Here is a 226292-nt window from a genome sequence, read left to right as displayed (position 1 = left end):
AGGGTCTCGGCGAGGTGGACGAGCAACTGCTCGCGCCGGGCGGTCCTGCGCGGGATCGCGACGATGCGGCCGCCGGAGAAGAGGTCCGACACGTCGCGCCGCGTCGGGCTCGGGGCGGGTGCGTGCGAAGGCTGGTGGTGATCCGTGCTGTCAGACATGTCCGCGAGCCTTGTCCGTCCACTCCGGCGGGGCAACGCATTTTCCTTGCCGGGCGAAAAAGTGACGGTCGTTCATCTTACTGATCGGTAGTCGCGTCAGTACCCTCCCCGTGACCGGTTCCTGCCCCCCACGGAGGAGCACGTATGCGACGTCCCACCGCACGCATGAGAACCGCCGTCGCCGCCGGGCTGATCGCCCTCGGCGCCGCCCTGCTCTCCCCCCTCGCCCCCGCGGCCGCCGCCGACGACCCCGTGCCGCTCCCCACCGCCGACTACTGCGGCGGTCAGTGCTCGGACATCCTGCCGCCCGGCCAGAACGGGAACGCGACCCTAGCCCAGATCCTCCTGCACAAGGCCTTCGGCACCATGCCCGCCCACGCCTCCGACCAACTGGCGCGCTACGACTCGCTGGTGGCCGGATACCCCGGCCTCACCGATGCCAAGGTCAACGACTTCTTCAACAACGCCTCCTTCGGAGTCCCCGCCGACCAGGTCGAGTCCACCACGAGCCCGCGCCCCGACGTCACCATCACCCGTGACAAGAAGACGGGCGTTCCCCACGTCAAGGGCACCACGCGCTACGGCACTTCCTTCGGCGCGGGATACGCCGCCGCCCAGGACCGCCTCTGGCAGATGGACCTCTTCCGGCACGTCGGCCGCGGCGACCTGACCCCCTTCGCGGGCGGCGCCCTCGCCAACCAGGGCCTGGAGCAGCAGTTCTGGCCGCAGGCCCCGTACGCCGAGGCCGACCTCCAGGCCCAGGTGGACCGGATCCGCACCACCGAGGGCGAGCGCGGGCGGCTCGCCATGGAGGACGCCCAGGCGTACGCCGACGGGATCAACCTCTACCGCACCCAGTCCAAGAACGGCCGCTACTTCCCCGGCGAGTACGTCCTGACCGGGCACATCGACTCCATTACCAACGCCGGTGAGATCAAGCCCTTCAAGACCACCGACCTGATCGCCCTCGCCTCGGTCGTCGGCGGACTCTTCGGCGGCGGGGGAGGCGGCGAGGTCCAGGCCGCGCTGTCCCTGCTGGCCGCCCAGCAGAAGTACGGCCTGGAGGAGGGCACCCGGGTCTGGGAGTCCTTCCGCCAGCGCAACGACCCCGAGGCCGTTCTCACCGTCCACGACGGCACGAGCTTCCCGTACGCCCAGAAGCCCGCGAACCCCCAGGGCGCCGCGCTCCCGGACGGCGGATCGGTTGTGGCCGAACAGCTCGTGTACGACCGCAGCGGCGCGGCGACCGCCAAGGAGGCCGCCGACCCGCCGAAGCCGGTCAAGCAGAGCATGTCCAACGCCCTGCTCGTCTCCGGCGCCCACACCGCGAGCGGCCATCCGGTGGCCGTGTTCGGTCCGCAGACCGGCTATCTCGCACCCCAGCTCCTCATGCTGCAGGAGCTCCAGGGCCCCGGCATCAGCGCCCGCGGCGCCTCCTTCGCGGGCGTCAGCATGTACGTCCAGCTCGGCCGTGGCCAGGACTACGCCTGGAGCGCCACCTCCGCCGGGCAGGACATCACCGACACCTTCGCCGTGGAGCTGTGCGAACCGGGCGGGCAGACCCCCACCAGGTCCAGTGCGCACTACCTGTTCCGAGGCACATGCACGCCCATGGAGAAGCTGGAGCGCACCAACGCCTGGAAGAAGTCCGTCGCCGACCCGACCCCCGACGGCTCCTACCGCATGCAGGTGTGGCGCACGCACTACGGCATCGTCACCCACCGGGCCACCGTCGCGGGCAAGCCCGTCGCCTACACCGCGCTGCGCTCCACCTACCGCCACGAGGCCGACTCGATCATCGGCTTCCAGATGCTGAACGACCCCTCGTACGTCAAGGACGCCCGCACCTTCCAGCAGGCCGCGCAGCACATCGGCTACGCCTTCAACTGGTTCTACGCCGACTCGCGCGAAGCGGCGTACTACAACAGCGGATCGAACCCGGTCAGGGCGGCCGGAGTCGACGCCTCGCTGCCCGTGCACGCCCGCCCGCAGTACGAGTGGCAGGGCTTCGACCCGGCCGCCAACACCGCGGCCTACACCCCGCCCGCCGAGCACCCGCAGTCCATCGGGCAGGACTACTACATCAGTTGGAACAACAAGCAGGCCAAGGACTACGGGGCGGCCGGCTTCGGGATGGGCGCCGTCCACCGCGGTGACCTCCTCGACCGCCGCGTCAAGCAGCTGGTCACGGCGGGCGGGGTGACCCGGGCGAAGCTGACCCGGGTCATGGCCGAAGCCGCGGTCACCGACCTGCGCGCCGAGAACCTGCTGCCCGAGCTGCTCGCCGTACTGCGCAGCGCACCGGTCACCGATCCGGCGCTGACCGCGGCCATCGACAAGCTGGCCGCCTGGCAGGCGAGCGGCGCCCAGCGCAAGGAGACCGCCCAGGGTTCGAGGACTTACGCGCACGCCGATGCCGTCCGGATCATGGACGCCTGGTGGCCGCTGCTGATCGAGGCCGAGTTCAAGCCCGGTCTCGGGGCCCCCCTCTACGACGCCCTGCGTGCCTCACTGAGCGTCGACGAAGCGCCCAACGCGGGCCACGGCCCCACCGGTTCGCACGCCGGATCTGCCTTCCAGTACGGCTGGTGGGGCTACGCCGACGAGGACCTGCGCATGGTGCTCGGCCGGCCCGTCGCCGATCCGCCGTCCCAGGTCTACTGCGGGGGCGGCTCCCTCCCCGCATGCCGGGACGCCGTCGCCGCCACGCTCAAGCAGGCGGCGGCCGCCACTCCCTCGGCCGTGTACCCGGCCGACGGGACCTGCGCGGCCGGCAACCAGTGGTGCGCCGACTCGATCGTCCAGCGCCCGGTCGGCGGGCTCGCCCACCCGCAGATCAACTGGCAGAACCGGCCCACCTACCAGCAGGTGACGGAGTTCGCCGCGCACCGCTGACGGAGCGGGGCGCACAGCGGCCCGCCGGATCCCGGACTTCTCCGGGACCCGGCGGGCCGGGGGCCGATCGGGCGGGTCAGGGACCGACGGTGATCTGCTGCGCCGGGTCGGTCGTGTCGGTCACTTTGTAGACCGCGTTGAAGATGGACGCGGTCGCGCTCGTCGGGCAGCCGAAGCCGCCGGTGACCGTGACCGGTACGGAGACGTTCGTGAAGGTCAGGGTCGCCGGAGACCCGTTGGCCCAGGTGCCGCCGACGTTCGCCGGGGCCGTGGGGGCGGCGGTGACCGTACAGGAGGCGAGCCCGCTCGTCTGGACCACCAGGCCGCCGACCGGCAGACCCATGGTGGCGGTGATCGGGGCGCCGTTCTGCATCGACACCGACCAGGCGCCGCTGGTGGTGACCGTGGGCGTCACTCCCCACATGCTCGAGGTGCACGAGCTGTACGTGGGCGCCGAGATCGGCGAGGACACCGGCCCGGCCGGGTTGTTGTTGCCGGGAGCCCCCGGCACGCTGCCGGTGGCGACGGAGACCGTACAGGTCACGGTGACCGAACCGGCCTTGAAGGTGGCCTTCCCGCTGAGGGTGGCCTTGAACGCGTGCCCGGCCGGGGTGACGGTGGTCGACCCGGCCAGCGGTAAGGGCGCGGCGGAGGCGGTGACCGAGGCGAGCGTGATGGCTCCGGCGACGGCCGTCCCGAGGGCGAGCGCGGTGCGCGTACGGCTCATGGCTGTGCTCCTTGGGGATCGTGGTGCGGGGTGGGGGGAGGGGGTACGGGAGAGGGCGAGGGAGGGGGTGAGGCCTTGGCGGACTCCGCTGTCCCGGTAGTTCCGGCCTTTCCCGTGCGTCGGTCCGCGTGCGGCTGCCAGGCGAACATCAGGCCGCCGCCGAGGATGCCCAGCAGGGTGCCGATCAGGAACCCGCCGAGGTTCGACAGGACCAGAGCGGCAGTGGCGATCAGGGTGGTGAGGACGCCCGCGAGAGAACGCTGAGGGGGAGAGAACCAGGCGGTGAGCCCGAGCACGATCATCACGATCCCCATCAGGACGGACGGGATCCCCGCCACGCCCTGCTGGAGCATGATCTTCAGCGGTGCCAGCGGCAGGACGCAGATCCACGACCCGGCCAGGACCGCGAACAGTCCGCCCCAGAAGGGTCTGCTGCGCCGCCACCGCTGCCAGCGCCGCCGCAGGCTCAGAAGCATTCCTTCTTGCCCTTGCTGACGCTCATGCTGAGCCCGGAGAGCTTGAAGGTGCCGGCGTTCGTCGCCCACGCCGTCTGCTGGAGATCGGTGATGGTGACCGTGTCGGCCTGTTGGGCGAAGAGGTCCTGCATCCCCTGGGCCTCGGCCGGACCCTTGTCGAGGGTGGAGGCGTCGCGTCCGATCTCGATGTTGCTGAAGACGGCGTCGCCCGAGAGCTGGGTCGCGTCGACGAAGAGGTTGCTCGCCTCGACCGGGGACTTGCTGCCGGCGGTGAGGTTGAGCGAGATATCCCCGATCATCGGGAGCGAGGTGACCACGGACTGGCAGAGGCTGTGCAGCTTGGCCTCCCGGATGGCGGTGACGGCCACCGGGATGAGCTCGTTGCGGGCGTTGACGTCGACGCTGCCGTACTGGGCGAAGCCCTCGCCCTCCAAGCTGCTGGCCGACACCTTGAACTGCTGTCCCGACACGGCGAACGAGGCGGCGAGCACGCCCTGCGCGAGGGCGATGCCGAGGCCGGCGGTCACGGCGACGGCGGGGATGGTCAGGACGGCGAACCGGCGCCAGCGGACGCGGCCGGAAGCATCGTCGGACGGGTGGGGCGGGTGGGGCGGGTTGGACGGGTCGGATAAATGGGGAGAACCGGTCATGAGAACGTCCCTTATTTTCGGCTGTGCACCGTTGTTACCGACGAGTTGAATGTAAGAGTGCCAATGGGGGTTGGCAAGGTTGTGCGAGTGCACCCTTTGAGCCGACTCCTACTGCTCCGTACGCAGCAGTTCGGCGACTTCCGCATCCACCCGCCAGGCCATCGCCCGCGCGAACTCCGAGGTCACCACCTCACCGGCCACCGGCCGCAGGGCCGCCACCGCCGCCGTGATGTGCTGAAGCTGTGTGGCCGAAAGCTGTTCCAGGCCCTCCAAGTCCTCCAGGCCCGCCGCGTCGATCACGTAGCGCCGGAACAGCCCCACGAACCGGTCCGCGACCGCCGCGGCCTGCGCCTGTACGAACTCCCCGGCATCCAGGATCTCGGCGAGCGGCACCCCCTGCCGCACCAGAGTCAGCGTCGCCTCCAGCAAGCGGCGGTTCGGGTAGGTGACCAGGTCCCCGTCGATCGTCACGTAGCCGAGCTCGGCGGCCCGCCGGGTGTCCGCGGCGGTCGCCTCCGGGCCGAACAGCTCCCGCAGCTCGCGGCGGGACAGCGTCACCGGCTCCTCCTGGACCCAGTCGCGGGTCATCTCCCGTTCCAGGCCAAGCAGTCGGGACAGGCCGCCGCCCTCCTCCCACGCGTGCAGCAGCTCGGAGATGCCGTTGACCGTGTAGCCGCGGCCCAGCAGATCGCTGATCAGGCGCAACCGGGTCAGGTGGTCGTCCGAGTACCAGGCGATCCGGCCCTCCCGGCGGGGCGGCGGCAGCAGCCCGCGCTCCTGGTAGTAGCGCAGGTTGCGCACCTTGACGCCGGCCGCCCGGGCCACGTCCTCCCGGCGGTAGCGCCCGCCACCGTTTCCGCCGTCGCTTCCCTCGCCGCTTCCGTCACCGTTTCCGACCTCCACCTGGCTGCTCACGCGCCAGAGTGTAGGACGCCCCGGCTACGACCGGGAGGTGCCCCCGGGCAGGGCGCACGGGCAGGTCACATGGGTCGCGGACGATCCTGCTTGACGGCGCGAAGGACCACGAACTTCGGTTCGCTCGCGACGACTTCGCTGTTGCCGAAGAGCCGGCGCAGATGGGTGTGGTAGCCCATGTGCCGGTTGGCGACGATCCACAGCTCGCCGCCCGGCCGCAGTACCTTGCGCGACTGCGCGAACATCCGCAGGGCCGTCGCGTCGGTCGTGGCCTGGTGGGAGTGGAAGGGGGGGTTGCTCAGCACCAGGTCCACGGAGGCGGGGGAGAGCATCGCGACGCCGTCACCGACGTGGAACTCGGCGGTCCGCCGGCCCTCGCGGACGTTCGCCCGGTAGGTCTCGCGCGCCGAGGCGAGCGCCTGGTAGGACTCGTCGGTGAACACGACCTCGGCGTCCGGATCGTGCACCTGGACGGCCGTTCCCACGACGCCGTTCCCGCAGCCCAGGTCCACGACGCGGGCCCCGTCGGTGTTGGTCGGGAGGTTCTGCAGGAAGAAGCGGGTGCCGACGTCGAGCCGGTCGGCGCAGAAGATCCCGGCATGGTTGACGACGGACAGGCCCGAGGCCGAGCCGGCGTCCGCGTCCACCGTGTACGTCAGCGGCCACGGCCCGGCGGAGGCGGGACGGGTCGCCCCGGGGGTGCCGGGCGTGCAGAAGATCAGCCGGGCCTTCTTCTCCGCGAGCGAGGTCTTCGTAGGACCGAGGATCTTCTCGAAGAGGCGCAGCGTGGAGGTGTGGATCTCCTTGACCATGCCGGCGCCCACGACGACCGTGCCCGCGTGCACGTGCGGCGCCAGCCGGTACAGCTGGTCCTCCAGCAATGCCAGGCTCTTGGGTACGCGCACCAGCAGGACGTCGATCCGCTCGGGCGGCGGGTCCTGCGTCGTCAGCAGGGTCACCGTCGACTTGGACGTCCCGATGCCGGCCCGGTCCAGGTTCGCGGCCGTGGCGGCGCGGGTCAGGGCGGAGTCGGTGATCTGCGTCGGGCGGTAGGCGGCGAGCGCCGTCGTCAGCGTCCCCCAGCGGTCCCCGAGCACCGTGATCTGGCCGGCGGCGGCCAGATCCACCGGACCGCGCTCCCCGGTACCGGAGTCGAGGTGGTGCAGCAGGTACTCGTCGGCCGCGTCCCAGGCACGGAGCCGGTCGCGCGGGTCCTCGGGGAAGCGGGTGAGCTCGTAGGAGCCGAAGGGTGTGGTGAGGCGGTTCATATGGGCCCCAGGCTATCCGAGCCGGAGGCCCGACCCCGCACACACGGGGCCGGGCGGCGCACTACTCGGGGAACTCGCCCGCCATCGCGGCCGCCATCCGCAGGTGGGGACGGGCCTCGGCGGCCCGGCCCAGGCGCTCAAGGGTGCGACCGAGCATCAGCTGCGCGTAGTCCTCCACCGGCCAGCGCTCCAGGATGGCGCGCAGCTCGAGCTCGGTGCGGGAGAGCTGCGCGGAGTGGTAGTAGGCGCGGGCCAGCAGCAGCCGGGGGGCCAGCTGCTCGGGGGTCTCGCCCGCCAGCCCGTCCAGGATGCGGGCGGCCGTCGCGTACTCCTTCGCGTCGAAGAAGAGCTGGGCGCGCGCCCAGCGCTCGGCTGTCGTCCCGTGCTCGAAGTACGTCGTCGGCGCGTTCATCGCGTCCCTTCCGCCGTTCAGGTGGTCCGTCCGCTGCCTCCAACACGCCCTGGCCGTGGAACATTCCGCTCTCCGGCGCCGCCGCCGCGGGGCTAGGTTGTCCACATGAGCAATCTCGATCGCCAGCCCGCTCTCTCCGCCTGCGGCGGCCGTGGCTTCGTCGTGGCCGAACCGGTGCGCGAGCTCCTCAGCCCGCGCACGGTCAAGCTCGGGGAGTCCACCGAGGTCCGCCGACTCCTGCCGAACCTGGGCCGCCGCATGGTGGGCGCCTGGTGCTTCGTGGACCACTACGGCCCGGACGACATCGCCGACGAGCCCGGCATGCAGGTCGCTCCGCACCCGCACTCCGGCCTCCAGACGGTGAGCTGGCTCCACGAGGGCGAGGTGCTGCACCGCGACAGCGTCGGCAGCCTCGAGACGATCCGACCCCGCGAACTGGGCCTGATGACTTCCGGCCACGGCATCAGCCACTCGGAGGAGAGCCCGCGCCCGCACGCCCGCCTCCTGCACGGCGCCCAGCTGTGGGTGGCCCTGCCGGACGCCCACCGCGACGTGGAACCCCACTTCCAGCACCACGCGGACCTCCCGCGGGTAACGGCCCCGGGCCTGACGGCGACGGTCATCCTGGGCACCCTGGACACGGCGACCTCCCCGGGCACGGCGTACACCCCGATCGTGGGCGCGGACCTGACCCTGGCGGCGGGCACCGAGACCAGGCTCCCCCTGGACCCGGACTTCGAGTACGCGGTCCTGTCGATGTCGGGCGAGGCCCACGTCGACGGCGTCCCGGTCCTCCCGGGCTCGATGCTCTACCTGGGCTGCGGCCGCACCGAACTCCCCCTGCGGGCAACCTCGGACACGAGCCTGATGCTCCTGGGCGGCGAGCCGTTCGAGGAGGAGATCGTGATGTTCTGGAACTGGATCGGACGGTCACACGATGATATCGCGCAGGCCCGCGAAGACTGGATGAATGGGTCCCGCTACGGCGAGGTAAAGGGCTACGACGGCCCTCCGATTCCGGCCCCGCAACTGCCCCCGGCTCACCTGAAGCCCAGGGGGAGGGTGCGCTGAACTGCCATTTTGCGTGGACTCGGGCTGGGTGCGGTGCACGCACCCAGCCCTCCGCTTTTGGCGCCGGAGAAGTGGGTGGCGTGCGCGGTGCAGCAGCAGCAGCAGGAGCGGGTGGCGGAGTCTCATGTGTCGCAGCCTGTAATCAACTCTGGTCGGACGGATGCTGACCTTTTGCTGACTTTACTGTTAAATCTGGACGGGTTGTGTTGAGCCACCTCGCCCGCAAGGCGCAGTGACGGCAGTCGCTGCGCCGTCGGCTCCTGCGATCTGGACGGCTGACCTGGCCGAGGTGCGTGTGATCCGTCGCTGAAGTGCATCCGCGGGTACACGGACGACCTTGTGTACAAGTGACAGCCCCTTGTTGGTGCGACCCTCCGCCAAAGGGCCTCGGGAGGTCGCGTGTGTGCTCGTGGCGCTGTTTCCCGGGGGCGGCCCTCTCTGCCCGCGTTCTCTGGACCGCGCACGGAAACGTACGGGGCGTCGGCCTCCCGCTCGACGGGTCGGCCCGGGGGTATCGGTTCCCCCTCGAGGCTCCTGTGGGCGGGCTGTCGCGGTCCGCGATCTCTGGACCGCGCACGGAAACGTACGGGGCGTCGGCCTCCCGCTCGACGGGTCGGCCCGGGGGCATCGGTTCCCCCTCGAGGCTCCTGTGGGCGGGCTGTCGCGGTCCGCGAGGTTCCCGCCCGAGCGGCGCGTGCGCAGGGAGTCCGCAGGATGAATTCTGCCCCTGCATGGCGGCCGGGGTGACGAACCCGGTGGCAAAGGTGACTGGCTGGCTGCGGCTTCGCGTGACGCGTATGTGCCCGGGCGGGCCGCCGAGGCGGTGGCCGTGGCGGCCACGTGGCCGAACGCACCGATGGGCCAGAGGTGTTCAGTCGCATGATCACACTTTGAGAGCGGCGCGGCGGTAGTGGATCTTACGAACCCTTTACATATGTTTGCGGCGATTTGCCCGATACATGAATGTGTGTTCGCTCTGTGTTCGGAAAGGTTCGTGCCTCGCATGACACGTATCGCCGTATCCCGCACGATCGCCGCGCTCGCAGTGGCCGTCGCCGCTGCCGCCGCCTGCGCGGTCGCAGTCCCCGACGCCCCGGCCTTCGCCGCCGTGCGCGCCTTTGACGACCCGCCGCCCGCCGAGGAGCCGTGCCCCGGCGGCGAGCCCAAGCCGTGCGCGGCCTCCCCGGAGGACCGGAAGGAGGTCGAGGACCAGAAGGAGCAGGTGGAGAAGGAGGAGGCGAAGGCGAAGGAGGACATCGCCGCCGCCAAGGACCAGGCCACGAAGTGCGCGCCCACCTCCAAGCAGTGCATGAGCGACCTCGCCGGCGACGGCAAGGAGCAGAAGGAGGGCATGGCCAAGGCGCAGGAGCAGCTGGACGCGGTCCACCCCGCGCCCGCGGACAACGCGGCCACTGTGATGGACGGTGCGTGCGAGGCCTTCGCCGCCGAGCTGCCCGCCGCTCTGACGTCCGCTGCCGACCCTGCCGAACTGACGCGCGTCTGCGAGCTGATGAACCCGTGACGACCATGAACCGCCCCCTGCGCGCTCTGGGCGCCGCCGCCGTCGTCCTCGCCCTCACCGCTCCCGCGACGACCGCCTCCGCCGCCGCGGCCACCGACCCCGGCCGGACCGCCTCCGCCGCGCAGGCCTTCAACGGCGACAAGCCGCTGACGTCGGTGAAGGAGGTGAGCGACTACTGCGCCGCGCACGCCGGCGACTGCCGTTTCAAGGTCGACCGGGTGGCGTCCAGCGAGTACCACACGACGGTGAAATCGTTGGGCAACGCGGTCGTCAACTGCACCAAGGAGGACATCAAGGTCACCCGGCAGGTCTCCCTCCAGATCTCCGCCTCCGACAACCTCGGCGGGGAGATCACCGGCCAGATCACCGCAGAGGGCCAGCTGAACGCCACCGGCTCGGTCACTGCCGGGGTGAGCGGCGAGGCCGGCGGCACCTTCAAGACCCCGGACCAGGAGAAGGGCCCCAACGCCGAGGCCACCGCGAAGGGAGGCGCCAACGGCAGCGGCACCATCGGCGGCTCCGTCACCCTGCGCGCCGCCTTCGAGGGCGCCTTCAAGCTGTCGTACTCCAAGTCCTGGAACACCCAGCAGACCGAGTCCACCTCCTACGAGGTCGTCGTCAAACCCGGTGACGCCCTCATGTTCGGCGCCAGCGCCGCGATGCAGCGGGTCGCCGGAAGCGTCTCCACCGGCAGCGGACTCGGCGTGCGCAACGTCTTCGTCGACGGCCCCTCCAGCGTCAACACGACCACCTTCGTCGCCGACACCTTCACCGTCCCCGGCAACACCTGCCTCAAGCTGCGCCCCGCCGGCAAGACCGGCCTGGAGGACACCACCACCACACCCCCCACCACCCGGGCCGCCGCCGTACCGGCCACCACACAGCTGCCCAAGGGATCGCGCCTGAAGCAGCGCGTCGAACTCGACGGGAAGCCCTCATGACCGCCCACGAGCCGTCACGTGCCCACGCCGCACAGCCCGTACGCGACCCCGCCCCGAAAGGCCCGTCCGTGAGAAGACGCCCCCGCGCCCTGCGCCGCCCGGCCGTCGTCGCCCTCTGCCTCGGCCTGGTCGCCCTCCCGGCAGGACCCGCGTTCGCCGAGCGCGCCACACCGGAGCCCGTCGAAGTCATCAACGGCGACCTGACACTGCCGGCGTTCACCGGAACCGCCCTGAACAATGCCAACGTCAGCGGCTGGTCGGTGGGTTCGACCAACGGTGCCGGAACCGCCACGGGCGTGTACCGCTTCTCCGGTGAGGCCTCAGGGCATCCGGACAAGAAGGTCGCGGTGATGCTGCGCCAGAACGCTGCCGCCCACCAGTTCAAGCAGCGGTTGCGCGGAGTGCGCCCCGGCGCGAGGGTCACCGTCACCTTCGACGACAGCCCCGCCGTCTCCATCTACTGCCCCGCGCGCACCGTCGAACAGGGGCAGACCTACACGGTCCAGGGCGAGGGCGGCACCGTGCAGGAAGAGCTGACCGAGCCCGACCCGGACAAGGAGTACAACGTCCTCGGCTCCGGTGTCTGGCGCACGGGGCGGACCTACACCTTCACCGCCGACCAGTACGAGCCCCTGCTGACCTTCGCCTCCACCGTCCCCGCCACAGGGTGGGGAGCCGGCAACGGCACCGGCACCAACAACGGCAACTGCGGAGCGATGATCGCCGACATCCAGGCGGTCCAGGTCCCGCCCCCGCTGGACAAGACGGTCCGCAGCAACGAGCTCCCGCCGTCGCTCGCGTTCAAGGGCAACGACAAGGTCACCGTCGCCCAAGCCGTAACCGAGTGCAACAGGGCTGCCGCCCACTGTGCGTTCACCCCCGAGGCCGACTACTCCTTCGCCTACTACGAGCCGGCCCGGCAGACCGGCGAGGGGTACATCAACTGCACCCGCGCCACCCTCGACCGCGAACGCCCGCTGAAGTTCTCCGCCCGCTCGATCGGCGACCTGCCCGCCGCCGCGGGACTGCCCCCGGCCAGCACGGCGGCCACACCGTCGAACATGAACAACCAGTTCACCACCGGCTCCGGCAGCAGCCCGGCCTGGAGCCCGTCCGCCGTACGCACCGTCAAGGAGCGGATCAGTCCCGGTGAGGTCTCCTGGATGGAGACCCAGACCGGGCGCCAGCGCACCGAAGGCTGGTTCACCTCCGATCCCACCCCGGCCGACGCCCACCAGGACTGGCGCCTGTACACGGTTTTGGACTACCCCTCCCCGCAGCTCGCCGACCGCTTCTACCAGCGCACCGGCCCCCTCACCGCCGCCGAGCAGGCACGCTGCCGCTCCAACCGGCCCTCCGCCGAGACCCCCAACGACGCCGGCTCCCCGGCAGCCGGAGCCGACCGTGACTGACACCACCCCCACACCCCCGCCCGCACAGCCGAACGCAGGGTCGGCCGTGTCCACCGGCCGCGCCCGGCACCGTCGCCGCCGCGCCGGGCGACCCGCCATGACCGCCCTGGCCGCGCTCGGCGCGCTGGGCGCGTTCCTGGCCCCCACAGCCCCGGCCACCGCAGCGCCCCAGCCGTCCCCCCGGCAGGCCGCGGTGACGGACTGGGAGACCCTGGCCTGGGGTGACGACACCTACGGCCAGGCCGCCATCCCCACCGCAGCACAGAAGGGAGCGAGCGCTGTCGCCGCGGGCGCCTTCCACTCGCTGGCGGTCAAGGACGGCAAGGTCCTCGCCTGGGGCAGCAACCTCTACCAGCAGACCGACGTACCCGCCACGCTCTCCTCCGGCGTCACCGCCGTCTCCGGCGGCTACCTGCATTCCCTCGCCCTGAAGAACGAGGCGGTCCTCGCCTGGGGCAGCGACCGCTACGACGCCACGACGGTCCCACCCGCCGCGAAGACCGACGTCACCGCCGTCGCCGCAGGCCAGTACTTCTCCCTGGCCCTCAAGCACGGCGCCGTCCTCGCCTGGGGCGACAACCGCTACCAGCAGACCGAACTCCCCACCGAGACCCACTCCGGCATCACCGCGATCGCCGCCGGCGCCTACCACGGCCTCGCCCTCACCGACGAGGGCAAGGTCCTCGCCTGGGGCGACAACCGCAAGAAACAGACCGACATCCCCGCCCCGGTCACCAACGGCGTCGCCACCGCGATCGCCGCCGGCCGCGACTTCTCCGTCGCCGTCGTGGGCGGCCGCGCCTACGCCTGGGGCACAGGCATCGCGAACCAGAACGTGCCCGCGCTCGCCCAGTCCAAGGTCACCGCGGTGGCCGCAGGGAACGGTCACATCGTGGCCCTCCGCGACGACGGACGAGCCATCGAATGGAAGGCCCACACCACCGCCCTGAGCGCCGTCCCCGCCACCGCCAACACCAAGGTCCTGTCCATCGCGGCAGGCGCCTACCACTCCCTCGCCCTACGCGGCGACCCACCCGCCACGCCGTGACCCTCTGACCCGCAGCCGCCTGCCCACACCCCCGGAGCGGACAGGCGGCCGCTCCGCGCCCCCGTCTGTCCAGGCTTCGACGGCCGGGGCACCCCCCCCCGCGAAGACGCGCGGTTCGGACATCACTTCCCGCAGGCTGCAGCGTCGGCGTGGACACCCGTGGGGCCTCGCGGTCAATGAGTCCGTTGCTGCGCGTAGGGGACCGGTTCCAGGAAGACCTACTGCGAGACGCGTTCGGGGAGCGGTCACTGTGACCGCTCCCCGAACGGAAGCTCTGGTGCCGGGCGCTGGCGGGAGGGGCTGGGGTGTTCAGGCCTGCCTGGTGATGGTGATGGTTTTGATGGTGATGTCGTTGAGGGGCTCGTCACGGGGGCCGGTGTCGGCTTTGGCGATCTTGTCGACGGTTTCCTGGCCTTCGGTGACCTCGCCGAAGATGGTGTGGCGCTGGTTCAGGTGGGGCGTGGGGGCGACCGTGATGAAGAACTGGCTGCCGTTCGTTCCCGGGCCCGCGTTGGCCATGGCCAGGAGGTACTTCCGGTCGAAGGCGAAGCCGGGTGCGAACTCGTCCTCGAACTTGTAGCCGGGTCCGCCTCTGCCGGTGCCCAGGGGATCCCCGCCCTGGATCATGAAGCCGTCGATGGCCCGGTGGAAGATCGTCCCGTCGTACAGGGGGTCGGTGCTCTTCCGGCCGGTTTCCGGGTGGGTCCATCCGCGGGTTCCTTCGGCGAGCCCGACGAAGTTGGCCACTGTCTTGGGTGCGGCCTCGGGGAAGAGCTGCACGACGATGTCGCCGAGCGTGGTGCGCAGGGTCGCTGACAGGGTCTCAGTCATGAACGGGGTCTCTCCTCTTGTATGCCGTGCTGACGCGGTGTCCGGCCGCCGGGATCCGCGGTGGAGTGGAGACGCGGAGCCCGAACCCGCATCCGGAAGGAGTCGCAAGGCGTAGGGATGCCGGTGGTCGGCCGACAGCCCAAGGTAACCCAGGCGAGCGGATCGATAACGTTCGGTAGTGATTCGGTGCGTCGGATTTCAGGAGCTCGGCGCACGGAGGGCGAGCGGAACTAACGAGAGGCCTTGCGGCTGGCGGGGCGCGCGGGGACGGCCTCGGCGGGGGAAGACTTGGCGCCGCATCGCGCCGTGTCTCTGACCAGGGGTCCCCGGACACGCTGATCGCGGTCTTCGCCGCCTCCAACCGCTCCAAGGCGGACAAGGATCCGGCCGGGTGCCGGTATTCGCGGGGGTGGTGCGTCGCGATCCGGACGCCGGTGGGTGGTCGGGGTCCGGATCGCAGGTGGGGTGTGGTGGGGTGTGGTGGTCAGGCGGTGCGGTAGGCGATGTGGAGGGTGTCTCCGCTGCCTCCGGCCAGGGCGGGGCCGGACATCGTGGCGGCGTCCGGGACCTGCTGGGTCCAGCCGGTCCAGGTGTTGCCGTTGTAGGAGTTGAGGGCGATCCGTGAGTCCAGGGTCCGCATCGCGCAGTAGAGGATGCCGTTGCGGACGGTCAGGGCCGGGGAGCTGTCGCTGGTGCCGCCGAGTTGCATGGGCGAGGTCGCCCAGCCGCTGCCGTCGTGGACCGCGACGTGGATCTTTCCGTCCAGGGCGGCCGCGGCGAGGTAGAGCTTGCCCTGGTGCGATGCCAGGGCAGGGGCCTTGGCGGTCTTGAGGCCGGGGACGGTCTGGAAGTCGGTCCATCCGGTATTCGTGAGCCAGGCCAGATACACCTGGTCGTCCGCGTCCCGCCCGCGGATGGCGCAGTGCAGTGTTCCGTTGCGCACAGCCAGGGCCGGCGAAGCCGAGCTGCGCCCCTTGAGCTTGGCGGCCTGGCCCCAGCTGTTGCCGTCGTAGGGGGTGACGTAGAGGTCGCCGTTGGTCCCGCAGGTGCCCAGATACAGGCGGCCTTGGTGTTCGGCCAGGGCCGGGGCGGTCAGCGAGACGTGGTTGGGGACCTGTGTGTAGCCGCTCCAGGCGCTGCCGTTGAACCGGGCGTGGTAGGTGCCGTCGCTCATGCCGCGCACCGCGAGGTGCGGTTTCCCGTCGAGGACGGCCAGCGCGGGCTCGCAGTCGGTGGCGCCGGTGAGGCGGGTGGTGGCGCCCCACTGGCTGTTGGCGGGTGCGAGGACCTTGATGTCGCCGGGCGCGTCGGTGGGGGGCGGGTTGCCGATCCACTTGAGCTGGAGGCGGTGGCGTCCCTCGTTGCCGCCGTCGAAGACCCATCCGGTCGAGCCTGCTCCGCCGTGGGTCACCAGCTGTCGCAGGGCGGCCTGGTCGAAGACCAGGGAGCGCTGCTGGACCAGGTCGTCGGGGTTCCTGAACAGGTCGATCAGCTTGGCGATGAGGTAGGCGAAGCCCGCGGCCAGGGTGGCGTAGTCCAGCATGTCGCCGTACTCGGGGATGATGATGGCGATGTTCGTCATGAGGTCGACGAAGGTCATCAGCTCCTGGCCGATGGCAACCAGCTTGTTCCGCAGCTGGTTCATCCACTCCGCGCTGCCGTCGTCCTCCTCCCAGCAGGAGATGTTGCACACCAGGGCGGCGTCGACCCGGCCGTTGTACAGGGTGGTGTTCGCGGGGAAGTCGTGCCATTCACCCCTGTCGACGTTCGTGACCCGGTAGGTGAGGCGTTCCTGCCGGTTCCCGAAGGCTCCGGCGCTGGACATGCCCCAGTAGATCTCGTCGGACGCGCTCCACTCGTCGGACTCGCGCTCGCACAGGAACGAGAACATGTCCACCCGGGCGATGAACGAAGCCAGCGCGCCCGGGTCCTCGGGCGGCGGCGCGGACGAGGTCACCACGGTCGCGCCGTAGCCGTAGGCCGCCTGCCCGGCGTTGAACTCCTCGCTGTCGAACGTGCCGTCCACCCCCGCGGGAGCACTGTTCACGTCGACGATGCTCACATTGGGCTGTGCCAGCACCTCGTCCCGCACCCGGGACAGATCCTTCAGCAGATCCGCCGTCGCGTAGCCCTGCGTGACTTCCCGTCCGGCCAGTGAGCCGGGCAGCACCGCAGCCGTTGCGCCCGCAGCCGTCTCCTCCCGGTACATCCGGCCGAACGCCTTGACCTCCTCCTCGTCCAGCAGCAGCTGCAGCGGCCGCACCAGACGTTCCTCCACCTCCGTCAGCTCCAGACCGGCGTCCAGACGCGACGCCGCGTGCAGCATCACCCCGAACAGCAGGGCGGACCCCTGCGACGCCTGGGCGCGCGGTGCGGAGTCCGCGACCGCCTGCCGCCCCTGCAGCTGAGCACGCAGGCGCTCCAGCCGTTCCGCCTGCGAAGTCCCGAACTCGATCGACTGCATGAGCAACGCTCCCTAGGGGTTCGATGAGCACGGCCCCCGGAACCGGGCAGGGCCGCGAACAGCGATCATCCCGGAATGCTCACACTGAGCAACAGTTCATTTACGGACAGTTGCGATTGCGGGGTCGAGTGTCGCGCCGGCGCACCGGGTCGGCATCCTCGTGCAGAACTCGGTCTCGGTGTCCCAGGTCAGGTTGGCTTTGTTCACGAGACCGTTTTCGTGAACAAAGCCAACAGGCCGAGTTCCCGCCCGTCCTCCGCCGCTGCCGCATCTCCCGCAGTGCGCCCGCGAGCCGGCTGCCGTCACCGTCGCCGGTGGACGTCAGGCCTGCGATGTGAGTCATGGCAACCCCCCTCCGCGGTGCGGCTGCCGCCGCTCATGGGGCGGGCTCGTAGACGATGGTGGTCGTCGTGCAGTCCTCGGCGAGCCCGAGGAGGGCTTGACGCTCGTTCTCGTCGACGGCCAGGTCCCAGCGGAGTTTGGTTGCCACTCAGGTCGCGGCGTAGGTGCAGTGGTAGGACCTGTCGGACGGCAGCCACTCCGCCGGGTCCTTGTCCGCCTTGAAATGGTTCGAGCCAGCCGAGACAGCGGTCAGTGTGTCCGGGGACCCCTGGTCGTTCGCGTACGCCTCCCGGCGGGCTGGCGTCCAATTCCGCGCCCCAGCTGGCGGCAAGCGATATGTGAACCGCGCGGTATTCGCGGGGTCTGGGGGGTGCCCCTATGTCTTTCGTCAACCCCGAGCAGCCTGATTTGAGGCTGTTCATCCCAGTTGCGTTCACTCGGCGAGTTCGACGTTCTTCGGTTCGAGGGGTTCGTAGAAGGTGCCGTTGCGGAGCATGGCGTGGATGACGTTGATGCGCTGGCGGGCGAGGCGGAGGAGTGCCTGGGTGTGGGTTTTGCCGTTGACCCGCTGTTTGTCGTAGTAGGCGCGGGAGGCGTCATCGTGCAGGGCGGCGAACGCGGAGAGGAACATGGCGCGTTTGAGCCGGCGGTTTCCTCGGTGGGGTGCGTGTTCGCCGCGGATGGAGCTGCCGGAGGAGCGGGTGACGGGGCGAGGCCGGCGTAGGAGGCGAGGTGCCCTGCGGTGGCGAAGGCGGAGCCGTCGCCGATGGTGACGAGCAGGGTCGCGCCGGTCCTGATGCCCACGCCGGGCAGCGACATCAGGAGCTTCGAAAGAGGGTGGGCCTCCAGCAGGGCGCTGATCTGGCCTTCCAGCGTGCGGCGCTGGTCCAGGACGGCGGCCAGCTGGTTCGCGAGGGAGGGCACGATCGTCGTGGCGGCGGCGGTGCCGGGCACCACCACCGTCTGCTTGTCGAGCGCGTCGAAGACCTCTGCGATGGCCTCACGGTGCGGGGCACGGCGGGCGCCGCGCTCGTCGACGTCGCGCGCGACCCGGACGACCTGCTCGTGGTGGGCGCGGGCCCGCGAGGGCCGCTCCGTCGCATCCTCCGCCCCTCGGTGGCCCGCTACGTCCTCGCGCACGCGGCCTGCGCCCCGTGCTGACCGTACCTCCGTCCCCGCTCCAGGCCGCGTACGAAGCGGCCCACCGCCGCAACTCCTGGCGGCTGCCGTTCGACATCTGGGAACTCGCCTGACGCCGTGGGGCCGTCCTGATTCCGCCAGGCTGACGCCGACGTCCGTCAGGAGCGGGTCGGTGGCGGCTTGGCGGCGACCCCAGAGCTGCGGAGGTATGGCGAGCGGGCTGCAAATCCAGTTCCGGGAGGAACAAATCCTCGTGGCTCTAGCCGTGTCGGAGCGCTCCGATGCTGGCTTTTGCTGACTTTGAAGGACTCGTAACGCCCTGACCTGCGGAAACATCGAGCGATCCCATGGTTCTGGAACTGGATCGGACGGTCACACGATGATATCGCGCAGGCCCGCGAAGACTGGATGAACGGGTCCCGCTACAGCGAGGTAAAGGGCTACGACGGCCCTCCGATTTTGGTCTCGCAGGGCGGGCCGCCCGACGCGACGCGAGAGCCTTCGGCGCCGACGGTCGAGCCTCATCTGTCGCAGGCTGTAACCAAGTTCGGTCGGACGAATGCTGACCTTTTGCTGACTCTACTGACTAATAGTCAGATCTGGTCGCTGGTTGCACCGAGGCTGCTTGGTCGCGAGCAGTGGTGTTGGCCGTCGCTGCGCCGCCGGCTCCTACAACCCTGACGGCGGATCTGGCCGGGGCGTGCGATCCATAGATGAAGGGTGCGGGTGAGTGCGCGGCGAGTCTTGTGCACAAGTCACAAGCCCCTCGCTCGTCCGGTCTTCTCCGCAAGGAGGTGACGGAACGCCGTGTGAGCGCGGGCGGCCTACGGCTCCGAGGTGACAGGACGTTCCAGTGGAAAGCCCTCTTTGAGGAACCGGGTGACCGCGTTCATGCGGTCGGAGAACCCAACCGGTGTGTGGTCGGCCATGAGGGGGCATCACGTCTATGGACTGCTGCTGCGGGGCGCCGAGGCATTCGAAGAGCTGCTCCCTGGTCTTCGCGACGAGCTCGTGGGCGCCGGCGCCGAACTCGCCAGGGTCCCGGATGGCTTCTGAATAACCCGACGCGCGGCGGGATCGGGTACCGCGGGCCTCTTTTCATGGTTGGTGAGCCGTTTCCGTGACCTCATCGGTGCCCGTCCCTCATTCTGAACAGGCTGGTTCTGCCCGCCGCCGCCTGCCCCTGGCCGCACGCCATACCCGGAAGCGTGTGCGATCCCTCTCGTGGTCGTTCGAATGCGCAAGCGGGAGAGCCTGCAGGGTGCCGACTCCTGTGCCTGGCGGGTCGAGCGCCAAAACGGCGTCCAGGAAGTCGCGTGCGGCGAGGGCTTCATCGGGGACCTCGTGCCCGTGCTCAGGACCTCTTCACCGGCGGGCGCGAGGTAGTACTCCATGAGTCGGCCAGTGCCCGGCCTGCGGACGATCGTCCGTCCGGCGGGGTGATCGGTCAGGATTTAAGGACCCCCGTGCCCAGCAGGCCGAACAGGAGTACGGCGATGGCGATCCGGTAGATGACGAAGGCGTTGAAGGAGTGCTGGGCGACGTACTTCAGCAGCCAGGCGATCGAGGCGTAGGCGACGGCGAAGGACACGGCGGTGCCGACGATCAGCGGGAGGGTGTCGATGCCGACGCCTACGGCGTCCTTCAGCTCGTACAGGCCTGCGCCGGTCAGGGCGGGGATGCCGAGGAAGAAGGACAGGCGGGTCGCGGCGACCCGTTCGAGGTCGAGGATGAGACCCGTGGACATGGTGGCGCCGGAACGGGAGAAGCCGGGGAAGAGCAGGGCGAGGATCTGGGAACTGCCCACCAGCATGGCGTCCTTGAGGTCGGTGTCGTCCTCGCCGCGCTTGTGGCGGCCCATCTGGTCGGCCGCCCACATCAGGCCGCTGCCGACGATCAGCGATCCGGCGACCACCCACAGAGAGGCCAGCGGTCCCTCGATCAGTGGCTTCGCCGCGAGCCCCACGACCACGATCGGGATGGTGGCGTAGATGACCCACCAGGCGAACTTGTAGTCGTGGTGGTAGCGCTCCTCGCGGTTGGCCAGTCCGCGGCCCCACGCGGAGACGATGCGCACGATGTCCTTGAAGAAGTAGACGAGGACGGCCGCGATCGCGCCGACCTGGATGACGGCGGTGAAGGCGACGACGGACTTGTCGTCGACGGGGATGCCCATCATCCCTTCGGTGATCTTGAGGTGGCCGGTGGAGGAGACCGGCAGGAACTCCGTCACCCCTTCCACGATGCCCAGCACCACGGCCTGTCCCACACTGATCGCGCTCACGTGCCTTCGCTTTCGTTCGAGGGGACGGCGCCGGTCTTTCGGCGCCGGAGGAGAATCGGGGACATCACGAGCAGCCCGGCCCATGCGGAGGCCAGCAGCCAGCCCGCCAGGACGTCGGTGGGCCAGTGCATGCCGAGGTAGACGCGGCTGAGGCCCACGGTCGCGGCCCAGAGGGCGGGTGCGATCAGGAGCGGCGTTCGGGCCCGGCCGCGCACCGTGCGGTAGACCCCTGCGGTGAGGAGCGCCGCCACGGCCGCGGAGGTCGTGGTGTGCCCCGAGGGCATGGCGTATCCGTTTGCCGTCCACGCCCAGTCGTCGGCGGGCGGCCGGGGCCGGGCGAGCCATGACGCCAGGGCGATGCGCGGCAGTTGCACTGACACCAGGGCCAGGGCCCCTCCCAGGGCCCCGCGCCACCGATCGGTTCTGAAGGCCAGCGCCCCGGCGAACGCCGCGAGCAGGTAGGCGGGCACTCCGCTGCCCGTCACGGTGACGGCTACGGCTGCTGCGACCGCCCAGCGCGGGCGGTGTTCCAACACCCAGCCGTGCACGCCGTCGTCCACTCCGAAGGGTGAGCCGTGCGCAGCGCGGGTGGCCGCGAACAGTGCCGCCAGCAGCATCGAGCACATGAACACCGGTATGGCCGGCGACCACTGAACGCCGGCGGCGCGGGGAACGGCCGGGGGGAAACGGAACATGGGGAGGGCGTCCTGTCCGGACGGACCGCCACGGCAGCACGGTCGGATGGCATAGGGCACGTCAGGGGCACGGTCTTGGTCAGGGAGGGGCCAGTGCACCCCACAGGAGCAGCGACACCAGCTCTTCGGCCGGCAGGGTCTCCGCGGGGCCGGTCGGCGTGTCGGCCAAGACCATCGACTGGAACACCCGGGCGAGGTGCTCCGGGGGCATTCTGAGCCGCTCACGCTCTGGTTCGATGAGGGCCGTCAGAGCGGATCGGAGCGACGCGAGTTCCTCTTCGTGCCGGACACGCCCGTCGGATTCCTCCGGCTCGGGGCGCCGGGGCCGGCTTGTGGGCATGGCATCGGCAAGCAGGAGTGCGCGGGCCGCATAGCTGCGGAGATGTAGGGCGGCTGATGCCAGACGGAGGGCGAGTGGCTGGGTCAGGTCGACCGCGGCTATGGCCGCTACCGCTTCGTCCGCCCTGAGGGCCTCGGCCGCGCAGGCTTCCAGCAGGGCGGCTTGGACCGGGAACGCGGTGAAGACCGCCGCTGCCGGGACTCCCGCAGCCCGGGCGACCATCGAGGTGGTGACCGAGGTGCCGTGCCTCATGACAAGCGGCAGCCCGGCCCTGACGATCAGCGCGCGGCAGGGGTGCTCGGTCATCTCCCGTCCAGAGGTTTCAGGGGCCGGTGTGGATCGGTCGGTGAGTGGAGACGGTGGGATCCGTGGGCGCCCGACAGGCCGCTGTGCGTTCACGGACGGCCCGTCTGGGGCGCGCGGGTTCAATGCCCGTTTCCGCTCGGGGCGCGGTGGCGCCGCCGACGGATCATTTCGAGGGCCAGCGGGGTGAGGGAGATGAGGGCGACGAGGGCCACGATCGGCAGGAGGTAGTGGTCTACGTCGGGCACGGAGGAGCCGAGTGCGTAGCCGGCGAGGACGAGGCCGACGGTCCACAACAGTCCGCCCACGACCTGCCAGAGCGTGAAGACGCGGGCGGGCACGCCCAGGGCGCCGGCCAGGGGGTTGAGCACGGTGCGTACGACCGGTACGAAGCGGGCCAGCACGATGGCTTTGGCGTGGCCGTAGCGGTCGAGGAGTTCCTCGGCACGCTCGGCTCCCTCGTGGAGTTTTCGGCTGCGGCTCCGGGCGAGCAGGGTTCGGCCCCCGCGCCGGCCGATGAGGTAGCCCACTTGCGCTCCCAGGAGCGCGCCGATCACAGCGGAGGCCAGCACCTGGGGCAGTGAGAGGTGGACGGGGCGGTCCCCGCCCGGGACGCAGAGCAGGCCCGCGGTGAACAGGAGGGAGTCGCCGGGCAGGAAGAAGCCGACCAGGAGGCCGGTCTCGGCGAAGAGGACGACGGCGATGCCGAGCGCGCCGAATGCGGACAGCAGTGATCCGGCGTCGAGCAGGTTCACGGCCTGTGGCACTGCCGTGTGGGCGGATACGGCCATGGTGGGCGACTCCCCTGCTGGTGAGTGGATCGGGCGGCAACGACATCATCGACTACAGTTCTGTAGACGGTCTACGTCACTGTAGACGATCGTGGTGGTGAGGAGATTCTCATGGGGGATGCGCATACAGAACGGCGGCCCGCCGGTGAGCTGGGGGCGAGCGTCCTGGCGGCGCTGTGGGCGGCCGGCGCCCCGTTGACGCCCGGGCAGGTCCAGGAGGCGCTCGGTTCCTCCCACGCCCGAACGACGGTGACGACGGTCCTGTCCCGCCTCTACGAGAAGGGCGTGGTCACCCGCACCCGGTCCGGCCGTGGGTTCGCCTACCAGCCGACCGAGGACTCGTCGGGGCTGACCGCACGCCGCATGCACGCGGAACTGGCCAGGACCGAGGACCGCGTGACCGTACTGAGCCGCTTCGTCTCCCAGCTCAGCAACGAGGACGAGGCCCTGCTGCGCGCCCTGCTGGAAGAGGACGGCACAGGAGGCGCCGCGTGATGTGGTTGTCGCTGCCGCTCCTCCTGCCCTTCCTGGCCGGCCCGGCGTGCCGCGCGGTGACGAGCCTGCCGCCGCAGCAGGCCGTCCGGCTGTTGGCCGGTTCGGCCGCCGGGCTCGCCGCGGGGAGCACTGCGGCCCTCGCCCTGCTGATCGTTCCCGGAGCCACGCACCTTCGGCCGGTGGCGGCGCTCGGCGACCTGCTCACCCCCCTCACATCCGGTCCGCCGGGCACGGCCATCGCGATCACCGTCGTGGCGGGCTTGCTGCTTGCCGTCCGTGGCGCCCTGCTGCTGCACGGTGCGTACCGGTGGTGGCGGCAGCTGAGGCAGGCGCGCGTGCTTGCCGCCGGCAGCCGGAGCGAACTCGTGGTCCTGCAGGAGGAGCACCCCGACGCGTACGCGCTGCCGGGCCGACCCGGCCGTATCGTGATCACCTCGGGCATGCTGCGCGCACTGTCCGCGGAGGAACGCGAGGTCCTGCTCGCCCATGAGAGAGCCCACCTGAAAGGGCGCCACCACCTCCTGGTGGCGATGGTCGAGCTGGCCGCCCACTGCCATCCGGGGCTGCGCGCCGTGCGCGAGCCCCTCCGTTACGCGCTGGAGCGCTGCGCCGACGAATCCGCCGCGCGGGCGGTGGGTGACCGCCGCCTCACGGCCCGGGCCATCGCCCGGGCCGCTCTGGCTGCCGGTACGTCGCCTGATTGGCGCCGGCCCGGCTTCGCGCTGGCCGCCACGACGGGCCCGGTGCCCCGGCGGGTCACGGCCCTGCTCGACGCGCCCGCCCGGGCCCGCACCCGTAGCGCCCCGCACCGCCTGGCGGCCGTGACGCTGTTGGCCTGCCTGGTCCTGTCGGCCGGCGCGTCCCTCCAGGCCGCCGACGATCTGCACTCCGGCATCGAAATCGCTCAGGGTGAGACGGGTGAGGAGTGAGCCGTCCGGTTCCCACGGCGCCGGCCTCCGCGGCGGCCGAGCAGTGGGGCAGGCATGCGGAGCTCGGCGCGTGCCCCCGTACAGTTAGATAAGGCAAACCTATTTATCGGTGACCGGGCGCATCAGCCCGGGGCGGCAGCAGGGCGGTAGCGGGATGGTGGAGGACGGCGCGGACGCAAGGCGTCCGCACGGTGAACTCGTCGCGGACGTGCTGGCGGTTCTGTGGGCGGCCGATGAGCCGTTGACGCCGCAGCAGATCAACGCCGCGCTCGGCCGGGACCTGGCCAGGACGACGGTGACGACGATCCTCACCCGCCTCTACGAGAAGGGGACGGTCGTGCGGACCCGCGTCGGCAGGGGCTTCGTCTACGCCGCGGCGGACGACGCCGCCGGGCTGGCGGCCGGACGCATGCACCGCGAGCTGGAGCGGGAGCCCCAGCGGGACCTCGTGCTGAAGCGGTTCGTGTCCTCGCTGTCCGGGGACGACGAGGAGGCGCTGCGGCGCCTGCTCCTGGAGTCCGGGGAGGGCTGATGACCCTGGTCTTGGCCCTGGTCATGCTGACCCTGGTGCTTCCGTGGGGCGCGGCGCCGGCCACCCGCCGGCTGGCCGCGCTCCTGCCGCCGAGGGAAGCGTGCGCGGCACTGACCGGGGCTGCCGTGTTGCTGGCGGGCGGCACAGTTGCGGCGCTCATCGGTCTGTTCCACGTGCCCTTCCTCGCCTCCCTGGAACAGATCCCGCTCTCACGGGCGGCTTCCGAATGGCCGGCTACCGTGCCGGTCGCCGCTGTGGCGGGTGCGGTTCTGGTCCTCCAAGCGGTGCTGCTGGTCCGCCGCTGGTACGAGCGCCGCTCGCTGCTTGCCCGCGCCTGGGCGTCCACCGGCGACGCGGTGTCCGACGGCGACCTTCTGGTCGTACCGGATTCCGAGCCGCAGGCGTTCGCACTGCCGGGATGGCGCAAGCGCAGCGGCCGGGTCGTGGTGACGACGGGCATGCTCAAGACCTTGGGCCCGGCGGAGCGTGAAGTGCTGCTCGGTCACGAGCGGGCCCACCTGACGGGCCGCCACCATCTGTGGTCCGTCACCGCCTACCTGGCCGCCGCGGTCCATCCCGCCCTGCGGCCCCTGCGCCCGGCCCTGGACTTCCACCTCGAGCGGTGGGCGGACGAGTCGGCGGCCTCGTCGGTGGGAAACCGGCGGCTGGCGGCGACCGCGATCGCACGCGCGGCGCTGGCCGCCGCGTCCGCCGAGAAGGCGGGCGGAGGCCGTGGTTCCTTGCTGTCGGTGAGTACCGGTCCGGTTCCGCAGCGGGTCGAAGCCCTGTTGGGGCCGGTGCCGGTGCGTCCGCAGGCCCGCAGGGCGCGGGCGGCCGCAGCGGGGCTGGTGGCGGCGGTGGCGGTATCGGCCCTGCTGGGCCTGGTGCTGGCCTACGCACTGCACGAGTACGTGGAGTTCGCCGCGCGGGCCCTTCTTGCCGAATGAGCGCCCGAGTGACGACAATGATGTAGACCGAATGGTCTGGGGAAAGTATGGTGAGCCTAGGCTTATTTCACCTACCTCTCCAGGTCCGAGCGTTGCGTGGGTCCCGATCCGGGGGCGCCTCGTACCCTGCGTGCAATGTGCCGTCGGCGACAGTGGTCCGCGTGTCCCGGGGCGGAGGTGACCTTCCCCTCCCAGTGATTGGACGCGCCGTGTACGACAGGGGGAACGGGTTCTCGAATCCCTCCGAGCAAACCGTGCATCTCCTGGCGGCAGCGAACCGGGCCGTGGACATGTTGATGGCCGAGCGGCTGGGAACGCGCGGCATGGGCGCTTTCCACCGGTCGGTTCTCAGGACGCTGGCGGATTTGGGGCCGCATGCCAGGCGCGATCTCGCCGCGCAGGTGGAGGCGCCGGCGGCTGACGTCTCGCGCGTGGTCGGTGATCTCCTGGAGCAGGGCCTGGTACAGGAGACGGTCGTGAACATCGGTGGACGTCACGAGGTCGTGACGCTCACCCCGGCCGGAACCGCGGTGCTGGATACGGCGCATGAGGACATGCAGTCGGTGCAGGACGTCCTGCTCGGCTGCCTCACCAAGGGCGAGCGCGCACAGCTGCACTACCTACTGCGGCGGGTGTGCGCGACGGCTGCCCGCGCTGGCGCGGTGCGAACGTCTTAGGACTCATCTCATTTGGCCAATCTGCGGTAGCAGATGAGGGTGCAGGCGATGCTGGTGAAGGCGAGGAAGTGCTCGGCTTTGCGTTCGTAGTGGCGGTGGAGACGGCGGCAGCCGGCGAGCCAGGCCATGGTGCGCTCGATGGTCCAGCGGTGGCGGCCCAGCCGCTGCGAGGACTCGATGCCGCGGCGGGCGATGCGGTGGGTGATACCGCGCCCGCGTAACCATCGGCGCAGGTGGGCGTAGTCGTAGCCTTTGTCCGCGTGGAGTTTGCCGGGGCGCCGCCGACGGGGGCCTCGCCGGGACCGGATCGGCGGGATGCCCCGCACGAGAGGTTCAAGACCGAGGCTGTCGTGCATGTTCGCGCCGGAGATCCCGACGGAGAGGGGCAGACCGGTCTGCTCGGTGATCAAATGGATTTTCGATCCGAACTTGCCCCGATCGACAGGATTCGGACCCGTCAGGTCCCCCTTTTCAAGGCCCTCATGTTCACCGAGTCGATCGCACAGTGCGACCAGTCCAGCTCGCCGCGGGCGCCGAGCTCGTCGAGGACCAGGCGGTGGAGCTTGGCCCACACCCTGGCCTTCGACCACTCGGAAAAGCGCCGATGGGCGGTCGCGCCGGAGGGTCCGAACGACGCCGAAGGCAGCTGCTGCCACGTGCAACCCGAGGTCGCGACGAACACGATCGCCGCGAGCACTTCCCGGTCACCGTGCCGACGCCGGCCGCCACCCTGAGGCCGCGACGGCGCCTCGGGCACCACCCGCTGGAACATGTCCCACAACTCATCCGGTACCAGCCGTTCAACGATCCCCACCATGAACGACAGCCTACCCAAACGGCCAAATGAGATGACGTCTTAGCCAGCGCCCACCCCGAAGGCCGGAGCTCCCCGAGGACCTCGCGGGCTACCGACTTCGACGCTGGCGGAAGGCGCTCGGTGGCGGCCTGGTCGTAGTCGACGTCGTCGACCGGGCGCACATGGTCGGGAGCCCGAACCCCGGCGGCACGGTAGCCATGGCTGATCCGGCCGGGCCCCGGCCCCTCCCGCGCAGGGGTCGGCCGGCGGCGACCGCCAGGCCGCTCCGAAACGGTGGACGTCCTCGGATGTCACGTCCATGCGCGGCCGCTCGAAGCGGAGCGGGTTGCGGAAGACGCCGCCCCCGTCGACGGCCCGTGGCGCGCCGCTGGCTGATCCTGCGGGCCCTCACTGCGTGAAGGTGCCCCCGAGCGGGTTCGGGCGCGCTCGTGCATGTGCACAGTCCATGAAGGTGATCATCCCGCATGGACAGAGCCCGAAACCCCGACGCGTCCAGACGACGGATCGCGAGACGGCTACTGACCGTCTGTAACAGGCCCGGGGGAAAGGGCGTCTTGCGCGGGACACCCCTGGCCCAGCCCCGGGCGTCTACCGGGCGCGCCCAGCCGCCTTGGCCGCGGCTTGTTGCCAGTGAGCGGGACCGCGGCGGCGGCCGGGGCCAGGGCTGGCGTGCCGGGGGGCCACGGCCGCGGGTGTGGTGGTGGAGCGGGAGCGGGCCGCCGTCGGGGAGACCCGGGGCCGGGAGGCGGCCGGTGCGCCGGGCGGGGTGGTCAGGGAGGTGAGAGTTGCGTCTACGAGGCGGCCGACCAGGGCCGTGCCGGTGACTTCCTGCCAGGAGGTGTCGGCGCTCAGGTGGTTCAGGTGCCGGGCGACGGTCTGGCTGCCGCCGCTCTCCCCGATGTTCTGCACGCGGGCGGCAAGCAGCGGCCACTGACGTGAGCCGACCAGCAGGCCCGCCTCCCGCTCCGGCAGCACCTCCCGCACCATCAACACCATCTGCACATGCGCGGCCAGCTCCACCCTCAGCTGCTTCAGGACGAGCGACCGGTTGCCGAGGTCGAGGTCACGGGAAACCGTCAGGCCTTCGGTCAACGGGCCCCAGGCCCGCTTCGCATCCGATACTCGCAGGCGCAGGCGCAGGGGCGGCCCACGGATCGGCGACCTCCCGCACCCGCGGCCCAGCGGCGGCGGGGGGCTGCGGGCGCGGTGGAAGAGGAAGCGGCGGGAGCGGCGCCAGGGCGGGGCCGGGGGCCCGTCCGGTGGGCGCGGCCGATGGGTCGTCGTCCGGTACCCGGGCACCGGACGCGGGCGCCGTGGCCGAGGCCGGAGCCAGATTGATGTCCTCATCGGCGACGGGCTCGGCGCGAGCCGAAGTGAACAGCGAAACCCAGCCTTGGCGTGAATTGCATCACCGGGCCGCGAGTTGTGTCCCTCTTGTCTGTTTGTGAGATCGAACGGCCTGGTCAGAGCGCTACCTTGCAACTCTCCGTATCGAGATCACTCGATACGCATCGGAAGACCGAGGAAGTATGGCTACTCGTTTGTCCGCGGCAAGACGCCGTGGAAGAGGGCCCTGGGGGACCTCGCACTGGATAGCGGGCGGGGCGGCACTCATGGTGACCGCCACTCTGCTCCAGAGCTCGAACGCGGCGGATGCGGCCGCCGCGCCGACCGCCGCGCCCAAGTCCGGCAACGTGACCGAAGAGCTCAACCTCCCGCGGGCCCGGGTGGCCGCGCGGACGGCCGGCCACCGCGTGGAAGCGGTCTCGGAGCGGTCCGAGACCGCCACGACGTGGGTGAACCCGAACGGCACACTGACCACCGAAGTGGCCGCCGGGCCGATCCGTTTCTACGACCAGCAGGCACGCGGCTGGCGCGCCGTCGACGTGACCCTGGGCCACGGCCCCGGCGGGTCCGTGGCGTCGAAGGCCCACCCGCAGGGCCTGAAGCTGGCCCCGGGCAGCCTCCCGCGCATGGCCAAGTCCGCGCCCAGGGCCGCCCCGTCCATCGACTACATCAGCACCGACCTGGTCACCCTGGGCGAGGGCGACGAGCAGATCACCCTCAAGTGGAAGGGCGCCCTGCCGTCCCCGAAGCTGGACGGGGCCCGCGCCGAGTACACCAACGCCGTCCCCGGCGGTGACGTCGTCATCGAGGCAACGCGCAGCGGCTTCGAGCAGTTCGTCGAGCTGAAGCAGCGCCCCCTCGGCGAGAACTACGCGTACACCCTGCCGCTGGTGGCCAAGGGCCTGAAGGTGGAGCAGCAGGCCGACGGCAGCGTGCAGTTCACCGACCGCAAGAGCCGCCGGACCGCCGTCATGCCGGCTCCGGTGATGTGGGACTCCACGGTCGATCCGGTCTCCGGCGAGCACACCCGCAAGGTGCCCGTGGCGATGAAGGTCGTCCAGGGCAAGGGCACGGTCGACCTCGTCGTCACCCCGGACGCAAAGTTCCTCGCCGACCCGGCCACCAAGTACCCCGTGACCGTGGACCCCTCCACCTCCTCGCTGGGCAATGTCTTCGACACCTACGTCCAGCAGGGCGAGACCGTCGACTGGTCGAACGACACCGAGCTCGACCTCGGCAACCCGGGGACGAAGAACGCGAACGGCACCTTCCGCACCGCGCGTTCCTTCATCACCTGGAACACCGCGCCCATCGCGGACGCGCTGGTCTCCAGCGCGAGCCTGAGCCTGTGGAACTTCCACTCCGGCAACACCGACTGCACCGCGCAGCCGTGGGAGGTCTGGAGCTCTGCCGCCCCGAGCACCGCGTCGCGCTGGACGAACCAGCCCGCCATGGGCACCAAGTACGCCACGTCGACCCAAACCCGCGGCAACCCCGGCTGCGGCTCGGCACCGGACGGCTGGATCAACACCGACGTGACCACCCTCGTTCAGACGTGGGCGTCCGCGAAGGCGCCGCTGTCCAGCATGGGCCTGCAGGCCTCGTCGGAGGCGGTCGTCGGGCAGTGGAAGCGGGTCAACTCCGCGAACGCCACGTCGAATCCGCCCAAGCTGACGGTGACCTACAACTACCGTCCCCAGACCGGCACGAAGCAGGAGGCCGGTCCTCCGTTCGTCCAGGACAAGACCCCGGCCTGGCGGGTCGACACGACGACGCCGACCCTGCGCGACACGTTCGCGGACAAGGACGGCGACACGGTCAACGGCACCTTCCAGATCTTCGACGCCGCTACGAACGCGCAGGTCGGAAACACGCTGGTGTCGCCCTACGTCCCTGCGGGCACCCCCGCCTCGGTCGTCGTTCCGGCAGGCGTGCTCCAGCACGGGCACACGTACCGGTTCCGTACCTCCCCCTACGACGGAACGCACTACAGCAACAGCTGGTCCCCGTGGTCCAACTGGACCGCCTTCACCGTCAGTCCGCTGCCCGACGCGCCGCAGGATGTGCAGGCCGGTGCGCAGCAGACGCTGACGCCGATCCTGTCCGCGGTCGTCACGACCCCGGCGCAGACCCGCGTGAGCGCGGAGTTCTCGTTCAAGGACGCGGCCGGGAATCCGGTCCCTGGTCTTCCGCTGCCTCCCGTATGGGTGGAGAGCGGCAGCCGGGCCGCCCTGGAGATCCCGGACGGCAAACTGGCGGACGGCGCGAGCTACCGCTGGTCCGTGCGGGCCTGTGACAGCGTCGGATGCTCGCCCTGGTCGGCGGAGCAGAACCTGACCGTCCGGCTCCAGGCGATGCCGCCGATGCCCGCCACGCAGTCCCTGATCATCAACGGCACCGCTCTCGCGGGCGTGACGACGGCCACCGATTGTGACGTGCCCAACTGCGCCACGCCGCCGGCCGGTCAGCTCCGGATCGGCGCCGCCGACGGCCACCAGTGGGCCACTCATCTGAAGGCGGACCTCGCCGCGCTGCCGAAGGGCGCGCGGGTCACCTCCGCCAAGCTGTCGCTGATCCGCGCGAACTGCCCCGCGCCGTGTGAGGCGCAGAAGCCGGAGGCGTTCGAGCTGTCCACGCCGTGGACCGCTGCGCAGAGCGGCAAGGACCTCCTGACGGCCGCGGGCAGCGACAGCTACGTCTCGGACCTCGCGCTGTCCGAGGTCGACTTCGGAATACTGGTGCAGTCCTGGCTCGACCGGGGCGGCAACGAGGGACTGGCCCTCACGGTCCCCGGCACGGTCGCCGCGGCCTCGTACCACTCGGGTGCGGCGACGGACCCCGCCCTGCGTCCCAAGCTGACGGTCGAGTACCTTCCGCCGACCGCTCCCGGCGTGGTCGGCGACGTCGTCGCCACTCCGGGTGACACCGGCCTGCTTGCCACCTGGAACGCCCCGCTCGACAGCGGGTCGACCGGCGAGGTCACGTACGTGGCCAAGGCCGAGAAGAGCGACGGCACGGTGGTGGGCACCTGGGAGGGCACGGCGCTGCGCGCCGTCTTCTCCGGGCTGAGCAACGCGACCTCCTACCGGGTCTCGGTGACGGCGAAGAATGCCGTCGGCAGCGGCCCGGTGACCCGTTCCGCACTGGCCCAGGGCGTCTCCGTGGCCGGTGGCACCACGCCGTACACGGACTACGTCCAGGCGTACTTGAGCGCTCGCAACAAGGTCACCACGGGGGTCAGCGCCACCACCGCCGAGGCGGCGGCCGAGTCCCCGCACGGTGCGGTCTTCGGATCGGTCCTCGACGTGCAGGAGGCCTCCCTCATCGGGAGCCTCGTAGCGCTGGGAACGCAAAGCCAGGCGTACGTGGGAGCCAGTTCGGCTCTGACGGACACCATGGTCGCCAATGGCGGAACCGACCGCGTGGTCGTTCGGACCACGGTGATCCAGACGATGACCCTGCGGGTCAACGGGGTCGACGAGGTGTCGGAGGACCGACGCGCCAAGCGGTTCGTATTCGACGTCTCGGGCGGGACCGTGAAGCTCGAGAGCGAATCCGACGACAGCGAGGCGGGGCAGAAGCTGTCCCCCACGGCCGCGGCGGGAACCCAGGTGGCTGCCACACCGGCCGACACCGCGGGCGTCCCGACCGGTGACGCGGAGTCCCTCCTCCTGGGCGCAGACGGGTTCCCCGTGCCGGACACCTCCCCGGCCGGTGCCCTCACCGCCTCCTACGTCAACGGTTCGGGTACCGCGAGCTGGGCCTGGAACAACGCCGGGCGGATCAAGAGGGACTACGGCACCAACGACTGCACCAACTTCGTGTCCAAGGCCCTCTACAACGGCGGCGGCATGAAGATGCGCCACTGGGCGTACTGGCAGGACCGTGCCTGGTGGCGGAACACCTCCTGGACGTCGTGGAAGAAGAACAGCCATACCTGGTCAGCGGCCCAGAACCTGTTCGTACACATGTTCAACTACCGGCAGCCCGGCTACGTCAACCGGTCGTACAATCTTCGCCCTGGAGACATCCTGTTCTTCAGCTGGAAGAAGGACAACGGTGTGTACAACCACGCGGCGGTCGTGACCGCCAACAACCAAGGCGTCGTCTGGGTTGCCCAGCACGGCTTCAACGCCCACGACACGCTCGGGGCGATCATGGCCCGGAACCGGACCGGCCCCAACCCGATCGTCGAGGTCGGCGCGCTTCGGCCGAGATCTCGATGAGGCCAGGACCAGCCCTGCGGGCCGTGGCGCTCTCCGCGTTGGCCGTCGGCATGTTGACCGCCTGCTCCTCGGCCTACGATGCCGAAGACGTGGCGTACGCCGGTGACTACGGCAGCCACCCGCCGCTCGCCGTGGTCGGATACCCGTCCACGGGATCCTTGGGCATCACCCAACAGGTGGTGTGGCGCATCGCCGACGGCAAGGTGGGCGAGCTGGCGTCGCTGGTGGCCGACAAGGAGGCCAAGGGCGTCCCCGAAAAGACTGCCGAGAACTGGATCGCGGCATTCGGCACGGGAGCCCGGGGCAAGGTGACCGCGGAGTTCTACGACGAGGGCTCGCTCCGGCAGGAGGTCGTGCTCTATCTGCACGAGACCGGCCAGATCAAGCAGATCCAGGTCCGGGCCATCAGTGTGGACGGCAAGGACGTCTGGCGTGTGACCATGGACGAGCCTGCCCCTGAGGAGGCAACCGCCGTGCACCCGTGGGTGCCGAAGAAGCCCGGCGAACTCGGTTCGAAGACCGTGCGGTGAGCTGATCCGAACAGGTCTGGGCGAGGGGCGTCGCCTGCGTGGGAAACCGCGTGGGCGGCGCCCCTTCGCGGTGTGGTCCGCGCCCACACCGCCACCTTGCGCTTCTCCACCGGCAGGCGTGCTCTTCACCGCGCTCGGCGATCCCCACAGCCGCGACCATGGCGGCGGCGACCTCCGCCCACTGGCCGTCGAACAAGACCGGGTCGTCGGGGTGGTTGCGGACCACCGCATGCCACACGGGCTCCGCCGGCCGCTCCCCGCGCAGCGCCTCGACCGGGGCATCAAGAAGCAGCCCCGCCGGTCGTGCCCACGGGGGAGTCATGGGGGTCAGATCGGGTGCTCCGGCTGCTGGTCGGAAAGCAGCAGGTCCCGCGCTCTGCGTTCCATCAGGACGGGGAGGTAGGTACGCACACGTGCATACCTGAGCTCCTCGTACGCAGTCTGTACCGAGCTGTGTACCAGGTGGGCGTCGCACTGCGGGTGCGCCTTGATGAGCCGCTCGGTCACCGTGCGGATGGTAAGGGCATCTTCTGACTCCGCCGTCACACGCCTCAGCCCCCCTTGGGAGAATCTCCTCTCCTCATTTTCGCGGTGCTGCGCTCCGCCGGGAAGTCGACCTCTGGCCGCCCTGAGCGGCCGGGAAGGCAGCCGCCGCCCCGGATCGCCCTGGGCCCGGACCGGTTGCCGCCCGTACCGGGCCCGTGGCGGCACCCGGGCGAGGCAGTGCCGATGGCTTCGCGAGCGGGTGCTTCACCTGTTGCGCTCGTACCGGCTTACGGTGGTGGGCGCTCGGAGGCCCGGTTCGTGGCTTCCCGGTACGGCCCCTCGGCTCGTCGCACAGCCATCGGTGGGAGATCCGGTCATTGCCGGCGGGTGGTGTCGGGGTGGAGTTCCTCGGCGATCCATCGGGCGAGGGAGGTCAGGGTGGTCTCCGCGCTGTCCGCCATGTAGTCGCGCAGTGTGTCGAGGTCGCCGCGGGTGCTGCCCAGTACGGGGTCGAGGCGCAGGAGTTGCCAGGACTGCTGAACGACGGTGCCGCGTCCTTGGGGGAGGAAGGTCCAGCTCCATCGCACGATGCCGTGCTCGGCGCCGCCGACGACGAAGGTGAAGGCGGCGCCGGGGTCGGCCCGCGTGATCTGGGAGCGGGTGGTCCACTGCTTGCCGCCCCTCCGGTTGCGGCCGCTGAACCAGGCGCCGGCCCGGGCGCCGGCGCCCTGGTCGAAGGTGACACCGGTGGCATGGGGACTCCATCGGTGGATCGCGGACACCTCACTGACCAGGTCGTAGACCCGTGTGGGGGAGGCGTCGACCCACGCGCGCCTGGTGAAGGCGAAATCCGCTGCGTCCAGGGTGTCGAGAGGATCGTGTGCGCGGGTGGTGGTGTCGGTGCTCAAAGTGTCCTCCTGGACGAGTGCGGGGGTGCAGGGGTGTGGCGGTGCCCATCTCATCGCCGGCCCTGCCGGGGAGCCAGACCCGCTCGTGCCTATCCCCGGCAGGGAGAGGCTGTGCGTTGCGGACCGGCCGATACTCGGAGCCATGAACGGGACATCACAGCTCGGGGACTTCCTGCGGACACGGCGCTCCCAACTCCGGCCCGACGAAGCCGGAGTACCCACCTACGGGGAGCGGCGGCGCGTGCCGGGCCTGCGCCGCGAGGAGCTGGCGCTGCTCGCAGGGGTGAGCGCCTCCTCCTACGCCCGCCTGGAACAAGGGCACTCGCTGAACGCCTCCCCGGAGGTGCTCGACGCGATCGCCCGGGCTCTGCGACTGGACGAGGCCGAGCGACTGCACCTGCGGGACCTGGCCCGATCGGCCACGCCCCGCGGTCGCAGGCGCCCCGCGCCGGAGCGGGTGACGGAGGCGACCGGTCAGCTGCTGGACGCGCTGGCATCCGTCCCCGCGATCGTGGTCGGCCGACGCAGTGACGTCCTGGCGTGGAACCGGCTGGGGCACGCGTTGTTCGCCGGGCACCTCGACCCCGGTGCCCCGGAGGTGCCGGCGGAGCGCCCCAACATGGCCAGGCTCGTGTTCCTCGACGCCCACACCCGCGACCTGTACGCGGACTGGGCGGGCAAGGCCCGGGCCGTGGTGGGCAATCTGCGCCTGGTGACCGGCCAGTATCCGCAGGACGCTGCGCTGCACACGCTGGTGGGCGAGCTGAGCGCGAAGAGCGAGGACTTCGCGTCGATGTGGGCCGACCACCGGGTCAAGGCCTGCACGGTCGCCGACTACGAGATGCGCCACCCGCTGGTCGGTTCGCTGACCGTGATCCAGCAGACGCTCGGCCACGGGCCGGGTCCCAGTGTCGTGGTCGCCACCACGGAACCCGGCTCACCCTCACGGGCCGCGCTCGACCTCCTGGCCCAGGCCATCGTCCCGGGCGCGCCAGCCCGTACGGACAGCCGGCTCAGCACCGGCTGACCGGCAGTCCTTCGCCCGGCATCCATCCACCCCTGTGCGTCGGCGTGTCGCTGCCGCATGCCCGAAAACAGTGAAGGAACCCCGTGTTCTCCAAACTCTCCAAGCCCTCCAAGCCCTCCAGGACCGCCGTATCGGCCGCAGTCCTGGCCGCTGCCGCAGTCGCGATGGCCGCTCCGGTCCCGGCATCCGCCGTCTCCGCGCCGCTCGGCCACGCACGTACCGCCGTACACTTCGACCTGGCCAAGGGCCGGACGCCGGAGAACATCGCGCTGGCCCCGGACGGCACCGCGTACGTCACGTTCGCCAAGGCCCGCCAGGTCGCCGCGGTCTCCCGCGGCGGCGCCGTCCGGATCCTGGCCACCCTGCCCGAGCCCGCCGACGGCGGCGTGCACACCCCGGCCCTGGGCTTCCCGCTGACCACCGGCATCGTCCGCGCCCACGACGGCACCCTGTACTTCCTCTACGCCACCCGCGTGACGGATCGCGTGTCCATCACGACCGTCTCGCCCTCGAGGACGACCCATACGGCACTATCCCGGGCTGCTCGGTGGTAGCCGCTGTGTGATCCGGTCGAACAAGTCCGTCAGCGGCTCACTGATGTCCTGGCCGAAGTCGGTCAACCCGTAGGTGACCTGAGGCGGCGTCGTCGGCTCCACCTCCCGCCGGACCAGGCCGTCCTGGACCAACGCGCGCAGGGTCTGAGCGAGCATTTTCTCACTGACGCCCTGGATGCCGTCGCGCAGTTCGTAGAACCGAAGGTCGTTGCTCCGCAAGGAGATCAGAACCCAGATACCCCACCTGCTGGTCACGTGGTCGACCACGTCACGCGCGGGGCAGTCGGTGTGAAGCACCTCACGTCCATGGCTCGTCGCGACCCGTTTCAGCTGCGCACCTTCCCGCATGTCGGGAGCTTACCTCTGGGTATGTCCTTACGAAGAGTGAGCTCAGCTTCTAGCGTCAATTGCCGCAGTGCACATCGAATATGGAGCTGAACATGATCGTGGTAACCGGGGCTACCGGGAATGTGGGCCGACCGTTGACGCAGGCCCTCGCAGAGGCGGGCGAGCAGGTGACGGCGGTGTCGCGGCACCGGGCGGACATGCCGGCAGGGGTCCGGCACGTGGCTGCCGACCTTGCCGAACCCGGCGCCCTCACACCCGCGTTGGCCGGGGCGAAGGCGCTCTTCCTTCTGCTGTCCGGTAACCTGCACGCTCCCGAAGCGAAGCCGTCCGACATCATCGGCCTGGCCGCGGCCAGTGGAGTCCGCCGGGTCGTCCTGCTGTCCTCGCAGGGCGTAGCGACGAGGCCACTCGGCCCGTCGCGGGTCGCGATGCGCGCAGTGGAAGACGCGTTGCGGGACTCGGGCCTGGACTGGGCCGTCCTGCGACCGGGAGGGTTCGCCTCCAACGCCCTGGGGTGGGCGGAGTCCGTCCGCACGCAAAGGACGGTCGCCGCGCCCTTCGGCGATGTGGGGGTTCCGGTCGTCGATCCGGCGGACATCGCCGAGGTGGCGGCGGCCTGCCTGCTGGACAGTCAGCACACCGGCAGGGTGTACGAGCTGACCGGGCCGGAGGTGATTGCGCCGCGTCAGCAGGCGGAGGCGATCGCCGCCGCGCTCGGCTCGCCCGTACGGTTCCACGAACTGACCCGCGACGAGGCCAAAGTCGCGATGACCCGGTTCGTACCGATCGAACTCGCCGACGACACCCTGGACATCATCTCCGCCCCGAACCCGGCCGAACTGCGGATCAGTCCGGACGTGGAACGAGTCCTCGGGCGTGTCCCGCACTCGTTCAACGACTGGGTCGCCCGCAATGTCGATGCTTTCCGCTAGGGCGCAACTCCAATGCCGCCTCCGCCCGCCTTCCGGCCGGCGCAGCCGCATGGCGTGTCACATGACCGGTCGCCGTCCACGTGCGGCATGTTCTCCTGGCCCACCTCGCCGTACGGGCTCTTCGTCACCGGCATCCGCACCGTGCAGCAGCGGCCCTCCTCATCCGCGGCCGGCGTGCGTCGGCACCTCGACGACGAGCCGCACGGCGTCAGCGGCAGGCGCGCAGCGCCAAGAAGTGACGGCGCTCGCCGGCCGTCCATCGCTCGATCACCCTCCAGCCCGACACCTGGGCATGTCGGCCCAGGGCCGCAGCACCCGCGACCGCCCAGGGGAAGGCGCCGCTCACGGCCCGCGGTCCTGCGTGGATCCGGACGCGACGTCGCTCGTCCACATCGCCGTAAGCGGTCTCCACGATGAGCAGCCCCCGGCCGTGGACAGGCTCACGGATCCGCAGCCGATGTCCAGTACGCGCCCTTTGCGGCGTCGCAGCACTGCGTGGTCACCGGCATCCGCTCGCGCGCACCATCTCTCGAGGTTCAGGGGACAGCACCAACCGTCCGCGTCACGCAGCGACAGTTCGCCCCGCCGGGCATCGATCGCCTCCGCGTAGCGGCCGTTGTTCCAGTCCTCAGCGGTACTGGCCGAACCAGAACCAGAGGTGCTCACACAAGCTCCCTACGAGCGACATGGGCCGCCGCAATTCGCGCGCGTGGCGGTCACCCTTCATGCATCGCCACAAACGAGGGGATGAGCCGGGCCGCGGCGGACGATTCCACCGAACGGCTCTCTCCGGCAGGTCACAGGCCGCTGCGGGAGAATGGCCTCATGACGTACGACGAAGGGCTGGCCCAGCGGATCAGGGAGCAGCTCGGCCGTCGAAGCCCGTGCGGCGGCGGTGAACGCGGCGGTCATACGCAGGGCAGTGCCGCGGGCGAAGCGCAGGAGGCGTAGCCGCCGACTCAGTCGCAGGGCCATGCGGCGGCGGCCTTGCGCTCGTCGGCGGGGAGCGCGGAGAGCGCCCGGGCGGTGAGGGGCTCAGGGTCGGCCTTGCAGGCTTCGGCGACCAGGGCGTCGCCGTCGGGCAGCCCGCGCTTCTCGGTGTCGTCGACCCGGGTGGCGTCGACGAAGGGGAGGGCCTCGTCCGTAATGATGATCATTCGGAGCGTCTTCCCGTCCTCGCGGACGGGCACCACCAGGGTCTGCTCCCCTCCGGGGAGGTCCGCGGCGCGGGATCCGGCCGGGAGCACCGCCCGGTACGTACGGTCGAGAGCGACGCGGAGCCACGGGGCAACTCCGTTCCCCGTTCGATTGAGCACTTCCTCGCGCTGTCCGGTTCCCCCTGCGCAGGGCGCCACAGCAGGTCACACCGCTCGGCCGGAGTGCCCCTGCCTCCTGACCGTCGCGACTTCCCGCCGCTCCCCACCGCCGCCACCGGACACCGGAAGGGGGCTGCTCAGAACCCCATCGGGCAGCTCGCCACCCAGAGGAGCGAGGGAACGCATGTCCACGTCGATGGTTGCTCTTCAGGGGGACACCTTGACGCCGTCGGCTGACGTCGGCGACTGGGGTAGGAGGAAACGGTCGTCGCCGGTGGTGCGTATGTCGCGGAGCCGGACGGGGGAGGGGGCTGACCGCGCGCTCGGGGCGTCTGTGGCGGGGCGGGGATCTGTGACGGAAGTCTGACGGCGTGGCGGTCTCCCTGGTATCCGGGACCCAGGGGTGTTGGAATCAGGCCATGACCACAGAACACCCCGACGCCGAGGGTGCCCCCGTCGGGCGCCGCCTGGTGCTCGGCATGCTCGGGCTCGGGGCCGGGGGACTCGTCGCCGCCCCGTACGTGCAGCGCGGGATCGAGTCCTTCCTCGGGGCCGCCTCGGACAAGGACCCGACCGGGCTCACCGGGCTGCTCCCCAACGGGGGCGGCTTCCGCTACTACTCCGTGACCTCTTCCGTGCCGCGGAAGAACGAGCAGGACTACCGGCTCACCGTGGACGGTCTGGTCGACCGCCCCATGACGTACAGCGTCGACGCACTGCGCGCGCTGCCGCAGACGCGTGTCGTACGGGACGTCCAGTGCGTGACCGGCTGGCGGGTGCCGCAGACCGCCTTCTCGGGCGTTCCGCTCTCGCGGCTCCTGGACGCCGCCGGCGTACGGCCGCAGGCCAGGGCCATCCGCTTCACCTGCTTCGACGGCGCGTACAGCGAGAGCCTCACGCTGCCGCAGGCCCGACGCGACGATGTGCTGGTCTGCCTGCAGATGCAGGACAAGCCGGTCAGCCACTCGCACGGTGGCCCGGTCCGGCTCTACGTCGCGCCGATGTACTTCTACAAGTCGGCGAAATGGCTCTCCGGGATCACCGTGACGTCCGACGTCCGTCCCGGCTATTGGGAGGAGCGGGGCTATGACGTCGACGCCTGGGTCGGCCGGTCGAACGGCCGCACCGACACCCCCACCACCTGAACCGGCGCCACGCGTACGCAGGTTCAGCCGCGCCGAGCGCTGGGTCCACCGTACGACGGCCGCGCTGCTCCTGCTGTGCGTGGCGACCGCGGCCGCTCTGTACGTACCGCAGCTCGCCGAACTCGTCGGCCGCAGGTACCTCGTCGTGACCGTGCACGAATGGGCCGGCATCCTGCTGCCCGCCCCCTTCCTGCTGGGCCTCGTCTCTCCCGCGTTCCGCGCCGATCTGCGCAGGCTGAACCGCTTCGGGCCGCACGACAAGAAGTGGCTGCGCGCGGCACGGCGACGCGACCACCGGTCCGGGTCCAGGCCCGCGGGCAAGTTCAACGCCGGGCAGAAGATCTACGCGTCGTGGATCGCGGGCGCTGTCCTGGTGATGCTGGCGACCGGTCTCCTGATGTGGTTCACCCACCTGACACCGCTGGTGTGGCGCACCAGTGCCACCTTCGTGCACGACTGGCTGGCCCTGGCCATAGGGGTGGTGCTGGCCGGACACATCAGGATGGCGCTCGCCGACCCGGAGGCGCGCAGGGGCATGCGGACGGGGTCCGTCGCCCGCCCCTGGGCGGAGCGGGAGCACCCGCTGTGGCTGAAGCAGCAGCCGACGGCAGAGCGGGAGGAACGGCAGGCGGACGACGCCGGGGCCGGATGAGCCCTGCCACCGGACCGCGTGCCGCGTTCCCGCACCGCACAGCGCCCGCCCGGTCGCGAAGCCAGAGTCCGACGAGTGCTCCCGGACGCTGCCGGAACCAGCGTGCATGAAGGGCCTGCGCGGGCGTCCGTACAGGGAAAGCGGGCCGGGGCGAGCCCTTGGCGCCGTCTTTAGCCGAAGTTGCTTAAACAGCTTGGTCGCCTGATCAGCGGCACTATCGTCCACAGCCAGCCCGCCAGAGTCCGCCCCTGTCGCCGCAGGTGACACACGCCGTCCGACTGCCGCTTCGGAGACTGTGCTCATGTCCAGTGGATCGCCTCCCGCGAGGAGGTCATTGACCGTCCTGGTACTGGTCGCCGCCGTGTTCGCCCTGCTGTTCGGCGGAGCGGGCGCGGCCTTCGCGCATGCCGGGCTGAGCGGCTCCGATCCTGCGGACGGCGCCGTCCTGAAGACCGAGCCGCGGTACGTCACGCTCACCTTCACCGAGTCGGTCAGCTTCTCCGACGACTCGCTGCGCGTGCTGTCGCCGGAGAACGAGCGGGTGAACCCGCGACCCGCGCAGCATGTGGACGGCAAGGAGAACACCGCTCGGGTTGAGCTGTCCGGCACGTTGCCCGAGGGCACCTACACGGTGGCATGGCGCGTCGTCTCCGCCGACGGCCACCCCATCTCCGGCGCGTTCGTCTTCTCCATCGGGCAACCGTCGCAGACCGCCGCCGTGGTGGCGACCGGCTCGCCGGACGATACGGCGGTCGGCCGCCTGTACGGCGTCTTTCGCTACGTCGCCTACAGCGGCCTGGCCCTCCTCGTCGGCGCCGCCGCGTTCGTCCTCGTCTGCTGGCCCGCGGCGGGCGCGACGCGTCCGGTGCGCAGGCTGCTGGCACTCGGGTGGGTGGCGCTGACGGCGTCCACGGTGGCCATGGTGCTGCTGCGGGGCCCGTACGAGTCGGCCGGCCAGGTGACTTCGGCGTTCGACCTGGCTCAGCTGGGCCGGACCGTCACCGGGCGACCCGGTGGTGCGCTGATCGCACGGCTCGTACTCCTGGCGGTCGCCGCGGTGTTGCTCAGGAGGCTGGCCCGACGGCTCGAATGTACCGAGGACGGCTCACCGCCGCAGGACCTCGGGGCCCGCGTCCGGCAGGTCGGTGTGCTGCTCGCCGTGGCCCTGGCGGTCACCTGGGCCTTCGTGGAACATGCCGCCGCCGGCATCCAGGTGGCACTGGCCATGCCCGTCGCCGTGCTGCACCTGTTGGCCATGGGCGTCTGGCTGGGCGGCCTGATCACGCTGCTGCTGCTGCTCCTCCTCCGACGCCGCGGACCCGACAGCCGTGCCATGCCGGCGTCCGCGATCGCTCGGTTCTCCGGTCTGGCCTTCAGAGCTGTCGCGGTTCTGGTCGGCACGGGGGTGTACCAGTCCTGGCGGCAGGTCGGCTCCTGGGAAGCGCTGTCCACCACGTCGTACGGCAGGACCCTGATCGTGAAGGTCGCCGTCGTGGTCCTGGTGCTGTGGGTGGCCTCCTTCTCCCGCCGCTGGACTGCCCGCCTCGTCGACGAGGCGTCGTCGGCCGCGCAGACGCCGGAGGTGCCCGAACCCGAGCGGGTACGGGTGGCCCAGACGGTAGGCGCGCCCGTGGCTTCCGCCGGGCAGGACCTCGATGCCGCGTCCGATGCACCTGGCGGAGACGGGCCGAGCGACGAGAGCGAGCCGCCCGTGCTCGAAGCCGAAAGGTACCGGCGGAGCCTGCGCCGTATGGTGACCGCCGAAGCTGTGCTGGGTGTCGTGGTCCTGCTGATCACCACCGTGCTCACCGGTACCCAGCCCAGCCGCGCCGCCGGCGAGAGGGTCGCGGCGGCCTCGGCGGAGGATCCGGGGGTGAAGGTGATCACGGTGCCCTTCGACATGGGCACGGCCGATCACCAGGGCACGGTGCAGATCACCATGGCGCCGGGGCGCGTCGGGGAGAACACGGTCGAAGCCGTCGTCTTCACCGGGGACGGCGGCCTCGCCTCCGTGCCGGAACTCCGCCTCACGCTCACCCAGGAGGAGCTAGGAATCGGTCCGCTCGACGCCAAGCTCAAGAACCAGAAGGGGTACTGGGCCGCCTACGACCTCCGGCTTCCCATGCCCGGCGAGTGGACGCTGAACATCACGGTGCGCACCACCGACATCGACCAGGTCACCGTGCGCGACACCGTCCGCATCACGTCGGTACCGAGGTGAAGGGCGCTTCTGCCTGAGTAGTTCCGGGGAGGAGGCGTTGTCGCCGCCCCGATTCAGGCCCGGGCCGCGGAGTTCCGGAACCGGCGCGGCGACGTGCTCGTCGCCCCGACGGCGGTCACGGAATCACGCTGGATTCCACACAGTGACCTGTGCGTTGCCTTGCGTGCTCCGCCAGAAGAGGTGAACGTCGGGGGCCGGCGCATGTCGCACGCCGCGCCGGCCCCGTGCGCTCATGTCAGGGCACTGGTCAGGCCTGGCTGCCGTTGCGGCGTACCCACCAAAAGGCGCCGGCAGCGGCCAGCAGGAGTACGGAAGCGATCACGCCGGCGACGGCCTCGGTGCTGCTGCCCGCGTCCTTGTCGCTCGCCGCCTGCGCGCTCGCGGGCGCGACGGAAGCCGACGGATCCGCCGTCGAGGGCTGGGCAGAGGGCGCGGCCGCGCTCGGCGAGGGGCTGGGGGCGATCGGCTTGGCCCCGGGAGCCGCTGCCTTGAGTTCGAGAAGGGGGGCCGGGTTGTCGACCTTCTCGCCGCTGGTGGGCACCTCGATCCAGCGGGAGACCTTCCCGTCGCCGTAGGTCTCCAGGGTCTTGAAGGCCAGGGACTTCTGGTCGGGCAGCTGGCGCACGGTGACGCTGTATTCGGCGTCCGTGCCGGTCGCCAGGGCCGGGCCGCCGATCGCGTACCCGTCCGCGGTGGCCGTCAGTTTCCACTCCTTCGGGGCGTCCTTCAGCGTCACGGCGTCCGGGGCGATGCCTTCCGGCAGTACCACCCGCAACTCCGAGATGCCCGCGGTCTCCGACTCGGCCTCGGAGGTGAACGACAGCGTCACGTTCTCGGCGAGCGCACGTGGGTCGGAGGCCGTGACTTCGGCGTGCGCGGCGGCCGGGCCGGCGGCCACGCCCACGGCCACCAGGGCGCCGACGGCCGTGATACCCAGCCTGCGGAGCCCGGGGCGCGTGTGTGATCCGTTCATGATGGAGAACCCTCTCGGTACGCGGGACGGGCCTCGACCTGTAGCCGAAGGGCCCGCCGGGATCAGGGGGAACGTCTCCTGCGCGTCCGTCAGGAGGCCCCCGCCGCACCACCGCGTGGCAGAGCATCGTTGTCGCCGTCGGTCTCGGAGCCGGGCCGTCGAGGGTGATGCGTACGGTCCGCGGGCCGCGGTGGGGCCCTGGCCGGCAGCGGACTCCGAGAGCCGCGACGGCCGCCGCGACGGCCGTCTGCAGCCACCGGCCCACCGTCTGAGGCAGCCGGCTCAACGCCCGGTCCGCGCGATGCATGAGCAGAGCCATCACGCATGCGGCCACGCAATGCACCGCTGTCATCGTCCACGAACTGTGGTGCGCCGTACGTTCGATCTCCAGCGCGCCTGCGTGCGCTTGGGAGTGCGGGGCGCCTGCGCCTGCCGCTCGCGGTACGGACAGGGCCCGGTGCAGCAGCAGTTGTGCGAGTCCGGTGGCGATGACCACGTGCGAACCGGGCCGGCATGGACGGCCCGCGAGCCAGGAGAGCGCGAAGACCACCACGGAACCGGCGGCCACCCGCTGCCAGGGCACCGGTTCCTCCGAGGCCAGGTGATGGCCGACGACGGCCAGCGTGCAGCTGAGCTGAGTGAACACGGCAGCCCGCAGCCACCGTCCGCCCCACCTCGAAGGCCGCGGACACGGGCGCGTCCCAGCAGAGGCATCGGCCATGTCGGGCTCATCATCCGGCGAACCCGGTCGCCGGCGGGCCCCAACTGTCAATTGTGGAGCAGTTTCGCCGACGTGGTGCGCGCCCGATTCGGCTCACTGCGCCGCCCGGCCGGGGCGCCGGGAGGATCAGCGGCGGCGGCGCCGTGTGACTCGCAGCGATAACTGTCACCGAGCGGGGGATCTGACCTGGTCCTCTCGGTCGAGTTCGCAGCGATAGTTGTCACCAGTTGCTCGGGCTAGTTGTCACAAGGTGCGTGTTCGCAATCGGGTTGTCACCAATTTCGAAGCGTGCTGGTGCGGGCGCCGTGGGCGGGCGTTTGCTTGAAGACATGGCCGACGAGGACGGACTGCTGCCTGCGGCAGACCCTGAGGCGGGGGCGGTGTGGTCACACCGCTGCCGCTGGGACGACTTGCTCGTACGGGCGTCGGTTGCCTCTGGACGTCAGGATCTGGATCTCTCGAATGGCTGGACTCGCCGCTGGGCGGTCACCCTGAATCTCGGAGGCAGCGAACTGATCGTGCCGGTCCGGGACCTTGCCCAGGTTCAGCTTCCCGGGGTCGGGCCGGTTCGCTGGTTCTCGTGGCATCGGCGGCAGCGCCACCGGCCCGGGCTTCAGTACATGGTCAGCACAGGGCGGCATCACGGCTTCGAGAGTCTGGAGGAAGCGAAGGTCCTGCTCGCGCTGGACTTCGCCGGCCAGGTGCGGGAGGTGGTCCCGCAGCCCTTGAAGCTGCAGTTCCGGACCGGCGGCGGGCCACGTGTCCATGTTCCGGACTTCCTGGTGCTGTCCCGGGCCGGGGTGTGTCTGATCGATGTCCGCCCGCTCGACCGTGTGGGCGGGAAGGACGTCGAGTCGTTCGCCGCCGCCTTTGAGATGGCACTGGCCTGCGGCTGGGAATACGTAGTGGCCGCAGGCTGGAGGCGGCACGTCTTCACCGGGCTGGACGCTTTGTCCTGCCAGCGCCGCCCGCTGCCCGATCCGCTCGGGCTGCGGGCGGATCTCTTGGAACGGGCTCGGGCCCGGGTGACGTTCGGGGAACTCGTGGCCGCTTCCACGGTTCCGGCGCTGGCTCGGGCGGAGCTGCTGCACCAGCTCTGGCACCGTTCGCTCGGCATCGATCTTTCTGTCCCGCTGAGTGACCGCTCGCTGGTCGAGCCGGCAGGTGGGGCCCTGTGAGTCCTCCGCTGGTGCTTGATCTCGCTCCGGGGGCCGGGCTTGTCCTGGACGGGGTGGAGTGGACTGTCGAACGGCACGAACCCCATCTGGGGCGGGTCGTGGTACTCGATCCGGCGGGAGCCCGCCAGCAGCTGACCTTCCGGTTCCTCGTCAACCATCCGGCTTGTCGGCCGTCCTCGCGCACAGCGGCCGACGGCCCGGACCGCGGGCGGCAGCCCGCGTCCGTGGCTGATCTTCCGCCGGGGAGGCTGGAGTTGGTCCGGCTACGGATGGCCCACCTGGTGGAGGTGGGCACCGGGTTCCGCAGTGGGAATCCGGAGGATCCCGGGCCGGGGGAACCGAGGCCGTGTTACGACCCGGCCATCACCACGCTGACCGAGCGGCGGTGGGCCAAGGTCGCCGAGCTGGCGGCGATGGACCGGCAGGAGGCCCGGCTGCTGGGACTGGACCGGGTCGGTTACCGCACGCTGATCCGCTGGGAGCGTGGCCGTGAGCGGTCCGGGCTGATCGGATGCGCCGATGACCGGTGGCTGCGGCCGGGCGGGCGCCGCCCGAGCATCGGCCCGGAGATCCGGGAGGCGATCTTCACGGTCCACACCGAACTGCAGGGCCGGTCCCGGGTCGGGATGGCCACCCGCACCCGCCTGATCCATCAGTACGTACGCGAGACCTACGGGCCCGACCTGCACGTCCCGTCCTACAACACGCTGCGGCAGGTCTGGCACGAGTGGTTTGGCCCCAGCGGGTCACGGCCTCGCAATCTGGGGGCGGCTGATCTGCCGGTACGGTCCGGGCATGTGCTGGTCGACCGTCCCGGGCAGGTGGTCGCGCTGGACACCACGGTGCTGCCGGCGATGGTCCGCGAAGGTGTCTTCGGCGAGCCGGTCAGGGCCCACCTGACCCTCGCGCTGGATGTGTTCACCCACTCGCTCTGCGCTTTCAGGCTCACGCTGGTGTCGGACACCGCGGTGGACGCGGCGATGCTGCTGCGGGACGTGATGCTGCCACTTCCGATGCGACCGGAGTGGGGGCCGGAGATGGAGTGGCCGTATCCGGGGCTGCCGTCCGCGCTGGTGGCCGAGTTCGCCGGCCATCCGGTGGCCGGGCTGCCGTTCTTCAGCCCGGAGACAGTCACCACCGACCACGGGTCTGTCTATCGCAACCACCACCTGGTGGAGGTCGAGCGGAAGCTGGGCTGCAACATCCTTCCGGCCCGGGCCCTGCGACCTCCGGACAAGCACGCCGTCGAGCGGGCCTTCGGCGCGATCAGGACGCTGCTGTTCGAGCACCTGCCCGGCTACACCGGCGTCGACGCCGCCGACCGCGGGGCCGCCCCCGAGGACGAGGAGGTGCTGACACTGGAGGAGATGGAACACCTCGTCGCCACCTGGATCGTGGGCATCTGGCAGCGGAGGCAGCTGGGCGAGTACGCCCCGGCCTGGGACGTCGGCGGCAACCACAGCCCCAACACCCTGTTCGCGGCATCCTTCGAGCAGACCGGCCTGGGGCTGCGGCTGCCACAGCCGGACCTCTACTACGAGCTGCTGCCGTCCCATCCCATCTCCGTGCTGCGGGAGCGCGGAGTGAAGATCAGGGGCCTTTGGTATTACGGCGACGCGCTTGAGCCCTACCTGAACGAGCGCTCGGCCCGGGGTGGGAGGTTCAAGGGCCGCTGGTGCGTCCGCCGCGAACCGCGCGACCGCCGTACCGTGTTCTTCCAGGACCCCCTCACCCACGACTGGCACGAATTGCGCTGGACCGGACTGCCCCCGGTCGGCACGGTCCCCGCGTTCGGCGACCGACGGGTCTCCGAGCTACTGGCCGCCGCACGTGAGGCAGATATGCGGCCCCGCACGGATGCCGAACTGCTGCCCCTGCTGCTGGAGATCCTCGCCGCCCGGGTTCCGGTCAGCAGCTGGAAGACGGCCACCACCCGCTCCGAACGCATCAACCACGCCCGGGACGAGGCCCAGGCCCGGGCCGCCGCCGAGGACCGGGCCGCTGCCCCGGCCGCCGTCTCATCGGTGACCCCCATGCCGCAGCGCGTCGAGCAGGCTGTCGCCGGCCTTGATGCCGAGCGCCGGCACCGCCGCGAGGTGGTGGTGACAAGACGTCCCACCAAACCCGCGCGACTGGGAGCGAGTTATCGCTCCGGCAACCTGTTCCTGCTGCCCGATGACGACACCGACCACCCGCAGCCCGACCCGCCGGACGAGGGAGCGTGAGCCATGGACGACCGGGCCACGAGCGGTGACGGTGAGGCGGGGATCGTCTCGTTCCTGCGGGCCGGACCGCCGCCGGACCGGCTCAGCTTCGAGGGATGGCAGCGTTGGCGCACGACCCGCAGCGCGTTCATCCCGGCTCCCAGGCTGAGCCCGGACCAATACCGAGCCATGCCGACTCGCCGCCGGGCCCTGCACGATCTGCACCGCACTGCCTCGCACGTCAACCTCGGTCTGCAGGAGACCCCGATGAGCCGTAGGGTCACCACGCTGATGAGATCCCGCATCCAGAACAACGCTCTGAACTTCACCCCCGGCACCCGCGACGGCCTGATGATCAGCGGGGGCGGCTACCAGGGCAAGACCGAGACGGCCTGCGAGGCCGCAGCGGCCTTCGAAGACTTCTGGCGCGACCTCCACCAGCATCTCAACCCCAGCGCGATTGAGGGGACCCGGGACCTGTTCGTCCCCGTCGCTTACTGCCAGACCCCGGTCAAGGCCACCCCGAAAGGGCTCTGCGAGGCGATCCTCGACTTCTACGGCGCCCCCTACGCCAAGACCCTCCGCGGCCTGATCCGAGGCGTCCGCGCCTCCTTGCACGACCACAACACCACCGTGCTGATCCTGGACGACATCACCCGGTTGAAGATGCACCGTGAGGATGATCAGGACACCCTCGACCTCATCCGCGACCTGATGTCCTTCAACGCCACCGTCATCCTCATCGGCGTCGACATCCCCGGCTCGGGCCTCCTGCGCGAAGGACGGCCCGACTCCCGCACCGGCCAGTGGACCCTGCCCGGCGCCCGGCGCGGCCGCAGCGATCAGGCCGCCACCCAGACCGAACGCCGCTTCGACCTGGTCGACCTCGACCCGTTCACCTACGACACCCCCAAGGAGATCAACGCCTGGATCGAGCACCTGGCCGGCACCGAGGAACAACTCCGCCTCCTCGGTGCCCGGGACGGCATGCTCACCGACGGCGACATGCCCGAGTACCTCTTCCGTCGCACCGGCGGCATCGTCGGTCTGTTGCGGCGACTCGTCCAAGACGGCTGCACCCGCGCCATGGAGACCGGCCAGGAGGAGCTGACCATCCCGCTCCTTGACGAGATCACCATCAACCTCGGCAACCTTCTCGACCGCGATCCGCAGGCTGGCGAGATCCCCGTCGTCCCTGCCAAGCCCGCTCCGAAGCGCCGTCAGAAACCCCGCAACACCGTCTTCGACAACAAGGCCGCCGGAAAGTGACGGCTGCCCCATGTCTCCGCTCCGGCCTTTGCCCCGCAGCCTCGCCCCGCTCCCGGATGAAAGCCTCGTCGGCCTTCTTCTCCGCCTGGCCCACCACAACAACGTCAGCCCCGGGACGATCGTCCGTCACACCGGGCTGAGCACCCATCGGACCGGGCTGATCGAACATCTCTCCATCAGTCAGCAGTATCTTTCAACACCGGAGCAGTCAGCTGAGTTCGCACGCACCACCCGACTCAGTGAGGACGAGGTCGCCAACCTCTTCCTCGCTCCGTTCGGCGCCCGCTACGGACCGCTCGAAGCAACGGTGATACACCGGCCCCGGGGACGGATCCTCCACGGCAACCATGACGTGTTCCGGCGCTGGTCACGGTTCTGCCCCAGTTGCCTGGCCGGCGACTCTGACATCGAGCGCGCTCACGGAGGCAACTGGAAACGCCTCTGGCGGCTCCCTCCGGTCTTCGCCTGCCCCGTCCACCGCTGCCTTCTCCGCCACAACTGTGCCAAGTGCGGTCACCTCGGCATGGAGGTTCAGGGCTTCTCGCTCATCCCCAGGATCAAGAACGAGGATCTTCACCCCAACCAATGCCGTGTCGTCGTCGAAGGGCGACCGGAGCGCCTCAACGCCCCCATCTGCGGCGCCCGTCACGATCAAGCCCCGGCGCCTGACTGCAGCGAGGACTTCCTGGAGACAGCACTCGCACTGCAGCAGGATCTGATCGGATTCCTTTGCCCCGACGGCCCCCGAGAAGTGGGCAGCGTCGGGTGGATGGTCGACATCAATCAGTACTTCATCGACCTGCACACCGTCGCCGGCCTGATCACCCTGACCTGGCCGGCAGCCCGGAACCTCGCCCTCAGCGACGAACACGTCGAAATCCTTGAGCAAGATGCCCTGGCGAGGGAAGCGCGCAGGGACCGCCTGAAAGGGGGAGCGGGCAAGTTCCACCACTTCCACGCGCTGGCCAGCCCGTCTGTCGGCGCCAGGGCCTACGTCGCGGCGACCGCCATCGCCCACCGGATCTTGAAGGGGACTGACAGCGGAGCCTTGACGGCGCTCGCCCCGGTCCATGCGCACCTGCAGGAAGTACAAGGGCCCATGAAGACCACGGGCGACAGGATGCGCAACTTTCCGAGGAACTCCCCGCCGCTGAGGACTCTCCTCACCCACAGGACTCCCATCACGATCGATGGAATCCACCAGTACGCGACAGCACGCGACCGCGAGTGGCGACCTGCACCGTGAGCCGGGACGCGATAGCCGACGTTAAAGCGCTACTTGGGGCATGACCCAGATACGCCAGAAACCCGCCACGGGATGATCTCTCCTCTGCCCGCGTGCTGCCACCCGGCCCGGTGCCGCGACAGAGGACCGCGTCGACTGCGGGGGAGTCGAGCCAGGACTGCGGGATCTGTGCCACAGTCCTGGCTCGGGTTGCGGTCCCTCGGAGGCCCGACGCTGGAACGTACCTATGAGGCAGATGCCCTCATTGCGGGCAGGAAAGCGGGGCGAGGCCTGCACTGGTGAACACGTAGCTGACTGATCGTTTGTCTGGTCCCGGATAGGAGACGACGACGGCGGTCCCGTGGCTGTTGGTTCCGCCGTATTGCGGTGTTATCTGCGTGTAGGCGCGTCCGCGCAGGTCGGCGGCCCAAGTCGCAGTGGAATCGGTCCAGGTGATCACATCCCCGGCGACATGGACCCAGTCGATGGGCGCCCCCTCGACCACCATGACCGGCGCCGGCCATCCGGCCCTCCAGGCGTACAGATTCTTGTTGCCCACTCCGGTCCACGCCCAGGTGGTTCCGTCGCTCGCCGAGGCCGGTGAGCCGTCAGCGGCGGCTAGCGCCGCGGGGAGGCTGGTCGGCGTGCCCTGCGCGGTGAGCTTGGTGGGGGTGTCGATGGCGAAGGCCTCAGGCCAGACCAGTGTGTCTCCGGCGAAGAACGAGGGCGCCATGCGCCCGGTGTGCACGATCTTGTCGGTCGACGAGGCGAGGTCGTAGAGATGGACCTGACGCTGGACGTCGGTGAGTTTCTGGTCCTTGGTCCCGTCGCTGACTCCCTGGACCCAGGTCGCCTTGCCGTTGTTGACCCACGGGTACATGAACGGCCCGGGCACCGGGTTCCCGTCGGCGCCAACCTGGGTCTTGGCAATACTCTTGGGGGCTCCGCCGGCCTGGGAGTCCCAGGCGAACAGCTCCCACTTGGAGCCGACATCGTTCGAGGCAAGGATGTTGAAGACCAGCCACCGGCCGTCGAAGTCAGCCAGGCCAAGGCCACCCTGGCCGGAGTTGGCGGCGGTGTAGATCGTGGTGCGCTCGCGACCCTGGTCACGCAACCAGACCAAGGTCACACGGCCATCGCGCCGGCTGGCGGCGATCACCGAGGAACCGTCGGGCGCCACGGCCATCGGGTCCAAAGACTCGCCCTGCGCCGCCTGGAGCATGCCGGCGGTCTGGGCCTGCTTCCAGGCGGCCGGGGTGTCCACCTTGCAGAATGGCTTGCCGGAATCGGACGGGGGCAGGGAAACGGACGGCTGGGAGGGTGCTGCGCTGCTCGGGGTAGGAGACCCTGCTGTCGCCTCGGAAGTGCGTGGCGCCGGCGAGCACCCGAAGGTGCCCGCCAGCACCACGCCTACCGCTGCGATCAGCAGTCCTCTACCAGTGGTAGCCACGGCCGCCCATGATCGTCACAAGGGTGCTGTTGGGCATTCCGCTCCGTGCAGGCACGCTGGACCACACGGTGGTTGCCGAGTCCAGGTATGCCGCCCAGTCCCCGTCGTAGCCCTGGAACGGGAACCAGTGGTAGATCGTCGTGCTGTTGTTGGGGTGGCCGACGAGGTGCGGGCCGTTGTAGACCTCCATCGAGTTGCCGACCGTGGAGGCGCCGGCGTTGATGTCGCCTATGAGGTGGTTCTTGAACGCGGCGACGTTTTCGCTGTTGGGGGTGTAGGGCAGGTTGACCCTGAGATAGTGGAACCCGCCCGCTTCGTCGTTCAGCTGTTTGTCCATCTGGTCCACGCCGGTACCGCCGTTGTTCGGCGTAATGCCGATCCAGCTGGCGAAGGTCCCCTGGTCGTGGTTCCAGATACCGCGCATGCCCAAGGCCATCACCAGCGTGGCGGGCCCGCAGTAGTTGTTGTACCACTGGCCCTGGTGGGTGTTCGCGAGCATGTTGGTGGTCGCGGAAGTCAAGGCCATCGGTCTGTGGGCCGCCATGTACGCGTCCTTCGCCTTGACTTCGGCGGCAGTGGCGTTCCTGCCGCCCCAGCCGTCCTTGGACTTGTCGTTCCGGTCGTCGTTGGCGGCCTTGGCCGCCCCGACCTCCTGCGCGGATAAGGTGCCGCCCCCGGTCGAGGACGGGGAGTCAGCCGAGGCGGCCTGCGGGGTGATCAGTCCGGCGAATACGAATGCGGCCAGCACTCCTGCCGTGGTGGCTTTCGCTGCAATTCTCATGATGTCCTTCGGATGGTTGGCGGGCTGTAGGGATCGGCGTGCTGAGAGGCGGCGCCGTGGCGGCCCCGCCGAGCAGGTCTGCGGGGCCGGCCCCCGAAGTGCGGAAGGGATTGTCCTCCTGGCGGCTATAGCAGTGGGCAGGTTCTCTACCGACCCAGATTGATGCAGACAATGACGGAAGAATGGGTCAATCCATCACTCATCCACAGGAATGAGATAGCGACGCCTGGGATTCCGAACGAATCAAGGCGCCCTTCCGGCGGAAGCGCAGATCCTTACACGCCGAACCTGTTGAGGGGGATTTGAGGTTGACCAATAGACTCCAGCCACAACTGGCCGAACTGTCCCAAGTGATGACCACCGACGGCCCTCGGCCGCCCCACGCCGCCACCTCGTTAGAGGGGAAGCGGAGCTTCCACGGTTACCGCCCGATTGACTCCGGATGAAGCCATCCAGTAGGCATCACGGCACACCCGTGTCCACGGACACGGTGACATCCGGGTGAGCGGCGCCCGCTCGCCGGAACTGCATCTGCCGAGGCCGGGGATCACGGGAAAGTTTGAGGAGCGGCGCCCTACTTGCCGCTGCTAAGCAGCAACCCTTCGGGCCCCTGGCCTCGGATTACCATTCCAGTTCCTTGAGTGCACGGCTTCATCTGGACGGGGCTGGTGAGGTATGACGGCCGGCGCCAGCGGACCTTCGCGCCGTTTCCGGCGTTGGAGTCGACGAGCTGCCTTGAGGGTCATGGACATGGCCGAAAGATGTCGGGCGACCCGGCGGGCGCTGTCCAGGGTCGACCTTGATACTGGTGAGCGCTCGTATTCAACTGTCACCAGTTCCCCGTGGAACCCAGCCTGCCGGTGACCGTGTGTGATGTCCATCGGCGTATCGGCTCCAGGTCCCACCGGCCTCGTTCCGGAGCCGGGTGATGGTCTTGTCGTGGTAGCCGAGAGCGTTCGCGGCGACGGGAGCGGGATTCGGCACCGGGGCGGGAGAACAGCTGCGAACGGCGGGTGTTAGCTTCCTTCCCGTGGTGGAGCACCAGGATGAGACCAGGGCGGCCTATGACGGGGTCGTGGAGCTGTATGCGTCGATGTTCGCTGATCGGCTGGAGACGCAGCCGTTCTCGCGGAACATGATGGGCATCTTTGCCGAGCTGGTGCGCGGGACGGGGAACCTGCGGGCAGCCGATGTCGGCTGCGGGCCCGGACATCTAACGGCCATGCTGAATGACCTGGGGCTGGACGCCTTCGGGCTCGACCTCTCCCCGGCCATGGTCGACCACGCCCGGCGGGCCCATCCGGCGCTGCGGTTCGACGAGGCGCGGATGGAGACCCTGCCAGTCGAGGACGGTGCGCTCGGCGGCGTGCTGGCCCACTACTCGATGATCCACACCCCGCCGGGGGAGCTACCCGCGCTGCTCACCGAGCAGGCGCGTGTCCTGTCCCCAGGGGGCCTGCTCCTGGTCTCGTTCTTCGCGACCGACGGGCCCGAGCCGGTCCGCTTCGACCACAAGGTGACGCCCGCCTATAGCTGGCCGGCGGACCGGTTCGCCGAGCTGCTGGACCGGGCCGGGCTCGTCACGTTCGCCCGGCTGCTCCACGACCCGGCCTCTGAGCGGGGCTTCCTCGACGCCCACTTGCTGGCCCGACTCCGCTAGAGCATGGCCTTCTACTGGTGTGCTCGCGTATTCAGCTGTCGCCAGGTCCCCGTGGAGCCCAGCCTGCTGGTGACCGTGTGTGGTCGCCAGCGGCGTATCGGCTCCACGTTCCGCCGGTCTCGTTGAGCAGGCGAGTGGTGGTCTTGTCGTGGTAGCTGAGGGCGTCGGCGACGACGGGAGGGGGCATCTCAAGGAGTTGTTGTCGGATGGCGGCGCCGCGGGCGGCGGCCGCTGGGACGCCGATCTCGTTGAGGAGTGCTGACAGGTGGTCGGGGCGGAAGGGCTGGCCCGCCCGGCGGCCGGGAAACAGCCAGGAGGATGCCTGGTTGGTGGCGGTGTTCATGTTGTCGCGGTCGGCGATGTAGTGCAGCAGCAGGGAAGCGGCCGGCTCGGGGACGGGTGAGGCCGGTTCCCCGAGACGGAGAAGTACCGCCTCTCCGTCGTGCACGACGTCGTCGACGGTGAGCCGCACGATTCGGGTGAGGGGCTGTGCGTAGAGGAGCACGACGACGCCGGCGACGCGGAGGTTCTTCGGTATGTCCGGGTCGGTCAGCAGCCGGCCGAGGGCGTCCAGGCGCTCGTCCTCGCTCAGCGCGGCTCGTCGGCTGGCCTTCATCGCGGGCATGGAGAGCGAGCGTCGGCATTGGCGGCTCTGCATGGCCCAGTTGAGGAATGCTCTCAAGCAGTTGCGGCCGTGCTCGCTGTTCTCGGCCCACCAGGCGTCGATGTCGATCTGGCCGCAGGAGGCGAGGGTGGTGTTCCGCTCGCCGAGCCAGTTGAGGAAGGCGGTCGCGTACTTGATCTGCTCGGCGGCGAAGCGGCGGATGCTGGGTGTGATGTGGCCCCGGTCGGCTCGCGCCCGCAGCCGGGGAAGGACCCGCCAGCTCGCGAAGAGTCTGATCGTCTTCGCGTGTTCGGGATCGGCGATATCGGCCAGATGACCGGGCAACCAACGCTGGAAAGAGCAGATGTACTTGTCGACTGCGGGCAGGACTCCGCTTGCCATCAGGAGTTCTTCCAGGTGAGCGGCTGACCGCCAGGGCTGGAGCTCGTGGAACGCGTCGTGGGTCAGCGGGATCTCCCCGAGGCCGAGCTGCCGCAGTCGCTCAGAGGCGTTCCCTGGCTGATCGCGGCGCAGGGCCAGCCAGGCCAGCCCGCTGCTGGGCTTGTCCATCGCCACCAGCAGGTCGAACAGTGGCGTCAGTTCGGGTCGGACGCGGCCGGTGCCGTCGTCCAGGAGAGCGGTGAGCCGGTCGGCGAGCGTGCAGCGTTCGCAGAGCCGTCCGCCCAGGAGCTTTCCTTCGAAGCCGCAGCGTGAACAGTCGAAGGTCTGGGAGAAGCCGGCGCAGGTCGTGCAGATCGCGGCGCCGTCGACGGGGCGGAGACCGGGAAGGGCCCGGTCCTGGCCGCATCCCGGGCAGGTGCCCCGTGTTCGCACCGCGCGGTCCGAGCAGTTCCGGCAGATGTATCCGTCCGGCCAGGTGCCGGCCTTGTGCTTGCGGCGTCCGCAGCGGCAGCACTCGGCCAGGAACCAGCGTTCGTACTGCTCGTCGGTGGCATAGGTCCGGCTCATGCGTCGGGCAGGATGCGGGCCGCGCGAGGCCGCAGCTTGGCGACGTTCGCGGACAGAGCCGGGAGGTCGCCGGTGGCGGTCTTGCGGACTCCGGCGTTTTCGGCGGTGGTGGCCACCAGGTCGGCCGGGGTGCAGGAGAGGATGTCGCAGAGCGCGGCCATGACCTGCAACGACAGACGTTCCGGGGTGCCGGAGACCAGGCGGTGGACCTGGGAGGCGGACAGGTCGATGCCCCGCTCGCGCAGCAGCGGGACCAGCTCGGTGGCCGTGAAGATCCGGTGCTTGGCCATCACCTCGCGCAGGTGCCAGGTGTAGCCGACTTTGCGCTTCATGCTTGCCTCCCGCTCTGGGCCTGGAGGGCCGCGGCGATGGTGTCGTCCAGGTGCCGGCGCAGGGTGCGGGTGCGGAAGTCCGAGGACACGCAGGTGTAGATGGAGGTGGTGCTGGCGTGCTCGTGACCGACCTGTTCCTGGACGAAGCGGGGGTCCCAGCCGTCTTCGATCAGGTGGGTGACGTAGGACCTTCGCAGCGAGTGGAAGTCCAGTCCGTCGTCCAGGCCAAGGGCCTCGCGGTATGCCTTGAAACGCGAATTGATCCGTTGGCAGCCGATCCGCAGGCCCCGCTCGGACGGCCAGGCGGCCGGATTGCCGTCGGTCCCGAACTGCGGCCGGACCTCGGTGAACCACTCGTCCAGGACGTCAGGGGTCCAGTCGAACACGGTCAGCACTCCACGGCGCTTGGGCGGCGAGCCCTTCTTCGCCTTGCCGAACCGCACCTGGCACCGGCCGTACTCGCCGAACTCTGTGCCGTGCGGGTTCCGGCCGAAGTCGGCAGCGTCGAACATCCGTGTCTCGTTGCGTCGGGTTCCGTAGGCGTAGGCGGTCTTGAACACCGTGGCGTCGCGGAACGCGGGCAGCCAGCCCTTGCGGCCCAGCGAGCGGATGCGAGCGACCTCGTCGTCGCAGTGGGCGAAGAAGGCGTGCAGTTCAGCCTTGGTGAACGCGCGCTTCTTCGGGTCGGACTCGTTGTCCTGGACGTGCACCGCTGTGTTCCACTCGTGCACCACCTGGACCGGGTGAGTGCCGAAGCGTTCCTCGCAGGTCGCGGTCCATTCATAGAGGGGGTCGGTCACGAAGTGGCAGAAGGACCGGACGGCCTCGGAGTACGAACGGATCGTCGAGCGCTTCAGGTCGCGCAGGGAGCGCAGGTCTCCGAGCCACTCGTCGACCATCGCCGGCGTCCAGTTCCACGGGTAGGTGTTCACGTACGCGGTGAACGCCTTCACCGTATTCTCCCGGCCCTCCACGGTCGTGCGGGCCAGGTTCCGCGCCAACTGCTGATTGGCGAACCCTGTCAGCATCGCCTTGAAGACCTGTTCCTCCGGCCGTAGCAGCGCGACCCCGTCCACCAGGAGCAGTCTCGCCGCCCCTGGTATCGAACCGTTGAACCCCACTGATCCACCACTCTCTGTGACTCGCATCAGATGCGAGAAAACCGCATCCTATGCGAGCCGCCAGAGAACCCGCAGGTCAGCCCCCCGGACGAGTGGCAGCAAGGCCCCACCGACCGCTATCGTCACCCTTACCGATGGTGCCCAACTCCGCAGGATCATGGCGCGGTTAACGCCCCCGCTCAGGCCGATTCGCATACCGTCGCGAATTCGCATCTGATGCAATTGGCGGCGCTTCTGGCATCGGTACAGCGGTTAACGCTAAGCCGGTGATCTTGGTCAGGTCGGGGCGCAGAAGGCGGTGACGCGGTTTGCGTACTCGCGACGGGCCTTGCGCTGTGCCGGGATGACGGCGGTCCCCGGGGTGCCGTCGAGGGGCTGGCAGAGGTCGAGGAGCCGGCGGTGGACCGCGGGCACGGCGGTGACGCGCAAGGTGTAGCCCTGTCCGCGCCGTACGGTGACGCCTTGGTCGAGCACGGCGCGCTCGGCGTCGTCCAGCTGAGCGGCGCGGAGGAAGTCGGCGACCCTGCCCGGCATGTCGAGGGTGACCGGCAGCTCCGGGGCCGGGGTGTCCGGGCGGCGGCTGTGTGCTCGGGCAGGAGGTCGGCGACGGCGGTGCGGATGGCGCCGCGGCTGACGTCGTGGTCGCGGGCGAGGGCGGCGATGGAGCGGCCTTCCAGGTGCGCGGTGCGCACGGCGCCGGTCCTGTCGACCGACGGCGGGGTCTGTCCAGCCAACGGTGTAACTCGTGTGGTGTGAGTTAACGGCGGCCGACGGAGAGTCGGCCGTCGAAGGCGATGTCGAAGGCCTGCAGCGCGGGCTTCCATCGCATGGTCCAGCGTTTGCGGCCCTGCCCGGTGGGGTCGAGGCTCATGACAGCCATGTAGACGCACTTGAGCGCCGCGGCCTCGTTCGGGAAATGCCCGCGAGCTCGGACGGCCTTGCGTATGCGGGCGTTCACGCTCTCGATGGCGTTGGTCGTGCAGACGATCCGACAGATCTCCGCGTCGAACTGGAGGAACGGCACGAACTCGGCCCAGGCGTTTTCCCAGAGCCGCACGATCGCCGGGTACTTGGTGCCCCATTCCTCCTGGAACTCCAGGAAGCGGTCCTCAGCCGCGCTCGCGGTCGGCGCGGTGTAGACGGGCTTGAGCGCCCGGGAGATCTTGTCCCAGTCCTGGCGGCCCGCGTAGCGGAACGACGCCCGCAGTAGGTGAACTATGCAGGTCTGCGTCACGGCCTGCGGCCAGACCGTCCCGATCGCATCCGGCAGGCCCTTGAGCCCGTCGCAGACGACCATGCACACGTCCTCAACGCCCCGGTTCTTGATCTCGGTGAGGACCTGGAGCCAGTACTTCGCGCCCTCGCCGCCATCGCCGGCCCACAGGCCGAGGATGTCGCGGGTGCCGTCGACGGTGACGGCCAGGGCCACGTAGATCGGCCGGTTGGCCACCTGCCCGTCGCGGACCTTCACGTGGATGCAGTCAATGAAGATCACCGGGTAGACCGGGTCGAGCGGCCGGTTCTGCCACTCTGTCATCCCGTCCATGACCTTGTCGGTAATGGTCGAGATGGTCTGCTTGGACACGCTCGCGCCATAGACCTCGGCCAGGTGGGCGGAGATGTCACCGTGCGTCAGTCCCCGCGCGGACAACGACAGCACCATCTCGTCCACGCCGGTCAGGCGCCGCTGGCGCTTCTTCACGATCTGCGGCTCGAAGCTGCCCTCTCGGTCGCGCGGCACCTCGATCTCGACCGGCCCGACGTCGGTCAGCACGGTCTTGGGCCGGACACCGTTGCGGGAGTTCCCACTGCCCGCGCCGGCCGGGTCGTGCTTCTCGTAGCCGAGGTGGTCGGTGATCTCGCCCTCCAGGGCGGACTCCAGGACCCGCTTGGTCAGCTGCTGAAGCAGGCCGCCCTCGCCGGTCAGCTGCAGGCCGCCCGCCCGGGCCCGGTCGACCAGCCGCCCGATCAACTGGTCGTCCAGCAGGTCCGCCGCCAGCTCGGGCCGGACCTCTTCAACCGCCTCAACCGAGACAGTCACGTCGCTCATCAGGTGCTACTTCCTTGATCGGGAGTTACACCGTTGACCGTACAGACCCTCCGACACCGCGAACGAGAAGCAGTGAGAATCCGACAGCTTCAATGCGACAGGACAGATGTGCCCGGTGCCTCGTACGAGGCGGAACAGGCTGGTGACAGAAATGCCTGCGAAGTGACAGTTATCGCTGCGAGTCACAGCCGCCGGGGCCGGGGCTTGACGGATCGCAGGCAAACATATGACACTCGAAGTGCAAGTTGTTTTGTGCTTCTTCGTAGCGATTACTTGCTTTCTGTAATGAAAGGCGAGACATGTCCGTCTACAGCGCCTCAGTATCTTCCCGGCCGAGCCGCACCGGGCCGCGTACGTCGTCGGCCGGGCTCGCGCGCAGGGCGGTCTATGCCGCCGTGGGCGCGGCCGTGGGTGGCGTGTGGGCGCTGGGCGGGGACACGCCCGCGTGGGAGCACGCCCTGCGCGTCCTCGTGGTGGTGCTCTGCGCCAGCCTGGTCGGACGCCTCGTCGGCCGGCGGCTGGCCCGGGCCGGGCGGGCCCCGATCGACCGCGGCCTGTTCTTCGGCCTGGTGGCGGGGAAGGTGCTCCTCGTGGCCGTGGCCCTGTGCGTCGACGGGATCGTGGGGCTGTGGTTGCCGGAACCGGCGCTGATCACCGCCGGGTTCCTGTTCGTCCTGGTGACCGTCGGCGGACCCACCCTGCACGGTCGGCTCGCGCACGGCGCCGGGAGCCGGGGGGAGCGGGCGGCGCGCGCGTAGCGCCGGCCCGGACCTCAGGGGGATCCGTCGGCTGCACGATCCCTGCCCGTGAGGCGGGGATCGGCTGTGTGCCGACCAGTGATCCGGCCTTACCCCGATCCGGGCCTACCGAGCTCGAGCGGAGGCCGGCCGGCTGTCCGGCGGGGGCTGGTCCGTGGTGGCGAGCAGGGCGTGTACGGCCGTTTCCATCGTGCGGGCGGCCGCTTCGGCGCTCAGGCCGCTGCTGCGCCAGTGGTACCAGGCGCCCCAGGTCGTCACCGCGTCCAGCCCGTACAGCACTTCGGATCCATGCGTGGCGGGCAGGCGTGCGAGTTCCTCCGCGAAGATCTCGGCCAGTCGTGCCCGGGCCAGGTCCAGTACCTCTCGGGTGACCTCGGTGACGCGGTCACCCGGTGTCGCCAGGCGCATCAGGGTCAGCTGTGCCGGTGTGATCCACTCCAGGATCCGGGCCCGCTGTTCCGTCAGGGCCGCTACTCGAGTGGTACGAGGCCCCGCGGTCGGTAGCGGCCTGATCTGCTCGATCAGTTGCTCGAGGCGACGGGTGATGGCGGTCTCCACCAGCTCGGACATGTCGGCGAAGTGGTGGAACACGAGGCGTCGGGACACGCCGGCGCGCTCGGCGACCCGCTCCGCGGGGAAGGTGGATTCCCCCTCGTCGAGCAGGGACAGGACGGCCTCGGCGATCTTCACCCGGGACTGGCGGCCGCGCTCGGCACGGCCGTCCGTGGCGCTGTCCTCGGACCGCGGTCGTCGACCCGGCTGGTTCACGGCGCCCCTCCCCACCTCGCTGGATGTCATTGTCGCAAAGGTAACGAGGAGGTGGCCGCGTCGGCGCGGACGGAGTCGAGGTGGTCCCGGCCTCGCCCTCCCGGGCCCGGGTGGCAGACCGCGAGCGGGCTCCGGATCCGCTTGCCGGTCCGTACGTCCAGCGCCGTCAGGTACCAGGCGTCGGGCATCGCGGGGGCGCCCTGGTGGCGGGCGGAGCGCAGTTCGTCGGCGGTCGGGTGCGTGAAGGTGTACAGGAGTCCCGTCGCGCGGGAGACCTTGCTGACGACGCTGGGAACCCGTTCGCCGCTGTCGGACCAGGCGAGGGAGCAGGTGCGGGCGGCGTAGTCGACGTGTACCCGGGCCAGGCCGGGCTCGGTGTCGGCCTGACGCCCTCCGAGCAGTCCCTTCAGCAACGCGTGGTCGTCGACGACGTAGCCGTAGTTGTTCTCCACGATGAGGTCACCCCCCACGGCGACGAGGCTGTTCTCGTCGGCGCCCTTCCCCGGGGCGAAGACCGGCTGTTCGCACACCTTCTCGGGGCCGGCCTTCCCGCGCGCCATGACGAGTACCTTCATCCGCGGGTCGGCGTTGTCGGTGATGGCGACGTACCCTCCGCCCGGGCCGGACGCCGGGCCGATGAGGGTGGGTGTGGTGCCACTGCCCCGGCTGAGCTGGCCGGGCTTCTGCCGCGACCCCCTGTCGTACGCGGCCCGCCAGGTGACGGCGGGGCGGCCCTCGGGAGTCGCGTCGAACCGGTAGAGGGCGTGGTCGCTGACGACGAAGACGCCGCCGGACTCGTCGACCGCGATGCTGTTGGCGATCGCCTCCCCGTGCAGCACCTGGGTGGAGACCAGGGCGCGGCGGGACGCGCAATGCTTGCACTGTGAGTGCAAGAATGATGATGCGGCAGAGGCCGACCGACTGTCGAGGGTGCCTACGCCGTGGTGTGCGCGGTCACCGCCGGCGGAGCGGCCTGCCTGCCCAGGGTTGACCTGCTGCGACCTACTGTGACCTGCGGTTCCATCGCCCGGCAGGCGGTCCCCGGAGCCTCCGTGCATGCTGGGGAAAGCGGGATCCGGAGTCGCCCGACGACCCGTGAGGGCGACGACGGAGGCGGACCCGCTCCATCGTGCCGTGGACGCGCGGCGCACCGTGGGTGCTCGCGCACGCATGAGGCGGCTCTGCGCGCCGTCGGTCCGCGGCCCCCTTGCGCGCCCCGATCCGCCGATCCCGCGAGCCTCACGAGGACACACCATGAGCCAAGCCATGCTCCGGCAGATCATCGACTACGCGAACCGCGCCGACCCGTACCCGCTGTACGAGGAGCTGCGCAGGACGCCCGTGTTCCACGACGAGGACGGGCCGTACGTCGTCAGTACGTACCACGAGATCCAGGGCCTGCTGCACGATCCGCGCATCAGCTCCGACCCCCGCAATCTGACGCTGTCGGCGAGCGACCCGCTGGCGCAGTCCGAGGGTGACGAATCGACCCTGCCGCCGGTCTTCATCAGGCGCGACCCGCCGGAGCACGACCGGCTGCGCCGCATCACGAACCGGCCCTTCGGGCCGCCGCACTCCCCGCACCGGGTCCACGACATGCGGGGCGAGCTCGGCGGCATCGTCTCCGGCCTCATCGACGGCATCGTCGACGCGGACTCCCTGGAGCGGATCGATCTGGTCGAGCAGTTCTCCTACCCGTTCCCGGTGACGGTGATCTGCCGGCTGCTGGGCGTGCCGCGTGAGGACGAGGCGCGCTTCCATGTCTGGGCGGACACCATCGCCGCGAGCCTGGACCCCGATCCGGGCGCCGACCCGGCCGACAAGTCCAAGGGTGGGGCCGACGCGCAGATCGAGCTCGGCATGTACCTGGCCGGGCTGATCGAGGAGCGCCGCAAGCACCCGGGCGAGGACATGCTGTCGCAGCTGGCGGCGGTCGACGAGGAACCGGACGGGTCCATGGACACGCTGGAGGTCATCAGTACCGCGGCGCTGCTGCTGATCGCGGGCCACGAGACCACGGTCAACCTGATCACCAACGGCATGCTCACCCTGCTGCGCCACCCGGACGTGCTCCAGCGGCTGCGCGAGGACCCGCAGCTGTCCGTACCGATCGTCGAGGAACTGCTGCGGTACGAGCCGCCCGTGCAGCTGCTGCCCCGGCGCAGCACGCTCGCCGACATCGAGGTGAACGGGGTGACCATCCCCAAGGGCGCCACGGTTTCGCTGATCCTCGCGTCCGGGAACCGTGACCCCAAGCGGTTCGAGAACCCGGACCGCTTCGACCCCGACCGGGGGGACATCCAGCACCTCGGCCTGGGCAGCGGCATCCACAGCTGCTTCGGTGCCCCGCTGGCCCGCCTCGAGGCACAGCTGGCACTGAGCGAGCTGGCCCGCCGGCTGGAGAACCCCCGGCTGCTGGAGGACCCGCCCCCGTACCGCCGGAACGCGGTGCTGCGCGGCCCCCGCCACCTGCCCATCGCCTGCGACGGCGTCCGTCCCTGAGCGTCTGCGCGAGTAGCGCCGGCGGGCCGCCCGCCGGGCCTCGCCGGACAGGCGCCGCGGTTCGTCAGGAACGGACCAGCACCGCTCCGCCCGCGTACCGCGCGGATGCGCCCAACTCCGCCTCGATCCTGATGAGTTGGTTGTACTTGGCCGTACGGTCGGACCGGGACAGGGAGCCGGTCTTGATCTGGCCGCAGCCCGTCGCCACCGCCAGGTCCGCGATGGTGGTGTCCTCCGTCTCGCCGGAACGGTGCGACATGACGACGGTCCAGCCGGCGCGGTGCGCCGTGGCGACCGTGGCGAGGGCTTCGGTCAGGGTGCCGATCTGGTTGACCTTGACCAGGACGGAGTTGCCGACACCGGTGCGGATGCCCTCGCGCAGCAGGTTCTCGTGGGTGCAGAACACGTCGTCGCCGGTGAGCTGGCAGCGGTCGCCGACGCGGGCGGTCAGCTTCCGCCAGCCGTCGAGGTCGTCCTCGGCCATGGGGTCCTCGATGGAGACGATCGGGTAGGCGTCGATCAGCTTGGCCAGGTAGTCGGCGTGTTCGGCGGAGGTGCGGCGGACGCCCTCGCCCGCGTACACGTACACGCCGTCCCGGAAGAACTCCGACGAGGCCGGGTCCATGACCAGGCCGATGTCCGCGCCGGGCCGGTAGCCGGTCCGCTCGATGGCCGACATGACGAAGTCGAGCGCCTCCTCGGCGGTACGCAGTGCGGGCGCGAAGCCGCCCTCGTCGCCGACGCCCGTGCAGTGGCCGGCGGCCAGTAGATCGCGACGGAGCGTGTGGAAGACCTCGGAGCCCATGCGGACGGCTTCCGCGAAGGTCTGCGCACCGATCGGAGCGATCATGAACTCCTGGAAGTCCAGCGGGTTGTCGGCGTGGGCGCCGCCGTTGACGATGTTCATCATCGGCAGCGGGAGAAGGCGGGCGTCGGCGCCGCCGAGGTAGCGGTAGAGCGGCCGGCGGTGGGACGCCGCGGCGGCCTTCGCGGCGGCGAGGGAGACGCCGAGGAGTGCGTTGGCGCCGAGACGTGACTTGTCGGCCGTGCCGTCGAGGGCGACGAGTGCGGCGTCGAGCCCCACCTGGTCGGCGGCGTCGCGTCCGACGACCGCTGCCGCGATGTCGCCGTTGACGTGGACGACCGCGCGGTCGACGCCCTTGCCGTGCCAGCGTGCGGGGTCCCCGTCGCGCAGTTCCACGGCTTCCCGCGCGCCGGTGGAGGCGCCGGAGGGGACGGCGGCGCGGCCGAGGGATCCGTCGGCGAGGAGGATGTCGGCCTCGACGGTCGGGTTGCCCCGGCTGTCGAGGATCCTGCGGGCGGTGACGGACTGGATGGCGGTCGGCTCGACTGAGGTGGAGGCCATGGGAGGTCCTTCGCGTTGACGCACGCCGCGGCCTGCTGCGACACCGTTGGCGCGTGCCGCGACAGCAAGTGACTTTACAGCAATGCTGTTCAGTTCAGCTGTTCAGTTGGGCTGTGCAGTTCTGCTGTGCAGTTCTGCTGTGCAGTTCTGCTGTGCAGGTGGGCTGCACAGCTTCGCTGGTGATCACCGGTTAAAGTTCCGTATGCCCATCCCCGCATCCGCCGCCGTCGCCACCGAACTGCGTACCGCGATGGGCAAGCTCACGCGGCGCGTGAAGTACGAGGACCGGATCCCGCTCGGCCAGGCGGCCGTGCTCGGCACCCTCGATCGCAACGGCGCCATGACCACCAGCGATCTTGCGGCGGACCAGCGCGTGAGGCCCCAGTCCATGGCCCGCTCGGTCGGGCTGCTCATGGAGCAGGGGCTCGTCGTCCGTCGGGCGCATCCCACCGACGGCCGCAAGTCACTGGTGGAGCTGTCCCCCTCGGGGCAGGCGGCTCTCGAGGCGGAGCGCGGGCGCCGGGCGGGCTGGCTCGCCCAGGCCATCGAGCTGGAGCTCACCGGCGAGGAGCGCGAGGTGCTGGCGCGCAGCGCCGCCCTGATGGAGCGGCTCGCCGCGCGCTAGACCGTCCGAGGCCGGTGCCTGCCGGGCGGCGCGGCCGGTCCCGGCGCCGAGCGCCGTCCTCCGTGCCGCAGCGTGCGGGATCCGTGGCCGTACGGGCCCGGTCCGCTCGGCCGCACCGGTCCTGACCGGGAGCGGGGCGCATCAGCGGGGGCGGCGGCCCTGGGGCACGGTGAAGGCGACGAGGACGGCGGCCAGGCCCGCCCATACGGCGCCTTCGGGGCCGGCGTGCAGCCAGCCGAGCATCCCAAGGATCACGGCGGTGAGTGCTCCCGCGCAGAGGGCGCGGCGGTCGGACAGAAACGTCCACTGGCGGCGGCCGCTGCCGGGCTCCCGCAGTTCGGCGACAGCGGTTCTGATGACCAGGGCAGCGAGGACGACCGTCACGGCCAAGAGGGTCGCTCCCATGTGCGCTCCCGGTGTCAGGCCCGGTCGGCGGCCGCTGCGTGCCCCGTCCGGGGATTCCAGTAGAACAGGTGCCGGCAGATCGTGTTCCGGCGTCGCGGGAGGGGCGCGGCCGCGCCCCTCCGGGCTGCGCCGGCGTGCCGGTCGCAGGGGGTGCGGCGCGGACGGCGTGGGGGGTGACGGAAGTGGATCACCACACGGCATCCTGTGGCGGTGTCCCCGATACCCGCACACTCCCAACAGAGCGATACCGCAGGCCGGATGGTCGTCTGCGGCGACGACGGCCTCGCCCGCCGACTGGCGGCCGAACTGCGCGACGTGTACCAGGAGCGGGTGACCCTCGTGGCCCCCGCGACCGACGATCCGCAACCGAGCGCGGGGCGGCGACCGGGCCTCCGCCAGGGCCTCCTCGGACGCGTGCCCGTCGCGAGGGGGCGGTCCCAGGCCGGGGCGCGACCTGCCGACGACGCGTTGCGGTTGCTCGACGCCGCCGAGCCCGACGAGGAGGTGCTGGCTGCGGCCGGGGTGGCGGATGCGGCGGCGCTGGCTCTCGTCTACGAGGACGACGAGAGGAACGTACGGGCCGCCCTGGTGGCGCGGCGGCTGAACCCCAGGCTGCGCCTGGTGATCCGGCTCTACAACCGCAAGCTCGGCCTGCACCTGGAGGAACTCCTGGACCAGGCCGCCGTGGTCGCCGAACCCGGCATCGACCTGCGCGAGCTGGACTCCTCGACGACGGTCCTCTCCGACGCCGACACGGCCGCGCCGGCCCTCGCGGCCTCGGCGATCGCCGGCACCAGCAAGGTGGTTCAGGCGGGCGGCCTGATCCTGCGCGCGGTGGAGCGTACTCCGCCCGGGCGGGGGGAGGTGGCCGACCCCGGCCTGTGCACCCTGGCCCTGCTGTCGGCGACCACGAGCGACCCGGCGGGAAGCGAAGGATCGGAACTGAGCGGGGACCGCGGCCCCCGACTCCTCCCCGATGACCGCGCCGTGACGGCCGCCACCGGGCGCGGCATCGTGGCACTCGAAGCGGTGACCCACGCAAGACAGGCGCCCCGGGGGCGAGGTCTGGCTCCGGTCTCCTTTCCCCTCTCCTCGCTGTTCTCCCGACGGCTGAACTGGTCCCTCGCCGGAGTCGTGGCCGCCGTCGCGGCTCTCGCGGTCGGTGCGTGGGTGACCACCGGCGACCATCCCGTGCACGCCGCCTACATCACGCTGCTCGACCTCTTCGCGATCAACGACCCGGCCGTGGAGGAGCCGCCGGAGCGCAAGGTCCTCCAGATCCTGGCCGGTTTCGTCGGACTGCTGCTCCTACCGGTCCTCGTGGCGGCGGCACTCGAAGGCCTCGGCGCGTTCCGTACGGCCACCGCTCTGCGACGGCCCCCGCGCCGGCTGTCCGGCCATGTCGTCCTGCTCGGGCTCGGCAAGATCGGAGCGCGACTGCTGGCCCGGCTGCGGGAGCTCGACATCCCCGTCGTGTGCGTCGAGTCGGACCCCGAAGCCCGGGGCGTCGCGCTCGCCCGCCGCCTGCACGTCCCGGTGGTCATCGGGGACGTGACCGACGAAGGCGTACTGGAGGCGGCCCGCATCCACCGCGCCCACTCCCTGCTGGCCATGACCAGCTCGGACACCACCAACCTCGAAGCCGCCCTGTACGCGCGCTCCGTCAAGCCCGAGGTGCGGGTCGTGATGCGGCTGTACGACGATGACTTCGCCACCGCCGTCTACCGCACGCTGCGCGCCGCCCACCCGGGCGCCCTCACCCGCAGCCGTAGCGTCACCCACCTCGCCGCCCCCGCGTTCGCCGGCGCGATGATGGGCCGCCAGGTGCTGGGGGCGATCCCGGTGGAACGCCGGGTGCTGCTGTTCGCGGCGGTCGAGGTGGCCGGGCATCCTGAACTGGAGGGGCGCACCATCACCGAGTCCTTCCGCCCCGGAGCCTGGCGGGTCATCGCCCTGGACACCGCGTCCCCCGACGACCGCCGCCCGGACCTCGCCACGGCGCCCGGCGACGACGCCGCACGGAAGCCCGCCCTCGTCTGGGATCTGCATCCCGGCTACGTTCTCGAGCCCCAGGACCGCGTGGTGGTGGCCGCCACCCGCCGCGGCCTGGCCGAGCTGCTCGGACGCGGACGCGGACGGGTACAGGTACGGACCCCGGGCACCTGAGGGCAATGCCGTGCCGCAGCGGGCCCCGACGGCTGCCGGCGCCGGGCAGCCGGCGGTCACAGCTCCTTGGCGGGCCAGTCGAGCAAGTCGCGCGCCGATCACGGCGGTCTGGAGCGTGTAGCGGTGCACCGGTTCGGCGGCGCTGGCGCCGGCGAGCTGCTCGATGCGCTCCCAGCGGTAGGTGAAGGCGCGCACGCTCAGGTTCAGCCGTCTGGCCGCCTCGGCGGAGTTGCAGCCGGAATCGAAGTACGTGCTCAGGGTGTCGAGCATCATCCGAGCACCGCCCCGAGCCTGCTGGAGCGGTCCCAGCGCGCTGCGGACGAGGTCGGCGAGGGCCTGCCGGTCCCGGGCCAGGACGGGGAAGACCAGGAGGTCGGCGGCCCGTAGAACGGGTTCGCCGAGGTTCATGCGTTCGGCGAGATCGAGGGCGTTCAGGGCTTCCTCGCCGACCGGGTGGCGTCGGTCGAAGCCGCCATCGTGAGGGCGTCCGGCGCCGCCGCTTCCTCGCAGTCGGTCGTACGAGCCGATCCGGGCTCCTGAGCCGCGTCCTTCGCCCGTGGGGTCCCGCTCGTCCGGCCGGCGCAGCCGTGTGGCGTGTCACGTGACCGGTTGCCGACCAGGTGCGGCATGTTCTCCTCAGCGGAAAATGTCCTGTCAAGGCCTGTGCGCGGAGGTGTCCCGGTGGGCGCGACCGATGGCGAGCGGGACCGGCCCCGTGACGTGCCCGGCCCGCCGCATCCTGGTGCTGGTGCTGGTGCTGGTGCTGGTGCTGGTGCTGGTGCTGCTGGCGAAGCTGTGGTCGGTCACTCCCAAGCTGTTCGAGTGGCCGCCCGTGCGGTCGGTCAGCCACGGCATCGAGCGCCTGTCGCTCCTGCTCCTGGTGGGCGGCGCCGCCTTCGAGTTCGTCACCGGCATCCTCAACGTGCAGCTGCACTACATCTTCCCGGGCTCCTTCTACGTCCTGCACTTCTACGGGGCCTGGGTGTTCATCGGCGCCTTCGTCGTACACGTGGCCTCCCGGCTGCCGCGAGCGCTGCGCGCCGTCAGGGCCGGGCCGGTGCAGCCGGAGGCCGGCACGGAGGAGGCCGCCGGGCTGGTCTCGCCCCGGCCGGCGCCCCCGACCATCTCCCGCCGGGGCGCCCTCGCCATGGTCGGGTTCGGGTCCCTGGCGCTGCTCGTGGTGACGGCCGGGCAGAGCGTGGGCGGCTGGTGGCGCCGGACCGCGCTGCTCGCCCCGCACGGCCAGGACCCCGGCTCCGGGCCGAACGGCTTCCAGATCAACAAGACCGCGGCATCCGTCGGCATCCGGCCGAGCGACATCGGCCCCGCCTGGCGGCTGACCGTACGCGGGTCAGGGCGCCAGGTCATGCTCGCCCGTGCGGAACTGCTGGCCATGGAGCAGCACGAGGCGGCCCTGCCCATCGCCTGTGTGGAGGGCTGGTCGACCCGCGACCAGCTGTGGAGCGGCGTACGGCTCACCGACCTGGCGGCACTGGTGGGCCAGGGCACGGACACTCCACAGGCCCTGGTGGAATCGGTGCAGCGGGGAGGATCGTTCAGCTCGGTCGTCCTGAGGGACAACCAGGTACGCGACGACCGCTCACTGCTGGCCGTCCGCGTCAACGGGGCCGTCCTCTCGCCCGACCACGGCTACCCGGCCCGCGTGATCGTCCCCGGCGCCCCCGGAGTCCACAACACGAAGTGGGTCACCCGCGTCACCTTCGGAGAGCCGGCATGAGCGCCGCGGCCGCGTTCCGGCGCCGCTACGGAGCGTCCCCGCTCCACCTGGTGCTGGTCCTCGCCTCCTTCGCGCTCGCCGCCTACGCCGGTGTGCGCCGGCTGAAGGGCGACACCGTGGGCGTGGCGCTGTGGTTCGTCGGAGCGGCGCTGCTCCATGACCTCGTACTGCTGCCCCTGTACTCGCTGACCGACCGGGCCGCGCAGCTCCTGTGCGAGGGGAGGGCAGGACCGGGGCGGCGGGCGCCGCGGCCGAGCGTCAACTACGTACGGGTTCCGGCCTTCGTCTCGGGCCTCCTGCTGCTTGTCTGGTGGCCGCTCGTCCTGCGCCGCGTCGGCCACTACACGGCGGCCACCGGACTCCCGGCCGACGTCTTCCTGGGGCGCTGGCTCCTGATCACCGCTGCTCTCTTCGCGGCCTCGGCAGCAACCCTCCTGGTCCGCAGACGGCAGGCGTCGAGGCCTCACCCCCGGAGCCCGCGGGCAGCACGGTGACCTCGATGCTCGACCGGCTCGCCGAGGACCACGCTCGCGCGGCCCGACCGGCGGCGGGATCGGCGGTGGTGGAGGGGATCGTGGAGGGGAACGCGCCCGGGCCAACGCGCCGTACCCCGGCGCCCCGGCGCTCCGGTCAGTGAGGACCGCATCGCCGAGTCCGTCCCCTCCCGCGAGCCGGACTCGTGCGCAGCGGGTCAGGTGAGACGGAGGAGCGGGGCGGTCGTGGCCAGCACGGCGCGGAGAGCGGGGATGTCCGTCCAGGTGAGGCCGAGGGTGCGGGCGGCGCAGTGCAGGGTGATGTGGTCGGCTCCGTCGGCCGCTTCACGGAGGGTCTTCATGGCCACGTCCCGGTCGAGGAAGGCGATCCCCGCGGCCGACGGCTCCTGGCGGGGCGTCCGGGTGCGTTCGCCCTCCAGCCCGGGGATGCCGGTGAGCCGCTGGGAGACGTCGGCGGCGCCCGCCAGGGTCGCCGGATGCTCCTCGACGAGGGCGCGTGCGACCGGGTTGTGGCCGATGGCCTCCCGGAGCGGCAGGGGGTAAAGCCGTGGTGAGACCTCCGTGAGCCGGATGACGTGGTTGACGGCGCGGACGGTGCCGCGGGCGCCGCGGAGGGCAGCGGCCCACAGTGCGGATGCCTCGGACGGGTGCCAGGCCAGTGCGCGGGCGGCCGCCGCCGCCGCGTCCCGGTCGGGGACGAGGGGGTGACTTCCGGCGAGGCGTTCGAGGAGGGGCTGTTCACCGATCTCTCCGTCCAGACCGGGCCCCGCGATGTGGACGGTGGTGGGGATGCCGGTGAGGTGGCAGGCGGCGAGCGTGAGGGCGTCCCCGAAGGGGCTGCACAGGTCGGGCTCGTTGCCGTGGGTCAGGATGCCACAACGCCCCGCTCACCGCCCCCGGCCCCGGCCCCGGCCGGCGGGACGCCTGCCTCGGCCTCCTGTGCGACGCCGTACGCCGCTTCGCCGACCACCACGACACCACGCACTGGTGGCCCTACCTCACCGCCCCGGCCGCCACCCGGCTCGCCCCTCTGTACCCCGATCCCGCCCTCCACCTGGAGGACGACGCCCTCATCCTCCTCCCCGGCACCTGCATCGAGGACTACATCTCCTCCCTGCCCTCACAGCGCCGCGTCGGGATACGCCGCGAACGCCGCGATTTCGCCGCCGCCGCCCCCGACGTACGCCGACAACTCCTCGCGGACTGCTTCGAGGACGCCGGGGTCCTCCTCGCCGCACATCAGCAGGACCACGGGCACGACCGGGACGGCATCGACGCCATGACCGGCCTGCTGAAACGGCAGGCCACAGCGATGGGCGGCGAAGCGCGCGTGGTGGCCGCCTACGACAAGGACCGGATGATCGGCTTCTGCCTCTACTACCACTACGGGACCACGACGTGGATCCGCGCGGTCGCCCTCGACCGCGGGCACCCGACGCCCCACTCGTACTTCAATCTGATGTACTACCTGCCCATCGAGGACGCCTACGCCCACGGCACGACCGCCCTGCACGCGGGCATGACGACCGTCGAGGCCAAGCGGCGCCGCGGCGCCCAGGTGTCCGGCCTGTACGCCCTGGCCGACCGGGGCGCCGCCCGGCGGTGAGTCAGGACACCACGGGAGTCACGTCGGCTTCGGCCAGCCTGACCGTGCACAGCCCGCCGCGCTCGCTCCTGACGTCCGTCACCGTGAGCTGGGTGCCCGGCGCGAGGATGTACTCCTCCTCCCCGGTGAAGGCGGAGAAGCTCCTGATCCCGACCGCCTTGGCGGGCGTCACCTCGAAGAGCGTCCGCTTGCCGCGGCTGCCCAGGAAGGACCGGGCCACCTGCAGCTCGGAGGTGCACGAGGACACGCCCCACCAGGTCACCGTCCGGCCCACCGGATACTGCGCCCGCAGGTCCAGCGACACACCGCGCCACAGCGGCTGCGTGTGGGCGGGCAGCCCCGAGACCGCCGAGAACAGCAGCCGCAGGTACGGCAGGTAGGGCGTGACCCTGGTGCGGTCGGGGGAGCGCAGCACGGCGTTGATCTCGCGGTAGAACGCGGACTCGCAGGTGTAGAGGTAGAGGGCGGCGATCGCGTCGGCCGACAGGCCGCCGGGGGTCTCGTCCGCCCGCCGCTTGCCGAAGTCCCGCGACCGGTTGATGGTCGCGGCGAGCCCGGACAGCGTGTCGGCGACGGGTGCGACAGCGTCCTGGAAGTCCATCAGCGGGGTGTCGAACACACCGGTGATCGCGGGGAGGACCAGGCCCTCGTCCTTGACGCTGGTGAGGCGCTCCAGGTACAGCTGGTGCAGATTCATGGTCGACTCGATGAAGGCGCCCATGCGCGCCGCGACACCCCCGTCCGCACCGCCGGCGCTGCCGGCACCGGCCGCGCCGCCCGCCCCCTCGTTCCACCCCTTGCTCGGCAGCCAGTCGATCCCGTCGGCCCCCAGCGAGACCAGGGCCTCGTTCACCATGGCGAAGTGGTCGCCCTCGCAGAAGATGTCGCCCTGCGCCGCCGGGTTCGCGTGGTCGATGTGCCGGACCTCGACGTCCGGGTACTTCTCCTGGAGCCGCAGGACGACCTTCTTGAGGTTGCGGGCATGCGCCCCCCACCAGGCGAACACGACCCCGCGGTCCTCCTCCTCGTCGGCTTCCTGCTTGGCCCGCAGGATTTCCTCGACGATCCGTTCGGCGACGGGCCGCCAGAACGCCGTGTGCTGGTCTGCGCCCATCGCTCCGTCGCCGCTGGCGGTGAGCGAGGCGTTCAGCAGCAGGACGCCCTGCGTGAGCATCGCCTGGAACCACTCCGGCGGCTGGACCGTCTCCCGTTCCTTCAACAGCGCCCGCACGTCGGCGATCGGAGTCTTCTTGGCTATGCCGTACTTCCACATCGCCGCCGCCTTGATGAGGCAGCGGATGCTGACGACCCGGCCGAACTGGCTGTCCTTCCAGTCGTTGAAGGTGTTGTCGAACATGGCGATGCCGGTCGCGCTCTCCGGTCGCGGGTACGGATTCTGGCCGAAGGCGACGACCTTCCACTTGTGCGGCGGGTGGGGCTTGAGGGCCTGGAAGGTCAGCTCACGGACCGGGACGACCTCGGGGCTGCGCCCCTTCCCGATGAACCGGGCGGCGTCCGGCTGCGCCTCGATGACCGGCTTCAGGAGCGGAAGCCAGGGCTCACCGCCGCCGTTGAAGAGCTCGGCGAGATCCAGGGCGTCGTTCGCGTCGGTCACGGGGGAGGGCCCTTCGGCATCAGCAACAGGAACAGCGGCAGCAACAGGAACAGCGGCAGCAACAGGGGCAGGGACAGCGGCAGCGGCAGGGACAGCGGCCTTCGGCGGCACGATCCGTACCCGCTCCTCGACCGGACGCTTCTCGATGCCGTTCAGCTGCGTGATGATCGTGGCGCGCAGCTCGTCGTCGTCTTCGAACCAGTGGTCGTGGAAGAGCGTGTAGCCGGTCCACATCAGGTTGGCGCACACCCTGGCCGGCACCCGGCCGGTCTGCGCTCCCATCCCGACCAGCGCCACCGAGCGGATACTGCCCGGCGCCTTCCGGTTCTGCCGGTGGACGGCCTGGAACGCGGCGGCGCACGCCAGGGCCACATTCAGCGTGGCACTGACGTTCTGCGAAGACTGCACCATGGTCGGCGTCGATATCAGGAAGCGGGGAACGGCCGCCCCCAACGGGACGCAGACCGCGCTGCCCACCGGCATGGCTCCGGCGAACCGGTCCCGGATCGCCCGCTGCACACGCACCTGGATGCCGGATCCGAGGTACCGCTTGATGACCGCGTCGACCCCGCCGTCCATCCGGCCCCGGGAGTTCGTCGGAGTGATCCAGGCATCGACGTCCTCGTCGAGGATCGAGCCCCGGCGGATCTCGATGCCGGGGGTGTCCGCGAACGCGGCCCGCCACGCCTCCACCACGTGCTCGTTGACGTCTGCCAGCACCACCCTGAGCACAGGCGGAGCACTGCTCTCGGTCATCGTCCACTCCTGTCGGAAAACGTCGTGTGCAACACCTCGAACGTAGCGGCCAGCACTGACAGTTCCGGCCGTATGTCCGGCCGGTTCGGCGGGAACCCGGCAGTGCGGGGGACGATCGAGCAGGAGGGGACAGGAAGCGATGGCATCCGCCGCACCGTCGCCGGAGGACTCAGTGCCGACCACCACGGGCACCGTCAGCACAGCCGTGCCGGCCCGTCCCGACCGCCTGCCGTGGTCCCGGTGGCACTGGATGATCGTGATCGGTCTCGGTACCGTCTGAATCCTCGACGGGCTCGAGGTCACCATCGTCGGCAACGTCACCGGCCGTCTCGCCGAGGAGGGCAGCGGTCTCGGCATCACCACCGCCCAGGTCGCCGGTGTCGCCGCAGCCCTCTACGTGGCGGGTGCCTGCTCCGGGGCGCTGTTCTTCGCCTTGGCGGGCGCCTGGCGATACGGCGCTCGCCTTCCGGATCGGCGCCGCACTGATGTGCGCCGCGGGCGTCGTGGCGGCGTTCCTGGCGGTCAAGGCCGAGCGGCGCTCGTTGGAGGACATCGCCGAGCGCCTGTCGGTGGCGAAGCCGGCTCCGTCCTCCGGCACCGGCTGAGCGCCGACCCCGTCGGGAACCCGCCGCCGGTCGGGGCCAGTCCGGGGGGTGCGCGGTGTGTCTGCGCGGCCGGTGCAGGCCGGGTCCCCTTCAATGGCACGGCATGACCTTCTCCGCACTGCACCAGCCGTCGGCGCGCGCCGCGGCCCCGTACACCCGCCGGTCGATCCTCGCGGGAGCCTTCGCCCTGGCCGCCGGCTCGGCACTGCCGCTCGCCGCGCCGGGGCAGGCGTACGCCGCCGCCGTTCCGGACATCATCGGCTGCGCCGCCTGGGGTGCGCGGGCGGCGTCCGAACCCGTCGCCGTCCTGGCCGCCCGCCCTGAGCGGATCATCGTCCACCACACGGCGACGGCGAACGTGACGGACTACTCGAAGCAGCGCGCCTTCGCCCTGGCCCGCGCGATCCAGACGTACCACATGGACGCGCAGGGCTGGATCGACACCGGCCAGCACTTCACCGTCAGCCGCGGGGCCTTCGTGCTGGAGGGACGCCACCACAGCCTGGCGGAGCTGCGCACCGGCACCCGCCAGGTGCGGGCGGCGCACTGCGTCGGGCAGAACACGGTGTCGATCGGCATCGAGAACGAGGGCACCTACACCTCGCAGGTCCCGCCGGCGGCGCAGTACGCGGCGCTGGCCGACCTGTGCGCCCACATCTGCGACCAGTACGGACTGCCCGCGTCGGAGATCTACGGCCACCGCGACTTCAACGCCACCTCCTGCCCCGGCGACCGCCTCTACGCACTGCTCCCGTCGCTCCGCAAGGACGTCGCCGCCCGCCTGGGCACGCCGGTGCCGGAGCCGGAGGAGTCCGCCGATCCCATCGGGGACCTCGTCCGCCAGGCCACCGGCCGGCCCGCCTCGGCGTACGAGGAGTACCTCCCGGCGGGTCTCCTGCCCTGACGGTCCGCCACCCCGCCCCCGGGGCCCGTCCGGGAAACGAACACATGCGGCTCTTCGTTTCCGGGGCTGTGCACCGCCCCGATCCCGGATAACGTCGGGCCCGGGTGGCCGTCGGCGAAGGTCCACCCGTGCATGGACAGGAGGAGCGAGATGAGCCCGCCGGATGACCGCGGTCCGCACAGCGTCACGGTCGCCACACGCGTCGACTGCACCGTGATCACCGTGGCCGGTGACATCGACCTCGACCATGTCGACGCGTTGAACACCGCGCTCCTGGGGGCGTGCGCCGGACCCGGTGCTCCGGAACGGGTGGTCGTCGACGTCGCGCGGCTCGCGTTCTGCGACTCCGCCGGCCTCAACACCCTGCTGCGCGCACGTGCGTTGTGCGAGGAGAACGAACGCACCCTGATCCTCGCCGACCCCGGCCCACAGCTCTTGCGCCTGCTGTCCATCACGGGTGCCGATCTGCTGTTCAACCTCGACGTCCCCGGGTCGGGCGAGGCGGGCGGGGCGCGCGAGGCGGGCGTGACGGGCGACGGAACGACCCGCGCGGCGTCCTGACCGCGGCGTTCCCGTCAAAGGGCCCCGGCGGTTCCGAGGGTGACGGAGGGCGCCACGCCGTACGCCTGACGGTAGGCGGCGGCGAAGCGGCCCTGGTGGGCGAAGCCCCAGCGTCCGGCGACGGCGGTGACGGTCGTGGTGCCGTCCGGCTCGGCGGAGCGGAGTTCGGCGTGGGCGCGGGCCAGCCGGACGCGGCGGAGGTGGCCGAGCGGCGTGGTGCCGGCGTGGCGGGTGAAGGCGTACTGGACCGCACGCGGCGTGACCGGGACGGACGCGGCGATGTCGGCGAGCGTGATGTCGCGGTGGGCGTTGGCCTCGATGAACGAGACGGCGCGGCGAAGGGTGTCGCTGTGCGCGTCGCGCGTGTCGGCCGGGGTGGCCCGGTCGGCCCGGGCGGTGTTCGGCAGGGTTCCCAGCACCGTGGCCGCCAGGTGCTGGACGGCCGTGGACAGCAGCAGTCCGCCGTCGTCGTCGGCGCAGGCGGCGGTTTCGTCGAGGATGTGGTCGCGGAGATAGGCGACGGCCGCGCCGAGCCGCCGGTTCCCGGCCGGCCGGGCATGGTGTAGCCGAACGAGAGACGGTCCACGCTGAGCCCGCCCACCTCCGTACGCGAGATCCGCGCCCGGGTGTCGGCGGGGCGGCCGCCGATCTGCATGGGGGTGCAGGCCGAGGACAGGAACGCCTCGGTGGCTTCGAGGTTGCCACTGTCGAAGAAGAGGTGCGTCATCGGGGGCTCTCCCTCACCGGTCTGCTCGGCGTGACCTGCAGACGCCATCCGGCTCTCAGTATGCCGTGGCCCGGGCGGGAGGGCCGGGCCGTGCGCGCCCGTATGTGCGCCCGCGCGCCTCCGCACGCCCCCGCACGAGGGATGACCGCGGGTCGCCGCCCCACGACCATGACCGTCACCACCACTGTCCGGAACAACTCACTTGTCACGGGGGAACGATGGGACGACGTTGGCTGGTCACGGGATGCTCCTCCGGCCTCGGCCACGCACTGGCCACGGCCGCGGCCCGGGCCGGGGACGAATTGGCGGTCACCGCCCGTAAGACCGCCGACCTGGACGACCTCGCCGCCGCCTGGCCCGGCCGCATCGTCCCGATCCCGCTCGAACTACGGGACGCCGCCTCCTGCGAGGAGGCCGTCCGTACCGCCGCCGACCGTCTCGGCGGCATCGACATCCTCGTCAACAACGCCGGCATCGGACTCTTCGGCGCGGTCGAGGAGGTCTCGGACGCCGAGCTGCGCGATCAGTTGGAGACCCTGGTCGTGGGCCCGTGGCGGCTCGCCCGGCTCGTCCTGCCGCTGATGCGGGCCCAGGGCCACGGCCACGTCGTCAATATCTCCTCCGTGGTCGGCCGGATCGCGTTCCCGGGCCTGGCCGCCTACGTCGCCGGCAAGCACGCACTGGAGGGTATGAGCCAGGCGCTGGCCGTCGAGGCCGCCCCGCACAACATCCGCGTCACGGTGGTGGAGCCGGGCATGTACGCCACGCGCTACGGCACGTCCATGACGGAGGCACACCGCCGGATCCCGGCCTACGACGCGACCAACCGCGAGACGCTGGAAGGCACCCGCGGGCTCGCGGAGCACCCCGAGACCGGACGTCCCGAGGACTTCGCCGCGCGGGTGCTGGACATCGTCGCGGCCCAGGGCCCCACACCGCTGCGGATCCCGGTGGGCGATGACGCGTACGGATACCTGGAACTGGCCGAGCAGGCCTCCCGCGAGGAGTTCGCGGCGGCCCGGCTCCTCACACAGGGCCCGCCCCCGCCGTCGGCCTGACGGCGGGGTGTGCGGCCGCAGTTCGCCCCCGGGCGGCTGCGGCGGGCACGGCCGCGGTCAGCGCGCGTGGTGCTGGATGCCCCGCTGACCGGGTACCCGGGTCGACCGGGGAGTGCCCGGGCGGCGGTGGCCGGCCCGGCGGGGACGGCCCGGGAAGGGGTTGCGCCGTGCGCTGACGCTGGGGGCCGCGATCAGAAGGCCGACAAGGGCGAGGACCGCGACGAGGATGAGCACGGTAACGACGTTCATCTTCCTGCCTTCCGTCGGGTATTGACTGGCTGTCACTACATCTTGTTACCGAATTTCGAGCCGCTAAACACAGAGGGTGACAAGGGGCGGCATCGAGCGCGCCGCCGCGCCGGGGAGGACGTCACCGACGCGCTCGCGGATCCCGACCGGGGCGTCGCGTACCGCGCCCAGAACCTCCTGGCCGGCCTCGGGGGTACTACTTCGGCAGCCGGGACCCGTTGGACGTCCACACACTGCTGTTCTACTGGCAGGACCAGGCCGACAGGCGCCCTGCCGTTGTGGTCGGGTTGCGCCCTATGATCGCTGCTCCGCGTACGAGGGGGGCTGGTATGGGGGCAGGCGGGGCGGCATCGCAGCGCGCGCAGGAAGCGCGGCGGCAGGAGCGGCTACTCCGGGAGCAGTGGCAGGCCGCCCGTCGGCAGGCCCTGCGGTGGGATGCGGTCGGCGAGGGCGAACAGCGCGTTTTCGCACAGCTGTTGGTACTTACCGCGCGCGGCTGGCGGTTGCTCGTCGACCGGCGGTGGTCCGGGACGCGTACCGCTGACGCGGACATGCTGCTGGTGGGGCCCGGCGGTGTCTTCGTCGTCGACATCAAGGCCGGCGGTGAGCCGGGGGACGCGGACGCGGCCGGGCTGCTCGCCGCCACGAAAGCCGCCGAGAGCGCGGTGGCGTCCCTCGGAATGTCACCGGTGGCGGTCCAGCCGCTCATGGTGCTCGCCGGGCGGCGCCTCGACGCGAGCCTCGGCCGGATACGGCTCCTGGGCGAACACGAGGTCGGGCCCGTGCTGCTGTCGCAGCGGCAGAGGCTGCGCGTGGAGTCGGTCCGGGCGATCGCCGATCATCTCGAGCGGGTGCTCCCGCATTACGCGGGGTCGGCGCTCGACCGGCCGCTGCCACCAGAGCCCGAGCACCGACGGCAGGGCGCTTCCGACGGATTGTTCGACCTGGAAGGGCTGCGGGACGCCGCCCTGAAGGGGGCGATGCGGGCGCCGATCGAGCAGTGGATGACCTTCCTCCACCCCGATCAGGTGGCACTGGTGCGCCGCGACTGGTCCGGCCCTGCACGCATCAGCGGACCGGCGGGTACCGGCAAGACGGTCGTCGCCCTCCACCGTGCGGCACACCTCGCCCGGCGGACGACCGGCCGCATCCTGTACGTCACCTTTGCCAACAACCTGCCCCGTGTGCAGAGCACCTTCCTCAAGGCCATGGCCCCGGCCGTCGCCGACCGGGTGGACTTCCGCAGCCTCCACTCCTGGGCACAGGAATTCCTGCAGGAGCGGGGCGTACCGGTACGGCTGCACGGGGACAAGGCCGAGACCGCCTTCAGCCTCGCCTGGAAGAACGTCGGCCGCGGGGGGCGACTGGCCGGGCTCGACCCGGCGCCCGCCTACTGGCACGAGGAGATCGACTACGTCATCAAGGGGCGCGGCCTCACCCGCTTCGAGGAGTACGCGGCCGTTCCCAGGCGACGCAGGAGGGCGAGCCTGCACCGTACGCACCGGCAGTCGGTGTGGGAGCTGTACGAGGCGTACGAGTCGCTGCGCGACGAGCGCGGCGTCCACGACTTCAACGACCTCCTCTCCCTCGCCCTGGCCGAAGCGTCCCGTCGGCGCGAGCGGCCCCCGTACGCGGCCGTCATCGTGGACGAGGTCCAGGACCTCACGCTCGTCGGCGTGCGCCTGCTGCACGCGCTCGTCGGCGACGTGCCCAACGGCCTGCTCCTGGTCGGCGACGGCCAGCAGACCGTGTACCCCGGCGGGTTCCGCCTCACCGACGCGGGCATCGACATCCGCGGCGACCGCGGACAGGTGCTGCGCACCAACTACCGCAACAGCAAGCAGATCCTGGACGCGGCCCTCACCGTCGTGGCCGACGACTCCTTCGAGGACCTCGACGGCATGCGCACTCCGGGCCGCCGCGATGTCGATCCGACCTACCACGACGGGGACGTCGTACGTGTCACCGGGCCCACGGTGGACGCCCACGACAGGGAACTCCTGAACGCCCTGCGATCGCTGCCCGACGGCGCGCTCGCCGACACCGCCCTGCTCTGCCCCTCCATGCGCCTGCTCGGCCACTACCAGCGGTTGCTCACCCTGGCGGGCATCCCCGTCTGCCAGTTGGAGCACTACGACGGCCGGGCGGTCGCCGCGGTGAAGCTGGGCACCTATCGCCGGTCCAAGGGGCTGGAGTTCAAGAACGTCTTCCTGCCCCAGCACGACACGGTGTTCGCGCACGGGACGCCCGCCGAGCCGACGGGCGGTACGGAGACGCCGGCGACGGCCCGGGAGCGTGAGGAACTGCTGCGCAGCCGGCTGTTCGTGGCCATGACCCGGGCTCGTGACCTGCTGTGGCTCGGTGGCGTCGCCGGGTAGAGGGGAGGGGCTCTTAGCGCGTGGGAAGGCCTGCCGCCAGGGTGTATCACGTCCTGGTTCGGCACCCGCGCTCTGCCCAGACTCGGTGGGGCGGAGTCATCCGCTTCGAACGAGGAGTAGGACAGGTATGAGGAACGAAGCCAAGGTCGTGGCGATCACCGGAGCCAGCAGCGGGATCGGGGAGGAGACGGCTCGGCAGCTCGCCGCCGAGGGCCACCGGCTGTTTCTGGGCGCGCGGCGCACCGATCGGCTCGATGCGCTCGTCCGGGAGATCAACGAGGCGGGCGGTACCGCCGCCTTCCAGCGCCTGGACGTCACGGACGCAGCCGACGTACGGGCCTTCGTGGCCGCCGCCCGGGAGCGCTACGGCCGCATGGACGTGATGGTCAACAACGCCGGGGTGATGCCGCTCTCCCCGCTGGCCGCGCTGAAGGTCGACGAGTGGGACCGGATGATCGACGTGAACGTGCGCGGTGTGCTGCACGGGATCGCAGCCGCCCTGCCCGTGATGCGCGCCCAGGGCGGCGGGCACTTCGTGAACGTCGCCTCCGTCGGGGCGTACGAGGTGTCGCCCACGGCGGCCGTCTACTGCGCCACCAAGTTCGCCGTCCGCGCCCTGTCCGAAGGGCTGCGCCAGGAATCGGACGGCTCCGTCCGGGTCACGCTGGTCTCCCCGGGCGTGACCGAGTCCGAGCTGGCCGAAGGGATCTCCGACCCTGCCGCGCGGGAGGCCATGAAGGCCTATCGCGCGGTGGCGCTGCCGGCGTCCGCCATCGCCGGGGCCATCGCCTATGCCGTCGCCCAGCCGGCCGGGGTCGACGTCAACGAGATCGTCGTACGTCCCGCCGCGAGTGCGCAGTGACCGACGGGACGTACGAGGAGCTGCTGCGCCGGCTGCGGGCCCTGGAGGACAAGGAAGCGTTGCGGCGGCTCATGATCCGCGGTTGGCGGGTGCTGGACCGCAAGGACTGGCGGGCCTGGATCGACTGCTGGGCCGAGGACGCGGTGCTGGAGTTCGGGCCGTGGGGCGAGATCCGGGGGCAGGAGGCGGTACGGGCGAAGGTGGAGGAGGCGGAGGCGCACTTCCCGAGCATGCAGCACCACATCCTGAACATGGACTTCCACGTGGAGGGGGACCGGGCGTCGGGCATCGGGTACATGTGGTTCGTCGCCGTGACGGGGAGCGGGCAGGGCTCTTCGCCCTACTCCATGGGCGGACCGTACGACTGGGACTTCCGCCGGGGCCCCGAGGGCGGCTGGCTCCTGGTCCGCCAGCGGCTGGGCGTCTGGTGGACCGACGGGGAGGAGACGCCGGCAAGCCTCGGTTGAGCCGCTCCACCCTGCCCCGGCCGATGGAAAGCCGTCGGCCGGGGGCAGGTCCCCACCGAGTGTCAGGGCGTGGCCGGCCGGGCGTCGCCGAAGGGAACGCGCATGACGGTCCGTCCCCGGGACACAAGCGACTCGTGCTCAAGACTTCGCTGGTCGTCCTGTCCGCCTCGCTCGCAACGGGCGCCGTCCTCGCCCTCAACACCGGTGCCCGGCTCGGCGGCTTCGCCCACGACACGGGGGAGGGCGGACTGTCCGAGTACCACCTGCGCCCCGGCGGGGACCTCGTCTGGGAGATAGGCACCGGATACTTCGGGTGCCGCACCGAGGACGGGGGCTTCGACGAGCGGCAGTTCGCCGAGAAGGCCGCGCTCCCGCAGGTCAAGTGCGTGTCGCTGAAGATCAGCCAGGGCGCCAAACCGGGCATCGGCGGCGTGCTCCCGGGCGCCAAGGTGAATGCCGAGATCGCGCGGGTGCGCGGGGTGCCGCAGGGCGAGACCGTCGTCTCACCGCCCGGCCACCGCGTCTACTCCACCCCGCGCGAGCTCGTCCGCTTCCTCGCCCGGATGCGGGAGCTCGCCGGCGGCAAGCCCGTCGGCTTCAAGCTGTGCGTCGGCTCCCGGCGCGAGTTCCTCGCCGTCTGCAAGGCCATGCTGGAGGAGGGCACCACCCCCGACTTCATCGTGGTCGACGGCGCGGAGGGCGGTACGGGGGCCGCGCCGCTGGAGTTCGCCGACCTCGTCGGCCTGCCCCTGGGCGAGGGGCTCATGACCGTACACAACGCGCTCGTCGGCGCCGGACTGCGCGAACGCGTCGCGATCGGGGCCTCCGGCAAGGTGGCCACCGGCGGAGACCTCGTACGACGCCTCGTCCAGGGAGCCGACTTCACCAACTCGGCCCGCGCGATGATGTTCGCGCTCGGCTGCATCCAGGCCCAGCGCTGCCACACCAACACCTGCCCCGTCGGCGTCGCCACCCAGGACGCGCGGCGCGCGGGCGCCCTCGACGTCGGCGACAAGTCCCGGCGCGTCCGCCGCTACCAGGAGGCCACGGTCGCGAGCGCGCAGCAGATCATGGCCGCCATGGGCGTGGCGCACCCGGGCGGGCTGCGCCCCCACATGCTGCTCCACCGGGTCGACCCGCACACCGTCCGCTCCTACGCCGAACTCCATGAATGGCTCGCACCCGGACAGCTGCTCGCATCACCTCCCGAACCCTGGGCAGGCGACTGGCGGGCGGCCGATCCCGACCGCTTCACCCGCTGAGACCGGACCGAGGGGTACTCCCGTGGCACGCACCGTCGCCCATGTGATCGTCAACTCACTCGAGGAACTGGGGGTCCAGCACGTCTTCGGTGTCGTCGGGGACGCCCTGAACCCGCTGACCGACGCCATCCGTACCTCGGTCACCCTGAACTGGGTGGGCTGCCGTCACGAGGAAGCCGCGGCCTTCGCCGCCGGGGCCCAGGCCCAGCTCTCCGGCACCCTCGGGGTGTGCATGGGCACGGTGGGCCCCGGTTCCGTGCACCTGCTCAACGGCCTCTACGACGCGGCCAAGACCCGCGCGCCCGTCCTCGCCATCTGCGGCCAGGTGCCGCTCGCCGAGATCGGCAGCGACTACTTCCAGGAGGTCGACAACGACCTGCTCTTCCGTGACGTCGCCGTCCACCGGGCCACCGTCACCTCCCCGGACCAGATGCCGCGCATGCTGGAGACCGCCGTACGCGCCGCCGTCACGCGGGGCGGCGTCGCCGTCCTGACCGTTCCCGGCGACCTCGGCGACCGGGAGCTGAGCGAGGACCGGCCCGTGCGCTTCGCCCTGGACCGCGCCGTCACCCGCCCCGACGACCCGGCCCTCGCCGAGGCCGCCGCCCTGCTGAACACCGCCTCCCGGGTGACCCTGCTGGTCGGGGCCGGGGCCCGCGACGCCCGCACGGAGGTCATGCGGACCGCCGAGCGGCTCGCCGCGCCCATGGTGCTCACCCTGAAGGCCAAAGAGGGCTTCGAGGACGACAACGCCTTCCAGGTCGGCCAGACCGGCCTGATCGGCAACCCCGCCGCGGCCCACGCACTGGACGGCGGGGACCTGCTCCTCATGCTCGGCACGGACTTCCCCTACCGGGAGTGGTACCCGCAGGACGTCAAGGTCGTCCAGATCGACCGGCGGGAGGACCACCTGGGCCGCCGGACCCCCGTGGACGTTGCCCTGGCCGGCGATGTCGGCGCCACCCTGCGCGCCCTGCTGCCCCTGCTGGAGCAGGCCCCCGACCGCGCCCACCTGGACGATGCCCGGGAGCGGTTCACCCACTGGCAGGAGGGCCAGCGGCGGCTGGCCGACCCCGCCCACGAGGAGCACTGGCCGGCCCGGGCCCGGGCCGCCCTGGACAATCCCGACCACCTGATCCGGCCCGAGGCGCTGGCCGCCGCCGTGGACGCCCATGCCGCCGACGACGCCGTGTTCACCTCCGACACCGGCATGGCCACCGTCTGGCTCTCCCGGCTCGTCACCATGCGCGGCACCCGCCGGCTGATCGGCTCGTACAACCTCGGGTCGATGGCCAACGCGATGCCCCAGGCCATCGGGGCCCAGCTGTGGTCGCCCGAACGCCAGACCGTCGCCTTCTGCGGCGACGGAGGACTGAGCATGCTGCTGGGCGACCTGATGACGATCAAGGCGTACGGCCTGCCCGTCAAGCTCGTCGTCTTCGACAACCGCCGCCTGGGCATGGTCAAGCTGGAGCAGGAACAAGCGGGCCTGCCCGAGTTCGGGACCGAACTCGACAACCCGGACTTCGCCGCCGTCGCCAGGGCGCTGGGCATCGAGGGCATCCGCGTCACCGACCCGGCGGACCTGGACGACGCCGTGCGCCAGGCCTTCGCGACACCGGGGCCGGTCCTGCTGGACGTGCTGACGAATCCCGAAGAGGTGGCCGTCCCGGGCAGGCCGACCCTCGCGCAGGGCTGGGGCTTCGCCGTTGCCAAGATCAAGGAAATGCTCTGAGCCCCCGGCCCCGGCTCCTGCCCCCTTCACCCGTCCGCCGCGTCCGGCGAGGCACGGGGTGCGTACCCGTGGGACGCTGCGGTGGGAACCGACGACGATGACGGACATCCCGCACACAGGACCCGGCCCGTGCCCGTAGTCACACTGGCCGGGTTCTGTCACGTCGCCCCGCGCGGCCCGGTGGGGAGGGGGAAGCGGCGCGGCCGTGACGCCGGGGCCGCGCCCGTACGCACGCCCTCTACCCGGGAGTTCCTGATGTCCAGAGCGATCACCTTCCCCGAGTACGGCGCGCCCGAGGTGCTGCGCCTGTCCGAAGTCAGCCCGCCGGAGCCCGGCCGGGGCCAGGTCCGGATCCGGGTGCGTGCCGCCTCCGTGAACCCGTTCGACATGAAGGTCCGCTCCGGTCGGATGGCCGATGCCGTCCCGGTCCGGTTTCCCGCGATCCTCGGTCTGGACGCCGCCGGTGTGGTCGATGCCGTGGGAGAGGGCGCGCAGGCGGCCGTGGGCGACGAGGTGCTCGGAGCCGCCGTCGGCGGCAGCTACAGCGAGTACGCGCTGCTCGACCGGCCGGTGGCCAAGCCGGGGGACCTGTCGTGGGAGGCCGCGGCCTCGCTGGTCACGGTTGGCCGGACCGCGTTTCGAGTCCTGGGGGAGCTGGGAGTGCGGGCGGGCCAGACCCCGCCGAGGGGAAGCTCTCGGTGCCGCCCTGGCGCGCCTATCCGCTGGCGGAAGCCGCCCTGGCCCATGCCGACCTGGAAGCCCGCCGCAACCGCGGCAAGGCCGTCCTGGTGCCCTGACCGACCGGGGCAGCAGCCTACCGGCCCGACCACGGACGATGCCGCGCCCCCGCCGGGCCCGGCCGAGAGTCCGCCGCTCACCGCGCGACCGGGGTCGCGGTCTCCTGGTTGCGGTCGAGGGCCGCGTGGAGGCGGGCGGCCTGGGTGACCAGTCGGGAGCGGCCGGGGCGGGTCGCGGTTTCGGCGAGTCCGGCCGGGTGCGGCGCGGCGGCCCCGGACTGCTCCGCGCACTCGGCGGCGGTCTCCAGCAGTTCCCCCGTACCGCGCGGGTCGGCGGAGCCGGTGAGCAGGGCGGGCAGGACCGCGCCGAGGACGGCCCAGGTCGTCGCGTGGGCACCGGTCGCGGCCGCGGTGCGCAGTGAGTCGGCGAGTCGGCCGGTCTTGACCGTGCCCAGCGCCACCAGCTCGGTGAGGTCGGCTCCCAGGCGTTCGGTGTCCAGCTCGCCGCGGCCCGCGAGGGTGAGCAGCGCGTCGACCGCCCGCAGGCGGTCCTCGGGGTGACGGGCGCCGAGCCCGGTGGCGACGGCGAGGTGGAGGGCCGGTCCGGCGGGGCCGCCGGCGGCGGCGAGCCCGGGCAGGATGCCGGTCCCGCCGCGTTCGTCGTCGAGGGCGCAGGAGGTGACCCCGGCCAGCGACCACGCGGCCAGGGTCTCCCGGTCCTCGGGCAGGAGTGCGATCAGGCTCTCGTTGTCCTCCCCGTCCCAGCAGCGCCCGGCTATCCGGCGGGCGCTGCCCAGGCCGCCGAACTCCGCGGGGAACTCCGTGACCACGGTGGCCCGTTCGCCGATGTCCAGCACGAGGCGGTCGGGGTTCCCGCCGTAGCGGTGGTACCCGGCCGGGGTGGTGCGGCGGGTGATGGCCGCGGGACGACCGCCCTCACCGAGCCAGGCCGCCAGCCGGTCCCCCTCGGACGTGCCCAGGGCCGCCGCCCCCGGCAGGGCGGAGGCGTCGCGGCGGACGCGGAGCAGCGCCTGGGCGAAGTCCGCCGGGGCGGGGCGCTCGCCGAGGCGGGCGTACTCGGCGAGCCGGGCGACCAGGGTGCGCGGGTCCAGGGCACCGGTGCGCAGGGTGGGAGTGGCCAGGAGGAACGGCAGGGGACGGGTCCTGACGGCCCGGGCGATCTCGGCCACGCGGGCGTGGCGGGCCACGGCCGCGTCGGTGTGGTGGCAGTCGCTGCGCCATGTCGCGAGGGGCTGCGGCGCCGGCCCGGCGGGGCCGACGTCCAGCACGGCGGCGGCCACGTGTTCCAGGCCGGGCAGGTCGCCCGTGTACCGGTGACGGCGTTCCGGGTCGAGCCAGTAGCGGTCGGCGAGCGCGGGCCGCAGTGCCGCGGCCAGGGCGGCTCGATCCCGGTGGGCGTGGCGGACCAGGCCGTCCAGGGCGCGCTCGTACTCCTCGACGGGCTCGGTACGGGAGTTGACCACGGCGGCGACGAGTTCCACGGTCTCCTCCACGGTCGCCGGGGCCGGCTCGAGCGCCACGGGGATCGGGGGCGGCGGCAGGAGCTCCCGGTACGGGCCGGTGTCCTCCTCGGGAGCGGCTTCGGCGCCGAGGACCTCCACGGCGCGGGCGCGGTGGAGCGGGCTCAGCAGGTGGGCGCGGTCGGCCAGTGCGGCGCGCAGGGCCTCGTCGTCGCCGAGGTGCGCGGCGGCCAGCTTCAGGGCCCGTTCCTGGATGTCGGTGTCCGCGTGGCCGAAGGCCTCGCCGAGCACCGGCAGCAGCTCGGGAGCGGCGGCCGGGTCGCGGCTGAGCCGCCTGCCGAGCAGCACGAGCTGGGCCCGTACGAGCTTCTTCTCGGGGCGGAAGAGCACGGCGGCGGACATCTCGGCCAGTCCGTCGGTCGTGACATGGCCCGCGGCGGCCAGCCTTGCCAGCACCTGCTGCGCGTAACCGGCGACGGGGGAGGGCGCGTCGGCGGTGAGCGCGATCCAGTCGGCGGTCCGTCCCCGCTCCTCCTCCTCGGTGGGCCGCAGCGCCTCCAGGACGGCCCGGTACGGCTTCAGCTGGAGGGCCGTACCGCCCCGCAGCAGGCGGGCGGTGCAGCCGACGAGGAGCGCGGTACGGTCGAGCAGGCCCTCGCCGGCGAGGGTGGCCAGCGCGGTGGGCCAGTGGCCGGGGTCGTCCGCATCGCACTGCCAGGTGAGGACGCCGACCGGTTCGGGGGTCTCGAACAGGCGCGGGACGAAGGCCGCGAGGTGGCGGTCGCCGCGCAGTGTGCCGGTGAGCGGGGCGCGGGAGGACCCCGCGGCCATCGCCCAGCCCTCGACGCAGCCGTCGGTGGTGGGCATCGGGCAGTCCGCCCGGCGGACGAGTTCGAGGATCAGCCCGTAGTCCTCCTGGACGGTGGAGGGCCGCGCGGCCAGCCGGTGGGCGAGGTCGCCGAGCCATGCGGCGTCCCGGTCCGCGAGTACGTCGAGCAGGGCGCCTTCGGGAGTGCTGCGCCATCGGCGCATGTCGCGGCCACCGATCCAGGAGGCCGCGGCAGCGGCTCCGGTCTGGCAGGCGGTGCCCGCGACCAGCAGCGCCGTGCTCATCAGGTCGCGTTCCTGCCAGCGGTCCCAGCCGGCGGCCCGCAGTTCGCGGCGCAGCTCCTTCAGCTCGGCCAGCAGGTCCCGGCGCTGGGCTCGCTCCAGCGGCTTGAGCAGGTCCGGCAGTTGGCGGGTGCGGCCCGCCCGGACGGCGGCGAGGATGTCGGCAGGGGCGGTCATCGTACGTATCCGGCGGCGGTGTTGGCGGTCTCGGCGGTGGAGCGGGAGGTGGCGTCGGCGGGTGCGGCGGCGGGTGCGGCGGCGGTCGCCGCGGCCCGGCGGGCCATACGGGTGGCGAGGGCATGCTTGCAGGGGCCGCGGCGGCCCCGGTAGTCGGCCCACCACTGGCAGGTGCAGCTCAGGGCGCCGCCGCGATCGCGCACCGCGTACCGGCGTTCGCCCGAGGCGACCTGCGCGGTGAGCGGGCCGTCGAGGGTGACGGCGTCCTGCGCCAGCAGGGCGCGGGCGGCGACGAGGCGGGGGTTGTGACGCTCGGCGCGCCGGGCGTCGTAGGGCAGTTCGCGGTGGAAGTACGCGGCTTCGGCGAGGTCGTAGCCGACCCGGCCGTCCGTACCGAGCCGGGTGAGGGCGGCGCGGACCCGCTCCACCGCGAGGCCCGACTGCTCGGCGAGATCGGCCGGGTCGATGCGCGGCTCCCAGGCGAGCAGGACGGACACCAGCTCGGCGTCCTCGGCGGCGGTGTCGGTGGCGAGGGCCTCCAGGACGCTGCCCTCACCGGAGAATCCGCGGTCGGCCTCGGGGGAGAGGGTGAGCGTGAGCCGCATACCGGGCAGGGCGACCTCCCAGGCGGAGGCGGTCGGGGCGGCGCCGTCGGCCGCCGGACCGTACACGCGCAGGCCGGTGGCCTGCCGCAGTACGCGCTGGAAGGCGGCGAGGCGTTCGGGGCCGGGCAGGCAGACCGCACCCGGTACGGGGCGGGTGGTGGGGCGCAGGGTCCGGCCCGCGGGCACCACCCACAGGGCGCCGCCCGCGGCTCCGCCGGCGGAGCCGCTGCGCGGGAGCGAGCGCAGGAAGCGGACGGTTTCGGCGGCGGTCAGCTCCGCGCGGAGGTCGAACCCGGTGGTGATGGCCTGGGATTCGGCGAAGCCGCGCAGCCAGCGGTCGGGCAGCGGCACCTTCTTCTCGACGATCGGGCCGTCGAGGGTGGTCACGGCCATCTCGTCGGGGCCGACCCGCAGGTGCAGAGGGTTGTCGCCGGTGAGCCGCGACAGCGCTTCGCGCAGCGGGTTGTTGACGTCGACATTGGTGGTGCCGTGGCCGGTGTCGGCCCCGAGCAGGCCCTCGGGCAGGACGTCGAGGCGGGCGTAGACCCCGCAGCATCCGGAGAAGGACTCGAAGCGCAGCCGGTCGCCGTTGCCCGTGACCACGGGGTCCAGGGAAGCCCGTTGGGTCCGCCGGAAGTAGCGGGCCGCGGCCACGTCCGCGACGGCCAGCAGGCCTCGGGCGGCAGCCTGGGGCTCACTCAGGAAACCGGTGAAGAACCGGGGATGAGCCTCGGCGCCGGCCGGGGTCAGCCCGCCCGCGGTCTCCAGGCCCAGGGTGCGGTTCGTACCGGCACCGGTCAGCGCGGAAGGTCCGGCGTAGGCGAAGGTGTGTGCGGTTCGCGTCATGTGCAGAACGCTACGAGGAACCACTGACAACACCCTCGCGCGGCCGGGGAGCCGGTTCTCGCGACGGCCCGCTCCGGTGCCCGCGTGGTGGGTAGGGTCCGGCCATGGCCACGCACGAACGTGAGATCGCAGCTCCCGTCGACCTGTGCCGTCCCGACGGAAGGATCGACCCGGCCGCGGTCGGCTGGTCGCGCCGGCCGCTGCACCGCTGCCGGATTCCCGGCTGGGGGCGGACCAAGCGCTGGGAGTACTGGTGCGTGACGACGCCGACCCACCTGGTGGCCCTCACCGTGAGCGACCTCGACCATCTGGCCCTGAAGTCGATCTACGTCCTGGAATTCGGCGCGGGAGCCAGGGAGTTCGAGCGCAGCGCGATCGTGCCCGGCGGGTTCGGCGTCCGCCTCCCCGACACCGTCGCCGGAGCTCCGGAACCGGGATCTCCCCCGCTCGTGGTCGGACCGCCGCGGCCGACCGGGGGCCGGGTGCGGATCGAGATCCGCGGCGAGGGCCCGGCCACCCGTCTGCGGGCGCGCTGTCTGAGCCCGCAGGGCCTTCCGGTGGAGGTGGACCTGCTGGTCGCGATGCCCGCCGGGCACGAGACCCTCTCCGTGGTGGTGCCCTGGGACGAGCACCGCTTCCAGTACACCTCCAAGCACACGGCCCGGCCCGCGTCCGGCACGCTGCGCATCGGCGACGACGTGCTGGAGTTCGGCGACGACGCCTGGGGCACCCTGGACCACGGTCGGGGCCGGTGGCCCCGCTCGGTGGCGTGGAACTGGGGCGCTGCCTCCGGGCGCACGGACGGCCGGACGGTCGGGCTGCAGTTCGGCGGCCGCTGGACGCGCGGTACCGGGGCGACGGAGAACGCGGTGTGCGTGGACGGCCGGATCAGCAAGATCGGACAAGAGCTGGAGTGGCACTGGTCCCGGGGCGACCACCTGGCGCCGTGGTCGATCCGCAGCGCCGAACCGGGCCGGGTGGACCTGGTGTTCACCCCGTTCCACAACCGGTCCACGCGCACCGACATCGGCCTCCTCGCCAACCGTACGGACCAGTGCTTCGGCCACTACACGGGCTCGATCCGCACGGACGACGGGGAGCAGATCGTGGTGGACCGGCTGCTGGGATGGGCCGAGGACGTCCGCATGCGCTGGTAGCCCACCCCCTGCGCGGGCATCGTGACGTCAACGTGGCCCTCCTCGGCCTGTACGGCAAGCCGGTCGCTCTGGGCATCCTCGGCGCAGTCCTTCTGCTCTGGTTCGGTGCGGCCCTCGTGTGGGCCCTCGCCGACGGGGACCGCGGCCCGCACGCACTCCAGCGCGCCTACAAGGTCACCTTCGGGTGGGGCGACGGACTCTGAGCGCGCCCTCGAAACGCCGTGGCCCGGCCGAGGACGGCTTCTATGTCCAACCTGCGTTGTTCCTAGAATGGCCGCGTGAAGGACATCGATGCGATCGCGGTATTGCAGGACCCGGTGCGGCGCCGCCTGTACGCGTACGTGGTGGCGCAGGGCCGCGAGGTCGGCCGCAACGAGGCCGCCGAGGCGGCCGGGGTGGCACGCACCCTCGCCGCGCACCATCTGGACAGGCTGACGCAGGCCGGGCTGCTGGAGAGCGGCAGCCGCCGGCTCGCGGGCCGCTCGGGTCCGGGGGCCGGCCGTCCGGCCAAGGTCTACACGCGCTCGCGGGCCGAGCGGTCGGTGTCGCTGCCCGCTCGTGACTACCGCACCGCCGCCGAGCTGCTCGCCGAGGCCGCCGAGCAGGCCGGGCTGGACGCCGCGCTGTGCGCTGCCGCGCGCCGCCGGGGTGAGACCCTGCGCGGTTCGGCGGCGCCCTGCGGCGGCCTCGAGCAAGCCATGGAGCTGCTGGCCGCCCGGGGCTACGAACCGCACGTCGAGCGCGCCGACGGTGGTGACGGTGGTGACGGAGCCGACGGTGGTGACGGAGCCGACGGTGGTGACCGAGCCGACGGTGGTGACCGAGCCGACGGGGCCGAGGAGGTCGCGCGCGTCGTGCGGATGCGCAACTGCCCCTTCCATGCCGTCGCCGAACGCTTCCCGCCGCTCGTCTGCGGCATGAATCTCGCGCTGCTGGAAGGACTGCTCGGTACGGACGGCCCGGTCCGTGCGCGCATGGACGCCCGGCCGGGGGAGTGCTGTGTGGTGCTGGAAGATTCTAAAAACAACGATCATTGACATAGAAAACGGGGCTGTGCTGGGATGAGGCCATGACCGCATCCCCGCATGCCACCCACCTCGCCCAGCTCAACGTCGCCACGCTCCTCCACCCCATCGACGACCCGCGCACGGCGCCGTTCGTCGAGATGCTCGATCCGGTCAACGCCGCCGCCGACACCGCGCCCGGCTTCGTCTGGCGGCTCGTGGAGGAGGGAGCGGCCGACGCCACCGGCCTGCGCCCGGCGGGTGAGGCCGTCATCGTCAACCTGTCGGTGTGGGAGACGCAGGAGGCCCTGTGGGACTTCGCCTACCGCAGCGGGCACCTGGAGGTGATGCGGCGGCGCCGCGACTGGTTCGCGCGGCACGTCGAGGCGCACATGGTGCTGTGGTGGGTGCCCGCCGGGCACCTCCCCACCGTCGGTGAGGCCCTGGAGCGCCTGGCGGACCTGCGGGCGCACGGGCCGTCCCCCCGTGCGTTCACCTTCGCCTCCTCCCACACCGCCGACGAGGCCGCGCCGCACCTCGGGACCGTACCGCCGGCGCGGCCGGTGCCGTCCGGGGGCGCGGCGCCGGCGCGGTAGGAGCCGGGTTCCGGCGCGGTGCGCGAGATCCGGGACCGCCACGAGAACGTGAAGGTCGTCGGGAGCCTGAACCTCGTGCAGAGCCTCCTGCGCGAGAAGCTCTTCGACCGCATCGACCTCTGGCTGCACCCGATCGTGCTCGGCGTAGGCAAGAAGGTCTTCGACGACGGCGCGGTGCCCACCAACATCACGCTCCTCGCGCCGCCGGAAGCCGGTCCGAAGGGCACGGTGTACCTGCGCTACGGGCTCGCCGGCGGCATTCCCGCGACGGGGGACATGAGCGCACCCGACCGTGGCACCGGAAGCGGCCCCGGTAGCGGCGCCTGAAGCGGCCCCGCGCCGCACGCCGTACGCCCCACCTCCTACACCGTACGGTGCGGGACGCGGGACGCGGGGCGGCGGCTCGGCGGGACGGTGCCGCGGGCCCGGCATACGCTGGTTCGGGGGGCCGAGATCCGGGCGGCGACGCATGCCGGAAGGGACGCCCTGATGGACGAGTACCCGCTGATCGAGAACCACGGCCTGATAGGCGATCTGCAGACCGCGGCGCTGGTGACCTCCGACGGAGTGGTCGACTGGTTCTGCTGTCCGCGCTTCGATGCGCCCAGCGTGTTCGGAGCCCTGCTGGACAAGGGCAAGGGCGGCCACTGCACGGTCCGCCCCGCCCACGCGACGTACGCGACGAAGCAGTTGTACCTTCCCGACACCGCGATCCTGGTGACCCGCTTCATGACCGAGGCCGGAGCCGGCGAGGTCGTCGACTTCATGCCCCTGACCGGCACCACGGTCACGGCCCGGCACCGGCTGGTCCGCATGGTCCGCTGCGTGCGCGGCAGCATGAGCTTCGACGTCGAGATCGCGCCACGGTTCGACTACGGGCGCAAGCCGCACGAGCTGCACCTGACGGAGAACGGGGCGGTGTTCGCCGCCCCCGGCAGCACCCTGACCGTCCACACGATCCGGGAACCGCAGGACGAGCGACTGGGCCACATCCTCACCGGCGACCACGATCTGCACCTCACCCTGCGCCTCGAGGCGGGACAGCAGCGCGGACTGATCCTGGAGTCCGCCGCCGACGGGCCGCCCCGGCAGATCCGCCTCACCGAGTACGAGGAGCTCTTCCACGCCACCATCGACTACTGGCGGACCTGGCTGAGCGCCTCCCGCTACACCGGCCGCTGGCGCGAGGCGGTGGAGCGCTCCGCCGTCACCCTGAAGCTGATGACCTACGCCCCCACCGGCGCCGTGGTCGCCGCCCCCACTGCCGGCCTGCCCGAGCAACTCGGCGGCGAGCGCAACTGGGACTACCGCTACACGTGGATCCGGGACGCCTCGTTCTCGGTGTACGCCCTGCTCGGCATGGGCTTCACGCAGGAGGCGCAGGCGTTCATCGGGTGGCTCGGCGACCGGATCCAGGAACGGGCGGGCGACGAGGGGGACACCGGGCCACTGAACATCATGTACGCGGTCGACGGCTCCTCCGACCTCAAGGAGGAGACCCTGGACCACTGGGAGGGCTACGAGGGCTCCGCCCCCGTGCGCATCGGGAACGGAGCGGCCACCCAGCTCCAGATGGACATCTACGGCGAGGCGTTGGACAGCATCTCCTTCGCGCAGGGCCACGGCATCCACCTGGGCTACCGCGGATGGACCGGCCTCCTGCACGTGCTGGAGTGGCTGGCGGACCACTGGGACTCGGCCGACGAGGGCCTGTGGGAGACCCGCGGCGGGGCCCAGGACTTCACCTACGGACGCGTGATGTCCTGGGTGGCGTTCGACCGCGCGCTACGGCTCGCTGACGTCAGCGGGCGGCCCGCACCGGCCCAGCACTGGAGCGCCACCCGGGACCGGATCTTCGAACAGGTCATGACGCGGGGGTGGAACGAGGAGCGCGGCGTGTTCGTCCAGCACTACGGCAGCGGGGTCCTGGACTCGTCACTGCTGCGCATGCCCACGGTCGGTTTCCTCACCCCCCAGGACCCGATGTGGTCCTCCACCCTCGATGCGATGGAACAGGAACTGGTCTCCGACAGCCTGGTGTACCGCTACAACCCGGAGGCGTCGCCGGACGGCCTGCGCGGCTCCGAGGGCACGTTCTCCCTGTGCACCTTCATGTACGTCGACGCGCTGGCCCGGGCCGGCCGGATCGACCAGGCCCGGCTCGTCCTGGAGAAGATGCTGGGCTACGCCAATCACCTGGGCCTGTACTCGGAGGAGATCGACCTGACCGGACGCCAACTGGGCAACTTCCCACAGGCGTTCACCCACCTCGCCCTCATCGACGCGGCGATCACCCTCGACGCGGCCCTGAACCGGCGCACCGGGTCGTAGGAGTTCCGCCTCCTCTCAGGGGCGGGGGGCGGCCTTGTCGAGGGCGTCGACGGTGCCGGACATGACGGTCCTGATGTGTGCGCCGAGGTGCGCCGCGGGCCAGTCCCACCAGGCGATCGCGAGCAGGCGGGCGATGTCCTCGTCGCTGAAACGGGTGCGGATGAGCCGGGCCGGGTTGCCGCCGACGATGCCGTAGTCGGGGACGTCGTCGACCACGACGGCGCCGGAGGCGATGACGGCGCCGTGCCCGATGCGCACTCCGGGCATGACCATGGTGTTGTAGCCGCACCAGACGTCATTGCCGACGACGGTGTCCCCCTTGGCCGGGAGGCCGGAGAGCAGGTCGAAGTGCTCGGCCCAGGAGCCGCCCATGATGGGGAAGGGGAACGTGGAGGGGCCGTCCATGCGGTGGTTGGCCCCGTTCATGATGAACCGGACCCCGGTGCCCAGCGCGCAGAACTTCCCGATGACCAGCTTCTCCGGCCCGTAGTGGTAGAGGACGTTCCTGGTCTCGAACTCGGTCGGATGCTCCGGGTCGTCGTAGTAGGAGTACTCCCCGGCCTCGATCAGCGGTGACGTCAGCAGCGGCTTGAGCAGCACCACGCGTGGCTGGTCCGGAAACGGGTGGAGCACGGTCGGGTCCGCGGGAAGAAGGTTCATGGCAGTCGCTCTCGGTACGGCAGTGGCTGGCGAAGGTTCCATTCTGCGCGTCCCGTGCGGGCCCCGACCGGCGGTGCGTCAGCCCTCGGGCTCCGGACCGCCCCGGCGCAGGTCGGCGTCCGTGAGGGGTTCCAGTTCGCCGCGGGTGTCCAGCCGGTACAGGAAGGCCACGGCCGGGAAGACCAGGACCGCCGCCACGGCGGTCACGATGAGCAGCCAGTGCAGGGTGCTGGGCGCCCCTGCCGCCTCGGCCACCGTCAGCCGGCCCGGGATGAGGTACGGGCGCTGCGCCACGCCCCACGCGAGCACGGCCGAGGCCATGAGGACGACGGCCGCCGGCCGGGACCACGCCCCGGAGGTGCGCAGCAGCAGCCACGCCGTGACGAGCGTGGCCAGTGCGGACATGATGACGAGGACGAGCCCGGCGCCGTGGGTGAGGCCGTGCCACAGGTGGGGTGCGTCGCCGTGGGCGACGGTCAGCGTGACCGCCCCCAGCACGGCGAAGGCGGCGAGGGCGGCCAGGGCCCGCCGCCGGAAGTAGGCGTGCAGGTCGGCGGATTCGTAGCGGACGGCGTCCGCGGCCAGGAACACCGCACCGAGCAGGGCCGTGCCGACGACGGCCAGCAGGCCGAAGAAGACGGAGGTCGGGTTGAACCAGGCGTGCGCCGTCGGCTCGGTGCCCGGTCCCACCCGCCCCGAGGCGATCCCGCCCGCGGCGGCACCGAGGAAGAACGGGGTGAGGAGCGAGGAGACCGCGAACACGGCCCCGTAGACGCGCCGTCCGGCGATCCTGCGGGTGGGCTTGCGCAGCGCGAAGCCGGCGCCGCGCAGCACGATGCCGATGACGGCGAGGGCCAGCGGCAGCCACATCGCGGAGAAGACGGTCTGGAAGAACACCGGGAACCCGGTCCACATGATGACCAGGACGAAGATCAGCCAGACGTTGTTGACCTCCCAGACCGGGGCCATGGCGTGGTCGATGAGCCAGCGGGGGCGCTTCCCGCGCTCCGCGCCGCCCGCCGTCAGGTCCCAGAAGCCCGCGCCGTAGTCGGTGCCCCCGGCGCAGGCGTAGGCGGCCACCGCGAGGAGCAGGACGGCGGCGACCACACCGGCGGCGGTCACGGCCTGCCGTCCTCGGTCGGTGCCGTGCCCTCGCCGTTCCCCGGAGCGGGGGCGTCGCCGGCCGCGACGGCCGAGCGGGGTCCGTAGGGGGTGTCGGTCTCCGGTGTCGCCATCGTGCCCGCCTCGAGGCTTCGTTCGTCGTCCAGGCGCCATCGGGTGCGCATCTTCAGGAGTACGGCCAGGAAGGAGCCGAAGATGAGGACGTACACGACGACGACCACCCCGAACATGGTCCACAAGGAGCTGGAGCGGGCTCCGGTCACCGCTTCGGCGACCCGCATGTTCTGGTAGACGATCCATGGCTGGCGGCCCACCTCGGTGGTGATCCAGCCGCACTCGACGGCGATGACACTGGCCACGCCGGCGCAGGCGGCGCTGCGGTAGAACCACGGCGAGGCGGGCAGCCGGCGGCGTCGCCACCAGATGAACGCATACCAGATGACCAGCAGCAGGAGCACCGAGCCGATGCCCACCATGATGTCGAAGGTCCAGTGGACGAGGGTGGCCTGGGCCACGGTGGGCCGGTCCGCCGCCGGTACGGTCGCCAGCCCGTGCACCTCGGTGTCGGGGCTGAAGCCGGCCAGGATGGAGTCGAGTTGCGGGATCTTGATCCCGCCGGAGACGGTCCCGTCGGGGTGCAGGCGGCCGAAGAGGTACTCCGGGACGTGCGTGTCGGTGTTCCAGACGATCTCCATCGCCGCGAACTTCACCGGCTGCTTCTGGAACACCGCGCGGGCGATGGCGTCGCCCAGCATGAACTGGACGGGAGTGAACACGGCCGCGACCGTGAACGGAACGGTGAAGCCGAGGCGGTGGTAGCGGTCGCGGCGCCCGCGCAGCCAGCCGACGGCGTAGACACCGGCCACCACGAACCCGGCGGTGACCAGCATCGCCACGACGAAGTGCCAGTACTGCGGCCCGAACATCGGGGTGAAGATCGCCTTGCGGACGTCCACGTCGACGGGGTTGCCCTCGGCGTCGAGGGAGAAGCCCTGCGGGGTGTTCATCCAGGAGTTGGCCGCCAGGATGCCGAAGGCGCCCAGCAGGGCCGTCACCGGCAGCGGCAGCCCGAGGAGGAAATGGGTACGGGCGGGCAGTCGGCGCCATCCGTAGAGGTAGATGGCGATGAGGACGGCCTCCAGGAAGAAGGCCCATGCCTCGACGCCGAAGCCGATCCCGAACACGTCGCCCCACCGGCCCATCAGACCCGGCCACAGCAGGCCGAACTCGAAGGACAGGACGGTGCCCGTGACGACGCCGATGGCGAACTGCACCGCCATGACCGCCGACCAGCGGCGCGCCAGCAGCAGGGCGGTCGCGTCGCCGCGCCGCAGCCCGTAGCCGTGCATGATCAGGGTGATCAGCGGCAGCGCCACGCCCATGGGCACCAGGATGATGTGCGAGGCGAGGGTGAAGGCCATGAGCGAGCGGGCCGGCAGCATCTGAGGCGGTGCCTCGGCCAGCAGGTGGAGCGTGGTGTGCATGCGTCCCTCCCCGGGGCTGAGCGGATGGAGGTCAGCCGCCGGTGGCGAAGCCCGGGAAGAGGGTCATCCCGCCGTCCACGTAGAGCGTGGCGCCCACGACGTAGTCCATGAGGTCCGAGGCGAGGCCGACAGCCGCGTGCGCGATGTCCGCCGGGTCGCCCACACGGCCGTACGGGATCAGCTTGAGCAGGTCCTGCTCGGCCTGCGCCGTGTCCCAGGCGCTGCGGTTGATGGGCGTCCGGATGGCGCCGGGGGCGATCGCGTTGACGCGGATCTTCTGCGGGGCGAGCTCCTGGGCCAGGGTCTCCATCATCATCTGCACGCCGCCCTTGGAGGAGGCGTAGTTCACGTGCCCGGCCCAGGGGATGATCTGGTGCACCGAACTCATGCAGATGATCTTGCCCGCGGAGCTGGAGACCTCCGGGACGACCCCGCGCCGCAGGAACTCCTTCGTCGCTTCGCGGGCGCACAGGAACTGCCCGGTGAGGTTGACGTCGATGACCTTCTGCCACTGGGCGAGGGTCATCTCGGTGAAGGCGGAGTCCCGCTGGAGTCCGGCGTTGGCGACGAGGATGTCGATGGTCCCGAACTCCTCGACCATGCGGTTCGTCATGGCCACGACCTGGGCCTCGTCGGACACGTCCGCCTCGTACGCCGCGGCGCGCACCCCGAAGGAGGCGATCTCCTCGACGACCTTCTCGGCCTCCTCGCGCCCGGACACGTAGTTCACGACCACGTCCGCCCCGGCCCGGCCCATGCCGATCGCCGTTGCCTTGCCGATCCCGGAGTTCGCGCCCGTCACCAGTGCCTTCTGGCCCCGTAGCAAGTGCGCGGGGATCACACCCCGGGGTACGCCCTCGGTGGAACTCACGGCGGACTGCCTCCTTCGCACCGCCACCCCGCGCCGTCGGGGGTGACGGCGGCCCTGGCGGGTCCGGCGTCACCCAATCACCGCGCCCGGGGTGCGGCGGCCCGCCGCGATCGGCGTTGCGCCACCCGGCGCACGATCTTCGCCCGGTCGGCGGTGTCCCGCCTCGGGTCAGCCCATCCGCTCCAGGAGGTGGTCGCCGACGCGCAGGGCGTTCGCGATGGCCGTCAGGGACGGGTTGACCGCGCCGATGCTCGGGAAGAAGCTCGTGTCGACCACGTACAGGTTGTCCACGTCGTGCGCCTTGCAGTTGAGGTCCAGCGCGGACGACGCCGGGTCCGGGCCGAAGCGCACGGTGCCGGCCTGGTGCGCGGTGGCACCGATCGGCATGCCCTTGTGCAGGTAGAGGCTGTGGTCCAGCAGGTGGTGCTCGTGCATGCCGAGGTGGCCCAGCATCTTCTGGAGCTTGTGCCGCAGCCGCTTCAGCCCGGCCGTGTTGTGGGACTCGTCGAGGGCGAGGTGGATGCGGCCGTCGCCGTCCAGGGTGACGCGGTTGTCGGGCAGTGGCAGGTCCTCCCCGCACAGCCAGAAGTCCACGGCATGGTGGGCCATGACCTCGAAGGGCATGTCGGGGGTCACGGCGCCGGCCCAGCGCGGCGCCTCGCCGTGGATCTGCTCGGCGTCCGACTTGCCGAGCATCTGGATCCCGCCGAGGGGGTAGTCCCAGTCGTCCGCGCCCAGGTACCAGTCGTGCAGGGCCAGGGTCTTCTGGAACTGCGTGTCGTTCGGCTCCCTGGAGACGGCCATCAGGGCCAGGTTGTTGTGGCGCATGTAGAACCGCCCGACCACGTCCGAGGCATTCGCGAGGCCCTGCGGATGCCGGTCGTTCGCCGAAGCGAGCAGCAGGGCCGCCGAGTTGACCGCGCCGCAGGCCACGACCACCAGGTCGGCGGAGAAACGGGCCTCCTCGCCGCCCTCGAGGCGGGCCACGACCGAGCTGACCGTGCGTCCGGTCGGATCGGTTTCGAGTCGCAGCACATGGGCGTGGGTGATCATCTCCACGTTGGGGTGCTGCAACGCCGGCTCCACGCAGATCACCTGGGCATCCGACTTGGCGCGTACCAGGCACGGGAAGCCGTCGACCCGGTTGCAGCGGATGCAGACACTGGAGGGAGTCGCCCGCCCGGCCGCGTCCTGGACCAGGTCGACCCCGATGGGCAGGTGGAAGGGGTGCAGGCCCTGCTTCTCCAGGTCGTCGCTCAACTGCTGGATCCGCGGCTCGTGTTCCACCGGCGGGTGAGCGTACTGGGCACTCGCCGGCCCCTCCGTGGGGTCCTCGCCGTGCCGGCCGTGCACCCGGTAGAGGTGCTCCGCCTGGGTGTAGTACGGCTCCAGGTCTTCGTAGCGGATCGGCCAGGCAGGCGAGATCCCGTCGTGGTGGCGCAGCTCGCCGAAGTCCTCCGGGCGCAGCCGGAACAGGGCCGCGCCGTAGAACTTGGTGTTGCCGCCGACGTAGTAGTTGACCTCCGGCGGGAACTCGCGGCCGTGCTGGTCGAACCAGAACTCGGGAGCGCGGTACTTCCCCTTGACGAACACCGCAGTGGAGTCCCAGTTGTCGCGTTCGCGGGGGAGGTAGCCGCCGCGCTCGAGGATCAGCACCCGCTTTCCCGACGGGGCGAGCCGGTGGGCGAGCGTGCCGCCGCCCGCCCCCGTTCCTATGACAATGACGTCGTAGTGCGGAGCGTCCTTCACCGGATCACCGTCCTCGGCTCGCGGTGCCGCCGCCCGGGCGGGCCTGTCGCGGCAGGGTCCCCCTTCGAACGTATACGCCCCCCGCCGGTGCGGCACCCGGGGATGCGGGGAGCCGGACACCGGCGGCGCGAGTCACAGGACGGCGATCGGGTTCACCGGGGAGCCGGTGGCCCCCGGCAGCCGCAGCGGCGCCACCGCGCACAGGAACCGCCAGCGACCGAGCTCCGCGCACGCGCGGGCCAGTTCGTCCAGGTCCAGGTAGTCCATCAGGTGCATGCCCAGGGCGTGCAGGGCCAGGACGTGCACGGGGAACGGGACGCCGGCCACCGGGCTCGGGGCCGCGTCGTTGTTGCCGTCCGAACCGAGGACCGCGACCTCCCGCTCGGCCAGCAGCCGCATGCACGCCGGATGCAGGCCCGCCCGGGAGTGCGCCGCGTCCCAGGCGCCCCTCTCCCGGCGCCGACGGCGGTGCCCGACCCGTACGAGCAGCAGATCGCCCGGCCCGATCCGCAGGCCCTGGGCCTCCTCGGCCGCCGTGAGTTCCTCGGCGGTCACGAAGTCCCCGGGCTCCAGCCAGGAGACTCCGCGCAGCCGCGGGACGTCCAGCAGGACCCCGGAGCCGACGATCCCGTCGCGCACCAGGTCGAGGGTGATCCCCCGGGCGGCACCCGCCGCGAGGCGGCTCTCCGGGACACCGCCGTGCAGTTCGCCGTCGAACACGACGTGGCACAGCGCGTCGAGATGGCTGTGGGCGTCCCCGTGCACGTTCATGGCGAACCGGTCCAGGGCGAAGTGCACCCCCGGAGTCCCGGTCTCCGGCGCCGTCGGCGCGGTCAGGCGGTAGACGGCGGGCTGCGGATCGTCCGGTCCGGGCTGTGTCTCGATGGGCGCGGCCAGCGACACGGTGCGCCCGTCCCGCACCTCGGCGGCGGCCGCTGCCACGCGTGCGGGGGTCAGATGGGCGAGGGCTCCGCGCCGGTGCTCCGCACCACCGGACGCCCGCCGGCGCAGCTCGGCGTGGAGGGAGCGGAAATCCGCTTCCGTCATGAAAGGCGAAACCGCCCGGTCGGGCGTCGGGTCCTCGTCCGTCATGCGGGTCCTCCCGGTGTGCCGAAGGCTCCGGCTCCACTGTCCGCCGCCGCCGCGACCCGCGCATCCCGGCGGCCCGGGCCCCGCGCCCCGGACCTTCCCGTCGCAGGGAGGATGGTCGTATACAGATTCGGATCGAAGCCGTCGACCTCCCGGGGCGGGATTGTCCGCCCGCTCCCGACTTTCCCGGGCAGCGCAACATCCACGTCGCCGTGCAGCGGCGCGACCGCCCGGGCGAGTTGCTGGGCCTGCACCCGGGCGACGCCGCCTCGGCGACCTGGACCCTGGAGTGCACGGCGACGCAGACCGGAGCCGGGATCGATCTCAAGGGGCCGTACGTCCAGGGCCGCCCCGCCGGCCGGTTCGTCTACCTGTCGTGGGGGAGCGTGGGCGACGTCGGCGGCTTCACCATGTTCCGGCGCGCCAAACTGATGCTCGACGCGATCGCGGCGGAAACGGCGGCGGCCGCGCTGCGCTCCGGCCGGCTGCTGGGGCGGCTCGGGCTCACCGACGCCAAGGGCCGACCGCTGTGCGCCGCCGTCCGGCCACCGCGCATCGACTGGTCGGCCGACGTCGCGCGGTGAACGCCGTCCCGCCGGGACGGCGGCGCACTGCACCCTCAGGGACGGTGTCCGGCGACCGACCGGCGTGCCACGGGGAAGTCGAAGTACGTGTCGGGGAACAGCTCCGGCTTGTGGGTGAAGTGCCACCACTCCTCGGGAAGGTTGACGAACCCCTCGGCCGCCAGCGCCGACTTCAGGAGGTCCCGGTTCCCGCGCTGCTCACCCTGGACGCGCGGGTCGTCGGTGTGCGACAGCGTGTCGAAGCAGTCGAAACCCGTGCCCATGTCCACCGAGTTGTCCGGGTACCGCTCCGCCCGGGGTGCGTAGCAGGGCACCGATTCCTGCCCCGGCCGCGGGCGGGGCGCCGTACGCGCCGGCAGCCGCACCATCGTCACGTCCATGGTGCTGCCCCGGCTGTGTCCGGACTTCTCCGCGATGTAGCCGTCCTCGAACAGCCGGGACTTCTCGACGCGCGGATAGAACTCCGCCTTCCGCCGCTCGTCGCCGAGGTCCTTCGCCCACCGTACGAAGTGGTCGACGGCCCGCTGCGGCCGGTAGCAGTCGTACACCTTGAGCGAGTACCCCTGGCGCAGCAGGCGCACCTGGGCCCGGTGCAGGGCCTGAGCGGCCGGGAGGGTCAGGATGCAGACGGGCTCGCGGTAGCCGTCGACCGGCTCGCCGACGAAGTTGTGCGCACGCGTGTACCGCATCTCCTGCAGGATCGTCGGGTCGACCGAGCTCAGTGCCACGAACGCGCGCGGCGCCTTCGGCTCCGGTGGCGGTGAGGCGGCCACGGCGGTGGCGGACCCTGCCATCGTCAGGGCGGTGGCGGCGGCCGTCACGGTCATCGCGAGGCGTGCTCTCATCGGCGGTAAGGACGCGGAACTGGTCATTCGAGCCTCCATCGGCGGTGCTGCGGGGGGCATGATCGGCCACCATGCTGCCCGACGCCGGGGCCCTCCCGTCCGGGTCCGGCCGAAGCCACCCGAACTGCGCCCACCGCGCGGCGGACCTACGCTGATCAGGTGACCGGCCGCGCCGGAGGAGCGGTGACGCCCGCCGCGCTCCGGAAGCGGCCCGAGGAAGGTGATGCCCGATGTCCGCATCCAGGGCCGTCGCGGCCCGCTGCGCGACCGCCGGAGCCGCCTGCCTGCTGGTCCTCTCGGGCGCAGGAGCTGCCGGAGCCGATGACAACGGCATCGCCGACGAGAGCGCCCAGGCCATCGCGCAGGCTTCGCGGGAGGCGATGGCCAAGGTCACCTCCATGCGCATGGTGGGCAAGGTGACCGACAAGACCGGCACCACCGCGCTCGATCTCCGGTTCGACGAGCAGGGCAACTGCGTCGGCACGGTCACACCTGCCGGCAACGCGGGGACGGCCGACATCATCAAACGCGGCAACGACGTCTGGATGAAGCTCGACGACGCCCTGCTGCGGGCCCAGGTACCGGGTGCCGGGGCCGACGACGCGATCGCGCTCATCAACGGCCGCTATCTGCACGGCACCACGGACAGCGCCCTGCTGCGCGAGTTCGCCCAAGTCTGCGATCTGGACTTCTTCAAGAAGGAGTTCTCCTCGAAGCAGACGGGCGAACAGCTCGTCAAGGGCTCCCGGACCACCGTCGACGGCCGTCCCGCCATCACGGTCACCAGCCGGGGCGAGAGCAGGACGGGAACGTACCAGGTCTCCACCGAGGACGAGCCGTACCTGCTGCGGATCCAGGGCACCGACGAGTCCGGCGAGAAGGTGGCGGCCGGCTTCTCCGCCTTCGACGAGCCCGTCACCGCCAAGCCCCCGGCGCCCGCCGACTCGGTCGACCTGTCCCAGCTCCAGTGACCGGTGGTCAGTGGCCGGAGCCGCCCTGGCCGCCGTCGGGGATCCACGAGCCGTGGATGCCGGCCGTGACCCGGCGCGGCAGGTGGACGCTGGCGATCTCCCCGAAGCCCGAGGCGTCCAGCACCAGCAGCTGGGAGGCGTCCTGCTTGAGGTCGGACACCACGGTCAGCAGATAGCCGTCATCCTCACGGGTCGCGCCGGCGGCGGGGACGAACACGGCCTCACTGGGCAGTCGGGCGTCACCGGCCTCGTGGATGTCACGGGCACCGGTGGTCCGGTCGTACTTGACGATGCCGTAGCCGCCCTGGCCGTCCTGGTCCGGGAAGGAGATCGCGTACTGGTAGCGGTGCTCGGCCCCGAGGAAATCTTCGTTGAACGTGGGGAATTCGATCGCGAGGTCGTCGATGATCTGCTCGTCGACGCTGCCGGCGGCCAGGTCGATGACCCATCGGCGGTTGTAGGAGCGGGCATTGGGCTCGGTACCGCGGCCCGGGGCACCGACCCACCAGTTCCAGGAGAGCTGGAAGCCCTCCCGGTCCACGGTCGGGCCCTCCAGCACGATGCGGCCCCGGGCGTCCTCGTAGGCGTTGGCGGCGTGCAGCATGCTGCCCGGCTCGATGGAGAACCAGCGGATCAGCCCGGCGCCCTCCGGGCCGCGGGGCATGACGCCGATCCTGGCCGGCTGCGCGTCGTTCCAGCCGTAGGGGATTCCGGAGTGCTCGGCGGGGTCGAAGGTGACGGTGCCCTCGACGAAGACCACGTAGTGGCGGGTGATGGCGAAGTCGTGCTTGAGGGCGGCGCCGGCCCCCGGCACCTCGGCGCTGTGGGTGATGTGGCCGTTGGCGTCGGCGACGTAGTACATGAGGTGGGGCGGGAAGGGCGAGGAGCCGAAGAAGTGCAGTTCGCCGGTGAGCGGATCGGTCTTCGGGTGCGCGGTCATCGCGCTGCGCAGCTTGCCGCCGAAGTCGTGGACACCGACCGTCTCCAGCTCCGGGGTGAGCTCGAAGGGCAGGTTCGCCTCGCACAGCGCCAGCAGGCGGCCGCCGTGCTCGATGACATGGGTGCCGGCGGTGCTGGCGGTCAGGTCGGGGCCGTGCTCGGTCATGTACGGGGCGCCGTCGAGGGCGGGGGTGCGCACCCAGCGGTTGCGGTACCACTCGGCGCGGCCCTCGCGCAGCCGGATGCCGTGCACCATGCCGCTGCCCTTGAACCAGTGGGTGGGGGTGACACCGGCCTTGGGGTTGTGGCTGTTGCGGATGAGCCGGCCGGTCAGCTCCGGCGGCAGGGAACCCTCGACGGTCAGTTCGGTGGCGGTGATCTCGTCGACGGCCGGGGCGTAGTGGCCGATCAGATAGGGCTTGTCGGTGCTCATGGCAGGAACCTCGCTCAGTGTGGGTGTGTGGGTCGTGTTCCGGTCGACGGACCGACGTCAGTCGGTCTGCTCGGCGCGGGCCTTGAGGGTGGCGAGCCAGGCGGTCAGCGAGTCGTGCAGGGCCCGGCGGAGTTCCTCGGTCGCGGCCTCGACGGGTGCGCCGCTCCAGGACTCCTCGGTACGGACCAGGGTCCGGCTGCCGGTCCGCTCGAAGGTCCACACGTGGACCCCGTCGATTCCGTTGGCCGGGCCGCCCCAGACCACCCGCTCACCGGGGACGACCTCGAGGAGGGTCGAGGTGATGTCCAGGCCGTGCGTCTTCCAGCCGAAGGAGCTGCCCGGCGCCAGCGGGCCGTCGAGCGCCGCCCGGTCGATGTGGGTGTTCCAGCCGGGCCAGGCGTCGATCCGGGTGTGCAGGTCCCAGACGCGCTCCGGCGGGGCGTCGATCACGGTGGACAGGCGGACGATGACGGGTGCGCTCTCGTCGATGGTGAACATGCCTGTTCTTCCTCTCGGTTGACGTGCTGTGTGGTTACGGGCGGGTGGCCGCGGCGGCGGGGACGGCGGCGTCGCGGCGGGTGCGGGTGCGGAGGAGCAGCAGGGTGAGGGCGGCGGTGGCCGCGAGGACGGCGGCGGAGATGCCGAAGGCGGTGCGGTAGCCGGCGGTGAGCGCTTCGAGGTGCGGCTGGTGCGCGGCCGCGTGGGCGGTGGTGGTGCCGGCGAGGGTGGCCAGTACGGCGAGGCCGATAGCGCCGCCGACCTGCCGGGTGGTGTTCACGAAGCCGCCGGCGAGCCCGGCGTCCTGCCCGCTGACGCCCTCCACGGACAGGGCGGTGAGCTGGACGAAGGCGATGCTCAGGCCCAGGCCGATGAGGGTGCTCGGGCCGAGTACGTCGGCGAGGTAGCCGCCGTCGGCGCTGATCCGGGACAGCCACAGCAACCCGGCTGCCTCGGTCAGCAGGGCCGTGGTCACCGTCGCGGTGGCGCCGATCCGGCGGGAGATCCGCGGGGCGAGGGTGGAGCCGAGCATGTTGGCCGCGGCCAGGGGGAGTTGGCCGAGGCCCGTGACCAGGGGGCTGGAGCCGAGTACCTGCTGCTGGTAGAGCGGAAGGAAGAAGAACAGCGCGATCCACACCGAGCCCAGCAGGGCCATCAGCAGGTTGCCGGCGCTGACGCGACCGGCGCGGAACAGGCGGGGCGGCAGCAGCGGGTTCGGGTGGTGGCGCTCGACCAGGACGAACGCGGCCGCCAGCACCGCGGTGGCGGCGAAGGCCCCGAGGACGGAGGTGTCCGTCCAGCCCGACCGGCGGGCCGTGGTCAGGCCCCACACCAGGGAGGTCAGCGCGAGGGTGACCGTGATGCTGCCGGGCAGGTCGAAGCCGCCCGCGCCGGTGATCGCCGTACGCGGCACGCTCACGGCGACGCCGACCAGGATCAGGAGCGCGCCGACGGCGACGGCGAAGAAGATCCACTGCCAGCCCCGGGCCTGGGTGAGTACGCCCCCGAGCAGGACGCCGACCGCGCCTCCCGCGCCCGACACGGCTCCCCACACCCCCAGTGCCCTGCCTCGCCCGGGTCCCGGCGGGAACAGGTCCATCACGAGGGCCAGCGCCGCCGGGGCGATCGCCGCCGCGCCCAGGCCCTGCACCGCGCGGGCCGCGATCAGGACCGGGGACGAGGTGGCCAGCCCGGCCGCCAGCGAGGCTGCCCCGAACACCGCGATCCCCGCGAGCAGTACCCGGCGCCGGCCGACGAGGTCGGCGGCCCTGCCGCCGGCCAGCAGCAGCGCGCCGAAGGCCAGGCCGTAGGCGTTGACCACCCACGTGGTGCCGTTGTCCGACAGCCCGACGCCGTCGCGGATCTGCGGCAGCGCCACATTCACGATCGAGGTGGCGAGCATGACCGTGAACTGCGCTCCCGCCAGGGCGGCGAGCGCCGCTCCGGGGCCGCGGGTGGTGGTGGCTTTCACTGCGATCCTCCATGAGTGGTTGACCACTCACTCTTTGCGCCAAAGAAAAGACGGAGCCGTGTGCCCCGCCGCCGGTCGGACGTGACGTCAGAAGTGCTTGATGCCCGCGGTCAGGGTGCGGGTCCAGGGGGCGTCGACCTCGTCGGCGCCCATGGAGACGATGAGGTGGCACAGCATGCCGCGTGCGAAGAACTCCTGGACCTGGACCTCGGCGGCGCCCGAGGCGCCGCGGACGTACTCCACCAGCCGGGCGTAGCCCTGCCGGACCGCCTCGCGGACGGCCGGCTCGGAGACGGCCGCGGCCTGGGCGTGCAGCTGGATCAGCATCAGGTCGTTGTTGCTGATCAGCAGCGCGTACGCATCCCCCATGGCCCCCAGCACCGCCTGGGGGGAGCTGCCCCGGACCTCGGTCGCCGCCTGCTCCAGTGCGGACCGGACCTGTACGAAGCAGTACTCGACCACCGCCGTGAACAGCAGTTCCTTGTTCGGGAACAAACGGTAGACGTACGCCTGCGAGATGCCGGCCGCCTTCGCCACCTCGGTCGTCGTGGTGCCCCAGTAGCCACGAGCCGCGAAGGCGCCGATGGCGGTGCGCAGCACCGTCTCGCGGCGCTCCTCGGCGGTGGACAGCTGGCGAGGTCGTTCGTTCTTCATGTGAGTACTCAACCACTCACACTTTCATGTGTCAACGCAGTTGCCGGCGGACCAGACCGTGGAAGAGGCCCTCGGTGTCGGCGAGCAGCTCGGCGGGCGGCCCCTGCTGGACGATCCGGCCCTGCGACATCACGATCACGCGGTCGGCGTCCATGACCGTGGTGAGGCGGTGGGCGATCACGACGCGGGTGGTCCGCAGGGCGCGCGTGGATTCGATGACCACCCGCTGGGCCTCGTTGTCCAGCGCACTGGTGGCCTCGTCGAGGAACAGGATCCGCGGCTTGCGGATGAGGGCCTGGGCGATCATCAGCCGCTGGCGCTGGCCGCCCGAGACGGTGCCGCCGCCGTCGGAGAGGATGGTGTGCATGCCCATCGGCATGGCCTTGATGTCCTCGGCCAGGCCCGCCATCGCGGCCGCCTCCCACGCCTCGTCGAGCGAGAACGTCCCCGCGCCGCAGATGCAGTCGAGGATCGAGCCGGTGAGGGGCTGGGCGTTCTGCAGCACCACGCCGCACTGGCGGCGTACGGCCGCCCGGTCGAGAGCCGCCAGGTCCTGGCCGTCGTAGAGCACGCTGCCCGAGACGGGCCTGTCGAAGCCGATGAGCAGCCGCAGCAGGGTCGACTTGCCGCAGCCACTGGCCCCGACGATCGCGACGAACTCGCCCGGTCCGATCCGGAGGCTGATGTCGTCGAGTACGAGCGGGCCGTCGTCGGCGTAGCGGTAGGACAGGTTCTTGGCCTCGATGGCACCGGTCAGCTCTCCCGGGCGGGTACTGGAGCGCTCCACCTCGGGGATCTCCCGCAGCAGCGGCCGGATCTGCTCGAACATCGGCAGTACCGCGGCGGCCGAGATGAGCGCCCCGGTCACCTGGGTCACCGATGACAGCAGCATCGTCAGCGCGGTGCTGAAGGTGAGGAACTCGCTGGCGGACATGGCGCCGCGCGCCGGACCGGCCAGCAGCACGAACATCACCAGCGTGCACAGCGGCAGGTAGACGGCGCCGAGGACCGTGATGACGTTCTGCGTCCGGCCGATGCGCTGATGCAGGTCGCGGGTCCGGGCGAACTCCGTTGCCCAGGCGGCGTACGCGAAGCTCTCGGCCGCGGCGACCCGGAGCTTGGGCAGGCCCCGCAGCGTCTGGAAGGCCTGGTTGCCCAGCCGGTGCCCGAGCGTGTTCAGCCGGCGCTCGTACCGCAACTGCCACAGCCCCAGGCCGAGGAAGATCCCCGCGATGACGAGCAGCATGGCCAGGGCCGCCATCGCCAGCGGCACGCTGTGGACGAACAGCAGTACGAAGCTCACCGCGCCGACCGCGCCCGCCTGCACGCAGACCGGGCCGATGCCGGACAGCACGCGGCGGATGGCGCTGACGCCCATCGCGGCGCCGGCCAGTTCGCCGGTGGAGCGACCGGCGAAGAACTTCGCGGGCAGCCGGAGCAGCCGGTCCCACACGGCCGGTTGCAAGGTGGCCTCGATGCGGCCCTCCATCCGTAGCAGGGAGGTGTTCTGCAGCAGCATGAAGACGGCCGCGAGCACGGCGGTCGCGATCAGCGCCACCCCGCACTGCACGATGAGGCCGGTTTCGCCCTGCGGGACGTACCGGCCGAGGACCTGACCGGTGGCGACCGGCACCAGTGCGCCCAGCACCACCGCGACCAGCCCGCCTAGCATCAGGCTGCGCAGCTCCGGCAGGGTGCCGCGCACGCTGAAGCGGAGCAGCGCCGGCAGGCCCACCCGCCCGTCGGGCAGGGGGCGGTACAGCATGACGGCCCGCGGTTCGAAGGCTTCCGCCCTGCTCTTCCCGACGCGCTCGCGCGTGCCCGCGGCGGGGTCGACCGCCTCGTAGCCGCCGCGCCTCCACAGCAGGGCGACCGGTGCGCCGTCCTTCGCGCGCCGGCCCACCAGCGGGCCGGAGTTCTCCCGCCACCAGTGCCCGCCGAGCCCGACCGCGCGGGTGCGGATCCGCGAGGCGAGCGCGATGCGTTCGACGGGATCCAACTGCTCGGAGGCGGCGTCGGCCCCGCTCGGCGAGGTCAGGGTGATGCGGGCCGCGGCCGCGACCACGCGGCACGCGGCGAAGGTCGCGTCGACGCCGGCGCCGCGGTGGGGATCGCGGCCACCGGCGCGGACGATGGACGCCAGCAGCGTCCGGTCGGCCTGGGTACGGGCCGTCCGGCCCGCCTCGATCCCGGCCGCCGTGCGGTCCTCGTGGGTGCGCTCCAGCGCTTCGATCCAGCCGTCCAGGGCGTACAGCAGCCGGTACTGCTGGTCGACCATGCCCTGCCACATCTCCGCGTCGACGAGGAGGGTGCCCACCGCCTCCGCCTCGTACACGGCGCCGTACTGCACGCTGCCGGGGGTGATCCGCATCCACAGGATGTCGTCGTCGGCCCCGCCGTGCCCGGTGGGGGCGGCGCCGTCCAGCGGCGCCTCGTAGAGCACGCGCAGACCGCGGCCGATCCCGCGCGCGAAGGCGTCCTCCAGCGGGCTGGGCAGGCCTGCGGCGGCGAAGTGCCCTTCGTCGGCGTACCACGGTCCGCCGTGGAACCGGTCGGCGTACCGCGGGTCCTGGGGGTGCTGCGGGTACGGCGCGTCCTGCGGGCGGGCGAGTTCCCGCAACCCGATACGGCGCAGCCGGCACCCCTGCAGGGGTCGGCCGACCAAGGTGTGCCCGGGGCCCTCGGCGGGTCCGAGCAGCAGCGTGCCCGGCTCCAGCCGGCCCAGGAAGTGCCAGTGTCCGGCCTGCGTGGCGTCCACGGCGAACAGGTCCAACTCGCCCTCGACGACCAGCCACAGGACGAGCGGGCCCTCCAGGGACAGGCTGCGCATGCCCGTGCAGTCGACCGGCGAGCCCAGCCCGCCCAGCGCCTCGACGACGGGGTCCGGGCCCCGGTCCCACGGGCCGGCGGCGGCAGCGGCGCCGGTGGTGGTGGTGGTGGTGCGGTGCGTGTACGTCACCTCAGTGCTCCTTGACCAGTGCGGCGTACGGGCCCCGCGCGGCGACCAGTTGCTCGTGCCGTCCCCGCTCCACGACCGTGCCCCGGTCGAGCACGAGGATCTCGTCGCTGTCGCGCACCGTGCTCAGCCGGTGGGCGATGACCACGCAGGCGCAGCCCCGGCGGCGCAGGTTCTCGATGATGACCTGCTCGGTCACCGCGTCCAGGGCGCTGGTCACTTCGTCGAGCACCATGACGCTGGGGCGGCGCACCAGCGCCCGCGCGATCTCCAGGCGCTGTCGCTGGCCGCCGGAGAAGTTGCGGCCGTCCTGCTCGACGCGGCTGTGGATGCCCCCGGGGCGGCGGGCGACCACCTCGTGCACGGCGGCGTCCTCGAGGGCGGCGATCACGGCCTCGTCCGGGATGGAAGGGTCCCAGAGCGTGACGTTGTCGCGGACGGTGCCCTCGAAGAGGAAGACGTCCTGGTCGACGAAGGAGACGGAGGCGGCCAGCGCCCCGCGCGGGATGTCCTCCAGCCGCATCCCGTCGATGCGGATGGCCCCGGCCCAGGGGGTGTGGAGGCCGGAGATCAACCGGGAGACGGTGGACTTGCCGCTGCCCGAGCCGCCGACGAGAGCGACCTGCTGCCCGGGTCCGACCGCGAGCGAGAAGTCCTTGAGCAGCGGGGCGTCCAGCGGGTTGTAGCCGAAGGTGATGGCGTCCAGCTCCACATGGCCCTTGAGGCGCCGGGTGGAAGCCGCGGGCTCGCGCCGCGAGTAGACCCGGTCGACCGGGAAGTTCTCGACATCGCCCAGGCGGGCGACGTCGGCCGCGAAGTCCTGGATCCTGCCGGCGACGCCGCCCAGCCGGGAGATCGGGGCGGTGAAGCTGGTCACCAGGGCCTGGAAGGCGACGAGCAGACCCACGGTGAGGTGGCCCTCCACGGCCCGCAGGCCGCCGATCGTCAGGATCAGCGCGCTGTTGAACGCCGCCAGCGTGGGCGCGACGATCGCCAGCCACGCGCTGGGCACGCCGAGCCGCTGCTGGACGTCGAGGGTGACCGCGTGCTGTCCGGCCCAGCGGCGGAAGAAGCCGTTCTCGCCGCCCGTCGCCTTCATCGTCTCGATGAGCTGGAGACCGCTGTACGAGGTGTTGGTCAGCCGGGCGCTCTCGGCGCGCAGCTTCTGGGTGCCGGTGGCCCGCAGCCGGATCGCGATCCGCAGGGCGATCACGTTGAGCAGCGCCACGGCCACGCCGACCAGGGTGAGCTGCGGATCGTAGGTCCACAGCAGGACGGCGTAGAGCACGACGACGACGGCGTCCACGCCCGCGGCGGACAGGTCCCGGGCGAGGGTCTCGGCGACCGCGTCGTTGGACTGCAGGCGCTGGACCAGGTCGGCCGGGTTGCGCTGGGAGTAGAAGGTGACCGGAAGTCTGAGCAGGTGCCGGAAGAAGCGGGCGCTGCCCAGGGTCGAGGAGATGATGCGCCCGCGCAGCAGGTTGGCGTGCAGCAGGGCCGTGAGCGTCGCGGTGAGTACGAGGGCGACGGCCATCGCGGCGAACAGCGCACCCAGCAGGGAGGTCTGCTCGCCGATGAGGAACATGTCGATGTACGTACGGCTCAGGGCGGGCACCGTCGCGCCGACGGCGACCAGGAGGAGGCTGGCGACCACGGCGGCGGCCATGGTGCCCGAGGTGCCCCGCAGACGGGCCGGCATGGCTCCCAGGACGCCCGGCCTGCGGCCGCCGCGGCGGAACTCGTCGCCGGGCTCGAAGGTGAGGACGACCCCGGTGAAGCTGGTGTCGAACTCGTCCATGGGGACGAACCGGCGGCCCTTGGCGGGGTCGTTGATGTACACGCCCGCGCGGCCGAGCCGGCGTGCCGTGCCGTCGTAGACGACGTAGTGGTTGAACTCCCAGAACAGCACGGCCGGGGCGCGCACCTCGGCGAGCGCGGCCAGGTCCATCTGCATGCCCTTGGCCTTCAGCCCGTACCCGCGGGCGGCCTTGAGGAGGTTGCTGGCGCGGGAGCCGTCGCGGGAGACGCCGCACGCGATGCGCAGCTCTTCGAGCGGGACGAAGCGGCCGTAGTGGCCGAGCACCATGGCCAGCGCCGCGGCGCCGCACTCCACCTCCTCCATCTGCAGCACGGTGGGGGTGCGTACGGGGCGGGGCGTCCTGCCCCTGGGGGCGGGCGCGGACCGGCGGCGGGAGCCGCCCTTCGGCTCGGGGCGGTGGCGCCGGCGCCCGGCGGGAGGCAGGTGCGGCGCGGTCACGGCAGCAGCCAGTCGACCGGGCGCCGTGCGGAGAGGTGGAGGGCGCCGGTGACCGGCGTCCTGGAGTCGACGGCGTACGGGGGTCCGTCCGCAGAGGACCACCGGTAGCCGGAGGGGGTGGAGGAGGAGCGCTCGAGCCGGACGACCACGGCCACCGGGCTGCCCTGGCGGGAGAACTGCTCGGCGAGCCCGCTGTCGCCGAGGAACCCGCCGATCTGCGCCTGTGTCAGGGGTGCGCGCCCGACCGCCTCGACGCGGCCGCGGAGCGTGCCGAACTGCCGGCGCGGTACGGACTGGAGGCTGAGGTCGACCGGGGCGCCCACGGGGATCGCCGCGCCGCTGCCACCGGGTACGTACAGCACGGCCACCAGCGGGTCCTGCGGATCCTTCACGCGTTCCACGGTCGCCACGTCGGCGCCGGTGGCGATGACCGCGCCCACCTTGGCCACCACGGTCGTGACCCGGCCTCCGGTCACCAGGCGCACGGGGCGCTCGCCCTGCTCCGTACGGACGTTCAGCAGGGGCGCACCGGCGGCCAGCAATTGGCCCTCCTGGGCCAGGACTTCGGTCACCTGTCCCGCGATCGGGGTCTGCAGCACGTAGCTTCCCTCGGCCCGGGTGAGGATTCCGGACGCGCTCAGCTTGGACGACACGGTGCCGGTGAAGGCCCAGAAGGTCGCGGCCGCCATGACCACGACGGTGACGGCCAGGACGAGTCGACCCTGCGGGCGGGCGAAGCGGACGGGCAGGTCCAATTCCTCGGGCGATTGCAGCTTGGAAAGAGCCTTTTGGCGAAACTGCACGGACTGTTCCCTCAACCGCATTCGTATCGTCGGGCGGACATACGGACGGCCGTGAACCCCGGAGCCGTGGGGGACGCTCCGGGGTTCACGGGTAATTCCCGATCAGAGACCGGCGCGACCGGCGTTCACCGAAACACCGGTGATGCCCGTGACGAGGCCGGGGACGTGGGAGACGATTCCCTGCGCGGCCTGGACGGTGTGGAGGGAGCCCACGACGCCCACAACGTTGCTGACATCGCTGGTCACGGCGCCACCCAGGCCACCGGAGATGCTGATGATGCCGCCGGATACGGCGTCCAGCTCGGTGTCGTCGATCTCACGGGTCTCAAGGTCGTTACGCATGGCGCGCACCTTTCATTGGGGGGAGGAATTCATCGCTGTCGGCCGGCGGCGCGAAACTCGGCCGCCGTTCCTGACTGCTGCGATGCGGATGATGAAAGCACGCGAACGGGCGACCCAGCCAATCCCATTGACTTCCCGTCACGCGCGGACGAGCACCTCTGCCGACGGACGTGCAGCTTGATTCACCGAATGGTGGCGACTTCTTCACAGGATCGAGTAACAGATATGGAGGATGCGTTGCTTACATGGAGCAAACTGTGACAAATCGGCACGAAATTGATGGGGTGTGTGCGGTGCATCGCGGTGCGGGGGAGCCCTGCTGTCGAGATCGCGAACGCGATGTGCAGGTTTCCTGACGGTGCATGGAGTGACGGGTCCCTCACGCCCGGTCGCGCGGCGACCGGCCGCACGTCCCAGTCCCAGGGGCGCGGGGTGCCGCCGGGCCTGTGTCCGGGCCCGGCGGCAGAGGCCGGCTACTGCCAGTCGTCCCAGGGCGGCGGAGCCATCTCCTCCGTATCGAAGGGCGGTTCCTCGTCGTCCGGCGCGGCGGCGGGAGCCGGGGGAGCCGCCGGAGCCGCAGAACCGGCCGGGGGAACCGTGGCAGGGGCCGCGGCCGCGGCGCCGGACTCCGCCAGCGCGCCGAGCACGCCCTCGGCGTACTTCGCGAGCTTGGCCTCGCCGACGCCGCCGATGGTGCCCAGCTCCTCCGCGGACGCGGGCAGCCGCGTCGCGATCTCCCGCAGCGTCGCGTCGTGGAAGACGACGTACGCCGGTACCCCCTGCTCCCGCGCCGTCTCGGCCCGCCAGGCGCGCAGGGCCAGGAAGACCGGTTCGGCCGCGGCCGGCAGGTCGACCGGCACGCGGGCGCCCTTCCCCGAGCGCGATCCGGACTCCTTGCGGGCGGGGCCGGCGGGCGCCTTCTCCTTCCGCATCGAGACGCTGCGGCGTCCGCCCAGTACCTCGCCGCTGTCCTCCGTCAGCACCAGCGTCCCGTACTCGCCCTCCACCGCCAGCAGCCGCTGCGCGAGCAGCTGGCGTACGACGCCCCGCCACTCCGCGGTGCCCAGGTCCGCCCCGATGCCGAACACCGAGAGCGCGTCGTGGTCGAACTGGATGACCTTGGCCGTCTTCTTGCCCTGGAGGATGTCGATGATCTGGCCGGCGCCGAACTTCTGCCGCCGCTCGTTCGCGAGCCGCCACACGGTCGACAGCAGCTTCTGCGAGGCGACCGTGGCGTCCCACGACTCGGCCGGCGTCAGACAGGTGTCGCAGTTGCCGCACGGCACGCCCGACTGCCCGAAGTACTCCAGCAGCCGCACCCGGCGGCAGTCCACCGTCTCGCACAGCGCGAGCATGGCGTCCAGGTGCATGCCGAGGGACCGGCGGTGCGTCTCGTCGCCCTCGGAACCGTCGATGAGCTTGCGCTGCTGCACCACGTCCTGCAGTCCGTACGCCAGCCACGCCGTGGCGGGCTCGCCGTCGCGGCCGGCCCGGCCGGTCTCCTGGTAGTACCCCTCGACCGACTTGGGCAGGTCGAGGTGGGCCACGAAACGCACGTCCGGCTTGTCGATGCCCATGCCGAAGGCGATCGTGGCCACCACCACGACTCCGTCCTCCCGCAGGAAGCGCGCCTGGTTCGCCGCGCGCGTCCGGGCGTCCATACCCGCGTGGTAGGGCACCGCGTCGATGCCCTGCTCCACCAGGGAGGCCGCGGTCTTCTCCACCGAGGCGCGCGAGAGGCAGTAGACGACTCCGGCGTCACCGGCGTGCTCGCTCCGGATCAGCTCCAGCACCTGCTTGAGCGGATTGCTCTTCGCGACGATCCGGTACTGGATGTTCGGCCGGTCGAAGCCCGCGACGAAGTGCCGGGCGTCCTCCAGGCCGAGCCGCGCCATGATCTCGGCGCTGGTGGCCTCGGTGGCCGTCGCGGTCAGCGCGATCCGCGGCACCTTCGGCCAGCGCTCGTGCAGCATCGACAGCGCGAGGTAGTCGGGCCGGAAGTCGTGACCCCACTGGGCGACGCAGTGCGCCTCGTCGATCGCGAAGAGCGAGACCTTGCCGCGGTCGAGCAGCCGCTGCGTGCTCTCGGTGCGCAGGCGCTCGGGGGCCAGGTACAGCAGGTCCAGCTCGTCGGCGAGGAAGGCCTGCTCGACGGCCTGCCGCTCGTACGGATCCTGCGTCGAGTTCAGGAACCCCGCCCGCACCCCGAGGGCGGTCAGCGCGTTCACCTGGTCCTGCATCAGCGCGATGAGCGGGGAGATGACGATGCCCGTGCCTTCTCTGACGAGCGCCGGGATCTGGTAGCAGAGCGACTTGCCGCCGCCGGTCGGCATCAGCACGAGGGCGTCGCCGCCGCCGACGACCTGCTCGATGATCTCCTGCTGCTCACCGCGGAAGGAGCTGTATCCGAACACGCGGTGCAGTACCTGCAGAGCGTCGGAGGTCTCGGGGGAAGCGTGCTGAATTGCCATCCACGAAGCCTATCGACACCCACCGACACCGGCTCCCGTCCGCCCGAACCCGAACCCGAACCCGAACCCGGCCACGGTCGCCGATCGGCCACCGAAACGTCTCCGGTGTGAAGTGCGGGAGCCGGACGGGTGAGCGGGGCGGACACGGGGCCGGGGCCCGTGCGGCGGACCGCTACAAACGGGTCATGTACTCGTACCTGCTGCGCATCGCCGGGGCTGTGGTTCTCTCCCTGGCCGTCTGCGCGACCCCGGCCGCCGCCCGTCCCGCCGCGGTCGCCCAGGCACCGGCCGAACCCGACCCCGTGGTCTTCGTACACGGCTGGAACAGCGACGGTTCGGTCTGGAACACCATGGTCGACCGGTTCCGGGCGGACGGCCGGCCCGCCGACCGCCTGTACCGGTGGACGTACCCCACCTCCCAGTCGAACGCCACGACCGCGTCGCAGCTCGCCGCCACCGTCGACCGCGTCCTCACGGAGACCGGAGCGGCCAGGGTGGACCTCGTCACCCACTCCATGGGCGCCCTGTCGTCCCGCCACTACCTCAAGAACCTGGGCGGCGACGCCGAGGTCGACGCATGGGTCTCCTTGGCGGGCCCCAACCACGGCACCGAAACCGCCCGGCTCTGCGGTCAGGCCTCGTGCGTCGAGATGCGCCCCCGCTCCGCCTTCCTCACCGCGCTCAACGCGGACGACGAAACGCCCGGCGCCACCCGCTACGCCACGTGGTGGTCGCCCTGTGACCTGGTCATCAACCCCGACAGCACGGTTGCGCTCGTCGGCGCGGTGAACACCCGGACTCCGTGTCTGCTGCACTCCGCCTTCCTCGGCGATGCCGGGGTCTACGCACAGGTGCGCGACCACATCGGCTGACCGGTCAGGTCCGCCAGTACGTACCCGCACGGGCATCGACGTGGACGAGGTGCCGGCCGACGCGCACCACGTGGTGGTCCGCGCCGGCCCAGGAGCCGGTGTCGCCCTCGGCGCAGGGCAGCGGGGTCCAGACCTCCAGGAAGGTGCTGCCGTCCGTGTTGGTGCCCCACTCGACGAGGTTCGCGCCCTCCCACCGGAGTCTGCCCGTGTCCTCGCCGGGCTCGCCCGTCAGGTGGTGGAAGTGCACGCGCGAGCCGTCGAAGGAGGTGACGCCGGCGAAGCCCCGGCTGTCGGCGAAGTACGGACCTGCCTGCAGCCACACCACCTCGCGGTCCTCCACCAGGGGCCCGCCGTCGCGGCTGATGCCGCGCCGCAGCCACGCGCCCCGCTCGGGCACCGGGATGCCCGGCCCGTCCGCCGACGGAAGGGCCCCGGGGGCGTCCACCGGCTCAGGCATCGGCGGCAGCGGTGTCGTCCACGGCCAGCAGTGAGAGCTCGATGTTCCCGCGGACCGCCTGCGCGTAGGGGCAGACCGCGTCCGCCCGGTGGAGCAGGGGCAGCAGGTCGGCCGCCCGCCACCCCGGCAGCGAGACCGTCAGGGCGACCGCGAGACCGTAGCCCGCGGGCGTGTCCGTGGTGCCCAGCCGCACCTCGCACGCGACGCGCGCGGCCGAGGCGTCCGCCCCGAACTCGGCCGCGACCTCGGCCAGCGCGGAGGTGAAACAGGCCGCGAACCCGGCCGCGAACAACTGCTCGGGGTTGGTGGTACCGGGCACCTTCTTGCGCGGCGGGGCCAGTCGGACGTCGAGGCGCCCGTCGTCGGTGACCACCGATCCGCTGCGGCCGCCGTCGGCGTGCGCGGTCGTGCGGTAGAGGGTGCGGGTCAGCGGCACGGTCATGAGGTCAGCCCATCTGTGCGACGAGGGAACGCCACCCGGGGCCGGACGGCGCTACGGCGCCTGCCGGGTAGGACGGCGCCGGGCGCGTCGTCGTGCATAACCGGGTACGGCGCATCTCGTCCGGGGCCTGGGGACCGGGCCGCCGCACAATCTAGCAACGGGAGCGGGCCCGTCATGACCGACACCCGCGGTGACCCTCCTCACGGCCGCATCCCCGGCCTCCGGCGCCGACGGGCCGTCCCGGCGCGCGTCAACGTCCCGCCGCGCGTCAACGTCCCGGCGCGCGTCAACGTCCCGGCGCGCGTCAACGGGCCGTGCGCATCATCGGGCCGGGACGGGTCAGACGGGCTCCATGAAGAGAAGACGCGGCGCCGCCGCTCGCCGGGCCCGGCCGCTGCTGCTCCTGCCCGTCCAGGCGGCCGCGCTGATCGCCGTGGGCCGGCTGGTCACCGGGCCGGCCGCGCACCACTGGCCGCTCGCCGCCGAGGACCGGGCGCCCCGGGCCCTGGCGGAGCACCGCGGCGCGCCCGTCCTCACCGTTGCCTCGCAGTGGCTCTCCACGCTCGGAAGCACGCAGGTCGTCGTCGGGCTGACCATTACCGCCGTGCTCGCCCTGCTCCGGCTGCCCCGGGTCGCGCTGCGCCGCGAGGCGCTGTTCCTCGGTGTCGCGGTCGCCGCGCAGTCGGCGGTGTTCGTCACGGTCACGGCGTTCGTGGAACGGCCGCGCCCGGACGTCCCCCGCCTCGACGCCGCCCCGCCCACATCGAGCTTCCCCTCCGGTCACGTCGGAGCCTCGCTGGCGCTCTACGGAGGACTGGCCGTCATCGCGGCCCTGCGACTGCGCGGCCCCTGGCGCCGCGCCGCGATGACCGCCCTCCTGCTGATCCCGGCCGCGGTCGGCCTGGCCCGGGTCTTCCGCGGCATGCACTACCCGAGCGACATCGCGGGCGGCCTCCTCAACGGCGCGGCCACCCTCCTGATCGCGGCTGCGGCCCTCCTGCCCGGCCGCGGCTGCGCACCGGCCCGCCCGCACCTGCCCGCCCAGACGGCCGCCGGCCCCCGAGGCGGGCGAACGGTCCTCATCGTGCGGCACCCGTACGGCTGCCCGGACGAGCTCGCCGAGCGGCTGCGCGCCGTGCTCGCCGGCCACGGCCACGCCCACCGGGAGCAGCGCTGGATCCGCACCACCGCCGAACGGCCCGCGGGCGCCCTCGCCGAGGAGCTCGCCGGCCGCCGCCCCGCCCTGGTGGTGGCCTGCGGCGGCGATGGCACCCAGCGCGCCTGCGCCGAAGTGCTTGCCGGCACCGGGATCCCGCTGGTCGTGGTGCCCTGCGGCACCGGCAACCTCCTCGCCCGGAACCTGGACCTCCCGCTGGACCCGGTCGCCGCCCTCGACGCGTGCCTGGCGGGCGAGAGCCACCCGATCGACGTCGGCCGGGTCCGGGGCGACGGCCTCCCGCCGACCCGGTTCACCGTCATGGTCGGTGCCGGATTCGATGCCGCGATGGTCAAGGACACCTCGCCCCGCCTCAAGTCGCGGCTGGGCTGGGCCGCGTACGTCCTGTCGGCGCTGCGGCACCTGCGCGATCCGAGCGTACGGCTGACGATCCGCGTGGACGGGGTCCGCCCCAGGCGGCGCCGGGCCCGCATGGTCGTCATCGGGAACGTGGGCATCCTCCAGGGCGGCCTGCCCCTGCTGCCGGGCGCCCGCCCGGACAGCGGACGCCTGGACGTGGTGCTGTTCGACCCGCGCGGCCCCGCGGGGTGGCTCGCGGCAGCCGCCCATCTCGTCCTGCGCCTTCCGCGCCGCCACCCCCCGGCCCCGGCGGGCGCGCGCACGGAGGCCGGGGGAGCGCTGGAGTACTTCACCGCGACCCGCGTCGACATCCGCTGCGCGAGCCCCCAGCCCCGCGAACTCGACGGCGACCCGGTCGCCGACGGCACGCGCCTCACCGCCTGGATCGAACCGGGCGCACTGCGCGTCCAGTTGCCGCGGACCGCCGCGGTACGAGAGCCGGATGAGGAGGAACGGCATGGGAACGGCCCGACGCGTACCGCCGCGCCACGGCGTGCACGGTGACGAACTCTCCGGCGACGAGGCCTGGACGGCGCTGCGCCGCTACGGCGGTTGGCGCCTGGCCCGCGACTCCTTCGTCCGCTTCCGCTACGCCGACGGGTTCAGCCACGCCCGCGCGCTCGCCCTGCAGACCGTCCTGTGCCTGGTTCCGCTGGCCATCGCCGCCGTCGGCCTGTCCGGCGTCCTGCACACCGAGGACGCCGGCCGGGTGGTCGAGCTGACCATCCGCCGCCTCACCCCCAGCGGCCCCGGCCGGGCAGTGGTGGACGACGCACTCAGCGGCAGCCGCCGCCGCGCGGGCGACGGCGGCCAACTCGCCCTGTGGCTGGGCCTGCTGTTCGCCGTCGCCAACGTCACCACGGCCCTGTGCCAGGTCGAACGCGGCGCCAACCGGATATACGGCAACGAACGCGACCGGCCGTTCCTCGCCAAGTACGCCCGCGGCCTGGTGATGTCGGTCCTCGCCGGCCTGCCGCTGGGCCTGAGCTTCGTCCTCACCGTGCTCGGCGCCGACCTCACCCGCGCCCTCGCCGAGGTGTACCACCTGGCCCCCGGCACCGTGCGGACCTGGGAGGCCCTGCGCTGGCCCGCGGGTGTCCTGCTCGCCGTCATCGCCACCAGCGCGATCTTCCGGCTCTCCCCGCGGCGCCGGCAGCCCGGATACACCTGGCTGGCCTTCGGCGCCGTCGTGTACCTGGCGCTGTGGAACCTCGCCACCTGGGGGCTGAGCCTGTACGTCGGCGCCAGCGGCTCGTTCACCAGCGTCTACGGGCCGCTCAGCGCGATCGTGTCGCTGCTGCTGTGGTCGTACCTCACCTCGACGGCCCTGTTCCTGGGACTTTCCTTCGCCGCCCAGCTGGAAGCCGTACGCGCCGGAGTGCGCGACCCGGTCCTCCCCGACCCCGGTGTCTGACCGCCGCCGACCGCCCGACCGCAGAAGAGCATGAAGAGCAGAAGAGCAGAAAGAGAGGATGCCGCAGGCATGGCACCACCCACCGGACCCCCCTCCCGCCGCGCGCCGCTGCGCGAGCGGCTGCGCCGCGTGGCGGCGCGCCACGGCGGCCCCGACGCCACCTTCGCCGCCCGGCTGCTCCTCACCACGGCGGCGACCGCCGTGGTGTCCGCCCCCTTCGCCGTCGCCCTGGTCCTCGTCGAGTCCGGGTGGCCTCCCCTGCTCCGCCTGGACCGCGCCACCGCGGAACGGCTGCACGCCGCGGCCCTGGAGAATCCCGGCCGGGTACGCGTCCTCGAATTCCTCACCGGGGTGGTGTGGGACCCGGTGACCCTGCGCGTCCTGGTCGCCCTGCTGGTCATCTGGCTGGCCGTACGCGGGGCCCGGCGGCTGGCGGCCTGGGCCGCCGTCACGGCCGTCGGCAGCGCCCTCGTCGGCTTCCTCGCCAAGATCGCCGTCGAGCGGGCCCGGCCCCACCTCCCCGACCCGGTCGCCCACGCACCCGGCTTCTCCTTCCCCTCCGGGCACGCCATGACGGCCTTCACCTCCAGCGCTGTCCTGCTGCTGGTCCTGCTGCCGCTCGTCCCGCGCGCCTGGCGCCCGCTGCCCTGGGCGCTGGCCGTCCTCACCGTGGTGGGCGTCAGCTACACCCGGGTGGCGCTGGGCGTCCACTGGGTCAGCGATGTCGTCGGAGGCTGGCTCCTGGGGCTGGCCACGGTCACCGCGACGACCCTCGTCTTCGAGGCCTGGCGGGCGGACACCGGGCGGCCCCGGAGCGCCGTCACCGACGGCCTGGAACCCGAGCTCACCGACCCCGAGCCCGAGGCCGCGCCCGGACGGAGGGGACCCCGCCCGCCCGGTGGCCGTCGGCTGGACTGAACGGACCAGCCGTACGGCAGGACTGTTTCGTCCCCGGCATAGCGGGTAGTCGACGTTTCGCCAACAAATATCCCGATATGAATGGAGATCTCGTGTCCGTCGTCAAGAACGCCCTCCCGGAAGCCGATCTGAAGGTCGTCGGAGAAGCGCTGCAGGGCGCTCTGGTCGACCTGGTGGACCTCTCGCTCGTCGCCAAGCAGGTGCACTGGAACGTGGTGGGACCCCGCTTCCGGTCCGTGCACCTCCAGCTCGACGAGGTCGTCACCACGGCGCGCACGCACTCGGACGTCGTCGCCGAGCGTGCCTCCGCCCTCGGCATCACCCCGGACGGCCGGGCCGCGACGGTGGCGTCCGCCACCGCGATCACCGGTGTGCCGGAGGGCTGGATCAAGGACGTGGACGCCGTCCGCATCCTCGTCGACGCCCTCAGCACGGTGATCACCCGGATGCGCGAGCGCGTCCGGTCCACGGACGAGCCCGACCCGGTCACCCAGGACCTCCTGATCGCCCTGACCGGCGAGCTCGAGAAGCACCACTGGATGTTTGCGGCTGAGAGCGTCTGAGCCGGTCAGGGGTTTTCGCCCTGATTGACCTGCGGATACATGCCGATCGTGGCGTGACATGCCGTAACGAGTGGTTCCGCGAACGTACGGAATTTCACCGGAATCCAGGGTGCGACCGCAACGATTCCGGAACGCTCCGCACTCGACCCTCGTGGAGTGATGTTCAAGGGCGCGGCGAGGCCCCGGCCACCCTTCAGGTGGCCGGGGCCTCGCCGCGCGAGAAGCGACCGTTTGGGTACCGACGCATGATCGCTTCGTCTCAGCGTTATCAAGTGCCAGCCCGTCGCACTCCTCTCCCAGCGTGGGCCATCGCCCGTCGTCGCCTCCTCGGAGAGCGCATCGCCGCCACCCGAAAGGAACAGCACATCTCGCAAGATCAGCTCGCGGATCGAATCGGCCGGGAACGACGCAGCATCCAGCGCTACGAGAGCGGTGAGGACACCCGAGGTACACCGACCTCCTCCTCATCGCACACGCACTGGAGGTGTCAGTCGAGGCCCTCGTACAAAAGTGACCCCGGCCGGAGGCAGCCGGCCGGGGTCAAGCGCACGCGGTCCTACAGGTGCCAACCCGAGGGGCCGCGGCGCGTCATAGGGGCCAACTGTGCGCCCCTGGCGCACCTACCCCGTGATTCGAGAGATATCGCAGATGAACAGGCGTGCGTGTTCCGCGGGTAGCCCCGGCCGACGGGCAGCCTCAGGGTCAGCCCGCCATCGCTCCGCACTTGCTGCACACGTACGGGCCCGAGCCGATCGGCTGCTGGTTCTCGTCGACCTCGATGGTCTTGTACATCGTGCCGCCGCAGCCCGGCACCGGGCAGCCCGCGGTCTGGATTACCTGGCCCATGGTGGACTCCATCTCGCTCGTGATCTGACGGTCGGTCGCGCGCTGTTCCTCGGTTCCTCGCCGGCCAGCTGTGATGGCCGCGTCCAGCAGGGCCATCACGTCCGCCGTTCCGGCCTCCCGCGCCGCCACCTGCTCGGCCGACTCCGCCGGGTCCCGCCACGCCCCACACCGACACCACCAGCGGCCGTCGGTCGCGTCGTGCTGATACATCGGGGCGCCGCACTGCCGGCAGTTCACGCATCCTCCATGTGGCCGCACGTTGCGCACACCCATAGATCCCGTTGCCGCCACGAGGTCCGGTGGCATCTATCGCACCCTCGGGTCTGGATGCCGTTCGGGCCGTAGGGCGGGGGGTCGGGAGTGGAGGCGGCGTACTCGACGATGCGGGCTCGGAGCCGGTCGTCGTGGGTGGCGGCCATGCGCAGGAGGCGGGCTACTCGGGAGCGGGCCTCGTCGGCGAAGTCGGTGGTCATCTCGGTCGGCAGGCTAGTCGGTCGGCTCGCCTGCCGGAGAGCCGCGCTGCCCCGGATGGCCCATACGGGGCATCAGGTGATTCCGTATCGGCCACCCAGACGGCAGCCCAGCGTGTGGACCAGGACGCCGCCCTCGGGGCCGCCGATCGGCAGAGGCTTCGCTCCGCATTCGCACGGTCCAGGCGGACGCGTGTCCGCGCGCTGCCAGGTGATCTCGTCCGTCGTCACGAGGCCGGCTCGACGTTCGCGACGGCCGTGGACAGCTCGATGCCGCCGCCGTGCGGGCGGATGTAGGCGATCTCCGCCCACCGGTCCTCGTAGCTCGGGGCGGCGGCAGTGTTCTCGACGACCACGGCCATGAGCGTCCCCTCGGTACCGGACGCAATGTCCCGCACCCGACGCCGGAGAAACGGGTGCGGGACCTCGGTGTTCGCATCGTGCGGGGCGGCCATGCCAGGGCTCCCTCTACCGTCGTCAGCGGGTGGAGTGGCCCATACACCTGCGGAGTTCAGGGCCACACGAGGATGATGGGCTGGCACGCACATGGGCAGATAGGCCATGCCGTGGCCACACGCGGCCACGTAGCGGCCACGGCCGGAGACAGACGCGATGACACCTCACACTGGGCCCATGGGCCACCGAAACGATGCGCTCCGGGCCGCCCGGCTCCGCGCGGGCTGGCGCAGCATGGACGCAGCAGCAGCAGCCCTGAGCGCCCACGGCCGGGCGTTCCTCGGAGACCGGTCGTTCGACGTCGCCCCCCGAACGTGGCGGCGCTGGGAGGGTACGAGTCCCGGCTGGCCCCCCGAGGAGACCGCGATCGTCCTCCACGACTCGCTCGGCCGGTGGCCCGAGGACCTGGGATTCACGCCGCCCGCCGGGTGGATCCGACCCGAGGCACACACAGAGGCAGACGTGAACCGCCGGAACTTCGCCAACGTCACCGCGGCCGCGCTCCTGCCCGGCCCCGTCGCCACCCAGCACGTCGACCCCGCGCTCATCGACTACTTCCAGCAGCAGCTGGAGGGCCACTACTGCGCTGACATGTTCCTCGGGCCGCACGACCTCATCGGCACCGTCAGCGCCCAGTACCAGCTCATCGACAAACTCGTCCGCTCCGCCAAGGGCGAGACCCGGCGCGGGCTCCTGCGCGTCGGCGCCGCCTACGCCGCGCTCGTCGGCTGGCTCTACCAGGACGCCGGCGACCTCGGCGCCGCCACATTCTGGCGGGGGATCACGCAGGAGATAGCGGTACGGTCCCGTGACCCCCACCTCATCGGCTACTCCCTCGTCAACCAGGCCCAGGTCCGGGCCGACCTCGGCGACGGCCACGGCGTCATCGACCTCTGCGAGGCCGCCCTCGACGACGCCGACCTCCTCGTGCCCAAGGTGCGGATCATGGCCATGCAGCAGCAGGCCCACGGCGCCAGCCTCACCGGCGACCGCACCACCGTCGACCAGCTCATCGACACCGCCAACGGGCTCCTCGCCCGCGTCGACGACGACCTGCCCTGGGGCAACGCCTGCCGGCGGACGCCCGGCTACCTGGAGGTGCAGCGTGCCACCTGCTACGGCCGGCTCGGGCTCGGCGCGGAAGCGGACCGGCTGTGGACGCAGGTGCTGGCCGCGGTCCCCGCGACCGCGCGCCGGGACCGCGGCGTCTACCTCGCCCGGCACGCCACCGCGGTGGCCGTTGCCCGGGAGCCCGACCATGCGGTCGAGATCGCGCGGGAGGCGGCGACCATCGCGGCTGAGACCCGGTCGGTCCGGATGCTCCGCGAGCTGCACGCTCTGGAGCGGGCCATGCGTCCGTGGCAGGATGCGCCCGTAGGCCGGGACCTCGCGGAGATCCTGGCGCCCGTCAACGAGGGGGTATGACGTGGGTGTGCCGGAGCCGTTGACGCACGAGCAGATCGCCGAGCGGCTGGCCGGGCTGCCGGGCTGGGAGCAGGACGGCGACGCGATCACCCGCACGTTCGAGATCCGCTACCACGCGGCCGTGGCCGCGATCGTCACGATCGCCGACCGATCCCGGCGGATCCAGCACCATGCTGATCTCGACCTGCGCATCGACCACTTGCGTGCGTCTGTCACCACGCACGACGCTGGGAACCGGCTGACCGCGGCCGACTTCGACCTCGCCCAGCGCATCGACGCGATCGTTGCCGCGCACCAGGCGCTGCCGCTCGACTGACCCCGGACGCACGAAAGCGCCCCCGAAGGCGAGAGGGGGCGATGTGCTCAAGCGGTCAGTTCCTGGATCGCGGCAACGACCCGGGACGCGAGGTAGGTGTGGCCGGCGTCTGTGGGGTGCGTCGCGTCGGTTCCGATGCAGGTGTCGGCGTTCCCCGTGCCGGTCGTCGCGCCCACGCGCCCGGTGCCGGTGATCCATGGCCCGTGCGTCGCGACCAGCGTCCCAGCGCTGCTGTAGACGCTGCCGGTGATCGGCGAGACGAACACCAGCCCGGCGGCGGCCGCCGCGGCCCTGAGTGTTGCATCCGTGTTCGTCAGCGACTGTGTGCCGACGCTGGTTGCCGCGATGGTCCACGGCGCTGCGCTGGCCAGGTCCTGGACGGCGCCGTCGGAGATCCGTACCTCCGCGGTGCGCATCGGGCCGCCGTCCAGGCCAGCCGTTCCCGCGGGCCCGGTGGAGCCCGCTGCCCCCGCCGTTCCGGATGTTCGCCGCCGAGAACGTCCGGCCGGACCAGGGATGCGGCCCCGGCCGGTGGCAGCCGGCCGGGGCCCCTGGGCCCGGGGCCCGTGCGGTCGGTCAGGGCGGTTGGTCAGGGAGGTCGGCCAGGGCGGTTGGTCAGGGCAGGATCTCGATGTACCCGTCGCTCCCGTGCACCCGGATCCGCTGCCCGTCCCGGATCAGCCGGGTGGCCCCTTCCACGCCCACGACGGCCGGCAGGCCGTACTCCCGGGCGATCACCGCGCCGTGGGTCATCAGGCCGCCCACCTCCGTCACCAGCCCCGCGATGCCGACGAACAGCGGCGACCAGCTGGGATCCGTGAAGGCCGTGACCAGGATGTCGCCCGCTTCGAGGTCGGCCTCCGCCATGTCGAGGACGATACGGGCCCGGCCCTCGACGGTCCCGGCGGACACCGGTACGCCGACCAGGGCGCCGGCCGGTACGTCGTCGCGGCGGTACGACCCGGTCAGGGCCTCACCGTCCGAGGTGAGCACCCGGGGCGGGGTGAGCGCGTGGTACGCCCGGAACGCCTCCTCGCGCTGCCGGACGAGCTGCCGGTCGGCCGGCCGGTTCGAGCGCACGACCTCGTGGAGTTCCTGGAAGGTGAGGTGGAAGACGTCCTCCCGCTCGGCGATCACGCCCGCCGCCACCAGGCGGTCGGCCTCCGCCATCAGGGCCCGCTTGTAGACGAAGTAGCGGCTGATGATGCCGTACTTGGGGTACTCCCGGTACCCGATGAAGGTGCGGACCCGGTCGATCATCCGCTTGGTCTCGTCGGCCTTCCGGTCCCCGTCCGGCAGGGCGCGCAGACGTGACAACACGTCCTGTTCCTTCTGCAGGGCCTTGCGCCGCCCCTGCTCGAAGCGCCGTTCGGCGGCGCCCGGCCCGAAGTTGCGCACGTTGTCGAGGATCACGGGCACCAGCGTGTCGGGGCGCTCGCGCCAACGCGGCCTGGTGATGTCGATCTCGCCGACACAGCGCATGCCGTACCGGTCGAGGTAGGCCTCGATCGCGTCGCGCGCCTCGGTCCCGCCCGCGAGCTTCGTCAGCCCGTCCAGGAAACTCTCGTCCTCCACGCCCCGCAGGAACGCGACCACCTCCGGCAGCGGGCGAATCACGTCCGCGACGTCGAGCAGGGCCAGTCCCATCTCCGACGTGATGTTGTCGGGGGCGGACAGCGTCAGCGTGTCGGCCGCGTTCTTCTCACCCAGCCACTGCGCCAGCCTGTCGTTGAGCCACCAGGTGGCCTCCATGCCCGCCATGATCGCCTGAATGCTCACCGGATCGCCGAGGACCCGCTTGTGCTCCTCGAAGGCCTCCAGCAGGAAGTCGAACAGCTCCGGTCCGCTCTTCGTACGGATGTCGCGCTCCAGGGCGGCGATGGACTCCCGGCTGCGCTCGATCAGCCCGGTGACGACGGCCGGATCGGTCTCGATCGGGGCGGGCGCACCGCCGGCCGGCGGCCCGCCGGTGCCCCTGTCCGGGAGCGACGGGACGAAGTCCCCGCGATCGAGGACGCTCTCCAGAGCGTCCCTGACCAGCGGATCGCCCTTCCCGAGGGCGTCCAGGAGGCCGGCGCGGCTCGCGGGCGAGGCCAGGCGGCCGGTGACGTCCACGAACAGCCGACCGCCGGCCTCGTGCATCGCGACCATGGCCGTCAGCTGCCACATCGAGAACCCCAGCGCCTTCATGGGGTCGGTCATCATCTGCCCGTGCCCGACGGAGACATAGACGTGGTTCTCCTCGTCCTCGCGTCGCGGGACGGGGAACAGCGTCGTGATCGGCCGGCTCTGCACGATCCGGAAGTCGTCCTCGACCAGGCACCATTCGATGTCCTGCGGCCGGCCGAAGTGCGCCTCGATCCGCCGCCCGAGCCGCGCCAGCCGTACGACCTGCGCATCCGTCAGCGACGGCTGCTCCTGCCGCTGCGCGTCGATCGCGACCTCCCGCGTACCGCCGGCCGGCAGGGCTGTCACGGCACGCTGTTTGGCGGCGATCGCCCTGGCGACCACCTCGTCGTCCCGCACCCTGAAGACGTCCGGGTTCACCAGGCCGGAGACCAGGGCCTCGCCGAGGCCGAGGCCGGCGTCCACGGTGGAGACCTTCCGGTCGCCCGAGACGGGGTCGGCCGTGAACAGGATTCCGGACGCGTGCGGGAAGGCCATCCGCTGCACCACCACGGCCATGTGGACCGCACGGTGGTCGATACCGGCCCGCCGGCGGTAGACCACGGCCCGCTCGGTGAACAGCGAGGCCCAGCATTGGCTGATGTGCCGGAGGATCGCCGCCGGCCCCACGACGTTCAGGTACGTGTCCTGCTGGCCGGCGAAGGAGGCGGTCGGCAGGTCCTCCGCCGTCGCGCTGGAGCGGACCGCGTAGGCATCCTGCTCGCCGAACCGGGTGAGCCCACCGGTGATCGCCGCCGCGAGATCGTCCGGAACGGCGATCCCTTCGACGGTACGGCGGATCCGCGCGCTGAGCGTGCGGATCGCCTCCCGGTCGTCCGGGTCCACGCGCGACAACCGATCGAGCCGTTCGTCGATCGACGGCGCCCCCGCCATGATCCGCCGGAAGGCGTCCGTCGTGACGCAGAAGCCGTCCGGCACACGGACGCCTTCGATCCGCGACAGCCCGCCCAGCTGCGCGCCCTTGCCGCCGACGACCGCGACCTGCGTCTCGTCGACCTCGCGAAGGTCCCGCACGTACTGCTCGTTCACTGCTCTACCTCCGAGGCGGTTGTGGCTTCGGTCGATGATTCTGAGCCCTCCCCCGGGTCTTGCGGCAAGCCCCCCGGCGCGCTATAACTTGAGAGTGGCAAGGAGAGTTCTCTCCTTGCCTTTCGTCGTTTCCGGCCCCCGGAGGGGCGGGACACCCCCCGCAGCGCACCGTCACAGGGCGAAGGTGCGCCGCCGATCGAACTCCGCCGCCATGGCCGCCGCGGCACGGCGTGCGGCGGCGGCATGGTGGGGCGCGCTCCAGGCACGGGCGACACGTTCGGCCAGCGCGTACGCGTCGGCGGCCGCCCCGTGTTCGCCCAGGAGGCGGTGCAGGTCGGCCAGGGGCTGGGCGAGTGGGCGGGTGGCGTACGCGGCGCCCGCGGCGCCGGCGAACTGGCCCCGGACCGGCAGCAGATGCCCGATCAGCAGGGCCGCCGCATCGGTGTCGGCGTGCAGGACCGCCAGTTCGCTGCGGTAGTCGAGCTCGATGCCGTAGAGGTGGTCCGTCACCGGTTGCGGCGCGAAGCCCACCTCGCGTGCCTCGTCCAGCCGGCCCCGGCGGGCCAGGACCAGGGCGTGCGCCACGGCGACGGGTGCGCCGACGGCCTCGTGCACCTCGCGGACACTGCGCTCTATGTCGGCCGTCCGCCCCTGGGTGAAGCGGATGGTCCACAGGCCGAGCGTGCGCGGGCCGGTGGCGTGGTGCGTCCCGACCCGCTGGAACAGCTCGTCCGCCTGGGCGTACCGTTCCTCCGCCTCCGTGAACCGCCCGGCGATGGCGGCGAGCATGGCCCGGGTCGTGGCGTTGACGGCTTGGGCCCACAGCATCCCGTAGCGGTGCGCGAGGTCCAGGCCCTGCGCCGTGTGCCGGTGGACGGCGGCGGGGTCGTTGCGGACGGCTGCCGTCATGGCGTCGAGGTGCTCGCACACCCAGCGGTGGGCGGGCAGGTCGTGCTCCGCGGCCAGATCGCGCAGTTCGGCGACGAGCGGCGGCCGGGCGGCGCCCTGCAGTTCGTGCGGCAGAAGCTTGGCCGAGGTCATCAGGGCGGAGGCCAGCAGCCGCGGTCCACCGACGGAGCGGGCCAGCGCCAGCTGGGCGCCGGCCGCCTCGCGGGCACGCGGGGCGTCCTCGCCGGCCACGGCGTCCGCGAGGACCTGGAGCACGCGGGCACGCGTCGCCCCGTCCAGGGCGCGGTCCCGGGCGAGCCGTTCCAGACGGGCCAGCGCGGTGCGGTCGAAGAGGCCGTCCAGCCGGCTGCGCCAGGGCGAGGGCTCGGTCCAGGCTCCGTAGACCGCTGCCACCAGGTCGTCGCGATGGGCCCGTACCGCGAGGTCCACCGCCCGCTCACGGGTGTGCCGGGCCGCGTCCGTGGCACCGGCGCGCAGTTGCGCGCCGAGCAGGCGCATCAGGAGCGCGAGGGTGGAGTCGGGGTCCGCGTACGGGTCGGCGGTCGCGGCGCCGTGCACGTCCAGCGCCTGTGCGATCAGTCCGACCGCCACGTCGTGCGCGTACCTGCGCTCCGCCAGCTCGGCGGCGCGCAGGGCGTATTCGACGGCCAGCGGGGCGTTGACGGTGCTGCCGGAGCGGGCGAAATGGTGGGCGAGCGCGGTCAGGTCCTCGGGCCGCTGCCGGTGCAGCGTCCGGGCGATGCGGTCGTGCAGGCGCGAACGCCGCACGCCGGACAGGTCGGTGTAGACGGTGTCGCGTACCAGGGCGTGCACGAAGCCGACCCGGCCGGGCCCCGGTTCGGTCAGCAGGTCCGCGGCGAGCGCCGCGTCGAGTCCTTCGAGCACGGTCTCCTCGTCCGCGTCGGACGCGTCGACCAGCAGGGCGACGTCCGTCTCGACTCCCACGGCGGCGGCGAGCCGTACGGCCGCCAGCGCGGCGTCGGGCAGCAGGGCCAGGCGTCTGCGCAGGACGTCCCGGACGCCCTGGGGTACCTCGGAGAGCGCCACCAGCGCGCCCTCGCTGTCGAGCAGCCGCGCGCTCTCCCAGACGTAGAACGGATTGCCGCCGGTTCGTGCCGCGATCGTGGCCACCGTGACCCTGTCCACGGGTTCGCGGCAGACGGCGCCGACGACGGTCGCCACGTCGCCCGCCGAGAGCCCGCCGAGGGCGATCCGGTGCGGCAGGCGCGGCGCGAGCCGGGCGAGGGTCTTGCCCAGCCCGTCCGTCACCTCGGCCGGGCGGTAGCAGGCCACAGTGAGCAAGGGCACCCCGGTGACCGCGGCCGCCGCCTCGAGCAGGGCCAGCGTCTCCCCGTCGGCGCGGTGCAGGTCCTCCAGCAGCACCGCGAGCGGCCGCCCGGCGGAGGCGGCGGCGAGCCATGCCGCGAAGGCGCGGTGCGTGCGGAAGCGGTCGGCTGCCGCCTCGTCCCGCGTGGCGGCGGCCGATCCCTCCGGCTCGTGCAGCAGAACGGCCAGGTCGGCCGCGTCCTCGGGCGGTACCTCCCGGGCGAGCGCGCCGAGCGCCTCCACCCATGCCCAGGCGGGCGGTGCCCCCTCGGACTCGGGGCAGCGGCCGATCACCACGGCCCAGCCCTCGCAGCGCAGCCGGTCCGCGAACCGGTCGAGGAAGGCGGACTTGCCGGCCCCCGCCTCGCCGGTGACCAGCAGCAGGCCGCCGGTCCCGCGGGCGGCCCGCGCCGCGGCGTCGGCGGTGCGGAGTTCCTCGCTCCGGCCGAGGAAGAGGGGCGACCGGCCGGCGGACACAACACCGTGCTCGCGGTCGTGGTCGTGGGCGGGCGGGGCGAGCTCCTGGCGCGGATCCGGTACGGCGGTGGCCGGCCGCCGCCGCGGCGGCACATGCGCGTGCAGGACGTCCAGCCGCTGCTCGAGAAGGGCGTGTTCCAGCTCGACCAGAGCCGGGGAGGGGTCGCAGCCCAGCTCCTCACGCAGCACCGCCCGGGCGCGGCGCAGTGCGGCGAGGGCGTCGGCGCGCCGCCCGCACGCCCAGTGGGCGAGCGCGAGCAGACGCCAGCCCTCCTCCCGCAACGGGTACTCGCCCACCAGGACCTCGGCGGCCGGCGCCGCCTTGACGGTGTGTCCGGTACGGAGGTCGACGGCCACCGCCAGCTCGCGGGCGTCCGCCCGCAGCGCGGCCAGCCGGGCCGCCTCGGGCCGGGCCCACGCTTCGTCGGCGTACTCCTGGAAGGCCGGGCCCCGCCACCGGGCCAGCCCCTCGGCCAGCAGCTCCCGCGCCTGCACGGCCGGCGCGCGCTGCGCCCGGTCCAGCCGGTCCTCGAACCGCCAGGCGTCCACCGCGTCCTGGGGGAGGTGCAGGGCGTACCCCGGCGCGGAGGTGACCAGGACCGTCGCGGGCGTGCGCGGCGGCCGGTCGGGTTCGAGCACGCGGCGCAGGTTGGACACGTAGGCGTGCAGTGACACCGTGGCCTTGGCCGGTGGGGTGCCACACCACAAATCCTCGGCGAGGCGGTCGACGGACACCACCGTCCCGCGGGCCGCGAGCAGGCAGGCGAGCACGGCTCGCTGCCGCGGGGCTCCCAGGGGGACCGGCGTTCCTCTCACCTCGGCGTCCAAGGAGCCCAGTACTCGTATGCGCAACACGTCGGGGAATCTACCGGAGACGGCGAAAACGATGTGTCGACGAAGGGTGAACGACCAGGTCGCAGGCATGCCCGCGGATCCGCCAAGCCAACACCAAGCGGGAGCGGGCAGCTTGGCCACGTTCATTTCCCCGCATGTGATCCATGGAGCGAGCGAGCGTGTCCCGCGTGTCCCCCAGCACCACCCCCGAACGACCCCACACCCACGAAATGGTCGTGGTCCACCGCGTCTTCCGCCGCGAGTCGGCCCTGCTGCCACGCTTGGTCCGGGCCGTTCCGGACGGCGGGACCGCCCGCGCCGCCGAGGTCGGAACACACCTGGCCGAGTACATGGCGGGACTGCACCACCATCACATCGTCGAGGACGAGACGATCTGGCCGCTGCTGCGCGAGCGCGCCGCCGACCAGGAGCTCGTCGCACGGATGGAGGAGCAGCACGCCGGGATCGACACGTGCACCGCGACGGTCACCGACCGCGCGTTCCAGTGGCGGCGGACCGCCGACCGCGGGGCGGGCGAGCGGCTCGCACTGGCGCTGGAGGAGCACCGTGCGGCGCTCCTCGAACACCTCGACGACGAAGAAGGACTGGTGCTGCCCCTGGTGGCGGACCACCTGACCGTCGCCGAGTGGGACGCGGTCGGGCGCCGCGGACTGGAGAGCGTCCCCAGGAACAAGCTCATGCTCGCGCTCGGCGCCCTGCTCGAAGACGCGACCCCGCAGGAGCAGGCCTACTTCCTGGGCCGCGCCCCGTTCATCGGGCGCCTGCTGTGGAAGGCGATCGGCCGCCGTCAGTACACCGCCTCCTGCCGCGCCCTGCGGGCCCCGCTCGCCGGGGACGCGGCCGCCGGGATCGGCGCCGAGCACGACGGGGGTGCGGGACGATGAACGTACTCGACTCCGCCCCCGCGGCCCTGGACGCGTACCGGACCTGCGAGTTCGTCACCCTCGGCAGGAGCGGGACCCCGCTGGCCTGGCCCACGGCAGTGGCGCGCCGCCCGGACGGGACCCTGCTGCTGACCACCTCGCTGGCCTTCGCGCAGAAGGCGCTGAACGTGCGCCGTGACGGCCGGGTCGCCCTGCTCTTCTCGGACCCCACGGGCAGCGGCCTCGACCCCGCCCCGCAGATCTTCGTAGCAGGCCGGGCCCGGTGCCCGGACGAGATCATGACCGGCCCGGAAGGAGCGGAGGCGTACTGGCGGATGCTCTTCGAGCGCCAGCCCCACAGCCGTGCGTACCTCGCCGCGCCGATGAGACCCCTGATGCAGTGGTACTACCTACGGCTCCTCATCACCGTCGAGCCCGAGCGGCTGGTCGTACGGCCGTCCCTGGCGGCGCTGTCGGGACCGGGCGCCCGGGCGGCCGTGACCGGCAACGAGGCGCTGCCCGGGGCGGTGCAGCTGAGCCGCTTCCCCACGGCCGTACTGGCGGCCCTGGACGCCACCGGGTCTCCGCTGCTCGCCCGGACCCGGCCGCGGCCCACCCCGGCCGGCTATCTGGTGGACGTGCCGTCCGGCTGTGCCGTCGAACGAGGTCCGGCCACCCTGCTGGTGCACCGGCACGACGAGCGGCTGAACCACATGTACAACGCGTCCGTCCGCGGGGACCTGCGCCGGACCGACGCCGGCTGGTTGCTGGTCCCGTCGGCGGTGGTCGAACCCATGGGCTCGGGACGGCCGACCGACGCGTTCCGCGTCCTGCGCCACACGAAGCGCTCCACCGACCGCTACCTGGAGCGCCGAGGACTGGACCGGCCGAAGGTGCGGTGGGACCGGTTCCGTGCCCTGGCGAAGGCCGCGGCGCAGGGGGAGGGGACTTCGTGAGCATCCTGATGACCCGTCTCGTCTCCGCGCTCACGGGTGTGCGGAGACGCACCGCACGGAACCTCCCCCGGACACCGGCCGGCGAGGCCCGCATGCGGCAGGTGATGCGCTCGCCGCATCACTGAGCCGGCGAACCGTGCCGGCTCAAGCGGCAGTTCAGGCCATGGCCACCGGGTCCGGCAGCGCTGCCACCGGGTCGGGTAGCGCGTCGACGGGGTCGGATAGCGCTGCCACCGGGTCGGGCGGGGCCCAGGGGCGGTCCTGCTCGAAGGTCCGGAGCAGGTCCGCCGCCACGCTCACCGCGATCGTGGCGGGTTCCTTACCGGAGATCCCGGCCACTCCGATCGGGGTCTTGATCCGGTCGATGGCGGCGGCCTCGTGGCCGCCCTCGGTGGCCAGCCGCTGCCGGAACCGCGCCCATTTCGCGGACGAGCCGATCAGGCCGATCGAGCCGAGGCCGGCGGTGCGCAGGGCGGCGTCGCACAGCGCGGCGTCCTCGGCGTGGTCATGGGTCATGATCAGGACGTGCGCGCCGGGCGGCAGCTCGGCGAGCACCTCTTCCGGAAGCAGCGGCGTGTGGTGCACGTGGATCTGCGCCACCGCGTCCGCGAGCACGCCCAGCCGTTCGTCGGTGAGCATGTCGGGGCGGGAGTCGGTCAGGTGAAGGTCGAGGTTGTGCCGGGCCAGGACGCGCGCCAGCTCCAGTCCGACATGCCCGACGCCGAAGACCGCCACCGCTTGGACCACCGGCAGCGGTTCGAGCAGCACGGTGACGGCTCCGCCGCAGCACTGCACGCCGTGCCGGCCGGTGACCTTGTCGTTGAGGGCGAACTCCATCAGCTCCGGTTCCGGATCGGCCGCGCCGGACAGCTCGCGCGCCCGATCGATGGCGACGGCCTCGATGTTGCCCCCGCCGATCGAACCCCAGGTCTCGGTCCGTCCCACGACGAGCTTGGCACCGGCCCGGCGGGGCGCGTGGCCGCGCACGGTCGCGACGGTCACGAGCACGCCGGCCTCCCGGCGTGCCCGCAACCGCGCGACCGCGGCCACCCAGCCCATGTCAGGCATGACTCACAGCGCTCGCGCCGTCGGTGACCGAGCCGGCGCCGGGCGTGTGAGCGTCGTGGCGCGCGCCGCCTCCGCGGACCCGTTCGATCGCCCAGTACACCGCCTCGGGCGTCGCCGGGGAGGCGAGTTCCACGCTGACTCCGCCGGGCCCGAACGCCGCGGCGGCCTGCCGCAGTGCCTCTCGTACAGAGAAGGCCAGCATCAGCGGAGGCTCACCGACCGCTTTGGACCCGTAGACCGCGCCCTCCTCCGTGGCGTTCTCCAGCAGCCTGACGTTGAACTCCTCGGGCATCTCCGAAAAGCTCGGCAGCTTGTAGGTGCTCGCGGCCTGGGTCAGCAGCCGGCCCCGGTCAGGCCCGTCGCCGGCGTCCCACCGCAGGTCCTCCAGCGTCAGCCAGCCCGCGCCCTGTACGAAACCGCCCTCGACCTGACCGATGTCGATCATCGGTGAGAGGCTGTCGCCGACGTCGTGCACGATGTCCACGCGTCGGATCCGGTACGCGCCGGTGAAGCCGTCCACCTCCACCTCGGCCGCGGCGGCGCCGTAGGAGAAGTACTTGAACGGCGAGCCGTGGAAGGCCTTCGCGTCCCAGTGCAGGCCTTCGGTCCGGTAGAAACCGGCCGCGGACAGCTGGACCCGCTGGAAGTACGCGGTGCGCACCAGGTCGTCCCAGGCCAGCTCCTTGTCGTTGCCGAGGACGCGCGCGACGCCCTCGACGATGCGCACGTCCGAGCCGTTCGCGCCCAGCTGGGTGCCGGCCACCTGGAGCAGGCGCTCGCGGATCTGCTCGCAGGCGTTCTTCACCGCGGCGCCGTTGAGGTCGGCCCCCGCACTGGCCGCGGTGGCGGAGGTGTTGGGCACCTTGTCCGTGCGGGTCGGGGCCAGCCGCACCTTGTGCAGCGGGATGCCCAGCGTGGTCGCGGCCACCTGCAGCATCTTGGTGTGCAGGCCCTGCCCCATCTCGGTGCCGCCGTGGTTGATCAGGACCGAGCCGTCCTTGTAGACCAGCACGAGCGCACCGGCCTGGTTGAAGGCGGTGAGGTTGAACGAGATCCCGAACTTGATCCCGGTGATCGCGAGCGCCCGCTTGGTGTGCGGGTGCGCGGCGTTGAAGGCCTCGACCTCGCGCCTGCGATCGGCGAGGGCCGCGTCGTCGTGGACCTGCCGCCAGACGGCCCGGATCCGTTCCGGGTGCAGGACCGGCTGACCGTACGGCGTGGACTGGCCCTGCCGGTAGAAGTTGCGTTCGCGCAACTGTGACGGGTCCAGGCCGAGCAGCGGTGCGCACCGGCCCAGGATGTCCTCGATCACGAGCATGCCCTGGGGTCCGCCGAAACCGCGGAAGGCGGTGTTGGAGACCTTGTTGGTCCGGGCGATGCGGCCGGCGATGCGCGCGTGGGGGATCCAGTAGGTGTTGTCGATGTGGCACATGGCGCGGGCCACCACCGGCTCGGAGAGGTCCAGGCTCCAGCCGCCGTCCGCGGTCAAGGTGGCGTCCAGGGCCTGGATGCGGCCCTCGGCGTCGAAGCCGATCTTCCACGTGGCGTGGAACCCGTGGCGCTTGCCGGACATGGTGAGGTCCTGGGTCCGGTTGAGCCGCACCCGGACCGGCCGGCCGGTCAGCCTGGCGCCGAGCGCGGCGACGGCCGCGAACCCGTGCGGCTGCATCTCCTTGCCGCCGAAGCCGCCGCCCATGCGCAGGCACTGCACGGTCACCTCGTGGCTGTGCAGACCGAGGACGTGCGCGACGATCTCCTGTGTCTCCGACGGATGCTGGGTGCTGCTCTGGACGAACATCTGCCCGTTCTCGTCGACGTGCGCCAGCGCCGCGTGCGTCTCGAGGTAGAAGTGCTCCTGATCGGAGAACTCGAACTCCCCGCTGAACACGTGCGCCGAGTCGCCGAAGCCGGCGTCGACGTCCCCGCTCAGCATCACGGGCCGGGCGCCGTGGAAGCTTTCCGCCGCGATCGCTTCCCGCAGGGTGATCAGGGAGGGCTTCTCGTCGAGGTCCACCTCGACGGCCGCCGCACCGAGCCGGGCCGCCTCCAGGGTCTCGCCGAGCACCCAGGCGACGGCGTGGCCGTGGAACATGACCTCGTCCGGGAACAGCGGTTCGTCGTGCTTCATCCCGGCATCGTTCACGCCGGGCACGTCGGCGCCGGTCAGTACGCGGACCACACCGGGCACGGCGAGCGCGGGCGCGGTGCGCAGGGCGGTGATCCTGCCGTGGGCCTTCATGACCTGGACCGGATGGGCGTGCAGCACGTCCTTGGTGCGATGGACCAGGTCGTCGGTGTAGAGCGCGGCGCCGGTGACGTGCAGGGTGGCGCTCTCGTGCGGCATCGAAACCCCGACGACGGGCTTCGCGGGGCGATCGGACAACTGGCTCATGACGACACCGCCTCGGTGGTCCGCGCGTACAGTTTCAACAGGCTCTGGCCGAGCATCGCGGAACGGTAGCCGGCGCTGGCACGGTGATCGTCCATCGGCGTGCCCTGGGCCCGCAGCACCCGAGCGGCGGCCTCGACGGTCTCCGCCGCCCACGGCCTGCCCTCCAGGGCCGCTTCGGCGGCGAGGGCGCGGATCGGGGTGGCGGCCACGCCGCCCAAGCCGATGCGTGCCGTGCGGACCGTTCCGTCCTCGATGTCGAGGGCGAGGGCGATCGCCACGCTGGAGATGTCGTCGAAGCGCCGTTTGGCGATCTTGTGGAAGGCGGTGACCCGTGCCAGCGGCAGCGGGATGCGTACGGCCCGGATCAGCTCGCCGGGACGGCGCACGCTCTGCCGGTATCCGGTGAAGTAGTCGCAGAGGGGGACCTCGCGCTCGCCGTCGGCGTGGGCGAGCACCACCGACGCCTCCAGCGCGAGCAGTACCGGCGGGCTGTCACCGATGGGGGACCCGGTACCCAGGTTCCCGCCGAGGGTCGCGCTGTTGCGGATGAGCCGCGACGCGAACTGCGGGAAGAGCTCCGCCAGCAGCGGAACAGTGCCGTCGAGGCGGCGCTCGATCTCCGTGAGCGTCTGCGCCGCCCCGATCTCGATACGGTCGGACTCGACGCGCAGTGCGCGCAGTTCGGGCAGCCGGTCGACCGCGACCACGCACTTCTCGCGGCGGGAGCGGATGTTCACCTCCACGCCCCAGTCGGTGCTTCCGGCCACCACCACCGCGTCGGGTCGCTCGCGCAGCAGCCGCAGGGCCTCGGCGAGGGTGCTCGGCCGCAGGAAGGTGCTGTCGCCACGGGTGTACGCGGTGGCGACCGGTTCGGGCGGGGACTGCTCGCGCCGCTGCGCCAGGGCGTCGGCCTCGGGGGGCGTGCCGACGGCGAAGGCGGCATCGCGGATCGGGCGGTAGCCGGTGCAGCGGCACAGGTTTCCGCTCAGCGCGTGCAGGTCGAACCCGTTCGGGCCGTGCTCGGAGTCGTTGCCGTCGGCCGGGTCCGTGTGGGCGCAGCGGTCGGGCCGGTAGTACTCGGCGGCCATGCTGCAGATGAATCCCGGGGTGCAGTAACCGCACTGGGAGCCGCCGCGAACGGCCATCTCCTCCTGTACGGGGTGCAGGACGGCCGGTGTACCGGGCGCGCCGGCGGTGGCGAGTCCCTCGGAGGTGATGACCTCCTGGCCGTCGAGTGCCGCGACCGGGACCAGGCAGGCGTTGACCGCCACCCAGTCGGTGGGCCGGTTCACTCCCGGACGGGCCACCATGACCGAGCAGGCGCCGCATTCGCCCTCGGCGCAGCCCTCCTTGGTGCCGGTGAGACCGCGCTCCCGGAGGAAGTCCAGCACCGTGGTGTGGGGTGCGGCCGGTGCAATCGGTGTGTCTGTCCCGTTGACCGTGACCCGTGCCGCTACCACGGCACGTCCTCGCTTCGGCGGGTGATCGACATGACTATCCTGATCGCCATTTCAGGTGCTTTCTCTTTCGGCGGTCGCGGCTCGAGAACCCGGAGCGCGACACATCGGCACGCGACGGCGTGCCGTGGGTGGTGACAGAGACGGGAGGGTGCCGGGGCCGCGGACGGGCACGCCGGAACGAGGGCTGCTCAGCAGCCGTGCGCTATACGACCCGGAGCCCAGGCGATGCGGTGTGCGAGGCGAAGCAGTCCGGAGACGGTCGACATCCGGCTTCGCCTCCTTCCAGCAGCTCACGAGTGGGTGCGGTCGAAGTTACGTCGCCGCGGATTCATCGGTCAAGCAGATCCGGGTGGATTCCACGAAGATCGGCCGCTGTCCGGGGCGGATTTTCGTAGCGGAAACCAGTGGCCAGGTCGTCGTCGGCGGTGCTCGTGCCGCGGAGCCGGCCGGGTCGGGGGGCATCGCGCGCTCGCTCCGGAGCAGGGAGTTGCGGCGTGAGCGTTTGCCTTCATCTCATTGCAACGGAAGGTGCAGATTCCGTATGTGGAAAGGTGATTGATGGTCTTTGATCTTTGACGATTCAGTGAACGCAATGTATTGTCGCTGACGTTCGGCGAGAGCTGAACGCCGTTGACAACACAGGGGGTTCACGATGGGACAGGTACACAACGGCTTCTCCGAAGCGGGGCTGCGCCGGCTGCGCGAGGTGCTCAACCGGCATGTCGAGTCCGGGGGGATCCCCGGGCTCGTGGCCCTGGTGGGCCGCGGCGATCAGACGCACGTCGAAGCGATCGGGACGATGCGCCACGAGGGTGGCGAGCCGATGCGCCGGGACACGATCTTCCGGATGGCGTCCACGTCCAAGCCCGTCACGATGGCGGCGACGATGGTCCTGCTCGACGAGTGCCGGCTGCGCCTCGACGACCCGGTGGACCCGTGGCTGCCCGAACTCGCCGACCGGCAGGTGCTGAGGCGGATCGACGGCCCGCTGGACGACATCGTGCCGGCGCGACGGCCGATCACCGTACGGGACCTGGTCACCTCCACCTTCGGGCTCGGCATCGACCTGACGGCGATGGGCTCGCCGATCATGAACGCGATCTTCGAAGGGGGCGTCTTCAGCCAGGGCGCGAAGCCCCTGCCCGGGCCGGACGAGTGGATGCGCGACCTCGGCGCGCTGCCGCTGATGCGGCAGCCCGGGGAGCACTGGCAGTACCACCTCAGCCACGACGTGCTCGGCGTGCTCGTCGCCCGGGTCACGGGCCGGCCGTTCGAGGCCTTCCTGCGCGAACGCGTCCTCGATCCGCTGGGCATGAAGGACACCGGCTTCCACGTGCCCGCCGACAAGATCGACCGGCTGCCGCCCAGCTACGCCCCCAACCCGCAGACCGGGGAGTTCAACGTGTGGGACGAGGCGGTGGGCGGGCAGTACAGCGCACCTCCGTCGTTCCCGGCGGGAGGCGGCGGGCTGGTCTCCACGGCCGACGACTACCACGCCTACTTCCGGATGCTGCTGAACCACGGGCGGCACGGCGGCGAACGCATCCTGTCCCGGCCGGCCGTCGAGCTGATGACCACCAACTGCCTCACGCCCGAGCAGGAAGCCGCCCGGTCCACCCTCGCCCGCAACGCCGTGCACGTGTCCTTCGGCCAGGGGCAGCAGGGCGGCTGGGGCTTCGGGATGGCGGTGCGCACCTACCGCGGGGACTACGCGCCGGTCGGCCAGTTCGGCTGGGACGGCGGAACCGGCACCTCCGCGTACGGCGACCCCGAGAACCGGCTCACCGGAGTCCTGCTCACCCAGGTAGGACTGTCCGTTCCGGACCCGGCGCGGCTCGTCCATGACTTCTGGACCACGCTGTATCAGGCGATCGAGGACTGATCCCGAGTCGGCAGGTCCGGGACGCAGCCCCAACCGCCGGTACTCCGACAGCCGTTCGAGTAACTCGGTTGCCTCCAGCGCGCCCGTCTCCCAGGTCGGCGTGGCCACGAGGAACGGCAGGGGCGGTATGAGCGGCCGTCAGCACGATGGTCCCGGCGGTACCTGCCGGTGCGGCGCCGATCCGCCCCGCGGGCGGCAAGGCGGGGTGCGGGTCGCTCGCGCGCGGGCGCCGGGGGCGAGGATGACGGCGGGCGAGGATGCCGGTATCGGGACCGCCGGCGACCCGGAGCGGTCAGCGCTCGGCTGCTCATGCCGCGGCCGGCGCCCGGGCGGGGACCAGACGGGGGACGAGGCGGACGTAGGCGACCATGCCGAGGACTTCGACGAGGGTCTGGGTGACCACGACCACCGCGGCGACCTCCAGGCCGGCGGGCAGGGCGAGGGCCAGGGGCAGGACGACCAGCGAGTTGCGGGTGGCGCCGGTGAACACGATGGCCCGCCCGGCCGGGGCGTCGAGGCGGAAGAGGCGGGCGACGCCCGTCCCGGCGAAGGCCATCGCGATCAGGAACGCGGCGTAGAAGGGAATGACGGCGGCTACGTCGGTGAGACTGCCGCCGAGCTTCGGGACCTGGGAGGCGACGACGGCGAGAAGCGTCGCGGCCATCAGCGGGACCATCGTCGTCGTCGCGGCGGCAGCCGCCTTGTGGCCCGCCGGTCGGCGCGCGGCCCACGCCTGGAGAGCCCAGGCCAGTGCCAGCGGGACGACGATCAGGGCGGCGAAGGCCTTCACGAACGGACCGATCTCGACGATGTCGGCCAGGTCGGAGCCCATGAACAGGTACAGGAATCCGGGCAGCAGCACCATCTGCGCGACCAGCAGCAGCGGGGTGGCGGCCAGCAGGCGGCGGCCGGACCCTCCGGCCAGCCCGGTGAAGACGATCACGTAGTCGACACAAGGGCAGAGCAGCACCAGCAGGACACCGACCCGGACGGCCTGGTCGGCCGGCAGGAACACGAACATCGCCGCGACCACCAGCGGCACGACCACGAAGTTCACCACCAGGGCCGCTGCCAGGAAGCGGCCGTCGCGCAGCGAGCGCACCAGCTCGGCGGCCGGGACCTGGAGGAAAGTGACGAAGAGCAGGGCCCCGAGCACCGGGTTGATCGCGTACTCCAGAGCAGGGCCGACGCCCGGAGCCAGCCCGCCCAGCAGGCTTCCGGCGGCCATCGCCGCAAGGTAGATCACGACCTGGTGGTGTTCCATCCACTCGACCGGGCCCCGTGGTCCTCGCTGCGACACCCTGCTCGCTCCTCGCGCTCGTTCGGGCCGCCGGGCGGCAGCCATCGGCTCATCCTCACAGGCGCGCCACGCGGTCCGGGCCGCGCCCGGTCCCGGGGCGGGCCGGGGCGAGCGTCACCGGCACCGGCCCGGCCGGCGGTGCGGCGGTGGCGCAGCCCGGCGCTCCCGTAGAAGCGCAGCGTCGTGGCCAGTACGCCGGGTGTGTGAGGAGTGAGCGGAGCGGCAGCGGGTAGGCGCCTGCAGGGGGGCTTCGAGGAGGTACACGTCATGTCCGTATCCGACCCGGCCTCCGGCGCCGACCCGCGCCGACTGATCCCTCCCGGCGCCCGAGGAGGAAGCGGCGTTCCGCCGGGCGAGACCCCGCCCGCGGAGTCGAGCACCGGCTCCGGCGCGGGCCCCTACAGGCCGCTGTCCCGCGGCTGGGCCATGGGGCCCCTCGTGGTGATCTGCCTCGTCGCCCTGCTGTGCGCCCTGTTCTTCCTCGCCTACGCGATCATCCTGGACCTCTGACGAAGATCCGCCCCCCGTCTGACCTGCGCGGGACCGGCCCGGTAGGCCGCTACGCCGCCGCACCGACCGTGGCCGACAGGGCGGCGACGGCCAGCGGGATGGTGGGGTGGACGTCCGGGGCGTGGGTTCCGGTGCCGATTCCGAGGGCGCGGCGGGTTTTGGTGCTGGAGGTGACCACGGCTGCCGTCGTGCCCGCGTCACGGCAGATGCGGACCGCCCGGGCGACCGTGCTCACGGCGGCGGGACTCAGTGCGGCGTCGGTCAGTTCGAGCACGACGGGTGAGGACCGGTGGGCGGCCAAAAGGCGGTCGATCGCGCAGGCCGTCGTGGCACGCCTGTCTATGTCGAGGTCGGATTGCAGACGGATGATCAGCACACCTCGGTCGGTCACCTTGACGGGCAGCACGGACACTCCTTCTCTACGCGACTCACACGCTGGGTACCCGGCCACGTGCCCGCCCCGTGCAGTTGTATGCGCACGGACGCACGGACGCACGGACGCACGGACGCACGGACGCAAGGACGCACGGACGCACGGACGGATGGTCGAACGGGGCCGGGGCCGCAGTGCCGCCCGCCGAGGGGGTGTACCGCCCCGACACCCCACCGGGGTGTCCGAGGACGGATCGCGCCGATCCGCGTGATCGTCGGATTTCCGGGGATGGGACAAGTGAGCAGGCGGTGCTTTCCGACGGCTGCCGCGACCGGAGGAGCGAGAGGGAGGACAGGTCATGAGCGAGACAGGTGCCCGCGGCGACGACGTCTACCAGCCCCAGCCGGAGGACGAGCCCTCCGAGCTGCAGCCCGACATGGACGACAGCCTGGGCGAGTTCGGTACGGACGCTCTGCTCGACCAGGGGTACTCGCCGCCCGAGCGGCCCCACGCGAGGGAGGGGGACGACACCACCGGGGAGGCGCAACGGAGGGGGGAGAGCCTCGACGAACGCCTCGCCAGGGAGATACCCGAGCAGGAACCCGCGGCGGGGGACGGCATCGGGGACCTGGCCGACGGCGAGGGCGAGCCCGTGGACGAGCAGGCGGGAGGCCCGCGCGCCGGACGGCTGGCGCCGGTCGCCGCCTCGCCCCACGCGAACTCCGTCCTCGCGCACGACGTGGGGATCGACGCGGGAGCCGCCTCGGCCGAGGAAGCCGCCGTGCACATCATCGAGGACCCCGAGGAGGGGCTGCTCTAGCTCGCCGACGGAGCCGACGGAGCCGACGGCGCCGACCGCCGGGTCAGGGAGGGGGCGCCCCTGGCCCGGGTCCTCCTGCGGGGTCTGCCAGGAGCCGCTGCGCGGCTGCGGGGGCGGGCCCGGCGGGGCCCAAGCCCCCCCCCGTGCCCGCACCGCCGGGATCAGCGCCGGTGCATCGTGCGCAGGGCTTCGAGCAGCACCTTGGGGTCGTGGCCGCCCTTGTGGACCGGCGGCGGCTGCCGGTCCGGTCCAGGTGGAGCAGGCGTGCCACGGCGGTCCAGGCCGTGCGCACCGAGTACTCGACGGTGAACACGACATCGTCGGGGACTTCGGCGTACTGGCCGATGAAGCCAGGTTGGTGGATCCGGCCGGTACCACCTCGGGCCGGTCTCCGGCCTTGCGGACCAGGAACTGGCTGGTGATGTACGGCATCAGGGCCGGCCGTACGATCGCGGACTCCAGGATCTGCTCGCTCTGCGCGAGCCGCAGGTGTCCGAGGACTTCGGTCAGGATCTCCCGGCCGGTGCACTCCGCCATGGTCTTGGCCACGTGGTCGCCCGCCCTGTCGGGGAACAGGGCGTAGCCCCACCACACGTAGGTGCCCTCGGGCTGCTCGCGGAAGTGCGGCTGGTGGTTGAGGACGATGGTCAGCAGCCAGCGGGAGTCCTTGAAGGTGATCAGCCCGCCCTTGCCCGCCTCGCTGCCGGAGAACTCCTCCATGGCCTTGAAGAAGGTCGGGTCCTGGGTGGTGACGGTGAAGGATCCCCAGGTGGAGTCACCGACGGAGGAGTCGAACACCGAAGGGTCACCCAGCCGGGGGCACTGGCCGCCAGGGTGTGCCACAGGCGCCACGAGGCGTCGGGGGCGGCGGTGTCCGGTACGGGGGCCGCGTCGGTCGATCCGAGGGACGAGTTTGCGGTCATCGAACCGTTGGTGACGAACACCAGGTCCTCGGGGGCGACTTGGATCCGCTCGGCCGCGCCTTCGCGCGTACAGGTGAGGGAGGTGACGGTGATGGCGTCGCCGTCGGCCAACTCGGCGTCCGTCACGGTGGTGTTCATCTGGAAGTGGACACCCTTGTCCCGCAGCCAGGCCTGGAGCGGTCGCACGATCGAGTCGTACTGATGGAAGCGGGTGCGGTAGATGCCCGACATGGTGTCGAAGATCTTGAACAGGTGGACGAACCGGTTGAGGTAGCGCCGGAACTCGATCGCCGAGTGCCACGGCTCGAAGGCGAAGGTCGTGCACCACATGAACCAGAAGTTCGTGGTGAAGAACTCCGGGGCGAAGCAGTCGGAGATGCGCTTGCCGTCGAGCCGCGATTCGGGGGTGGCCACGCACGCGACCAGGTCGAGCCGGTCGCGCATGGTGTAGCCGGTCTCCGGGTCTCCCTCCGCGTCCAGGCTCCCGCCGGTGCGGTTCTGGGCCTCCAGGACGGTGATGTCCGCGCCCGCGAAACCGCCCTCCCGGATCAGCAGCGCCGCCGCCGACACGGAGGCGATGGTGGGAGGGGCCGCTGCGGCCGCTTGACCTTGACACCGTGACAAGGTCTTCACTGCGGTCGAGGAGGTGGTGGCGATGACCACGACGGAACAGGACGCACAACAGCCGGAGCGAGGGCTCCGGGCACTGCCGGAGTTGGCGGACGGCCGCGCCTCGGTCCGGCTGCGGGCGGCGATGGCGATCGGCTCGGCCCCGGACCCGCGGTACGTCGAAAAGCTCGTCGAACGGTGCGCGATCGAGCCCGACTTCTCCGTACGCGAGATGCTGACGTGGGCACTCATCCGTCACTCGGCGTCCGCGACCGTCCCGCGGCTGGTCGACGAGCTCCGTTCGGAGCGGCCGCAGGCCCGGAGCCAGGCGTTGCACACGCTGTCCAAGATCGGGGAGCGGCAGGCGTGGCCGGCGATCACCCGGGAGCTGTTGTCCGACAGTGACGACGAGGTGGCGCGCACCGCGTGGCGGGCGGCGGTCGCGCTCGTGCCCGAAGGTGAGGAGTCGCACCTGGCCGGTGTGCTGGCGACACAGCTCGGACGGGGAGAGCGTGAGACGCGGTTGAGCCTCAGCCGGGCGCTGATCGCCCTCGGTGAGGCCGCATCTGCGACCCTGCGGAAGGCGATGACGGATCTCGACCCCCGGGTGCGCCATCATGCGATCGCGACGGAACGGCTGCTGCGCGACCCGGATGCCGGGTTCGACTTCGCCATCGAGGAGGCGAAGCGCATCGCGGCCCTTCAGGACAGCCCAGTTGGAGGAGCGTAGGACGTGCTGATCGGTGAGGTGGCCAGGCGGTCCGGCGTCAGTGCCCGCATGCTCAGGCACTACGACGCGCTGGGACTGGTGCGGCCCACGGGGCGCACCGGGTCCGGCTACCGGGAGTACTCCGGCGAGGACATCCGGCGGATCTTCCACGTCGAGAGCCTGCGGTCGCTGGGGCTGTCGCTGCGCGAGGTGGCGCGCGCCCTGGACGACCCCGGCTTCAGGCCCGCGGAACTCGTCGACGGGCTCGTCCGCCAGACCCAGGAGCGCATCGCCGTCGAGACGGCGCTGCTCACCCGACTGCGCCGGATCGGCGCCGCGGAACCGGCCGACTGGGAGGACGTCCTCCAGACCGTCGCCCTCCTGCACGCGCTGGGCTCGGAGAACGCCGCGAAGCGCCAGCGCGCGGCCCTGTCCTCGGGCGAGGAGGTGGCGATCCCCGTGGAGGCGCTGGTCGAGGCGGTATTGAACGAGGCCGAACCGAACGTCGCCGGCGCCCTTCGGTGGGCCGTGGCGCAATCGGGCGATGCCGCACTGGACCTGCTGGCGCAGGGCCTCGCCTCACCGGTCGCCGCGGTACGGGAGCGGGCCGTCCGCGCCATCGCCGAGATTCCGCACGGGCACGCGGTCGCCCTGCTGCGGGGCGCGCTCGGGAGCTCCGACGCCGTGGTCCGCGGGCAGGCGGCCCTCGCCCTCGGAGCCCAAGGAGCGGTCGAGGCGGTCCCGACCCTCGTCGACATGATCGTCGAGGGGACGAACGACGTCGACGCGGCCGACGCGTTGGGTGTTCTGGCGAGCCGCCCCGCGCAGGCCGATCGGATCGCCGGCGCACTCGTGGACCGCCTCCCCGACGGGCTGCCCGCCCGGCGACGACTGACCCAGGCGCTCGCGGACGTCCCCGGTTCCACGGCCTCGCGCGCCCTCGCGCAGCTGTCGCGCGACGAGGATCCGGCGGTCGCGCTCACCGCGAGGTACCTCCTCACGCTCCGCGAGGAACGTCGGCCCGGCTGAACGTCCCTTCGTTCCGGGGGGTACCCGACCGGCGGAATAGTTGATTCCTCAAGGGGTGGGGGCGCGTCACCGCATCGATCCGGTCACTCTGATGGACTGATGGGTGAACCGAGAGTGTCCGCGACCTGGGTGGCAGGTGCGGGAGATCGCGCGGGGCCGGTCACTACGCGGCACTCCCGCGCGGCGTGGGCCCGCGGGCACCGGGTCGGACCTGGACGAACATCCGTCCGGTCACCGATATTCGAACCGACTGTCCGTAAATGGACCGTGGATGTGCGGCAAACCTTCACACCTGACAGGCTCGGCGTCGCTTGAGCGCTGCATGAAAGACGCAGTGCCCCAAACTTCCTTCGAATCGAAAGCGAGCCCTCTCATGCGTCACCGCTTAGCCACCGTCTCCGCCGCCGCTCTGCTCTGCCTCGCCGGCGCCACGGGTGTGGCGGAGGCGAGCCCGACGAGCCTGTACGCCCCTTCCGCCATGGTCTTCACCGTCGCCCAGGGGGACGCCGCCACGGGCACCGTCCTGCGGGCGACCGTCCTCAGCTGCGCCTACACCGCCGAGGGCACGCACCCCGCCCCCCGGGCCGCGTGCGACGCCCTCAACGCCACCGGCGGCCAGTTCAACAGCCTGCTCGCCGCCCCGGATCAGAACCGGGCGTGCCCGCGGCACTACGACCCCGTCACCATCACCGCGAACGGCGTCTGGCGCGGCAGCCACGTCGCGTGGAAGCACACCTTCTCCAACGCGTGCGTGATGTCCGCGACCCTGAACGGCAACGTCCTCTACGCGTTCTGAGCGCTCTGACGCCGCCGAGTCGCGCATCGGGTGTGCCGGGCGGACACCGCCCGGCCCCGCGATCCGCATTCGTAGCCGCGATCCGCATCCGCGACGCTCAGGGGGTGCCGCTCCGGTCGGCGACCAGGCGGATCGCCGCGATCGTGAGGTCGGGGTCGTGGAGCTGGACGTAGTGGTCGCTGCCGGTCGCCCACAGGTGCGGGGTCTGCGGCCGCATCCCCACCAGCGCCTGTTGGGCCTTCGGCCAGGCCCTCTCCAGCCCGGCGAGCAGCTCCCCGGACATCGTGGCGGGCGCCGCGAAGGGCGCGGTCTTGCTGAGCACCGCGACCGGGACGGGCGGCAGCGGCCCGCCGCCGTCGATCGCGTCGACCCCGCCGTCGATGTCGACCTGCTCGAAGTCCGGGTCGGCGTCGAAGGGTGTTCCCGGGTGCCGCAACGCCTCGACGTACGCCGCCCACTGCGTCCCCATCGCGGGCTTCAACCCGGGCCCGAGGGCGTCGACCAGTACCAGCCCGCGTACGTGCTCCGGGTGCGTCTGCGCGTACCGCAGGGCGAGCATCCCGCCGAAGGAGTGCCCCACCAGCAGGTAGGGCCCCGGTATGTGCCCGGCGGACAGCAGTCGGTCCAGGTCCTGGACCATGGCGGCCAGGGGCCGGGCACACGCCATCGCATACCCCCAGCCTCCCGCGCACCCCGCCGCCCCGCCAACCGGGCCCGTCGCCCCGGGCCGCCGCGGGGCCGCACCGCGCGCGACCGTCTCAGGGCCGCGCCGCGCGGCGGCCTCAGGCGGTGCTCCGACCTCCCGCCGGGCGCCAGGGGATCTCCGCCCACACCTGCTTGCCGCCGCTGAGCGGCACCGAGCCCCAGGCCGCCGTCGTCGCCTCGACGATGAGCAGCCCGCGGCCGCCCGTCGACTCCCAGCTCACCCATACCGGTTTGACGGGGCTGCGCGGCGAGGCGTCGTTCACGGCGATCCGCAACCGGTCCGCCGACAGGGTCAGATCCATCCCCACCTCGCCCTGCGTGTGCGCGATGGCGTTGGTGACCAGCTCCGACACGACGAGCAGGGCCTCGTCGAGTTCGTCCACCACGCCCCAGGACCGCAGGGTGCGCGCAGTGAAGCGGCGCGCGTGCAGGACCGCGTTGGGCAGCCGCCACACCGTCCAGTGGATCCGCATCGGCCGGCCTCCCGTGCCGTCGTAGCGCAGCAGCAGCAACGCCACGTCGTCGTCACGACGGCCCACCCCCACGAGCAACTCGTCGGCAACGCTCCCGGCATCGACCGGGTCGGCCGCGGCGAGCACGTCGCACACCCGCCGCATCCCCTCCTCCAGGGGCAGCCTGGCGGACTCGACCAGGCCGTCCGTCAGCAGGACGAGCACGGTGCCGGGGACCAGCCCCACCTCGGTCATGGGGAAGTCGGCCTCCGCGAGCACGCCCAGCGGGGGCCCGCCCTCGACCACCAACTCCGAGGCGACGCCGCTGGGATGACGCAGTATCGGCGGCAGATGGCCGGCCCGGACCACCCTGGCGATGCCCTCCTCCATGTCCAGGTCCACATACCCGCAGGTGGCGAACAGGTCGGTCTCCATGCCGACGAGCAGACGGTTGGCCCGCGCCACGACCACGTCGGGCGGGTGGCCCTCCACCGCGTAGGCCCGTACCGCCGTACGCATCTGGCCCATGATGGTGGCGGCTCCCGCGCTGTGACCCTGTACGTCCCCGATCACGAACGCCACATGACCGTCCCGGAGCGGAATGACGTCGTACCAGTCCCCGCCGACCTCGAGCCCCGCCGTGGCGGGCAGGTAGCGGGCGACGGCGATCCCGCCCGGCAGCTCCGGGAGCTTGCGGGGCAGCAGGCTGCGCTGGAGCATGGTGGCCAGTTCGTGGCCCGCGTCCAGCGCGTGGGCGCGTACCAGCGCCTGCCCCACCAGTCCGGCGGTCGCGGTCAGCAGCGACCGCTCCTCCGGGCCGAACCGGTGCGTCGCGTCCCACCCCACCAGGCACACCCCGATCATCCGGCCGTCGGCGGGCAGCGGCAGCACGGCGAGACCACCGAGCCCGACGCCCTCGAGTCCGGGCTCCAGCGCCTCGCCCGGCGGCCACAGGCTCAAATGCCCCCCGCGCAGCGCACTCTGCAGGGTGGGCAGATCGCTGAGGGCCACGTCGGGCCACTCGGAGCGCCATTCCGAGCGCCACACCTCGGGCCAGGCGTCGGGCTCCGGAGGGTCGAGGGCGGTGACGATGAGCCGCTCGCTCTCCAGTTCGCCGACCAGCACCCGGGATGCGCCGAGCGGCTCGCGCAGGGCGGCGACCGCCAGCCGGCTCACCTCCCGGATGGTCGCCGCTCCCGCCAGTGTGGCCGACAACCGCTGGACGAGGGAGACCTCGTCGGCGGTGGGGCGCAGATAGGTGGCGTCGGCGACCACACCCAGCACGCGCCGCGGTATTCCCCCGGAGTCCACCTCCACGCGGCAACGCAGCCCCAGCCAGCGCAGCTCGCCGTTCGGGCGGCGGATACGGAACGCCAGCTGCTGTCCGGCGGCGGCCAGCCGGTCCGGCTCCACGATCGCCATCAGCGCGGGCATGTCGTCGGGGACGGCGCAGGCGAGCAGGGTCTCCACCTGTCCGTCGAACTGCTCGGGAGGCAGACCGAGCAGTTCCAGCACGTGCGCGTGGGCCTCCATACGGCCGGTGCCCAGTTCCAGGATGAACGCGCCGCCCTGATCCGGTACGAGGGACTGGCCCAGATGCGCCTGCGGAGCCGGCTGCTTTCGGCCGGTGAAGCGGGCGGCGACCGATTCGAGTCCGGCGGCCACCTGGTCGGCGTAGAGCTCCAGAAGGCTGCGGTCGTCGGCGCTGAAGCCCTCCCCCGCCTGCCCGGCGACGATCAGGCAGCCGAGCTCCTGCGCGCCGTGTCCCAGCGGCAGTGCGCCCAGCGAGATCCGGGCCGGCGAGTCGGGGGCACCGTCCCGGACCCGGGTGGGGAAGTGGTGGGGGTCGTCCTCGATGAAGGTGGCGAGCTCCTTGGGCGTCAGCCACAGCGGGCGGCCGGAGCGGAAGGCGTTGGCGGCGGGCGAATGCCCGGCCAGGGCGAGGACCGCAGGCAGTCCGTAGAGGATGCCGCGGTTGCCGGTCAGCTCGGCAAGATGGAGTTCCCTGCCCTGGTCGGCGACCACGTAGACAGCGGCGAGTTCAGCCCCGCAGAACGCAAAGCGATGAGTGGTCACTGTCCGTATCACACCCTCCGGGGGCATTCGGCCTGCCACCTCCCTCCATGCTGTCGCGCCCGGGGCCCTTCGGGCGAGTCGGAACGGTAGCGGTCAAGGGGCCGCCCCGTGCTCCTCGTCCTCGCACCGGTCGACCAGGACGACCGCCACGTCGTCCGCGAGGCGGTTGCGGGTGTGCCGGATCAGGGCCTGGTGCAGGCCCTTCAGGAACGACGCCCGGGTGTGGTCGCGCAGGGTCACCATGGCCGCGGCCAGGTCGAAGAAGGTGCTGTCCCCGTCGCGGGCCTCGATGACGCCGTCGGTGTACAGCAGCAGCCGGTCGCCGGGGGCGAAGGAATACCTGTCCGTCCGCCCGGGAGGACCGTTGATGAATTCCTCGAGCCCGAGCGGTGGCAGGGGGACGCCGGGCATCAAGGAGCGGACCGTGCCGTTGTGCAGCAGCAGCGGGGGCGGGTGACCCCGGTTGATCACCTCGACGTACGGGCCGTCCGGGATCTGGGCCACGAGCGCGGTGACGAATCCCTCCAGGAGCAGGGCGTCGTCACCGCCGGTCGCGCCCGAGGCGACGGCGTCGCGCCGCAGGGCCGCGCCGCAGTGGTCGATGACCTCCACCAGGTCGTCCTCGTAGTGCACGGCCTCCCGGAACGCGCCCAGCACGATCGCGGTGGCCCGGACGGCGGGCAGGCCCTTGCCCCGGACATCCCCGACGATCATCCGGACCCCGTACCGGGTCTGGACCACGTCGTACAGGTCGCCGCCGATCTGCGCGCCCGTCTCGGCCGCCAGGTACATGCTGGCCGCCCGTACGGGGCCCAGCCGGTCCGGCACCGGCCGCAGCAGGACCTCCTGGGCGGCCGTCGCGATCCGGCGGACTTGATTCAGTTCGTTCTCCCGGCGCGTGCGCGCGGTGCGGCTCGTCAGGAAGCTCGCCACCGAGACCAGGAACAGGGCGAGGAAGTTCGTATAGACCTGCTGGCTGCCCCAGGCCTGGTTGTAGGTGGCCGTGGCCACGCTGACCGCGGCGGCCACTCCCGCTGCGGCGAGCGTGCCCCGGGGCCCCATGGTCACCGCCGCCAGCGCGGGTGTCGCGACCAGCAGGGGGCCGGTGTACAGCACGTGCAGGGGAGTGAACTCGACGAGGAGCACCAGCAGGGCGATCGCGAAAGGCACGCACTCCGCGAAGACGAAGAGGACCTGGTGGTGACCGTCGGCTCGCGGTCCAGAGGGCGAGCGCAAGGGCGCTCTCATGACTACAGCCTGCCTCGCCGGTACCTGTGGCCGCCACTCCGGTCCGCGCGTCCGTGTGCCGCCGGCGGGGCAGAATCGGTCCATGAGCAGGACAGACCGGGGCAGCCGGGTGATCGCGGCGCCGCCGACGGCCGTCTACGCCGCCCTCCTCGACCGGCGAGCCCTTGAGGCCTGGCTCCCGCCGGACGGGATGCGCGGGCGGATCGAACGCTGGGATCCCCGGCCCGGCGGCGGCTTCCGGATGGTCCTGACCTACCTCGATCGCGCTGAAGGCGGCCTGGGCAAGACGTCGGAGGCGACGGACGTCGTCGAGGTCGCCTTCGCCGACCTGGTGCCCGCGCGGCGCGTGGTGCAGCGGGCGGTCTTCGAGGCCGACGACCCCGTGTACGCGGGAACCATGACCATGACCTGGTACCTCGCCGCCGTCGGTGGGGGGAGCGAGGTGACCGTCACGGCCGAGGACGTGCCGCCCGGCATCGACCGGGCCGCGCACGAGGCGGGCATCGCCTCCTCGCTGGCCCATCTGGCGTCGTACGTCGAAGCCGCTCCGTCCGCACCGCTGCCCGGACCGGCGCGGGGTGCGCCGCCGGGGCGGTGAGACCCCGGTCAGTCGGCCGTGGCGAGTTCGCCGCTGAGGGTCTTGTGCAGGCGGGCGCTGGGCCCGTTCAGGCCGGTGATCTCGACGGTCTTGCCGCGCTGGGCGTAACGGTGCTCGATCGCGTCGAGGGCCGCGACCGACGAGGCGTCCCAGATGTGCGCCGCGGACAGGTCGATGACGACCTTGTCGGGGTCGCCGGCGTAGTCGAAGCGGCCGACGATCTCGTTGGAGGAGGCGAAGAACAGCTGGCCGCTGACCGCGTAGACGACCTGGCCGCCGTCGGGGTCGGTGACCGCGGTGACATCGGCGAGCCGGGCGACGCGCTTGGCGAAGATGACCATCGCGGTGACGGAGCCGGCGACGACGCCGACGGCGAGGTTGTGCGTGGCGACCACACAGACCACGGTGACGACCATGACGGTGATTTCGCCCGCGGGCATCCGCCGCAGGGTCCCGGGGGCAATGGAGTGCCAGTCGAAGGTCGCGAAGCAGACCATGATCATGACGGCGACCAGGGCTGCCATCGGGATGTCGGAGACGACCGGGCCGAAGGCGATGCACAGCACCATCAGGAAGACGCCCGCGAGGAAGGTGGACAGGCGGGTCCGGGCGCCGGAGACCTTCACGTTGATCATGGTCTGGCCGATCATCGCGCAGCCGCCCATGCCGCCGAAGAACCCGGTGACGATGTTCGCGACGCCCTGTCCGATGGACTCCCGCGTCTTCGACGAGACGGTGTCGGTGATCTCGTCGACCAGCTTCGCCGTCATCAGCGACTCCATCAGCCCGACGAGCGCCATGGCGAAGGCGTACGGGGCGACGGTGGTCAGGGTGGCGAGGGTGAACGGTACGTCGGGCAGTCCGGGAACGGGCAGCGAGGACGGCAGCGCACCCTTGTCGCCGACCGTCGGCACGGCGATCCCGGCCGCGACGGTGATCACGGTGAGGATCGCGATCGACACCAGCGGGGCCGGGACCGCCGTCGTGATCCTCGGGAACAGGACCAGCAGCGCCAGGCCGGCGGCGAGGAGCGGGTAGACGGCCCACGGCACACTGCGCAGCTCCGGAACCTGGGCCAGGAAGACGAGGACGGCCAGCGAGTTCACGAAGCCGACCATCACCGAGCGCGGGATGAACCGCATCAGCCTGCCCACGCCCAGCGCGCCGAGGGCGATCTGGAAGACCCCGGCCAGGATGACCGCGGCCACCAGGTAACCGAAGCCGTGCTGCCGGTTCAGCGGAGCGATGACCAGGGCCACGGCCCCGGTGGCGGCGGAGATCATCGCGGGCCGACCGCCGACGACGGCGATGGTCACGGCCATGGTGAAGGAGGCGAACAGACCGATCGCCGGATCCACCCCGGCGATGATCGAGAACGAGATCGCCTCGGGGATCAGCGCCAGCGCGACCACCAGCCCGGCCAGCACCTCGGTACGCAGCACCTTCGGCGACAGCCAGGACGGGCGGAAGGCGCGCAGGCGCACGGGTATGGACACGGCGGAGTGCGGCAAGGGGAGCAGACCTGTCAGGCGGGCACACCGCCGACGGGCGGGCGTACGGGGGACGGAAACGGCAGGACGGCGGACCGGCGGAACAACGGACCGGCGAAACGACGGAACGACCCCCCAAGGTACCGTGCGGCCCGGGCGCGACGGGCTGCGTCAGGGAGCGGGGCGGCCGGGCGCGGCCGGGGCAGCGGTGCGTTCGACCGTGGAGACGACGCGCACCAGTGCCGGTGTGGCGGGCGCCGACGCGAAGCCGAACCGCACGGGCGGAGCCACCGGGGCGAGCGGGCCCAGGTCGGCGCCCTCGAAGGACGCGGCCGCCGAGGTGATCACGTGCAGATCGCGGGCCGCGTACCACTGGCGCTGTCCGGGCCGCGAGCTGCCCCGGGTCCGTACGCCGACCAGCAGGCGGGCGGGCCCGCTGACCAGCGCCGCCCATCCCGGCCGGCGGGCGAGTGAGCGGGGGACGGCCCGCAGTGCAAGGCCGAGCGCCCCACGCCGTCCGACGGTGAAGCGAAGGCGCAGGTCTCCGGCGGCCACCTCCCACACCGGGCCGCGGCCGCGCACGTCCACCGGTACCGTCCGGACCTCGTCGAAGTGGTAGACGTCCGCGATGTACCCCGCTGTCCGGGCGGTGGGCGCGAACAGGATGCGATGCCCGTCCGCGCGCTCCAGCATGACGTCGCTGAACGGTCCGAAGGGCGACCGGGGCCAGTGGCCCACCACGAGCCGGGTGCCGGACCCCGTTCCCACGGCGGCGATCCAGCCGTCGAAGGTCAGCCGCCGGCGCCCCCTCACGATGCGCCCCGCGGCCTCCCCGGCGCTCACGTCCCCTCCGGCGGCGCCACGACCTGCTCGGTCCAGATGGTCTTTCCGGTGGCGGTGTAGCGCGTCCCCCACCGGTAGGCCATCTGGGCGATGAGGAAGAGGCCCCGGCCGCCCTCCTCGTCGGTGGCGGCATGGCGCAGGTGCGGTGAGGTGTGGCCGGTGTCGGAGACCTCGCAGATGAGGTTCTCGTTGCGGATCAGCCGGACGTGGACGGGGCCGTCGGTGTAGCGGATGGCGTTGGTGACCAGCTCGCTGACGATCAGTTCGGTGACGAACGCGAGGTCATCGAGCCCCCAGGCCCGCAGTTGCCCCGTGACGGAGGCGCGGGCGACGGCCACCATCGCCGGGTCGGCCGCCAGCTCCCACTGCGCCACGTGCCGCTCGTCGAGCATGCGCGTCCGGACCAGGAGCACGGCCACGTCGTCGTCCACGGGGCCGGGCAGCAGCCGAGCCAGTGCGAGGTCGCACAACTGATCCAGAGGGCGCCGGTGCTGGGCGAGGGTCTCGGCGAGGCGGCCGAGGGCCTCGTCGGGGTCGTGGCCGACGGTGTGGGTCAGACCGTCGGTGAAGAGGGCGATGAGGCTGCCGGGCGGCAGCTGGAGTTCGAGGTTCTGGAAGGTCTGGCCCCCCAGGCCGAGCGGTGGGCCCGGTGGCAGGTCGGGGAAGGAGACCGCGCCGGTGCCCGGGTCGACCACCGCGGGCGGCCAGCCGCCCGCCCGCGCCATGGTGCACCGCCCCGACACCGGGTCGTACACGACGTACAGGCAGGTCACCGCGGCGACGTCGGCGCCGGCGTCGGACCGCGCGCCGTTCGCCCCGTTCACCCCGATCGTCCCGTCCGCGCCGAGCTCGCGGGCCCACTCCACGAAGGTCTGCCGGGCCACGTCGTCCAGGTGCGAGAGGAGTTCGTCCGGCGGCAGGTCCATGCGGGCGAGGACGCGCACGCTCGTACGCAGAAGTCCCATGGCGGCAGCGGCGTGCAGGCCGTGTCCCCGCACGTTCCCGACCACCAGGGCGACGCGGGTGCTCGACAGCGGGACGAGGTCGAACCAGTCGCCACCGACTCCGGACCGGCTGTCGGCCGGAACGTAGCGGCTGGCCGCGTCGACAGCTGTCTGCGGCTCCAACTTGCGCGGCAGCAGGCTCCGCTGCAGTTTGAGGGCCGCGGTGTGCTCCCGCGTGACGACCAGCATCAGGACGACGCCGATGAGCAGGGCCCCCAGCCCCACCACGGCCACCCCGCCCGTCCGCCCGATCAGCGGCAGGTCGATGGCGGTCGCGCCGTAGTCGGGGTCGGCGTAGACGTGGAAGCCCGCGTAGCAGAACACCGAGAGCATGATCAGCCCGCCGAGGCCCGGTAGCAGGCCCTTGCACACGAAGTCCTTCGCGCTGCGGGTGAGTACCCGGCGGTAGTACCAGACGCAGGCGAAGCCGGTCAGGCCGTAGTAGAAGGCGATCGCGAGGCCGACCGACTCGATCGAGTCGGCGAGCACGTCGCGGCTGATCAGCGAGAGCAGGACGTAGAACGCGATCGAGACCAGGCCCATCCCCACCGTCGACCAGGTCGGGGTGAGGTACTTGCGGTGCACCCGGGCGAAGTGGGCGGGGACGGCCTTGTGCGCGGCCATCGAGAAGACGGTCCGGGCCAGGGGCAGGATCGTGGTCTGGGTGGAGGCCGCCGCGGAGGTGACCACCATGAAGATCAGCAGACCGGTGAGGAACTGACCCGCACCCTGGTCGCCGAAGACCGCGCTGCCGAGGTCGGAGAGCACGTCGTCGGCGTTCTCCTTGTTGGCCAGGCCGATGCCCTCGGTCCCGACTCCGGCGAAGGCCTGCGCCGAGGTGGCCACCGCGACGTAGATGATCAGCAGCAGGACGGTCGAGATCACCGCGGCGCGCCCGGGGATGTGCGTACTGTCCGCGGTCTCCTCGTTGACCGTGACGGCGGTGTCCCAGCCCCAGTAGATGAAGACGGCCGCCAGGAGCCCCGCCGTCAGCGCTTCGGTGCTGGGCACGTTCAGGGGGTTGAACCAGGAGGCGGAGATGCGGATCGCCGTCGCCGGGGGATCCAGACAGACCTTGGTCATGGCCGTGGCGGCGAAGAGGATGAGCACGACCACCTCGACCGTCAGGAGGCCGCGCTGCAGGGCGGCGGAGATCTCGATGCCGACGTACGAGACGGCGGTCATCACGGCGATCCACAGGACCCCGGCGAGAGTGGTCCACAGCCTGCTGTCCGCCAGCGACTCGTATCCGAACAACCGGTAGGTGTAGACACCGGCGATCTCCGCGAGATTCGCCATGACGATGACGTCGGCGACGATGATCCCCCAGCCGCCCATCCACCCGATGCGCGGGCCGAAGGCCCGCGTCGCCCAGGTGAAGGTGGTCCCGCAGTCCGCGTCGCCGGCGTTGAGTTCCCGGTAGGCGTAGGCGATCAGCAGCATCGGGATGAAAGCGAGCATCGTGATGACCGGGGCCTGGGGACCGACCCTCGTCACGATGAGGCCGAGTGTGGCCGCGAGGCTGTAGGCCGGAGCGGTGGACGCCACGCCGATGGCCACGGAAGAGGCCAGACCCAAGGCGCCGGCCTTGAGACCCTTCTCCCCGGCTCCGGGACCCGCGGCGATCGCGGTGGCTTCCTCCGCGTAACCACTGGGCGGCGTCACAACCGAATCACCGACTTCCTGAGCCGTCCACGGGTCCCGACACGGCATCTTCCCCCAGCGGAAGTGGCTGCCGGATCCGACATGCCGCGAGGGGAGCAGGGCTTCTCCGACATCTGCGAGGGCGCCGTCTCCGCGCTGCTGATCAGGGTGGAGAAGCGCGGCCCGTTCGATGTGGAGGCACAAGAGCGCGGCTTCGTACCGAAGTTGATCGGACCGAAGCGGCGGTGGCGGTCGTACCCGGCGAGCGTCGAGCGGCTTCCGGAGAACCACCGCACGGCCGTCCTCGATCCACTCGCCCGTCCCCGCGCGGGCGGGACACCTGCGGCATGCCAGGGGCTCGGGCCGGGAGCTCCGCCGTACCCTCGCGGAATGACCGACAACGAGATCAAACTCAAGGCCATCGCGGCGCTCACGGGTGTGCGGAGCGGCATCGGGACGGACTACGTCTCCTCACTGCTCGGCGAGGTGACGCCGACGGAGTTCCTCGTGCCGGCCGATGCCGATCCGGCCGAGGTCGGATTCGCCATGCTGGATCAGCTGTCCGGCCCTCTCAGCGCCCTGATCAGCGGCTTTGTGCTGGCCTTCGAGGCGGTCGCGGACGCGTTCGACGAGACGGAGTCCCCGACGTCCGCGCAGGAGATCCTGCAGTCGCTCGCCCTGCAACTCGCGAGCGAATCCGACTGATCGGCCGATCCGGCTGATCCGGTCGATCCGGCCGATCCGATCGGAAGGACCTCCGGGCCCCACGCGGGCCGCTCGGCCAGGAGAACGGCGCCGCTCGACCCGCGGGGCTCGTCCGAAGGGGCGTCAGGCGCCGTCCGGCGGGGTGTCCGCGGCCTCCCTGCCCCGCTTCTCCATCTCCTCCGGGGAGACGTCCTCCACGTGCGTGGCGATGTTCCAGCGGTGTCCGAAGGGGTCCTCGAACTGTCCGGTGCGGTCGCCGTAGAACTGGTCCTTGACCGGCGACAGCTGTGTGGCGCCGAAGGACAGCGCGGTGGCGAAGACGGCGTCGACGTCCTCGACGTAGAGGTGCAGGGTGATCGGCGTGCCGCCCACCGTCTTCGGCGACCGGAATCCGATCTCCGGGTACTCGTCGGCGAGCATGACGACCGAGGTGCCGAACTCCAGTTCGGCGTGGCCGATCTTGCCGCCGGGTGCGGGCATCCTCATCCGCTCGGCCGCGCCGAGCACCGCGACGTAGAAGTCGATCGCGGCTGCGGCCCCGTCCACGCAGAGGTAGGGCGTGACGCTCTGGTATCCCTCGGGAATCGGCTTGACGGTCACCGGCTTCGGACCCTCCGAACAGTGGCGATCGCCGCCGATCGCCGTAGAGAACCACTGATATCCCCACCCCGGGCGAAACCGCCCGGCGCCGCGCGGAAGCCCGCGACGGATGCCCCGAAGGGCCCCCTGGGCGCGGTCCTAGCCGGTTCCGCCGGGCCGGAAGCGGACCGGGGCCTGGAAGCGGGCCTTGCGGGCCGCTCGGCGGAAGGTGGTCAGGACGGCCGGGCCCGCGAGGACGATGCAGAGGAAGTTCGTGACGGCGCGGCCGGTGTCCCAGCCGAGCGAGGTGGCCAGGTCAAAGGCCAGGTAGCGCTGGAACTGCTCCGTGAAGGGCAGGCCGGGCAGGTATGCGATGGAGCTGTTCGGGTCGAGGGAGAACGGCCAGAACGACAGGTTGAGGAGGAAGCCGAAGAGGTAGCCGGACACCGATCCGTAGACGGCGAGCATGGCGATCTCGCGGCGGCCGGTGGCCCTGGGGAGGAAGCCGGCGAGCATGCCCACGAAGGCGCAGCCGAACATCTGGTACGGCATCCAGGGGCCGACGCCGCCGGTGATGAGGGCGGAGGCGAAGAGCGAGGTGCAGCCCAGGGTGAAGCCGAAGCCCGGGCCGTAGACCCGGCCGGCGAGGACGAGGATGAAGAACACCGTCTCGATGCCGGCCGTGCCGGCGCCCAGCGGGCGGATCGCGGCGTTCACCGCGGACAGGACGCCCAGCATGGCCAGGGCCTTGGAGCTGATGCCGCCCTCGGCGATCTCGGAGATCACCACGCACAGCACGATGACCAGCAGGACGCCGAAGATCAGGGGCGGGGCGTAGTGGGAGCCGAACTTCCCCGGCGCGACGAGGAACGGCCAGAAGAAGGCGACGATCCCGAGGAAGGCCGCCATGGCGATGACGACGCCGGCCCGCGCGTTGATGCGGATGGCGGCGGTGCGTGCGGCGGTGCGTACGGGGGTGGGTGCGGCGGCGGTCATGAGGCCCGGTTCGTCTCGTCGTCGTCGGGGAGGGCGGAGGCCACCTGGGCGACCGTCAGACAGGGCAGCGGAGCCAGGATCTTCGCGGTCTGCGGGGCGAAGACCGGTGAGGCGACGATGACCTCGGTGGTCGGGCCGTCGGCGACGACGTCCCCCTCGGCCATGACGACGACCCGGTCGGCGGCGCGGGCGACGAACTCGACGTCGTGGGTGGAGATGACGACGGCGCGGCCTTCGACGGCCAGGCTGTCGACGATGCGGATCAGTTCGGCCTTGGCGCGGTAGTCGAGGCCGCGGGTGGGCTCGTCCAGGAGCAGGACCTCGGGGGCGGCGGACAACTGGATGGCGAGGACCAGGGCGAGCCCCTGGCCCTCGGACTGGTCGCGGGGGTGCGTGGTGCCGGCGATCCCGGGTGCGAGGCGGTCGAGGATCTCCCGAGCGCCCGGCGCGTCTGCGCCGACCTCGGATTCGGCGTCGGCCTGGTCGAGTTCCTGCTTGACGCTCTCCAGGTAGAGGAGGTCGGTGGGGGTCTGGGGGACCAGACCGACGAGTCGGCGGGCCTCTGCGGCGGACAGCTTCCGCGGATCGGCGGACCGGCCCCCGTCGTCGGCCGGGATGTGTACGGTTCCGGCCTTGCGCGGGCCGGAGCCCTGGAGGGCCCACAGCAGGGAGGACTTGCCCGAGCCGTTGCGGCCCATGAGCGCGGTGACCTCGCCGCCGCGCAGGTCGAGGTCGACCTCGCGGACGGCCGGGACCCCCTGGTAGGCCACCGTCACTCCACGGGCCTTGAGCAGCGTGCCGGCATCGGCGGCCGGCGCCGGGCGTACCGGCGGGGGAGTGACACCGGCCAGCCGGGCCCGCAGGGGCGCCGCGGCGCGGCGGGCGTCGCGGATCGAGAGCGGGAGCGGGTCCCAGCGGGCGACGCGGCCGAGTTCCACGATGGGCGGGGCGATGGAGGAGGTACGGAAGATCTCGGCGGGCGTACCGGACACCACGCGGCCGTCGCCGGGCAGGTGGATGACGCGGTCGGCGTACTGCACCACGCGCTCCAGGCGGTGCTCGGCGAGCAGCACGGTCACGCCGAGGTCGTGGACGAGGCGGGTGACGGCCGCCAGGACCTCCTCGGCCGCGGTCGGGTCGAGAGCCGAGGTCGGCTCGTCGAGGACCAGGACCCGGGGGTGGGCGGGTGAGGACGGAGCCGATGGCCACGCGCTGCTGCTGGCCGCCGGAGAGTTCGTGCAGGGCGCGGTGGCGGAGGTCCGCGAGGCCCAGGAGATCGAGGGTTTGGACCTTGGACGGGTTCGCGCCGCCGTTGGTGCCGTCGCACTTGTGGGTACCGCCGGTGGCGGTGGTGACGTCGTGGCCCTTGGTGTTGACCTTGCCCTTGAACAGCAGCCCGGTGGGGCCCTGGACGGTGACGGTCACCTTGACGGCCTTGTTGGTGTTCGGCTTGGCCTGTGCCTCGGCCACGGCGGGGGTGGCGAGGGCGAGGGCCAGCGCGACCGTGATGATCGCGGAGCGGCGGGCGAGAGTCTGGCGCATGGAGGTGGGTGCCTTCCTGGTGGGATCTTCGGGTCTGCTGACGCGAACCCGCCGACCCGCACCCGCGCACACCCCCGTGACGGCGTCCCTCGGGAGGGCGCACGGGGATGCCGGGCCAGGCTGGGGCTTCGTACTGCAGACCGTGACAGTGGGAAGCGGTGCACATCGCACCCCGGGTTCTCCGACTCACGGCGCGCGGGCGGCCGTTCACGGTTGCAGGTCAGCGCCGGATTCCCACCGGCTTCCCCCAGTTGTGCATGCATTCGGTTGTGGGCCCAGGCCGTGGGGAGCCGGAGGAGAACGCATCGTACGGCCTGAGGAGGGGCGCTCGGAAGCGAATGCCGACTCAGGTGGCCGGGCGCGGATTTCGGCCGAGCGGAGCGGGGCGTGCCGGAGAGGGGCATGCCGGAGCGGGGCGTGACGACACCACTCGTCACGCCCCGCTCTTCCTCAGCTGCCGGGGCACCCTCAGCCCGGGCGGCGAACCGGGGCCCCTCAGCCCCGGTCGTACATGTGGAACCCGCGGCCGCTCTTTCGGCCCAGCAGGCCGGCCTGGACCATCCGCTGGAGCAGCGGGGGCGGCGCGTAGAGGGGTTCCTTGAACTCGTCGTAGAGGGATTCCGCGATGGCCGCGACCGTGTCCAGGCCGATGAGGTCGGCGAGCTTCAGCGGGCCCATGGGGTGCGCGCAGCCGAGCACCATCCCGGCGTCGATGTCCGCGGCACTGGCGTAGCCGGACTCGGCCATCCGGATCGCCGCCAGCAAGTACGGGACGAGGAGGGCGTTGACCACGAAGCCGGACCGGTCCTGGGAGCGGATCGCGGTCTTGCCGAGGGTGTCCCGGACGAAGCACTCCATCGTGTCGACGGTGTTCTTCGTGGTGTGGAGCGAGGACACGATCTCGACCAGGGGGAGGACCGGTACGGGGTTGAAGAAGTGCAGGCCGAGTACGCGGTCGGCGCGGCCGGTGGCCATGCCCAGGCGCATGATCGGGATGGCGGAGGTGTTGGAGGCGAGGATCGCCTCCGGGTCTTCCACGACCTTGTCGAGGGCGGTGAAGATCCCGGCCTTCACCTCGGCGTTCTCGACGACGGCCTCGATGACGAGCTGCCGGTCGGCGAGGTCGTCGAGGTCGCTCGTGAAGACGAGCCGGGCCTGGGCGTCCTCGGCGGAGAGCCGGTCGAGTTTGCCGCGCTGCACGGCCCGTTCCAGCGAGACGGCGACACGTTCGCGGGCGGCGCGGGCGCTGTCGGCGTCCGACTCGGCGACGACGGTGTCGAGCCCGGCGCGGGCGCAGACCTCGGCGATGCCGGCGCCCATCTGGCCGCCGCCGACGATGCCGACCCTGCGGATGTCCGTGCTCATGCGGGGGTCTCCGTCCGGTGGACGAGGTGGCGGGTGTACGCCTCGGGGGTGAAGAAGGCGGGCAGGCGCGGCGTGAGCGCGGTATCCACGAAGAGGTCCCGGGCTTCGGTGGCCAGGGCCCGCGGATCCTCCTCCGCCAGGGCCTCGCATTCGGCGTCGAGGAGGGTGAGCACCGTGGAGCGCTCCACCCGGTCGTGGCGGAGCCACTGCCAGATCTGGACGCGGGCGATCTCGGCGGTGGCGGCGTCCTCCATCAGCCCGTTCAGGGCGACGGCTCCGCGGCCGCGGAGCCAGGCGTCGAAATAGCGCAGGGCCACGGACACGTTGGAGCGGATGCCCTCGGAGGTCGGCGGGGCGGCGATCCGGCGGACCGACAGCAGGTCGGCGGCGGCGACTTCGACGTCCTCGCGCGTGCGCTCCAGCTGGTTCGGTCGCTCTCCCAGGACCCCGTCGAAGAGCTCGCGGCAGACCGGCACGAGGCCCGGGTGGGCGACCCAGGAGCCGTCGAAGCCGTCCTCGGCCTCCCGCTCCTTGTCGAGGCGGACCTTCGCCAGGGCGGCCGTGCGGGCTTCCGCGTCCTTGCCGGGGACATGGGCGGCCATGCCGCCGATGGCGTGCGCGCCGCGCTTGTGGCAGGTGCGGACGAGGAGTTCGGTGTAGGCCCGCATGAAGGGCGCGGTCATGGTGACCGCCGCCCGGTCGGGCAGTTGGAAGTCGGTGCGGTGGCCGAAGGTCTTGATCAGGCTGAAGAGGTAGTCCCAGCGCCCCGCGTTGAGCCCGGCGCTGTGCTCACGCAGCTCGTAGAGGATCTCCTCCATCTCGAACGCGGCGGTGATCGTCTCGATGAGGACGGTGGCGCGCACGCTGCCGCGTGGGATGCCGAGCTGCTCCTGGGCGAACACGAAGACGTCGTTCCACAGGCGCGCCTCGTACCGGTTCTCCAGCTTGGGGAGGTAGAAGTACGGGCCGTGTCCGGCGTCGATCTGCCGCTGGGCGCAGTGGAAGAAGTACAGGCCGAAGTCCACGAGCGAGGCGGACACGGGGCGGCCGTGGATCTCCAGGTGCTCTTCGAGGAGGTGCCAGCCGCGCGGGCGGACCATGATGGTCGCGAGGTCCGGCCCGAGGCGGTACTCCTTGCCCTCCGGGGTGGTGAAGTCGATCCGCCGCTCGATCACGTCGAGCAGGGTCAGCTGGCCGCCGATGATGTTGTCCCAGGTGGGGGAGGTGGCGTCTTCGAGGTCGGCCATCCAGACCTTGGCACCGGAGTTCAGGGCGTTCACCGCCATCCGGCGGTCCGGCGGGCCGGTGATCTCCACCCGCCGGTCGGTGAGGCCCGGTGCCGGCGGTGCGACCCGCCACTCGCGCTCCCGTCGGATGGCGCGGGTGGCGAGGGGGAAGACGAGGGGGGTGCCGCCGGCCAGGTGGGCCGAGCGGCGGGCCCGCTCCTTGAGGGCTTCCAGGCGCCGGGCGTTGAACGCGTCGTCGAGCCGGGCGATGAAGTCCAGGGCTTCGGGGGTGAGGATCTCGTCGTGGCGGTCGCCCGGCGCCCCGAGGACCTCGACGCGGCGGGTCGGTGCGTGGATGGACATGCGGGTCTCCTCAGGAGAGGGGAGGGCCGGACGGAGGTGGCAACTCCTCGGGCCTTCGGGGAACGCGGGGCAACGGCGTCGGCGGGGCGCCCGGGTACTGCGGGTACTCGGGCGCCCCGGGTCTACGGCGCGGTGGTGCCTGGGGTGCTCCGGGCGACCTGCGGCCCGGAGCTAGTGGAACTGCTCTTCCTCGGTGGAGCCGGAGAGCGCGGTCGTGGACGAGGCCGGGTTGACGGCGGTGGAGACGAGGTCGAAGTAGCCCGTGCCGACCTCGCGCTGGTGCTTGACGGCGGTGAATCCCTGGGCCTGGGCGGCGAACTCGCGCTCCTGGAGGTCGACGTAGGCGGTCATGCCGTGCTCGGCGTAGCCGCGCGCCAGGTCGAACATGCCGTGATTGAGGGAGTGGAATCCGGCGAGCGTGATGAACTGGAAGCGGTAGCCCATGGCACCCAACTCCCGCTGGAACTTGCCGATCTGGTCGTCGTCCAACGCGGCCTTCCAGTTGAAGGACGGCGAGCAGTTGTAGGCCAGCATCTGGTCCGGGTACTGCGCGTGGATCGCCTCGGCGAACTCGCGGGCCTGGGCCAGGTCCGGGGTGCCGGTCTCGACCCAGATCAGGTCGGCGTACGGGGCGTAGGCGAGGCCGCGGGCGATGACCGGGGCCATGCCGTTCCGGACGTGGTAGAAGCCTTCGGCGGTGCGCTCGCCGGTGCAGAACTCCGCGTCGCGCTCGTCGACATCGCTGGTCAGGAGGGTGGCGGCGAGCGCGTCCGTGCGGGCGATGATCAGGGTCGGGGTGTCGGCGATATCGGCCGCAAGGCGGGCCGCGTTCAGGGTGCGGACGTGCTGGGCGGTGGGGACGAGGACCTTGCCGCCGAGGTGGCCGCACTTCTTCTCGGAGGCCAGCTGGTCCTCGTAGTGGATGCCGGCGGCGCCGGCCGCGATCATCGCCTTGGTGAGCTCGAAGGCGTTGAGCGGGCCGCCGAAGCCGGCCTCGGCGTCCGCGATGATCGGCGCGAGCCAGTCCGTCGTGTCGGTGCCGCCCTCGGCGGTGGCGATCTGGTCGGCGCGCAGCAGCGCGTTGTTGATCCGACGGACCACCTGCGGAACGGAGTTGACCGGGTAGAGGGACTGGTCGGGGTAGGTGTGTCCGGCCTGGTTCGCGTCGGCGGCGACCTGCCAGCCGGAGAGGTAGATCGCCTGGAGGCCGGCCCGGACCTGCTGCACGGCCTGGCCGCCGGTGAGCGCGCCGAGGGCGTGGATGTAGTCCTGTTCGTGGAGCTGTCGCCACAGCCGCTCGGCGCCGCGCCGGGCGAGGGTGGCTTCCTCGCGGACACTGCCGGACAGCCGGACCACGTCTTGCGCGGTGTAGGTGCGCTCGATGCCCGCCCACCGGGGGTCCGTCGCCCAGCGCTCGGCGAGGGCCGCTGCCGCCGTGTTCGTCGTGTCTGCCATGACCGTCACCGTCTCCGTGAGTAGCTGAATAGCTGAGTGGCACCTCCGCACCCGTCATGAGTGCGAAGTAATGGCACGAAGTGCCAATCGAATGGATCGCGGCCCGCCGTACCGGTGTGGAACGAACTGAGCAATGTTGCCGAACCACTCGCCAGAACCCGCCGAACATCCGACATCAGGGCGTGAATCGGGCCCGGTGGGTTCTGTCGCTGCCGCCTGTTTCGGCGGGCCGCAGGACGACTCTCTCAGCGACACCCAGTGCCATCAATGAGGGACGTCTGCTAAGTTCTGCGCATCTTTTCGCGCCCGTTTGCCAAGTCTGCGAAGACCTCGGGGCTCGGATGGATGCGTAGGGATGAGTCAGGCCCCGGAGACGAGGGAGGCGACGCGGTGAGCAAGACGTACGCAGGAGCGCGGCTGCGGCGGCTGCGTGAGGAGCGCCGCATGAGCCAGGCCGACCTGGCCCGGGTCCTGGCCATTTCACCCAGCTACCTGAACCAGATGGAGCACGACTCCCGCCCGCTGACCGTGCCCGTCCTGCTACGGCTCACCGAGGCCTTCGGGGTCGACCCCGGCTTCTTCTCGGAGCGGGACGCGAGCCGACTGGTCGCGGATCTGCGCGAGGCGCTGGCCGGCGAGGTGGCCGAGGCCCGGGTCTCGGCCACGGACCTGGCGGAGCTGGCATCCCGCATGCCGGCCGTCGCCCAGGTGCTGTTGGACCTCGGGCGGCGCAGCCAGCTCCTCGCCGAACGGCTGACCGGCGCCGATGACGACCGCGAGGGGCTGCCGGCGGCCGGTGGGCCGCGCTCTGCGCACGAGGAGATCCGGGAGTTCTTCTACCGCCGCCAGAACTACCTCCATGACATCGATCTCGCCGCCGAGGACCTGGCGCGCGCCATCCGCATCCGGCCCGGGGAGGTCGTCCGCGCCCTGTCGGCGCGCCTCGGCGACCAGCACGGCGTACGGGTGGCCGCCGACTCCGATCGGCTGCACCACTACGACGACTCCGCCCGCGTACTGCACATGTCGGCGGGGCTGCGGCCGGGCCAGCAGGCGTTCCGGATGGCCACCCAGCTCGCGCTCCTGGAGCACGCCGACGCGCTGGACCGGCTCGCCTCGGAGGATTTCGCGGCCGGATCCACGGCGCACGGGCTGGCCCGGATCGGCATCGCCAACTACTTCGCCGCCGCGCTGATCCTCCCGTACGGGGGGTTCCACACCGCCGCGGAGGAATTCCGCTACGACATCGAGCGGCTCACCGACCGGTTCGGCCTGGGCTACGAGACGGTCTGCCACCGCCTCAGCACCCTGCAACGCCCCCGGCTGCGCGGGGTCCCCTTCTCATTCGTCCGGGTGGACCGGGCGGGCAATATGTCCAAGCGGCAGTCCGCGACCGGATTCCACTTCTCCCGCGCCGGCGGTACCTGCCCGCTGTGGAACGTCTACGAGGCCTTCGCCGCGCCCGGCCGTATCCACGTCCAGGTCGCCGCCATGCCCGACGGACAGCGGTACTTGTGGACCGCCCGCGCCGTCACCCGCCACCGCGGCGGCTGGGGCCAGCCCGGCAAGACCTTCGCCATCGGCCTGGGCTGCGAGATCCGGCACGCCTCCCGGCTCGTCTACTCCGACGGCCTCGACCTGGACAACACCGCGGCGGCCACGCCCATCGGCATGGGCTGCCGCCTCTGCGAACGGCTCGACTGCCCCCAGCGGGCCGTGCCGCCGCTCGGGCGCCCGCTGGCCGTGGACGAGAACACCAGCACCTTCGTCCCGTACCGGGTCGCCGACCGTACACCGTGACATGGCGCGGCCCGCGCCGGGCGGCACCCGTCGGCCCGCACCCGTCAGCCGGAGCCCATCAGCTTTGGTCCAGTCGGAAGGCTTCGGCCGCCGTCACCGGCTCGCCGACCCGGACCCCGTGCAGTGCGTGCGCCAGCACCTCCGCGCCGCGCACCACGCGGGGGCCCGGCCGGTTGAAGTAGGCGGGACCGTCCAGCACCCACACCTCACCGGACCGCACCGCCGGCAGGTCCTCCCACCGGGGCAGGGACGTCAGCAGCGCCCGCTCGCGCAGGGTGCGCTCCGGACTGAACCCGCAGGGCACGACCAGGAGTACGTCCGGGCGGGCGGCTCGGACCGCCTCCCAGTCCATGGGCCGGGTGTGCTCGCCCGGGGCGGCGATCAGGGGCTCGCCACCCGCGCAGGTGATCTGCTCGGGCACCCAGTGGCCGGCCGGCCAGAGGGGGTCGAGCCATTCGATCGCCACGACGCGGGGCCGCGGCCGTCCTGCGGTCCGCGCCCGTACGGCATCGAGGCGCGCGGCGAGCGCCTTCCGCCGCTCCCGGGCGCGTTCCCCCACACCGAGCAGCTCACCCACCGTGACCAGGCAGTCCAGTACGTCGCCCAGGGTGCGCGGCTCCAGACTCAGCACCCGGGGCCCGCGGTCCAGGACCCGTACCGCCCGGCTGACCCCCGCGTAGGAGACGGCGCAGACGTCGCACAGGTCCTGGGTCAGGACCGCCTCGGGAGCCAGGGCGCCGAGGGCTTCCGTGTCGAGGGTGTAGAGCGAGGATCCGCTGTGCGCGGCGCCGCCGACGGCGTCGGAGATCTCCCGGCTGCTCAGGGTGTCCGCCGAGAACTCGGCGGAGGTCACCACGGGCACGCCGGCCACGGCCCGCGGGGGCCAGTCGCACTCGTGGGTACGACCCACCAGATCGGCGGCGAGCCCGAGTTCCGCCACGATGTCGGTGGCCGCGGGCAGCAGCGAAACAATGCGCATTCTCCGACTGTAGGCCCTGGTCCGGGGGCCTTTCACCCGTCCGCGCCGCCACTCGGGGGTGGACTTACTAGGACGTCCAACTATATGTTCGTGGCAAGCCCGCGGTGCAGGGAAGCCGGTGTGAATCCGGCGCGGTCCCGCCACTGTGACTGGGAAGTGCGCTCTTCAGCAGTACAGGCCACTGACGGAATCCATCCGTCGGGAAGGCCGAAGAGCGTGCGTTGATCCAGGAGTCAGGATACCGGCCGTGGGGTGTTCCGTGTTGTCCACGAGGATGGAGCAGACACGCATGGCACCGGTACGTGACCACGGCCCAGGTGATCCGGCGGAGTATCCGAACGGCGAGGCCCTGTCCCCGCGTTCGTGACTCGACGAGGGCGCCCCGCCCTCCCCTGTCCCGCGGCCGGATCCGCGGTGCGCACCCCGATCGGTGCCGTACCGCGCCCCGCGCCGCGCCTTCCTCGGATCCTCACCTGACGAGAGCAGGCTTCGATGGTCCGCGAGCTCACCCACTTCATCGGCGGAAAGCACACCACCGGCACGTCCGGTCTCTTCGCCGACGTGTACGACCCCAACACCGGCACGGTCCAGGCCCGGGTCCCGCTGGCCGGACGCGCCGACACCGAGGCGGCGATCGCCAACGCCGAGGAGGCCCAGCAGGAATGGGGCCAGTGGAATCCGCAGCGGCGCGCCCGCGTCATGCTGCGCTTCCTCCAGCTCGTCGAGGGCGAACGTGACGCGCTGGCCCGGCTGCTGTCCGCCGAGCACGGCAAGACCGTCGCCGACGCCCACGGCGACCTGCAACGCGGTTTGGAGGTGGTCGAGTTCGCGGCCGGAATCCCGCACCTGCTCAAGGGTGAATTCACCGACAACGCCGGCACCGGCATCGACGTCCATTCACTGCGCTCGCCGCTGGGCGTGGTCGCCGGCATCACCCCCTTCAACTTCCCCGCGATGATCCCCCTGTGGCAGGCCGCGCCCGCTCTGGCCTGCGGCAACTCCTTCATCCTGAAGCCCTCCGAGCGCGACCCGTCCGTCCCGCTGCGCCTCGCCGAGCTGTTCCTCGAGGCCGGCCTGCCGCCGGGTGTGCTCAATGTGGTCAACGGCGGCAAGGAGGCCGTCGACACCCTCCTCGAGGACCCGCGCGTACAGGCCCTCGGCTTCGTCGGCTCCACCCCGATCGCCGCGCACATCTACGCCACCGCCGCCGCCCACGGCAAGCGCGCCCAGTGCTTCGGCGGCGCCAAGAACCACATGATCGTCATGCCCGACGCCGACCTGGACCAGGCCGTGGAGGCGCTCATCGGCGCCGGCTACGGCTCGGCCGGCGAGGGCTGCATGGCCATCGCCGTCGCCGTCCCCGTCGGCGAGGAGACAGCGAACGCACTGGTCGCCAAGTTGACGGAGCGCATCGCCACGCTGCGCGTGGGCCGCTCCGACGACCCCGGGTCCGACTTCGGGCCGCTGGTCAGCCGGGACGCCCTCGACCGGGTGAACCGCTACGTCGGAATCGGAGCCACCGAAGGCGCCGAACTCGTCGTCGACGGACGCGGGTTCACCCTGCCCGGGCACGAGAACGGCTACTTCGCCGGAGCCACCCTCTTCGACCGCGTGACCCCGCAGATGCGGATCTACCGCGAGGAGATCTTCGGCCCGGTGCTGTCCGTCGTACGGGCCGCCGACTACGAGGAAGCCCTGCGGCTGCCCACCGAGCACCCCTACGGCAACGGCGTCGCGATCTTCACCCGCGACGGCGACACGGCGCGCGACTTCACCCGCCGGGTGGGCGCCGGCATGGTCGGCGTCAACGTGCCGATCCCCGTGCCCGTCGCCTACCACACCTTCGGCGGCTGGAAGCGGTCCGGCTTCGGCGACCTGAACCAGCACGGCCCCGACTCCATCCGCTTCTACACCCGCACCAAGACCGTCACCTCGCGCTGGCCCTCCGGGGCCAAGGAGGGCGCGAGCTTCACCATCCCGACGATGGGATGAGCGCCGTGACCATCCTCACCGAGGACCAGCTCGCCCTCGCGGAGGTCACCCTCGACTTCGCCCAGGAGCACCTCGCGCCGCACGCCGTCGCCTGGGACCGGGACAAGCACTTCCCCGTCGACGTGATCCGGCGGGCCGCCTCGCTCGGCCTCGGCGGGATCTACGTACGGGAGGAACACGGAGGTTCCGCACTCACCCGGGCCGACGGAGTCCTCGTCCTCGAGACCCTCGCCACCGGCTGCCCCTCCATCGCCGGGTACCTGTCCATCCACAACATGGTCGCCTGGATGATCGACCGCTACGGGGACGCGGCCCAGCGCCGCCGTTGGCTGCCCGGCCTCTGCACGGCCGACACGCTCGGCAGCTACTGCCTGACCGAGCCGGGCGCCGGGTCCGACGCGGGCGCCCTGCGCACCCGCGCCGAGCGGGACGGCGACCACTACGTCCTCACGGGCGTCAAGCAGTTCATCTCCGGCGCCGGAGCGGCGGGCGCGTACATCGTCATGGCCCGGACCGGCGGGGCGGGCCCCCGGGGGATCTCGGCGTTCGTCGTCGAACGGGACGACCCCGGAGTCTCCTTCGGCGCCGACGAGCGCAAGATGGGCTGGAACGCCCAGCCCACCCGGCAGGTGATCCTCGACGGTGTCCGGCTGCCCGCCGACCGGAGGCTCGGCGCCGAGGGCGACGGCTTCGGCATCGCCATGAACGGCCTCAACGGCGGCCGCCTCGGTATCGCCGCCTGCTCCCTGGGCGGCGCGCAGAGCGCCCTGGACCGCAGCCTCACCCACCTCGCCGACCGGGAGGCCTTCGGTTCCCGGCTGCTGGACGCCCAGGCGCTCCAGTTCCGGCTCGCGGACATGGCCACCGAACTGGCCGCCGCCCGCGCCCTGCTCCGTACGGCCGCAGAGGCCCTCGACGCGGGCGATCCGAAGGCCGCGGAGCTGTGCGCGATGGCCAAGCGGTTCGCCACCGACACGGGCTTCACCGTGGCCAACGAGGCGCTCCAGCTCCACGGCGGCTACGGCTACCTCAGCGAATACGGCATCGAGAAGATCGTCCGCGATCTCCGTGTGCACCAGATCCTGGAAGGGACCAACGAGATCATGCGCGTCATCGTCGCCCGCGGCCTGACGGAGACCCTGCGATGAGCGGGGAGGAAGAGGTCCTCGTCAGTGTCGAGGGCCGCGCCGGCCGGCTGGTCCTCAACCGGCCCAGGGCCCTCAACGCCCTCAGCCACGCCATGGTGCTGCGGATCGAGGAGGCCCTGACCGCATGGCGCGAGAACCCCACCGTGGAAACGGTGGTGATCTCCGGAGCGGGGGAACGGGGACTCTGCGCGGGCGGTGACATCCGCGCGATCCATGAGGACGCCCGCACCGGCGGCACCGCCTCCGCGGACTTCTGGCGTGACGAGTACCGGCTCAACGCCCTGATCGCCCGCTACCCCAAGCCGTACGTGGCCCTCATGGACGGCATCGTCATGGGCGGCGGCGTCGGCATCTCGGCCCACGGCTCGGTCCGGATCGTCACCGAACGCTCCCGGGTCGCCATGCCCGAGACCGGCATCGGCTTCGTCCCCGACGTCGGCGGCACCTACCTCCTCGCCCTGGCACCCGGCGAACTCGGCACCCACCTGGCCCTGACCGGTGCACCCGTCGGCGCGGCCGACGCGCTGCTCTGCGGCCTCGCCGACCACTTCGTACCCGCCGAACGGCTCGGCGCGCTCGCCGAGGACCTCGCCCGGGGGCCCGTGCACGACGCCCTCGCCGCGCACGTCGGCCCGGCACCGGCCGGCGAACTCACCGCCCACCGCGAGTGGATCGACCACTGCTACGCGGCCGACACCGTGGAGGAGGTCCTCACCCGGCTCCTCGCCGTCGGCGTCCCGCCGGCTGAGGAGGCCGCGGCCACCCTGGCCGCCAAGTCGCCCACGGCACTGAAGGTCACTCTGGCCGCCCTGCGCCGGGCCCGCGAACTCGGCCCGCTGGAAAGGGTGCTGGAGCAGGAGTACCGGGTCTCCTGCGCGGCCCTGTCCTCTCCCGACCTCGTCGAGGGCATCCGTGCCCAGGTCATCGACAAGGACCGCACCCCGCGCTGGGCGCCCGCCCGGCTCTCCGAGGTGACGGAGGCCGACACGGCCCGGTACTTCGCCCCGCTCGGCGCCGGCCGCGAACTGGCCCTCGCCGCCACCGACTCGTTCCAGGAGGTGCCCTGGTGACCACCGTCATCGCCTTCGTCGGCCTCGGCCACATGGGCGGCCCGATGGCCGCCAACCTCGTCGCTGCCGGTCACCGCGTACGCGGCTTCGACCTCGTCCCCGATGCCCTGGCCGCGGCGTCCGCCGCCGGGGTGGAGATCACGGACTCCGCGCGGGCGGCGGCCGCCGGGGCGGACGTGGTGATCACCATGCTGCCCGCCGGCCGGCACGTGCTGGCCCTCTACCGGGACGAGGGGCTGCTCGCGGCCGCCCGGCCCGGCACCCTGTTCATCGACTGCTCCACGATCGACGTCGCCGACGCCCGGGCCGCGCACGAACTGGCCGTCGCCGCCGGACAGCGGGCGCTCGACGCACCCGTGTCGGGCGGCGTGATGGGCGCCGAGGCGGGAACCCTCACCTTCATGGCCGGCGGCGGCGCGACCGAGTTCGCCCAGGCCGAGCCGGTGCTGGCCGTCATGGGGAAGAAGACCGTGCACTGCGGCGGCGCGGGCGCCGGCCAGGCCGCGAAGATCTGCAACAACATGATCCTCGGCATCTCGATGATCGCCGTCAGCGAGGCCTTCGTCCTCGGCGAAAGCCTGGGACTGTCCCACCAGGCGCTCTACGACGTCGCCTCCACCGCCTCCGGCCAGTGCTGGGCGCTCACCACCAACTGCCCCGTCCCCGGACCGGTCCCGACCAGCCCCGCCAACCGAGACTACCGACCCGGCTTCGCGGCCCCGCTCATGGCCAAGGACCTCGGACTCGCCGCCAACGCCCTGCGGGCCGGCGGCATCGAATCCGGACTCGGCCTGCGCGCGGCCGAGATGTACGCCACGTACGCCGAAGCGAGCGGCACCGCACAGGACTTCTCCGGCATCGTCCACGTCCTGCGCGACGCGGCGGCCGACGCACCGAAGGGAACCACCCCGTGACCGTGACAGTGACCGACCCCACCGGCTACGAGACGATCCTCGTCGAGCGCAAGGGCCGTACCGCCCTGCTCACCCTCAACCGGCCCAAGGCGCTCAACGCCCTCAACCTCCAGGTGATGAACGAGGTCGTGGCCGCCACCGAGGCCCTCGACCGCGACCCGGACATCGGCTGCATCGTCCTCACCGGCTCCGCGAAAGCCTTCGCGGCGGGCGCGGACATCAAGGAGATGCAGCCGCAGGGGTACATGGACATGTACCTCACCGACTGGTTCACCGCCTGGGACCGCCTCGGCAACCTCCGCACGCCCACCCTCGCGGCCGTCTCCGGCTACGCCCTGGGCGGCGGTTGCGAACTGGCCATGCTCTGCGACATCCTCCTCGCCGCCGACACCGCCGTCTTCGGCCAGCCCGAGATCAAGCTCGGGGTCATCCCCGGCATCGGCGGCTCCCAGCGGCTCACCCGGGCCGTCGGCAAGGCCAAGGCCATGGAGCTGTGCCTCACCGGACGGACCATGGACGCCGTCGAGGCCGAGCGGGCCGGACTCGTCTCCCGTATCGTCCCGGCCGACCGGCTGATGGCCGAAGCCCTGGCCGTCGCCGACACCGTCGCGGGCATGTCCGCGCCCGTCGCGATGATGGCCAAGGAGGCCGTCAACCGGGCCTTCGAGACCACCCTCGCCGAAGGCGTCCGCTTCGAACGCCGCCTCTTCCACGCCGTGTTCGCCACCGCCGACCAGAAGGAGGGCATGAGCGCCTTCGTGGACAAGAGGCCCCCGGACTTCACCCACCGCTGATGTCGTCCCCCGAGCGGCTCCTCGTCCCGCCCGGAGCGAGGAGCCGCGCAGGGCCTTCGCCGCGCAGGCACGGGTGGTACGCGGCCTCGTGCACGGCCCGGGCCGGCTGCGCCCCCAGACCGACCGCGGCCCGGCGAAGGGTCCGGCCGGGTGCCCGGCCGAGGGCCGCATCGCGGCGACGCACACGGCATCGGTCGTTCAGGGCTTTTGTGGGTCTGCCCCAACACATCTGCGCTCGGGCTTCCCACTCCGGATCGGATCCTCACCTCTGGGTCGCGGTTTGTCGCAAGGATCGGCTCGGTCGTGATCACGCCTGGTGCGGGGTTCACGGGGCGCGTCCCGCGTCGTCCGAGCGCAGTCGCCTGCGCAGCGTTCGTACGGCCGCCCGCTCGGCGCGCCGGCGGCGCAGGCTCGCCTGCCACCGTTTGCGCGTGAGGACGAGTACGGCGACCAGAGCGAGGAGCACGCCGGCGGTGATGCCCGCGCCCAGCCAGGGGAACCACATGAGCCGGACGGGGTTGCTGCGGAAGGTCTTCGTGGCGCCGCCGGGGACGGTCGCGGTGACCGTCGCCGCGACGGCTCGCCTGCCGATGGCGGGCGGGTCGGTCAGCCGGCCGGTCACCGTGGTCGAGCCGCCCGGGATCACGTACAGCCCGGACGGACTCAACGCCGGGTGCGGGGCTCGTCGCTCTGGTTGTAGAGCACCGCCGAGTCCTCGACCCGCGCATCCACCTGGGCGCGCCCGCGCCCACGCCGTCCCCCTCCACGGCGGCGCCCACACCGGAGTCCACGTCACCGCCCCTGACACGGGACGCCGTGGACGAGGTGATCCGGATCGCGGTCGGCGCGGCGGGCCTCGACCCGGCGCAGGGCCACCCGACCGTCGCGGCCGACGCCAACTCGAACAGGACGGGCTGGATGGCCGTCCGCGAGAAGACCGCCGCACAGTCGGACATGAACGCGATCTGCGCCGACCTGGAGCGCCAGGGCTGGACGCTGAACCTGAACCTGAACCCGAACCCGAACCCGAACGGCGACCGCCCCGACACCTCCCGTAGCTACAAGCGCGGGGGCCGGTACTTGCTGGTGAGCACGCGCGGGAAGACCCAGGCGCCGTCCACCACCTCCGCCTTGACCCGGCCGGGCCGGGAGCCGCGGGCCGAAGGTCCGCCGGTCAGGCGGCCTTGGGGCGTTCGGGCGCCTTCCGCGTCCTCACGCCGCCGACGACGAGTGCCAGCCCCACGACCACAATGCCGAGGTAGGCGGTGGACGGAAGCTCGACGATCTTGTGCAGCCAGCCCCACTCCGTGCCGAAGAAGGTCTGTGACGCGAAGCTGACAAGCCCCTGGGCTCCTACGACGTAGCCGATGCTTTCGACGGTGTATCCGATGGTTGTTCGCACGGATCAATCCTGTCGCGGGGGTGCCGCACGATCGTCCTCCGCAGGGCCGATAACGCAGTAGGCCAAAGGATGCAGCCCCGCTCAGCCGGGTGGGCTCAGCGCCGGTGGGCGACCGTGGCCAGGGTTTCCCTGACCTCGCGCACCACGCGGGCCGCGTCCTCGGGATTGTTCACGACATCCGTGTGGTTCATGTCGATGACGAGGACGTCGCTGGCCGAGTAGTGCTTGTTCACCCAGTCGTCGTAGCCGGACCACAGGATCCGGTAGTACTCGATGAGGCTCTCGTCCTGCTCGAAATCACGGCCCCGCAGGCCGATCCGGTGCAGCACCGTCTCGAAGTCCGCCTTGAGGTAGACCATCAGGTCGGGTGCCTTGCGGTACGGCAGGCCGTCGATCTCGCGCATCATCTCGCCGAGCAGCCCCCCGTACACCTGCATCTCGAGGGTGCTGATCCGGCCCAGGTCGTGATTGACCTTGGCGAAGTACCAGTCCTCGTAGATCGACCGGTCGAGGACGTTGTCGCCCTGCCTGTAGGCCTCCTTGATCGCGGCGAACCGCGTCTGCAGGAAGTAGAGCTGGAGCAGGAAGGGGTAGCGCTTCGCCTGGATCTCTGCGGGGCTCGCCGTGTAGAAGAGCGGAAGGATCGGGTTGTCGTCCACGCTCTCGTAGAAGACCTCGCTGCCCAGTTCCTTGGCGATCAGTTCGGCGACACTCGTCTTGCCGATTCCGATCATGCCTCCGACGCAGATCACTGGCATACCTCACTTCTCCCTGGGGGGTCTTCTGTTCGTGGGTGGGCGGGCTGAGCGCCTCACACCACTGAGACGCACGCCGGCGGTCAGGCGATTCCCCGGGATCTTCAGCACGAGCCGCAGCCCTGCGGCCGTCTTGAATCTTAAATGACGATCGGCCCCGTGCGGTCCGCAGTGCCGGTACCCCGACCACCCCGACCACCCCGACCACCCCGATGACCCTGACTCACCCCGCCCCCGCCCCCGCCCCCGCCCCCGCCCCCGCTCCCGTCACCGCTCCCGTCACCGCCCGGGCGACGCGGACGGCGTCCGCCGTCGCCCGTACGTCGTGCACCCTGACGGCCCAGGCGCCCTGGTACGCGGCGATGGCCGACAGGGCCGCAGTGGCCGCGTCCCGCCGGTCGGCAGGGGGCGCGGCGCCGTCCGCGCCGGCCAGGACCTGGCCGAGGAACCGCTTCCGGGAACCCGCGACCAGCACGGGCCGGCCCAACGCGCGGAGGTCGGCCAGCCCGGCCACCAGGCTGAGGTCGTGCTGCGCCAGCTTGGCGAACCCCAGGCCCGGATCGATCACGAGCCGCTCGGGCGGGATGCCGGCAGCCACCACGGCGTCCATCCGGACGCGTAGCTCCGCGACCACCTCGCCGACGACGTCCCCGTACACCGTGCGGCGGTGCATGTCGTGGCTGAACCCGCGCCAGTGCATGACCACGAAGGGGACGCCGCCGGCCGCGACGGCCGCGAGCATGGCCGGGTCCGCCAGGCCGCCGCTCACGTCGTTGACGAGCACCGCGCCCGCATCGATCGCCTGCTCGGCGACGCGGGCGCGCATCGTGTCGACGGACACCAGGACCCCCTCGGCGGCCAGGCCCCGGACGACGGGAAGGACGCGCCGCAGCTCCTCCTCCTCGTCGACGCGGGCCGCACCCGGCCGGGTGGACTCGCCGCCGATGTCGACCAGGTCGGCTCCCTCGGCCGCGAGGTCGACGCCGTGCTTGAGAGCGGCGGTCGGGTCCAACCAGTGGCCGCCGTCGGAGAAGGAGTCGGGAGTCACGTTCACCACTCCCATGACCGCGCACCGCTCCCAGTCCGGCAGGCCCTCGACGACGCCGCGCCCGGTCGGTGCGTTCATGGGCATGGGGTTTTCTCCCGGAGGGTTGGGTTCGAGGCCTTCGTCGGGGGTGGGCTGCCGGGGCGGACACCCGCGGGGTGCCCGTCCCGGCAGCGCCGCGCGAGGTCAGGAACCGTCGGGCGTGAGGTCCGCGCGGACCTCGTGCGCGGCCGCGACGAGGTTCTCCAGGGAGGCGCGGGTCTCGGTCCAGCCGCGTGTCTTGAGGCCGCAGTCGGGGTTGACCCAGAGCCGTTCGGCGGGGATGGCCTCGAGTCCCTTACGGAGGAGGGCCGCCGCCTCCTCGGCGCTGGGGACGCGCGGCGAGTGGATGTCCCAGACGCCGGGACCGGCCTCGCGCGGGTAGCCGTGCTCGGCGAGCTCGTCGGCGACCTGCATGTGGGAGCGGGCGGCCTCCAGGCTGATGACGTCGGCGTCGAGGTCGTCGATGGCCTGGACGATGTCGCCGAACTCGGCGTAGCACATGTGGGTGTGGATCTGGGTGTCCGGCCGCACTCCGCTGGTGCTGAGCCGGAAGGATTCGGTGGCCCAGGCCAGGTACTCGGCGTGGTCCGCGGCCCGCAGGGGCAGGGTCTCGCGCAGGGCCGGTTCGTCGACCTGGATGACCGAAGTGCCTGCGGTTTCAAGGTCGTTGACCTCGTCACGCAGGGCGAGGGCGACCTGGCGGGCGGTGTCCCCGAGGGGCTGGTCGTCGCGGACGAAGGACCAGGCGAGCATGGTGACGGGGCCGGTCAGCATGCCCTTGACCGGCTTGGTGGTCTGCGCCTGGGCGTACGAGGTCCAGCGCACGGTCATCGGCTCGGGGCGGGAGATGTCCCCGGCCAGCACCGGCGGGCGGACATAGCGGGTTCCGTAGGACTGCACCCAGCCGTGCTGGGTGGCGAGGTACCCCGTCAGCTGCTCGGCGAAGTACTGCACCATGTCGTTGCGTTCGGGTTCGCCGTGCACCAGGACGTCGATCCCGGTCTTCTCCTGGAAGGAGAGCACCTCGCGGATCTCGTCCTTGATCCGCTCCTCGTACCCGGCGGCGTCGATGCGACCGGCGCGCAGGTCGGCGCGCGCGGTGCGCAGCTCGTTCGTCTGCGGGAACGACCCGATGGTGGTCGTCGGGAGCAGGGGCAGCCCCAGGTGCGCGCGCTGGGCGGCGGTCCGCTCCTCGTACGGCTGGGCGCGGCGGCCGTCCGCGTCGGTGACGGCCGCGGTGCGGGCGCGTACGGCCGGGTCGTGGGTGATGGCGGAGCCGGTGCGGGAGGCGAGGTCGGCCCGGTTGGCGGCGAGTTCGGCGGCGATGGCGTCCGTGCCCTGGGCGAGGCCGCGGGCGAGGGTGGTGATCTCGGTGGTCTTCTGGCGGGCGAAGGCAAGCCAGCGCCGGATCTGGGGGTCGATCTCGCGTTCGGCGTCGGCGTCCAGCGGGACGTGCAGCAGGGAGCAGGACGCCGCGACGTCGACCCGGTCGGCGAGGCCGAGCAGGGTGCCGAGGGTGCTCAGGGACTTCTGGTAGTCGTTGATCCAGATGTTGCGGCCGTTGACCACACCGGCGACGAGCCGCTTGCCGGGCAGTCCGCCGACGGCGGCGAGGTCGTCGAGGTTTGCGAAGGCGCCGTCGGTGAAGTCCAGGGCGAGTCCCTCGACGGGGGCCGCGGCGAGCACCGGGAGGGCGTCGCCGAGCCGGCCGAAGTAGGAGGCGACGAGCAGCTTGGGACGGTCGGCCGGCGCGCCGAGCTCACGGTAGGCGCGGGCGGCGGCGTTCAGGTCGGCGGGGGTGCGGTCCTGGACCAGGGCGGGCTCGTCCAACTGCACCCACTCGGCCCCGGCGGCGCGCAGGTCGGCCAGGACTTCGGCGTAGACCGGCAGCAGCCGGTCGAGCAGGGTGATCGGCTGGAAGTCATCGGCCACGCCGGGGGCGGGCTTGGCCAGCAGCAGGTAGGTGACGGGGCCGACCAGGACCGGGCGGGCCGTGTGGTCCAGCGCGAGGGCTTCCCGCAGCTCGGCGACCTGCTTGGTGGAGTCGGCGGTGAAGACGGTGTCGGGGCCGAGTTCGGGGACGAGGTAGTGGTAGTTGGTGTCGAACCACTTGGTCATCTCCAGCGGGGCGACGTCCTGGGTGCCGCGGGCCATCGCGAAGAAACCGTCGAGCGCGCCGGCCTCGACGGCCGCGCGGTGCCGTTCGGGAACGGCCCCGACCATGACACTGGTGTCCAGGACGTGGTCGTAGTACGAGAAGTCACCGGTCGGCACCTCGGTGATGCCGGCGTCGGCCAACTGCCGCCAGTTCGCACGGCGGAGGCCGGCCGCGGTCTCCCGGAGGGCGTCCGCGGTGACCCGGCCCTTCCAGTAGCCCTCGACGGCCTTCTTCAGTTCGCGGTTCTGGCCCTGGCGGGGGTAGCCGTACACGGTGGCGCGTGCCGCCGCGGCTGCGGGCTTCGATGTCACGGAACTCTCCTTCGCGAGATGTGTCCTGAACATCCCGGCGACGGGACGCGGACGCGAAGGGAAACGCCAGAGCGGGCGGCCCACGTCGCGGGAAATCCCGTACGCGCCGCTCGCTGTGTACGCCGACCCGCCCACGAGGTCACCGAAATGGCCGCACGCGAACGGTCGCGTGCGGGCAACGGGCAGGTCTTCGGACTCGCGGGCACGCCTGCCGGGCTCTCCCGGCGGGCACCTACTGGCCGTCGCTTCCCAGGACCGTTGTCCGGTCCCAGTGCGTATGACGGCGGTCGTTCCCGCTCACCGCTGCGGGGCAGTCCCGGATTCCCACCGGGTTCCCTCTTACGACGCATCCCGCCTGGCGGACGGGGCGAACCAGCTGCGGAAACCACACTAGGCGGAGTCACTGGAGGGCGAGTGCAGCCGTCCACATGCCGGACGACGGAAATGAGACACGCCCCTGCGGTGCGGCCTGCGGCCTGCCGTCCGGAGTCAGCGGTCCGGAGTCAGCGGTCCGGAGTCAGCGGTCCGGAGCCAGCGGACAGCGGTCCGCGATCACCGGGTACGGCACGTGGCTGCGCAGGTCGGGGTCGACGGTGAGGATCCCGCCCGGCCCGCTACGCGCGCAACGCCTTCCGGAGCCGTTCGCCGAACCCGGCGGGGTGCGTCGTCCGGCCGGTGTGCCCGCCGGGGAAGTGCTGGAGCTCCGCGCCGAACCGCTCGGCCAGGAAAGCGGCCGGACGGTACGGCAGTTCGCCGCGGGAGTCCTCCCCGCCGGCGAGCACGAGCCGGTCCGCCAGCGCCTCCAGCCGGTCTACGTCAGGGGCGTAGGACATGAAGGCGGGCACGATCCGCCCGACGAAGTACGGCAGGTTGACCATCGTCCGCTCGGCCCGGGCCGTCGCCTGTGGCGGAAGCTCGACCGCGGACTTCGGCCCGGCGGTCTTGCCTTCCTTCTTCAGGCCCGCGGCGAACACGGCCATCGCCGGCATGAGCCCCTGACCGTCGAGCGTCTCCCGTACGCGGGCCAGGAGAGCCCGGTGCGCGGGCGCGTCCGGCAGCACCTCCACCACCGGCGGCTCGTGCGCGATGACGCGTTCGATGCGCTCGGGGCGCGCGGTGAGCAGGTGCAGGGCGACGATCGCGCCCGAGCTGGTGCCGAACACCCGGGCGGGCGCACCGGGGGAGAGCAGATCCAGTATCCGCAGGGCGTCATCGGCGTGCTCGGCCACCCGCTGCGCGGCCGCGGGGTCGTCCAGGGTGCTCCCGGACATGCCGCGCGGATCGTACGTCGCGACGGTGTACTCGGCGGCCAGGTCGTCGGCGATCTCGTCGAAGGAGGCCGCGCCGCCCGCCCCTCCGGGGATCAGCAGCAGGAGCGGGCCCCGGCCGCGTACTTCGTAGTGCAGGGTCGCGCCGGTCACGCGCAGGGTGCCGGTGTGCAGGCCGGACGCGAGGGCTGGCACCTGGTCGGCTACGGCCCCCTCTTCCTCGAGGTGGAGGCCTCCGCGCACCCGTGGGAGCACTGCCGGGTGACGCTCTCCTCCGGCGGCCGCCACCGGCGGATGGAGGCGGAGGGCTGGATCCCCGTCGGCGCGGGCTGGTTCCCCTGGCGGTACTACAAGCGGCCGCTCGACCCCGCCGCGAAGGGCTGAGCGAACGGGCGCAGCTGTGTGCCGTTCGCGCGCCGCCCGTGTGCCGCCCATTGGGCGGTGCGCGCGTCACCCGTGCAGGTGATCATTCGGAATGGTGTGCGGATCTGCGTGTGCGGGCGTGCGAGGTTCTTCCCCGCCAAGGCCCGGCCTCCGGCTGACGGGGGCGGGCTCGCGTTCGACGGAAGGGTGGATATGAGGAAGTTCGCTTGGGCTGCGCGGGGTGTCGCGGCCGTGTCGGGAGCCATGCTCCTGGGAGCACTGGCCATGCCGGCAGCGGCGGCCGCTCAGGGACCGGAACCCAAGGGCAACAAGTGCACGTCGCTGCGTGAGGTCGACTCGACCGTGGTCGACTACTCCAGCAGCGGCCTCTTCGAGACCGTGTTCCGCTCGGCGACCGATCGCCAGGGCCACGCGTTCCTCAACGACAGCCGCAACCCCGGAGTCTGGATCAACCTGGCTCTCCTCGCGGGCGCCCCCACCTGCGTCCACGGCACCGCCGTCTCGGTCACCGAGGAGGACCCGGGCCACCTCTACGTCACGCTGCTCGCCAGCGACGGAGTCCTCCACCAGGCCCAGTGCACCACCACCAACGGGGCGCCGTTCACCCCGTCGACCCTTCCTGCGGCCTGCGGGGTCGGATTCACGGCCCTCTCGGGTACCCCGGTCTAACCTCCCCCCGGGTCAGCGGCCGGTCGCCCCCGTGCGACCGGCCGCCGGCCTGTTTCGCACGGGGCGACCGGGCGGGTCAGACGATGTCCTCGGCGATCTCGGCCTGCTCGCGGGCGTTGCCGTAGGCCGACGGCGTGCCGTACGAGCGGCGGGCGACGTACCACCAGACGCTGGCCAGGACCAGGACCACCGCCAGGGCGATCACCGCGTAGTTCATCGAGTCGATGGTGACCGGGGACTTCTGGGGCAGGCAGAAGAGGACGGTGACGAGCCCCACCCAGACGACGGCGATCCAGCCGATCGGCTTGCTCCAGCGGCCCAGGCTCCAGGGGCCGGGCTCGAAGCGGTTGCCGGCGCGCAGGCGCAGGTAGATCGGGATGGCGTAGGCCGGGGTGATGCCGATGACGTTGATGGCGGTCACGGCCCCGTAGGCGGTGGCGGAGTACAGCGACGGGAGGGCCAGTACGCCCGCGACGGCGACCGCGAGCCAGACGGCCGGCACCGGCGTCTGGGTCCGGCTGCTGACCTTGCGCCACAGGGCCGAGCCGGGCAGCGCGTTGTCACGGCTGAACGCGAAGACCATCCGGCTCGCGGCGGCGACCTCGGCGTTGCCGCAGAAGAGCTGCGCGACGATGACGACGAGGAGCAGGGCGGTGGCACCGCCCGAGCCCAGCGCGTCGATGAAGATCTGGGCGGGCGGGACGCCGGTGGCGCTGTTCTGGACGGCCGCGTAGTCCTGGATGGCGAAGGTGAGGCCGGCGAGCAGGGCGAAGCCGGCGACCCAGGAGACCCAGATGGCCCGGACGATGCCCTTGGCGGCGGACACGGAGGCGTCTCTCGTCTCCTCCGAGAGGTGTGCGGAGGCGTCGTAGCCGGAGAAGGTGTACTGGGCGAGCAGCAGACCGACCGCGGCCACGTAGAACGGGTTGGCCCAGCCGGTGTCGTTGACGAACTCGGTGAAGACGAACGAGGCCGACTGGTGGTTGTCCGGTACGAAGGCCAGGGCGCCGACGATCACGGCGACACCGCCCAGGTGCCACCAGACGCTGATCGAGTTGAGCACGCTGACGAGGCGGACGCCGAAGAGGTTGAGCACGGCGTGCAGCAGCAGGATGCACAGGAAGATCAGGAACGTTGAGCCGGGGGTCGGTATGAACCCGAAGCGCAGGTTGAGGAAGGCGCCGGTGAACAGGGCGGCGCCGTAGTCGATTCCGGCGATGGCGCCGAGCAGGCCGAGCAGGTTCAGCCAGCCCGTGTACCAGCCCCAGCGGCGTCCGCCGAGCCGGTCGGCCATGTAGTAGAGCGCCCCGGAGGTGGGGTAGGCGCTGGTCACCTCGGCCAGGGCGAGACCCACGCAGAGGACGAAGAGGCCGACGCCGACCCAGCCCCACAGCATCACGGCCGGGCCGCCGGAGCCCATGCCGAAGCCGTAGAGGGTCATGCAGCCGGAGAGGACGGATATGACCGAGAAGCTGATGGCGAAGTTGCCGAATCCGCCCATGCGGCGGGCGAGGACGGGCTGGTAGCCGAGCTCCCTGAGGCGTTTTTCCTCGTCCTGCTGGGGTGGTGCCTTACGGTCCGGGCGGGCGGCCCATTCGGTTCGGGACACGGCGGTACCTCCGGGGGTCTGTGGAGCACGGGGGACGGTGGAGCCTGGGGGTGCGGTGGAGCAGGCGCTCGGTGCCGTGGAGAAGGAGGCGGGGGTCAGTTCCGGCCGGCCAGGCTGCGGGACCTGGCCTGCAGGAACACCTCCTCGGCGAGGGCGCGATCGGCGGGGTCGCGGGTCCGCTGGGCCCACGGCACGGTGGTCCAATACGGGCCGATCGTGTCGAAGACCCGGGCCGCCTCCTCGAACTGGAGGGCTCCCCACAGGGCGTGGGCGAGCTGGTTCAGATCGAGCGGGGAGGCGCGCGGCAGGTCGGCGTGGCGGTACCAGGTGTCCAGGGCGTGCAGGGTGTCGCGCACGGCGTCCTCGGCGACCCAGTGCAGGTCGAGGGCCTTCTCCTGGCCGCGTTCGCGCCGGTAGCGCTCGACCCGTACGTACAGCGGCAGGACGTGCAGGGCGGATCCCGGCGGTGCGGAACCGGCCGCCCAGTGAACGAAGTTGGCGGCCTCGGAGAGCGGTCCGGGCGCGCCCGCGTACACGAACTGGAGCATGCGGTGGTAGGCCTCGCGGTTGTGCGGGTCGCGCTTGTCCGCCTCCGCGAGGATGCCCCAGGGGCCGGGGGGCAGCATCGGTCCGGGCGGTGCGATCCGGTGCTCGGCCATCTGGCGGTGGTCGTCGAGGAGGGCGAGGGCGAGCAGGCAGACCCAGGGCACGGGGTCGGCGGGGCTCATGCCGGCGGCCTCCCGGCAGGTCTCCCAGGCCTCCTGCCACAGCTCGCCGGTGCGCGGGTGGCCGGCGCGGTGGGCGCGCACGGCCCGCTCGACGGTGACGCGGGTGTGCATCACGAGTGCGGCGACGCTGTGCGGTTCCTCGGCCCGCCAGGCCCGGACCACGTCGGATCCGGCGGAGATGGCGGCGAGGACCTGGGTGCGCTGGGTCCACAGGCCCCAGCTGTCGGTGCGTTCGAGTAATCGCGCCATCGACACCCAGCGGCCGGTGCGCAGGTCCTGCGCGGCGGACCGCAGCTCGTTGTCGTGACCGGCCGGGTGGTAGACGGGCCGGAAATCGCTGCCCGCCATCACCTCGTCCCGGTCGGCGGGCGGCGGCGGCCCGGGCGGGCGGGTGCTGCGGTGGTCGTGAACATCAGTCCTCGGATCGCATGGATAGTGGGTCGATCCGGTGCTCGGCTGCCGCGCTGCAGCCTTGCCCGGTGCCAGGGATGCGTGAACCATGCGAGAACTGTTCGGCCAACCCCCGCCGTTGACCCACGGTCGATGTCGCTGCCCGTTGATCGGCGATCACTATAAGGCGATTGGGAGCATACGCATCCAGATTCTTGTTCGAACGCAAGTATCAAGCCAGAAGCGGGATGTGATTATGCGTCAGTGGTGCCGGAGTGCCACGGGCGGATCTTGACGGGCGGCGTCCGCTGGTGAAGGCTTCCGGTCGATGTTCGACCACGGCGACACCAGGAACGGAGCGGTGATGACGGGCCCGGTGCTCGCTGTCGATCAAGGTACCTCGGGGACCAAGGCGCTCGTCGTCTGTCCGGTACGCGGGGTCATCGGCTCCGGATCCGCCCCCGTACGGCCCCGCTACCTGCCGGGCGGCCGCGTCGAGGTGCCTCCCGGCGAGCTGCTGGACTCGGTCGTGGAAGCCGGTCGCGCCGCGCTGGCGGCGGCCGGCGAGCCCGTGGTGGCGGTGGGCCTCGCCAACCAGGGCGAGACCGTCCTCGCCTGGGACCCGGCGACCGGGGAGCCGCTGACCGACGCGATCGTCTGGCAGGACCGGCGCGCCGAACAGCTCTGCACCGAACTGGCCCCGCACGCAGCGTCATTGCGGGAGGCCACCGGTCTGCCGCTCGATCCGTACTTCGCCGCCCCCAAGATGGCCTGGATACGCCGCCACCTCACCCGGCGCGGCGTCGTGACGACCAGCGACGTGTGGCTCGTGCACCGCCTCACGGGGGCGTTCGTCACCGACGCGGCGACCGCCGGCCGCACCCAGCTGCTCGACCTCGACACCACCCGCTGGTCGCAGCCGGCACTCGAGCTCTTCGGCCTCACGGGCGAACGGCTCCCGGAGGTCGTCGACGCGGACACCCACGTCGGCACCACCACCGCCTTCGGGCCCGAACTGCCCCTGACGGGACTCCTCGTCGACCAGCAGGCCGCCCTGCTCGCCCAGAGCGTCACCGAGCCCGGCACCGCCAAGTGCACCTACGGCACCGGGGCGTTCCTGCTCGCGCAGACCGGCCCGCGCCCCCTGCGCAGTACCTCCGGACTGGTCGGCTGCATCGCCTGGCGGCTCGCCGGCCGGACCAGCTACTGCCTGGACGGGCAGGTGTACACGGCGGCATCCGCCGTGCGCTGGCTCACCGATCTCGGGGTGATCTCCGGCGCCGCGGACATCGACACCGTGGGCGGGAGCGTCCCGGACGCCGGCGGCGTCACCTTCGTCCCCGCGCTCGCCGGGCTCGCCGCTCCGTGGTGGCGGGGTGACCTGCGGGGCTCGGTGACCGGTCTGGGCCTCGACACCACTGCCGGGCACCTCGTGCGCGCCCTGTGCGACGGCATCGCCGCCCAGGTGGCGGAACTCGCCGACGCGGTCGCCGCCGACCTCGGCGCCCCGCTCGCCGCGCTGCGCGTCGACGGCGGGCTGACCCGCTCCGCGCTGCTCATGCAGGCCCAGGCCGATCTTCTCGGCATCCCCGTCGAGGTATCGGCGCTGCCCGATGTCACCGCGCTCGGCATCGGCGCCGTCGCCCGGCTCGGGCTCGACCCCTCGCTGACCGTCGCCGAGGCCGTCCCGCGGTGGAAGCCGTCCGCCGTCTACGAGCCGCGCGCCGACGCGGCGGACGCGGCGGACGCGGCGGAGCGCCGTACCCGGTTCCGCGCGGCCGTGTCGTCCCTGCTCGCAGACGCCCCGGCATGACCGCCACTGCCACGGACACGACCGCCGCCACGGCCGTCACCACCGGCGGCGCCCTTCCGAGCGGGGAGTACGACGTCGCGGTCGTCGGCGCAGGCGTGGTGGGCTCGGCCATCGCCCGCGAACTGGCCCGGCTGCCCCTGCGGATCGCCCTGGTCGACGCGTCCGACGACGTCGGCAACGGCACATCGAAGGCCAACACCGCCATCCTGCACACCGGTTTCGACGCGGTGCCGGGCTCCCTGGAATCCCGGCTCGTCCGGGAGGGACACCGGCTGCTCTGCGCCTACGCCGCCGAGAGCGGCATCCCGGTGGAACCGCTCGGGGCGCTCCTCGTCGCCTGGGACGAGGAGCAGCTGGCCGCACTCCCGGGCCTCGCGGACAAGGCCGTACGCAACGGCTACCGCGCAGCCAGGATCATCCCGGCCGAGGAAGTACGGGCCCGCGAACCGGAGCTCGGGCCGGGCGCGCTGGGGGCGCTCGACGTGCCCGGCGAGTGCGTCATCTGTCCCTGGACGACCACGCTCGCGTACGCGACGCAGGCCGTGCGCGCCGGCGCCGCCCTCCACCTCAACTGCCGCGTGCAGGGCGTTACTTCGGGCGACGTGCACACCCTGGACACGAGCCGGGGCGCGCTGCGCACCCGGTATCTGGTCAACGCGGCCGGTCTGTACGCCGACGAGATCGACCGGCTGCTGGGCCACGCCGACTTCGCCGTGACGCCCCGGCGCGGCCAGCTGATCGTCTTCGACGAACTCGCGCGCGGCCTCGTACGGCACATTCTGCTCCCGGTACCGGGCACCCTCGGAAAGGGAGTGCTGGTCTCGCCGACGGTCTACGGGAACGTCATGCTCGGGCCGACCGCCGAGGACCTGGACGACAAGGCGGACACCGGATCGACCGCCGAAGGGCTCGCGCTGCTGCGGGAGAAGGGGCGGCGGATCCTGCCCGCCCTCCTGGACGAGGAGGTCACCGCCGTCTACGCGGGCCTGCGGGCCGCCACCGGCGACGACGACTACGCCATCCGGGCCCACCCCGCCCAGCGGTACGTCACCGTGGGCGGGATCCGCTCGACGGGGCTGACCGCCTCGATGGCGATCGCCGCCCACGTGGTGGAGCTGCTCGCCGAGGGCGGCCTGCCGCTCGCGGGGGCCCGGGACCTGGAGCCGGTACGGATGCCGAACCTGGGGGAGGCCTTCCCCCGGCCGTACCGCGACGCGGACGCGATCGCGCGGGACCCGGAGTACGGCCGGATCGTCTGCCACTGCGAGCGAGTGACCCGCGGCGAGATCCGCGACGCGCTGGCCTCCACCGTCCCGCCCGGTTCGCCGGACGGCCTGCGGCGGCGCACCCGAGCCCGGGGCGGCCGCTGCCAGGGCTTCCACTGCGGGGCCGCCGTCCGCGCGCTGTTCGAGGGCGCCCGCCGGTGAACCGCGACCGCACGGTCGACGTCCTGGTCGTCGGCGCCGGCCCGGCCGGTCTGGCCGTGGCCGCCCGCCTCGCCGGTGCGGGCGCGGGGCACGTGGAGGTCCTGGAGCGCGAGCAGGACGCGGGCGGGGTACCGCGGCACTGCCACCACGGCGGCTTCGGGGGCCCCCTACGCCCCTGGCTCGCGGGACCGGCATACGCGCGGCAGGCCGTACGGGCGGCGGTGACGGCCGGGGCCACGCTCCGTACCGGGGTCACCGCCACCGGCTGGTCCGGCCCGCTGTCCCTGGAGACCACGAGCCCGGCGGGCCTGGAGCGGATCACGGCCCGGGCCGTCGTCCTCGCCACGGGCGCCCGCGAGCGCCCCCGCAGCGCCCGACTGGTACCGGGCTCCCGGCCGGCGGGCGTGCTGACCACCGGGGAACTCCAGCAGGCGGTGCACCTGTACGGCCAGGACGTCGGCCGGCGGGCCGTGGTGGTGGGCGCCGAGCCGGTGGCCCGCCACGCGGTACGCACCCTGCGCCGGGCGGGCGCGGAGGTGGTGGCCGTGGTCACGGAGCGCTCCCGCGGCGCCGCCGTGCCGGGAGTCCCGCTGCTCACGCGGACGACCGTGGGCGAACTGCGCGGCCGGGGCCGCCTGTCGGGCGTGGCCGTGCGCCACGAGGACGGCCGCTCGGGGGTCCTCGCCTGCGACACGGTGGTGTTCACCGGCGACTGGATCCCCGACCACGAGCTGGCGCGCCGCGGTGGCATCGCCCTGGACCCCGGGACGCGCGGTCCCTCCGTGGACGCCTCCTTCCGTACGCCGGTGCCGGGGGTCTTCGCGGTCGGCAACGCCCTCCACGGCGTCGAACGCGCCACCACGGCGGCTGCGGGAGGCGCCGCCGCAGCGGTCCCGGTCCTGGCCCACCTCGCGGGTGCGCCGTGGCCCGAGCCCGGTCCGCCGCTGGCCGTCCGGGCCCCGCTGCTGTGGGTGGCGCCGAACCGGCTCACGGACGCCGCGGGGCGGCCGCTGCTGCTGCGGTCCGCGGAGCCGCTGGTCAACCCGGTGGTGACGGCCGCCCAGGACGGCCGGCTGCTGTGGAGGCGGCGCTTCCCGGGCCGGGTCTCGCCGTCGCGTTCGCTGGGACTGGCGCCGGGCTGGACGCACCGGGTCGACCGGTCGGGCGGTCCGGTCGTGCTGGCCGCCGACTGACGGCGGCCCGCCCGGCCAAGCCGTTGTGCCCGGTGTGCCCGCCACGCGGCGACGGCCTAGGGGGCCGATGATGGGTGGTGTCCCGGACCGATCACCGGGACCGAGGTGGGTTTGCCGATGCCCCGCAGGACCCTCGGTACCTGGACGGCCGTGGGCGCCACGGTGGCCGTTCTCGTCGCCGCCAACCTGGCCGTGCACCTCTGGTCGGGCCTGTGGGGCGTGCTGACGGCGCTCGTCGTCAGCGGTGTGCTGCTCGGTGTGCTCCGCCTGGCCGGCGGGACCCTCGCGGACGCGGGCCTGGCTCCCGGCACATACGCCCGCGGGGCCCGGTGGGCGCTGGCCCTGATCGGCCTGGTCGGCGTCGTGTACCTGGCCGGGGCCCTGCTGCCGGCCACCAGGGGGCTGTTCGAGGACCAGCGGTACGCCGGGATGGACGGGGGAGAGGTGCTGCTGCGCGCCTTCGTACTCGTACCCCTCGGCACGGTCCTGGCCGAGGAGATCGCCTTCCGCGGCGTGCTCTACGCTCTGGTGTGCCGCGACCGCGGGGCGGTGTGGGCGACGGCCGTCTCCAGCCTGCTGTTCGGGCTGTGGCACGTGCTCCCGTCGCTGCACCTGGCGACCGCGAAGCCGGCCGTGGGCGACGTCGTCGGCCAGTCCGGGCTCGGAGCGGTCCTGGCGGTCCTGGGGGCCGTACTGTTCACGGCCGCGGCGGGCGTCCTGTTCTGCGAACTGCGTCGGCGCAGCGACAGCCTGCTGGCCCCGATGGGCCTGCACTGGGCGGTCAACGCGCTCGGCTACCTCGTCGGCTTCCTGCTGCGCTAGGCGGCCCCGCCGACAGGCTCACTTCGCCGGCGGCGAGACGATGTTCCTCAGCCGGTCCAGGTCCTGCGCGGTGAACCCGTCGGGCCGCATCACGGCGTTCCAGGCATCGACGTAGGCGGCCTTGTACGTGTGGCCGTGGCCGTCCGGCACGCCCGTGGAGAACGGCAGGTCGGCGGTGATCTGCCAGAAGGTCACGAAGGGGATCCAGACCATCGCGCCGAGCACGTCCGAGCCCGGTCGCTCCCCGATCCAGTCGGGCTCGGAGAGGGCCAGCCGCGGGCTCCACCAGACGATCGGGTCGGACGGGTGCATGAGGTAGAGGACCCGCGTGCCGTCCCACGGCTGGTCCGCCGGGGGCATCCCCGAGGTCGGGTCGTCGGTGAACCGGACGGTCCGCCCGTCCCGGAACACGGGCTCGATCTCGGGACTGCCGGCGTCGCGGTGGTCGCTGAACTCGCGGAACAGCGTGTTGAAGTTGGGCGGCCCGGCGAACACGGTGCCGGCGGTGCGGTTGCGCAGGTCGTACTCCCCGCTGAAGGCCGTCTCACCGCCGAACGACCCCAGGCTCTCGCCCGCCACGAACAGCCGCGGGCGCCGGTCCTGGGGCAGCTTGGACCACTTGTCGTAGACCGCGTCGAAGAGGTCCCGGCCGGCCTCGCGCGCCTTGGACTGGTCGACGAGGTACGACATCCACGACGGCAGGTACGAGTACTGGATCGCCACACTGGCCGCGTCCCCGTTGCCGAGGTACTCGAACGAGTCCACGGCGGCCGGATCCACCCAGCCGCTGCCCGTGGTGGTCATCACGAGCAGGTTCTCGCGGTCGAAGCCGCCCGCCCGTTCCAGGTCCGCGACGGCCCGCGCCGCCCGGGTTTCCGTGTTGTCGGAGGTCTCCAGTCCGGCGTACGCCCGGACGGGCTCCTGCGCCGCGCGGTGGGTGAACGCGCCGATCTCCTGGGCGGTCGGTCCCTTGCCGGTGAACGCCCGGCCCTCCCGGCCCAGCGAGTCCCACGGCACCAGCGAGCCGGGCCCGCCCGAGCGCAGGGACGAGGTGGGCTGGTGCACGCCCTCAGGGGTTTCGGTGTCGCGCAGCGAGAAGGCCTCGTTGGAGGCGTTCACGAAGCCGCTCAGCAGCAGCCCGGAGAACGCGGCCCATGCCAGGCCCACCACCACGAGCCAGCCGACGACCCGCGCCGCCCGCGGGCCGATCCAGCGCCCGAGCAGGTCGGCGGCCCGGCGGTACAGGGCGCGCAGCCCCCGCCCGGCCAGGAGCAGGAGCAGGAAGACGAGAGCCGCGACGAACGGGCAGGCGACAGCGGTGAGGACGTTGTAGTCGGTGACCGCCATGAGGCGGCGGATCTCGGCCTGCCAATACTGGCCCAGCCCGAACGCGACACCGAAGAGGACGACGGCGCAGACGGCCAGGACGAGCCAGGACCGGCGCGAGGGAGTTCGCGCGACCCGGTCGGCGAAGGCGCGCCACACGTAGGCGGCGACCACGCCCAGCCCGTAGCCGATGGCCGCGCTGATACCGCAGACCAGCCCTTGGAGCACGCCGCCGCGGGGGAGCAGCGAAGGGGTGAAGGACAGGCAGGCCAGGAGGAGCGCGCCCCAGCAGCCGGGCAGTGTCAGGCGGGGCAGCCAGCGGTACTTGCGCGGCGCCGGCCCATCCGATGGAGGAACCGGCTGGTCATCGGTCATGGCGCCCTCCGAGGCCATGGTCCCCCCGTCCGCTCGCTCGTGCCATTCGGAAGTAACGGCCCGCGGCGGTCACTTCTCGCCGGTGGGTTGTCCGGGCGGAGGGGGGGAGGTCCACCGCGCTCCGGTGCGCAGCCGGAAGGCGGCGACGGCGGCCTCCACCGTGGGAAAGAAGTGCCGGGGGTCGATGGTCCGGGTGAGTTCGTACCGTTCGATCTTCCGCCGCACGGGGTCCTTGAGCTCGGCGAACACGAGGTGCACGTCCTGCGCGTTGAGCGCCTCGTCGAGCTCTTCCAGGACATCGGCCGCGGTCGTGTCCACATCGGTCATCGGCTCCGCCGCGACCACGATCCAGCTCGGCCGCGGATCGGATGCCGCCAGCCGCTGGACCTCGTCCCGGAAGGTCTTGGCGTTGGCGAAGAAGAGCGGGGCGTCGAACCGGTAGATCACCAGGCCCGGCAGCCGTTCGGCCATCGGGTACGAGCTGACGTCGTGGTAGCCCTCCAGGCCCGGCACCCGCCCCAGCACGGTGTCGTACGGCCACCACGCGCGCCGGAAGACATTGAGGACGGACAGGCCCACGGCGATGGCGATCCCGGGCAGCACGCCCAGCAGGGCCACACCGGCGAAGGCGGCGAAGCACAGCAGGAACTCCGCCCGGCGCTGACGCCACAGCCGGACGGCCCCCGGGATGTCGGCCAGGGACAGGGACGCCGTGATGACCACCGCGGCCAGGGCCGGCTGGGGGAGGTTGCGGAACAGGCCCGGGGCCAGCACGAGCATGAGGACGATGAGGGCCGCCCCGACCACGCCGGTGAGCTGGCTCCTGGCCCCCGCCCGCTCCGCCACCGCGGTCCGTGACCCGCTGGTGCTGACGGGGAAGCCCTGGAAGAGCGCCGCCGCCAGGTTGGCCGCGCCGACGCCCGCCATCTCCTGGTTGCCGCGGACCTCCTGCCCCGTGCGCGCCGCGAAGGCGGACGCGTTGGAGATGGTGTCGGCCAGGGACACCAGGGCGATGCCCAGGGCGCCGCCGAGCAGCGGAGCGAGGTCGGCCGCCCGTACGCCGGGGAACGTGAACGGCGGGAAGCCCTCGGGCAGTACGCCGACCAGGCTGACGCCGTGCGCGCCCAGGTCGAAGGCGGTGGCCGCGGCGATGGCCAGGACCACCATCACGAGCACCGCGGGGATCTTCGGCAGGAGGCGCTGCAGGACCAGGATCAGGGCGATCCCGCCGAGTCCCACGGCGGCGGAGGCCGCTACCGCGGCCCCGTCGGCGAGTTGCCGCACGAGGCCGACGCACTCGCCGATCAGGTTGTCCGCCTCGACCTTGAACCCGAGCAGCTTGGGCAGCTGGCCGATCAGAATGGTCAGGGCCAGGCCGTTCATGTAGCCGATCATCGTCGGTTTGGAGATCAGGTCGGCGATGAAGCCGAGCTTCGCCACCGAGGCCAGGATCATGATGGCCGCCACCATGAGCGCGAGCATCGAGGCCAGCGCGACGGCCCGGTCGGGATCCCCGTCGGCGACCACGAGCGGCAGCACGGTCGCGGCGATCATCGGCCCGAGCGAGGAATCAGGGCCCAGCACCAGGATCCGGGACGGCCCGCAGACCGCGTACCCGAGCAGGCACAGGATCGTTGTGTACAGCCCGGTGATCGCCGGCAGGCCCGCCAGCTCGGCGTACGCCATGCCCTGAGGCACCAGCAGCGTGGTCAGCACGACGCCCGCGACCAGGTCCTTGGGCAGCCACTCCCGCCGGTAGGAGGACACCGCGCGGACACCGGGAACGGAGCGCAGCCGGCTGAGCACCCCGTGGCCGCCGGGCCGGCCGCTCGCGGGCCTGGTCACCGGCCGGCCTTCCTCAGGCGGCCTTCGACCGGCGGGCCACGAGCTTGCCCAGCTCCCATACGAGCAGCAGCGCCAGGGCCGCCAGCAGCGCCCAGCCGAACTGCCGCGCGTCGATCTCGGTCGTCCCGAGGACGCGCTGGAACCCGTCCATTTGGGTCACCAGCACGGACAGTACGAGCTGGGCCAGGGCCACCCAGTTCATCTGCTTGCTGTCGAACGTCGACGTCGTCAGCACGGATTCCGTCTCGCTGCGGCATTCGAACGCCGCGACGATCAGGCAGAGCGAGAAGGCCGTGAAGGCGATCGACTGGCCCGTCGCGACGCTGTCGTAGCGGCTCCGGCCGAGCTGGATCAGCCCGAGCAGGAGGATGGTGATCGCCAGCCCGCCCAGTCCGACCGTGATCAGCACGGGCCGGGTGAGCACCGACTCCCCGCGAGGGCGCGGCCTGCGCCGCATGAGTCCGGCGCTCTCCCGGTCGAAGCCGAGCGCGAAGCCGAAGGAGGCGTTGACGACGAAGTGGATCCACAGCACCTGCGGCGGGGTGAAGGGCTCACCCGCGGCGATGTTGAAGACGGTGGCGCCGAGGAACGTCAGCACGAAGGTGACCAGCAGGAGCAGCACGAACCGGATGTACTTGGTGAGGTTGTCGTAGATCGTCCGGCCCTGCTCCACGGCGTAGACGATGGTCGCGAAGTTGTCGTCGGAGAGGATCATGCGGCCGGCGTTCTTCGCCACGTCCGTGCCGCTGCCCATGGCGATGCCGATGTCGGCGGCCTTGATGGCGGGCGCGTCGTTGACGCCGTCCCCGGTCATCGCCACGACCTCGCCCTTCTTCTTGAGCGTGTTCGCCAGCAGCACCTTGTGCTCGGGTGCGACCCGCCCCACCACACCGATCCCCTCGATACGGGCGAGCTGCTCCTCCTCGCTCATGGCGGCGAAGTCGGAGCCGAGCACCGCCTCGCCGGGGATACCGATCTGCCGGGCGATCGCCGCCCCGGTCGTGACGTCGTCCCCGGTCACCAGGCGGACCCGGATGTGCGCGGCCCGGGCGTCGGCCACGGCCGCCCGGGCCTCCTCGCGGGGCGGGTCGACCATGCCGACGAGACTGGTCATCCGCAGTCCGTTGACGTACCCGAGCAGGTCGCCCTCCGGATCGAAGCCCTCCGGGTCCAGGTCACGCATGGCCGCGGCCATCACCCGGCGGCCCTCGCCGCCCATCCGCTCGCTCTGCTCCTCGGCCCGGCGGAGCAGATCGGCGTCCCAGGGGACGCTCTCGCCCCCGGCGAGCGCGGTGGTGGCCCGCGCCATCACCGCCGGGGCCGCTCCCTTGACGAAGCAGCGCACGACCGGCCGCCCGGCGGCGTCGACCGCGGAGTGGAAGGTGGCCATCAGCTTGTACTCGGGGTCGAACGGGAGGGTGGCGAGCCGCGGAAGGGCGTCCCTGGTGGCATCGGTGTCCAGGCCGGCCTTGTGCGCGAGCACCAGCAGTGCGCCCTCGGTGGGATCGCCAACCACCGCGCCGCCCACCAGCTTGGCGTCGCTGGCCACCACGTACGGCAGGATCGCGTCCTCGATCCCGGCGGCGGACCCGGCGGCGTGGTGGACCTTGCCTTCGAGTCCGTAGCCCGTGCCCGACACGGTGTAGCGGTCGGTGGGGCTCAGCACCTCGACGGCGGTCATCTCGTTCATCGTCAGGGTGCCGGTCTTGTCCGAGTTGATCGCCGAGGTGAACGCCAGCGTCTCCACCGACGGCAGTTCCTTGACGATGGCGTTCCGCTTCGCCAGGTTCAGGCTCCCGACGGACAGGATCGCCTGGGTCACGGTCGGCAGGGCTTCGGGGATCGCCGCGATGGCCAGCGAGACCGCGCTGACGAACAGCACGTCCCAGGCCTGGTCCCGCTGGCGTCCCAGGGCGAACATCACGATCATGGTGAGGCCCGCGGCCGCCGTGATCCACAGGGTCAGCCGGTCGAGCTCCCTGGTCAGCGGCGGCACCTCCCGCTCCGTGGCCGACAGCATTCCGGAGATCTTGCCGAGCTCGGTGTCCGCACCGGTCGCCGTGGTGACCATGACGCCGCTGCCGTGGGTGACCGGGGTGTTCATGAACGCCGTGTTGGTCCGGTCGCCGGGCGACAGCCCGCTGCCCGGCAGCGCGCGGGTCTCCTTCGCGGCGGGCACGCTCTCACCGGTGAGCGCCGACTCGTCGATCTGCAGGGCGCTGGCCTCGACGAGACGCCCGTCCGCCGGCACCTGGTCCCCGGCGGAGATCAGTACCACATCGCCGTCGACGAGCCGTTCGGCGGGGATCTCGGCCTCCCTGCCGTCCCTGCGCACCCGCGCCGTCGTCTTCATCATCGACTTCAGCGCGTTCATGGCGCTCTCGGCCTTGCCCTCCTGGCGCAGGCCCACGACCGCGTTCAGCAGCGTCAGCACGATCAGCAGGATCGCGGTGGTCCACTCCTGGATCGCCAGCGAGACGATCGCCGCGGCTACGAGGACGAGCTGCATGTAGCTGCGGTACTGCGCGAGGAACCGGCGCCAGGCCGGGGTCCGCTGCTCCTCGGGCAGTGCGTTCGGGCCGTGCGCGGCCAGGAGATCGGCGGCCCGCGCCGCGGAGAGGCCGACCGCGGGATCGACACCGAAGGCCGCCACGACCTCCGCGGGGGAGCGCGCGTACCAGCCGTCCCCACCGGCCGCCCGGGGCTGCTGCCCAGAGGAATCCGACCGCACCGCCATGGTTGTGCCTCCGATCCGGGGCCGCGGACGCATCCGGGCCGGCCGCGCGCCGTGCGAGCGTCGCTAGTGACGCTCCTTCTTCGGCTTGCCCTTGTCCTTGCCCCTGCCCCCGTGCCCACCGGGCCGGGCGCCCGACGGATGCCGGGCGGCGTACGGATCGGCCGGCGCACCGGCGGGGGCCTCCCGCTCCAGGTCCCGTTTGACAACGAGGAGGTCCTTGCGCGCATCCTCCGCCACCTCGGGGAACTGCGGATCGATTTCCATCAGGGTGTGCGCGAGGACCGCCGCCGCGCAGATGCGCGCGAACCACTTCCGGTCCGCCGGAACGACGTACCACGGCGCCCACTTCGTACTCGTGGCCGACAGCATCTCGGAGAAGGCGTCCTGGTAGTCGTCCCAGCGGCGTCGCTCCCGGACATCGGCGGCGGAGAACTTCCAGTTCTTCTCCGGCAGGTCGATCCGCTTCAGGAAGCGGGTGCGCTGCTCCTCCTCGGACAGGTTCAGGAAGATCTTCACCATCTTGAACCCGTTGTCCGTGAGATAGCGCTCCCAGCGGTTGATCTCCCGGTAGCGGCGGTCCCAGATGCCCTCGCCGAGCACGTGCTCCGGCAGCTTCTGGCGCAGCAGGACCTCCGGGTGGACCCGTACGACGAGGACCTCCTCGTAGTGCGAGCGGTTGAAGATGGCGATCTCGCCGCGCGAGGGCAGCCGCCGGGCGTAGCGCCACAGGTAGTCGTGGTCGAGTTCCTCGGCGGACGGCACCTTGAAGCTGCTGACCCGGACGCCCTGCGGGTTGACGCCGCTCATCACGTGGCGGATCGTCCCGTCCTTGCCCCCGGCGTCGAGCGCCTGGAGGCAGAGCACCACGCCGTAGGTGTTCTGGGCGGCCAGCCGCTCCTGGTACTCGGCGAGCAGCGACACCCCGGTCCGCAGCAGCTCGACGCCGTCCCGCTTCTTCATGCCGGCCTTGTAGCGGGGATCGAAGTCCCGCGCCAGGTGCACCTTCGATCCCGGTGGGACCCGTAGCGGCTCGATGAAGTCCGCGATGCGTTGCGCTCTGTGGTCCGACATCAGCCCTCGGCCTCCGCGTCGGTACGGGTGGACCCGGTGGGGAAGGCGGTGGCGAGCGCCTTCCGGGACCGGCGTTCGGCCAGGATCGGGACGTAGACCCGGACCCTGGCCTCACGGAAGGAGTCGTAGGCGGCCCGGACCGCGGCTTCGACGGTGGCTCGCTCGACCAGGGGGTAGGCCGCGCTCACCCGTACGACGGTGTCCCGGACGGACGCGAGCTCCTCCGGGGTGGGCGGCGCCCGGTCGGGTGCTCCTGCTCCGCGATCCCCGTGGACCGGGCGGGTCACGGACTGCTGCGCGCCCCGGAGCGTTTCGGATGCCATCTCCCACGACCTTCGGACCGTAGATCCGCACATTCCCGCCATCGAATGTCTCTCGTGTTCATTCTCTGCTCAACCGGACAAGATCGCCCGGACTGGCTCCCCAAATCGCCCGGACAGGCCCCTTAAGCGGTGTCGCACTCGTCTTGAGCGGTGTCGCACTCGCCGCCGCCGCGGGCGGCCTCCGTGCACAGGGAGCCTTCGACCTTGCCCAGGAGCCGGGCCAGCTCGGTGCGTTCGGCGGCGTCCAGGCCGTCCAGCGTCCGGCGTTCGAGCTCGCCCCACGCCCGGCGGACCTCGACCAGGAGCCCGCAGCTGGCATCCGTCGCCTCGACCAGGGAGGCGCGCCGGTCCGAGGGGTCAGGGCGGCGTCGCACATGGCCGGAGTGCTCCAGGCGCTGGAGCATCTTGGTCACGGTCGACGGGTCGAGGCCGACCGCCTTGATCAGCTCGGACTGGCGCACGGCACCGCTGTCCCAGAGGTGCATCATCAGGAACTCCTGCCCCGGGTGCAGCCCCAAGTCCCGCAGGACCCGGCCCGCCGCGATCCGGTGGAGCCGGGCGACCCGGCTGATCGCATGACTCACCGGTCCGTCCAGCACCGCGCTCGGCGCCGCCGCGCACTGCGAGGCGGCGCGCGGCTCCTGTACGGATTCCGCGGTCATGGGAGTGCTCCTCCTGGTCGGTCCGGCAGGTCCGGAGTGGATTCTACCCACCGCCCACATTTTACCTTGGTCGGCCAAGTAATGCGGTACGCTGCCATCCGGAGCCAATCATTGGCCGACCAACTAACTCTGTGAGGCAGACATGACCAGCGCTTTCGAACCGGTCCACATCGCCGGCGCCACCCTCGCCAACCGGATCGCCCTGGCGCCGATGACCCGCAGCCGTGCGGCCGAGGGTGGGATCGCCACCGCCCTCGTTGCCGAGTACTACACCCAGCGCGCATCCGCCGGCCTGATCATCACCGAAGGGATCCAGCCCTCCGTCGTCGGCCAGGGCTACCCCTTCACGCCCGGCCTGCACAGCGCCGAGCAGGTCGCGGCATGGCGCGAGGTCACCGACTCCGTGCACGCGGCGGGCGGCCGGATCTTCGCCCAGCTGATGCACTCCGGCCGCATCGGCCACCCGACCCTGCTGCCCGACGGCCTCGTTCCCGTGGCCCCCTCGGCGGTGGCCGCCCAAGGGCAGCTCTTCACCGGCGAGGGCATGAAGGACTTCGTGACCCCCCACGAGCTGACCGGCACCGAGGTACGAGAGACCCTCGCCGACTTCGCGCAGGCCGCCCGCAACGCGGTGGAGGCCGGCTTCGACGGGGTCGAGCTGCACGGGGCCAACGGATACCTGATCCACCAGTTCCTCGCCCCCGGCTCCAACCAGCGCACCGACGAGTGGGGCGGCCCGGTGGAGAACCGGATCCGCTTCGCGGTGGAGGCGGTCAAGGCCGTGGCCGCCGCGATCGGCGCCGAGCGCACCGCGCTGCGCGTCTCGCCCGGCAACACCTACAACGGCATCTCCGAGCCCGACCCGCAGCCCGCCTACGAGGCCCTGGTCAAGGAGATCGACGGACTCGGCCTGGCCTACCTCCACGTCCTGGAGGCCGGCCCCGAGGCGCGGGAGGCCACCCTCGCCCTGCGCAAGCAGTTCTCCGGACCCTTCGTCCTGAACCCGGCCACCGAAGGCCCCACCGACCACCGCGCCCTCACGCTGATCGAGGACGGCGTCGCCGACCTCCTCGCCTTCGGCGCGCTCTTCCTGGCCAACCCCGACCTGCCCGACCGCCTGAGCACCGAGGGTCCCTACAACACCCCCGACCCCGCCACCTTCTTCGGGGGCGACGCCCGCGGCTACACGGACTACCCGACCCGCTGAAGCGGGCGGTCGGGCGGCCGGGCAGGCGGGCTGGCCGGGCAGGCGGGCCGGCCGGTACGGGTTCGGCCGGTGCCCGGGGCTCCGGCAGGATGACCCCGTGAAGCTCATAGCGGGAAGCCGTGACAGCGCCGCCCGAGCGGCGGCCGCCGTCGCCGCGCTGGTGACCGTGGGCGCGGGGCTGGGCCTGCGGGCCGTGGCCGCCGGCAGCGTGGCGAAGTTCGGCGGGGACGCCCTGTACACCGTCCTGCTGCTGGCCCTCGTCGTCCTTCTCGCGCCCCGGCTGACGCCCCTGCGGGCGGCCGCGACCGCGCTGGCCGCCAGCTGGGCCGTCGAGTTCCTCCAACTCACCCCCGTCCCGGCCGACCTCTCCCGGCACAGCACCGTGGCCCGCCTGGTCCTCGGTTCGACCTTCAACGCACCCGACCTGTTCTGGTACGTGGTCGGCGCCGCGGCCGGCTGGTTCCTCCTGACCGTCCTGCGCCCGTCAGGAGCACGTGAAGAGTCGGCCCCGACAGTCACCCCCGCGGCCCCCTGACCCGGAAAGAGCGGATCAGGACCCGGCGGGACAGGTGTCCCGCCGGGCCCTGGCCTCGCAGCGTGGTGACTAGACGAGTAGATCCGAATGCCCGCGCGGTTACAGCTTGGGCAGAGCCTGGGTGGGACCCGGCGAGTGGCGTTGTTCGAGCCAGTAGAGATAGATCCGCAAGTCGGCTTCGAGTTCGCCTTCGAGGTAGGCGAGGAGGTCGTTCAATCCTGCGGCCGCTTCTTGATAGTGCTCATCCGAGTGGGCTGACCAGGCAGCCTTGAGGGCGGTGGCCCATTCGCGCAGACGGGCTCGTTCGCGCCACCAGGTGCGGACGGAGTCAGCGGTCCAGTGCTGGTCTCCGTCCCAGCCGTAGCCGCTGAGAGGGTCGGTCCAGGCGGCGAAGAGCAGACGATCGACCTCGACGGCGTTCCTGGGCTGGCGGTAGACGAACTCCTGACCTGTCGCATCGTCGTAGAGGACGTGATCGGGTGCCGCCATCCGGCCGGTCCAGCAGGTGTCGGTGTCGGCCCCGTAGAACGGCCCGGGCACATTGCGCCAGTTCCGCTCCACCCAACGGCCCGTCAGGTACGTCTCGGGATCCGGCAATGCCAGGACCAGGTTAGGCACCGCTTCGGGCACCGGAGTGTCGGCAGCACTCCGGGCAGCCGGGAGCGGATCCCAGTATCCAGCTTGGTCGTTCATGCCCGCCCCTTGCTTGTCCCTGCGTTCGCCTGCGAGAACGTGGCGAGGATGTCCAGGATCGGCGTTGCTGAGCAACGTTGACCAGGAGGCCACGTGCACGCTGATCTGGACACCCTCGTGACCGCACTTTATGTCAAGGTCGACGACGAGATCGGGGGAACTCGAAGCCTCGGCAGACCGCCGTTGCTGAGTGACTCTGAACTCGTCTGCCTTGCCGTGGCCCAGGCCCTGCTGGGGTTTCACTCGGAGTCCCGCTGGCTGCGCTATGCGAACAAGCACCTGTCCGGCATGTTCCCGTACCTGCCACAGCGCGCGGGCTACAACAAGCGGCTCCGCTCCGCGCTCGGGCTGGTCAAGCGCCTGATCCGGGAGCTGGCAATGGACAGCGACTTCTGGTTCGACAACCACTGGATCACCGACTCAACTCCGGTGCCGTGCGGCATGTCGCGCCCGACCGTACAGCGGTCCAACCTGGCGGGCTGGGCCGGCTACGGCTACTGCGCCTCCCACTTTCGGTTCTTCTGGGGCCTGCGGCTGTACCTGGTCTGCACCCCGACCGGGATGCCGATCATGTGGGCGCTGGCCAACCCGAAGGTCGGCGAGCACGAGGTCCTGGCCGCGATGCTGGAGGTCGACGCCGACCTGGTCGCCGAGCGCGACGGCATCGTGCTGATCTCTGACAAGGGCTTCGCGTCCAAGCCGTTCGAGAAGTACCTGGCCGAGCAGGGCATCGAGCTGCTGCGGCCCTCGCGCAAGCGGGAGAAACAACGGCACGGCGAGCCGATGCTCAAGAAGGTCCGCCAGCTCATCGAATCGGTCAACGACACCCTCAAAGGCCAACTCGACCTGGAGCAACACGGCGGGCGGACCTTCGAGGGCGTCGCGATTAAGCGGCCGTAGGAGGGGCCGCCGACGGCGCGCAGCTCGCTCTCGCCGTCCGGCCACCGATCCGGCCAGTAGGCGGCTGCGGCCTCGCCCGGCTCCAGGCCGAGCCACAGCCGCCGTCCTCGGCGAGGCGGCCGGTCTCCTCGAGCCGGGACAGGTGCGAGCCGTCGGCGGTCACCAGGCCCTCGAGCCGGCGGACGCGCACCGCGAGCTGGGAGACGATGAGGCCGACGATCAGGAGGAGCACGGCCGTCCTGACGTCCGAGTACGACCGGCAGGGAGGGGTCAAGGGGGAATGTCATGGGGAGCGGCGGGTGTTGAGACGGGCCGCCCGGCGCGTCAGGTGATCGCGTTCGGCCAGGTCGGGAGCCTTCCGGGCCGCCTCGGCGTACAGCCGGGCCGCCGTCGCCAGGTCGCCGTCGCGCTCGTGGAGGTACGCCGCCGCCGCGGTGTGGCGGGGCACGGTGGCGTCCAGCGCCGCGAGCGCCGCCAGCCCGGCCCGCGGCCCGTCGGCCTCACCGACGGCCACCGCCCGGTTGAGCCGGACGACCGGGCTGTCGGTCAGCCGTGTGAGCTCGTCGTACCACTCGACGATCTGCACCCAGTCGGTCTGCTCGGCGGTGGGCGCGTCGGCGTGGAGCGCCGCGATCGCGGCCTGGGCCTGGAACTCGCCCAGCCGGTCGCGGGCGAGCGCCGCCTGCAGGATCCCGATGCCCTCGGTGATCGACGCCGTGTCCCAGCGACCCCGGTCCTGCTCCGCGAGCGGCACCAGAGCGCCGTCGGGCGCCCTGCGGGAGGCCCGCCGGGCATGGTGGAGCAGCATCAGGGCGAGCAGCCCCGCCACCTCGGGGTGGTCGATCGCGGCCGCCAGCTGCCGGGTGAGCCGGATCGCCTCGGCGGCGAGGTCGACGTCGCCCGAGTAGCCCTCGTTGAAGACCAGGTAGAGGACGCGCAGCACGGTGGCGACATCTCCCGGGCGCTCGAACCGCACGCCGGAGACGGTGCGCTTGGCGCGGCTGATGCGCTGCGCCATCGTCGCCTCGGGCACCAGGTAGGCCTGCGCGATCTGCCGGGTGGTGAGCCCGCCGACGGCGCGCAGCGTGAGCGCGACCGCCGACGACGCAGTCAGCGAGGGGTGGGCGCACAGGAAGTAGAGCTGGAGCGTGTCGTCCACCGCGGACGCGGGTCCGGGCGTCGGCTCCTCCTCGACGAGGTCCTCGCGCCGGCGCCGGGCGGTCTCCGCCCGGGTGGCGTCCAGGTACTTGCGCCAGGCCACGGTGACCAGCCAGCCCTTCGGCTCCCGCGGAGGATCGGCGGGCCAGGCGCGGACCGCCTCGATCAGCGCCTCCTGCACGGCGTCCTCGGCCGCCGCGAAGTCGGCTCCGCGGCGGACGAGGACTCCGAGCACACCGGGCGTGAGGCTCCGCAGGAGCGCCTCGTCCATGGAGGAGGTCACTCGGTGATGGTGGGGTGCGAGCCCAGGAACGGACGCAGTTCGAGCCACTCGTGGATCGGCTTCCCGCCCGCCCCCGGCGCGGCCGACAGCTCTCCGGCCAGCTCGACGGCGCGTTCGTAGCTGTCCACGTCGATCACCATCCAGCCGGCGATCAGGTCCTTGGTCTCCGCGAACGGACCGTCGGTGACCGGCGGGCGCCCCTCACCGTCGTACCGGACGAACGTCCCCTCGGGGGCGAGGGCCTGGCCGTCGACGAACTCGCCGGTCCCCTCGAGCCGGGCCGCGAAGTCGTTCATGTACTGGATGTGCGCCGAGATCTCCTCCGGCGTCCACCGGTCCATCGGCACGTCGTTGACCGCCGCGGGGGCGCCACGGTAGTGCTTGAGCAGCAGGTACTTGGCCATGGTGGATCTCCTCGGAGCCGGAGCGACCATTGTGGTCGCCTTCACCCCTGGGACGGAGCCGGCCACGGGTTCTCGACATCACCGCCCGAAGTTTTTTTGACCCGCCCGCCCGCCCGCCCGCCCGCCGCCCGCCAGCCCGGCCGAGCACCGCACGACACGGCCGACCTACCCCCCGATGTCCCGGCTGCGGAAGTCCGCCAGGGTCTCGCGCCGCAGGAGCAGGCGGGCCCTGCCTTCGTGCACCGCGACGACCGGCGGGCGGCCGACCATGTTGTAGCCGGAGGCCATGGACACCTGGTACGCGCCCGCCACCGGTACGGCGAGCAGGTCGCCGGGGTGGACGTCCCCGGGCAGTTCCACACCGGCGGCCAGGATGTCGCCCGCCTCGCAGTGCCTGCCGACCACCGTCGCGACGCACGGCGCCGTGGCCGAGCGCCGGCCGACGAGGCGGGGCGCGTACCGGACCCCGTACAGGGCCGGCCGGGGGTTGTCGCTCATGCCCCCGTCCACGGCGACGAACACGCGCTCGCCCGTGCGCTTCACGGCGAGGACCCGGTACAGCGCCACCCCGGCCGGCCCGGCGACCGCCCTGCCGGGCTCGATCGCGAGCCGGGGGACGGCCAGTCCCGCCGCCGCGCAGCTCTCGACCAGGTCGCTGCGGAGTCTGCGGGCGAGGGAGGTCAGGTCCAGCGCGGGATCCCCGGGGCGGTAGGCGATGCCGTGGCCGCCGCCCATGTCCAGCTCGGGCAGGACGATGCCGTGGGTGTCGCGGATGCGCGCCATCAGCCCCACCATGCGCCGTACGGCGGCGACGTACGGCTTGACCTCGGTGATCTGGGAGCCGATGTGGCAGTGGAGGCCGGTCAGTTCGAGCTGCGACTGGCCCAGGACGCGGGCGATGGCGTGTTGGGCGGAGCCGTCGGACAGGGCCAGACCGAACTTCTGGTCGTCGGTGCCGGTACGGATCTTCTCGTGGCCGCCGGCCAGGACCCCCGGCACCACCCGGACCAGCACCTTCTGCGAGCCGCTCGTGCCCACGGCCGCGGCCAGCCGGGCGATCTCGGACGGGCTGTCGATGACGATCCGGCCCACGCCGAGCCGCAGCGCGGCCTCGATGTCGTGCGGGGACTTCGCGTTTCCGTGCAGGACTGCGCGGTCCGCGGGGAAGCCCGCGGTGACGGCGAGTTCGAGCTCGCCGGCCGAGCAGACGTCCAGGCCGAGGCCCTCCTCGTCGACCCAGCGGACCATGGCCCGGGACAGGAAGGCCTTGGCGGCGTACAGCACGTCGGCGTCGGGGAAGGCCTCACGGTACGTCCGGCAGCGGGCCCGAACCTCGCCCTCGTCCAGCACGTACACCGGAGTGTCGAAGCGGTCGGCGATCTCGGCGAGCGAGACCCCGCCGACGGCGAGCCCGCCGTGCGGCAGGCAGTGGGCGGAGGCCGGCCAGACGGACAGGTCGCCCGGGCCCGCGGCGACCTCGGACAGAGCGGCAGGGGTCATGGAGTCCCCCTCAGGCGGCACGGACCGGGAACCGGTCCGGCCGGTGGGTCGTCGCGGTGGCCGCGGGAGCCGACAGCGTCGGATCGACGGTGATCAGTTCCGCGCCGAGCGGCCCGCACAGCTCCCGCAGCAGGGACTCGGACAGCCGGATGTACGCCTGGCCCTCGCCGAGGGTCGCGGCCAGCCGCTCCGGGCAGGTGAAACCGACGGCCGTGCGCACGCCCAGCGGAGTGCGGAACAGCCGGATCACCGTCCCCGCCCCGCCCCCGGTTCCCGGCCGGACGGGCACGTACAGCAGGCCGGCCGGGGTCGGTTCCTCGGGCTCGGGGTCGTCTTCGTACTGGAACAGACACATGGGGCTCTCCCTGGGGAACCGCGAACGATGGGTGAGCCCCGGGTGCGGGGAGGCAGTCCGGGGCACGTGATCGAAGCTATCCCCGCTCCCGAGCCTTCCGTGGGGTGTCCTGACGCCGCTTTGACGGACATGGGCCGACTCCATACGCATCGCTGACGGCGGTCGGGCCGTGGCGGAACAAGAGGGGCGGGCGGGCGACGGTGCGAGCACGCGTGGTGGCGGGTACGTGCGGATCCCTCGGGAGCCTGACGGCATTGCACCGGGCGGCCGCCGAGGCCCGGGCGCGGGACGCGGAGCTGTGGGTCGTACTGGCCCGGCGGCCCCCGCTCGGCGGACCCGGTACCCGGGACTCCGTCGGCGGCACGGGCTGCCGCGCCCCGCTGCTGCGCGCCCTGCGCCCGTTCTTCCCACGCGGGCCCCCTGGGCCATCAGGCCTTCCAGCAGGGCAGTGAAGTCAACGGCGTCCCGCCGGACGCGAAAGCGTCCGCAGGCAGTGGCCCAGAGACCGAACTCGGCAGGCATCTCCCGCCACTGGCCACTGGACCGGAACCGCCAGATCACACCCTCGAACTGTTCCCGCAACCGCTCCGGATACGGGGTTCACACCTGGCCGAGAGGGTCTCAAGAAGGCGTTTTGCCTGTTCTGGGAGGCCCCACCCGGCACCCGCGAGATCGAAGAACAGATCGCGGAGGGCGACAAAGTCGTGACCCGTCCGACGGCCCGAGGCGTACACGAGAGGGATCTCCCTGGCATCCCTGCCCGCACGGCCGCCTCCAGGGCCTGCGCCATCTCCGACCACTCCGGCGCCCACACACCGCACCACGGCCCGCATCACGTCAACGGCGAGCGCCGCGACCACCCAGCCCGCCACCCGGCGACCCGTCGACCGCCGACGACCCGGGGCCGGGCAGGGTGTTCCTGTCCGGCCCCACTGCTCAGGCGGGCGGTCACCGAGCCCACCACGATGCGCCCTGAGGCGACCGGTTGCTAGTTCACGCCTTTGCGTCGACCGCTTCCACCAGCGTGACCATGACCTCGACTGCCTCGTCGTCCGTGAGCCCTTGCTCCCGGTACAGAGAGCGCCTCGTCGAGAACGCAGTGGCATGCCCGATCACCGCCCGACGGAGCGGGGCGTCGGCCTCAGGCCAGGCACCGGCCAGCACCTCGACGTGCTTTCGACTCATCTCCTCTCGGGCCTCGCGGATCGACTTGGGCACGGCGTGCTGGTCGCGGATGACGAGCGTCAGCATCTGCTCGCCCGCGAGATAGAAGCGGTAGAGGTCGGCGAGCCCGGCCGTCAGCCGCTCGACGGGACTCTCGAACGCACTCCACCTTTCGGGCCGGGGCAGCTTCTGCCGCGACAGCCAGTGCCCCGAACACGCCTCGAACAGGGCGTTCTCATCCGGGAAATGCCGGTACACGGTCAGCCGGGTGACGCCGGCACGGTCGGCGATCGCTGCGATGCTCGTCGACGCCGGGCCGGCGGTGCCGTGCAGGTGCACCGCGGCTTCGATGATGCGCTGCCGCGTCCGGCGCACATCCTCGGCGCGTTTGCGCATCTCATAGCCGCGCGGTGTCGTCGAACGCTGCTGATCGGGCATTGGTGCCGCCGCACCTGCACACCGGTGCTCGCCGCCAAGTACGGGCTCATGTTCGGGCGGCCCGCCTGGCTGCCCGACGTCATCTCCAGGTTCGGCCTGACGCCCCCGCCCGGCTGCTGACCGAGCGGGACCAGGCCGCCAACCGCAAGATGAAGGGCGCACGAGGCGGCCGGCCCGTCAGCCGCGACACCAGCCTCTACAAAGAACGGAACACGGTCGAGCTCCTGATCAACAAGCTGGAAGCCTGGCGCGGCATCGCCACCCGATACGACAAGACCCCGGACAGCTTCCTCGCCGGCCTCCACCTCCACGCCGCAATGATCTGGATCGATGACCTGATCAAGACCACCGAATTGACCACGACCTCATACAGGCCCTAGAAACGGCTCGCCCGGTGGCGGGCGCGGTGGCTGCGGCCGCGGTGGACGAGCAGCAGGGCCAGCACCATGGGTGCGATCAGCAGGGCCATCGTGGTCATGGGAGTGCACTCCTCTCCTCGTGGTCCGTTGCTCTTACGCGTGTGGCCACTGAGGCGCATCCGAAACCCCCGATCCGCCCGATGCGCACGGAATCAGCCCATCCGGATATCTGTGTACGGCGGGGTTCCGCGGAGTTTCCCGGATACCTGCCGAGGTGGGAGGGCCGCATGCCGACCACGGGTGGCACGGGAGGAGCGCCGGGGTCAGGCCACGCACCCCCGCACGCCTCCCGCGGACACGTTCCCCCACGGTGGTAGCTGGGCAGCCGCTTGATGCTGATCGACCGTCACGTGAGGGGAACCCGATGACCAAGGTCCTGGTGCTGCACAGCGTGTGTCTCGTGAGGTCCGCCCTGGCCGCGCTGCTGAGATCCGAAGGCGATTTCGATGTCACCTCCTCCGGCTGGCGGGCCGCGGCACGCCAGGCGGAGTTCTTACGGCCTGACGTGGCAGTCGCGGACCTCGACTGTCCGGGGGTCTCGGCCGCCCTCCTCTCGGACTCCGGAGGCGCCCGCCTGCTGCCCGACTCGTCCGCGGCCCTGCTGGTGCTCGCCCGGGCCGACACGCCGGGCTCGCTGCGGCGGGCTTTCCGCACCCAGGCGCTCGGCTACGTCGACAAGGACGGCTCGCCCGCCCGGCTGGTCCGGGCCATCGGCAAGGTCGCCGCGGGAGAGCGCTTCATCGACGCCACGCTGGCCTCGGCCTTCATGGAGGCCGATCCCATGCCGCTCAGCCCGCGCGAGCTGAGCGTCCTGGCGCGGGCCGCCGAGGGCGACTCGATCGCGGAGATCGCCCGCGCCCTGCACCTCGCCAGCGGAACCGTACGCAACTACATGGCCGCCGTGACCCGGAAGACCGGCGCCCGAAACCGGATCGACGCCATCCGGATATCCCGGCGGGCCGGCTGGGTCTGAGCCCCGGCCGGGGCTCCCGGATCCCGCCTCACTCGGACGCGTTCCACACACCCACCAGATCCCGGTACAGGGGCGACCTGGCCGGGAGTTCCGCATGCGTGCCGCACACCGCCCGGGTCCCGTCGAGTACGAGGACCCGGTCGGCCCTGGCGGCGGAGGAAATGCGGTGGGCGACCACCACCAGCGTGCCGGGGCGCTCCGCGAGCGCCCGCTCGGCGCGCCCCTCGGCCCGGGGATCGAGGTGGCAGGTGGCCTCGTCCAGCAGCAGCAGGAGGGCGGGGGAGAGGTAGGCGGAGGTGAGGGCGAGCAGCTGGCGCTCGCCCGGGGAGAGCCGGCCCGGGTCGAGGGGCGCGTCCGGTCCGCCGAGCCGGGCCACGAGCGCGTCGGCGCCGAGGGCGGCCACGGCCCGCTCCACCTCGCTTCCCGACACCGGGCCGGGGCACAGGTGGGTGAGGTTCTCACGGACCGTGCCCGTGAACACGTACGCCTGCTGGGGCAGCAGCGTCCGGCGGATGTCGGGACCATGGCCCGGGAGGCCGCGGGCGGGCGCGCCCGCCACCCGAACGGTGCCCCGGCCGGGCGGCAGCAGGCCGGCGATCAGAGCGGTGAGGGTGGACTTTCCGATCCCGCTCGGCCCCACCACGGCCAGGTGCTCGCCCGGCCGGACCACCAGGTCGAGGCCGTCGATCACCGGGTGCGCGCGGGGACCGTAGGCGAAGCGGACGCCCTGCAGTTCGACGGCGGGTGCGGGCTGCGCGGGGACCGAGGCCGCCCGCGCGCAGGCTCCGCCCTGTCCTGGTTCCGTCCCCGACCCCGTCCCCGTCCCCGACCCCGTCCCCGTCCCCGACCCCGTCCCCGTCCCCGACCCCGTCCCCGTCCCCGACCCCGTCCCCGTCCCCGACCCCGTCCTCGGGCCCGCTCGCGTCCCCGTCCCCGGCCCCGGCGAATCCGGTCCCGTCGGCGCCGGTTTCGGTTCCGGACCGCAGAACCGGTCCAGCACCACCAGCAGCCGGGTGCCCGCCGCGCCCACGGCCGTCATCAGCGCCGCCAGGGCGGGGAGCAGGGACTGCACCAGGTAGGTGAGGGCCCCCGCCACCGCCCCCGCGCTCACCCCGCGCCCGAGCAGCCAGGGTGTCGCGGCCAGCAGGACGACGACCGGAAGCCGGCCCGCGACGCCCAGAGCCAGCGTGCGCAGGGCGGTCCACCGCGCGAGGCGCCCGGTCAGCCGTTCCTGTTCGGCGATCAGCAATTCCACCCGGGCTCCGGCGCTCGCCCCGCCCCCACACGCGATGATGTCGCGCAGGCCGGCCGCCAGTTCGCCGGTGCGCGCGGCGAGCGCCTCGTCGGTGTCCAGCGCCGCACGCTGCACACGTGCCATCGGGCGCAGCGTGGCCACGAAGGCGACCGTGCCCACGAGCAGCGCGGGCACCACGAGGATCAGCAGGACGGGAGCCAGCGCGGCCAGTCCGAGCAGCGCGCCCAGCGCGGTGAAGACGAACGACCGGGCGATCAGGACCAGTCCGGCGAAGGAGTCCCGGGCCATCTCGGTCTGCTGGGTGAGCCGGGAGACCGCACCCGCGTCACCGGCCCGCCCGGGATCGGCGACGGCCCGCCCGATCGCCTGGCGCACGGTGCGCCGCACGAGACCGTCCCGCAGCGGTTCGACCAGGTCCGCGAGCCCGCCGAACACCCCGCGCAGGGCGAGGGCGCCGAGCAGGGCGCCCGCACCGGCCACCGCCAGCCAGCCGATGCCGGTGGCGGTGCGGCCGGCCAGGAAGCCGTCGTCGAGGGCGCGGGCCACCGCGTAACCGCCGAGGAAGGTGTGCGCGGACTCCAGCAGGGACCAGAGCGCGAGCCGGCGAAGCGACCGGGGGTGCCCGCGCAGGAAGCGGCGGCCCTCGCGGGACACCCGGCGCAAGGTCCCGTCCCCGCTCATCGGACCGCCTCCCGGCCGGGCGGCTCCGCGACCGTCTGCGCGGCCGCCTCGGCAACGACTTCCGCGACCGGCCCACCGGCCGACCCCGTCACCTCGCCGAACACCGCCCGGTAGCCGGGGTCCCGCCACAGCTCCGCGTGCGGAGCGGTCGCCCGGACCCGCCCCGCGTCGAGCCATACGACGAGGTCGGCGCGGGCGGCCGAGGAGACGCGGTGGGCGACGACGAGGCGGGTGCCCGGCCGGACGTCGCGGGCCAGGGCCCGCTCCACCTCCCGGGCGGTGACGGTGTCCAGGCTCGACATCGCGTCGTCCAGCACGAGCAGTCGCCCGGCCCGGCAGAACGCCCGCGCCAGTCCCAGGCGTTGGAGCTCCCCGCCGGACATCGGCGCGTCCGCGAGCGCCGTGTCGTACCCCTCGGGCAGGCGGCGGACGAAGGCGTCCGCCCCGGCCGCCCGCGCGGCGGCGCGCACGGCCTCCGGGCCCGGAGCCGGTCCGCCGCCGAACGCGAGGGCGTCCGCGACGCCCTCCCCGAACAGGGCCGGCCGTTCGAAGGCGTGGCCGACCTCGCGGCGCAGCTCCTCGCCCGACAGCTCGTCCAGCGGCACGCCGTCGAGCAGGACCCGGCCCCCGTCGCACGCGGTGAGCCGCCCCGCCACGGCGGCCAGCGTCGTCTTGCCGGAACCCGAGCGGCCGACGACGGCGACCGTCAGCCCGCCGGGGATCCGCAGGTCCACATCGCGCAGCAGCACCGCGCCCGCGCGTACGACCCGTACCCCTTGCAGCTCCAGCGTCCCCGACCCGCCCTCGGGCAACCGGCGCTCTCCCTGCGGGAGTTCGGGCAGGTCGAAGAGGGCCGCCGTCCGGCGGGCGGCGGCCCGGCCGCGCACCACGGCCGCCAGCCGCCCCGTGACGGCGCCGACCCCGGCCGCGAGGCCCGCGTAGCGGACCGCGGCCAGAAGTCCTCCGACGCCGAGCGCCCCCTCCGCGAGGCGGACCCCGCCCACGCCGAGGACGACGTACAGCAGCAGGGGCATCAGGGCACTCGTCCGTGCCATGGTCGCGCCGTAGATCCGCCACGTCCGCCGCCCCTCGGCGCCGAGCTCCGGCAACCGGTCCAGTACGCGTGCCTGTTCGCGCTCGGCGGTGCCGGCGGCGGCGATGGTACGGGCGCCCCCGAGGGCCTCCACGAGGCGGCCGGCCATCGCGAGCTGCACCTCCTGGTAGCGGCCGACGCTGGCGCCCGAGTCTCGGGCGAACGTCCTCAACAGCAGTGCGAGCACGGGGAGTCCGGCGAGGAAGGCCAGCGCGGTCCATACGTCGACCAGGATCAGCGCCACGAGTCCGCCGAGCGGGGCGAGCAGGGCCACGGCCGCGCTCACGACGGCCGCCGGTACGGCGCCGGCGGTGGTGGCCTGCGCGGTCAGCCGGGCGGAGGTGTCCCCGGGGGAAAGGCGGGCCGCCTGGTGCGGGGCCGTGCGCAGCAGCCGGGACAGTCCCAGGCGCCGCAACCGGGCGGTGGAGCGGGCGTCGACACCGCCGGTGAGCCGGGCCGTCATCGCGTCGAGCAGCACCTCGGCGGCGATCACCACCGCGCACCACACGGTCCAGCGGGTACCGGCGGGGTCCTGCCGCAGCAGCAGGTCGAGGGTGTGGCCGAGGACCGCCGGTTCGGCCAGGGCCGCGCCGGAGGCGGCCACCGAGCAGACGGAGACGGCGGTGAGGCGGCCGGCGCTGTGCCGCGCGGCCGCCCGCAGGGCCCGGTCGGCGCCGCGGGCGGCCGCCGCCTCACCGGTGGGGTCGGGCGCAGTCATGGGCGCGGGCTCCAGGGTGTGGTACGGGCCCGGGCGGCGAACCGCCCGGGCCCCGGAGGACCTGATCAGTTACAGGTCGTGATGCTCAGGCTGCTGTCACCGCAGAGGAGCAGGCTGGCGCGGCTGCCGCCACCACCGCCGCCGTGCGCGGCCTCGGTGGTCTCTTCCTTGGGGGTGTCCATCGACTGCAGGTCCAGAAGCGTCATGTCCGATTCCTTTTCACTGTGGTGTTCCGATGGGTCACGGCCCCCGCGAGGGGGACCGGCTCTGGGGTCGCCGCGGCCGACCGCGGCGGCGGGAGGAACGGCAGGTGCGCGCGCCCACCGGGCGCGGCGCTGCCGAGGGCGAGGAGCGCGCCGGCCGTGCCCGTGGACAGGTCCATGGACAGGCGCATCATCTGCTCGCCGGGGAAGGCCAGGAAGCCTCGGTAGGGGACCGCGTGCCGGGCCAGCGCCTCCACCTGCCGGGCGATGTCCTCGGGGGCGGAGCCCGGCCCCGGCGTGGTGGTGCGCGCCAGGTGGAGGATCATGCCGGCCGCACCGCGGAACAGGCCGGGTTGCGCGTAGAACGTCGCCTGGGCGGCGCGGACGATCTCCGGCCGGGCCCGTTCGAAGCGGTCGTCCCGCGCATGCTCCAGCCAGTCGTCCAGCACCATGCCGATCCCCACGCTGCCGCCGCCGAGGTAGGGCATCGTGCGCCACCCCTCGTCGACCTGGAGGGTGCCGAAAGCGCTGGTCACGCAGCGGTCGAGATCGCGGTGCAGGGCGCGGCCGGCCCGGAGCAGGGACTCCTGGTCGCCGGTGCGTTCGTAGAGCCGCAGGTGGAGCAGTGCGGGTCCGCTGTGGCCGTGGAGCAGACCGGCCCGTTTCGTCGCGGCGGTAGCGGTCTCTGCCTCGGCTGCGGCTGCGGCTTCGGCCTCGGCGAGGAGGTCGCCGCACCGCAGGGCCGCAGCGTGCAGTTCGCGCTCGCCGGTGGTCGAGCCCAGGGAATCCAGGGCCAGCCCGATGCCGGCGAGCCCGCCGTGCAGGTCGGGTCCGGCCGACTGCCAGGCCTGGTCGAGTAGTTGCTCGGTGAGGGAGAGGGCGCGGTCGCGGTGCCCGAGCCGTTCCAGGGTCCAGGCGAGACCCGCGAGACCGTCGTAGAAGCCCAGCGGCATACCGGAGGCCGGCTCCTTCGCCCGGGCCAGCAGCCATTCCTCGGCCTCGGGCCACGGGTCGGCGCCGGTCTCGGCGAGCGCGTACAGCACGCCGGCCGCTCCGTGGCCGAAACAGCTGCCGCCGCCGGCGGCCGCGAACTGGGCCGGGTCCCCGGGGAAGAGGCGGTCCTCGCGGTCGAAGGTGGCGCTCGCCCGCAGTGCGGCCGTCATCGAGGCGCGGGCGGCTTCCCCGTCGCCCGGCTCGACGGGCAGATAGGGGCGCCGCGCCAGGACCCCGAGACCGGAGGACCCGGCCCCCGACTGCGACCCGCTCCCGGCACCGCCCCCGTCATCGGTACCGGCGAGGATCTCCCGTACCGCCTCGTCGAGGAACGCGCGGGGTACGGGGAACTGCTCGGCGGCGATGTCGGCCAGGTGCGCCGCCTTCGCCCGGTCCATCACCAACAGGCTGGTCAGCGGAAGGAACAGGGCCAGGCGCAGGCAGGCCAGGGCGTACCGGTCCACGGCGAATCCGCGCCGGTCGGCCGGAGCCACGAACGCCGGATTGGCGACGGTCTGGCGGAGGTTCTCGTCGGCGTGGGCGGCGGCCTCGAAGTCGAGCAGCGCGACCGAAGGCTCTCCGGTCCCCTCGTCCTCCGCGACCATGATGTTGAACAGGTGGAGGTCATTGAAGACGATGCCGCGGGCGTGCACCCGCTCCACGGCCTCCGTCACCTGCCGGTGGACGTCCAGCGCCCACCGGGTGTAGTCCGCCAGCTCCGCGGGATCCGGGTCCGCCTCGATCAACGGGTGGCGGCGGGCGAAGTAGGTGTTGAGGGGCTTGCCCTCCAGGTGCTGCATCACCAGGAAGTGGTGGTCCCCGACGGTGAAGGCGCCGTGCACCGAGGGCACGCAGTCGAGCCCGGCCAGTTGCTCCAGGGCCCTGCGTTCGCGGTGCAGCCGGGTCACGGCGTCCGCCCCGTCGGCGGCCAGTCCCGCGAAGGGGCGCCCCTCCTTGAGGACGACCGGCTCACCGGTGCGGACGTCCCGGCCGGTGTAGACCCCGCCCCCGTTGGAGAAGTGCAGGGCCCGTTCGACCGTGTACGGGAGCCCTTCGAGGGTGACGGCGGCCCGCCGGGCCAGATGGGGAGCCAGGAACGCGGGTAACCCGACCCACTCCGGCGGCTGGAACACCGGACCCCGCGCGTCCGGCACGAGCCGGCCGTCCGGGGCTTCGATCGCCGGCACCAGCTCGCCGCGCTCGTCGTAGCAGTGCCGCAGGGTGAAACTGCCGTAACGCAGGTGTACGGGACCGTCGTTCCAGCGCAGATCGCTCAGGATGTACGGGCCGGACTCGCCGGCGAGCAACGCGTCGAGTTCCTCGGCGATGATCCGGCACTGCTCCTTGTCCGCCGGGTACACGGTGAGGAACTTGCCGCTCGCCGCACGGTCGGCGTATTTCGCGTTGCGCAGGTGCAGCAGGTACCGGCTCGGCACGAACTTGAAGGCGATCCGGCGCTCCACGCAGTAGCGGTGGACCCGTTCGAGGACGGACTGCGCATTGTCCAGACACGCCGAGACGTGGATCTTCCAGCCCTGGGAGGGCAGCCGGGCGTCGACGGGCCGCAGCGCCAGCCAGTCCCCGCTGCGGTGTGTCTGCCACCCCGCCGGTACGGGGGCGAGCGCGGCCGGGTAGCTCTGCTCGGCCCGCCGGTACGGCGCGTCGTAGAACCAGCGGTCGGCGTCGCAGAAGGCGGCGTACCCCTTGTTCACTCCTGCTCCCTCGGTCGGTGACGTGACCACGCTGTCACGCGGTCCGAGGGCCGCGACAGTCATGCCTGTCACCGATGGGGTGTGCAGTACGCACGAGTCAACCAGCGCCGAACCGGGGTGGGAGGATCAGTCCTTGCTCGCCGGCTGCCAGTTCATTCCCCAGCCGTACTCGAGGTCGGCGGCCTGCTGTTTGAGGATGCCGGGCGGCAGCACGAGGTACTTGGCCTCGCGCCGGACGATGAGTTCCCCGCCGACGTTCTCGATCAGTGCGATCGCGGCGACCGGTGCGGGAACGGTGCACTCGTCGAGGAGCACTTCGATCGGCGGACCGACGGGCGGGTACAGGGTGGCGACGCCCCGGAGTCCCGCGAAGCTGGTGGCCCCGGCGTAGATGACGACGAACACCAGGAGCCGCTTGATCCCGGCCGCGTGATCGAGGTTGATGAGGAGGTTCTCGCCGTCCTCGCTCGCACCGGTCCGGTCGTCGTGGTCCAGCTGGACGTACGGAGGCTGGTCGAAGGAGCCGAACTGGTTGTTGATGGGGTGGACGATCCCCTTCATGCCGTTCTGCAGCTCCCACAGGCAGGAGAGGTCCAGGTCGACGTCCTCCAGCCGGACGGCGTCCCGTCCCTTGCGCATCCAGCCGCGCGGCGGCTGGGCGGCGCTCCACGTGAGGTTGACCCGCATGCGCCCGGCGGTGGCCCCCTGCTTGGTCAGCGACACCGCGGGCGCCGCCTTCGTCAGAGTGATCTTCGACAGCTGTACCGGCCGGGCCGGCGCGGGCACCGCGGGTGCGGGATGCAGGGACATGGTCGGCAGGGGCGCGGGCGCTACGGGTGCGGGGCGCAGGGACATGGTCGGCAGGGGTGCGGGCGTCACTGGCGCGGGCACCGCAGGTGCGGGCGGGGCGGGATCGTCGACCGTGATGCCGAAATCGGTGGCGAGCCCCGCCAGACCGGAGGCGTATCCCTGCCCCACCGCCCGGAACTTCCACGCGCCGCCGCGCCGGTACAGCTCCCCGAGCACCAGTGCGGTCTCCGTCGTGGCACCCGTGGCGTCGAACCGCGCGGTCTCGGCGCCGCTCTGCGCGTCCAGCACCCGTACGAAGAGGCCGGACACCCGGCCGAACGTGGCGTCGGTGGAGGCCGCGAGCACCACGGTCCCGATCTCCTGCTCCACCGCGGACAGCGCCACCCCGATCGTCTCGACGGCTCCGGTGCCGTCCTGGCGCCGCCCCTCGTGGCGCACGGCTCCGCTGCGGTGAACGGGCTGGTTGTAGAACACGAAGTCGTCGTCCGACCGCACTTTGCCGGCCGCCGTCAGCAGCAGGGCCGACACGTCCACATCGGGCGCTCCCGGACCGCCCCGCCACCCCAGCTCCACCCGGACCGTGTCACTCGGCACCGGTACGTTGGCACCCTTCTGCAAGGACATGTGGGTCCCCCTTCCGAGACGACTCCCCACTCCGGCAGCGTACGAGGATCGGGCGTGCCGGCTGCCCCGAAGGCAGGGATTGCCTGTGTTCCGGGGGAAGTTGCGGGGTCTCGGCCGGGCCCCTCAGGCTTCGCGGTCCATGACGCGGCGGGCGGCCTCGGCTTCCGCTGCCGGCGGGGACAGCTCGTCGAGGGTGTCGAGCTCGTCGTCCGACGCGAGCTCCCGCTCCCAGGCCGCCGCGAGTCGCTCCTGCTCCTCGGGCGGTCGGCTCGTCAGGGCCTCCCGCCGGTGCGGTTCCAACGCCGCGAGGAATCGCCCGACCGTGTCCGTCGCCATGCCGTACTCCTTCTCGCCGTGGGGGACGGGCAGCGCGGTCGCGATGCCGTGCCCGGCCCAGAATGGCGAACCGGACCCGCGCGGGCGGCCCGACACGGCGTACCCCCGCCCTGAACTTCACTCACCCGAACCCGAACCCGAACCCGAACCCGAACCCGCTGCCGCTCCCGCTCCTCAGGCGAGTGCCAGTACCGCCACGGCGTTGTGGCCGCCGAACCCGAAGGAGTTGCTGATGGCGACCGACGACGCGTGGTTCCTGGCCGTCCCGCTGACGACGTCGATGTCCAGGCCGGTGTCTGCCTCGCGCAGCCCGGCGGTCGGCGGCACGGCGCTCGCGGCCAGGGCCAGGACGGTCAGCGCCGCCTCGATGACGCCCGCCGCACCGAGCGTGTGCCCGAGGGCGCCCTTGGCCGAGGTGACGGGCGGCCGGTGCGGGAGGACGCGGCGCAGGACGGCGGCCTCGATGTCGTCGTTCTGCCGGGTCGAGGTGCCGTGCGCGTTGACGTGGCCGACGTCCCCGGGGTCGACGTCCGCGTCCGCGAGTGCGGCCCGGACGGCCTGTTCGGCGCCGCGTCCCTCCGGGTGCGGAGCCACCAGATGGTGGGCGTCGGTGGAGGCCGCGTAGCCGATCAGACGCGCCAGCGGGCGGACCGCCCGGGCCGCGGCGTGGTCGGGACGTTCCAGGACCAGCGCGCCGGCGCCCTCGGCGATGACGAAGCCGTCGCGCGCGGTGTCGAAGGGCCGTGAACCCGTGTTCGACAGGGCGCCCAGCTGGGCGAACCCGGTCACGGTCAGCCGGGTCACGGCCGCGTCCGCGCCGCAGACGAGCGCGATGTCGCACTGCCCGGTCGCGAGCAGGTCCCGGGCGAGGCCGAGCGCCGTGGTGCCCGAGGCGCAGGCGGTGGACGTGGACAGGGCCGGACCGGTCACCCCGAAGTACAGGGCGATGTTCGCGCACACCATGTTGCCGAGGTAGCCGGTGAGGAAGTACGGCGAGACGAACTCCGGCCCGTGCTCGGCCAGTCGGGCCGAGGCGGTCTCCTGCGACCGCGCCCCGCCGAAGCCGCCGCCGGTGACTACGGCCACCCGGCGGCCGTCCCACTCCCGCGGATCGAGTGCGGCTTGGTCGAGGGCCTGTGCGACGGCGGTCAGGCCGAACCGGGAGACCGGATCCAGCCGGGCCGAGCCCCGCCGGCGCAGTACCGGGTGGTCCAGCTCCGGGACGCGGCAGCTGAGGGAGACCGGCAGACCGTCCAGGGCGGGGTCGGGCGCGGCGGTGGAGCGGCCGGCCAGGACGGCCGACCAGGTGCTGTCCCGGTCGCCCCCGGCCGCCGTGACCAGGCCGAGCCCGGTCACGACGGCCTCGGGCGGTCGGGCGATCGATCGGGTCAACGGTCGGTCCGCCGCGCTTCGACGGATCCGGCGAACTCGCCGAGGGTCGCCCCGCGCAGCTCCTCCTCGTCGATCTTGACGCCGAGCATCTCGTGCACGGCGATGGCCATCTCCACGACCATGAGGGAGTCGGTCAGCAGGGCGCGCATCGGCGCGTTCGCCCGTACCTCGTCGGAGGGGATTTCGAACCTCTCGATGAGCAGTTCACTGATCACGTCGAGGACGGATTCCGGCGCGGAAGTGGTCACAGGTGGCTCTCATTTGCGGTAGCGAGGACATTGCAGCATGGTGTCGCAACGGCCGGTGGTGAAAAGGGAAGTGCGGGAGCCGTGCCCGGACGTGGGGCGTTCCCGTGCTCAAATATCTACCACGGCAGGGAATTTACTCAAAACTCGCCCCTCATTGGCTTATTGCTGATTCGAAACGCAAGAGTGGGGATCATTCGTGTCGGAAAGCATGACTGATGTGATCGAGGTGCTCGGTGCCGCCGGCGCCGAACTCAGGAACATGAAGAGGCTGCTCGGGGATGCCGGGGAGACCGCCTGGGACCAGCTCCTCGACTGGCTCGTCGACGACTGGTTCCGGGTGGACGTCCTGGGGCTGGAGAATATTCCGGCCGACGGTCCGGCGGTCGTCGTCGCCAATCACTCGGGTGCCTGGGGCCTTGACGCCTTCGTTCTCCAGAAGGTTTTCTCCCGCAGCCTCCACCGCCCCCTGCACGTTCCCGCGGCGCCCTTGGTTTTCCGTATTCCGGTGATCGGTTCGTACGCACGCAAGAAAGGCGCGATTCCTCTCGATCCGCTTCTGGGACTGGAACACCTGAACGCCGGTGAACTCGTCGGAGTGTTCCCGGAAGGCATCTCGGGGCTGGAGAAGCCCTTTCGCCAGCGGTACCGGCTCCGCCCCTTCAGTCCCGGATTCGCGGTCACCGCGGTCCGGGCGGGCGCCCCGGTCGTCCCGGTGTCCGTGATCGGAGCCGAGGAGGCCTGCCCCCGGATGGGGGAGATCCCGGCCCTGGCCCGCCTGCTGGACCTCCCCTGCTTCCCGATCACCCCGGTCTTCCCCCTGCCCTCGAAGTGGCTCATCACCATCGGCGAGCCGATCCCGGCGCCGCCCCGGCCCGGGTCCTACGCCGAACGGTGCGCCGCGGCCCGGAGGTTGTGCGCCGATTCCCGGGACGCGGTGCAGGCCCTGGTGGACCGGGAACGGAGCAGGCGGGACACCCCGTTCTGGTAGCGCCGCGGCGGCGGTGACCGACCGGGCCGGTGCGCGGTTCAGCCGCCCTCGGTCACCGCCCGCACCTCGGGCCAGACCAGGGTGGTCGAGCCCCAGGCCAGCCCAGCCCCGTACGCGGTGAGCGCCACCCGCTGCCCCGGCACCAGCGTCCCGGCGGCGGCCGCCTGGGCCAGCAGTACGGGAACGGAGGCGGCCGCCGCGTTCCCGTACGACTCGATGTGCGACAGCACCCGCCCGGGAGCCAGCCCCAACTCGTCGGCGATGCCGTCCAGGATGCGCTGGTTCGCCTGGTGGGCGACCACCCGGTCCAGCTCGCCGAGCGACCACCCCGCCCGGTCGAGGGCGCGCGTCAGCGAATCGCACATGCCGACGACCGCCTGCTTGCGCACGGCGGGCCCGTCCATCCGGAAGTACGGCGAGGGCTCCTGCCCGCCCGGGTCCGCCAGCATCCGCTTCCGGGCCCGGGCACCCCCACCAGGGACCTCCAGCAGGTCGGCCTGCGTGCCGTCGCTGCCGAGGTCGAACGGCCCGAACGCGCCCGGGGTGCCCGCCGCGCCGGACCGCAGGAGCACCGCGCCGGCCCCGTCGCCGAAGATCGCCGACATCAGCCAGTCCTGCGGATCGAGGAAGGCGCTGAACACGTCCGAGGCGACCACGAGCACGCTGTCGAAGGTTCCGGCGGTGATCATCGAGGAGCCCACGCCCAGGCCGTACAGGAACCCGCTGCAGCCCGCGGCCAGGTCGAAGGCCGCTACGGTGCCCAGCCCCAGCCGCGCCGCGACCTCCGGGGCGCCGGCCGGCAGGAGCCGGTCCGGGGAGATGGTCGCCAGGACGACCGCGTCGGCCCGGACCGCCCCGGCGGCCGCCAGTGCGTGCCGGCCCGCCCGTACGGCGAGGTCGACGGTGGCCTCGCCGTCGGCGATGCGCCGACTGGCCACCCCGATGCGTTCACGGATCCACTCGTCGCCCAGCGCCCGCCGCCCGCACAGCTCGGCGTTGGTCACGGCGCGCGGCGGCAGGTACGCGCCGAGCCCGGCCAGGACCGATGTACGCATGTGACCGTCCCCCTCAGTCCGACAGGTGCTTCGCGGCACGCCGGACGCCGTCCGCCGCCCGCGCGCACCGTTCGGCGTGCCCGAGCAGGACCATGCGGAACCGCTCGCCCGCCTCGTCCTCGTTCCAGCCGCTGCGGCCGGCGCAGGCGGCGAGGCTCGCCGCGTGCCGCTCCAGCCGGTCGGCGCCGGCGTGGGCCAGTGCGCCGTACGAGGCCGGCGCGTACCCGTGCGCGGAGACCGGCACGGCCGTTGCCGCGCCGCCCGTCACCCGCCCGTCCCCCGCCGAACCGTTGCCCGCCGAGCTGTCGGCCGACCGGCCGCTCTGGTCCTCCCGGCACGGGAGGTCCTCCAGCGCCACGAGCAGCGTCCGCGGGTCGAGCGTGTCCGGCAGCCGGTCCGCGCGGAGGTCCGGCGCGATCAGCACCGGTCGGACCCGCGCCGTGACGGCCCGGACGACCGCTTCGGCGACGAGCGCCGCGAACCGCGCCGCCGCGCATCCGGCCGGGGCCCCGCACAGCGCCGCGGGGGCCGGATCCGGGTCCGGGTCGCCCGTCTCGTCGCGGCCGCGCAGCCAGCCGGGCGCCCGCAGGATCTCGGTCCCCGCCCCGACCGCCAGGTCCTCCCAGACGAACGGCGCCCGCACCGGGTACACGGCCGCGGCCACCGGCGGAAAACGGCGCAGCGCCTCGCCCACGGCGTCCCGCGGGGAGGCTGCCGCGCCCGCGGCGAGCAGGGCCAGCGCCTGGAGCGCCGTCCCGGCGGCGGCCTCCGAGACCAGTGCGAGGGTGTGCGCGAGCGCGGGCACCGCGGCGTGCGGATCGGCGCCCCGCGCCATCAGCCGCCCCGCCAGGGAAGCGGAGTCCGGGTCGGCGAGGTGCAACTCCAGGCGGCGGCGCAGGGCCGCGGACCCGGCCTCGTACGACCTCTCGCCCGCGGCCGCCGTCGCGACGGCGATCACCTCGCTCAGCAGGGTGTCCGGGGCGGCCCCTTCGCCCGCGACCACACGGCGGCTCAGCCGCAGCGTGGCGCGGTACCAGGCGTGCCACTCCAGCGTGCCGTCCCCGCGGCGGGCCGTGATCGCCCGGTCCACGTCCTCGGCCAGCAGGGCGTCCAGTGCCGCCACGGCCTGCGGGTCGGCGGCCGGTGCGGCGGCCGCCTCCCGGTCCAGCGGCGCGTGCGGCGACAGGCCGTACCGCTGTCCGCCCGGCGTGAGTCCGGCGGCGGGCTCCAGAACCCCCGCCTCGTCGGCCCGGGTGAGCAGCCCTGCGACGTCGCCGCTGGTCAGGGGCACCAGGAAGGTGCCGTACGGGGTGCGCAGCCGGACCGGGCGCCCGGACCGGCTGCGGCGCAGGTGCGCGAACAGCAGGCGCGTCAGCCCGTCGCGGGTCAGCGCGTCCAGTCCCAGCGCGCGGGCCGGGGCATCCGTCCACGGCAGGCGCCGGGCGACCATGGTCGCGCTGAAGGCGGCGCTCTCCAGGGCCCAGGCCGTCGCGGGACGTCGCGCCGCCGTGGCCGGGCGGTCGGCAGTGGTCATCGGTCGGGTCTCCCTCGTGGTCACTTGTCGCGGAGCATGTACGGCTGGTTGCCGACGACTTCACCGTCGTAGGCGCTGATCAGCTTGTTGACCTGCTCCCGGTAGTGCGTCAGCTCTCCGCGCAGGGTGTCGGAGTACGCCTGCGGGGCGTGCGACAGCGGGTAGTCGTACGACTCGTCCAGCCAGGCCAGTTCGACCCAGCTCTCGGGGATGTCGTTGGGCGAGGCCGGTCCCCGCCCGTCCAGCATCGGGATCACGTCGTGCTTGTTGACGAGGCTGACCACCTGAGTGGTGTGGTCGGCGGGCCGCTTGCCGTCGATGGGGGAGCCCAGCGTGATCACATGGGTGACCCGGTTGGTGGACGACAGCTCCACGTCGGTCGCGAGGTTCATCGCGGTGAGCCCGCCCAGACTGTGTCCGACGATCATCAGGTCCGAGCCGGCCGGGACCCCGGCGCGCAGCAGCACCTTCTTCGCGGCGCGCGTGTACGTGGTGTCCGTGCGCAGCAGCCCGTCGAAGGCGCCGACGAGGTCCTGCGGGGTGCTGTTGCTCAGCAGCCCGAAGCTCGTCCCCGGCAGCAGCAGGACGTGCCGGACGGCGCCGTCGGTGCAGGCGACGCGGCGCAGCAGTACCAGGCCGTGGTTGCCGAGGGCCCCGATGTCGTTGACGTAGCTGACGATGTCGTTGCGGGAGGTGGCGAGGACCTTCGCGAGGATCGCGTCCGGCTCGGTGCGCTCGGCGCGGCCCGGCCCGGGGTTGAGGAACCCCAGCACGGAACTGGGCAGGCCGAGGAAGGGGTCGGTGGTCGGCACTCCTCCGGCGAGCGTCACCCAGGAGAACTCGTCGTTGACCGGGTTCTCGTCGAGCATCCCGAGCAGCGCCAGCAATTCCATGATCACCGGGCTGATCGTGGTCAGGGCGCGGGTCACGCCGAGCAGTTCGATCAGCGCGCCCATGGCGCGCAGCGCCTCCAGCCGGTTCCCGGCGACCATCGCGTCGGTGACGCGCCGGGCCGGCGGCGCGTCCAGGTTGGGGTGCTCGACGGCGGCCGCCCTGATGCGCAGGGCGAAGGCGTCCACGGCCATCGCCACCTTGGCGGGGCGCCGGTGGGCCACGCTCCCGGCCATCCGGGCCAGTTCGCCGACCAGGCCGCCATTGGCGCCGAACCCGAGCCCCGACGGGCTGGTCAGCGCCCGGGCGCAGGCCACCGCCGTGCCGAGCGCCCAGCCGGGGCGGCGCAGGGCCTCCAGTGCGAACCGCCGGCTGAACAGAGCCCCTGTGAGTTCGGCGCCCGACTGCCTGGCCGTCAGGGCCGCGTCCGCGAGCAGGACCGAGGCGGCGATGAGCAGCTCGGCGTCGGTCCGCTCCGGAGCCGGGTCCGAGGGCCGGGGCGCCGGCAGGGGGAGAGGCCTCTCGCCGCCCGCGTCCGCATCCTCCCGCATGGGGAGACGCTGATCCGTTTTCTCGACCGCCCGAGGCGCCACTTTCCGTACCTCTCGTCCCTGCGCACCGGCCCTGCGACCGTGCCCGCCCGTAACCCGCTGTGTGCGGTGGCATGGTGGCACCGAATGTGATCGTTTCCGCCCGCTCCGGAGGCCGTCCGTGTGCGGTGGACTCCTTCTCGCGCAGGGCCGATCGGGTACTGGAGGCCCGCACCACCCGGATCCACGGGGCGGGCGCGGGCCCGGGCGCGGCAGATCCGCCCGACGGGATTCACCGCGCCCCTGGGGATGATCAGAGGCCCCCGGTGTTGACCCGGGGCGCGGCGGGGCCCGTGCGATGCCTCAGGGCGCGGAGGTCCAGCCCCGCGCGTGGAGCCGTTCGAACCCGTCCAGCAGGAGGTCCAGCGCGAACGCGAACTCGAACGCGTCGTCGCAGCCCTGTCCCAC

Annotated in this window: 196 protein-coding genes, 13 pseudogenes and 4 riboswitches (2 of these 213 only partly in view); of the genes and pseudogenes, 92 read left to right on the top strand and 117 right to left on the bottom strand. The window is 72.0% G+C overall.

Annotation, left to right across the window (positions count from 1 at the left end; genetic code table 11):
* A protein-coding gene (locus ACIQZO_RS05870; RefSeq protein ID WP_403620655.1) for a DUF2087 domain-containing protein crosses the window boundary here: on the bottom strand, positions 1-158 show its beginning. It extends 160 nt beyond the left edge of the window; only the first 158 of its 318 coding nucleotides appear in the window; it begins with the start codon at positions 156-158; the stop codon falls past the left edge of the window.
* A gap of 144 nt (positions 159-302) precedes the next feature.
* On the opposite strand from ACIQZO_RS05870, the gene ACIQZO_RS05865 reads away from it, so the two are divergent.
* A complete protein-coding gene (locus ACIQZO_RS05865; RefSeq protein ID WP_403620652.1) occupies positions 303-3053 on the top strand; it encodes a penicillin acylase family protein in 2751 nt (916 codons plus the stop codon).
* Between the two features lie 76 nt (positions 3054-3129).
* Here ACIQZO_RS05865 and ACIQZO_RS05860 read toward each other — a convergent pair whose 3' ends face one another.
* From ACIQZO_RS05860 to ACIQZO_RS05835, 6 genes are all read right to left on the bottom strand, one after another.
* Entirely contained in the window at positions 3130-3780 is a 651-nt protein-coding gene (locus ACIQZO_RS05860; protein WP_403620649.1) for a hypothetical protein, read from the bottom strand.
* Entirely contained in the window at positions 3777-4256 is a 480-nt protein-coding gene (locus ACIQZO_RS05855; protein WP_403620646.1) for a DUF6114 domain-containing protein, read from the bottom strand. The genes ACIQZO_RS05860 and ACIQZO_RS05855 overlap by 4 nt, the downstream gene beginning before the upstream one ends.
* Positions 4247-4906 (bottom strand): DUF6230 family protein, encoded by a 660-nt coding sequence (locus ACIQZO_RS05850; RefSeq protein ID WP_403620643.1) that lies wholly within the window; start codon positions 4904-4906, stop codon positions 4247-4249. The genes ACIQZO_RS05855 and ACIQZO_RS05850 overlap by 10 nt, the downstream gene beginning before the upstream one ends.
* Positions 4907-5014: 108 nt before the next feature.
* Complete coding sequence (locus tag ACIQZO_RS05845; RefSeq protein ID WP_403620640.1) at positions 5015-5821, bottom strand: MerR family transcriptional regulator; 807 nt, start codon at positions 5819-5821, stop codon at positions 5015-5017.
* Positions 5822-5886: 65 nt separating this feature from the next.
* The gene (locus ACIQZO_RS05840) at positions 5887-7089 is read right to left on the bottom strand and encodes a methyltransferase (protein ID WP_403620637.1); all 1203 of its coding nucleotides are present in this window, start codon (positions 7087-7089) and stop codon (positions 5887-5889) included.
* Positions 7090-7150: 61 nt separating this feature from the next.
* Positions 7151-7501 carry a tetratricopeptide repeat protein gene (locus tag ACIQZO_RS05835; protein WP_403620634.1) on the bottom strand — a complete coding sequence of 117 codons (351 nt, stop codon included), beginning with the start codon at positions 7499-7501 and terminating at the stop codon, positions 7151-7153.
* Between the two features lie 105 nt (positions 7502-7606).
* Here ACIQZO_RS05835 and ACIQZO_RS05830 point away from each other — a divergent pair, with 105 nt between their 5' ends.
* From ACIQZO_RS05830 to ACIQZO_RS05810, 5 genes are all read left to right on the top strand, one after another.
* Positions 7607-8572, top strand: coding sequence for a pirin family protein (locus ACIQZO_RS05830; RefSeq protein ID WP_403620631.1), 966 nt, complete (start codon positions 7607-7609; stop codon positions 8570-8572).
* Positions 8573-9575: 1003 nt separating this feature from the next.
* Entirely contained in the window at positions 9576-10094 is a 519-nt protein-coding gene (locus tag ACIQZO_RS05825) for a hypothetical protein (protein WP_403620628.1), read from the top strand.
* Entirely contained in the window at positions 10091-11035 is a 945-nt protein-coding gene (locus ACIQZO_RS05820; protein ID WP_403620625.1) for a hypothetical protein, read from the top strand. The genes ACIQZO_RS05825 and ACIQZO_RS05820 overlap by 4 nt, the downstream gene beginning before the upstream one ends.
* Before the next feature lie 68 nt (positions 11036-11103).
* Positions 11104-12447, top strand: a complete 1344-nt coding sequence (locus tag ACIQZO_RS05815; protein WP_403620623.1) for a hypothetical protein — start codon at positions 11104-11106, stop codon at positions 12445-12447.
* On the top strand, positions 12440-13495 hold the full coding sequence (locus tag ACIQZO_RS05810; protein ID WP_403620620.1) for an RCC1 domain-containing protein: 1056 nt from the start codon (positions 12440-12442) through the stop codon (positions 13493-13495). The genes ACIQZO_RS05815 and ACIQZO_RS05810 overlap by 8 nt, the downstream gene beginning before the upstream one ends.
* Before the next feature lie 309 nt (positions 13496-13804).
* Here the strand turns inward: ACIQZO_RS05810 and ACIQZO_RS05805 are convergent, their stop codons facing one another.
* From ACIQZO_RS05805 to ACIQZO_RS05795, 3 genes and pseudogenes are all read right to left on the bottom strand, one after another.
* Entirely contained in the window at positions 13805-14326 is a 522-nt protein-coding gene (locus tag ACIQZO_RS05805) for a peptidylprolyl isomerase (RefSeq protein ID WP_403620617.1), read from the bottom strand.
* A gap of 484 nt (positions 14327-14810) precedes the next feature.
* The gene (locus ACIQZO_RS05800; RefSeq protein ID WP_403620614.1) at positions 14811-16790 is read right to left on the bottom strand and encodes a hypothetical protein; all 1980 of its coding nucleotides are present in this window, start codon (positions 16788-16790) and stop codon (positions 14811-14813) included.
* A gap of 775 nt (positions 16791-17565) precedes the next feature.
* Positions 17566-18116 (bottom strand): annotated as a pseudogene (locus ACIQZO_RS05795) (transposase); the annotation flags it as partial.
* 21 nt (positions 18117-18137) lie between these two features.
* Between ACIQZO_RS05795 and ACIQZO_RS05790 the strand changes: the two are divergent.
* The 3 genes and pseudogenes from ACIQZO_RS05790 (at position 18138) to ACIQZO_RS05780 (ending at position 19328) form a co-directional block, all read left to right on the top strand.
* Complete coding sequence (locus tag ACIQZO_RS05790) at positions 18138-18293, top strand: universal stress protein (RefSeq protein WP_403620611.1); 156 nt, start codon at positions 18138-18140, stop codon at positions 18291-18293.
* A gap of 330 nt (positions 18294-18623) precedes the next feature.
* A pseudogene (locus tag ACIQZO_RS05785) lies at positions 18624-18731 on the top strand (pirin family protein); the annotation flags it as partial.
* Between the two features lie 468 nt (positions 18732-19199).
* Positions 19200-19328, top strand: a complete 129-nt coding sequence (locus ACIQZO_RS05780) for a hypothetical protein (RefSeq protein WP_403620608.1) — start codon at positions 19200-19202, stop codon at positions 19326-19328.
* Positions 19329-19719: 391 nt separating this feature from the next.
* On the opposite strand, the gene ACIQZO_RS05775 is transcribed toward ACIQZO_RS05780, so the two are convergent.
* From ACIQZO_RS05775 to ACIQZO_RS05760, 4 genes are all read right to left on the bottom strand, one after another.
* Positions 19720-20556, bottom strand: a complete 837-nt coding sequence (locus tag ACIQZO_RS05775; RefSeq protein WP_403620605.1) for an undecaprenyl-diphosphate phosphatase — start codon at positions 20554-20556, stop codon at positions 19720-19722.
* Positions 20553-21251, bottom strand: a complete 699-nt coding sequence (locus ACIQZO_RS05770; RefSeq protein ID WP_403620602.1) for a phosphatase PAP2 family protein — start codon at positions 21249-21251, stop codon at positions 20553-20555. Before ACIQZO_RS05770 ends, ACIQZO_RS05775 begins: the two co-directional genes overlap by 4 nt.
* A gap of 79 nt (positions 21252-21330) precedes the next feature.
* A complete protein-coding gene (locus ACIQZO_RS05765) occupies positions 21331-21897 on the bottom strand; it encodes a TetR family transcriptional regulator (RefSeq protein WP_403620599.1) in 567 nt (188 codons plus the stop codon).
* A 119-nt stretch (positions 21898-22016) separates the two neighbouring features.
* Entirely contained in the window at positions 22017-22685 is a 669-nt protein-coding gene (locus tag ACIQZO_RS05760; protein ID WP_403620596.1) for a DedA family protein, read from the bottom strand.
* Positions 22686-22796: 111 nt separating this feature from the next.
* Between ACIQZO_RS05760 and ACIQZO_RS05755 the strand changes: the two genes are divergently transcribed.
* The 5 genes from ACIQZO_RS05755 (at position 22797) to ACIQZO_RS05735 (ending at position 26265) form a co-directional block, all read left to right on the top strand.
* Positions 22797-23180 (top strand): BlaI/MecI/CopY family transcriptional regulator, encoded by a 384-nt coding sequence (locus ACIQZO_RS05755; protein WP_403620593.1) that lies wholly within the window; start codon positions 22797-22799, stop codon positions 23178-23180.
* A complete protein-coding gene (locus tag ACIQZO_RS05750) occupies positions 23180-24109 on the top strand; it encodes a M56 family metallopeptidase (RefSeq protein ID WP_403620933.1) in 930 nt (309 codons plus the stop codon). The genes ACIQZO_RS05755 and ACIQZO_RS05750 overlap by 1 nt, the downstream gene beginning before the upstream one ends.
* A 154-nt stretch (positions 24110-24263) precedes the next feature.
* Positions 24264-24641 (top strand): BlaI/MecI/CopY family transcriptional regulator, encoded by a 378-nt coding sequence (locus ACIQZO_RS05745; protein WP_403620930.1) that lies wholly within the window; start codon positions 24264-24266, stop codon positions 24639-24641.
* Positions 24641-25588, top strand: coding sequence for a M56 family metallopeptidase (locus tag ACIQZO_RS05740; RefSeq protein ID WP_403620590.1), 948 nt, complete (start codon positions 24641-24643; stop codon positions 25586-25588). Before ACIQZO_RS05745 ends, ACIQZO_RS05740 begins: the two co-directional genes overlap by 1 nt.
* A 296-nt stretch (positions 25589-25884) precedes the next feature.
* Complete coding sequence (locus ACIQZO_RS05735) at positions 25885-26265, top strand: MarR family winged helix-turn-helix transcriptional regulator (RefSeq protein ID WP_403620587.1); 381 nt, start codon at positions 25885-25887, stop codon at positions 26263-26265.
* 8 nt (positions 26266-26273) lie between these two features.
* On the opposite strand, the gene ACIQZO_RS05730 is transcribed toward ACIQZO_RS05735, so the two are convergent.
* Together ACIQZO_RS05730 and ACIQZO_RS05725 are read right to left on the bottom strand one after the other, a co-directional pair.
* A protein-coding gene (locus ACIQZO_RS05730) for an IS5 family transposase (RefSeq protein ID WP_403620585.1) occupies positions 26274-27082 on the bottom strand; the annotation gives its coding sequence in 2 pieces (ribosomal slippage) (positions 26274-26734 and positions 26734-27082; 810 coding nt in all).
* Between the two features lie 588 nt (positions 27083-27670).
* The gene (locus tag ACIQZO_RS05725) at positions 27671-28174 is read right to left on the bottom strand and encodes a hypothetical protein (RefSeq protein WP_403620582.1); all 504 of its coding nucleotides are present in this window, start codon (positions 28172-28174) and stop codon (positions 27671-27673) included.
* Positions 28175-28698: 524 nt separating this feature from the next.
* Between ACIQZO_RS05725 and ACIQZO_RS05720 the strand changes: the two are divergent.
* The 3 genes and pseudogenes from ACIQZO_RS05720 to ACIQZO_RS05710 form a co-directional block, all read left to right on the top strand.
* Positions 28699-30471, top strand: a pseudogene (locus ACIQZO_RS05720) (DNRLRE domain-containing protein); the annotation flags it as partial.
* A 312-nt stretch (positions 30472-30783) separates the two neighbouring features.
* Positions 30784-32655 (top strand): amidase domain-containing protein, encoded by a 1872-nt coding sequence (locus tag ACIQZO_RS05715; protein ID WP_403620927.1) that lies wholly within the window; start codon positions 30784-30786, stop codon positions 32653-32655.
* Positions 32652-33185, top strand: coding sequence for a hypothetical protein (locus ACIQZO_RS05710; protein WP_403620579.1), 534 nt, complete (start codon positions 32652-32654; stop codon positions 33183-33185). The genes ACIQZO_RS05715 and ACIQZO_RS05710 overlap by 4 nt, the downstream gene beginning before the upstream one ends.
* 327 nt (positions 33186-33512) lie before the next feature.
* Here the strand turns inward: ACIQZO_RS05710 and ACIQZO_RS05705 are convergent, their stop codons facing one another.
* Together ACIQZO_RS05705 and ACIQZO_RS05700 are read right to left on the bottom strand one after the other, a co-directional pair.
* The gene (locus ACIQZO_RS05705; protein WP_403620576.1) at positions 33513-33731 is read right to left on the bottom strand and encodes a three-helix bundle dimerization domain-containing protein; all 219 of its coding nucleotides are present in this window, start codon (positions 33729-33731) and stop codon (positions 33513-33515) included.
* A 314-nt stretch (positions 33732-34045) separates the two neighbouring features.
* Entirely contained in the window at positions 34046-34579 is a 534-nt protein-coding gene (locus ACIQZO_RS05700; RefSeq protein WP_403620573.1) for an SRPBCC family protein, read from the bottom strand.
* Positions 34580-34721: 142 nt separating this feature from the next.
* On the opposite strand from ACIQZO_RS05700, the gene ACIQZO_RS05695 reads away from it, so the two are divergent.
* Both ACIQZO_RS05695 and ACIQZO_RS05690 read left to right on the top strand, forming a co-directional pair.
* Complete coding sequence (locus ACIQZO_RS05695; protein ID WP_403620570.1) at positions 34722-35606, top strand: helix-turn-helix domain-containing protein; 885 nt, start codon at positions 34722-34724, stop codon at positions 35604-35606.
* Between the two features lie 83 nt (positions 35607-35689).
* Positions 35690-36160 (top strand): hypothetical protein, encoded by a 471-nt coding sequence (locus ACIQZO_RS05690; protein ID WP_403620567.1) that lies wholly within the window; start codon positions 35690-35692, stop codon positions 36158-36160.
* Here ACIQZO_RS05690 and ACIQZO_RS05685 read toward each other — a convergent pair.
* Complete coding sequence (locus tag ACIQZO_RS05685) at positions 36137-36508, bottom strand: winged helix-turn-helix transcriptional regulator (RefSeq protein ID WP_403620564.1); 372 nt, start codon at positions 36506-36508, stop codon at positions 36137-36139. The two genes, ACIQZO_RS05690 and ACIQZO_RS05685, sit on opposite strands and share 24 nt — an antisense overlap.
* A gap of 92 nt (positions 36509-36600) precedes the next feature.
* On the opposite strand from ACIQZO_RS05685, the gene ACIQZO_RS05680 reads away from it, so the two are divergent.
* Together ACIQZO_RS05680 and ACIQZO_RS05675 are read left to right on the top strand one after the other, a co-directional pair.
* On the top strand, positions 36601-37440 hold the full coding sequence (locus tag ACIQZO_RS05680) for an SDR family oxidoreductase (RefSeq protein WP_403620561.1): 840 nt from the start codon (positions 36601-36603) through the stop codon (positions 37438-37440).
* Between the two features lie 825 nt (positions 37441-38265).
* Positions 38266-38391 (top strand): hypothetical protein, encoded by a 126-nt coding sequence (locus ACIQZO_RS05675; RefSeq protein ID WP_403620558.1) that lies wholly within the window; start codon positions 38266-38268, stop codon positions 38389-38391.
* Positions 38392-38399: 8 nt separating this feature from the next.
* Here the strand turns inward: ACIQZO_RS05675 and ACIQZO_RS05670 are convergent, their stop codons facing one another.
* On the bottom strand, positions 38400-38756 hold the full coding sequence (locus ACIQZO_RS05670; RefSeq protein ID WP_403620555.1) for a hypothetical protein: 357 nt from the start codon (positions 38754-38756) through the stop codon (positions 38400-38402).
* A 419-nt stretch (positions 38757-39175) separates the two neighbouring features.
* Here ACIQZO_RS05670 and ACIQZO_RS05665 point away from each other — a divergent pair, with 419 nt between their 5' ends.
* The 3 genes from ACIQZO_RS05665 (at position 39176) to ACIQZO_RS05655 (ending at position 42774) form a co-directional block, all read left to right on the top strand.
* On the top strand, positions 39176-39901 hold the full coding sequence (locus tag ACIQZO_RS05665; protein ID WP_403620552.1) for a molybdopterin-dependent oxidoreductase: 726 nt from the start codon (positions 39176-39178) through the stop codon (positions 39899-39901).
* Positions 39843-40553 (top strand): cytochrome b/b6 domain-containing protein, encoded by a 711-nt coding sequence (locus ACIQZO_RS05660; RefSeq protein ID WP_403620549.1) that lies wholly within the window; start codon positions 39843-39845, stop codon positions 40551-40553. The genes ACIQZO_RS05665 and ACIQZO_RS05660 overlap by 59 nt, the downstream gene beginning before the upstream one ends.
* Positions 40554-40887: 334 nt before the next feature.
* Positions 40888-42774 carry a copper resistance CopC/CopD family protein gene (locus ACIQZO_RS05655; RefSeq protein ID WP_403620546.1) on the top strand — a complete coding sequence of 629 codons (1887 nt, stop codon included), beginning with the start codon at positions 40888-40890 and terminating at the stop codon, positions 42772-42774.
* Between the two features lie 247 nt (positions 42775-43021).
* On the opposite strand, the gene ACIQZO_RS05650 is transcribed toward ACIQZO_RS05655, so the two are convergent.
* Positions 43022-43747, bottom strand: coding sequence for a DUF1775 domain-containing protein (locus tag ACIQZO_RS05650; RefSeq protein ID WP_403620543.1), 726 nt, complete (start codon positions 43745-43747; stop codon positions 43022-43024).
* Between the two features lie 1050 nt (positions 43748-44797).
* Here ACIQZO_RS05650 and ACIQZO_RS05645 point away from each other — a divergent pair.
* The 4 genes from ACIQZO_RS05645 (at position 44798) to ACIQZO_RS05630 (ending at position 50365) form a co-directional block, all read left to right on the top strand.
* Positions 44798-45646, top strand: coding sequence for a TnsA-like heteromeric transposase endonuclease subunit (locus ACIQZO_RS05645; protein ID WP_403620540.1), 849 nt, complete (start codon positions 44798-44800; stop codon positions 45644-45646).
* 224 nt (positions 45647-45870) lie between these two features.
* Positions 45871-47871, top strand: a complete 2001-nt coding sequence (locus tag ACIQZO_RS05640; RefSeq protein ID WP_403620537.1) for a transposase — start codon at positions 45871-45873, stop codon at positions 47869-47871.
* 3 nt (positions 47872-47874) lie between these two features.
* Positions 47875-49119: an AAA family ATPase gene (locus ACIQZO_RS05635; protein WP_403620534.1), complete on the top strand. Its 1245-nt coding sequence runs from the start codon at positions 47875-47877 to the stop codon at positions 49117-49119.
* A 28-nt stretch (positions 49120-49147) separates the two neighbouring features.
* Positions 49148-50365 (top strand): TniQ family protein, encoded by a 1218-nt coding sequence (locus ACIQZO_RS05630; protein WP_403620531.1) that lies wholly within the window; start codon positions 49148-49150, stop codon positions 50363-50365.
* Between the two features lie 241 nt (positions 50366-50606).
* Here the strand turns inward: ACIQZO_RS05630 and ACIQZO_RS05625 are convergent, their stop codons facing one another.
* Both ACIQZO_RS05625 and ACIQZO_RS05620 read right to left on the bottom strand, forming a co-directional pair.
* Positions 50607-51608 (bottom strand): hypothetical protein, encoded by a 1002-nt coding sequence (locus ACIQZO_RS05625; protein ID WP_403620528.1) that lies wholly within the window; start codon positions 51606-51608, stop codon positions 50607-50609.
* A gap of 169 nt (positions 51609-51777) precedes the next feature.
* Positions 51778-52575, bottom strand: coding sequence for a hypothetical protein (locus tag ACIQZO_RS05620; protein WP_403620525.1), 798 nt, complete (start codon positions 52573-52575; stop codon positions 51778-51780).
* Between the two features lie 1030 nt (positions 52576-53605).
* Between ACIQZO_RS05620 and ACIQZO_RS05615 the strand changes: the two genes are divergently transcribed.
* Positions 53606-54235: a class I SAM-dependent methyltransferase gene (locus ACIQZO_RS05615; RefSeq protein ID WP_403620522.1), complete on the top strand. Its 630-nt coding sequence runs from the start codon at positions 53606-53608 to the stop codon at positions 54233-54235.
* Positions 54236-54266: 31 nt separating this feature from the next.
* Here the strand turns inward: ACIQZO_RS05615 and ACIQZO_RS05610 are convergent, their stop codons facing one another.
* From ACIQZO_RS05610 to ACIQZO_RS05590, 5 genes are all read right to left on the bottom strand, one after another.
* Entirely contained in the window at positions 54267-55808 is a 1542-nt protein-coding gene (locus ACIQZO_RS05610) for a hypothetical protein (protein ID WP_403620519.1), read from the bottom strand.
* Complete coding sequence (locus ACIQZO_RS05605; RefSeq protein ID WP_403620516.1) at positions 55805-56140, bottom strand: helix-turn-helix domain-containing protein; 336 nt, start codon at positions 56138-56140, stop codon at positions 55805-55807. Before ACIQZO_RS05605 ends, ACIQZO_RS05610 begins: the two co-directional genes overlap by 4 nt.
* Complete coding sequence (locus ACIQZO_RS05600; RefSeq protein WP_403620513.1) at positions 56137-57216, bottom strand: tyrosine-type recombinase/integrase; 1080 nt, start codon at positions 57214-57216, stop codon at positions 56137-56139. Before ACIQZO_RS05600 ends, ACIQZO_RS05605 begins: the two co-directional genes overlap by 4 nt.
* A gap of 321 nt (positions 57217-57537) precedes the next feature.
* On the bottom strand, positions 57538-57795 hold the full coding sequence (locus ACIQZO_RS05595) for a hypothetical protein (protein WP_403620510.1): 258 nt from the start codon (positions 57793-57795) through the stop codon (positions 57538-57540).
* A 223-nt stretch (positions 57796-58018) separates the two neighbouring features.
* The gene (locus ACIQZO_RS05590) at positions 58019-59302 is read right to left on the bottom strand and encodes an IS256 family transposase (protein ID WP_403620924.1); all 1284 of its coding nucleotides are present in this window, start codon (positions 59300-59302) and stop codon (positions 58019-58021) included.
* A 308-nt stretch (positions 59303-59610) separates the two neighbouring features.
* Here ACIQZO_RS05590 and ACIQZO_RS05585 point away from each other — a divergent pair, with 308 nt between their 5' ends.
* A complete protein-coding gene (locus tag ACIQZO_RS05585) occupies positions 59611-60069 on the top strand; it encodes a hypothetical protein (protein WP_403620507.1) in 459 nt (152 codons plus the stop codon).
* Between the two features lie 105 nt (positions 60070-60174).
* On the opposite strand, the gene ACIQZO_RS05580 is transcribed toward ACIQZO_RS05585, so the two are convergent.
* On the bottom strand, positions 60175-60867 hold the full coding sequence (locus ACIQZO_RS05580) for a TetR/AcrR family transcriptional regulator (RefSeq protein ID WP_403620504.1): 693 nt from the start codon (positions 60865-60867) through the stop codon (positions 60175-60177).
* Positions 60864-61730 carry a hypothetical protein gene (locus ACIQZO_RS05575; RefSeq protein WP_403620501.1) on the bottom strand — a complete coding sequence of 289 codons (867 nt, stop codon included), beginning with the start codon at positions 61728-61730 and terminating at the stop codon, positions 60864-60866. The genes ACIQZO_RS05580 and ACIQZO_RS05575 overlap by 4 nt, the downstream gene beginning before the upstream one ends.
* Before the next feature lie 361 nt (positions 61731-62091).
* Between ACIQZO_RS05575 and ACIQZO_RS05570 the strand changes: the two genes are divergently transcribed.
* Positions 62092-63339: a cytochrome P450 gene (locus ACIQZO_RS05570; protein WP_403620498.1), complete on the top strand. Its 1248-nt coding sequence runs from the start codon at positions 62092-62094 to the stop codon at positions 63337-63339.
* A 64-nt stretch (positions 63340-63403) separates the two neighbouring features.
* Here ACIQZO_RS05570 and eno read toward each other — a convergent pair whose 3' ends face one another.
* The gene (gene eno, locus ACIQZO_RS05565; RefSeq protein ID WP_403620495.1) at positions 63404-64705 is read right to left on the bottom strand and encodes a phosphopyruvate hydratase; all 1302 of its coding nucleotides are present in this window, start codon (positions 64703-64705) and stop codon (positions 63404-63406) included.
* 202 nt (positions 64706-64907) lie between these two features.
* On the opposite strand from eno, the gene ACIQZO_RS05560 reads away from it, so the two are divergent.
* On the top strand, positions 64908-65330 hold the full coding sequence (locus tag ACIQZO_RS05560; RefSeq protein WP_403620492.1) for a MarR family winged helix-turn-helix transcriptional regulator: 423 nt from the start codon (positions 64908-64910) through the stop codon (positions 65328-65330).
* A 141-nt stretch (positions 65331-65471) separates the two neighbouring features.
* On the opposite strand, the gene ACIQZO_RS05555 is transcribed toward ACIQZO_RS05560, so the two are convergent.
* Positions 65472-65735, bottom strand: coding sequence for a hypothetical protein (locus ACIQZO_RS05555; protein ID WP_403620489.1), 264 nt, complete (start codon positions 65733-65735; stop codon positions 65472-65474).
* 258 nt (positions 65736-65993) lie between these two features.
* Between ACIQZO_RS05555 and ACIQZO_RS05550 the strand changes: the two genes are divergently transcribed.
* The gene (locus tag ACIQZO_RS05550; RefSeq protein WP_403620921.1) at positions 65994-67901 is read left to right on the top strand and encodes a potassium channel family protein; all 1908 of its coding nucleotides are present in this window, start codon (positions 65994-65996) and stop codon (positions 67899-67901) included.
* Positions 67902-67957: 56 nt separating this feature from the next.
* On the opposite strand, the pseudogene ACIQZO_RS05545 reads toward ACIQZO_RS05550, so the two are convergent.
* Positions 67958-68405: pseudogene (locus ACIQZO_RS05545) on the bottom strand (PucR family transcriptional regulator); the annotation flags it as partial.
* Positions 68406-68616: 211 nt separating this feature from the next.
* Here ACIQZO_RS05545 and ACIQZO_RS05540 point away from each other — a divergent pair.
* Positions 68617-69639, top strand: a complete 1023-nt coding sequence (locus ACIQZO_RS05540; protein ID WP_403620486.1) for a molybdopterin-dependent oxidoreductase — start codon at positions 68617-68619, stop codon at positions 69637-69639.
* Entirely contained in the window at positions 69636-70133 is a 498-nt protein-coding gene (locus ACIQZO_RS05535) for a hypothetical protein (protein ID WP_403620483.1), read from the top strand. Before ACIQZO_RS05540 ends, ACIQZO_RS05535 begins: the two co-directional genes overlap by 4 nt.
* A 197-nt stretch (positions 70134-70330) precedes the next feature.
* Here ACIQZO_RS05535 and ACIQZO_RS05530 read toward each other — a convergent pair whose 3' ends face one another.
* Both ACIQZO_RS05530 and ACIQZO_RS05525 read right to left on the bottom strand, forming a co-directional pair.
* A complete protein-coding gene (locus ACIQZO_RS05530; protein ID WP_403620480.1) occupies positions 70331-70474 on the bottom strand; it encodes a hypothetical protein in 144 nt (47 codons plus the stop codon).
* 75 nt (positions 70475-70549) lie between these two features.
* Positions 70550-71002, bottom strand: a pseudogene (locus ACIQZO_RS05525) (DUF1152 domain-containing protein); the annotation flags it as partial.
* A 68-nt stretch (positions 71003-71070) separates the two neighbouring features.
* Between ACIQZO_RS05525 and ACIQZO_RS05520 the strand changes: the two are divergent.
* Positions 71071-71739 carry a GNAT family N-acetyltransferase gene (locus ACIQZO_RS05520; protein WP_403620918.1) on the top strand — a complete coding sequence of 223 codons (669 nt, stop codon included), beginning with the start codon at positions 71071-71073 and terminating at the stop codon, positions 71737-71739.
* 1 nt (position 71740) lies between these two features.
* Here the strand turns inward: ACIQZO_RS05520 and ACIQZO_RS05515 are convergent, their stop codons facing one another.
* Positions 71741-74110: an ADP-ribosyltransferase domain-containing protein gene (locus tag ACIQZO_RS05515; RefSeq protein ID WP_403620477.1), complete on the bottom strand. Its 2370-nt coding sequence runs from the start codon at positions 74108-74110 to the stop codon at positions 71741-71743.
* Between the two features lie 139 nt (positions 74111-74249).
* Between ACIQZO_RS05515 and ACIQZO_RS05510 the strand changes: the two are divergent.
* The 3 genes and pseudogenes from ACIQZO_RS05510 to ACIQZO_RS05500 form a co-directional block, all read left to right on the top strand.
* A pseudogene (locus ACIQZO_RS05510) lies at positions 74250-74540 on the top strand (MFS transporter); the annotation flags it as partial.
* Positions 74541-74818: 278 nt separating this feature from the next.
* Entirely contained in the window at positions 74819-75619 is an 801-nt protein-coding gene (locus ACIQZO_RS05505) for a peptidoglycan recognition family protein (protein WP_403620474.1), read from the top strand.
* Between the two features lie 150 nt (positions 75620-75769).
* Positions 75770-76180, top strand: a complete 411-nt coding sequence (locus ACIQZO_RS05500) for an STAS domain-containing protein (protein ID WP_403620471.1) — start codon at positions 75770-75772, stop codon at positions 76178-76180.
* A 14-nt stretch (positions 76181-76194) separates the two neighbouring features.
* On the opposite strand, the gene ACIQZO_RS05495 is transcribed toward ACIQZO_RS05500, so the two are convergent.
* Complete coding sequence (locus ACIQZO_RS05495; protein ID WP_403620469.1) at positions 76195-76599, bottom strand: helix-turn-helix transcriptional regulator; 405 nt, start codon at positions 76597-76599, stop codon at positions 76195-76197.
* Between the two features lie 12 nt (positions 76600-76611).
* Here ACIQZO_RS05495 and ACIQZO_RS05490 point away from each other — a divergent pair, with 12 nt between their 5' ends.
* Together ACIQZO_RS05490 and ACIQZO_RS05485 are read left to right on the top strand one after the other, a co-directional pair.
* Positions 76612-76746 (top strand): hypothetical protein, encoded by a 135-nt coding sequence (locus tag ACIQZO_RS05490; RefSeq protein WP_403620466.1) that lies wholly within the window; start codon positions 76612-76614, stop codon positions 76744-76746.
* 379 nt (positions 76747-77125) lie between these two features.
* The gene (locus tag ACIQZO_RS05485; protein ID WP_403620463.1) at positions 77126-77965 is read left to right on the top strand and encodes an SDR family oxidoreductase; all 840 of its coding nucleotides are present in this window, start codon (positions 77126-77128) and stop codon (positions 77963-77965) included.
* Positions 77966-78022: 57 nt separating this feature from the next.
* Here the strand turns inward: ACIQZO_RS05485 and ACIQZO_RS05480 are convergent, their stop codons facing one another.
* A complete protein-coding gene (locus tag ACIQZO_RS05480; protein ID WP_403620460.1) occupies positions 78023-78214 on the bottom strand; it encodes a hypothetical protein in 192 nt (63 codons plus the stop codon).
* Between the two features lie 329 nt (positions 78215-78543).
* Between ACIQZO_RS05480 and ACIQZO_RS05475 the strand changes: the two genes are divergently transcribed.
* From ACIQZO_RS05475 to ACIQZO_RS05445, 7 genes and pseudogenes are all read left to right on the top strand, one after another.
* Entirely contained in the window at positions 78544-80592 is a 2049-nt protein-coding gene (locus ACIQZO_RS05475; protein ID WP_403620457.1) for a UvrD-helicase domain-containing protein, read from the top strand.
* A 127-nt stretch (positions 80593-80719) separates the two neighbouring features.
* Complete coding sequence (locus ACIQZO_RS05470; protein ID WP_403620454.1) at positions 80720-81454, top strand: SDR family oxidoreductase; 735 nt, start codon at positions 80720-80722, stop codon at positions 81452-81454.
* Positions 81451-81921, top strand: a complete 471-nt coding sequence (locus ACIQZO_RS05465; protein WP_403620452.1) for a nuclear transport factor 2 family protein — start codon at positions 81451-81453, stop codon at positions 81919-81921. Before ACIQZO_RS05470 ends, ACIQZO_RS05465 begins: the two co-directional genes overlap by 4 nt.
* Positions 81922-82088: 167 nt before the next feature.
* Positions 82089-83183: pseudogene (locus tag ACIQZO_RS05460) on the top strand (glutamate synthase-related protein); the annotation flags it as partial.
* Between the two features lie 22 nt (positions 83184-83205).
* Positions 83206-84918, top strand: coding sequence for a thiamine pyrophosphate-dependent enzyme (locus ACIQZO_RS05455; RefSeq protein WP_403620449.1), 1713 nt, complete (start codon positions 83206-83208; stop codon positions 84916-84918).
* Between the two features lie 255 nt (positions 84919-85173).
* Positions 85174-85467: pseudogene (locus ACIQZO_RS05450) on the top strand (alcohol dehydrogenase catalytic domain-containing protein); the annotation flags it as partial.
* 44 nt (positions 85468-85511) lie between these two features.
* Entirely contained in the window at positions 85512-85715 is a 204-nt protein-coding gene (locus tag ACIQZO_RS05445; protein ID WP_403620916.1) for a zinc-binding dehydrogenase, read from the top strand.
* 77 nt (positions 85716-85792) lie between these two features.
* On the opposite strand, the gene ACIQZO_RS05440 is transcribed toward ACIQZO_RS05445, so the two are convergent.
* Together ACIQZO_RS05440 and ACIQZO_RS05435 are read right to left on the bottom strand one after the other, a co-directional pair.
* Positions 85793-88423: a DUF6493 family protein gene (locus ACIQZO_RS05440; RefSeq protein WP_403620446.1), complete on the bottom strand. Its 2631-nt coding sequence runs from the start codon at positions 88421-88423 to the stop codon at positions 85793-85795.
* The gene (locus ACIQZO_RS05435) at positions 88420-89874 is read right to left on the bottom strand and encodes an SWIM zinc finger family protein (protein WP_403620444.1); all 1455 of its coding nucleotides are present in this window, start codon (positions 89872-89874) and stop codon (positions 88420-88422) included. The genes ACIQZO_RS05440 and ACIQZO_RS05435 overlap by 4 nt, the downstream gene beginning before the upstream one ends.
* Before the next feature lie 104 nt (positions 89875-89978).
* Here ACIQZO_RS05435 and ACIQZO_RS05430 point away from each other — a divergent pair, with 104 nt between their 5' ends.
* The 6 genes from ACIQZO_RS05430 (at position 89979) to ACIQZO_RS05405 (ending at position 94962) form a co-directional block, all read left to right on the top strand.
* On the top strand, positions 89979-91031 hold the full coding sequence (locus ACIQZO_RS05430) for a DUF2804 domain-containing protein (protein WP_403620442.1): 1053 nt from the start codon (positions 89979-89981) through the stop codon (positions 91029-91031).
* A 32-nt stretch (positions 91032-91063) separates the two neighbouring features.
* A complete protein-coding gene (locus tag ACIQZO_RS05425) occupies positions 91064-91234 on the top strand; it encodes a hypothetical protein (RefSeq protein WP_403620439.1) in 171 nt (56 codons plus the stop codon).
* A gap of 75 nt (positions 91235-91309) precedes the next feature.
* Positions 91310-92068: a helix-turn-helix transcriptional regulator gene (locus tag ACIQZO_RS05420; RefSeq protein WP_403620436.1), complete on the top strand. Its 759-nt coding sequence runs from the start codon at positions 91310-91312 to the stop codon at positions 92066-92068.
* 32 nt (positions 92069-92100) lie between these two features.
* Positions 92101-92631: a DUF3291 domain-containing protein gene (locus ACIQZO_RS05415; protein ID WP_403620433.1), complete on the top strand. Its 531-nt coding sequence runs from the start codon at positions 92101-92103 to the stop codon at positions 92629-92631.
* 18 nt (positions 92632-92649) lie between these two features.
* Positions 92650-92958 (top strand): dihydrofolate reductase family protein, encoded by a 309-nt coding sequence (locus tag ACIQZO_RS05410; RefSeq protein ID WP_403620430.1) that lies wholly within the window; start codon positions 92650-92652, stop codon positions 92956-92958.
* 162 nt (positions 92959-93120) lie between these two features.
* Complete coding sequence (locus tag ACIQZO_RS05405; RefSeq protein WP_403620427.1) at positions 93121-94962, top strand: glycoside hydrolase family 15 protein; 1842 nt, start codon at positions 93121-93123, stop codon at positions 94960-94962.
* Positions 94963-94977: 15 nt separating this feature from the next.
* Here the strand turns inward: ACIQZO_RS05405 and ACIQZO_RS05400 are convergent, their stop codons facing one another.
* From ACIQZO_RS05400 to ACIQZO_RS05375, 6 genes are all read right to left on the bottom strand, one after another.
* Positions 94978-95622: a CatB-related O-acetyltransferase gene (locus ACIQZO_RS05400; protein ID WP_403620424.1), complete on the bottom strand. Its 645-nt coding sequence runs from the start codon at positions 95620-95622 to the stop codon at positions 94978-94980.
* A gap of 78 nt (positions 95623-95700) precedes the next feature.
* A complete protein-coding gene (locus ACIQZO_RS05395; protein ID WP_403620421.1) occupies positions 95701-96744 on the bottom strand; it encodes a cytochrome d ubiquinol oxidase subunit II in 1044 nt (347 codons plus the stop codon).
* Positions 96741-98228 carry a cytochrome ubiquinol oxidase subunit I gene (locus ACIQZO_RS05390; protein ID WP_403620418.1) on the bottom strand — a complete coding sequence of 496 codons (1488 nt, stop codon included), beginning with the start codon at positions 98226-98228 and terminating at the stop codon, positions 96741-96743. Before ACIQZO_RS05390 ends, ACIQZO_RS05395 begins: the two co-directional genes overlap by 4 nt.
* 31 nt (positions 98229-98259) lie before the next feature.
* Positions 98260-99054 carry an SDR family oxidoreductase gene (locus tag ACIQZO_RS05385; protein WP_403620913.1) on the bottom strand — a complete coding sequence of 265 codons (795 nt, stop codon included), beginning with the start codon at positions 99052-99054 and terminating at the stop codon, positions 98260-98262.
* 213 nt (positions 99055-99267) lie between these two features.
* Complete coding sequence (locus tag ACIQZO_RS05380; RefSeq protein WP_403620416.1) at positions 99268-100848, bottom strand: GMC oxidoreductase; 1581 nt, start codon at positions 100846-100848, stop codon at positions 99268-99270.
* Positions 100849-100980: 132 nt separating this feature from the next.
* Positions 100981-101940: a cyclase family protein gene (locus ACIQZO_RS05375; protein WP_403620414.1), complete on the bottom strand. Its 960-nt coding sequence runs from the start codon at positions 101938-101940 to the stop codon at positions 100981-100983.
* 119 nt (positions 101941-102059) lie between these two features.
* On the opposite strand from ACIQZO_RS05375, the gene ACIQZO_RS05370 reads away from it, so the two are divergent.
* Positions 102060-102521, top strand: coding sequence for a DUF5990 family protein (locus ACIQZO_RS05370; RefSeq protein WP_403620910.1), 462 nt, complete (start codon positions 102060-102062; stop codon positions 102519-102521).
* Positions 102522-102556: 35 nt separating this feature from the next.
* Here the strand turns inward: ACIQZO_RS05370 and ACIQZO_RS05365 are convergent, their stop codons facing one another.
* The gene (locus ACIQZO_RS05365; protein WP_403620411.1) at positions 102557-103393 is read right to left on the bottom strand and encodes a M15 family metallopeptidase; all 837 of its coding nucleotides are present in this window, start codon (positions 103391-103393) and stop codon (positions 102557-102559) included.
* A 203-nt stretch (positions 103394-103596) separates the two neighbouring features.
* On the opposite strand from ACIQZO_RS05365, the gene ACIQZO_RS05360 reads away from it, so the two are divergent.
* Positions 103597-104337: a hypothetical protein gene (locus tag ACIQZO_RS05360; protein ID WP_403620408.1), complete on the top strand. Its 741-nt coding sequence runs from the start codon at positions 103597-103599 to the stop codon at positions 104335-104337.
* Between the two features lie 7 nt (positions 104338-104344).
* Here ACIQZO_RS05360 and ACIQZO_RS05355 read toward each other — a convergent pair whose 3' ends face one another.
* The 9 genes from ACIQZO_RS05355 to recQ all read right to left on the bottom strand — a co-directional run bounded on the left by ACIQZO_RS05355 (position 104345) and on the right by recQ (position 117161).
* Positions 104345-105709: a carotenoid oxygenase family protein gene (locus tag ACIQZO_RS05355; RefSeq protein ID WP_403620405.1), complete on the bottom strand. Its 1365-nt coding sequence runs from the start codon at positions 105707-105709 to the stop codon at positions 104345-104347.
* Positions 105710-105766: 57 nt separating this feature from the next.
* Positions 105767-106207, bottom strand: a complete 441-nt coding sequence (locus ACIQZO_RS05350; protein ID WP_403620402.1) for an SRPBCC family protein — start codon at positions 106205-106207, stop codon at positions 105767-105769.
* A gap of 34 nt (positions 106208-106241) precedes the next feature.
* Entirely contained in the window at positions 106242-107678 is a 1437-nt protein-coding gene (locus tag ACIQZO_RS05345; protein ID WP_403620399.1) for an MFS transporter, read from the bottom strand.
* 87 nt (positions 107679-107765) lie between these two features.
* Positions 107766-108332, bottom strand: a complete 567-nt coding sequence (locus ACIQZO_RS05340) for a TetR/AcrR family transcriptional regulator (protein ID WP_403620396.1) — start codon at positions 108330-108332, stop codon at positions 107766-107768.
* A 31-nt stretch (positions 108333-108363) separates the two neighbouring features.
* Positions 108364-111162, bottom strand: coding sequence for an NHLP bacteriocin export ABC transporter permease/ATPase subunit (locus ACIQZO_RS05335; protein ID WP_403620907.1), 2799 nt, complete (start codon positions 111160-111162; stop codon positions 108364-108366).
* Between the two features lie 130 nt (positions 111163-111292).
* The gene (locus ACIQZO_RS05330; RefSeq protein ID WP_403620393.1) at positions 111293-113545 is read right to left on the bottom strand and encodes an NHLP family bacteriocin export ABC transporter peptidase/permease/ATPase subunit; all 2253 of its coding nucleotides are present in this window, start codon (positions 113543-113545) and stop codon (positions 111293-111295) included.
* The gene (locus ACIQZO_RS05325; RefSeq protein WP_403620390.1) at positions 113542-114348 is read right to left on the bottom strand and encodes a hypothetical protein; all 807 of its coding nucleotides are present in this window, start codon (positions 114346-114348) and stop codon (positions 113542-113544) included. Before ACIQZO_RS05325 ends, ACIQZO_RS05330 begins: the two co-directional genes overlap by 4 nt.
* Before the next feature lie 102 nt (positions 114349-114450).
* Complete coding sequence (locus tag ACIQZO_RS05320; protein ID WP_403620387.1) at positions 114451-114690, bottom strand: hypothetical protein; 240 nt, start codon at positions 114688-114690, stop codon at positions 114451-114453.
* A 473-nt stretch (positions 114691-115163) separates the two neighbouring features.
* A complete protein-coding gene (recQ, locus tag ACIQZO_RS05315) occupies positions 115164-117161 on the bottom strand; it encodes a DNA helicase RecQ (protein ID WP_403620384.1) in 1998 nt (665 codons plus the stop codon).
* Between the two features lie 185 nt (positions 117162-117346).
* Between recQ and ACIQZO_RS05310 the strand changes: the two genes are divergently transcribed.
* Positions 117347-118033 (top strand): esterase/lipase family protein, encoded by a 687-nt coding sequence (locus ACIQZO_RS05310; protein ID WP_403620381.1) that lies wholly within the window; start codon positions 117347-117349, stop codon positions 118031-118033.
* Between the two features lie 4 nt (positions 118034-118037).
* Here the strand turns inward: ACIQZO_RS05310 and ACIQZO_RS05305 are convergent, their stop codons facing one another.
* On the bottom strand, positions 118038-118490 hold the full coding sequence (locus tag ACIQZO_RS05305; protein WP_403620378.1) for a hypothetical protein: 453 nt from the start codon (positions 118488-118490) through the stop codon (positions 118038-118040).
* On the bottom strand, positions 118483-118932 hold the full coding sequence (locus tag ACIQZO_RS05300) for an Ohr family peroxiredoxin (protein WP_403620376.1): 450 nt from the start codon (positions 118930-118932) through the stop codon (positions 118483-118485). Before ACIQZO_RS05300 ends, ACIQZO_RS05305 begins: the two co-directional genes overlap by 8 nt.
* 81 nt (positions 118933-119013) lie before the next feature.
* Positions 119014-119076, bottom strand: a riboswitch (guanidine-III (ykkC-III) riboswitch).
* A gap of 208 nt (positions 119077-119284) precedes the next feature.
* Here ACIQZO_RS05300 and ACIQZO_RS05295 point away from each other — a divergent pair.
* The 5 genes from ACIQZO_RS05295 (at position 119285) to ACIQZO_RS05275 (ending at position 124080) form a co-directional block, all read left to right on the top strand.
* On the top strand, positions 119285-121012 hold the full coding sequence (locus ACIQZO_RS05295; RefSeq protein WP_403620373.1) for a diacylglycerol kinase family protein: 1728 nt from the start codon (positions 119285-119287) through the stop codon (positions 121010-121012).
* Complete coding sequence (locus tag ACIQZO_RS05290) at positions 120966-121922, top strand: YihY/virulence factor BrkB family protein (RefSeq protein WP_403620370.1); 957 nt, start codon at positions 120966-120968, stop codon at positions 121920-121922. The genes ACIQZO_RS05295 and ACIQZO_RS05290 overlap by 47 nt, the downstream gene beginning before the upstream one ends.
* A gap of 69 nt (positions 121923-121991) precedes the next feature.
* Positions 121992-122840, top strand: a complete 849-nt coding sequence (locus ACIQZO_RS05285) for a phosphatase PAP2 family protein (RefSeq protein ID WP_403620367.1) — start codon at positions 121992-121994, stop codon at positions 122838-122840.
* Positions 122841-122932: 92 nt separating this feature from the next.
* A complete protein-coding gene (locus ACIQZO_RS05280) occupies positions 122933-123403 on the top strand; it encodes a Dps family protein (protein ID WP_403620364.1) in 471 nt (156 codons plus the stop codon).
* A gap of 245 nt (positions 123404-123648) precedes the next feature.
* Positions 123649-124080 carry a helix-turn-helix transcriptional regulator gene (locus ACIQZO_RS05275; protein WP_403620361.1) on the top strand — a complete coding sequence of 144 codons (432 nt, stop codon included), beginning with the start codon at positions 123649-123651 and terminating at the stop codon, positions 124078-124080.
* Between the two features lie 25 nt (positions 124081-124105).
* Here ACIQZO_RS05275 and ACIQZO_RS05270 read toward each other — a convergent pair whose 3' ends face one another.
* The 3 genes from ACIQZO_RS05270 to ACIQZO_RS05260 form a co-directional block, all read right to left on the bottom strand.
* Entirely contained in the window at positions 124106-124486 is a 381-nt protein-coding gene (locus tag ACIQZO_RS05270; protein ID WP_403620358.1) for a hypothetical protein, read from the bottom strand.
* Entirely contained in the window at positions 124483-124722 is a 240-nt protein-coding gene (locus ACIQZO_RS05265; RefSeq protein ID WP_403620355.1) for a hypothetical protein, read from the bottom strand. Before ACIQZO_RS05265 ends, ACIQZO_RS05270 begins: the two co-directional genes overlap by 4 nt.
* A gap of 224 nt (positions 124723-124946) precedes the next feature.
* Positions 124947-125174, bottom strand: a complete 228-nt coding sequence (locus ACIQZO_RS05260) for a hypothetical protein (protein ID WP_403620352.1) — start codon at positions 125172-125174, stop codon at positions 124947-124949.
* Positions 125175-125352: 178 nt separating this feature from the next.
* On the opposite strand from ACIQZO_RS05260, the gene ACIQZO_RS05255 reads away from it, so the two are divergent.
* Positions 125353-126600 (top strand): Twin-arginine translocation pathway signal, encoded by a 1248-nt coding sequence (locus ACIQZO_RS05255; RefSeq protein WP_403620349.1) that lies wholly within the window; start codon positions 125353-125355, stop codon positions 126598-126600.
* A 7-nt stretch (positions 126601-126607) separates the two neighbouring features.
* Positions 126608-126916 (top strand): 4a-hydroxytetrahydrobiopterin dehydratase, encoded by a 309-nt coding sequence (locus ACIQZO_RS05250; RefSeq protein WP_403620346.1) that lies wholly within the window; start codon positions 126608-126610, stop codon positions 126914-126916.
* Positions 126917-126963: 47 nt separating this feature from the next.
* Here the strand turns inward: ACIQZO_RS05250 and ACIQZO_RS05245 are convergent, their stop codons facing one another.
* From ACIQZO_RS05245 to ACIQZO_RS05235, 3 genes are all read right to left on the bottom strand, one after another.
* On the bottom strand, positions 126964-127332 hold the full coding sequence (locus tag ACIQZO_RS05245; protein ID WP_403620344.1) for a hypothetical protein: 369 nt from the start codon (positions 127330-127332) through the stop codon (positions 126964-126966).
* A gap of 199 nt (positions 127333-127531) precedes the next feature.
* Positions 127532-130132, bottom strand: a complete 2601-nt coding sequence (gene rph / locus ACIQZO_RS05240) for a rifamycin-inactivating phosphotransferase (protein ID WP_403620341.1) — start codon at positions 130130-130132, stop codon at positions 127532-127534.
* Positions 130133-130303: 171 nt separating this feature from the next.
* Positions 130304-133699: a BTAD domain-containing putative transcriptional regulator gene (locus ACIQZO_RS05235; protein WP_403620338.1), complete on the bottom strand. Its 3396-nt coding sequence runs from the start codon at positions 133697-133699 to the stop codon at positions 130304-130306.
* Between the two features lie 167 nt (positions 133700-133866).
* Between ACIQZO_RS05235 and ACIQZO_RS05230 the strand changes: the two genes are divergently transcribed.
* Positions 133867-134583 (top strand): hemerythrin domain-containing protein, encoded by a 717-nt coding sequence (locus ACIQZO_RS05230; RefSeq protein ID WP_403620335.1) that lies wholly within the window; start codon positions 133867-133869, stop codon positions 134581-134583.
* Positions 134580-135518 carry a pyridoxamine 5'-phosphate oxidase family protein gene (locus tag ACIQZO_RS05225; protein WP_403620332.1) on the top strand — a complete coding sequence of 313 codons (939 nt, stop codon included), beginning with the start codon at positions 134580-134582 and terminating at the stop codon, positions 135516-135518. Before ACIQZO_RS05230 ends, ACIQZO_RS05225 begins: the two co-directional genes overlap by 4 nt.
* 156 nt (positions 135519-135674) lie before the next feature.
* On the opposite strand, the gene xdhC is transcribed toward ACIQZO_RS05225, so the two are convergent.
* From xdhC to ACIQZO_RS05210, 3 genes are read right to left on the bottom strand one after another with little or no spacing between them, the layout of a single operon-like run.
* Positions 135675-136577 (bottom strand): xanthine dehydrogenase accessory protein XdhC, encoded by a 903-nt coding sequence (gene xdhC / locus ACIQZO_RS05220; RefSeq protein ID WP_403620904.1) that lies wholly within the window; start codon positions 136575-136577, stop codon positions 135675-135677.
* Between the two features lies 1 nt (position 136578).
* Positions 136579-138978, bottom strand: coding sequence for a xanthine dehydrogenase molybdopterin binding subunit (xdhB, locus tag ACIQZO_RS05215; RefSeq protein ID WP_403620329.1), 2400 nt, complete (start codon positions 138976-138978; stop codon positions 136579-136581).
* Positions 138975-140438 (bottom strand): xanthine dehydrogenase small subunit, encoded by a 1464-nt coding sequence (locus ACIQZO_RS05210; RefSeq protein WP_403620326.1) that lies wholly within the window; start codon positions 140436-140438, stop codon positions 138975-138977. Before ACIQZO_RS05210 ends, xdhB begins: the two co-directional genes overlap by 4 nt.
* Positions 140439-141090: 652 nt before the next feature.
* On the opposite strand from ACIQZO_RS05210, the gene ACIQZO_RS05205 reads away from it, so the two are divergent.
* Entirely contained in the window at positions 141091-142320 is a 1230-nt protein-coding gene (locus ACIQZO_RS05205) for a serine hydrolase domain-containing protein (protein WP_403620324.1), read from the top strand.
* A gap of 307 nt (positions 142321-142627) precedes the next feature.
* On the opposite strand, the gene ACIQZO_RS05200 is transcribed toward ACIQZO_RS05205, so the two are convergent.
* On the bottom strand, positions 142628-143584 hold the full coding sequence (locus ACIQZO_RS05200; RefSeq protein ID WP_403620321.1) for a bile acid:sodium symporter: 957 nt from the start codon (positions 143582-143584) through the stop codon (positions 142628-142630).
* 303 nt (positions 143585-143887) lie between these two features.
* Between ACIQZO_RS05200 and ACIQZO_RS05195 the strand changes: the two genes are divergently transcribed.
* Positions 143888-144130: a DUF6480 family protein gene (locus ACIQZO_RS05195; protein ID WP_403620317.1), complete on the top strand. Its 243-nt coding sequence runs from the start codon at positions 143888-143890 to the stop codon at positions 144128-144130.
* 49 nt (positions 144131-144179) lie between these two features.
* On the opposite strand, the gene ACIQZO_RS05190 is transcribed toward ACIQZO_RS05195, so the two are convergent.
* Positions 144180-144536, bottom strand: coding sequence for an STAS domain-containing protein (locus ACIQZO_RS05190; protein WP_403620314.1), 357 nt, complete (start codon positions 144534-144536; stop codon positions 144180-144182).
* Positions 144537-144861: 325 nt separating this feature from the next.
* On the opposite strand from ACIQZO_RS05190, the gene ACIQZO_RS05185 reads away from it, so the two are divergent.
* Positions 144862-145323, top strand: a complete 462-nt coding sequence (locus ACIQZO_RS05185) for a DUF5709 domain-containing protein (protein WP_403620311.1) — start codon at positions 144862-144864, stop codon at positions 145321-145323.
* A 161-nt stretch (positions 145324-145484) separates the two neighbouring features.
* On the opposite strand, the pseudogene ACIQZO_RS05180 reads toward ACIQZO_RS05185, so the two are convergent.
* Positions 145485-146879: pseudogene (locus tag ACIQZO_RS05180) on the bottom strand (oleate hydratase).
* A 22-nt stretch (positions 146880-146901) separates the two neighbouring features.
* Here ACIQZO_RS05180 and ACIQZO_RS05175 point away from each other — a divergent pair.
* The 3 genes from ACIQZO_RS05175 (at position 146902) to ACIQZO_RS05165 (ending at position 149389) form a co-directional block, all read left to right on the top strand.
* The gene (locus tag ACIQZO_RS05175; RefSeq protein WP_403620308.1) at positions 146902-147585 is read left to right on the top strand and encodes a HEAT repeat domain-containing protein; all 684 of its coding nucleotides are present in this window, start codon (positions 146902-146904) and stop codon (positions 147583-147585) included.
* Positions 147586-147588: 3 nt separating this feature from the next.
* Positions 147589-148593, top strand: a complete 1005-nt coding sequence (locus ACIQZO_RS05170) for a MerR family transcriptional regulator (RefSeq protein ID WP_403620305.1) — start codon at positions 147589-147591, stop codon at positions 148591-148593.
* Positions 148594-148966: 373 nt separating this feature from the next.
* A complete protein-coding gene (locus ACIQZO_RS05165) occupies positions 148967-149389 on the top strand; it encodes a subtilase-type protease inhibitor (RefSeq protein WP_403620303.1) in 423 nt (140 codons plus the stop codon).
* Between the two features lie 97 nt (positions 149390-149486).
* On the opposite strand, the pseudogene ACIQZO_RS05160 reads toward ACIQZO_RS05165, so the two are convergent.
* The 3 genes and pseudogenes from ACIQZO_RS05160 to ACIQZO_RS05150 form a co-directional block, all read right to left on the bottom strand.
* Positions 149487-150071: pseudogene (locus ACIQZO_RS05160) on the bottom strand (alpha/beta fold hydrolase); the annotation flags it as partial.
* A gap of 100 nt (positions 150072-150171) precedes the next feature.
* On the bottom strand, positions 150172-152622 hold the full coding sequence (locus ACIQZO_RS05155; protein ID WP_403620301.1) for a SpoIIE family protein phosphatase: 2451 nt from the start codon (positions 152620-152622) through the stop codon (positions 150172-150174).
* A 93-nt stretch (positions 152623-152715) separates the two neighbouring features.
* Positions 152716-153870, bottom strand: a complete 1155-nt coding sequence (locus tag ACIQZO_RS05150; protein ID WP_403620298.1) for a PP2C family protein-serine/threonine phosphatase — start codon at positions 153868-153870, stop codon at positions 152716-152718.
* An 82-nt stretch (positions 153871-153952) separates the two neighbouring features.
* On the opposite strand from ACIQZO_RS05150, the gene ACIQZO_RS05145 reads away from it, so the two are divergent.
* Positions 153953-154468, top strand: a complete 516-nt coding sequence (locus ACIQZO_RS05145) for an SRPBCC family protein (RefSeq protein WP_403620295.1) — start codon at positions 153953-153955, stop codon at positions 154466-154468.
* 8 nt (positions 154469-154476) lie between these two features.
* On the opposite strand, the gene ACIQZO_RS05140 is transcribed toward ACIQZO_RS05145, so the two are convergent.
* The 3 genes from ACIQZO_RS05140 to ACIQZO_RS05130 all read right to left on the bottom strand — a co-directional run bounded on the left by ACIQZO_RS05140 (position 154477) and on the right by ACIQZO_RS05130 (position 159470).
* Positions 154477-155964 carry a SulP family inorganic anion transporter gene (locus tag ACIQZO_RS05140; protein ID WP_403620292.1) on the bottom strand — a complete coding sequence of 496 codons (1488 nt, stop codon included), beginning with the start codon at positions 155962-155964 and terminating at the stop codon, positions 154477-154479.
* A gap of 165 nt (positions 155965-156129) precedes the next feature.
* Positions 156130-156801, bottom strand: coding sequence for a hypothetical protein (locus tag ACIQZO_RS05135; RefSeq protein WP_403620289.1), 672 nt, complete (start codon positions 156799-156801; stop codon positions 156130-156132).
* Complete coding sequence (locus tag ACIQZO_RS05130) at positions 156798-159470, bottom strand: amino acid permease (protein WP_403620287.1); 2673 nt, start codon at positions 159468-159470, stop codon at positions 156798-156800. The genes ACIQZO_RS05135 and ACIQZO_RS05130 overlap by 4 nt, the downstream gene beginning before the upstream one ends.
* Positions 159471-159839: 369 nt before the next feature.
* Here ACIQZO_RS05130 and ACIQZO_RS05125 point away from each other — a divergent pair, with 369 nt between their 5' ends.
* The gene (locus ACIQZO_RS05125; protein WP_403620284.1) at positions 159840-160154 is read left to right on the top strand and encodes a hypothetical protein; all 315 of its coding nucleotides are present in this window, start codon (positions 159840-159842) and stop codon (positions 160152-160154) included.
* A gap of 123 nt (positions 160155-160277) precedes the next feature.
* Here ACIQZO_RS05125 and ACIQZO_RS05120 read toward each other — a convergent pair whose 3' ends face one another.
* From ACIQZO_RS05120 to aceA, 6 genes and pseudogenes are all read right to left on the bottom strand, one after another.
* Positions 160278-160754, bottom strand: a complete 477-nt coding sequence (locus tag ACIQZO_RS05120) for a VOC family protein (protein ID WP_403620281.1) — start codon at positions 160752-160754, stop codon at positions 160278-160280.
* A gap of 138 nt (positions 160755-160892) precedes the next feature.
* On the bottom strand, positions 160893-161729 hold the full coding sequence (locus tag ACIQZO_RS05115) for an ECF transporter S component (protein ID WP_403620278.1): 837 nt from the start codon (positions 161727-161729) through the stop codon (positions 160893-160895).
* Positions 161726-163016 (bottom strand): annotated as a pseudogene (locus ACIQZO_RS05110) (ATP-binding cassette domain-containing protein); the annotation flags it as partial. The pseudogene ACIQZO_RS05110 and the gene ACIQZO_RS05115, both read right to left, overlap by 4 nt.
* 429 nt (positions 163017-163445) lie before the next feature.
* Positions 163446-163519, bottom strand: a riboswitch (cobalamin riboswitch).
* Positions 163520-163766: 247 nt separating this feature from the next.
* Positions 163767-164636 (bottom strand): 3-hydroxybutyryl-CoA dehydrogenase, encoded by an 870-nt coding sequence (locus ACIQZO_RS05105; RefSeq protein WP_403620275.1) that lies wholly within the window; start codon positions 164634-164636, stop codon positions 163767-163769.
* On the bottom strand, positions 164633-166225 hold the full coding sequence (gene aceB, locus ACIQZO_RS05100; RefSeq protein WP_403620272.1) for a malate synthase A: 1593 nt from the start codon (positions 166223-166225) through the stop codon (positions 164633-164635). The genes ACIQZO_RS05105 and aceB overlap by 4 nt, the downstream gene beginning before the upstream one ends.
* Before the next feature lie 171 nt (positions 166226-166396).
* Complete coding sequence (gene aceA, locus ACIQZO_RS05095) at positions 166397-167680, bottom strand: isocitrate lyase (RefSeq protein WP_403620269.1); 1284 nt, start codon at positions 167678-167680, stop codon at positions 166397-166399.
* A gap of 390 nt (positions 167681-168070) precedes the next feature.
* On the opposite strand from aceA, the gene ACIQZO_RS05090 reads away from it, so the two are divergent.
* A complete protein-coding gene (locus ACIQZO_RS05090; RefSeq protein ID WP_403620266.1) occupies positions 168071-169480 on the top strand; it encodes a short-chain fatty acyl-CoA regulator family protein in 1410 nt (469 codons plus the stop codon).
* 58 nt (positions 169481-169538) lie between these two features.
* Here the strand turns inward: ACIQZO_RS05090 and ACIQZO_RS05085 are convergent, their stop codons facing one another.
* Positions 169539-170459, bottom strand: a complete 921-nt coding sequence (locus tag ACIQZO_RS05085) for a cobalamin-binding protein (protein WP_403620263.1) — start codon at positions 170457-170459, stop codon at positions 169539-169541.
* Positions 170460-170533: 74 nt separating this feature from the next.
* A riboswitch (cobalamin riboswitch) is annotated at positions 170534-170724 on the top strand.
* Between the two features lie 227 nt (positions 170725-170951).
* Between ACIQZO_RS05085 and ACIQZO_RS05080 the strand changes: the two genes are divergently transcribed.
* The 5 genes from ACIQZO_RS05080 to ACIQZO_RS05060 are packed head-to-tail and all read left to right on the top strand — an operon-like array spanning position 170952 to position 176377.
* Complete coding sequence (locus ACIQZO_RS05080; protein WP_403620260.1) at positions 170952-172451, top strand: CoA-acylating methylmalonate-semialdehyde dehydrogenase; 1500 nt, start codon at positions 170952-170954, stop codon at positions 172449-172451.
* On the top strand, positions 172448-173599 hold the full coding sequence (locus ACIQZO_RS05075; RefSeq protein ID WP_403620257.1) for an acyl-CoA dehydrogenase family protein: 1152 nt from the start codon (positions 172448-172450) through the stop codon (positions 173597-173599). Before ACIQZO_RS05080 ends, ACIQZO_RS05075 begins: the two co-directional genes overlap by 4 nt.
* A complete protein-coding gene (locus ACIQZO_RS05070) occupies positions 173596-174669 on the top strand; it encodes an enoyl-CoA hydratase/isomerase family protein (RefSeq protein WP_403620254.1) in 1074 nt (357 codons plus the stop codon). The genes ACIQZO_RS05075 and ACIQZO_RS05070 overlap by 4 nt, the downstream gene beginning before the upstream one ends.
* On the top strand, positions 174666-175583 hold the full coding sequence (mmsB, locus tag ACIQZO_RS05065) for a 3-hydroxyisobutyrate dehydrogenase (RefSeq protein ID WP_403620251.1): 918 nt from the start codon (positions 174666-174668) through the stop codon (positions 175581-175583). Before ACIQZO_RS05070 ends, mmsB begins: the two co-directional genes overlap by 4 nt.
* 2 nt (positions 175584-175585) lie before the next feature.
* A complete protein-coding gene (locus ACIQZO_RS05060; protein WP_403620901.1) occupies positions 175586-176377 on the top strand; it encodes an enoyl-CoA hydratase in 792 nt (263 codons plus the stop codon).
* A gap of 325 nt (positions 176378-176702) precedes the next feature.
* Here ACIQZO_RS05060 and ACIQZO_RS05055 read toward each other — a convergent pair whose 3' ends face one another.
* From ACIQZO_RS05055 to ACIQZO_RS05030, 6 genes are all read right to left on the bottom strand, one after another.
* Positions 176703-177044 carry a hypothetical protein gene (locus ACIQZO_RS05055; RefSeq protein WP_403620248.1) on the bottom strand — a complete coding sequence of 114 codons (342 nt, stop codon included), beginning with the start codon at positions 177042-177044 and terminating at the stop codon, positions 176703-176705.
* A gap of 507 nt (positions 177045-177551) precedes the next feature.
* Entirely contained in the window at positions 177552-177779 is a 228-nt protein-coding gene (locus tag ACIQZO_RS05050; protein ID WP_403620245.1) for a hypothetical protein, read from the bottom strand.
* Between the two features lie 95 nt (positions 177780-177874).
* On the bottom strand, positions 177875-178537 hold the full coding sequence (locus ACIQZO_RS05045; RefSeq protein WP_403620242.1) for a deoxynucleoside kinase: 663 nt from the start codon (positions 178535-178537) through the stop codon (positions 177875-177877).
* A gap of 220 nt (positions 178538-178757) precedes the next feature.
* Positions 178758-179660, bottom strand: coding sequence for a dihydropteroate synthase (folP, locus tag ACIQZO_RS05040; protein WP_403620239.1), 903 nt, complete (start codon positions 179658-179660; stop codon positions 178758-178760).
* A gap of 105 nt (positions 179661-179765) precedes the next feature.
* Positions 179766-182090 (bottom strand): 5-methyltetrahydropteroyltriglutamate--homocysteine S-methyltransferase, encoded by a 2325-nt coding sequence (gene metE, locus ACIQZO_RS05035; RefSeq protein ID WP_403620236.1) that lies wholly within the window; start codon positions 182088-182090, stop codon positions 179766-179768.
* Between the two features lie 163 nt (positions 182091-182253).
* A riboswitch (cobalamin riboswitch) is annotated at positions 182254-182482 on the bottom strand.
* Positions 182483-182704: 222 nt separating this feature from the next.
* Positions 182705-183511, bottom strand: coding sequence for an alpha/beta fold hydrolase (locus tag ACIQZO_RS05030; RefSeq protein WP_403620233.1), 807 nt, complete (start codon positions 183509-183511; stop codon positions 182705-182707).
* A gap of 15 nt (positions 183512-183526) precedes the next feature.
* Here ACIQZO_RS05030 and ACIQZO_RS05025 point away from each other — a divergent pair, with 15 nt between their 5' ends.
* Complete coding sequence (locus ACIQZO_RS05025; RefSeq protein WP_403620230.1) at positions 183527-183742, top strand: hypothetical protein; 216 nt, start codon at positions 183527-183529, stop codon at positions 183740-183742.
* A gap of 192 nt (positions 183743-183934) precedes the next feature.
* Positions 183935-184411 (top strand): hypothetical protein, encoded by a 477-nt coding sequence (locus tag ACIQZO_RS05020; protein ID WP_403620227.1) that lies wholly within the window; start codon positions 183935-183937, stop codon positions 184409-184411.
* A gap of 76 nt (positions 184412-184487) precedes the next feature.
* Here the strand turns inward: ACIQZO_RS05020 and ACIQZO_RS05015 are convergent, their stop codons facing one another.
* Positions 184488-185912: an amino acid permease gene (locus ACIQZO_RS05015; RefSeq protein ID WP_403620898.1), complete on the bottom strand. Its 1425-nt coding sequence runs from the start codon at positions 185910-185912 to the stop codon at positions 184488-184490.
* Positions 185913-186115: 203 nt separating this feature from the next.
* Positions 186116-187096, bottom strand: coding sequence for a hypothetical protein (locus ACIQZO_RS05010; RefSeq protein ID WP_403620224.1), 981 nt, complete (start codon positions 187094-187096; stop codon positions 186116-186118).
* Between the two features lie 406 nt (positions 187097-187502).
* On the opposite strand from ACIQZO_RS05010, the gene ACIQZO_RS05005 reads away from it, so the two are divergent.
* From ACIQZO_RS05005 to ACIQZO_RS04990, 4 genes are all read left to right on the top strand, one after another.
* Positions 187503-188951, top strand: coding sequence for an FGGY family carbohydrate kinase (locus ACIQZO_RS05005; RefSeq protein WP_403620895.1), 1449 nt, complete (start codon positions 187503-187505; stop codon positions 188949-188951).
* A complete protein-coding gene (locus tag ACIQZO_RS05000) occupies positions 188948-190378 on the top strand; it encodes an FAD-dependent oxidoreductase (protein ID WP_403620221.1) in 1431 nt (476 codons plus the stop codon). Before ACIQZO_RS05005 ends, ACIQZO_RS05000 begins: the two co-directional genes overlap by 4 nt.
* Positions 190375-191571, top strand: a complete 1197-nt coding sequence (locus ACIQZO_RS04995; RefSeq protein WP_403620218.1) for an NAD(P)/FAD-dependent oxidoreductase — start codon at positions 190375-190377, stop codon at positions 191569-191571. The genes ACIQZO_RS05000 and ACIQZO_RS04995 overlap by 4 nt, the downstream gene beginning before the upstream one ends.
* A gap of 117 nt (positions 191572-191688) precedes the next feature.
* A complete protein-coding gene (locus ACIQZO_RS04990; RefSeq protein WP_403620216.1) occupies positions 191689-192393 on the top strand; it encodes a lysostaphin resistance A-like protein in 705 nt (234 codons plus the stop codon).
* A gap of 18 nt (positions 192394-192411) precedes the next feature.
* On the opposite strand, the gene ACIQZO_RS04985 is transcribed toward ACIQZO_RS04990, so the two are convergent.
* The 6 genes from ACIQZO_RS04985 to ACIQZO_RS04960 form a co-directional block, all read right to left on the bottom strand.
* Entirely contained in the window at positions 192412-194094 is a 1683-nt protein-coding gene (locus tag ACIQZO_RS04985; RefSeq protein WP_403620213.1) for an alpha/beta hydrolase, read from the bottom strand.
* A gap of 69 nt (positions 194095-194163) precedes the next feature.
* The gene (locus tag ACIQZO_RS04980; protein ID WP_403620892.1) at positions 194164-195900 is read right to left on the bottom strand and encodes a SulP family inorganic anion transporter; all 1737 of its coding nucleotides are present in this window, start codon (positions 195898-195900) and stop codon (positions 194164-194166) included.
* Positions 195901-195952: 52 nt separating this feature from the next.
* Positions 195953-198676, bottom strand: a complete 2724-nt coding sequence (locus ACIQZO_RS04975) for a cation-translocating P-type ATPase (RefSeq protein ID WP_403620211.1) — start codon at positions 198674-198676, stop codon at positions 195953-195955.
* 63 nt (positions 198677-198739) lie between these two features.
* Positions 198740-199747 carry a polyphosphate kinase 2 family protein gene (locus ACIQZO_RS04970; protein ID WP_403620208.1) on the bottom strand — a complete coding sequence of 336 codons (1008 nt, stop codon included), beginning with the start codon at positions 199745-199747 and terminating at the stop codon, positions 198740-198742.
* The gene (locus ACIQZO_RS04965) at positions 199747-200070 is read right to left on the bottom strand and encodes a three-helix bundle dimerization domain-containing protein (RefSeq protein WP_403620205.1); all 324 of its coding nucleotides are present in this window, start codon (positions 200068-200070) and stop codon (positions 199747-199749) included. Before ACIQZO_RS04965 ends, ACIQZO_RS04970 begins: the two co-directional genes overlap by 1 nt.
* A 122-nt stretch (positions 200071-200192) precedes the next feature.
* Positions 200193-200732, bottom strand: a complete 540-nt coding sequence (locus ACIQZO_RS04960) for a MarR family winged helix-turn-helix transcriptional regulator (RefSeq protein ID WP_403620202.1) — start codon at positions 200730-200732, stop codon at positions 200193-200195.
* Between the two features lie 142 nt (positions 200733-200874).
* On the opposite strand from ACIQZO_RS04960, the gene ACIQZO_RS04955 reads away from it, so the two are divergent.
* Positions 200875-201939, top strand: coding sequence for an alkene reductase (locus ACIQZO_RS04955; protein ID WP_403620199.1), 1065 nt, complete (start codon positions 200875-200877; stop codon positions 201937-201939).
* A gap of 97 nt (positions 201940-202036) precedes the next feature.
* Positions 202037-202474 carry a DUF2809 domain-containing protein gene (locus tag ACIQZO_RS04950; protein ID WP_403620196.1) on the top strand — a complete coding sequence of 146 codons (438 nt, stop codon included), beginning with the start codon at positions 202037-202039 and terminating at the stop codon, positions 202472-202474.
* A gap of 99 nt (positions 202475-202573) precedes the next feature.
* On the opposite strand, the gene ACIQZO_RS04945 is transcribed toward ACIQZO_RS04950, so the two are convergent.
* Positions 202574-203167: a ferredoxin gene (locus tag ACIQZO_RS04945; protein WP_403620193.1), complete on the bottom strand. Its 594-nt coding sequence runs from the start codon at positions 203165-203167 to the stop codon at positions 202574-202576.
* Positions 203168-203284: 117 nt separating this feature from the next.
* Between ACIQZO_RS04945 and ACIQZO_RS04940 the strand changes: the two genes are divergently transcribed.
* Entirely contained in the window at positions 203285-204067 is a 783-nt protein-coding gene (locus ACIQZO_RS04940) for an IS982 family transposase (RefSeq protein WP_403620190.1), read from the top strand.
* Here the strand turns inward: ACIQZO_RS04940 and ACIQZO_RS04935 are convergent.
* The 7 genes and pseudogenes from ACIQZO_RS04935 to ACIQZO_RS04905 all read right to left on the bottom strand — a co-directional run bounded on the left by ACIQZO_RS04935 (position 204054) and on the right by ACIQZO_RS04905 (position 209369).
* Positions 204054-204341 carry a hypothetical protein gene (locus ACIQZO_RS04935; protein ID WP_403620187.1) on the bottom strand — a complete coding sequence of 96 codons (288 nt, stop codon included), beginning with the start codon at positions 204339-204341 and terminating at the stop codon, positions 204054-204056. The genes ACIQZO_RS04940 and ACIQZO_RS04935 overlap by 14 nt on opposite strands.
* 9 nt (positions 204342-204350) lie before the next feature.
* Positions 204351-205496: an RNA polymerase sigma factor gene (locus ACIQZO_RS04930; protein ID WP_403620889.1), complete on the bottom strand. Its 1146-nt coding sequence runs from the start codon at positions 205494-205496 to the stop codon at positions 204351-204353.
* An 8-nt stretch (positions 205497-205504) separates the two neighbouring features.
* The gene (locus ACIQZO_RS04925; protein ID WP_403620184.1) at positions 205505-205912 is read right to left on the bottom strand and encodes a YciI family protein; all 408 of its coding nucleotides are present in this window, start codon (positions 205910-205912) and stop codon (positions 205505-205507) included.
* 165 nt (positions 205913-206077) lie between these two features.
* Positions 206078-207412, bottom strand: coding sequence for a diaminopimelate decarboxylase (lysA, locus tag ACIQZO_RS04920; protein ID WP_403620181.1), 1335 nt, complete (start codon positions 207410-207412; stop codon positions 206078-206080).
* 10 nt (positions 207413-207422) lie between these two features.
* Complete coding sequence (locus ACIQZO_RS04915; protein ID WP_403620178.1) at positions 207423-207767, bottom strand: SAV_915 family protein; 345 nt, start codon at positions 207765-207767, stop codon at positions 207423-207425.
* A gap of 399 nt (positions 207768-208166) precedes the next feature.
* Positions 208167-208364, bottom strand: a pseudogene (locus tag ACIQZO_RS04910) (transposase); the annotation flags it as partial.
* Between the two features lie 396 nt (positions 208365-208760).
* A complete protein-coding gene (locus tag ACIQZO_RS04905) occupies positions 208761-209369 on the bottom strand; it encodes a TetR/AcrR family transcriptional regulator (protein WP_403620175.1) in 609 nt (202 codons plus the stop codon).
* Positions 209370-209491: 122 nt separating this feature from the next.
* Here ACIQZO_RS04905 and ACIQZO_RS04900 point away from each other — a divergent pair.
* Both ACIQZO_RS04900 and ACIQZO_RS04895 read left to right on the top strand, forming a co-directional pair.
* Positions 209492-209749: pseudogene (locus ACIQZO_RS04900) on the top strand (hypothetical protein); the annotation flags it as partial.
* Positions 209750-210152: 403 nt separating this feature from the next.
* Entirely contained in the window at positions 210153-210761 is a 609-nt protein-coding gene (locus tag ACIQZO_RS04895) for a response regulator transcription factor (protein ID WP_403620172.1), read from the top strand.
* 28 nt (positions 210762-210789) lie between these two features.
* Here ACIQZO_RS04895 and ACIQZO_RS04890 read toward each other — a convergent pair whose 3' ends face one another.
* The 8 genes from ACIQZO_RS04890 to ACIQZO_RS04855 all read right to left on the bottom strand — a co-directional run bounded on the left by ACIQZO_RS04890 (position 210790) and on the right by ACIQZO_RS04855 (position 220826).
* Positions 210790-212697, bottom strand: a complete 1908-nt coding sequence (locus tag ACIQZO_RS04890; RefSeq protein ID WP_403620169.1) for an ATP-binding cassette domain-containing protein — start codon at positions 212695-212697, stop codon at positions 210790-210792.
* On the bottom strand, positions 212694-214508 hold the full coding sequence (locus tag ACIQZO_RS04885) for an ATP-binding cassette domain-containing protein (RefSeq protein WP_403620166.1): 1815 nt from the start codon (positions 214506-214508) through the stop codon (positions 212694-212696). The genes ACIQZO_RS04890 and ACIQZO_RS04885 overlap by 4 nt, the downstream gene beginning before the upstream one ends.
* Positions 214509-214573: 65 nt before the next feature.
* The gene (locus tag ACIQZO_RS04880; RefSeq protein WP_393709394.1) at positions 214574-214714 is read right to left on the bottom strand and encodes a SapB/AmfS family lanthipeptide; all 141 of its coding nucleotides are present in this window, start codon (positions 214712-214714) and stop codon (positions 214574-214576) included.
* Positions 214711-217416, bottom strand: a complete 2706-nt coding sequence (lanKC, locus tag ACIQZO_RS04875; RefSeq protein WP_403620886.1) for a class III lanthionine synthetase LanKC — start codon at positions 217414-217416, stop codon at positions 214711-214713. Before lanKC ends, ACIQZO_RS04880 begins: the two co-directional genes overlap by 4 nt.
* A 126-nt stretch (positions 217417-217542) precedes the next feature.
* Positions 217543-218850 (bottom strand): TerD family protein, encoded by a 1308-nt coding sequence (locus ACIQZO_RS04870; RefSeq protein ID WP_403620162.1) that lies wholly within the window; start codon positions 218848-218850, stop codon positions 217543-217545.
* 123 nt (positions 218851-218973) lie between these two features.
* The gene (locus tag ACIQZO_RS04865; RefSeq protein ID WP_403620159.1) at positions 218974-219186 is read right to left on the bottom strand and encodes a hypothetical protein; all 213 of its coding nucleotides are present in this window, start codon (positions 219184-219186) and stop codon (positions 218974-218976) included.
* A 174-nt stretch (positions 219187-219360) separates the two neighbouring features.
* Positions 219361-220578: a beta-ketoacyl-[acyl-carrier-protein] synthase family protein gene (locus ACIQZO_RS04860; protein ID WP_403620156.1), complete on the bottom strand. Its 1218-nt coding sequence runs from the start codon at positions 220576-220578 to the stop codon at positions 219361-219363.
* Positions 220575-220826: an acyl carrier protein gene (locus ACIQZO_RS04855; RefSeq protein ID WP_403620153.1), complete on the bottom strand. Its 252-nt coding sequence runs from the start codon at positions 220824-220826 to the stop codon at positions 220575-220577. The genes ACIQZO_RS04860 and ACIQZO_RS04855 overlap by 4 nt, the downstream gene beginning before the upstream one ends.
* A 208-nt stretch (positions 220827-221034) precedes the next feature.
* Between ACIQZO_RS04855 and ACIQZO_RS04850 the strand changes: the two genes are divergently transcribed.
* Positions 221035-221814 (top strand): lysophospholipid acyltransferase family protein, encoded by a 780-nt coding sequence (locus ACIQZO_RS04850; protein WP_403620150.1) that lies wholly within the window; start codon positions 221035-221037, stop codon positions 221812-221814.
* Between the two features lie 38 nt (positions 221815-221852).
* On the opposite strand, the gene ACIQZO_RS04845 is transcribed toward ACIQZO_RS04850, so the two are convergent.
* The 4 genes from ACIQZO_RS04845 to ACIQZO_RS04830 form a co-directional block, all read right to left on the bottom strand.
* Positions 221853-222869, bottom strand: a complete 1017-nt coding sequence (locus ACIQZO_RS04845; RefSeq protein WP_403620147.1) for a beta-ketoacyl-ACP synthase 3 — start codon at positions 222867-222869, stop codon at positions 221853-221855.
* Between the two features lie 13 nt (positions 222870-222882).
* On the bottom strand, positions 222883-224403 hold the full coding sequence (locus ACIQZO_RS04840; protein ID WP_403620145.1) for a hypothetical protein: 1521 nt from the start codon (positions 224401-224403) through the stop codon (positions 222883-222885).
* A gap of 20 nt (positions 224404-224423) precedes the next feature.
* Positions 224424-225845, bottom strand: a complete 1422-nt coding sequence (locus ACIQZO_RS04835; RefSeq protein WP_403620143.1) for a hypothetical protein — start codon at positions 225843-225845, stop codon at positions 224424-224426.
* 342 nt (positions 225846-226187) lie between these two features.
* A protein-coding gene (locus ACIQZO_RS04830) for a TetR/AcrR family transcriptional regulator C-terminal domain-containing protein (RefSeq protein WP_403620140.1) crosses the window boundary here: on the bottom strand, positions 226188-226292 show its end. 618 nt of this gene lie beyond the right edge of the window; the window shows 105 of its 723 coding nt (coding positions 619-723); its start codon lies beyond the right edge, outside the window — the gene reads right to left on this strand; its stop codon occupies positions 226188-226190.

It is taken from the genome of Streptomyces sp. NPDC097617 (genome assembly GCF_044761485.1).
Classification (GTDB): domain Bacteria; phylum Actinomycetota; class Actinomycetes; order Streptomycetales; family Streptomycetaceae; genus Streptomyces.
The sequence above is the reverse complement of the archived record's forward strand: the minus strand, read 5'-3'. Positions and strand labels throughout refer to the sequence as shown.

What these genes read in the sequence shown, in the direction of transcription:
- ACIQZO_RS05865 (WP_403620652.1), top strand. Translation starts at nt 303, where the DNA reads ATGCGACGTCCCACCGCACGCATGAGAACCGCCGTCGCCGCCGGGCTG.
- ACIQZO_RS05860 (WP_403620649.1), bottom strand. Translation starts at nt 3,780, where the DNA reads ATGAGCCGTACGCGCACCGCGCTCGCCCTCGGGACGGCCGTCGCCGGA.
- ACIQZO_RS05855 (WP_403620646.1), bottom strand. Translation starts at nt 4,256, where the DNA reads ATGCTTCTGAGCCTGCGGCGGCGCTGGCAGCGGTGGCGGCGCAGCAGA.
- ACIQZO_RS05850 (WP_403620643.1), bottom strand. Translation starts at nt 4,906, where the DNA reads ATGACCGGTTCTCCCCATTTATCCGACCCGTCCAACCCGCCCCACCCG.
- ACIQZO_RS05840 (WP_403620637.1), bottom strand. Translation starts at nt 7,089, where the DNA reads ATGAACCGCCTCACCACACCCTTCGGCTCCTACGAGCTCACCCGCTTC.
- ACIQZO_RS05835 (WP_403620634.1), bottom strand. Translation starts at nt 7,501, where the DNA reads ATGAACGCGCCGACGACGTACTTCGAGCACGGGACGACAGCCGAGCGC.
- ACIQZO_RS05830 (WP_403620631.1), top strand. Translation starts at nt 7,607, where the DNA reads ATGAGCAATCTCGATCGCCAGCCCGCTCTCTCCGCCTGCGGCGGCCGT.
- ACIQZO_RS05825 (WP_403620628.1), top strand. Translation starts at nt 9,576, where the DNA reads ATGACACGTATCGCCGTATCCCGCACGATCGCCGCGCTCGCAGTGGCC.
- ACIQZO_RS05805 (WP_403620617.1), bottom strand. Translation starts at nt 14,326, where the DNA reads ATGACTGAGACCCTGTCAGCGACCCTGCGCACCACGCTCGGCGACATC.
- ACIQZO_RS05800 (WP_403620614.1), bottom strand. Translation starts at nt 16,790, where the DNA reads ATGCAGTCGATCGAGTTCGGGACTTCGCAGGCGGAACGGCTGGAGCGC.
- ACIQZO_RS05780 (WP_403620608.1), top strand. Translation starts at nt 19,200, where the DNA reads ATGAGGGGGCATCACGTCTATGGACTGCTGCTGCGGGGCGCCGAGGCA.
- ACIQZO_RS05770 (WP_403620602.1), bottom strand. Translation starts at nt 21,251, where the DNA reads ATGTTCCGTTTCCCCCCGGCCGTTCCCCGCGCCGCCGGCGTTCAGTGG.
- ACIQZO_RS05765 (WP_403620599.1), bottom strand. Translation starts at nt 21,897, where the DNA reads ATGACCGAGCACCCCTGCCGCGCGCTGATCGTCAGGGCCGGGCTGCCG.
- ACIQZO_RS05760 (WP_403620596.1), bottom strand. Translation starts at nt 22,685, where the DNA reads ATGGCCGTATCCGCCCACACGGCAGTGCCACAGGCCGTGAACCTGCTC.
- ACIQZO_RS05755 (WP_403620593.1), top strand. Translation starts at nt 22,797, where the DNA reads ATGGGGGATGCGCATACAGAACGGCGGCCCGCCGGTGAGCTGGGGGCG.
- ACIQZO_RS05750 (WP_403620933.1), top strand. Translation starts at nt 23,180, where the DNA reads ATGTGGTTGTCGCTGCCGCTCCTCCTGCCCTTCCTGGCCGGCCCGGCG.
- ACIQZO_RS05745 (WP_403620930.1), top strand. Translation starts at nt 24,264, where the DNA reads ATGGTGGAGGACGGCGCGGACGCAAGGCGTCCGCACGGTGAACTCGTC.
- ACIQZO_RS05740 (WP_403620590.1), top strand. Translation starts at nt 24,641, where the DNA reads ATGACCCTGGTCTTGGCCCTGGTCATGCTGACCCTGGTGCTTCCGTGG.
- ACIQZO_RS05735 (WP_403620587.1), top strand. Translation starts at nt 25,885, where the DNA reads ATGGCCGAGCGGCTGGGAACGCGCGGCATGGGCGCTTTCCACCGGTCG.
- ACIQZO_RS05715 (WP_403620927.1), top strand. Translation starts at nt 30,784, where the DNA reads ATGCCGCCGATGCCCGCCACGCAGTCCCTGATCATCAACGGCACCGCT.
- ACIQZO_RS05710 (WP_403620579.1), top strand. Translation starts at nt 32,652, where the DNA reads ATGAGGCCAGGACCAGCCCTGCGGGCCGTGGCGCTCTCCGCGTTGGCC.
- ACIQZO_RS05695 (WP_403620570.1), top strand. Translation starts at nt 34,722, where the DNA reads ATGAACGGGACATCACAGCTCGGGGACTTCCTGCGGACACGGCGCTCC.
- ACIQZO_RS05685 (WP_403620564.1), bottom strand. Translation starts at nt 36,508, where the DNA reads ATGCGGGAAGGTGCGCAGCTGAAACGGGTCGCGACGAGCCATGGACGT.
- ACIQZO_RS05680 (WP_403620561.1), top strand. Translation starts at nt 36,601, where the DNA reads ATGATCGTGGTAACCGGGGCTACCGGGAATGTGGGCCGACCGTTGACG.
- ACIQZO_RS05675 (WP_403620558.1), top strand. Translation starts at nt 38,266, where the DNA reads ATGACGTACGACGAAGGGCTGGCCCAGCGGATCAGGGAGCAGCTCGGC.
- ACIQZO_RS05665 (WP_403620552.1), top strand. Translation starts at nt 39,176, where the DNA reads ATGACCACAGAACACCCCGACGCCGAGGGTGCCCCCGTCGGGCGCCGC.
- ACIQZO_RS05660 (WP_403620549.1), top strand. Translation starts at nt 39,843, where the DNA reads ATGACGTCGACGCCTGGGTCGGCCGGTCGAACGGCCGCACCGACACCC.
- ACIQZO_RS05650 (WP_403620543.1), bottom strand. Translation starts at nt 43,747, where the DNA reads ATGAACGGATCACACACGCGCCCCGGGCTCCGCAGGCTGGGTATCACG.
- ACIQZO_RS05645 (WP_403620540.1), top strand. Translation starts at nt 44,798, where the DNA reads ATGGCCGACGAGGACGGACTGCTGCCTGCGGCAGACCCTGAGGCGGGG.
- ACIQZO_RS05635 (WP_403620534.1), top strand. Translation starts at nt 47,875, where the DNA reads ATGGACGACCGGGCCACGAGCGGTGACGGTGAGGCGGGGATCGTCTCG.
- ACIQZO_RS05620 (WP_403620525.1), bottom strand. Translation starts at nt 52,575, where the DNA reads ATGAGAATTGCAGCGAAAGCCACCACGGCAGGAGTGCTGGCCGCATTC.
- ACIQZO_RS05610 (WP_403620519.1), bottom strand. Translation starts at nt 55,808, where the DNA reads ATGAGCCGGACCTATGCCACCGACGAGCAGTACGAACGCTGGTTCCTG.
- ACIQZO_RS05605 (WP_403620516.1), bottom strand. Translation starts at nt 56,140, where the DNA reads ATGAAGCGCAAAGTCGGCTACACCTGGCACCTGCGCGAGGTGATGGCC.
- ACIQZO_RS05595 (WP_403620510.1), bottom strand. Translation starts at nt 57,795, where the DNA reads ATGCCGGGCAGGGTCGCCGACTTCCTCCGCGCCGCTCAGCTGGACGAC.
- ACIQZO_RS05585 (WP_403620507.1), top strand. Translation starts at nt 59,611, where the DNA reads ATGTCCGTCTACAGCGCCTCAGTATCTTCCCGGCCGAGCCGCACCGGG.
- ACIQZO_RS05580 (WP_403620504.1), bottom strand. Translation starts at nt 60,867, where the DNA reads ATGACATCCAGCGAGGTGGGGAGGGGCGCCGTGAACCAGCCGGGTCGA.
- ACIQZO_RS05570 (WP_403620498.1), top strand. Translation starts at nt 62,092, where the DNA reads ATGAGCCAAGCCATGCTCCGGCAGATCATCGACTACGCGAACCGCGCC.
- eno (WP_403620495.1), bottom strand. Translation starts at nt 64,705, where the DNA reads ATGGCCTCCACCTCAGTCGAGCCGACCGCCATCCAGTCCGTCACCGCC.
- ACIQZO_RS05560 (WP_403620492.1), top strand. Translation starts at nt 64,908, where the DNA reads ATGCCCATCCCCGCATCCGCCGCCGTCGCCACCGAACTGCGTACCGCG.
- ACIQZO_RS05555 (WP_403620489.1), bottom strand. Translation starts at nt 65,735, where the DNA reads ATGGGAGCGACCCTCTTGGCCGTGACGGTCGTCCTCGCTGCCCTGGTC.
- ACIQZO_RS05550 (WP_403620921.1), top strand. Translation starts at nt 65,994, where the DNA reads ATGGTCGTCTGCGGCGACGACGGCCTCGCCCGCCGACTGGCGGCCGAA.
- ACIQZO_RS05535 (WP_403620483.1), top strand. Translation starts at nt 69,636, where the DNA reads ATGAGCGCCGCGGCCGCGTTCCGGCGCCGCTACGGAGCGTCCCCGCTC.
- ACIQZO_RS05530 (WP_403620480.1), bottom strand. Translation starts at nt 70,474, where the DNA reads ATGAAGACCCTCCGTGAAGCGGCCGACGGAGCCGACCACATCACCCTG.
- ACIQZO_RS05515 (WP_403620477.1), bottom strand. Translation starts at nt 74,110, where the DNA reads ATGACCGAGAGCAGTGCTCCGCCTGTGCTCAGGGTGGTGCTGGCAGAC.
- ACIQZO_RS05505 (WP_403620474.1), top strand. Translation starts at nt 74,819, where the DNA reads ATGACCTTCTCCGCACTGCACCAGCCGTCGGCGCGCGCCGCGGCCCCG.
- ACIQZO_RS05500 (WP_403620471.1), top strand. Translation starts at nt 75,770, where the DNA reads ATGAGCCCGCCGGATGACCGCGGTCCGCACAGCGTCACGGTCGCCACA.
- ACIQZO_RS05485 (WP_403620463.1), top strand. Translation starts at nt 77,126, where the DNA reads ATGGGACGACGTTGGCTGGTCACGGGATGCTCCTCCGGCCTCGGCCAC.
- ACIQZO_RS05480 (WP_403620460.1), bottom strand. Translation starts at nt 78,214, where the DNA reads ATGAACGTCGTTACCGTGCTCATCCTCGTCGCGGTCCTCGCCCTTGTC.
- ACIQZO_RS05475 (WP_403620457.1), top strand. Translation starts at nt 78,544, where the DNA reads ATGGGGGCAGGCGGGGCGGCATCGCAGCGCGCGCAGGAAGCGCGGCGG.
- ACIQZO_RS05470 (WP_403620454.1), top strand. Translation starts at nt 80,720, where the DNA reads ATGAGGAACGAAGCCAAGGTCGTGGCGATCACCGGAGCCAGCAGCGGG.
- ACIQZO_RS05440 (WP_403620446.1), bottom strand. Translation starts at nt 88,423, where the DNA reads ATGACCGCCCCTGCCGACATCCTCGCCGCCGTCCGGGCGGGCCGCACC.
- ACIQZO_RS05435 (WP_403620444.1), bottom strand. Translation starts at nt 89,874, where the DNA reads ATGACGCGAACCGCACACACCTTCGCCTACGCCGGACCTTCCGCGCTG.
- ACIQZO_RS05430 (WP_403620442.1), top strand. Translation starts at nt 89,979, where the DNA reads ATGGCCACGCACGAACGTGAGATCGCAGCTCCCGTCGACCTGTGCCGT.
- ACIQZO_RS05415 (WP_403620433.1), top strand. Translation starts at nt 92,101, where the DNA reads ATGACCGCATCCCCGCATGCCACCCACCTCGCCCAGCTCAACGTCGCC.
- ACIQZO_RS05405 (WP_403620427.1), top strand. Translation starts at nt 93,121, where the DNA reads ATGGACGAGTACCCGCTGATCGAGAACCACGGCCTGATAGGCGATCTG.
- ACIQZO_RS05400 (WP_403620424.1), bottom strand. Translation starts at nt 95,622, where the DNA reads ATGAACCTTCTTCCCGCGGACCCGACCGTGCTCCACCCGTTTCCGGAC.
- ACIQZO_RS05390 (WP_403620418.1), bottom strand. Translation starts at nt 98,228, where the DNA reads ATGCACACCACGCTCCACCTGCTGGCCGAGGCACCGCCTCAGATGCTG.
- ACIQZO_RS05375 (WP_403620414.1), bottom strand. Translation starts at nt 101,940, where the DNA reads ATGACGGACGAGGACCCGACGCCCGACCGGGCGGTTTCGCCTTTCATG.
- ACIQZO_RS05365 (WP_403620411.1), bottom strand. Translation starts at nt 103,393, where the DNA reads ATGACCAGTTCCGCGTCCTTACCGCCGATGAGAGCACGCCTCGCGATG.
- ACIQZO_RS05360 (WP_403620408.1), top strand. Translation starts at nt 103,597, where the DNA reads ATGTCCGCATCCAGGGCCGTCGCGGCCCGCTGCGCGACCGCCGGAGCC.
- ACIQZO_RS05355 (WP_403620405.1), bottom strand. Translation starts at nt 105,709, where the DNA reads ATGAGCACCGACAAGCCCTATCTGATCGGCCACTACGCCCCGGCCGTC.
- ACIQZO_RS05350 (WP_403620402.1), bottom strand. Translation starts at nt 106,207, where the DNA reads ATGTTCACCATCGACGAGAGCGCACCCGTCATCGTCCGCCTGTCCACC.
- ACIQZO_RS05340 (WP_403620396.1), bottom strand. Translation starts at nt 108,332, where the DNA reads ATGAAGAACGAACGACCTCGCCAGCTGTCCACCGCCGAGGAGCGCCGC.
- ACIQZO_RS05335 (WP_403620907.1), bottom strand. Translation starts at nt 111,162, where the DNA reads ATGCGCAGCCTGTCCCTGGAGGGCCCGCTCGTCCTGTGGCTGGTCGTC.
- ACIQZO_RS05320 (WP_403620387.1), bottom strand. Translation starts at nt 114,690, where the DNA reads ATGCGTAACGACCTTGAGACCCGTGAGATCGACGACACCGAGCTGGAC.
- recQ (WP_403620384.1), bottom strand. Translation starts at nt 117,161, where the DNA reads ATGGCAATTCAGCACGCTTCCCCCGAGACCTCCGACGCTCTGCAGGTA.
- ACIQZO_RS05310 (WP_403620381.1), top strand. Translation starts at nt 117,347, where the DNA reads ATGTACTCGTACCTGCTGCGCATCGCCGGGGCTGTGGTTCTCTCCCTG.
- ACIQZO_RS05305 (WP_403620378.1), bottom strand. Translation starts at nt 118,490, where the DNA reads ATGCCTGAGCCGGTGGACGCCCCCGGGGCCCTTCCGTCGGCGGACGGG.
- ACIQZO_RS05300 (WP_403620376.1), bottom strand. Translation starts at nt 118,932, where the DNA reads ATGACCGTGCCGCTGACCCGCACCCTCTACCGCACGACCGCGCACGCC.
- ACIQZO_RS05295 (WP_403620373.1), top strand. Translation starts at nt 119,285, where the DNA reads ATGAAGAGAAGACGCGGCGCCGCCGCTCGCCGGGCCCGGCCGCTGCTG.
- ACIQZO_RS05290 (WP_403620370.1), top strand. Translation starts at nt 120,966, where the DNA reads ATGGGAACGGCCCGACGCGTACCGCCGCGCCACGGCGTGCACGGTGAC.
- ACIQZO_RS05285 (WP_403620367.1), top strand. Translation starts at nt 121,992, where the DNA reads ATGGCACCACCCACCGGACCCCCCTCCCGCCGCGCGCCGCTGCGCGAG.
- ACIQZO_RS05275 (WP_403620361.1), top strand. Translation starts at nt 123,649, where the DNA reads ATGATCGCTTCGTCTCAGCGTTATCAAGTGCCAGCCCGTCGCACTCCT.
- ACIQZO_RS05265 (WP_403620355.1), bottom strand. Translation starts at nt 124,722, where the DNA reads ATGACCACCGACTTCGCCGACGAGGCCCGCTCCCGAGTAGCCCGCCTC.
- ACIQZO_RS05260 (WP_403620352.1), bottom strand. Translation starts at nt 125,174, where the DNA reads ATGGCCGCCCCGCACGATGCGAACACCGAGGTCCCGCACCCGTTTCTC.
- ACIQZO_RS05255 (WP_403620349.1), top strand. Translation starts at nt 125,353, where the DNA reads ATGGGCCACCGAAACGATGCGCTCCGGGCCGCCCGGCTCCGCGCGGGC.
- ACIQZO_RS05245 (WP_403620344.1), bottom strand. Translation starts at nt 127,332, where the DNA reads ATGCGCACCGCGGAGGTACGGATCTCCGACGGCGCCGTCCAGGACCTG.
- ACIQZO_RS05225 (WP_403620332.1), top strand. Translation starts at nt 134,580, where the DNA reads ATGAACGTACTCGACTCCGCCCCCGCGGCCCTGGACGCGTACCGGACC.
- xdhC (WP_403620904.1), bottom strand. Translation starts at nt 136,577, where the DNA reads ATGGGCTGGGTGGCCGCGGTCGCGCGGTTGCGGGCACGCCGGGAGGCC.
- xdhB (WP_403620329.1), bottom strand. Translation starts at nt 138,978, where the DNA reads ATGAGCCAGTTGTCCGATCGCCCCGCGAAGCCCGTCGTCGGGGTTTCG.
- ACIQZO_RS05205 (WP_403620324.1), top strand. Translation starts at nt 141,091, where the DNA reads ATGGGACAGGTACACAACGGCTTCTCCGAAGCGGGGCTGCGCCGGCTG.
- ACIQZO_RS05200 (WP_403620321.1), bottom strand. Translation starts at nt 143,584, where the DNA reads ATGGAACACCACCAGGTCGTGATCTACCTTGCGGCGATGGCCGCCGGA.
- ACIQZO_RS05195 (WP_403620317.1), top strand. Translation starts at nt 143,888, where the DNA reads ATGTCCGTATCCGACCCGGCCTCCGGCGCCGACCCGCGCCGACTGATC.
- ACIQZO_RS05185 (WP_403620311.1), top strand. Translation starts at nt 144,862, where the DNA reads ATGAGCGAGACAGGTGCCCGCGGCGACGACGTCTACCAGCCCCAGCCG.
- ACIQZO_RS05175 (WP_403620308.1), top strand. Translation starts at nt 146,902, where the DNA reads ATGACCACGACGGAACAGGACGCACAACAGCCGGAGCGAGGGCTCCGG.
- ACIQZO_RS05165 (WP_403620303.1), top strand. Translation starts at nt 148,967, where the DNA reads ATGCGTCACCGCTTAGCCACCGTCTCCGCCGCCGCTCTGCTCTGCCTC.
- ACIQZO_RS05150 (WP_403620298.1), bottom strand. Translation starts at nt 153,870, where the DNA reads ATGAGAGCGCCCTTGCGCTCGCCCTCTGGACCGCGAGCCGACGGTCAC.
- ACIQZO_RS05145 (WP_403620295.1), top strand. Translation starts at nt 153,953, where the DNA reads ATGAGCAGGACAGACCGGGGCAGCCGGGTGATCGCGGCGCCGCCGACG.
- ACIQZO_RS05125 (WP_403620284.1), top strand. Translation starts at nt 159,840, where the DNA reads ATGACCGACAACGAGATCAAACTCAAGGCCATCGCGGCGCTCACGGGT.
- ACIQZO_RS05115 (WP_403620278.1), bottom strand. Translation starts at nt 161,729, where the DNA reads ATGACCGCCGCCGCACCCACCCCCGTACGCACCGCCGCACGCACCGCC.
- ACIQZO_RS05105 (WP_403620275.1), bottom strand. Translation starts at nt 164,636, where the DNA reads ATGAGCACGGACATCCGCAGGGTCGGCATCGTCGGCGGCGGCCAGATG.
- aceB (WP_403620272.1), bottom strand. Translation starts at nt 166,225, where the DNA reads ATGTCCATCCACGCACCGACCCGCCGCGTCGAGGTCCTCGGGGCGCCG.
- aceA (WP_403620269.1), bottom strand. Translation starts at nt 167,680, where the DNA reads ATGGCAGACACGACGAACACGGCGGCAGCGGCCCTCGCCGAGCGCTGG.
- ACIQZO_RS05085 (WP_403620263.1), bottom strand. Translation starts at nt 170,459, where the DNA reads ATGCGCATTGTTTCGCTGCTGCCCGCGGCCACCGACATCGTGGCGGAA.
- ACIQZO_RS05080 (WP_403620260.1), top strand. Translation starts at nt 170,952, where the DNA reads ATGGTCCGCGAGCTCACCCACTTCATCGGCGGAAAGCACACCACCGGC.
- ACIQZO_RS05075 (WP_403620257.1), top strand. Translation starts at nt 172,448, where the DNA reads ATGAGCGCCGTGACCATCCTCACCGAGGACCAGCTCGCCCTCGCGGAG.
- ACIQZO_RS05070 (WP_403620254.1), top strand. Translation starts at nt 173,596, where the DNA reads ATGAGCGGGGAGGAAGAGGTCCTCGTCAGTGTCGAGGGCCGCGCCGGC.
- ACIQZO_RS05045 (WP_403620242.1), bottom strand. Translation starts at nt 178,537, where the DNA reads ATGCCAGTGATCTGCGTCGGAGGCATGATCGGAATCGGCAAGACGAGT.
- folP (WP_403620239.1), bottom strand. Translation starts at nt 179,660, where the DNA reads ATGAACGCACCGACCGGGCGCGGCGTCGTCGAGGGCCTGCCGGACTGG.
- ACIQZO_RS05020 (WP_403620227.1), top strand. Translation starts at nt 183,935, where the DNA reads ATGAGGAAGTTCGCTTGGGCTGCGCGGGGTGTCGCGGCCGTGTCGGGA.
- ACIQZO_RS05015 (WP_403620898.1), bottom strand. Translation starts at nt 185,912, where the DNA reads ATGGGCGGATTCGGCAACTTCGCCATCAGCTTCTCGGTCATATCCGTC.
- ACIQZO_RS05010 (WP_403620224.1), bottom strand. Translation starts at nt 187,096, where the DNA reads ATGGCGGGCAGCGATTTCCGGCCCGTCTACCACCCGGCCGGTCACGAC.
- ACIQZO_RS05005 (WP_403620895.1), top strand. Translation starts at nt 187,503, where the DNA reads ATGACGGGCCCGGTGCTCGCTGTCGATCAAGGTACCTCGGGGACCAAG.
- ACIQZO_RS05000 (WP_403620221.1), top strand. Translation starts at nt 188,948, where the DNA reads ATGACCGCCACTGCCACGGACACGACCGCCGCCACGGCCGTCACCACC.
- ACIQZO_RS04990 (WP_403620216.1), top strand. Translation starts at nt 191,689, where the DNA reads ATGCCCCGCAGGACCCTCGGTACCTGGACGGCCGTGGGCGCCACGGTG.
- ACIQZO_RS04985 (WP_403620213.1), bottom strand. Translation starts at nt 194,094, where the DNA reads ATGACCGATGACCAGCCGGTTCCTCCATCGGATGGGCCGGCGCCGCGC.
- ACIQZO_RS04975 (WP_403620211.1), bottom strand. Translation starts at nt 198,676, where the DNA reads ATGGCGGTGCGGTCGGATTCCTCTGGGCAGCAGCCCCGGGCGGCCGGT.
- ACIQZO_RS04970 (WP_403620208.1), bottom strand. Translation starts at nt 199,747, where the DNA reads ATGTCGGACCACAGAGCGCAACGCATCGCGGACTTCATCGAGCCGCTA.
- ACIQZO_RS04965 (WP_403620205.1), bottom strand. Translation starts at nt 200,070, where the DNA reads ATGGCATCCGAAACGCTCCGGGGCGCGCAGCAGTCCGTGACCCGCCCG.
- ACIQZO_RS04960 (WP_403620202.1), bottom strand. Translation starts at nt 200,732, where the DNA reads ATGACCGCGGAATCCGTACAGGAGCCGCGCGCCGCCTCGCAGTGCGCG.
- ACIQZO_RS04955 (WP_403620199.1), top strand. Translation starts at nt 200,875, where the DNA reads ATGACCAGCGCTTTCGAACCGGTCCACATCGCCGGCGCCACCCTCGCC.
- ACIQZO_RS04945 (WP_403620193.1), bottom strand. Translation starts at nt 203,167, where the DNA reads ATGAACGACCAAGCTGGATACTGGGATCCGCTCCCGGCTGCCCGGAGT.
- ACIQZO_RS04930 (WP_403620889.1), bottom strand. Translation starts at nt 205,496, where the DNA reads ATGGACGAGGCGCTCCTGCGGAGCCTCACGCCCGGTGTGCTCGGAGTC.
- ACIQZO_RS04925 (WP_403620184.1), bottom strand. Translation starts at nt 205,912, where the DNA reads ATGGCCAAGTACCTGCTGCTCAAGCACTACCGTGGCGCCCCCGCGGCG.
- lysA (WP_403620181.1), bottom strand. Translation starts at nt 207,412, where the DNA reads ATGACCCCTGCCGCTCTGTCCGAGGTCGCCGCGGGCCCGGGCGACCTG.
- ACIQZO_RS04915 (WP_403620178.1), bottom strand. Translation starts at nt 207,767, where the DNA reads ATGTGTCTGTTCCAGTACGAAGACGACCCCGAGCCCGAGGAACCGACC.
- ACIQZO_RS04905 (WP_403620175.1), bottom strand. Translation starts at nt 209,369, where the DNA reads ATGCCCGATCAGCAGCGTTCGACGACACCGCGCGGCTATGAGATGCGC.
- ACIQZO_RS04895 (WP_403620172.1), top strand. Translation starts at nt 210,153, where the DNA reads ATGACCAAGGTCCTGGTGCTGCACAGCGTGTGTCTCGTGAGGTCCGCC.
- ACIQZO_RS04890 (WP_403620169.1), bottom strand. Translation starts at nt 212,697, where the DNA reads ATGAGCGGGGACGGGACCTTGCGCCGGGTGTCCCGCGAGGGCCGCCGC.
- ACIQZO_RS04885 (WP_403620166.1), bottom strand. Translation starts at nt 214,508, where the DNA reads ATGACTGCGCCCGACCCCACCGGTGAGGCGGCGGCCGCCCGCGGCGCC.
- ACIQZO_RS04880 (WP_393709394.1), bottom strand. Translation starts at nt 214,714, where the DNA reads ATGACGCTTCTGGACCTGCAGTCGATGGACACCCCCAAGGAAGAGACC.
- ACIQZO_RS04870 (WP_403620162.1), bottom strand. Translation starts at nt 218,850, where the DNA reads ATGTCCTTGCAGAAGGGTGCCAACGTACCGGTGCCGAGTGACACGGTC.
- ACIQZO_RS04865 (WP_403620159.1), bottom strand. Translation starts at nt 219,186, where the DNA reads ATGGCGACGGACACGGTCGGGCGATTCCTCGCGGCGTTGGAACCGCAC.
- ACIQZO_RS04850 (WP_403620150.1), top strand. Translation starts at nt 221,035, where the DNA reads ATGACTGATGTGATCGAGGTGCTCGGTGCCGCCGGCGCCGAACTCAGG.
- ACIQZO_RS04845 (WP_403620147.1), bottom strand. Translation starts at nt 222,869, where the DNA reads ATGCGTACATCGGTCCTGGCCGGGCTCGGCGCGTACCTGCCGCCGCGC.
- ACIQZO_RS04840 (WP_403620145.1), bottom strand. Translation starts at nt 224,403, where the DNA reads ATGACCACTGCCGACCGCCCGGCCACGGCGGCGCGACGTCCCGCGACG.
- ACIQZO_RS04835 (WP_403620143.1), bottom strand. Translation starts at nt 225,845, where the DNA reads ATGCGGGAGGATGCGGACGCGGGCGGCGAGAGGCCTCTCCCCCTGCCG.